The organism is Streptomyces sp. NBC_01474, assembly GCF_035918215.1.
Lineage (GTDB): Bacteria > Actinomycetota > Actinomycetes > Streptomycetales > Streptomycetaceae > Streptomyces > Streptomyces aureus.
This window is the reverse complement of the sequence record NZ_CP109449.1, coordinates 2,973,479-3,201,732: the sequence shown is the minus strand read 5'-3', so window position 1 is coordinate 3,201,732 and position 228,254 is coordinate 2,973,479. Positions and strand designations below refer to the sequence as shown.

Annotated in this window: 207 protein-coding genes and 6 pseudogenes (1 of these 213 cut by a window edge); 121 read left to right on the top strand and 92 right to left on the bottom strand. The window is 71.3% G+C overall.

All coding sequences use genetic code 11. The features are described 5' to 3' along the window. Positions 1-99 carry the 3' end of a pyruvate dehydrogenase gene (locus OG758_RS14950; protein ID WP_326710461.1) on the top strand. It extends 1,647 nt beyond the left edge of the window, so 99 of the gene's 1,746 nt are visible here — the last part of the coding sequence; its start codon lies beyond the left edge, outside the window; its stop codon occupies positions 97-99. A 286-nt stretch (positions 100-385) separates the two neighbouring features. Beyond that, a complete protein-coding gene (locus tag OG758_RS14945) occupies positions 386-763 on the top strand; it encodes an ATP-binding protein (RefSeq protein WP_328543607.1) in 378 nt (125 codons plus the stop codon). Between the two features lie 61 nt (positions 764-824). Here OG758_RS14945 and OG758_RS14940 read toward each other — a convergent pair whose 3' ends face one another. Both OG758_RS14940 and OG758_RS14935 read right to left on the bottom strand, forming a co-directional pair. Continuing rightward, on the bottom strand, positions 825-1,904 hold the full coding sequence (locus OG758_RS14940; protein ID WP_326710459.1) for a DUF2637 domain-containing protein: 1,080 nt from the start codon (positions 1,902-1,904) through the stop codon (positions 825-827). Positions 1,905-2,120: 216 nt separating this feature from the next. Beyond that, the gene (locus OG758_RS14935; protein ID WP_326710458.1) at positions 2,121-2,966 is read right to left on the bottom strand and encodes a (2Fe-2S)-binding protein; all 846 of its coding nucleotides are present in this window, start codon (positions 2,964-2,966) and stop codon (positions 2,121-2,123) included. Between the two features lie 141 nt (positions 2,967-3,107). On the opposite strand from OG758_RS14935, the gene OG758_RS14930 reads away from it, so the two are divergent. After that, positions 3,108-3,884 carry a GntR family transcriptional regulator gene (locus tag OG758_RS14930; protein ID WP_382059567.1) on the top strand — a complete coding sequence of 259 codons (777 nt, stop codon included), beginning with the start codon at positions 3,108-3,110 and terminating at the stop codon, positions 3,882-3,884. Positions 3,885-3,939: 55 nt separating this feature from the next. Here the strand turns inward: OG758_RS14930 and OG758_RS14925 are convergent, their stop codons facing one another. Next, positions 3,940-4,701: a hypothetical protein gene (locus OG758_RS14925; protein WP_326710457.1), complete on the bottom strand. Its 762-nt coding sequence runs from the start codon at positions 4,699-4,701 to the stop codon at positions 3,940-3,942. Between the two features lie 164 nt (positions 4,702-4,865). Beyond that, positions 4,866-6,596 carry a PucR family transcriptional regulator gene (locus tag OG758_RS14920; RefSeq protein WP_326710456.1) on the bottom strand — a complete coding sequence of 577 codons (1,731 nt, stop codon included), beginning with the start codon at positions 6,594-6,596 and terminating at the stop codon, positions 4,866-4,868. Between the two features lie 337 nt (positions 6,597-6,933). Between OG758_RS14920 and OG758_RS14915 the strand changes: the two genes are divergently transcribed. The 5 genes from OG758_RS14915 (at position 6,934) to OG758_RS14895 (ending at position 13,807) form a co-directional block, all read left to right on the top strand. Continuing rightward, a complete protein-coding gene (locus OG758_RS14915) occupies positions 6,934-7,824 on the top strand; it encodes an FAD binding domain-containing protein (RefSeq protein ID WP_116508363.1) in 891 nt (296 codons plus the stop codon). Next, positions 7,824-8,429 carry a (2Fe-2S)-binding protein gene (locus OG758_RS14910; RefSeq protein ID WP_266558518.1) on the top strand — a complete coding sequence of 202 codons (606 nt, stop codon included), beginning with the start codon at positions 7,824-7,826 and terminating at the stop codon, positions 8,427-8,429. The genes OG758_RS14915 and OG758_RS14910 overlap by 1 nt, the downstream gene beginning before the upstream one ends. 2 nt (positions 8,430-8,431) lie before the next feature. Then, positions 8,432-10,822 carry a xanthine dehydrogenase family protein molybdopterin-binding subunit gene (locus tag OG758_RS14905; RefSeq protein WP_326710455.1) on the top strand — a complete coding sequence of 797 codons (2,391 nt, stop codon included), beginning with the start codon at positions 8,432-8,434 and terminating at the stop codon, positions 10,820-10,822. A gap of 299 nt (positions 10,823-11,121) precedes the next feature. Continuing rightward, positions 11,122-12,579 carry an NCS2 family permease gene (locus OG758_RS14900; protein WP_326710454.1) on the top strand — a complete coding sequence of 486 codons (1,458 nt, stop codon included), beginning with the start codon at positions 11,122-11,124 and terminating at the stop codon, positions 12,577-12,579. Between the two features lie 52 nt (positions 12,580-12,631). Continuing rightward, positions 12,632-13,807 carry an XdhC family protein gene (locus OG758_RS14895; protein ID WP_326710453.1) on the top strand — a complete coding sequence of 392 codons (1,176 nt, stop codon included), beginning with the start codon at positions 12,632-12,634 and terminating at the stop codon, positions 13,805-13,807. Here OG758_RS14895 and OG758_RS14890 read toward each other — a convergent pair. Further along, on the bottom strand, positions 13,756-15,618 hold the full coding sequence (locus OG758_RS14890; protein ID WP_326710452.1) for a hypothetical protein: 1,863 nt from the start codon (positions 15,616-15,618) through the stop codon (positions 13,756-13,758). The genes OG758_RS14895 and OG758_RS14890 overlap by 52 nt on opposite strands. A gap of 127 nt (positions 15,619-15,745) precedes the next feature. On the opposite strand from OG758_RS14890, the gene OG758_RS14885 reads away from it, so the two are divergent. Beyond that, a complete protein-coding gene (locus tag OG758_RS14885; protein WP_326710451.1) occupies positions 15,746-17,167 on the top strand; it encodes a hypothetical protein in 1,422 nt (473 codons plus the stop codon). Positions 17,168-17,202: 35 nt separating this feature from the next. On the opposite strand, the gene OG758_RS14880 is transcribed toward OG758_RS14885, so the two are convergent. After that, positions 17,203-17,643, bottom strand: coding sequence for an SRPBCC family protein (locus OG758_RS14880; RefSeq protein WP_326710450.1), 441 nt, complete (start codon positions 17,641-17,643; stop codon positions 17,203-17,205). A gap of 139 nt (positions 17,644-17,782) precedes the next feature. Between OG758_RS14880 and OG758_RS14875 the strand changes: the two genes are divergently transcribed. Further along, positions 17,783-18,997 carry a cytochrome P450 family protein gene (locus OG758_RS14875; RefSeq protein WP_326710449.1) on the top strand — a complete coding sequence of 405 codons (1,215 nt, stop codon included), beginning with the start codon at positions 17,783-17,785 and terminating at the stop codon, positions 18,995-18,997. 27 nt (positions 18,998-19,024) lie between these two features. Here OG758_RS14875 and OG758_RS14870 read toward each other — a convergent pair whose 3' ends face one another. After that, on the bottom strand, positions 19,025-19,825 hold the full coding sequence (locus OG758_RS14870) for a polysaccharide deacetylase family protein (protein ID WP_326710448.1): 801 nt from the start codon (positions 19,823-19,825) through the stop codon (positions 19,025-19,027). Between the two features lie 597 nt (positions 19,826-20,422). Between OG758_RS14870 and OG758_RS14865 the strand changes: the two genes are divergently transcribed. Then, complete coding sequence (locus OG758_RS14865) at positions 20,423-21,916, top strand: hypothetical protein (RefSeq protein ID WP_326710447.1); 1,494 nt, start codon at positions 20,423-20,425, stop codon at positions 21,914-21,916. Here the strand turns inward: OG758_RS14865 and OG758_RS14860 are convergent. The 3 genes from OG758_RS14860 to OG758_RS14850 all read right to left on the bottom strand — a co-directional run bounded on the left by OG758_RS14860 (position 21,889) and on the right by OG758_RS14850 (position 25,204). Beyond that, positions 21,889-22,818, bottom strand: coding sequence for an oxygenase MpaB family protein (locus OG758_RS14860; protein WP_326710446.1), 930 nt, complete (start codon positions 22,816-22,818; stop codon positions 21,889-21,891). The genes OG758_RS14865 and OG758_RS14860 overlap by 28 nt on opposite strands. 138 nt (positions 22,819-22,956) lie before the next feature. Then, positions 22,957-24,321 (bottom strand): MFS transporter, encoded by a 1,365-nt coding sequence (locus tag OG758_RS14855; protein WP_326710445.1) that lies wholly within the window; start codon positions 24,319-24,321, stop codon positions 22,957-22,959. Positions 24,322-24,538: 217 nt separating this feature from the next. Continuing rightward, positions 24,539-25,204 (bottom strand): TetR/AcrR family transcriptional regulator, encoded by a 666-nt coding sequence (locus OG758_RS14850; RefSeq protein ID WP_326710444.1) that lies wholly within the window; start codon positions 25,202-25,204, stop codon positions 24,539-24,541. Positions 25,205-25,332: 128 nt separating this feature from the next. On the opposite strand from OG758_RS14850, the gene OG758_RS14845 reads away from it, so the two are divergent. Further along, complete coding sequence (locus tag OG758_RS14845) at positions 25,333-26,208, top strand: shikimate dehydrogenase (RefSeq protein WP_326710443.1); 876 nt, start codon at positions 25,333-25,335, stop codon at positions 26,206-26,208. Between the two features lie 60 nt (positions 26,209-26,268). After that, entirely contained in the window at positions 26,269-28,077 is a 1,809-nt protein-coding gene (locus OG758_RS14840; RefSeq protein ID WP_326710442.1) for a bifunctional sugar phosphate isomerase/epimerase/4-hydroxyphenylpyruvate dioxygenase family protein, read from the top strand. 26 nt (positions 28,078-28,103) lie between these two features. Here OG758_RS14840 and OG758_RS14835 read toward each other — a convergent pair whose 3' ends face one another. Beyond that, positions 28,104-28,565, bottom strand: a complete 462-nt coding sequence (locus OG758_RS14835) for a VOC family protein (protein WP_326710441.1) — start codon at positions 28,563-28,565, stop codon at positions 28,104-28,106. A 261-nt stretch (positions 28,566-28,826) separates the two neighbouring features. On the opposite strand from OG758_RS14835, the gene OG758_RS14830 reads away from it, so the two are divergent. The 3 genes from OG758_RS14830 to OG758_RS14820 all read left to right on the top strand — a co-directional run bounded on the left by OG758_RS14830 (position 28,827) and on the right by OG758_RS14820 (position 32,661). Continuing rightward, complete coding sequence (locus OG758_RS14830; RefSeq protein WP_326710440.1) at positions 28,827-29,660, top strand: FAD binding domain-containing protein; 834 nt, start codon at positions 28,827-28,829, stop codon at positions 29,658-29,660. Further along, entirely contained in the window at positions 29,657-32,440 is a 2,784-nt protein-coding gene (locus OG758_RS14825; RefSeq protein ID WP_326710439.1) for a molybdopterin-dependent oxidoreductase, read from the top strand. Before OG758_RS14830 ends, OG758_RS14825 begins: the two co-directional genes overlap by 4 nt. Before the next feature lie 77 nt (positions 32,441-32,517). Then, positions 32,518-32,661, top strand: a complete 144-nt coding sequence (locus OG758_RS14820) for a hypothetical protein (RefSeq protein WP_326710438.1) — start codon at positions 32,518-32,520, stop codon at positions 32,659-32,661. A 381-nt stretch (positions 32,662-33,042) separates the two neighbouring features. Here the strand turns inward: OG758_RS14820 and OG758_RS14815 are convergent, their stop codons facing one another. Then, positions 33,043-34,206: a magnesium and cobalt transport protein CorA gene (locus tag OG758_RS14815; RefSeq protein WP_326710437.1), complete on the bottom strand. Its 1,164-nt coding sequence runs from the start codon at positions 34,204-34,206 to the stop codon at positions 33,043-33,045. Between the two features lie 193 nt (positions 34,207-34,399). On the opposite strand from OG758_RS14815, the gene OG758_RS14810 reads away from it, so the two are divergent. Then, on the top strand, positions 34,400-35,548 hold the full coding sequence (locus tag OG758_RS14810) for a winged helix DNA-binding domain-containing protein (protein ID WP_442810321.1): 1,149 nt from the start codon (positions 34,400-34,402) through the stop codon (positions 35,546-35,548). Between the two features lie 33 nt (positions 35,549-35,581). Here the strand turns inward: OG758_RS14810 and OG758_RS14805 are convergent, their stop codons facing one another. Together OG758_RS14805 and OG758_RS14800 are read right to left on the bottom strand one after the other, a co-directional pair. Continuing rightward, positions 35,582-36,226, bottom strand: a complete 645-nt coding sequence (locus OG758_RS14805; RefSeq protein WP_326710436.1) for a LysE family translocator — start codon at positions 36,224-36,226, stop codon at positions 35,582-35,584. 92 nt (positions 36,227-36,318) lie between these two features. After that, positions 36,319-37,236, bottom strand: a complete 918-nt coding sequence (locus OG758_RS14800) for a helix-turn-helix transcriptional regulator (RefSeq protein WP_326710435.1) — start codon at positions 37,234-37,236, stop codon at positions 36,319-36,321. A 109-nt stretch (positions 37,237-37,345) separates the two neighbouring features. On the opposite strand from OG758_RS14800, the gene OG758_RS14795 reads away from it, so the two are divergent. Then, positions 37,346-39,052: an AMP-binding protein gene (locus OG758_RS14795; protein ID WP_326710434.1), complete on the top strand. Its 1,707-nt coding sequence runs from the start codon at positions 37,346-37,348 to the stop codon at positions 39,050-39,052. Further along, positions 39,049-40,695 carry an AMP-binding protein gene (locus tag OG758_RS14790; protein ID WP_326710433.1) on the top strand — a complete coding sequence of 549 codons (1,647 nt, stop codon included), beginning with the start codon at positions 39,049-39,051 and terminating at the stop codon, positions 40,693-40,695. Before OG758_RS14795 ends, OG758_RS14790 begins: the two co-directional genes overlap by 4 nt. Positions 40,696-40,801: 106 nt before the next feature. Here the strand turns inward: OG758_RS14790 and OG758_RS14785 are convergent, their stop codons facing one another. After that, positions 40,802-41,602 (bottom strand): hypothetical protein, encoded by an 801-nt coding sequence (locus tag OG758_RS14785; protein ID WP_326710432.1) that lies wholly within the window; start codon positions 41,600-41,602, stop codon positions 40,802-40,804. Between the two features lie 310 nt (positions 41,603-41,912). Between OG758_RS14785 and gcl the strand changes: the two genes are divergently transcribed. Together gcl and OG758_RS14775 are read left to right on the top strand one after the other, a co-directional pair. Then, positions 41,913-43,700: a glyoxylate carboligase gene (gcl, locus tag OG758_RS14780; RefSeq protein WP_326710431.1), complete on the top strand. Its 1,788-nt coding sequence runs from the start codon at positions 41,913-41,915 to the stop codon at positions 43,698-43,700. A 155-nt stretch (positions 43,701-43,855) separates the two neighbouring features. Continuing rightward, the gene (locus OG758_RS14775; RefSeq protein WP_326710430.1) at positions 43,856-44,626 is read left to right on the top strand and encodes a hypothetical protein; all 771 of its coding nucleotides are present in this window, start codon (positions 43,856-43,858) and stop codon (positions 44,624-44,626) included. 444 nt (positions 44,627-45,070) lie between these two features. On the opposite strand, the gene OG758_RS14770 is transcribed toward OG758_RS14775, so the two are convergent. From OG758_RS14770 to OG758_RS14760, 3 genes are all read right to left on the bottom strand, one after another. Beyond that, positions 45,071-46,528, bottom strand: a complete 1,458-nt coding sequence (locus tag OG758_RS14770) for a catalase (protein WP_326710429.1) — start codon at positions 46,526-46,528, stop codon at positions 45,071-45,073. Positions 46,529-46,733: 205 nt separating this feature from the next. After that, entirely contained in the window at positions 46,734-47,648 is a 915-nt protein-coding gene (locus tag OG758_RS14765) for a 2-hydroxy-3-oxopropionate reductase (RefSeq protein ID WP_326710428.1), read from the bottom strand. A 56-nt stretch (positions 47,649-47,704) separates the two neighbouring features. After that, on the bottom strand, positions 47,705-48,544 hold the full coding sequence (locus tag OG758_RS14760; RefSeq protein WP_326710427.1) for a TIM barrel protein: 840 nt from the start codon (positions 48,542-48,544) through the stop codon (positions 47,705-47,707). Between the two features lie 160 nt (positions 48,545-48,704). Here OG758_RS14760 and OG758_RS14755 point away from each other — a divergent pair, with 160 nt between their 5' ends. From OG758_RS14755 to OG758_RS14715, 9 genes are all read left to right on the top strand, one after another. Beyond that, a complete protein-coding gene (locus OG758_RS14755) occupies positions 48,705-48,956 on the top strand; it encodes a hypothetical protein (RefSeq protein ID WP_326710426.1) in 252 nt (83 codons plus the stop codon). Next, entirely contained in the window at positions 48,953-49,330 is a 378-nt protein-coding gene (locus OG758_RS14750) for a helix-turn-helix domain-containing protein (protein ID WP_326710425.1), read from the top strand. Before OG758_RS14755 ends, OG758_RS14750 begins: the two co-directional genes overlap by 4 nt. Before the next feature lie 156 nt (positions 49,331-49,486). Then, the gene (gene uraD / locus OG758_RS14745) at positions 49,487-50,017 is read left to right on the top strand and encodes a 2-oxo-4-hydroxy-4-carboxy-5-ureidoimidazoline decarboxylase (RefSeq protein WP_326710424.1); all 531 of its coding nucleotides are present in this window, start codon (positions 49,487-49,489) and stop codon (positions 50,015-50,017) included. Next, on the top strand, positions 50,017-50,421 hold the full coding sequence (uraH, locus tag OG758_RS14740; RefSeq protein WP_326710423.1) for a hydroxyisourate hydrolase: 405 nt from the start codon (positions 50,017-50,019) through the stop codon (positions 50,419-50,421). The genes uraD and uraH overlap by 1 nt, the downstream gene beginning before the upstream one ends. Before the next feature lie 5 nt (positions 50,422-50,426). Next, complete coding sequence (pucL, locus tag OG758_RS14735) at positions 50,427-51,374, top strand: factor-independent urate hydroxylase (protein ID WP_326710422.1); 948 nt, start codon at positions 50,427-50,429, stop codon at positions 51,372-51,374. A gap of 71 nt (positions 51,375-51,445) precedes the next feature. Beyond that, positions 51,446-52,846, top strand: coding sequence for a nucleobase:cation symporter-2 family protein (locus OG758_RS14730; RefSeq protein WP_326710421.1), 1,401 nt, complete (start codon positions 51,446-51,448; stop codon positions 52,844-52,846). A 44-nt stretch (positions 52,847-52,890) separates the two neighbouring features. Further along, a complete protein-coding gene (locus OG758_RS14725) occupies positions 52,891-54,279 on the top strand; it encodes an 8-oxoguanine deaminase (RefSeq protein WP_326710420.1) in 1,389 nt (462 codons plus the stop codon). Positions 54,280-54,624: 345 nt separating this feature from the next. Beyond that, positions 54,625-56,001, top strand: coding sequence for a nucleobase:cation symporter-2 family protein (locus tag OG758_RS14720; protein ID WP_326715918.1), 1,377 nt, complete (start codon positions 54,625-54,627; stop codon positions 55,999-56,001). 129 nt (positions 56,002-56,130) lie between these two features. Then, positions 56,131-57,597: a nucleobase:cation symporter-2 family protein gene (locus OG758_RS14715; RefSeq protein ID WP_326710419.1), complete on the top strand. Its 1,467-nt coding sequence runs from the start codon at positions 56,131-56,133 to the stop codon at positions 57,595-57,597. A 3-nt stretch (positions 57,598-57,600) separates the two neighbouring features. On the opposite strand, the gene OG758_RS14710 is transcribed toward OG758_RS14715, so the two are convergent. Beyond that, a complete protein-coding gene (locus OG758_RS14710) occupies positions 57,601-58,752 on the bottom strand; it encodes an MFS transporter (RefSeq protein ID WP_326715917.1) in 1,152 nt (383 codons plus the stop codon). Between the two features lie 153 nt (positions 58,753-58,905). Here OG758_RS14710 and OG758_RS14705 point away from each other — a divergent pair, with 153 nt between their 5' ends. Further along, the gene (locus OG758_RS14705; protein WP_326710418.1) at positions 58,906-59,649 is read left to right on the top strand and encodes an AraC family transcriptional regulator; all 744 of its coding nucleotides are present in this window, start codon (positions 58,906-58,908) and stop codon (positions 59,647-59,649) included. 130 nt (positions 59,650-59,779) lie between these two features. Here the strand turns inward: OG758_RS14705 and OG758_RS14700 are convergent, their stop codons facing one another. Further along, the gene (locus OG758_RS14700; protein ID WP_326710417.1) at positions 59,780-60,604 is read right to left on the bottom strand and encodes a chitosanase; all 825 of its coding nucleotides are present in this window, start codon (positions 60,602-60,604) and stop codon (positions 59,780-59,782) included. Between the two features lie 311 nt (positions 60,605-60,915). On the opposite strand from OG758_RS14700, the gene OG758_RS14695 reads away from it, so the two are divergent. Beyond that, a complete protein-coding gene (locus OG758_RS14695; protein ID WP_326710416.1) occupies positions 60,916-61,221 on the top strand; it encodes a hypothetical protein in 306 nt (101 codons plus the stop codon). A gap of 142 nt (positions 61,222-61,363) precedes the next feature. On the opposite strand, the gene OG758_RS14690 is transcribed toward OG758_RS14695, so the two are convergent. From OG758_RS14690 to OG758_RS14680, 3 genes are all read right to left on the bottom strand, one after another. Beyond that, positions 61,364-61,786, bottom strand: coding sequence for an acyl-CoA thioesterase (locus tag OG758_RS14690; protein WP_326710415.1), 423 nt, complete (start codon positions 61,784-61,786; stop codon positions 61,364-61,366). 61 nt (positions 61,787-61,847) lie between these two features. After that, positions 61,848-62,486 (bottom strand): hypothetical protein, encoded by a 639-nt coding sequence (locus tag OG758_RS14685; protein ID WP_326710414.1) that lies wholly within the window; start codon positions 62,484-62,486, stop codon positions 61,848-61,850. Between the two features lie 92 nt (positions 62,487-62,578). Further along, positions 62,579-63,172 carry a histidine phosphatase family protein gene (locus OG758_RS14680; RefSeq protein ID WP_326710413.1) on the bottom strand — a complete coding sequence of 198 codons (594 nt, stop codon included), beginning with the start codon at positions 63,170-63,172 and terminating at the stop codon, positions 62,579-62,581. Between the two features lie 219 nt (positions 63,173-63,391). Here OG758_RS14680 and OG758_RS14675 point away from each other — a divergent pair, with 219 nt between their 5' ends. Further along, complete coding sequence (locus OG758_RS14675) at positions 63,392-66,253, top strand: DEAD/DEAH box helicase (protein ID WP_326710412.1); 2,862 nt, start codon at positions 63,392-63,394, stop codon at positions 66,251-66,253. Next, the gene (locus OG758_RS14670; protein WP_326710411.1) at positions 66,250-67,527 is read left to right on the top strand and encodes an SWIM zinc finger family protein; all 1,278 of its coding nucleotides are present in this window, start codon (positions 66,250-66,252) and stop codon (positions 67,525-67,527) included. Before OG758_RS14675 ends, OG758_RS14670 begins: the two co-directional genes overlap by 4 nt. Positions 67,528-67,560: 33 nt before the next feature. Here OG758_RS14670 and OG758_RS14665 read toward each other — a convergent pair whose 3' ends face one another. Together OG758_RS14665 and OG758_RS14660 are read right to left on the bottom strand one after the other, a co-directional pair. Beyond that, the gene (locus tag OG758_RS14665) at positions 67,561-68,094 is read right to left on the bottom strand and encodes a hypothetical protein (protein WP_326710410.1); all 534 of its coding nucleotides are present in this window, start codon (positions 68,092-68,094) and stop codon (positions 67,561-67,563) included. A 56-nt stretch (positions 68,095-68,150) separates the two neighbouring features. Then, positions 68,151-68,609 carry a hypothetical protein gene (locus OG758_RS14660; RefSeq protein WP_326710409.1) on the bottom strand — a complete coding sequence of 153 codons (459 nt, stop codon included), beginning with the start codon at positions 68,607-68,609 and terminating at the stop codon, positions 68,151-68,153. Positions 68,610-68,680: 71 nt separating this feature from the next. Here OG758_RS14660 and OG758_RS14655 point away from each other — a divergent pair, with 71 nt between their 5' ends. Beyond that, positions 68,681-69,415: a DUF7873 family protein gene (locus tag OG758_RS14655; protein ID WP_326710408.1), complete on the top strand. Its 735-nt coding sequence runs from the start codon at positions 68,681-68,683 to the stop codon at positions 69,413-69,415. Positions 69,416-69,754: 339 nt separating this feature from the next. Here OG758_RS14655 and OG758_RS14650 read toward each other — a convergent pair whose 3' ends face one another. Together OG758_RS14650 and OG758_RS14645 are read right to left on the bottom strand one after the other, a co-directional pair. Next, positions 69,755-70,387 (bottom strand): peptidase, encoded by a 633-nt coding sequence (locus tag OG758_RS14650; RefSeq protein ID WP_326710407.1) that lies wholly within the window; start codon positions 70,385-70,387, stop codon positions 69,755-69,757. Next, positions 70,384-71,592 (bottom strand): pyridoxal phosphate-dependent aminotransferase, encoded by a 1,209-nt coding sequence (locus OG758_RS14645; RefSeq protein WP_266743651.1) that lies wholly within the window; start codon positions 71,590-71,592, stop codon positions 70,384-70,386. The genes OG758_RS14650 and OG758_RS14645 overlap by 4 nt, the downstream gene beginning before the upstream one ends. 92 nt (positions 71,593-71,684) lie before the next feature. Here OG758_RS14645 and OG758_RS14640 point away from each other — a divergent pair, with 92 nt between their 5' ends. Continuing rightward, entirely contained in the window at positions 71,685-72,323 is a 639-nt protein-coding gene (locus tag OG758_RS14640; RefSeq protein ID WP_326710406.1) for a winged helix-turn-helix transcriptional regulator, read from the top strand. A 64-nt stretch (positions 72,324-72,387) separates the two neighbouring features. Here OG758_RS14640 and OG758_RS14635 read toward each other — a convergent pair whose 3' ends face one another. From OG758_RS14635 to OG758_RS14625, 3 genes are read right to left on the bottom strand one after another with little or no spacing between them, the layout of a single operon-like run. Then, complete coding sequence (locus OG758_RS14635; RefSeq protein WP_326710405.1) at positions 72,388-73,224, bottom strand: hypothetical protein; 837 nt, start codon at positions 73,222-73,224, stop codon at positions 72,388-72,390. Continuing rightward, positions 73,224-74,495, bottom strand: a complete 1,272-nt coding sequence (locus OG758_RS14630; RefSeq protein WP_326710404.1) for a VWA domain-containing protein — start codon at positions 74,493-74,495, stop codon at positions 73,224-73,226. Before OG758_RS14630 ends, OG758_RS14635 begins: the two co-directional genes overlap by 1 nt. A 45-nt stretch (positions 74,496-74,540) precedes the next feature. Next, positions 74,541-75,800, bottom strand: coding sequence for an FAD-dependent monooxygenase (locus OG758_RS14625; protein ID WP_442810319.1), 1,260 nt, complete (start codon positions 75,798-75,800; stop codon positions 74,541-74,543). 167 nt (positions 75,801-75,967) lie between these two features. Here OG758_RS14625 and OG758_RS14620 point away from each other — a divergent pair, with 167 nt between their 5' ends. Further along, the gene (locus OG758_RS14620; protein ID WP_326710403.1) at positions 75,968-76,882 is read left to right on the top strand and encodes a HipA family kinase; all 915 of its coding nucleotides are present in this window, start codon (positions 75,968-75,970) and stop codon (positions 76,880-76,882) included. Between the two features lie 84 nt (positions 76,883-76,966). On the opposite strand, the gene aceB is transcribed toward OG758_RS14620, so the two are convergent. Further along, entirely contained in the window at positions 76,967-78,604 is a 1,638-nt protein-coding gene (gene aceB / locus OG758_RS14615) for a malate synthase A (RefSeq protein WP_326710402.1), read from the bottom strand. A 227-nt stretch (positions 78,605-78,831) separates the two neighbouring features. Beyond that, positions 78,832-79,437 carry a nucleotidyltransferase family protein gene (locus tag OG758_RS14610; protein ID WP_326710401.1) on the bottom strand — a complete coding sequence of 202 codons (606 nt, stop codon included), beginning with the start codon at positions 79,435-79,437 and terminating at the stop codon, positions 78,832-78,834. Between the two features lie 226 nt (positions 79,438-79,663). Between OG758_RS14610 and OG758_RS14605 the strand changes: the two genes are divergently transcribed. Next, entirely contained in the window at positions 79,664-79,978 is a 315-nt protein-coding gene (locus OG758_RS14605) for a DUF5955 family protein (protein WP_326710400.1), read from the top strand. A 36-nt stretch (positions 79,979-80,014) separates the two neighbouring features. Here the strand turns inward: OG758_RS14605 and yczR are convergent, their stop codons facing one another. Beyond that, on the bottom strand, positions 80,015-81,508 hold the full coding sequence (gene yczR / locus OG758_RS14600) for a MocR-like transcription factor YczR (protein WP_326710399.1): 1,494 nt from the start codon (positions 81,506-81,508) through the stop codon (positions 80,015-80,017). Positions 81,509-81,609: 101 nt separating this feature from the next. Between yczR and OG758_RS14595 the strand changes: the two genes are divergently transcribed. Together OG758_RS14595 and OG758_RS14590 are read left to right on the top strand one after the other, a co-directional pair. Next, positions 81,610-81,753 carry a hypothetical protein gene (locus OG758_RS14595; protein ID WP_326710398.1) on the top strand — a complete coding sequence of 48 codons (144 nt, stop codon included), beginning with the start codon at positions 81,610-81,612 and terminating at the stop codon, positions 81,751-81,753. Continuing rightward, the gene (locus OG758_RS14590) at positions 81,750-82,283 is read left to right on the top strand and encodes a universal stress protein (protein WP_326710397.1); all 534 of its coding nucleotides are present in this window, start codon (positions 81,750-81,752) and stop codon (positions 82,281-82,283) included. The genes OG758_RS14595 and OG758_RS14590 overlap by 4 nt, the downstream gene beginning before the upstream one ends. 194 nt (positions 82,284-82,477) lie before the next feature. Here OG758_RS14590 and OG758_RS14585 read toward each other — a convergent pair whose 3' ends face one another. Both OG758_RS14585 and OG758_RS14580 read right to left on the bottom strand, forming a co-directional pair. After that, on the bottom strand, positions 82,478-83,104 hold the full coding sequence (locus OG758_RS14585; RefSeq protein ID WP_227298113.1) for a response regulator: 627 nt from the start codon (positions 83,102-83,104) through the stop codon (positions 82,478-82,480). Further along, entirely contained in the window at positions 83,101-84,279 is a 1,179-nt protein-coding gene (locus tag OG758_RS14580; protein WP_326710396.1) for a sensor histidine kinase, read from the bottom strand. The genes OG758_RS14585 and OG758_RS14580 overlap by 4 nt, the downstream gene beginning before the upstream one ends. 135 nt (positions 84,280-84,414) lie before the next feature. Between OG758_RS14580 and OG758_RS14575 the strand changes: the two genes are divergently transcribed. After that, on the top strand, positions 84,415-85,491 hold the full coding sequence (locus OG758_RS14575; RefSeq protein WP_326710395.1) for an ABC transporter permease: 1,077 nt from the start codon (positions 84,415-84,417) through the stop codon (positions 85,489-85,491). Continuing rightward, positions 85,488-86,246, top strand: coding sequence for an ABC transporter ATP-binding protein (locus OG758_RS14570; protein ID WP_326710394.1), 759 nt, complete (start codon positions 85,488-85,490; stop codon positions 86,244-86,246). Before OG758_RS14575 ends, OG758_RS14570 begins: the two co-directional genes overlap by 4 nt. On the opposite strand, the gene OG758_RS14565 is transcribed toward OG758_RS14570, so the two are convergent. Further along, positions 86,189-86,989, bottom strand: coding sequence for an IclR family transcriptional regulator (locus tag OG758_RS14565; protein WP_227298117.1), 801 nt, complete (start codon positions 86,987-86,989; stop codon positions 86,189-86,191). The genes OG758_RS14570 and OG758_RS14565 overlap by 58 nt on opposite strands. A 304-nt stretch (positions 86,990-87,293) precedes the next feature. Between OG758_RS14565 and allB the strand changes: the two genes are divergently transcribed. Both allB and alc read left to right on the top strand, forming a co-directional pair. Then, positions 87,294-88,634 (top strand): allantoinase AllB, encoded by a 1,341-nt coding sequence (gene allB, locus OG758_RS14560; protein ID WP_326710393.1) that lies wholly within the window; start codon positions 87,294-87,296, stop codon positions 88,632-88,634. Positions 88,635-88,639: 5 nt separating this feature from the next. Then, complete coding sequence (gene alc, locus OG758_RS14555; RefSeq protein WP_326710392.1) at positions 88,640-89,755, top strand: allantoicase; 1,116 nt, start codon at positions 88,640-88,642, stop codon at positions 89,753-89,755. 72 nt (positions 89,756-89,827) lie between these two features. Here alc and OG758_RS14550 read toward each other — a convergent pair whose 3' ends face one another. Then, positions 89,828-90,559: an SDR family oxidoreductase gene (locus OG758_RS14550; RefSeq protein ID WP_326710391.1), complete on the bottom strand. Its 732-nt coding sequence runs from the start codon at positions 90,557-90,559 to the stop codon at positions 89,828-89,830. 289 nt (positions 90,560-90,848) lie between these two features. Between OG758_RS14550 and OG758_RS14545 the strand changes: the two genes are divergently transcribed. Together OG758_RS14545 and OG758_RS14540 are read left to right on the top strand one after the other, a co-directional pair. Further along, positions 90,849-91,751, top strand: coding sequence for a DMT family transporter (locus tag OG758_RS14545; RefSeq protein ID WP_326710390.1), 903 nt, complete (start codon positions 90,849-90,851; stop codon positions 91,749-91,751). 155 nt (positions 91,752-91,906) lie between these two features. Continuing rightward, positions 91,907-92,314, top strand: coding sequence for a ribonuclease domain-containing protein (locus OG758_RS14540; protein ID WP_100591458.1), 408 nt, complete (start codon positions 91,907-91,909; stop codon positions 92,312-92,314). 23 nt (positions 92,315-92,337) lie between these two features. Here the strand turns inward: OG758_RS14540 and OG758_RS14535 are convergent, their stop codons facing one another. Then, the gene (locus OG758_RS14535; protein ID WP_116508140.1) at positions 92,338-92,538 is read right to left on the bottom strand and encodes a hypothetical protein; all 201 of its coding nucleotides are present in this window, start codon (positions 92,536-92,538) and stop codon (positions 92,338-92,340) included. 140 nt (positions 92,539-92,678) lie between these two features. Here OG758_RS14535 and OG758_RS14530 point away from each other — a divergent pair. The 3 genes and pseudogenes from OG758_RS14530 to OG758_RS14520 all read left to right on the top strand — a co-directional run. Next, positions 92,679-92,804: pseudogene (locus tag OG758_RS14530) on the top strand (LuxR C-terminal-related transcriptional regulator); the annotation flags it as partial. An 83-nt stretch (positions 92,805-92,887) separates the two neighbouring features. After that, complete coding sequence (locus tag OG758_RS14525; protein ID WP_326710389.1) at positions 92,888-94,135, top strand: ROK family transcriptional regulator; 1,248 nt, start codon at positions 92,888-92,890, stop codon at positions 94,133-94,135. A 46-nt stretch (positions 94,136-94,181) separates the two neighbouring features. Continuing rightward, entirely contained in the window at positions 94,182-95,363 is a 1,182-nt protein-coding gene (locus OG758_RS14520) for a cytochrome P450 family protein (protein ID WP_326710388.1), read from the top strand. 121 nt (positions 95,364-95,484) lie between these two features. Here OG758_RS14520 and OG758_RS14515 read toward each other — a convergent pair whose 3' ends face one another. Then, positions 95,485-96,489, bottom strand: a complete 1,005-nt coding sequence (locus OG758_RS14515) for a Gfo/Idh/MocA family protein (protein ID WP_326710387.1) — start codon at positions 96,487-96,489, stop codon at positions 95,485-95,487. A 127-nt stretch (positions 96,490-96,616) separates the two neighbouring features. Here OG758_RS14515 and OG758_RS14510 point away from each other — a divergent pair, with 127 nt between their 5' ends. From OG758_RS14510 to OG758_RS14470, 9 genes are all read left to right on the top strand, one after another. Beyond that, entirely contained in the window at positions 96,617-97,354 is a 738-nt protein-coding gene (locus OG758_RS14510; RefSeq protein ID WP_326715915.1) for a GntR family transcriptional regulator, read from the top strand. 150 nt (positions 97,355-97,504) lie between these two features. Next, positions 97,505-98,494, top strand: coding sequence for a sugar ABC transporter substrate-binding protein (locus OG758_RS14505; RefSeq protein WP_326710386.1), 990 nt, complete (start codon positions 97,505-97,507; stop codon positions 98,492-98,494). Positions 98,495-98,610: 116 nt separating this feature from the next. Continuing rightward, entirely contained in the window at positions 98,611-99,615 is a 1,005-nt protein-coding gene (locus OG758_RS14500) for a sugar ABC transporter substrate-binding protein (RefSeq protein WP_326710385.1), read from the top strand. Further along, a complete protein-coding gene (locus tag OG758_RS14495; RefSeq protein WP_326710384.1) occupies positions 99,612-100,661 on the top strand; it encodes an ABC transporter permease in 1,050 nt (349 codons plus the stop codon). Before OG758_RS14500 ends, OG758_RS14495 begins: the two co-directional genes overlap by 4 nt. After that, positions 100,658-101,455 carry an ATP-binding cassette domain-containing protein gene (locus tag OG758_RS14490; protein ID WP_326710383.1) on the top strand — a complete coding sequence of 266 codons (798 nt, stop codon included), beginning with the start codon at positions 100,658-100,660 and terminating at the stop codon, positions 101,453-101,455. Before OG758_RS14495 ends, OG758_RS14490 begins: the two co-directional genes overlap by 4 nt. A 188-nt stretch (positions 101,456-101,643) precedes the next feature. Beyond that, a complete protein-coding gene (locus tag OG758_RS14485) occupies positions 101,644-102,828 on the top strand; it encodes an ROK family glucokinase (RefSeq protein WP_326710382.1) in 1,185 nt (394 codons plus the stop codon). Further along, positions 102,828-103,406 carry a sugar kinase gene (locus OG758_RS14480; RefSeq protein ID WP_326710381.1) on the top strand — a complete coding sequence of 193 codons (579 nt, stop codon included), beginning with the start codon at positions 102,828-102,830 and terminating at the stop codon, positions 103,404-103,406. Before OG758_RS14485 ends, OG758_RS14480 begins: the two co-directional genes overlap by 1 nt. 168 nt (positions 103,407-103,574) lie before the next feature. Next, positions 103,575-104,858, top strand: a complete 1,284-nt coding sequence (gene pcaDC / locus OG758_RS14475) for a bifunctional 3-oxoadipate enol-lactonase/4-carboxymuconolactone decarboxylase PcaDC (RefSeq protein ID WP_326715914.1) — start codon at positions 103,575-103,577, stop codon at positions 104,856-104,858. Positions 104,859-104,926: 68 nt separating this feature from the next. Then, the gene (locus tag OG758_RS14470) at positions 104,927-105,562 is read left to right on the top strand and encodes an MBL fold metallo-hydrolase (RefSeq protein ID WP_326710380.1); all 636 of its coding nucleotides are present in this window, start codon (positions 104,927-104,929) and stop codon (positions 105,560-105,562) included. A 27-nt stretch (positions 105,563-105,589) separates the two neighbouring features. Here OG758_RS14470 and OG758_RS14465 read toward each other — a convergent pair whose 3' ends face one another. Then, positions 105,590-106,162: an isochorismatase family protein gene (locus OG758_RS14465; RefSeq protein WP_326710379.1), complete on the bottom strand. Its 573-nt coding sequence runs from the start codon at positions 106,160-106,162 to the stop codon at positions 105,590-105,592. Between the two features lie 150 nt (positions 106,163-106,312). Here OG758_RS14465 and OG758_RS14460 point away from each other — a divergent pair, with 150 nt between their 5' ends. Further along, positions 106,313-107,092: an exodeoxyribonuclease III gene (locus OG758_RS14460; protein ID WP_326710378.1), complete on the top strand. Its 780-nt coding sequence runs from the start codon at positions 106,313-106,315 to the stop codon at positions 107,090-107,092. A 75-nt stretch (positions 107,093-107,167) separates the two neighbouring features. On the opposite strand, the gene OG758_RS14455 is transcribed toward OG758_RS14460, so the two are convergent. Beyond that, positions 107,168-108,985, bottom strand: a complete 1,818-nt coding sequence (locus OG758_RS14455; RefSeq protein WP_326710377.1) for an SGNH/GDSL hydrolase family protein — start codon at positions 108,983-108,985, stop codon at positions 107,168-107,170. 122 nt (positions 108,986-109,107) lie between these two features. On the opposite strand from OG758_RS14455, the gene OG758_RS14450 reads away from it, so the two are divergent. The 5 genes from OG758_RS14450 (at position 109,108) to OG758_RS14430 (ending at position 112,858) form a co-directional block, all read left to right on the top strand. Beyond that, the gene (locus tag OG758_RS14450) at positions 109,108-109,548 is read left to right on the top strand and encodes a DUF6278 family protein (protein WP_116508095.1); all 441 of its coding nucleotides are present in this window, start codon (positions 109,108-109,110) and stop codon (positions 109,546-109,548) included. A gap of 106 nt (positions 109,549-109,654) precedes the next feature. Continuing rightward, positions 109,655-110,398 carry an amino acid ABC transporter ATP-binding protein gene (locus OG758_RS14445; RefSeq protein ID WP_326710376.1) on the top strand — a complete coding sequence of 248 codons (744 nt, stop codon included), beginning with the start codon at positions 109,655-109,657 and terminating at the stop codon, positions 110,396-110,398. A gap of 16 nt (positions 110,399-110,414) precedes the next feature. After that, positions 110,415-111,338, top strand: coding sequence for a glutamate ABC transporter substrate-binding protein (locus tag OG758_RS14440; RefSeq protein ID WP_266558309.1), 924 nt, complete (start codon positions 110,415-110,417; stop codon positions 111,336-111,338). Between the two features lie 9 nt (positions 111,339-111,347). Then, complete coding sequence (locus OG758_RS14435; protein WP_326710375.1) at positions 111,348-111,992, top strand: amino acid ABC transporter permease; 645 nt, start codon at positions 111,348-111,350, stop codon at positions 111,990-111,992. Next, positions 111,989-112,858 (top strand): amino acid ABC transporter permease, encoded by an 870-nt coding sequence (locus OG758_RS14430; RefSeq protein WP_326710374.1) that lies wholly within the window; start codon positions 111,989-111,991, stop codon positions 112,856-112,858. The genes OG758_RS14435 and OG758_RS14430 overlap by 4 nt, the downstream gene beginning before the upstream one ends. 54 nt (positions 112,859-112,912) lie before the next feature. Here OG758_RS14430 and OG758_RS14425 read toward each other — a convergent pair whose 3' ends face one another. Then, on the bottom strand, positions 112,913-114,487 hold the full coding sequence (locus OG758_RS14425; RefSeq protein WP_326710373.1) for an alpha/beta fold hydrolase: 1,575 nt from the start codon (positions 114,485-114,487) through the stop codon (positions 112,913-112,915). Positions 114,488-114,630: 143 nt separating this feature from the next. Next, positions 114,631-115,389: a hypothetical protein gene (locus OG758_RS14420; protein WP_326710372.1), complete on the bottom strand. Its 759-nt coding sequence runs from the start codon at positions 115,387-115,389 to the stop codon at positions 114,631-114,633. A gap of 103 nt (positions 115,390-115,492) precedes the next feature. Here OG758_RS14420 and ggt point away from each other — a divergent pair, with 103 nt between their 5' ends. Then, a complete protein-coding gene (ggt, locus tag OG758_RS14415; protein WP_326710371.1) occupies positions 115,493-117,352 on the top strand; it encodes a gamma-glutamyltransferase in 1,860 nt (619 codons plus the stop codon). Between the two features lie 170 nt (positions 117,353-117,522). Further along, on the top strand, positions 117,523-118,221 hold the full coding sequence (locus OG758_RS14410; RefSeq protein WP_326710370.1) for a glycoside hydrolase family 75 protein: 699 nt from the start codon (positions 117,523-117,525) through the stop codon (positions 118,219-118,221). A 21-nt stretch (positions 118,222-118,242) separates the two neighbouring features. Here OG758_RS14410 and map read toward each other — a convergent pair whose 3' ends face one another. Further along, positions 118,243-119,010 carry a type I methionyl aminopeptidase gene (gene map, locus OG758_RS14405; RefSeq protein WP_326710369.1) on the bottom strand — a complete coding sequence of 256 codons (768 nt, stop codon included), beginning with the start codon at positions 119,008-119,010 and terminating at the stop codon, positions 118,243-118,245. 52 nt (positions 119,011-119,062) lie between these two features. On the opposite strand from map, the gene OG758_RS14400 reads away from it, so the two are divergent. The 7 genes from OG758_RS14400 to hydA all read left to right on the top strand — a co-directional run bounded on the left by OG758_RS14400 (position 119,063) and on the right by hydA (position 127,091). Further along, positions 119,063-119,314, top strand: a complete 252-nt coding sequence (locus OG758_RS14400) for a helix-turn-helix domain-containing protein (protein WP_326710368.1) — start codon at positions 119,063-119,065, stop codon at positions 119,312-119,314. A gap of 118 nt (positions 119,315-119,432) precedes the next feature. Continuing rightward, the gene (locus tag OG758_RS14395; RefSeq protein ID WP_326715913.1) at positions 119,433-120,767 is read left to right on the top strand and encodes a hypothetical protein; all 1,335 of its coding nucleotides are present in this window, start codon (positions 119,433-119,435) and stop codon (positions 120,765-120,767) included. A 174-nt stretch (positions 120,768-120,941) separates the two neighbouring features. Beyond that, positions 120,942-121,784 (top strand): nitrilase-related carbon-nitrogen hydrolase, encoded by an 843-nt coding sequence (locus OG758_RS14390; RefSeq protein WP_326710367.1) that lies wholly within the window; start codon positions 120,942-120,944, stop codon positions 121,782-121,784. Positions 121,785-121,831: 47 nt separating this feature from the next. Then, on the top strand, positions 121,832-123,118 hold the full coding sequence (locus tag OG758_RS14385; protein ID WP_326715912.1) for an aspartate aminotransferase family protein: 1,287 nt from the start codon (positions 121,832-121,834) through the stop codon (positions 123,116-123,118). Between the two features lie 51 nt (positions 123,119-123,169). After that, entirely contained in the window at positions 123,170-124,714 is a 1,545-nt protein-coding gene (locus OG758_RS14380) for a PucR family transcriptional regulator (protein WP_326710366.1), read from the top strand. Between the two features lie 102 nt (positions 124,715-124,816). Further along, positions 124,817-125,659, top strand: coding sequence for a nitrilase-related carbon-nitrogen hydrolase (locus tag OG758_RS14375; protein WP_326710365.1), 843 nt, complete (start codon positions 124,817-124,819; stop codon positions 125,657-125,659). Between the two features lie 25 nt (positions 125,660-125,684). Next, complete coding sequence (hydA, locus tag OG758_RS14370; protein WP_326710364.1) at positions 125,685-127,091, top strand: dihydropyrimidinase; 1,407 nt, start codon at positions 125,685-125,687, stop codon at positions 127,089-127,091. 36 nt (positions 127,092-127,127) lie between these two features. On the opposite strand, the gene OG758_RS14365 is transcribed toward hydA, so the two are convergent. Continuing rightward, positions 127,128-127,592, bottom strand: a complete 465-nt coding sequence (locus tag OG758_RS14365; protein WP_326710363.1) for a hypothetical protein — start codon at positions 127,590-127,592, stop codon at positions 127,128-127,130. Between the two features lie 123 nt (positions 127,593-127,715). Between OG758_RS14365 and OG758_RS14360 the strand changes: the two genes are divergently transcribed. After that, the gene (locus OG758_RS14360) at positions 127,716-129,146 is read left to right on the top strand and encodes an alpha/beta fold hydrolase (RefSeq protein ID WP_326710362.1); all 1,431 of its coding nucleotides are present in this window, start codon (positions 127,716-127,718) and stop codon (positions 129,144-129,146) included. A 77-nt stretch (positions 129,147-129,223) separates the two neighbouring features. Here the strand turns inward: OG758_RS14360 and OG758_RS14355 are convergent, their stop codons facing one another. The 11 genes from OG758_RS14355 to rfbB all read right to left on the bottom strand — a co-directional run bounded on the left by OG758_RS14355 (position 129,224) and on the right by rfbB (position 140,386). Then, positions 129,224-130,345 (bottom strand): winged helix DNA-binding domain-containing protein, encoded by a 1,122-nt coding sequence (locus tag OG758_RS14355; RefSeq protein WP_326710361.1) that lies wholly within the window; start codon positions 130,343-130,345, stop codon positions 129,224-129,226. A gap of 8 nt (positions 130,346-130,353) precedes the next feature. Continuing rightward, on the bottom strand, positions 130,354-131,475 hold the full coding sequence (locus OG758_RS14350) for an epoxide hydrolase (RefSeq protein WP_326710360.1): 1,122 nt from the start codon (positions 131,473-131,475) through the stop codon (positions 130,354-130,356). 173 nt (positions 131,476-131,648) lie between these two features. Continuing rightward, complete coding sequence (locus OG758_RS14345; RefSeq protein ID WP_326710359.1) at positions 131,649-132,761, bottom strand: DegT/DnrJ/EryC1/StrS family aminotransferase; 1,113 nt, start codon at positions 132,759-132,761, stop codon at positions 131,649-131,651. 11 nt (positions 132,762-132,772) lie between these two features. After that, the gene (locus tag OG758_RS14340; protein ID WP_326710358.1) at positions 132,773-133,228 is read right to left on the bottom strand and encodes a hypothetical protein; all 456 of its coding nucleotides are present in this window, start codon (positions 133,226-133,228) and stop codon (positions 132,773-132,775) included. A 29-nt stretch (positions 133,229-133,257) separates the two neighbouring features. Then, entirely contained in the window at positions 133,258-133,710 is a 453-nt protein-coding gene (locus tag OG758_RS14335; RefSeq protein ID WP_326710357.1) for a nuclear transport factor 2 family protein, read from the bottom strand. A gap of 25 nt (positions 133,711-133,735) precedes the next feature. Next, entirely contained in the window at positions 133,736-134,911 is a 1,176-nt protein-coding gene (locus OG758_RS14330; protein WP_326710356.1) for a macrolide family glycosyltransferase, read from the bottom strand. Between the two features lie 50 nt (positions 134,912-134,961). After that, the gene (gene rfbC / locus OG758_RS14325) at positions 134,962-135,564 is read right to left on the bottom strand and encodes a dTDP-4-dehydrorhamnose 3,5-epimerase (protein ID WP_326710355.1); all 603 of its coding nucleotides are present in this window, start codon (positions 135,562-135,564) and stop codon (positions 134,962-134,964) included. Positions 135,565-135,576: 12 nt separating this feature from the next. Further along, entirely contained in the window at positions 135,577-136,491 is a 915-nt protein-coding gene (gene rfbA / locus OG758_RS14320) for a glucose-1-phosphate thymidylyltransferase RfbA (protein WP_326710354.1), read from the bottom strand. Positions 136,492-136,766: 275 nt separating this feature from the next. Next, a complete protein-coding gene (locus tag OG758_RS14315) occupies positions 136,767-138,200 on the bottom strand; it encodes a DHA2 family efflux MFS transporter permease subunit (RefSeq protein ID WP_326710353.1) in 1,434 nt (477 codons plus the stop codon). A gap of 82 nt (positions 138,201-138,282) precedes the next feature. Further along, a complete protein-coding gene (locus OG758_RS14310) occupies positions 138,283-139,308 on the bottom strand; it encodes an NADP-dependent oxidoreductase (protein WP_326710352.1) in 1,026 nt (341 codons plus the stop codon). A 109-nt stretch (positions 139,309-139,417) separates the two neighbouring features. Beyond that, positions 139,418-140,386, bottom strand: a complete 969-nt coding sequence (rfbB, locus tag OG758_RS14305; RefSeq protein ID WP_326715911.1) for a dTDP-glucose 4,6-dehydratase — start codon at positions 140,384-140,386, stop codon at positions 139,418-139,420. A 465-nt stretch (positions 140,387-140,851) separates the two neighbouring features. Between rfbB and OG758_RS14300 the strand changes: the two genes are divergently transcribed. Together OG758_RS14300 and OG758_RS14295 are read left to right on the top strand one after the other, a co-directional pair. Beyond that, positions 140,852-141,871: a TIGR03842 family LLM class F420-dependent oxidoreductase gene (locus OG758_RS14300; protein ID WP_326710351.1), complete on the top strand. Its 1,020-nt coding sequence runs from the start codon at positions 140,852-140,854 to the stop codon at positions 141,869-141,871. Positions 141,872-142,012: 141 nt separating this feature from the next. Further along, a complete protein-coding gene (locus tag OG758_RS14295) occupies positions 142,013-143,533 on the top strand; it encodes an NCS1 family nucleobase:cation symporter-1 (protein WP_326710350.1) in 1,521 nt (506 codons plus the stop codon). 16 nt (positions 143,534-143,549) lie between these two features. On the opposite strand, the gene OG758_RS14290 is transcribed toward OG758_RS14295, so the two are convergent. Both OG758_RS14290 and OG758_RS14285 read right to left on the bottom strand, forming a co-directional pair. Beyond that, the gene (locus tag OG758_RS14290; protein WP_326710349.1) at positions 143,550-144,203 is read right to left on the bottom strand and encodes a hypothetical protein; all 654 of its coding nucleotides are present in this window, start codon (positions 144,201-144,203) and stop codon (positions 143,550-143,552) included. Positions 144,204-144,357: 154 nt separating this feature from the next. Then, entirely contained in the window at positions 144,358-145,362 is a 1,005-nt protein-coding gene (locus OG758_RS14285; protein ID WP_326710348.1) for a carboxymuconolactone decarboxylase family protein, read from the bottom strand. 201 nt (positions 145,363-145,563) lie between these two features. Here OG758_RS14285 and OG758_RS14280 point away from each other — a divergent pair, with 201 nt between their 5' ends. Both OG758_RS14280 and OG758_RS14275 read left to right on the top strand, forming a co-directional pair. Beyond that, on the top strand, positions 145,564-146,721 hold the full coding sequence (locus tag OG758_RS14280) for a sensor histidine kinase (protein ID WP_326710347.1): 1,158 nt from the start codon (positions 145,564-145,566) through the stop codon (positions 146,719-146,721). Then, the gene (locus OG758_RS14275; RefSeq protein ID WP_326710346.1) at positions 146,718-147,401 is read left to right on the top strand and encodes a response regulator transcription factor; all 684 of its coding nucleotides are present in this window, start codon (positions 146,718-146,720) and stop codon (positions 147,399-147,401) included. The genes OG758_RS14280 and OG758_RS14275 overlap by 4 nt, the downstream gene beginning before the upstream one ends. A gap of 21 nt (positions 147,402-147,422) precedes the next feature. Here OG758_RS14275 and OG758_RS14270 read toward each other — a convergent pair whose 3' ends face one another. Beyond that, complete coding sequence (locus tag OG758_RS14270; protein ID WP_326710345.1) at positions 147,423-148,283, bottom strand: AraC family transcriptional regulator; 861 nt, start codon at positions 148,281-148,283, stop codon at positions 147,423-147,425. Between the two features lie 325 nt (positions 148,284-148,608). Between OG758_RS14270 and OG758_RS14265 the strand changes: the two genes are divergently transcribed. The 11 genes and pseudogenes from OG758_RS14265 to OG758_RS14215 all read left to right on the top strand — a co-directional run. Next, positions 148,609-150,180, top strand: coding sequence for an ABC transporter substrate-binding protein (locus OG758_RS14265; RefSeq protein WP_326710344.1), 1,572 nt, complete (start codon positions 148,609-148,611; stop codon positions 150,178-150,180). Positions 150,181-150,260: 80 nt separating this feature from the next. After that, on the top strand, positions 150,261-151,214 hold the full coding sequence (locus OG758_RS14260) for an ABC transporter permease (protein ID WP_326715910.1): 954 nt from the start codon (positions 150,261-150,263) through the stop codon (positions 151,212-151,214). After that, the gene (locus OG758_RS14255; protein ID WP_326710343.1) at positions 151,211-152,086 is read left to right on the top strand and encodes an ABC transporter permease; all 876 of its coding nucleotides are present in this window, start codon (positions 151,211-151,213) and stop codon (positions 152,084-152,086) included. Before OG758_RS14260 ends, OG758_RS14255 begins: the two co-directional genes overlap by 4 nt. Continuing rightward, entirely contained in the window at positions 152,083-153,114 is a 1,032-nt protein-coding gene (locus tag OG758_RS14250; RefSeq protein WP_326710342.1) for an ABC transporter ATP-binding protein, read from the top strand. Before OG758_RS14255 ends, OG758_RS14250 begins: the two co-directional genes overlap by 4 nt. Continuing rightward, complete coding sequence (locus OG758_RS14245; RefSeq protein WP_326710341.1) at positions 153,111-154,157, top strand: ABC transporter ATP-binding protein; 1,047 nt, start codon at positions 153,111-153,113, stop codon at positions 154,155-154,157. Before OG758_RS14250 ends, OG758_RS14245 begins: the two co-directional genes overlap by 4 nt. Positions 154,158-154,176: 19 nt before the next feature. Beyond that, the gene (locus tag OG758_RS14240; RefSeq protein ID WP_326710340.1) at positions 154,177-156,021 is read left to right on the top strand and encodes a gamma-glutamyltransferase family protein; all 1,845 of its coding nucleotides are present in this window, start codon (positions 154,177-154,179) and stop codon (positions 156,019-156,021) included. A gap of 116 nt (positions 156,022-156,137) precedes the next feature. Beyond that, positions 156,138-156,989 carry an inositol monophosphatase family protein gene (locus tag OG758_RS14235; protein ID WP_326710339.1) on the top strand — a complete coding sequence of 284 codons (852 nt, stop codon included), beginning with the start codon at positions 156,138-156,140 and terminating at the stop codon, positions 156,987-156,989. Positions 156,990-157,158: 169 nt separating this feature from the next. Continuing rightward, complete coding sequence (locus OG758_RS14230) at positions 157,159-158,568, top strand: phytoene desaturase family protein (RefSeq protein ID WP_326715909.1); 1,410 nt, start codon at positions 157,159-157,161, stop codon at positions 158,566-158,568. Then, the gene (locus OG758_RS14225) at positions 158,565-159,080 is read left to right on the top strand and encodes an O-acetyl-ADP-ribose deacetylase (protein ID WP_326710338.1); all 516 of its coding nucleotides are present in this window, start codon (positions 158,565-158,567) and stop codon (positions 159,078-159,080) included. The genes OG758_RS14230 and OG758_RS14225 overlap by 4 nt, the downstream gene beginning before the upstream one ends. 88 nt (positions 159,081-159,168) lie before the next feature. After that, positions 159,169-160,635: an AlkA N-terminal domain-containing protein gene (locus tag OG758_RS14220; protein ID WP_326710337.1), complete on the top strand. Its 1,467-nt coding sequence runs from the start codon at positions 159,169-159,171 to the stop codon at positions 160,633-160,635. Positions 160,636-160,648: 13 nt separating this feature from the next. Beyond that, a pseudogene (locus OG758_RS14215) lies at positions 160,649-160,738 on the top strand (methylated-DNA--[protein]-cysteine S-methyltransferase); the annotation flags it as partial. Between the two features lie 95 nt (positions 160,739-160,833). On the opposite strand, the gene tnpA reads toward OG758_RS14215, so the two are convergent. Beyond that, positions 160,834-161,265, bottom strand: a complete 432-nt coding sequence (gene tnpA / locus OG758_RS14210; RefSeq protein WP_326710336.1) for an IS200/IS605 family transposase — start codon at positions 161,263-161,265, stop codon at positions 160,834-160,836. Between the two features lie 26 nt (positions 161,266-161,291). On the opposite strand from tnpA, the gene OG758_RS14205 reads away from it, so the two are divergent. Both OG758_RS14205 and OG758_RS14200 read left to right on the top strand, forming a co-directional pair. Further along, entirely contained in the window at positions 161,292-162,611 is a 1,320-nt protein-coding gene (locus OG758_RS14205; protein WP_326710335.1) for an RNA-guided endonuclease InsQ/TnpB family protein, read from the top strand. A gap of 40 nt (positions 162,612-162,651) precedes the next feature. Next, positions 162,652-163,059 (top strand): annotated as a pseudogene (locus OG758_RS14200) (methylated-DNA--[protein]-cysteine S-methyltransferase); the annotation flags it as partial. Between the two features lie 3 nt (positions 163,060-163,062). On the opposite strand, the pseudogene OG758_RS14195 reads toward OG758_RS14200, so the two are convergent. Further along, positions 163,063-163,209: pseudogene (locus OG758_RS14195) on the bottom strand (NAD-dependent deacetylase); the annotation flags it as partial. Between the two features lie 127 nt (positions 163,210-163,336). Here OG758_RS14195 and OG758_RS14190 point away from each other — a divergent pair. The 4 genes from OG758_RS14190 to OG758_RS14175 all read left to right on the top strand — a co-directional run bounded on the left by OG758_RS14190 (position 163,337) and on the right by OG758_RS14175 (position 166,951). Next, positions 163,337-163,972 carry a hypothetical protein gene (locus OG758_RS14190; protein WP_326710334.1) on the top strand — a complete coding sequence of 212 codons (636 nt, stop codon included), beginning with the start codon at positions 163,337-163,339 and terminating at the stop codon, positions 163,970-163,972. Positions 163,973-164,082: 110 nt separating this feature from the next. Further along, the gene (locus OG758_RS14185) at positions 164,083-164,307 is read left to right on the top strand and encodes a ferredoxin (protein ID WP_326715908.1); all 225 of its coding nucleotides are present in this window, start codon (positions 164,083-164,085) and stop codon (positions 164,305-164,307) included. Continuing rightward, entirely contained in the window at positions 164,297-165,688 is a 1,392-nt protein-coding gene (locus tag OG758_RS14180) for an NAD(P)/FAD-dependent oxidoreductase (protein WP_326710333.1), read from the top strand. The genes OG758_RS14185 and OG758_RS14180 overlap by 11 nt, the downstream gene beginning before the upstream one ends. 24 nt (positions 165,689-165,712) lie before the next feature. Beyond that, positions 165,713-166,951 (top strand): cytochrome P450, encoded by a 1,239-nt coding sequence (locus tag OG758_RS14175; protein ID WP_326710332.1) that lies wholly within the window; start codon positions 165,713-165,715, stop codon positions 166,949-166,951. On the opposite strand, the gene OG758_RS14170 is transcribed toward OG758_RS14175, so the two are convergent. The 3 genes from OG758_RS14170 to OG758_RS14160 all read right to left on the bottom strand — a co-directional run bounded on the left by OG758_RS14170 (position 166,948) and on the right by OG758_RS14160 (position 169,367). Continuing rightward, a complete protein-coding gene (locus OG758_RS14170) occupies positions 166,948-167,694 on the bottom strand; it encodes an SIR2 family NAD-dependent protein deacylase (RefSeq protein WP_326710331.1) in 747 nt (248 codons plus the stop codon). The genes OG758_RS14175 and OG758_RS14170 overlap by 4 nt on opposite strands. 69 nt (positions 167,695-167,763) lie before the next feature. Beyond that, entirely contained in the window at positions 167,764-168,261 is a 498-nt protein-coding gene (locus OG758_RS14165) for an NUDIX hydrolase (RefSeq protein ID WP_326710330.1), read from the bottom strand. A gap of 44 nt (positions 168,262-168,305) precedes the next feature. Then, positions 168,306-169,367: an ADP-ribosylglycohydrolase family protein gene (locus OG758_RS14160; RefSeq protein WP_326710329.1), complete on the bottom strand. Its 1,062-nt coding sequence runs from the start codon at positions 169,365-169,367 to the stop codon at positions 168,306-168,308. Between the two features lie 259 nt (positions 169,368-169,626). Between OG758_RS14160 and OG758_RS14155 the strand changes: the two genes are divergently transcribed. Then, positions 169,627-170,778 (top strand): glycerate kinase, encoded by a 1,152-nt coding sequence (locus tag OG758_RS14155; RefSeq protein ID WP_326710328.1) that lies wholly within the window; start codon positions 169,627-169,629, stop codon positions 170,776-170,778. A gap of 46 nt (positions 170,779-170,824) precedes the next feature. Next, on the top strand, positions 170,825-171,085 hold the full coding sequence (locus tag OG758_RS14150; protein ID WP_326710327.1) for a hypothetical protein: 261 nt from the start codon (positions 170,825-170,827) through the stop codon (positions 171,083-171,085). A 111-nt stretch (positions 171,086-171,196) separates the two neighbouring features. Here the strand turns inward: OG758_RS14150 and pssA are convergent, their stop codons facing one another. From pssA to OG758_RS14105, 9 genes are all read right to left on the bottom strand, one after another. After that, entirely contained in the window at positions 171,197-172,051 is an 855-nt protein-coding gene (pssA, locus tag OG758_RS14145; RefSeq protein WP_266935349.1) for a CDP-diacylglycerol--serine O-phosphatidyltransferase, read from the bottom strand. Next, entirely contained in the window at positions 172,038-172,694 is a 657-nt protein-coding gene (locus OG758_RS14140) for a phosphatidylserine decarboxylase (protein ID WP_100591521.1), read from the bottom strand. Before OG758_RS14140 ends, pssA begins: the two co-directional genes overlap by 14 nt. Positions 172,695-172,865: 171 nt before the next feature. Beyond that, on the bottom strand, positions 172,866-174,071 hold the full coding sequence (locus tag OG758_RS14135) for an acyl-CoA dehydrogenase family protein (protein WP_326710326.1): 1,206 nt from the start codon (positions 174,069-174,071) through the stop codon (positions 172,866-172,868). A 2-nt stretch (positions 174,072-174,073) separates the two neighbouring features. After that, complete coding sequence (locus OG758_RS14130) at positions 174,074-174,586, bottom strand: MaoC family dehydratase (protein ID WP_266558229.1); 513 nt, start codon at positions 174,584-174,586, stop codon at positions 174,074-174,076. A 5-nt stretch (positions 174,587-174,591) separates the two neighbouring features. Beyond that, positions 174,592-175,557 carry an HpcH/HpaI aldolase/citrate lyase family protein gene (locus OG758_RS14125; protein WP_326710325.1) on the bottom strand — a complete coding sequence of 322 codons (966 nt, stop codon included), beginning with the start codon at positions 175,555-175,557 and terminating at the stop codon, positions 174,592-174,594. Then, positions 175,554-177,602 (bottom strand): protein meaA, encoded by a 2,049-nt coding sequence (locus OG758_RS14120; RefSeq protein WP_326710324.1) that lies wholly within the window; start codon positions 177,600-177,602, stop codon positions 175,554-175,556. The genes OG758_RS14125 and OG758_RS14120 overlap by 4 nt, the downstream gene beginning before the upstream one ends. A 21-nt stretch (positions 177,603-177,623) precedes the next feature. Next, positions 177,624-178,961: a crotonyl-CoA carboxylase/reductase gene (gene ccrA, locus OG758_RS14115; protein ID WP_100591526.1), complete on the bottom strand. Its 1,338-nt coding sequence runs from the start codon at positions 178,959-178,961 to the stop codon at positions 177,624-177,626. 756 nt (positions 178,962-179,717) lie between these two features. After that, a complete protein-coding gene (locus tag OG758_RS14110; RefSeq protein ID WP_266675326.1) occupies positions 179,718-180,554 on the bottom strand; it encodes a TetR family transcriptional regulator in 837 nt (278 codons plus the stop codon). 127 nt (positions 180,555-180,681) lie between these two features. Further along, complete coding sequence (locus tag OG758_RS14105; RefSeq protein ID WP_326710323.1) at positions 180,682-182,487, bottom strand: 3-hydroxyacyl-CoA dehydrogenase family protein; 1,806 nt, start codon at positions 182,485-182,487, stop codon at positions 180,682-180,684. A 355-nt stretch (positions 182,488-182,842) separates the two neighbouring features. On the opposite strand from OG758_RS14105, the gene OG758_RS14100 reads away from it, so the two are divergent. Next, positions 182,843-183,442 carry an adenylosuccinate lyase gene (locus OG758_RS14100; protein WP_326710322.1) on the top strand — a complete coding sequence of 200 codons (600 nt, stop codon included), beginning with the start codon at positions 182,843-182,845 and terminating at the stop codon, positions 183,440-183,442. Here OG758_RS14100 and OG758_RS14095 read toward each other — a convergent pair. The 3 genes from OG758_RS14095 to OG758_RS14085 form a co-directional block, all read right to left on the bottom strand. Next, positions 183,432-184,001 (bottom strand): GNAT family N-acetyltransferase, encoded by a 570-nt coding sequence (locus OG758_RS14095; protein ID WP_326710321.1) that lies wholly within the window; start codon positions 183,999-184,001, stop codon positions 183,432-183,434. The two genes, OG758_RS14100 and OG758_RS14095, sit on opposite strands and share 11 nt — an antisense overlap. 59 nt (positions 184,002-184,060) lie before the next feature. Next, the gene (locus tag OG758_RS14090) at positions 184,061-185,635 is read right to left on the bottom strand and encodes an alpha/beta hydrolase (protein ID WP_326710320.1); all 1,575 of its coding nucleotides are present in this window, start codon (positions 185,633-185,635) and stop codon (positions 184,061-184,063) included. Positions 185,636-185,770: 135 nt separating this feature from the next. After that, on the bottom strand, positions 185,771-186,817 hold the full coding sequence (locus OG758_RS14085; protein WP_326710319.1) for an Rv2578c family radical SAM protein: 1,047 nt from the start codon (positions 186,815-186,817) through the stop codon (positions 185,771-185,773). Positions 186,818-186,960: 143 nt separating this feature from the next. On the opposite strand from OG758_RS14085, the gene OG758_RS14080 reads away from it, so the two are divergent. The 4 genes from OG758_RS14080 to OG758_RS14065 all read left to right on the top strand — a co-directional run bounded on the left by OG758_RS14080 (position 186,961) and on the right by OG758_RS14065 (position 193,441). Beyond that, positions 186,961-187,404 carry an SRPBCC family protein gene (locus tag OG758_RS14080; RefSeq protein ID WP_326710318.1) on the top strand — a complete coding sequence of 148 codons (444 nt, stop codon included), beginning with the start codon at positions 186,961-186,963 and terminating at the stop codon, positions 187,402-187,404. A gap of 179 nt (positions 187,405-187,583) precedes the next feature. Then, positions 187,584-189,995, top strand: a complete 2,412-nt coding sequence (locus OG758_RS14075) for an MFS transporter (protein ID WP_405655149.1) — start codon at positions 187,584-187,586, stop codon at positions 189,993-189,995. A 154-nt stretch (positions 189,996-190,149) separates the two neighbouring features. After that, complete coding sequence (locus tag OG758_RS14070) at positions 190,150-192,591, top strand: ATP-binding SpoIIE family protein phosphatase (protein WP_326710317.1); 2,442 nt, start codon at positions 190,150-190,152, stop codon at positions 192,589-192,591. Positions 192,592-192,718: 127 nt separating this feature from the next. After that, complete coding sequence (locus OG758_RS14065; RefSeq protein ID WP_326710316.1) at positions 192,719-193,441, top strand: class I SAM-dependent methyltransferase; 723 nt, start codon at positions 192,719-192,721, stop codon at positions 193,439-193,441. Here OG758_RS14065 and OG758_RS14060 read toward each other — a convergent pair. From OG758_RS14060 to OG758_RS14050, 3 genes are all read right to left on the bottom strand, one after another. Further along, positions 193,409-193,810: a GNAT family N-acetyltransferase gene (locus OG758_RS14060; protein WP_326710315.1), complete on the bottom strand. Its 402-nt coding sequence runs from the start codon at positions 193,808-193,810 to the stop codon at positions 193,409-193,411. The two genes, OG758_RS14065 and OG758_RS14060, sit on opposite strands and share 33 nt — an antisense overlap. A 54-nt stretch (positions 193,811-193,864) precedes the next feature. After that, positions 193,865-194,131 (bottom strand): GlsB/YeaQ/YmgE family stress response membrane protein, encoded by a 267-nt coding sequence (locus tag OG758_RS14055; protein ID WP_326710314.1) that lies wholly within the window; start codon positions 194,129-194,131, stop codon positions 193,865-193,867. A 132-nt stretch (positions 194,132-194,263) separates the two neighbouring features. After that, positions 194,264-195,790 carry an LCP family protein gene (locus tag OG758_RS14050; protein ID WP_326710313.1) on the bottom strand — a complete coding sequence of 509 codons (1,527 nt, stop codon included), beginning with the start codon at positions 195,788-195,790 and terminating at the stop codon, positions 194,264-194,266. Between the two features lie 112 nt (positions 195,791-195,902). Between OG758_RS14050 and tatA the strand changes: the two are divergent. The 8 genes and pseudogenes from tatA to OG758_RS14010 all read left to right on the top strand — a co-directional run. Further along, a pseudogene (gene tatA / locus OG758_RS14045) lies at positions 195,903-196,073 on the top strand (Sec-independent protein translocase subunit TatA); the annotation flags it as partial. A gap of 131 nt (positions 196,074-196,204) precedes the next feature. Then, positions 196,205-197,038: a M55 family metallopeptidase gene (locus OG758_RS14040; protein ID WP_326710311.1), complete on the top strand. Its 834-nt coding sequence runs from the start codon at positions 196,205-196,207 to the stop codon at positions 197,036-197,038. Continuing rightward, the gene (locus tag OG758_RS14035; protein ID WP_326710310.1) at positions 197,031-198,365 is read left to right on the top strand and encodes a M20/M25/M40 family metallo-hydrolase; all 1,335 of its coding nucleotides are present in this window, start codon (positions 197,031-197,033) and stop codon (positions 198,363-198,365) included. The genes OG758_RS14040 and OG758_RS14035 overlap by 8 nt, the downstream gene beginning before the upstream one ends. Positions 198,366-198,453: 88 nt before the next feature. Next, positions 198,454-200,451 (top strand): dipeptidyl-peptidase 5, encoded by a 1,998-nt coding sequence (locus OG758_RS14030; RefSeq protein WP_326715906.1) that lies wholly within the window; start codon positions 198,454-198,456, stop codon positions 200,449-200,451. After that, positions 200,448-201,386 (top strand): S66 peptidase family protein, encoded by a 939-nt coding sequence (locus OG758_RS14025; protein WP_326710309.1) that lies wholly within the window; start codon positions 200,448-200,450, stop codon positions 201,384-201,386. Before OG758_RS14030 ends, OG758_RS14025 begins: the two co-directional genes overlap by 4 nt. Before the next feature lie 201 nt (positions 201,387-201,587). Next, positions 201,588-203,330, top strand: a complete 1,743-nt coding sequence (locus tag OG758_RS14020; RefSeq protein WP_326710308.1) for a CocE/NonD family hydrolase — start codon at positions 201,588-201,590, stop codon at positions 203,328-203,330. Positions 203,331-203,350: 20 nt separating this feature from the next. Further along, positions 203,351-203,584, top strand: coding sequence for a DUF1049 domain-containing protein (locus OG758_RS14015; RefSeq protein WP_326710307.1), 234 nt, complete (start codon positions 203,351-203,353; stop codon positions 203,582-203,584). Between the two features lie 44 nt (positions 203,585-203,628). Next, a complete protein-coding gene (locus tag OG758_RS14010; protein WP_326710306.1) occupies positions 203,629-204,183 on the top strand; it encodes a GNAT family N-acetyltransferase in 555 nt (184 codons plus the stop codon). Here OG758_RS14010 and OG758_RS14005 read toward each other — a convergent pair. Further along, a complete protein-coding gene (locus tag OG758_RS14005; RefSeq protein WP_326710305.1) occupies positions 204,152-204,505 on the bottom strand; it encodes a DUF6204 family protein in 354 nt (117 codons plus the stop codon). The two genes, OG758_RS14010 and OG758_RS14005, sit on opposite strands and share 32 nt — an antisense overlap. A gap of 147 nt (positions 204,506-204,652) precedes the next feature. Between OG758_RS14005 and OG758_RS14000 the strand changes: the two genes are divergently transcribed. Beyond that, positions 204,653-206,647, top strand: a complete 1,995-nt coding sequence (locus OG758_RS14000) for a DUF5107 domain-containing protein (protein ID WP_326710304.1) — start codon at positions 204,653-204,655, stop codon at positions 206,645-206,647. Between the two features lie 24 nt (positions 206,648-206,671). On the opposite strand, the gene OG758_RS13995 is transcribed toward OG758_RS14000, so the two are convergent. The 4 genes from OG758_RS13995 to OG758_RS13980 all read right to left on the bottom strand — a co-directional run bounded on the left by OG758_RS13995 (position 206,672) and on the right by OG758_RS13980 (position 210,493). After that, complete coding sequence (locus OG758_RS13995) at positions 206,672-207,856, bottom strand: amidohydrolase (RefSeq protein WP_326710303.1); 1,185 nt, start codon at positions 207,854-207,856, stop codon at positions 206,672-206,674. Next, positions 207,853-209,148 carry an amidohydrolase family protein gene (locus OG758_RS13990; RefSeq protein ID WP_326710302.1) on the bottom strand — a complete coding sequence of 432 codons (1,296 nt, stop codon included), beginning with the start codon at positions 209,146-209,148 and terminating at the stop codon, positions 207,853-207,855. The genes OG758_RS13995 and OG758_RS13990 overlap by 4 nt, the downstream gene beginning before the upstream one ends. Positions 209,149-209,290: 142 nt before the next feature. Continuing rightward, positions 209,291-210,076 carry a GntR family transcriptional regulator gene (locus OG758_RS13985; protein ID WP_326710301.1) on the bottom strand — a complete coding sequence of 262 codons (786 nt, stop codon included), beginning with the start codon at positions 210,074-210,076 and terminating at the stop codon, positions 209,291-209,293. A 63-nt stretch (positions 210,077-210,139) separates the two neighbouring features. Continuing rightward, entirely contained in the window at positions 210,140-210,493 is a 354-nt protein-coding gene (locus tag OG758_RS13980; RefSeq protein ID WP_266558173.1) for a VOC family protein, read from the bottom strand. Between the two features lie 341 nt (positions 210,494-210,834). Here OG758_RS13980 and OG758_RS13975 point away from each other — a divergent pair. Further along, positions 210,835-211,057 (top strand): annotated as a pseudogene (locus OG758_RS13975) (gas vesicle protein K); the annotation flags it as partial. Between the two features lie 3 nt (positions 211,058-211,060). Here the strand turns inward: OG758_RS13975 and OG758_RS13970 are convergent. Continuing rightward, positions 211,061-211,909, bottom strand: a complete 849-nt coding sequence (locus tag OG758_RS13970) for a class I SAM-dependent methyltransferase (protein ID WP_326710300.1) — start codon at positions 211,907-211,909, stop codon at positions 211,061-211,063. 109 nt (positions 211,910-212,018) lie between these two features. After that, entirely contained in the window at positions 212,019-213,524 is a 1,506-nt protein-coding gene (locus OG758_RS13965; protein ID WP_326710299.1) for a bifunctional phosphatase PAP2/diacylglycerol kinase family protein, read from the bottom strand. 92 nt (positions 213,525-213,616) lie between these two features. Between OG758_RS13965 and OG758_RS13960 the strand changes: the two genes are divergently transcribed. The 3 genes from OG758_RS13960 to OG758_RS13950 all read left to right on the top strand — a co-directional run bounded on the left by OG758_RS13960 (position 213,617) and on the right by OG758_RS13950 (position 217,748). Next, on the top strand, positions 213,617-215,248 hold the full coding sequence (locus tag OG758_RS13960) for an ATP-binding cassette domain-containing protein (RefSeq protein ID WP_326710298.1): 1,632 nt from the start codon (positions 213,617-213,619) through the stop codon (positions 215,246-215,248). 218 nt (positions 215,249-215,466) lie between these two features. Beyond that, on the top strand, positions 215,467-216,726 hold the full coding sequence (locus tag OG758_RS13955; RefSeq protein WP_326710297.1) for an aminotransferase class I/II-fold pyridoxal phosphate-dependent enzyme: 1,260 nt from the start codon (positions 215,467-215,469) through the stop codon (positions 216,724-216,726). Beyond that, positions 216,723-217,748, top strand: coding sequence for an MBL fold metallo-hydrolase (locus OG758_RS13950; RefSeq protein ID WP_326710296.1), 1,026 nt, complete (start codon positions 216,723-216,725; stop codon positions 217,746-217,748). The genes OG758_RS13955 and OG758_RS13950 overlap by 4 nt, the downstream gene beginning before the upstream one ends. Here OG758_RS13950 and OG758_RS13945 read toward each other — a convergent pair. Continuing rightward, a complete protein-coding gene (locus OG758_RS13945; protein WP_382060934.1) occupies positions 217,728-218,390 on the bottom strand; it encodes a DedA family protein in 663 nt (220 codons plus the stop codon). The two genes, OG758_RS13950 and OG758_RS13945, sit on opposite strands and share 21 nt — an antisense overlap. Next, entirely contained in the window at positions 218,387-219,160 is a 774-nt protein-coding gene (locus tag OG758_RS13940) for an MBL fold metallo-hydrolase (protein WP_326710295.1), read from the bottom strand. Before OG758_RS13940 ends, OG758_RS13945 begins: the two co-directional genes overlap by 4 nt. Before the next feature lie 84 nt (positions 219,161-219,244). Here OG758_RS13940 and OG758_RS13935 point away from each other — a divergent pair, with 84 nt between their 5' ends. From OG758_RS13935 to OG758_RS13920, 4 genes are all read left to right on the top strand, one after another. Further along, positions 219,245-219,676: a hypothetical protein gene (locus tag OG758_RS13935; RefSeq protein WP_326710294.1), complete on the top strand. Its 432-nt coding sequence runs from the start codon at positions 219,245-219,247 to the stop codon at positions 219,674-219,676. A 124-nt stretch (positions 219,677-219,800) separates the two neighbouring features. After that, positions 219,801-221,915 (top strand): phage holin family protein, encoded by a 2,115-nt coding sequence (locus tag OG758_RS13930; protein ID WP_326710293.1) that lies wholly within the window; start codon positions 219,801-219,803, stop codon positions 221,913-221,915. Positions 221,916-222,001: 86 nt separating this feature from the next. Further along, positions 222,002-223,387: an amino acid permease gene (locus tag OG758_RS13925; protein ID WP_326715904.1), complete on the top strand. Its 1,386-nt coding sequence runs from the start codon at positions 222,002-222,004 to the stop codon at positions 223,385-223,387. 93 nt (positions 223,388-223,480) lie between these two features. Beyond that, positions 223,481-223,906, top strand: coding sequence for an OsmC family peroxiredoxin (locus tag OG758_RS13920; RefSeq protein ID WP_326710292.1), 426 nt, complete (start codon positions 223,481-223,483; stop codon positions 223,904-223,906). A gap of 127 nt (positions 223,907-224,033) precedes the next feature. Here the strand turns inward: OG758_RS13920 and OG758_RS13915 are convergent, their stop codons facing one another. Together OG758_RS13915 and OG758_RS13910 are read right to left on the bottom strand one after the other, a co-directional pair. Further along, complete coding sequence (locus OG758_RS13915) at positions 224,034-224,894, bottom strand: helix-turn-helix domain-containing protein (protein ID WP_326710291.1); 861 nt, start codon at positions 224,892-224,894, stop codon at positions 224,034-224,036. Positions 224,895-225,055: 161 nt separating this feature from the next. Next, on the bottom strand, positions 225,056-225,871 hold the full coding sequence (locus OG758_RS13910) for a helix-turn-helix domain-containing protein (protein ID WP_326710290.1): 816 nt from the start codon (positions 225,869-225,871) through the stop codon (positions 225,056-225,058). 84 nt (positions 225,872-225,955) lie between these two features. Here OG758_RS13910 and OG758_RS13905 point away from each other — a divergent pair, with 84 nt between their 5' ends. Further along, on the top strand, positions 225,956-226,261 hold the full coding sequence (locus tag OG758_RS13905) for a 4a-hydroxytetrahydrobiopterin dehydratase (RefSeq protein WP_326710289.1): 306 nt from the start codon (positions 225,956-225,958) through the stop codon (positions 226,259-226,261). A gap of 6 nt (positions 226,262-226,267) precedes the next feature. Then, entirely contained in the window at positions 226,268-226,981 is a 714-nt protein-coding gene (locus OG758_RS13900; protein WP_326710288.1) for a class I SAM-dependent methyltransferase, read from the top strand. A 7-nt stretch (positions 226,982-226,988) separates the two neighbouring features. On the opposite strand, the gene OG758_RS13895 is transcribed toward OG758_RS13900, so the two are convergent. Then, positions 226,989-227,210, bottom strand: a complete 222-nt coding sequence (locus OG758_RS13895; RefSeq protein WP_326710287.1) for a hypothetical protein — start codon at positions 227,208-227,210, stop codon at positions 226,989-226,991. A 108-nt stretch (positions 227,211-227,318) separates the two neighbouring features. Further along, positions 227,319-228,191: an aldo/keto reductase gene (locus OG758_RS13890; RefSeq protein ID WP_326710286.1), complete on the bottom strand. Its 873-nt coding sequence runs from the start codon at positions 228,189-228,191 to the stop codon at positions 227,319-227,321. Positions 228,192-228,254 lie beyond the last annotated feature (63 nt).

Genomic DNA, 228,254 nt, shown 5'->3' with positions numbered 1-228,254 from the left:
GGCTTCGCGCTCTCCGCCTCCAAGATCGTCCTGGACGGCGGCGTCGGCCGCATGGTGCAGATGGCCCGCTCCAACATCCGCAACGTGCCGCGCCCGTAGCACCGCCGGGCCACGAGTTCGTTGGTGGATGAATCCACAGGAGTGCGGACATGCCTGCGGGGCATGCATTCCCGTGTACGCGTTCGAGCATGGTCGCAGGAGAAGGGGCAAGGTCATCGGCGTGCGGGCGGGGGTCATGAAACGGCTGGTACGAGGGCGCGTTCCCACCACGGTGGCCGGACGCTCCCCAACGGATGAAGCGCCAGGGAGCGACGGCACGACGGACGACAGCACGACGGATAACGGCACGACGGATAACGGCACGACGGGGGACGGCGGGGGCGCGTTGCTGAGGCGCACGCTGGGTCGGTCCGACCTGCGGGCGGTGCCCGAGGCGAGGCGCGCACTGCGCGAGCTCCTGGACGAGTGGGGCCCGCCGGAGAGGTCGGAGACCGCGGAGCTGCTCACCAGCGAACTGGTGACGAACGCGCTGGTGCACACCGATCACGACGCCGTCCTCACGGCCACGGTCGGGACCAAGCGGCTCAGGGTGGAGGTCAGGGACTTCGTGGGGCGCAGGCCGAGGCTGCGCGTACCGGTCGCCGACGACGGTACGAACGGCCGGGGCCTCGTCCTGGTGCAGTCCCTCGCGGACGCCTGGGGCGTACGGGCACTGGGCGTGGGCAAGGTGGTCTGGTTCGAACTGGACGGCGGCCCCGTGTGACACCGCGGGGCCGCCGCCCGGAACGGCACGCCCGCCCGGCCGAACTCCCTTCGGACGCCCCCTAGCCGAATTGCTGCTCGAGGTCCTTGAGCTTCCGCTCCAGTGAGTCGAGCCGCGGCAGGGCCTGGGTGTCGTCCTCCGCCGTGAGGTCGACCGTGACGGGCTTGCCGGCTTCAGGGCCGCCTCCGACGGCCTGGAGGGAGGGACGCGCGCGCAGCGGGAGCTGTTCCTGGGGTGAGGGCGGCCGGTCCTCCGATATGGCAGGTTCCGAGCCCACCGGCCCCGTGCCGGCCCCCGCGGAGACGGCGGCCTGCACGTCCACCTGGCGCCCTCCGCGCCCGCCGGGCGTGGGGTGGCCCCGGCTGATCGCCTTGAGCTGGGCCCGCTCCAGCTTCTCGTGCTCGCGCCTGCGCAGCCGGGTTTGCTCCTTCTCGCGCTTGTCCTCCCGCACCTCGTCCACCGCCTCGTCCAGGGTGCGCACACCCTCGAGCAGCATCAGCGACCAGGCGCCGTACGTCTCGCGGGGCGCGCGCAGCCACCGCACGATCCGGATCTGCGGCAACGGCCTTGGCACCAGGCCCTGTTCACGCAGGGCCGCGCGGCGCGTCTGCTTCAGCGCCCGGTCGAAGAGGACCGCGGCCGACAGCGACATGCCGGCGAAGAAGTGCGGGGCGCCCGCGTGGCTGATGCCGCGCGGCGCGTGCACCCAGTTGAACCAGGCGGCGGCACCCGCGAAGGTCCACACGAGTATGCGGGAGCCGAGCGCCGCGTCGCCGTGGCTCGCCTCACGCACCGCGAGCACGGAGCAGAACATGGCCGCGCCGTCGAGGCCGAACGGGACGAGGTACTCCCAGCCCCCGGACAGGTTCAGGTTCTGCTGGCCGAAGCCGACAAGCCCGTGGAAGGAGAGTGCGGCGGCCACGGCAGCGCAGCAGAACAGCAGCAGGTAGGACGCGGTGCCGTAGACGGCCTCCTTGCGCCTGCGGCGTTCCTCGCTGCGCTCCCACGAGTCGTCGGACGATGCGGCCGCTCTTTCCCCGGCGCGCTTGCTGCGCGCGAGGACCGCCACCGCCGCCAGCAGGCCCAGGAGCAGTACGGCGCCGGGAAGCAGCCAGTCCAGCGATATGTCGGTCAGTCTCATCTGGGGTCCCTTGCGTCGCGGTAGGGCTTTTCGGCCGCCATATTGGCTCAAGGCCACTGGTGCGCAAGGAGTTTCGGGACAAGAGAACGCCATTGGAGTGCGAGGGGGCGCATGAAGCGGGCATGCGCTCGAACGCCCTTGAGAATGAGGGAAGTTGAGTTCGAATTGCATCACCCGAAAGGGTGGTTCATGGCGAGGGGGTTGCCGTCGTCGCGTTCAGGCGGTTGCGCTCAGCCTCGCCACTCGGTCCGCGTCGCAGGTGCGGGGGCACGTCACGCAGGTGTCCTCGGGGCGCAGCGTGTAGAAGAGGCAGCAGCTCGCCCGGTCGCGGGTCGGCAGCGACTGCCCCTCGCGGCCGGTGAGTTCACGGAACGCGGGCTTGCCGACGTACGGCTTCGTCGTGCCGGGAAGCAGCAGTTCGAGCTCCCGCATCGCCCGGCGCTCCTCGCCGAGCAGGTGGGCGATGTACCAGAGGCCCTCGACGATCTCGTCCGTCGCCATGCCCCACAGGGCGCGCGGACCCCGCCGCATCCGCGGTCCGAATCCGGTGAGCACCGGGCCCAGGTGGTCGGCGACGGCCGCGCGCACCTCGGCCCGCAGCGCCTCCTCGTCCGGCACGACATGGGCGCCGGGCAGTGCGGCGGCCGGATCGCCCGGCAGGCAGGCGAAGTCGGTGACGCGTACGGCCATCCGTCCCAGCGTGCGCTGGAAGGCGACGTTCGTCACAGGGAGGCGCGGGACGCGGCGGTCCAGGAACCACGGCACCGTGACCAGCAGGCAGGCGGGCCAGGCGTAGCGGTGCAGGCCGAAGCTGGCGACGACGTCCGGGCGGGCCTGCTGCCCGTAGTCCTTCAGCACCTGCGCGTTGTCCCACGCGAGGAACGCGTCGAGGGCGGGTCCGCCCTCCGCGAGCCGGGCGGCGGCGACCCAGCCGTTGCCCTGAGGAGGCTCCTCGGTCTCAGCGAGCTCGGTGATCCGCAGGCCCGTGAACACCTCGGTCAGCCGGGTGTACGCGGGCGTGAGCGCGCTGGTGGCCACGGGGGCCGATGCGGGAAAAGGCATGCAGGGGACCACCGAATCGCGATCGTTTGCAGGTAAGCCTTACCTTACCCGAACGGTCGGGGGTTTGAACTGAGGGCCCAGCGGCCTATCGTTCTGCGTTGGACGAATTCCGCGGATTACCGACGACCGGGGAGGACCTGGGTGGAGCAGGCCAGAACGCGCGCCGACAGCGCCGCCTCAGGGCTGCCCGCGGGCGTTCCCGAGCAGCGGGGCACCGCCGCGTGGCATCAGGTGCCCGAGCAGACCCGCGGCGAGCACACCCACAGCGAGACGCCGCTGCCGCCGCGCCCCCGCGTCGAGCGGACCTCCGTGCGCGGGCAGGTGCTCGACGCGCTGCGCACCGCGCTCGTCGACGGCGAGCTCGTGCCCGGCGAGGTCTACTCCGCGCCCGTCCTCGGGGACGGCCTCGGCGTCTCGGCCACGCCCGTCCGCGAGGCGATGCAGCAGCTGGCCCGCGAAGGCGCCGTCGAGGTCGTGCCGAACCGCGGCTTCCGCGTCACCGAGCGCAGCGCCCGCGAGCTCGCCGAGCTGGCCGAGGTGCGGGCGCTGATCGAGGTGCCCGTGGTGCTGCGGCTCGCCCGTACGGTGCCGGTGGCGCGCTGGGCCGAGCTGCGGCCCCTGGCCGACGCGACGGCCGTCGCGGCCGCCTGCGGCGACCGCGCGCACTACGCGGAGACGGACCGCGCCTTCCACCGCGCGATGCTCGCCCTCAGTGGCAACGAACAGCTCGTCCAGGTCGCCGACGACCTGCACCGCCGCTCGCAGTGGCCCCTGCCCGGCGGCGGACCGCTGTCCCGCCGCGCCGACCTGGTGGCCGACGCCGCGGAGCACATGGCACTCCTCGCGGCGCTGGAGGCCCAGGACCTCACGGTGGTGCGGGCGCTGGTGCGGGAGCACTTCGCCGGGGCGGCGGACTAGGGCCTCCAATAGCCCCCCGGATCGTCAGCCCCCGGATCGTCAGGCCTCTGGACCGTCAGGCGGCCGTCGGCAAGTGCTCCGCCAGCCACGTCGGGACGCCGCCCAAAAGGCGGAACAGGCGGGACGCCTCCGCGCGCAGCCGCTCAGCCGCCTCCGGATCGGGCTCCGCCTCCGCCAGGGACGCGAGCGCGGGGGCCGTGCCGACGAGGTAGCCGAGCTCCTCACGGATGCGCAGCGATTCGGCGAAACCGTGCCGCGCCTCCGCCAACTCGCCGTCGCGCAGGGCGAGTCCGGCCAGATGGCGCCAGGTGAAGGAGAGCAGCAGCGGATCGGGGTGCGCCGTCGCGCCCGCGTGGGCCCTGCGGTACGCGGCCCTGGCCGCCTGCGGCGAGTCGGACAGGTTCTCCGCCATCAGGCCGCGCCGGAAGTCGAGCAGCGCGCGTCCCGGGGCGCCGGGCGGGAGCAGCGCGGCGGCCCTGCCGAGCGCGGAGCGCGCCTCGTCGGCCCGGTCACGTACCCCCAACAGCGTTGCCGAGTAAGCGAGTTGGCCGCGCTCGCAGGCCGCGGCGCCGCGTTCGCCGTCGTTGTGGGCCAGGGCCTCGGCGGCGCGCAGCGCGTCCTCCGCGGCGGCCCAGCCCTGCTCGGTGTAGAGGCAGCGCTCCCCGAGCAGCGCGGCCCGCTGGAGCGCGGCCCGCGCGTCCGTCGCGGCGAGCCGCTCGAGCAGCGCGGCCGCGTCGGTCCAGCAGGCGCGCGAGCGCAGCCGCCATACCGCGGTCTGGAGTGGATCGTCCCCTGCAGTCGTTCCGGAACCAGACATGGCGGTATGCGCCACGTTGCCCTCCCCGAGCACACCATTGAGCCGAGCTGTCGTGCGCGCATCTCAGCACGGATGTGCGCACTCGGCCAAGGGGGTAGGTGAAAGATTTCACAAACGCATGGGGTGGCGGGCGGGGTTCGAAACACCCCTCGGGGGGCCCGAGTTCAGCTCATACGCAGGGCCAGGAAGAAGTCCAGCTTGTCCTCGAGCCGTGAGAGATCGCGGTTGGTGAGCTGTTCGATCCGCCCGACGCGGTAGCGCAGCGTGTTGACGTGGAGGTGCAGACGGCTCGCGCAGCGCGTCCACGAACCGTCGCAGTCGAGGAACGCCTCCAGGGTCGGAATGAGCTCGGCGCGGTGCTTGCGGTCGTAGTCGCGCAGCGGGTCGAGGAGGCGGGCCGTGAAGGCGCGGCGCACGTCGTCCGGGACGAACGGCAGCAGCAGGACGTGCGAGGCCAGCTCCTGGTGGCCCGCGGCGCACACCCGCCCCGTGCGGGCCGCGGCGACGCGCCGGGCGTGCCGGGCCTCCTCCAGGGCCCCGCGCAGTCCCTCCGCCGAGTGCACGGCAGCGCTGACGCCCAGCGTGAGCCGGCCGTCGTCCGCGAGGCCCGCCGTCAGCGGGTCGCGTACGGAGTCCAGGAGCGCGTCGGCGTGCAGCCCCGTCTCCTGCCCGTCGTGCTCGTCCGGCACGGCGGGCAGCGGCACCAGGGCGATGGCCTCGTCGCCGTTGTGGGCGACGGCGATGCGGTCGGAGGGCTCGGGCCCGGCCGACAGGGGGTCGACGAGGATCTCCTCCAGGAGCGACTGGGCGACCGGGCCGCCCTCGATGTCGCCGCCGTCCCACTCGACCTTCGCCACGATGACCTGCCAGTGCGGGGCGGCGCCGAGGCCGGGGAGCAGCACGGGCGCGGCGACGCGCAGGCGTGCGGCGATCTCGGCGGGGGCGGCGCCCGTCTGGACCAGTTCGAGGACCTCCTGTGCGAGCCGGCGGCGCACGGTGCGGGCCGCGTCGCGCCGGTCGCGCTCGACGGCGATCAGCTGGGTCACGCCCTGGAGCAGGTCGAGCCGCTCCTCGGGCCAGTCGCTCGCGTCCGCCTCGACGGCGAGCAGCCAGTCGGACAGGACCGTCTCGCGCACGTCACGGGAGGCGGGCGTCGCGCCGCGGCCCGCGCTGCGGATCGGGAAGAGCGAGTACGTCGTGCCTCCCGACCCGTCGCCCGGCCGCCGCCCCTCATCGAGACGCTTCGCGCCGCCCCCCTCGATCGTCACCCGGTGCGGCCCGCGCCGCCCGGTGCGCGTGGCCGCCAGGTGCTCGGCCGCGAGGCGGGCGCACACGGCGGCGGGCAGCTCGGGGCCCGCCGCGCTCGACCCGGCGATGGCCCGGCCCGCGGGGGAGAGCACCCAGGCGCGCAGGTCGAGGTCGGTGCCCAGGAGGTCCAGGACCACGTCGGGGCCGCCGCCCGCCGGGCCGGACGTCATGAGGCGCCGGTGCCGGTCGACGACGGCGGCCAGGTCGCCGGCCCGTTCGCCCGAGACCTGGCGCACGACGTGCTCGGTGACCGTCGCGAAGGCGACGGACTCGTTCACCGCGAACAGCGGGAGCCGGTGGCGCGCGCACGCCTCGACGATGTCGTCGGGGATGGCCCCGAGCTCCGCCTCGCCGGCCGCGAGCGCGGCCACGCCGGCCGTCGCGAGGATGCGGACGAACGGTTCGGCGTCCGCCGCGTCGCGGCGCCACGCGAGTCCGGTGAGGACCAGCTCGCCACCGGAGAGGTAGCGGCTGGGGTCCCGCAGGTCCGTGGTCATCACACCGCGCACGGTGCGGTCCAGTTCGTCCTCGCCGCCGAGCAGCCTGAGGCCCAGCGCGTCTGTATCAAGTAGGGCGCGCAGCCGCATCTCGTTGCCGCCGATCTGTCTCGAAGATTGTGCTTGTCTGAAGGTGAGGCGGCCGGGGCCGCTCCCCGGGTACCGCGTCCGTGGTGCGCATGGTTCTGCGTTTCCAGGGGAAAGCGGTGAGGTTTCCGGTGACCGCCGTTTATATGAATCTACAAGACGTCCCGGTTGGCCAGCCAACTCCTTCATGGTTTCCGTGACTGACCACGGCGGAGTGCCGCGCTGTGTACTGAGCCCACTCCACGTAAACAGCACATGAACGAGCCTTCGAGGTCCGCACATCCCGTGGCTCGATCCGTTCGAACGACCGACCACGAGATCACGAAGAAGAGAGCCGCTCATGGACTTCCTTCGCCCCGCCAGCTGGGAGGAGGCGCTCGCCGCCAAGGCCGAGCACCCCACCGCTGTGCCGCTCGCGGGTGGCACCGATGTGATGGTCGAGATCAACTTCGACCACCGGCGCCCCGAGTACCTCCTTGACCTGAACCGCATCGGGGAGCTAGGCGAATGGGAGGTCGGACAGGACACCGTCCGTCTCGGCGCCTCCGTCCCCTACACCAAGATCATGCAGAATCTGCGCGCCGAGCTGCCCGGCCTGGCCCTGGCCTCGCACACGGTGGCCTCGCCGCAGATCCGCAACCGCGGCGGCGTCGGGGGCAACCTCGGCACCGCGTCGCCCGCCGGTGACGCCCACCCCGCGCTCCTCGCCGCCGACTGCGAGGTCGAGGTGGAGTCCGTACGCGGCTCGCGCCGTATCCCGATCGACGCGTTCTACACCGGCGTGAAGCGCAATGCGCTCGCCCCCGACGAGCTGATCAGGGCCGTCCACATCAAGAAGGCCGACGGCCCGCAGCAGTACTCCAAGGTCGGCACCCGCAACGCGATGGTCATCGCCGTGTGCGCCTTCGGCCTGGCGCTGCACCCCGAGACCCGTACGGTCCGCACCGGCATCGGCTCGGCCGCGCCGACCCCGGTCCGGGCCAAGGCCGCCGAGGAGTTCCTGAACGCGGCGCTCGAAGAGGGCGGCTTCTGGGACAACGGAAAGATCATCACCCCTTCGGTCGCCAAGCAGTTCGCGGACCTCTGCTCGGCCGCCTGCAACCCGATCGACGACGTCCGGGGCACCGCGAGCTACCGCCGGCACGCCGTCGGCATCATGGCCCGCCGCACTCTGACGTGGACCTGGGAGTCGTACCGCGGCACCGCCGCAAGCACGGAGGGAGTCGCGTAATGCGCGTCAATTTCACGGTCAACGGCCGTCAGCAGGAAGCCGACGACGTGTGGGAGGGCGAGAGCCTCCTGTACGTCCTGCGTGAGCGCATGGGGCTGCCCGGCTCCAAGAACGCCTGCGAGCAGGGCGAGTGCGGTTCCTGCACCGTCCGCCTCGACGGCGTGCCGGTCTGTTCGTGCCTGGTCGCGGCCGGCCAGGTCGAGGGCCGCGACGTCGTCACCGTCGAGGGCCTCGCCGACTTCGCCAGGCAGCGCGCACAGCACGGGGGCTGCGCGAGCGGCGCCTGCGGCGACGACGCGGGCAAGGCGGGCACCTCCCTCCAGGACGCCCAGCAGTGGCAGTCCAAGCCGAGCGACTCGCAGACCGGCGAGGGCGACGAGCTCTCGCCGATCCAGCAGGCGTTCATCGACGCCGGAGCCGTCCAGTGCGGCTTCTGCACCCCCGGCCTGCTCGTCGCGGCCGACGAGATGCTGGAGCACAACCCGAGCCCGACCGACGCGGACATCCGCGAGGCGCTCTCCGGCAACCTCTGCCGCTGCACCGGCTACGAGAAGATCATGGACGCGGTCCGCCTCGCGGCCGCCCGTCAGTCTGAGGCGGTCTGACCATGGGAACCACCGGTACACCCACGAACATCACGCAGGGCTCCAAGACCAAGGGCGGCATCGGCGAGTCCACGCTCCGCCCGGACGGCACCCTCAAGGTCACCGGCGAGTTCGCGTACTCGTCCGACATGTGGCACGAGGACATGCTGTGGGGCCAGATCCTGCGCTCCACGGTCGCCCACGCGGAGATCGTCTCCATCGACACCTCCGAGGCCCTCGCCCAGTCCGGCGTCTACGCCGTCCTGACCTACGACGACCTGCCCACGGCCGTGAAGAACTACGGCCTGGAGATCCAGGACACCCCGGTCCTCGCGCACGGCAAGGTCCGCCACCACGGCGAGCCCGTCGCCATCGTCGCCGCCGACCACCCGGAGACCGCGCGCCGCGCCGCCGCCAAGATCAAGGTGGAGTACCGCGAGCTGCCGGTCATCACGGACGAGGCGTCCGCGACCGCGCCCGACGCGATCCTCATCCACGAGGGCCGCGACGACCACCACATCGGTCACGTCCCGCACCCGAACATCGTGCACCGCCAGCCGATCATCCGCGGCAACGCCGACGAGGCAGCCAAGAGGGCCGACTTCGTCGTCAAGGGCGAGTACACCTTCGGCATGCAGGACCAGGCCTTCCTCGGCCCGGAGTCCGGCCTCGCCGTGCCCTCCGAGGACGGCGGCGTCGAGCTGTACGTCGCCACCCAGTGGCTGCACTCGGACCTCAAGCAGATCGCCCCCGTCCTCGGCCTGCCCGAGGACAAGGTCCGCATGACGCTCTCCGGCGTCGGCGGCGCCTTCGGCGGCCGCGAGGACCTGTCGATGCAGATCCACGCCTGCCTCCTCGCGCTGCGCACGGGCAAGCCCGTCAAGATCGTCTACAACCGGTTCGAGTCGTTCTTCGGCCACGTCCACCGTCACCCCGCGAAGCTCTACTACGAGCACGGGGCGACGAAGGACGGCAAGCTCACTCACATGAAGTGCAAGATCGTCCTGGACGGCGGCGCCTACGCGTCCGCCTCCCCGGCGGTCGTCGGCAACGCCTCGTCGCTCGCGGTCGGCCCGTACGTCATCGAGGACGTCGACATCGAGGCGATCGCGCTCTACAGCAACAACCCGCCCTGCGGCGCCATGCGCGGCTTCGGCGCGGTCCAGGCGTGCTTCGCGTACGAGGCCCAGATGGACAAGCTCGCCGACAAGGTGGGCATGGACCGGGTCGCGTTCCGCCAGCTCAACGCGATGGAGCAGGGCACCCTGCTGCCGACCGGCCAGCCGGTCGACTCGCCGGCCCCCGTCGCCGAACTCCTGCGCCGCATCAAGGCGATGCCGATGCCGCCCGAGCGCCAGTGGGAGTCCTCCGAGGGCTCCGACGTGCGCCAGCTGCCCGGCGGTCTGTCCAACACCACGCACGGCGAAGGCGTCGTACGCGGTGTGGGCTACGCGGTCGGCATCAAGAACGTCGGCTTCTCCGAGGGCTTCGACGACTACTCGACCGCGCGAGTGCGCATGGAGGTCATCGGCGGCGAGCCCGTCGCGACCGTGCACACCGCGATGGCGGAGGTCGGCCAGGGCGGCGTCACCGTCCACGCGCAGATCGCCCGCACCGAGCTGGGCGTCGCGCAGGTGACCATCCACCCGGCCGACACCCGGGTCGGCTCCGCAGGTTCGACGTCCGCGTCCCGTCAGACGTACGTCACCGGCGGCGCCGTCAAGAACTCCTGCGAGGCCGTGCGCGAGCAGGTCCTGGAGATCGGGCGCCGCAAGTTCGGCACCTACCACCCGGCGTGGGCCACCGCCGAACTCCTCCTGGAGGGCGGCAAGGTCGTCACCGACGGCGGTGAGGTCCTCGCGGACCTGGCCGACGTCCTCGAGGGCGAGGCCGTCGACGTGGAGCTGGAGTGGCGCCACCGCCCGACCGTGGCGTTCGACCTCGTCACCGGGCAGGGCAACGGCCATGTCCAGTACAGCTTCGCCGCGCACCGCGCCGTCGTCGAGGTCGACACCGAACTCGGCCTCGTCAAGGTCATCGAACTGGCCTGCGCGCAGGACGTCGGCAAGGCGCTCAACCCGCTGTCCGTGATCGGCCAGATCCAGGGTGGCACCACCCAGGGCCTCGGCGTCGCGGTCATGGAGGAGATCATCGTCGACCCGAAGACCGCGAAGGTGCGCAACCCCTCCTTCACGGACTACCTGATCCCCACCATCCTCGACACGCCGACCATCCCCGTCGACGTGCTCGAACTCGCCGACGACCACGCCCCGTACGGGCTGCGCGGCATCGGCGAGGCCCCGACCCTGTCGTCCACGCCGGCCGTCCTCGCGGCGATCCGCAACGCGACGGGCCTGGAGCTCAACCGGACCCCGGTACGCCCCGAGCACCTCACGGGAACGGGACCGGCCTGACAGCTCTCCGGACGGTGCGTGCCTCCCAGGAACGTCACACTTCCCAGCCCGCACCGTCCGGAGCCTTCAAGTACCGCACCGCTCGCGGTCCTTTGCACCACCACATGCACCACCGGCAGTACAGGCACCACCGGCATCAACTCATCACCAGCAGCACGGTTTCTTGCGTAACACAGCTACGCATTACCCCGTTCGTCTCGGGCCGTCCCCCGGGTCGTGCAGCCCACGCACCATCCCAAATCCCGCGATCTCCAACCACGTTCGTGCGGGTGTCCCTGTGAACCTTGGGAGTAGGCACCATGACCCAGCAGTCCCTGGAGCCGAAGACCACCGCCGAAGACGCGGGCGCAGGCTCGCGTCCGTCGGCCGGCAGGTCTTGGCTCGACCGGTACTTCCACATATCCGAACGAGGATCCACTGTCGCGCGTGAGGTGCGCGGCGGCGTCACGACCTTCATGGCCATGGCGTACATCCTGCTGCTCAACCCCCTGATCCTGTCCGGCAAGGACGTGGCGGGCGACATGATGGGCCAGAAGGCCCTCATCACCGCCACGGCCTTCGCCGCGGCCCTCACCACGCTCCTCATGGGCTTCGTCGGCAAGGTGCCCCTCGCCCTTGCCGCCGGCCTCTCCGTCTCAGGTGTGATCTCCTCACAGGTCGCCCCCCAGATGACGTGGCCGCAGGCCATGGGCATGTGCGTGATGTACGGCGTGGTGATCATGCTCCTGGTGGTCACCGGCCTCCGCGAGATGATCATGAACGCGATTCCGCTCGCGCTCAAGCACGGCATCACGATGGGTATCGGCCTCTTCATCGCCCTGATCGGCCTCTACAAGTCCGGCTTCGTTCAGGTCGGCAAGGCCACCCCGCTCACGCTCGGCCCTGCCGGAGAACTCGCCGGCTGGCCCGTCCTGCTGTTCGCGGGCACCCTGCTCCTGATCTTCATGCTCCAGGCCCGCAACACCCCCGGCGCCATCCTCATCGGCATCATCACCGGCACCGTCGTCGCGATGATCCTCAACGCGCTCGACGTGATCAGCCCCAAGCAGTGGGCCAACGGAGCCCCCGAGCTGCACGGCAGCGCGGTCTCCACGCCCGACTTCTCGCTCTTCGGCCACGTCGAGTTCGGCGGCTGGGGCAAGGTCGGCGCGATGACCGTCGGCATGATCGTCTTCACCCTGGTCCTGGCCGGCTTCTTCGACGCGATGGCCACCATCATCGGCGTCGGCACCGAGGCCAAACTCGCCGACGACAAGGGCCGCATGCCGGGCCTGTCCAAGGCCCTGTTCATCGACGGTGCGGGCGGTGCCATCGGCGGCGTCGCCGGCGGCTCGGGCCAGACCGTGTTCGTCGAGTCCGCGACCGGCGTCGGCGAAGGAGCCCGCACCGGCCTCGCGTCCGCCGTGACCGGCCTGTTCTTCGCGGCCTGTCTGTTCTTCACCCCGCTCACCGCGATCGTGCCCCAGGAGGTCGCGTCCGCCGCGCTCGTCGTCATCGGCGCGATGATGATGATGAACGCCCGGCACGTCGACTGGGCGGACCGGGCCACCGCGATCCCGGTCTTCCTGACCGTGGTCCTGATGCCCTTCACGTACACCATCACCACCGGTGTGGCCGCGGGCGTCATCTCCTGGGTCGCCATCAAGATCGCTCAGGGCAAGGCCCGGGAGATCGGGGCCTTCATGTGGGGCCTCACGGTGATCTTCCTCGTGTACTTCGCCCTCAACCCGATCGAAGGATGGCTGGGCGTCCACTGACCCCCGGCCCAGGGCCCCGCGCCCTCCACGCAACCGACAAGGAGACCTAGAGATGCTGGACATCGCCGAAGAGCTGCACCGGTGGGTCGAGCAGGGACGCGACTTCGCCGTGGCCACCGTGGTGGCCGTCGGCGGGAGCGCGCCCCGGCAGCCGGGAGCCGCACTCGCCGTCGACGGCGACGGCACAGCGATCGGCTCGGTCTCCGGCGGCTGCGTGGAGGGCGCTGTCTACGAACTGTGCCAACAGGCGCTCGAGGACGGCGAGACCGTCCTCGAACGCTTCGGCTACAGCGACGACGACGCCTTCGCCGTGGGGCTCACCTGCGGCGGAATCATCGACATCCTGGTCACCCCGGTTCGCGCGGACACCCCGGGACGGGAGGTGCTCGCGGCGGCGCTGTCCGCCGCCGCCCGAGGAAGGGCGGCGGCGGTCGCGCGCATCACCCGGGGCCCGGCCGAACTCATGGGCCGCGCCATCCTCGTACGCGACGACAGCGACCCCGACAGCGGCCTCGGAGGCGGCTACGAGGGCAGCCTCGGCGGGCACCCCGAACTGGACCGCACCGCGGCCGGCGAGGCCCGCGCGCTCCTCGACGCCGGACGCACCGGCACGGTGGAGATCGGCGAGAGCGGCTCGCGCTGCGGGCAGCCCCTCACCCTCCTCGTCGAGTCGTCCGTTCCCCCGCCCCGCATGATCGTCTTCGGGGCCATCGACTTCGCGGCGGCGCTCGTCAGGATCGGCAAGTTCCTCGGCTACCACGTGACGGTGTGCGACGCGCGCCCCGTCTTCGCGACGCCGGCCCGCTTCCCCGACGCCGACGACATCGTCGTGGAATGGCCCCACAAGTACCTGGAGCGCACGCGGACGGACGGACGCACCGTCCTGTGCGTCCTCACCCACGACGCCAAGTTCGACGTCCCGCTCCTCCGGCTCGCGCTGCGCCTGCCCGTCGCCTACGTCGGCGCGATGGGCTCCCGCCGCACCCACCTCGACCGCAACGAGCGCCTGCGCGACGTCGGCGTCACCGAGCTGGAACTGGCCCGCCTGCGCTCGCCGATCGGCCTCGACCTCGGCGCCCGCACCCCCGAGGAGACGGCCCTGTCCATCGCCTCCGAGATCGTCGCCAACCGGAGCGGCGGCAGCGGCGTCGCGCTGACGGGCGCCCACACGCCGATTCACCCCGACGGAGTGCGGTCGCCCTCCGGACGGATCGGGTCAGTGGCCTGACCGGCCTGACCGGCCTGACCGGCCTGACCGGCCTGAAGGCCGAGTGCCGCCTCTCGGGTGGATCCGAGCAGCGTGTCGAGCGCCACGACGAGGGTCCGATGGGCCAAGTCCCGTAGATACAACGGCTGTTCGTGCGAAAGCCCTGGGGCGTTCGCCGCCTCGGCGACATGGGCGAGCCGACCGAGGACCGCGTCGAGGCGGTCGCGGGCCTCCTCGCCGAGGGCGTCGCGGCGCGAGGCCAGGAGCGCCTCGAAGTCAGCCTGTCCCCGGTCGGCCTGCTCTCTGATGAGCCCGAGAGTCCTGGCGGAGACCGACCCCGCCTCGTACTCCCTGAGCTCTCCCAGCCGGTCCGTGAAGGTGTTGCGGAGGTCGATCAGGAGCGCCGGGAGCGTGTCCGGCAGCTCTTCCGCGGCAGTCTCGGGGGCTGTGTCCGGGAGTGACTCGCCCGAGGTTTCGGGGGCGGACGCGACGGACTCTCGTAAGGGCGTGGGTGCGGGTGTGGGGATGCGCACGGGGTCGGGCGCGGGCTTCGTCTCGGGCTTCGCTGCGGGCGGTGCCACCTGTTGCGGCACCTTCACCGCGGCCACCACCGCCTCCACCCCCGTCGGTTCGGCCTCCCGTGGCCCCGGCACGAACTTCACCTGACCCGGCTCGTACGCGTCGGCCGGCCCCAGATATGCGCCGGCCGCCTCCGCCGCGAGCCGGAAGAACCACCACCGGTCCCGCGCGTCGTACCGGACGCGGGCCGTGAACATCAGCGCGCACGCCTGCATCGACAGGAGCCACTGACCGGTCCACTGGCCCGAGATGGTGCGCTGGTGCAGCCAGCCGTCCGGCGCCCTGCGTACCTCGTCGACGGTCCGGGCGAGGCCCTGCGGGATCAGCAGACCGGGGGTGTCCCGGCCGACGAGCAGGTCGAGGAGTTCGGCGCGGGCGTCGTCGGACATGTGGGGCAGGAAGTCGGCCACCAGGCAGAGCAGCAGATGCATGGGGTCACGGGCGAGCAGCGCCCGCTCGTCGAACCGCGACAGGTCGATCAGGACGTAGCGGCCGAGGTCCGCGTCGGGCTCCTTGGGCACCATGATGTTGCCCGGGTGCAGATCGCCGTGGGCCCGGCCGCGGATCGGGTAGTCGAGGGTGCGCTCCGCGAGGGGGCAACTGCCTGTCAGGTGTATGGGGTTGGGCAAGGGGGCGGCGTTCGCGCGGCCCGGTCTGATCCAGGCGGTTTCGAGGCCGAGGCCCAGTGTGTCGCGGACCCAGACCGCCAGTGGTTCCGCCGGTTCGAGGCGCTGGTCGAGGAGTTCGGACACGAACGCGGCCGCCGTCATCTCCCCGTCCGACTTCTCGTCCGGGTTCCAGTCGGCCAGCAGGGACCGCGTGATCTGCGCCGCGGCGCCGGGCATGCGCCGCTGCCGCAGGATCGTGCTGAGCGTCACCATGCTCTCGTCGTTGCCCGCGAAGCCCTGGAACATCAGCCAGGCGTCGTCCACCGGCATCGGATCGTAGAGCTGCTCCACGAGATGGTCGCGGGGGAACGAGGGATCGCCGTTGGGCAGGGACCGCCTCGCGGCGATGAGCCGTCCCGGTTCCATCGAGGAGTCGCCGTCCGGCGAGCAGAGTTTGATGATCATCCGGCGTGTGGTGCGCCCAGGGTCGCTGTCCCGGACGAACACGGAGGCCAGGGACGCGCCGCTGCCCCCGGTGTCGAGCCAGGCCGGGGCGGTCAGCGGGCGGTGGTTCTGCTGCTGCCACTGGTCGAGCAGCGCGGCGGTGCGCGCACCGAACCGGGCGAACTGGGGGGAGCGGTCCATCAATTCAGTATCACCGCAAGGACCGCGCGCGTGTTCGCCCTCGCGTGATATCTCCTGCGAGGAGGACGAGAAGGGGGAGGCGACGATGGCACGTCTCAGGGGGAGCAGGCGCCCGAGGTGGCGCCCGGTGCCGGGTGACACGGTCGACGCGGCACGGCTGCGCGAGGAGATCACCGGGCACGAGGCCGGCACCGGCGGCCCGCTCAGATTCGAGGGGCTGCGCGTACGCGGCCGGCTGGACCTGTCCCGCTGCCGCGTCGACTCCGCGCTCGAACTGGTCGACTGCGTCTTCGACGAGCCACTCCGCCTCGCCGAACTCACCGTCAGCGCACTGGACTTGTCGGGGTCGAAAGCGCCTGCCCTGCACGCGAACCGGGTCACCGTCGGCGGCGACCTGCGGCTGTCCGGGGCCACGCTCGGCAGCGGAACGCCCGTACCCCGTCCGCTGACCGGCCCGCCCGCGGCCGGAGACGGCCCCCGAGTGCCGCGCCGGCTGCCGGAGGACTCCACCTCGGCCGTTGTCGAACTGGCCGACGCGCGCATAGACGGCAACCTCGTCGTCGAACAGCTCACCGTCGCCGACTCGGGCCCCTGGTCCCTGCTCGCCCCCCGCCTGAACGTGTCGGGCTCGGTCCACGCGCGCGGCCTCGTTGCCTCCGGCGCCCTCTATCTGAGGGACGCCCAGATCGCGTACGCCCTCAACCTCAACGGCGCGGACGTCGGCGGCCTGGACGGCACCGGAATCGCCTGCGGGCGCGGCCTGTACGCCGACTGGGGCTTCCGCAGCACCGGGCAGGTGCTGCTGCGCGCCGCCGCGATCGAGGGCGTCGTGACATTCCACGACAGCGTCATCGGCGGACCCACGGGTGCGCTGCTCCTGAGCCGGCTCCGGGTGCCACGGCTCCGCCTCGATCTGCGCGAACCGCCGGCGGGCGCCGTGGTCCTCCAGGACGCGGCCGTCGACGTGCTCGTGGATTCGGCCGCCACGTGGCCCGCCCCGGGCCGGCTCAACCTCGAGGGCTTCACGTACAAGCGCCTCGAAACCGCCGGACCCGTCGACGTCCGCACCCGCGTCGGCTGGCTGACCCGCGACCCGAACGCGGGCGCGGGCTCCTTCGAGCAGCTGGCGACGTCGTACGAGAGCGCGGGTGACGAGCGGTCCGCGCGCCTCGTGCGGCATGCCAGGGAGCGTCATGTGCGCCGCCTCGACCGGCTTTCGGGGCGTGTCTGGGGCCTGGTCCAGGACCTGCTGTTCGGCTACGGCTACGCCCCGCGCCGGGCGCTCGTCTGGTTGCTCTCCCTGGCTGCCGCGGGTTCCCTGTGGTTCGCGTACCACGAGCCGCGCGCGGTCGGCGGCTCCGGGCAGCGGGCCTGGGACCCGGTCCTGTACAGCGTCGACCTGCTCATCCCCGTGGCGAGCCTCGGCTACCGCGGGTCCTGGGATCCGCAGGGCGCGGGCAAGGCCGTCGCCGTCTTCCTCGTGGTCTCCGGCTGGACCCTGGCGACGGCGGTCCTCGCGGGCGCCAGACGCGTCATCGGAAGGGGGTGAGTGATCGGAAGAGGCTGGGTTGTCGGTCGATGGTCTCAAATCCCGTACTGCAGTAGTTTCTTGACGGCACGTCCGAACACCAGGCGGCCCGCCCTCGCGAGCAGGGGGTCGCACCATCGCGGCAGCGGGCTCACACGGATCTCCTCGCGCCACGCGACCAAGGACCCGGAGCCGTACGGCGCCACTTCGATCTCGGCCCAGCCCGTGACGAACGTGCCGCGCTTCTCCAGGCGGCACCGCCCGGCCGAATCGCCGTACGGGGGTGCCCAGTCGACGACCTCCATCGGGTCGTCGAAGATGAGACGCCCCACGCCGGTCCGCGGCACGAAGACGGTGCCCTCGCCGGTCGGGGGCGGGGTCGCGAGCCTGACGCGGGTGAGGGGGACGACGTCCCCGTGCCGCTCCCAGTCCGTCATGCGGCGCCACGCCTCGGCGGCGGAAAGCGGCGATTCACGGGTGATTCGGAAGAAGGCCACGCCCGGATCCTAGAACCGCGGGCGCCCTTCCCGGCGCTGCCCGGCGCGCGCCGGAACTCCGTGCTCCCTAACTCCTAAGACCCTACGATCTGTTGTGCCAATTTGATCAGGATCCCCCCACGCCCGGCTGGAGCGCCACATGACACATGCCCCCCATGTCATCGACCCCGCGGGCCGCGGCCTCCACGCGGAGGCCGATCTGCTGCGCACGCGCGGCTCCGCCGCACTCGTCGAACTCCCGGGCGGTATACGGGCCTGGGCCCCGACCCGGTACGCGGTCCTCAAGCAGCTCCTCGCCGACGACCGCGTGTCCAAGGACCCCAACCAGCACTGGCCCGCCTGGATGAACGGGGAGTTCCGCGAGACCTGGGTCAACTCCTGGGTGGGCGTGACCAACATGTTCACCGCCTACGGCAGCAACCACCGTCGCCTGCGCAAACTGATCTCGCCCGCGTTCACCAAGCGCCGCACCGACGGCCTGCGCCCCCGCGTCGAGGAGCTGACCGCCGGCCTCCTCGACCGGATGGCCGAGTCACCCGACGGCCGCGCCGACCTGCGCGCCGCATACGCGCACCCGCTGCCCATGCAGGTCATCTGCGAGCTGTTCGGCCTGCCCGAGGACCGGCAGGCCGACGCCGCACGCCTCATCGCGGGCATCATGGACACCACTGTCACGCCCGAACAGGCCATGGCCGTCTGGCAGGAGGTGCAGGAGCTCCTCGGAGGTCTGGTCGCCCTCAAGCGCGAGACGCCCGCCGACGACCTCACCAGTGTCCTGATCGCCACCCGCGACGAAGAGGACGGCTCAGGCCTGACGGAGCAGGAGCTCATCGACACGCTGCTGCTCGTCATCGGCGCCGGTCACGAGACGACCGTCAACCTCATCGGCAACGCGGTGCAGGCCCTGCTCAGCCACCCCGGCCAGCTGGCCCGCGTCCTCGCGGGCGAGATCCCCTGGAGCGACGTGATCGAGGAGACCCTGCGCTGGGCCCCCTCGATCGCCAACCTGCCGCTGCGGTACGCCGTCGAGGACATCGAGCTGCCCGACGGCGTCAGGATCCCCCAGGGCGACCCGATCCTCGCGACGTACGCCTCGGCCGGGCGCGACCCGCTCCGCCACGGCGACGACGCGGCATCCTTCGACGTCACGCGCGTGGACAAGGAGCACCTCGCCTTCGGGTACGGCGTCCACTTCTGTGTCGGTGCCCCGCTCGCCCGTCTCGAAGCGGCGATTGCGCTGCCCGCTCTGTTCGAGCGCTTCCCCGGACTGGCTCTCGACGTGAGTGAGGGCGCGGCCCCGCACGTGGAGTCCTTCATCGGCTACGGCTACAGCGAGTTGAGGGTCACCCTGTAGAAACCCGGGTGAGGCGGGGGAGGCGGGTCAGGGCCGGTAGATCTTGCCCGGTTCGGCCTTCCCCGGTGCGAAGAGCTGCGGCACGGTCACGAACACGTAGCCCTTCGCCTTGAGTTCGTCGATGACGCCGGGCACCGCGGGCACGGTGCCCTTGTAGATGTCGTGCAGCAGGATGATGCCGTCGCGCTTCGTCTGGTCGACGACGCGCTTCCTGATCAGGGCCGAGTCGTTCGTCGTGTAGTCCTTGGCCGTCACGCTCCACAGGATCTGGGCGAGCCCCTCCTTCTCGGCGAGCTCGCTGACGTGGTTGTTGGTGCGGCCCTGTGGCGGCCGCATCAGCGTCGGCCGCTTCCCGGTCAGCTTCTCTATCGCGTCGTCCGGCCGCTCGAACTCCTCCCGTATCTGCGCGTCGTCGATGTCGGTGAGGATCTTGTGGTCCCAGGTGTGGCTCGCGACCTCGTGCCCCTCGCGCTCCATGCGTCTGACCAGGTCCGGGTACTTCGCGATGTGGTTCTTGCCGAGCAGGAAGAACGTCGCGGGGACGTGCTTCTCCTTCAGGATGTCGAGCAGCCGCGCGCTGTGCTCGCTCGGGCCCGCGTCGAACGTGAGCGCCACACACTTCGCCTTGCGGCAGTCGACGGTCCCCAGCGAGGCCCCCGCGTTCTTGGCGTCCGTGTGGCTCCTGTCGGCCCTGGCCCCGCTCGGGGCGGTCGTGTCGTACGACGTGCAGCCGCTCAGGCCGAAGGTCAGGGCGCCGGCGGTGAAGAGCGCGGCGGCGGCGTGGAACGCGGCCCTTGTTTTCCTCATCTTCTGAATCGCGGTAGGCATGAGAGGACTATACATAGCGTGTATACGCGCGATGTATAGCCCGGGTGTATAGACGTCCGGCCTGCTGCGATGCCGTTGGGCGGGTACTGATCCCCCCGGTGGTCGTGGCGGGGACGGCCCGACCGGGCGTGCGCGCACGATTGACAGCGCGTGCGCCGTTGCGGATGGTGAACCCCTGGCGCGACGCCTGACGGTTGGGGGACCGAGATGGGTGTGGGGGACGGGCACGCGGGGTCGGGATCCGGGTCGGATTCGGGATCGAGGTCAGGGGCGCCTTCGGGATCGAGGGCGCGGGAGCCGCAGGATGCGGTGCCGGTGGATGCGATTCCCCGGGATGCGGTGGAGCCGGAGCCGGTGCCGGAGGTCGGCCCGAGCGGATCGGCTGCTGCTGACCGTGGCGCCGGCGCGGATCGCCCAGGTGCCGCGCCGAGTTCCGGGCCTCCCGAGTCAGGGGCGCCCGTCACGGCGGGGTCGGCGTCCGGTCCGGCCGCACCCCGACCGCCGAGCCCACCAACGCCGCAGGCGTACCCCGCCGCACCGCCCCCGCCCACCCATCCGCCGGCATTCGGGCCGCCACCGCCACCGCCACGACCACCGGTGGCCCCCGCACCCAAGGCTGCCGCGGATCCCGTGCGGGCCGTTGCCGCCGGCCTGCTCAACCTCACCGGACTCGGGGCCGGTTACTTCCTCCTGCGGCGCTGGGTCCTGGCCGCCGTCTGTCTCGCCGCCACCGCCGTGCTGCTCGTACTCGCGCTGCCCGCCGAGCCCGACGGCGTACCGGCCGGGCTGCTCGTCGGGTACGGGCTCCTGCTGCTCGTCGCCGCCCTGGACGCGGCGCGGCGAGCCGCAACCACTCCACTGCGCAGTCCAGTTGTGGCGATGGCGCTCGGAATCGTGCTGCTCGCCGTGCCCGCCGGAGGCGTCGTCGCGTACGGCGCGGCGCGCGACGACGCCGTGGAGGAGATGCTGCTCGGCCGCCTCGACGACGCCGACGCGCTCGTCGTGAAGGCCGCAGCCCGCGCCACGTTCGCCGAGGGCCGCGCCGACTACACGACCGCGCTCGCCCGCTACCGCGAACTCGCCCACGACCACGCGGGATCCAAGGCCGCCGGACTGGTCCCCGACCGGCTCGACGCCTACTACAAGGCCGTCGCCAAGCCGTACACGGACAAGAAGGACTGCGAGGCGATCGAGCCGCTCACCTATCTGCGGACCGTGCCCGACAAGCGCATGGACCGCCAGGTGCTCGGCTCCCTCGCCACCTGGCCCGACAAACCCCTCGCCGCCTCTCTGTACGCGTGCGGCACGGCCAGACTCGGCACCGGGGCCGCCGGGTCCGACGGCGGTGAACTCGGCCGACTGCTGCGGACATTCCCGAAGTCGGAGCAGGCGGGACAGGTGGGAGGCGCCCTGCGTGACGCCGTCGCCGCACGCGACCGCAGCCTCGGCGGCGCCGAACCCTGCACCGCCACGGACGAACTGCGCGGCATCGGGCGGACGGCCGACGCGCTCCCGGACGATGCGGGGGCGGGCGTGGCAGCCGACGTCGACAAGGCCGTCGAGAAGGGGGTCTACGCCTGCGGGCTCGACGAGTTCAAGGACAAGAAGTTCGGCGACGCCCGCAAGACCCTGGCCGACTTCGCGGACACGTACAAGAACAGCAAGCACCGGGCCAGGGCCGAGGACATCGCGATCGCCGCCGAGATCGCCGGGCTGCGGCCCGCCGCCGGTGATCACCTTCCGCCCGCCGGGAGTCCGGGCGGCGCCCGCATGACGCTCGTCGTCAGCAATGACGGCCCCGGCCCCGTCGAGGTCCTCTACACGGGCCCGGTCACCGGCAGCGTCAAGCTGGCCGCCTGCGGCTCCTGCACGATGTATTCGAGCGAGTCGGCGGGCAGGAGCAAGGCCTGCAAGGCGAACAGGAAGTACCCGAAGGCCACGATCAGGCTGCCCGCCGGGAGCTACCAATTCCTCCACAAGCACAGCGCGGACACGACGGCGGCGATCTCCGACCGCGCCGCCGGGAGCGAGATCAGGCCGGGATACTCGTACACACAGTGCAGTTACGTCGTGCGCGGCGGTGGCCTGTGATCGGCTGACCCCTCGCCGGGCGGTGCCGCGTGCGGGACGGGGCAGCCGCGCAGGCCCGGCGTAGGGAACGTGCCGAGCTCACTGACGCGGTAGCCCTTCGGGTAGCTCTTGATCTCCCAGTTCTGGCGGGCCTGGTGCGGCGCGCGGCGGGGCGGCAGCAGACGTACCGCACGGCCGCGCAGGCGGACGGCGCCCCGCACGAGCGTGCGCGCGAGAGGGCTCGGCGGCTCGTAGTCGAAGGCGCGCAGGAGCGGCTCGTCGAGCAGCGCGACCGTCGCCTTCTTCAACACCGGTTCCAGGATGCCCGGATACCAGGACGCCATGAGGGTGAGCGTCGCGTCCGACACCCGCCGCCCGGCCTCGTCCCGGCCGAAGTGCTCGGCCTCGTACGCGTCGAGGCAGGTCTCGAACTCCTCGTAGGACTCCGGGATGCCCTGGATTCCCATGTGCCGGCCCAGCGCGCGGTAGTAGTGCGCCGAGGCGATCACCTCGTGGCGCGAGAGGCGGCGCCAGCCATAGGTGTCGATCCAGCGTCTGGGAACGACGACGAACGTGCACAGGACGTACCGCATGTCGTCGTTGCTGATGTCGTAGCTGTGGTGCATCTGGTTGATGCGGCGGATCGCCGTGCGCCCCTGGATGCTGTCGAAGCCGTGCTCGACGACGGTGTCGAGCAGGAGCGAGGTGTCGTCGTACCGCTTCTGCGCGCGCTCCGTCAGTTCGGCTGTCCGGTCGAGGAGTTGGCCGATGCTCGGTACGGCGTAGGTGCGGTAGAGCGCCAGTTCCAGTGCCCGCGTGAGGTCCCACGGGAACTCGTAGGTGGCGGTCAGCCGGTAGATCGTCAGCCAGTCCCGGTCCGGGTCGAGCCGCCGGATCTGCCGGAGCCGTTCGTAGCGCTGCATGCCATCCCCCATCTGTGGCCGGGAGATCAACCCTACGGCGCCGCCGCCGCACCGGGACCGCTTCGGCGCGGTATGAATTCCGGCGGTGAAGTGCGGGGCGGCGCAGGGCAGTTCGGGTTCCGGACGGGAAGGGCCGGGTCAGACCCCGGTCGGTACGCGGCCGGCGGCCTCGGCCTCCCGGCTCAGGCCGAGCTGCTCCGCGGGCACCCGGTGCGTCTCGCGCGCGGTGAGGGCCGCGATGACCGGCGGGACGCAGAGCGCAGAGGTGAACAGGGCGACCGCGGACCAGTCGTCACCGCCGGGACCCGCGATCTGAGCGGCGAACGTCACCGCGAACCCGGCCACCGCGAAGCCGATCTGCGTACCGATCGCCACACCGGAGAGCCGCACCCGGGTCGAGAACATCTCGCCGTAGAAGGACGGCCAGATGCCGTTGGCCGCGCTGTACACGACGCCGAAGGTGAGGATGCCGAGGACGAGGACCAGCGGGTACGACCCCGTGCTGATCGCCCACAGGTAGCAGGCCATCAGCACGGCGCTGCCGACGGCGCCCACGAGGTAGACCGGCCTGCGGCCGATACGGTCCGAGAGCTTCGCCCAGAGCGGGATCGCGCCGAGGGCCGCGACGTTGGCGAGGGCGCCCACCCACAGCATCCCGGACCGGTCCATGCCCACCGAGTCGCTCGTCGCGTACGACAGGGCCCACACGGTGAAGATCGTGCTCACCGAGGCGATCAGGGATCCGGCGACGACGCGCAGGACGTCGGCCCAGTGGTCGCGCAGCAGGACGGCCAGCGGCAGCTTCACGACGCCCTCGGTCGCGGCCTGCTTGGCGAAGGCCGGGGTCTCCTCCAGAGTGCGCCGGATCGCGTACCCGACGACGGCGACGGCGACGCTCAGCCAGAACGGGACGCGCCAGCCCCACGAGAGCAGCTGGTCCTCGGGCAGGGCCGCGACCGGGATGAAGACGAGGGTGGCGATGAGCTGGCCGGCCTGGGTACCGCTGAGGGTGAAGCTCGTGAAGAAGCCGCGGCGGCCCGGTGGTGCGTGTTCCAGCGTCATCGAGCTCGCGCTCGCCTGCTCACCCGCGGCGGAGATGCCCTGGAGCACACGGCACAGCACGAGCAGGAGGGGGGCGAGGGAGCCGACCTGCGCGCGGCTCGGCAGACAGCCGATGAGGAACGTCGACAGACCCATGAGGATCAGCGTGAAGACCATGATCTTCTTGCGGCCGAGCCGGTCGCCGATGTGGCCGAGGAAGAGCGCGCCGACGGGGCGGGCGGCGTAGGCGACGCCGAAGGTGGCGAGGGAGAGCAGCGTCGCGTTCGCCGGGTCGGACTCGTCGAAGAAGACCTTGGGGAAGATCAGCGCGGCGGCACTGCCGTAGATGAAGAAGTCGTAGTACTCCAGGGCGCTGCCGGTCCAGGCCGCGAGCGCTGCCTTGCGCGGCTGGCCCTCGGGGGCCCGTGGCGGCGCGGCGGCGCCGGGGGAGGGGACGGTCACGGCGTACTCCTAGGGGGACGCTTCGGCGGTGAAGCGAGCGGAGGGGTGCGGGGTGGTGTCGTGGTGTCTTTCGCCGGCCCTGGGGTGGGGCGATGCGGTTAATTAACCCACTGGGTAGTTAGTAGCGGATGGCTACGGATGTTGCGCTGGCGTTACCCGCGTGTCAAGAGGTGGGCCGCGAAAACTTCCGCAGGGGCCGCCCGCCCGGTGCCCGGCCTCAGTCCTCGGTGCGGTCCGCCGTCAGATAGGCGATGACCATGTCGCCGAGCATGGTCCGGTAGTGCTCGCGCTGCTCCGCCGCCACCAGGTCGCGGCCGAAGAGCGCGCCGAACGTGTGCCGGTTCGAGACCCGGAAGAAGCAGAACGAACTGATCATCGCGTGCAGGTCGACGGCGTCGATGTCGGCCGTGAACAGGCCCGACGCGCGCCCGGCGTCGAGGATGCGCCGGATCACCTCGATCGCGGGCGAATTGAGCGCGCCGAGCTGTTCGGAGGCCGCGATGTGCTCTGCCTCGTGGATGTTCTCGATCGCGACCAGGCGGATGAAGTCGGGATGCGCCTCGTGGTGGTCGAAGGTGAGCTCGGCGAGCCGGCGGATGGCCGCGACCGGGTCCAGGTGGTCGACGTCGACCTCCTGCTCGGCCTGCCGGATCGCCGAGTAGGCGTGCTCCAGAACCGCCGTGAACAGCTGTTCCTTGCCGCCGAAGTAGTAATAGATCATCCGCTTCGTGGTGCGGGTGCGGGCCGCGATCTCGTCGACGCGGGCGCCCGTGTAGCCGGCGCGGGCGAACTCCTGGGTGGCGACGTCGAGGATCTCGGCCTTGGTGCGGGCGGCGTCGCGGATCCGTCCGGCGGGTCGCGTCGGCTCTTCGACTGTGGCCATGCGTTCCTCCGGGTCGGTTCGGTGCTGGTGATTGTAGAAGCAGAGCCGGGGCCGGTGAGTGGCTGCCCTTTCCAGGATGCCGCCTTCCTGGTATTACTAACGAACCAGTTCGTACATTAGGAGAAACGGTGCCTCAGGACTCCTGCCTCGTCGGTCTGATCGGTTCGGGCATCGGCCCCTCGCTGAGCCCCGCGCTCCATGAGCGGGAGGCCGACCGCCAGGGCCTTCGCTATCTCTACCGGCTGATCGACATCGACCCCCTGGGGGCCACCCCCGACCAGGTCGGCGACCTGGTGAGGGCGGCCCGGGCCGTGGGCTACGACGGCCTGAACATCACGCACCCCTGCAAGCAGCTCGTCATCGAGCATCTCGACGAGCTCGCCCCGCAGGCCGAGGCGCTCGGCGCCGTCAACACCGTCGTCTTCGAGGGCGGGCGCGCCGTCGGCCACAACACCGACGTCACCGGATTCGCGGCATCCTTCGCCCGTGGCCTGCCCGACGCCCCGCTCGACCGCGTCGTGCAGCTCGGCGCGGGCGGCGCGGGCGCGGCCGTCGCGCACGCCGTGCTCACCCTGGGCGGCGGCCACCTCACCGTCGTGGACGCGATGCCCGAACGCGCCGCGGGCCTGGCCGCGTCGCTGAACCGGCACTTCGGCGAGGGCCGCGCGTCCGCCGAGACCCCGGACCGCATCGAGGAGCACCTCGCCCGCGCCGACGGCCTCGTCCACGCCACACCCACCGGCATGGCCGCCCACCCCGGACTCCCGCTCCCCGTGCGCCTGCTGCGCCCGTCCCTATGGGTGGCGGAAGTCGTCTACCGGCCGCTGGAGACGGAACTGCTGAGCACCGCACGGGAGTTGGGCTGCGCCACACTCGACGGCGGGGGCATGGCGGTGTTCCAGGCCGCCGACGCGTTCCGGCTCTTCACGCGCCGCGAGCCGGACAGTACGCGGATGCTCGCGGACATCGCCGAACTGGCGGGCGTGGCGGCCGCACGGGGCTGACCCCGCCCGCCACAGCCGACTCGTCCCCCCCACCCCGTCCCCCTCCCAAGGAGCACCGCCGTGCGCACCTCGATCGCCACCGTCTCGCTCAGTGGATCCCTGACCGAGAAACTCACCGCCGCCGCCTCCGCCGGATTCGACGGGGTGGAGATCTTCGAGAACGATCTCCTCGCGAGTCCCCTGACCCCCGAGGAGATCAGGGCCCGCACCGCCGACCTCGGCCTGACCATCGACCTCTACCAGCCGATGCGGGACATCGAGGCCGTGCCGCCGAAGGAGTTCGAGCGGAATCTGCGCCGCGCCGAGCACAAGTTCCGGCTGATGAACCGGCTCGGCACGGACACCGTCCTGGTGTGCTCCAGCGTCTCGCCCCTCGCCGTCGACGACGACGCGCTCGCCGCCGAACACCTCCACCGGCTCGCGCAGTCGGCGCAGGAACACGGCGTCCGCGTCGCCTACGAAGCACTCGCCTGGGGCCGCCACGTCAGCACGTACGACCACGCCTGGCGCATCGTCGAGGCGGCGGGGCACCCGGCACTCGGCACCTGTCTGGACAGCTTCCACATCCTCGCCCGCGGCTGTGACCCCAAGGGCATCGAGGCCATCCCCGGCGAGAAGATCTTCTTCCTCCAGCTCGCCGACGCCCCGCTGATGGCGATGGACGTGCTCCAGTGGAGCCGCCACTACCGCTGTTTCCCCGGGCAGGGCGGCCTGGACGTGACCGGACTCGTCCGGCACGTGATCAACGCCGGATATACGGGCCCGCTCTCGCTGGAGGTGTTCAACGACGTCTTCCGGCAGGCCGACGCGGGCCCCACCGCCGTCGACGCCCGGCGCTCCCTGATGCTCCTCCAGGAGGCCGCCGGGATCGCGGCGCCGCCCGCACCGGTCCAGCCCACCGGCTTCGCCTTCGCGGAACTCACCACCCCGGACGCCGGTGCCGTGTCCTCGCTCCTCGCCGCGCTCGGCCTGGCGCGGACGGCCAGGCACCGCAGCAAGCCCGTCGAACTGTGGCAGCGCGGCGACGCCCGCATCCTCGTCACCACGGATCCGGTCCGCCACCGCGACGGGCTCGCCCTCGCCGCGCTCGGCCTGGAATCCCCCGACCCGGTGGGCGCGGCGGCCCGCGCCGAGTCGCTGCTCGCTCCCGTACTGCCGCGTTTCCGGGCACCGCAGGACGCCCCGCTGGACGCGGTGGCGGCGCCCGACGGCGTGGAGATCTTCTTCTGTGCGACGGACCGGGCGGGCCTGCCGAACTGGCGGGAGGACTTCCCACCCCTGAGTGGTGACGGCGCCGGAGACCGGGACCCGCGGGGCGCCGTCCTGCGCATCGACCACCTCGCCCTGACCCAGCCCTGGCACCAGTTCGACGAGGCCGCGCTCTTCCACCGCACGGTCCTCGGGCTCAGGCCCCAGGAAAGCGTCGACGTCGCCGACCCCTACGGGCTGCTGCGCAGCCGTGCCGTCACGAACGACGACGGCACGGTGCGGATCGCCCTCGGTATAGGCCCCGGCCCTTCCGACGACGCCGGCCGCGCCCAGCACATCGCCCTGGCGACGGACGACGTGGTCGCCGCCGCGCGCGCCTTCCAGGACGCGGGCGGGCGCCCGCTGCCCGTACCGCCCAACTACTACGACGACTTGGCGGCGCGCTTCGAGTTCGCCCCGGGCGAGGCGGAGACGTACCGGGAGCTCGGCATCCTCTACGACCGCGACGAGCACGGCACCTTCCGGCACTTCTACACGGAGACGGTCGGCCGGGTGTTCTTCGAAGTGGTCCAGCGCGACGGCGGATACCGCGGTTACGGAGCCCAGAACGCCCCCGTCCGCCTCGCCGCCCAGCACGCACTGCGCCCCGGACGCAGGTAGGCCCCGCGCGGTACCGCCGCGACGCGTCAGTCCAGGCAGAACTCGTTCCCCTCCGGGTCGGTCATCACGATGTAGCCCGCACTCAGCGGGGGAGCGGGCTCGTCGCGGCGTACCCGCGCGGCGCCAAGGGTGACGAGCCGGGCGCACTCGGCCTCGAGCGCCGTCATCCGCTCCTCTCCCTCAAGACCGGGGGCCGCACGGACGTCGAGGTGGACGCGGTTCTTGCCGGCCTTGTCCTCCGGCACCTGCTGGAAGAACAGCCTCGGGCCCCGCCCGTCCGGGTCCTCGACGGCCGAATGCCTGTTGCGCTGCCCCTCCGGTACGCCGATCCGCGTGAGGAAGTCGTCCCACGCGGCCAGCGGGTCGGCGCCCGCGGGAACCTCGACGCCGGGTGGCCCGGGGTGGACGTAGCCCAGTACGTCGCGCCAGAACGATGACAGTGCCCTCGGGTCGTGGGCGTCGAAAGTGACCTGGATGTGGCGGCTCACAGAGTGCTCCGTTCGCAGCGGGGTGCGTGTGTGCGGGCAAGCGGTCCGCAGGACAGTGCGTCCGCGTCCCTCAGGCCACCCTGACACTTCTCGCGGACAGATTCGGTCCGTGAGCCCGGTGTGCCGGAGCCGAAAGCTGCTTGGTCGTTCAACCAATGCCCACGCCGCCGCGGTGACGTTTTCCGTGTGGTGCACCAGTCGTTTCCGGCCCTGCTCCCGGCTTCACTGGCTGTGAGGAAGCAGCTGAGGGGCGTTGGAGACATGGATCTGAACACGGTGAAGGAAGTGCGTGACGCGCGGCTGCGTGAGCCGTGGCAACCGGGCGACGCATGGCTCGGCGGGGGCACGTACCTGTTCTCCGAGCCGCAGCCCCATCTGCGGCGCCTGGTGGATCTGAGCCGCATGGGCTGGGAGCCGCTCACCCTCGGCGAGGACGGCTCGCTGGAGATCGCGGCAACGTGCACCATCGCCCAACTCTCCCGTTTCGGGCGGAAGTTCGGGGCCGCGGCGGCGCCGCTGATCGAGCAGTGCTGCCGTGCCTTTCTGGCCTCGTTCAAGATCTGGAACATGGCGACCGTGGGCGGGAACCTGTGCAACGGGCTGCCGGCCGGACCCGTGATCTCGCTGACCGCCGCACTCGACGGCACCTGTCTGCTCCAGTCGCAGGCAGGGGTGAGGCGGACCGTGAAGGTCGCCGACTTCATCACCGGCGCGGGCCGCAAGGACCTCGGCGAGGGGGAGCTGCTCCGCTCGGTCACCCTGCCCGCTCGGGCACTCGGCTGCCGTACGGCCTTCCGCCAGGCGTCGCTGTACGGGCTCGGCCGCTCGGGAGCGCTGGTCGTCGGGACGCTCGATCCGGTGGACGGGTCGATGGCGGTGACGATCAGCGCGGCGACCGTACGGCCGTTCCGCCTCTGGTTCCCGCTGCCGCCCGACAAGGGCGAACTCCGGCGGACGATCGAGGCGGCCGTGGGCGACGACGACTGGTTCGACGACATCCACGGACTGCCCGAGTGGCGACGGCACATGGGCTTCCGCCTCGCCGAGGAAGTCCGCCATGAACTGACCCGGCTCTCCCAGGACGGTGCACGATGAGCTTCGACATCGAGGTCAACGCCCAGCACTTCGACACCGAGCCACGTGCGGGCCAGTGTCTGCGTACGTATCTGCGCGAGCGCGGCTGGTTCGGGGTGAAGAAGGGCTGCGACGCGGGCGACTGCGGCGCCTGCACGGTCCATGTGGACGGGGAGCCTGTCCACAGCTGCCTGTATCCGGCCGTGCGGGCACAGGGCCGCTCCGTGACGACCGTCGAGGGCCTCGCGTCCCCGGAGGGTGAACTCCACCCCGTCCAGCAGAAGTTCCTCGGCGCCCAGGGGTTCCAGTGCGGCTTCTGCACCGCCGGATTCCTGATGACGACGGCCGCCCTCGAAGCCGAGCGGGGCACCGAACACGACGACGGCAAACTGGACGACCTGCCCCGCGCCTTCAAGGGCAACATCTGCCGGTGCACCGGATACCGCGCCATCGAGGACTCCGTGCGGGGCGTGCGGCACACCGAACGCCCCTGTGCGGGCAAGGCGGTCGGCAAGAGCCTCGGCGCGCCCGCGGGCCCCCAGGTCGTGACCGGCACCGCCCGCTACACCTTCGACGTCGAGGTGCCCGGCCTCCTCCACATGAAGCTGCTGCGCTCCCCGCACCCGCACGCCCGCATCGTCTCCATCGACACCGCGGACGCCCTGCGCGTGCCCGGTGTGCACGCCGTCCTCACCCACGAGGACGCCCCCGAGACCCTGTACTCCTCGGCCCGTCACGAGCACCCCACCGAGGACCCCGACGACACCCGCGTCCTCGACGACACCGTCCGCTACGTCGGCCAGCGCGTCGCCGCCGTGGTCGCCGACAGCGAACAGGCCGCCGAGGAAGGCTGCCGACGGGTGGACGTCGTCTACGAGCAACTCCTCTACGTCACCGACCCCGAGAAGGCGATGGCCCCCGGCGCCCCCGTCATCCACGAGGGCAAGGGTCCGGAGGTGCGGATCTCCCGTGTGGAGAACAACGTCGCCGGCGAAGTGCACGGCGAGATCGGCTCCGTCGAGGTCGGCTTCGCCGACGCGGACGTCGTCCACGAGGAGACCTTCCGCACCCAGCGCGTCCAGCACGCGAGCCTGGAGACCCACGGCTGCGTCGCCTACTTCGAGCCCAAGGAGGACGGCACCGGCGAACGCCTCACCGTCCGCTCCTCCACCCAGACCCCGTTCCTGACGCGCCGCGCCCTGTGCGCCCTGTACGGGCTGCCCGAGGACGAGGTGCGTGTCGTCGCCGGGCGCGTGGGCGGCGGCTTCGGCGGCAAGCAGGAGATGCTGACGGAGGACATCGTCACGCTGGCGGCGCTGAAACTGCGGCGGCCGGTGAAGCTGGAGTACACCCGCGCGGAGCAGTTCTACGGAGCGACCACCCGCCACCCCTTCACCATCGGCATCAAGGTCGGCGCCCGCACCGACGGCACTTTGACCGCGATCCAGATGCGCGTCGTCTCCAACACCGGCGCCTACGGCAACCACGGCCCCGCCGTCATGTTCCACAGCGTCGGCGAGTCGTTCGCCGTCTACCGCGCCCCGCACAAGAAGGTCGACGCGTTCTCCGTCTACACGAACGTCGTCCCGGCGGGCGCCTTCCGCGGTTACGGCCTTGGCCAGGTCACCTTCGCCGTCGAATCGGTCATGGACGAGCTGGCCCGCCGTCTCGGCATGGACCCGCTGGTCTTCCGGGAGAAGAACATCATCGGCCCCGGCGAGCACATGCTCAGCCCGATCGGCGAGGAGGAGGACCTCCACATCGCCTCGTACGGTCTCGACCAGTGCCTGGGGGTCGTGCGCAAGGCGATCGCCGAGGACACCAGCGCCGGGCAGGCCCCCGAGGGCTGGCTGGTCGGGCAGGGCACGGCGATGGCGATGATCGCGACCGGTCCACCCGGCGGGCACTACGCCGACGCCCGCGTGTCGCTCCTGGCCGACGGGACGTACGACATCGCCGTCGGCACGGCCGAGTTCGGCAACGGCACCACCACCGTCCACAAGCAGATCACCGCCGGCGCCCTGAACACCACCGAGGACCGCCTCACGGTCCGGCAGTCCGACACCGACGTCGTCCGCCACGACACCGGCGCCTTCGGCTCAGCGGGCACGGTGGTGGCCGGAAAAGCCGTCCTCCTCGCCGCCGGCTCGCTCGCCGAACGACTGCGGACCTTCGCCGCCCGGCACACGGGCGTCGCCCGCCACCTGTGCGTACTCGGGGCCGAGGCCGTCGACTGCGCGGGCCGGGTGGTGACGCTGAAGGAGCTGTACGAGGCGGCCGAGGCGAAGGGCGCGACGGACGAGGTGGCCGCCGACGGCCACTGGGGCGGCTCGCCCCGCTCCGTCGCCTTCAACGCCCAGTGGTTCCGCCTCGCCGTCGACCCCGGCACCGGCGAGATCCGCATCCTGCGCAGCGTCCACGCCGCCGACGCGGGCAAGGTCATGAACCCGATGCAGTGCCGCGGCCAGGTCGAGGGAGGCGTCGCGCAGGCGCTCGGGGCGACGCTCTTCGAGACGGTACGCGTCGACGACCGCGGCGAGGTCACGACCGCCGCTTTCCGCCGCTACCGCCTCCCGCAGTACGCCGACGTCCCGCGCACCGAGGTCCACTTCATGGAGACCACCGACGCCATCGGCCCGCTCGGCGCCAAGTCGATGAGCGAGAGCCCCTTCAACCCGGTCGCCCCCGCCTTCGCCAACGCGCTGCGCGACGCCACCGGCGTCCGCTTCACCGAGATGCCGGTCACCCGCGACCGCGTCTGGCTCGCCCTCGACCGGCACAACTCCGTTCCGGGCGCTTGATTCGGCCTGAACGGATCTCGGATTGAACGGAGTTCGGGCGGAACGGAGTTCGGGCGGAACGGAAGAGGAACGGCACCATGGCAGCACCCGACCGGACGGACGAACGGCTATGTGCCTCGGGCCTCGTGGAGGGCCGGCGGACGGCCCAGGCCCTGTTCGCCGGGGCTCGAGAGCACCAGGGCTTCGGCGGCTCGTACAAGGGGCTCCTCGACCTGGCGTGACGTGGGCTGCCTGTGAACATTGCCCCAGCCGGAGGTGCGGAAGCAGCGACCGGTCCTGCGTGCCAACCGTCTTGTCCCGAGCAGGTGTTGGGGCAGAGAAGGCGTTGCGTGCAGGGGTTCCTTGAACTCCTCGCGGCGCGGACCGAGCGCGGGGCGCCTTCGGCGGACGTCATGCGGCGGCGATCGGGGGAACAGGTCATGCAGTGCAGACGCCGGCTCGCATGCAGCCGACGCGTAGCGCCCACGTGGCGGCCATGGTGGTTGTCCAGGCGTCCCGGACAGCACAGGATCCAGCCAAGGCGGACACCGCCGCTACCGCTGCCGCTACCTCCTTCGACGTTCCTCAGGTTCCCCCAAGCCATGTGATCAGCAGCTCGTCGTTCACAGCCAGTCCCGCCGCTTGAAGATGAAGTACAGGCTCACGCACACCACCGCCATCAGCAGGATCGCGAACGGGTAGCCGTACCCCCAGCCCAGCTCCGGCATGTGGTCGAAGTTCATGCCGTAGATCGTGCCGACCAGGGTCGGGGCGAAGAGGATGGCCGCCCAGGACGAGATCTTCTTGATCTCCTCGTTCTGCTCGAAGCCCGCCTCCGCCAGTGCCCGCATCTCCGCGTTCTGCTGCTGGGTCACCTGCGTCGCGTTCACCGTCAGGATGTCCGCGAGGGCCTGGCGGAAGCCGTCGACCCGTTCGCTGGTGTGCGTGACGTGGTCGGCCACGTCCCGCAGGTAGCGCTGGAGTTCCTCGTCCGTGCCGTACTTGGCGAAGCCCGCCATCAGTCCGTGCAGCATGCCGACCAGGGGGCGGGTGGCGCGCTGGAACTCGACCATCTCGCGCGAGAGTTCGTAGATGCGCCGGGACACCTCGGGCGCACCGCTGAACACCTCCGTCTCGATCTCGTCGATGTCCGTCTGGACGCCGGCGACGACCGGGGCGTAGCCGTCCACCACCGCGTCGAGGATCGCGTAGAGCACCGCCTCGGGGCCGAGTTTCAGCAGCTCGGGGGAGTCTTCCATGCGGCGGCGCACACCGGACAGGTCGGGTGCCGCGCCGTGGCGGACCGTGATGACGAAGTCCGCGCCGACGAACACGTGCAGCTCCCCGAACTCGACCTCCTCCGGGGCGTCCAGGTAGCGGGCGGCGCGCAGGACGACGAACAGCGTGTCCCCGTACCGCTCCAGCTTCGGCCGCTGATGTGCCTCCAGCGCATCCTCGACCGCGAGCGGGTGCAGGTCGAACTCGCCTGCCAGGGAAAGGAGTTCGGACTCGGTCGGGCGGGCCAGGCCGATCCATGCCATGCCGTCCGGCTGCTCGCCCAGCTCGCGGAACGTCTCGGCGAGCGTCGCGGGCGACGACACCCGTACCCCGTCCCGGTACAGCGCCGCCTGCACCACGCTGCCCGTCTCCGACGCGGGGCTCGTGGGCGTGGCGGGCGGGGGCGGAGTGGTGTCGGGCCGAGGCGGGTTCACCGGCGGCTGTCCGGCGGTGCGGCGCCACATGTACTTCTTCGGTTCCACTCCGGGGCGGGCCCGCCGCTCTGCCATGTCTCCGCCTTGCGTGTCGAAACGGCTGTCACTTCGGCCACTGTGCAGGATATATGGCCCCAATACGGCCGGTGCGGGGTGATCACGGGGTGATCGTCGGGGGAGGGCGGGTGCGAGGGCGGGCCCACCCCTGGTCGCCGGGCCTGTGACTTGAGGCCAGGACTTGTCCGCAACTCCCGCTAGCGTGCTGAGCATGACCATGAAACGGAGCGCGGCCCCGTCGGGCATGCGTCGCACGGCTGCTCCCACCCTGTCGGCCCGTGCCCTGGGGCGTGCCACCCTCGATCGTCAGTTCCTGCTGCGCCGCTCGCCGGTCACCGTGAAGGGCGCCGTGGAACATCTGCTGGGGCTCCAGGCGCAGAACGTGAAGCCGCCCTACGGCGCGCTCGCCGCCCGGCTCGACGGCTTCGACCCCGCCGAGCTCTCCCGGCTCCTCGAAAACCGCGAGGTCGTCCGTATCGCCACCATGCGCTCGACCGTCCACCTCCACAACGCCGACGACTGCATGAGCCTGCGGCCGCTCGTCCAGCCCGCGCTCGAGCGGGAGTTGAAGATGCTGGCGAAGGGCCTCCCGGGTGTCGACCTCGACCGGCTCGCCGCGCTCACCAAGGCGTACGTCGAGCAGGAGCCGCGCACCCCCAAGCAGATCCGGGAACTGCTTCTCGCCGAGTGGCCCGACGCCGACCCTCTCGCCCTCACGATCGCCGTCCGCTGCCGGCTGCCGCTCGTGCAGGCCACACCGCGCGGGCTGTGGAAGCGCAGCGGCCAGGTCGCCCTGACGACCGCCGAGCACTGGCTCGACCGCGCCGCCGGCCCGGCGCCCGCCCCGGACGACACCGTCCTGCGCTATCTGGCCGCGTTCGGGCCCGCCTCCGTCAAGGACATGCAGCAGTGGGCGGGCCTGACCCGCATGAAGGAGGTCTTCGAGCGGCTGCGGCCGCAGTTGGCCACCTTCCGTGACCCGCACGGCGTCGAGCTCTTCGACCTGCCCGACGCACCTCGCCCCGACGAGGACACCCCCGCCCCACCGCGTCTCCTGCCGGAGTTCGACAACCTGCTGCTCTCGCACGCCGACCGCACCCGCCACGTGCCGCTCGCCTACAAGGACAGCACCTGGAAGGGGAACATCGCCTATCCCGCCTTCCTCGTCGACGGCCTGCTCGCCGGGCTCTGGAAGCTCGACGAGGCCAAGAACGCCTCCGCCACGCTCACCCTCCAGCCCTTCGGGAAGCTCACCGCGGGGCAGCGCGACGCCCTCACGCACGAGGCCGGGGCCACCGCGCGCACGCTGGGGGTCGCGGGCGCGTGCGACATCCGATTCGGGACCGTACGGCCCGAGTAGCGGCAGTCGCAGCGCTGGGCCGGCCGTCGGGGATCAGTCGGCGCGGCCCGTCGCCGCGACCGTCACGCCCAGGCCGATCATCGCGAAGCCTCCCGTGCCGCCGATCAGTGACAGGCGCCGGTCGGACCGGGAGAACCACGTACGCGCGGCGGACGCCGTCAGGCCCCACAGCGTGTCCGTGACCAGGCCGATCGAGATCGGCATCAGTCCCAGCAGGAGCATCTGCGCGGGCACTTGACCTGCCGAGTGGTCCACGAACTGCGGCAGGACCGCCGCGAAGAAGACGATGCCCTTGGGGTTGGTGACCCCGACGAGCGCGCCGTCCGCAACCGTTCGCAGATCACCGCGCGGCGGGCCCTGCGGCCCCCGGATGTCCTCGGCCCGCATCTCTTTGCGGTGCCGGAAAGCCTGCACGCCGAGGAGGACCAGATACGCGGCTCCCGCCAGCTTCACCGCCATGAACACCCCGGCTGAGCGCTCCACCAGGGAACCGATCCCGAGCGCCACGGCCACCACGAGCACGTACGAGCCGATGACATTGCCGAGCGCGGTCGCGACCGCCGTCCGCCGGCCGTGCGCGAGCGCGCGCCCGATCACGAACAGCACGCTCGGCCCGGGGATCACGATCACGAGGAGCGACATCGCCGCGAAGGCGAGATACCGGTCGGTGGACACCATGTTCCCCAGCATGTCCCGCGCCCCCTGTCCCGTCCATGGCGCACCTGAGGCAGTGCTCCCGAACTCCCGAGGTCATTGCCCTCAAGGAGCGGCTAAGGCAGCAGCCCCGCCCTGCGTGACGCCACCACCGCCTCCAGGCGCGTGTGCGCGCCCAGTTTCCGCATCGCCGAACGCAGATAGCCCTTGACCGTCTCGGGCCGCAGGCCGAGCCGCTCGGCCGTGACCGCGTTCGTCGCGCCCGTGGCCACGCACGCGAGGACGTCCACTTCGCGTGGCGTGAGGCCCACGTCTCGTACGGGTGGCGGAGCCGTCGCCGAGGCGAGCCGCCCGCACACCGCGAGGAGTTCCTCGCGCAGTGCCGGATCCATGACGCGGGGCGCGAGCGCCCGCAGCGCGCCGTGTGCCTCGCGCACCTCCTCCCACGCCGCCGAACCGACCGCCGCGCCGGCCCCCGAACCGGCCGCCGTACCGCCCGCACCAGCAACCGGCCCAGCCACCGGGCCGGCGGCCCCCGCTCCCGCCACCGCCGCCAGCAGCGCCCGCGCCTCGTCCCTTACCACCAGCGCCTGTTCCACGTCGCGCGCGGCCGCGACCGCCTCGCCCAGCGTGCGGTCGCCCAGTGGCTGGGCGCTGCGCAGGGCACCGTAGAGGACGCCACGGACCCGGCGGCGTACGACGACGGGGACCGCGAGGACCGAGAGCAGGCCCTCGGCCGCGACCGCCGCGTCGTACTCGTGGCTGATGTGCCGCGACACCGGGTAGTCCGTGACGGCGCACGGCCGGGACAGGGCGAGCGCCTTTCCGCCCAGGCCGTTGCCCGTCGCGATGGCGAGACCGCGGAGCGCGCCCGTCACCGCGCCGCTCAGCTCACCGATGCGCACCGAGCCGGTGCCGGCCGTCATGATGCCGCCCGTCATGAGTCCGCCGAACGCGACGGGCAGTCCCGTGCCCCGGCGCAGCCGCACCAGAGCGGCACGCATCTCCACCGCGTCGGCCCCGTCTGCGCTCACTCGCCGTGTCCCTCCAGAGAGCGGGTCGTCCACCACCCCCGTCCGGGGGTGGTGAGATCTGCGTCACGGATTACACGATGGCACGCACGGTCCGCAATGAGGAGGACACATGACGACGGCGACCAGCGGTACGGATCCGAGCCCGACCGAGCAGTTCCGCACGGCGAGGGACTTCCTGCTGCGGAACGCGGACGACTACACCACCGCGTACGAGGGCTTCGCCTGGCCGCGCCCCGAGCGGTTCAACTGGGCCCTCGACTGGTTCGACGCCATCGCCGACGGCAACGGGAAGACGGCCCTGCACATCGTCGAGGAGGACGGCCGCGAGGGCCGCTTCACCTTCGACGAGCTGCGCCTGCGCTCGAACCGCGTCGCGAACTGGCTGCGCGGCCAGGGCGTTCGCGCGGGCGACCGGGTCCTCCTGATGCTGGGCAACCAGGTGGAACTGTGGGAGATCATGCTCGCCGCGATGAAGCTGCGGGCCGTCGTCATCCCCGCGACGCCGCTGCTCGGCCCCGCCGACCTGCGCGACCGCGTCGACCGCGGCCGGGCCCGGCACGTCATCGTGCGACCCGAGGACGTCGAGAAGTTCACCGAGGTCCCCGGCGACTTCACCCGAACCGTGGTCGGCACGAGCGGCGCGGGCGCCACGAACGGCTGGCTCTCGTACGAGGACGCCGACGACGCCTCCGAGACGTTCGAGCCCGACGGCGTCACCCTCGCGAAGGACCCGCTCCTCCTGTACTTCACCTCCGGCACGACCGCCCGGCCCAAGCTCGTCGAGCACACCCATGTGTCGTATCCCGTAGGGCACTTGGCGACCATGTTCTGGATCGGTCTGCGTCCCGGCGACGTCCATCTGAACATCTCGTCGCCCGGCTGGGCCAAGCACGCCTGGTCGAACTTCTTCGCGCCGTGGAACGCGGAGGCGACCGTCTTCCTCTACAACTACACGCGCTTCGACGCGGGCCGGCTGATGGAGGTCATGGAGCGCGCGGGCGTCACGTCCTTCTGCGCCCCGCCCACCGTGTGGCGCATGCTCATCCAGGCCGACCTGACGCAGCTCGCGACGCCGCCGCGCGCGGTCGTCGCCGCGGGGGAGCCGCTGAACCCCGAGGTCATCGAGCAGGTGCGGCGCGCCTGGGGCGTCACCATCCGAGATGGGTTCGGGCAGACGGAGACGGCCGTGCAGGTCTCCAACAGCCCTGGTCAGGAGCTGAAGTCCGGCTCGATGGGGCGCCCCAGCCCCGGCTACAAGGTGGAGCTGCTGGACCCGGTCACCGGCGAACCCGGCGTGCAGGAGGGCGAGATCAGCCTCGACCTCTCCGAGCACCCGGTCGGCCTCATGGCCGGCTATCACCAAGACCCCGAGCGCACGGCCGAGGCGATGGCGGGAGGCTACTACCGCACCGGCGACATCGGCTCGCGTGACGCCGACGGCTATCTCACGTACGTCGGCCGCTCGGACGATGTGTTCAAGGCCTCCGACTACAAGATCAGCCCGTTCGAGCTGGAGAGCGCGCTCCTGGAGCACGAGGCGGTCGCCGAGGCGGCGGTCGTGCCCGCCCCCGACGAGCTGCGGCTCGCCGTCCCCAAGGCGTACGTCGTCCTCGCCGAGGGGTTCGAACCCGGGCCCGACACGGCGAAGCTGCTGTTCGAGCACTCGCGGGACGTCCTCGCGCCGTACAAGCGCGTCCGGCGCCTGGAGTTCGCGGAGCTGCCGAAGACGGTCTCCGGCAAGATCCGGCGGATCGAGCTGCGCGAGCGCACGGCGCAGGGTTCCACGGCCGAGTACCGCGAGGAGGACTTCCGATGACACGCGCACCCCTCACGACAATCCAGCCCCCGCCCCTCTCGTACGCGCACGGGACGGACCCGGCGCCGCTCCTCGGCGACACGATCGGCCGCAACCTCGACCGGGCCGTGGCCGCCCACCCCGACCGTGACGCACTGGTCGACGTGCCGTCCGGACGGCGGTGGACCTATGCCCAATTCGGCGCGGCTGTCGACGAGTTGGCGCGCGGGCTGCTCGCCAGGGGCGTGCTCAAGGGTGACCGGGTCGGGATCTGGGCGGTCAACTGCCCCGAGTGGGTCCTCGTGCAGTACGCGACCGCGCGCATCGGTGCGGTCATGGTGAACATCAACCCTGCCTACCGCGCCCACGAGTTGGAGTTCGTGCTCAAGCAGGCGGGCGTCTCCATCCTCATCGCCTCGACCGGACACAAGGGCAGCGACTACCGGGCCCTCGTCCGGCAGGTGCGGGAGCGGTGCCCCGAGCTGCGCGAGACGGTCTTCATCGGCGACCACGGTTGGGACGCCCTGACGGCGGGCGCGGCAGCGATAACGGTGGAACAACTCGACGCCAGGCAGGCCGAGTTGAGCTGCGACGACTCGGTCAACATCCAGTACACCTCGGGCACGACCGGCTTCCCGAAGGGTGCCACGCTCTCCCACCACAACATCCTGAACAACGGCTTCTGGGTGGGCGAGACGGTCGGCTACACCGAGCAGGACCGGGTCTGTCTGCCCGTGCCCTTCTACCACTGCTTCGGCATGGTGATGGGAAACCTGGGCGCCACGTCGCACGGCGCCTGCATCGTCATCCCCGCCCCGTCCTTCGACCCCGTCGCCACGCTCCACGCGGTCGAGCGCGAACGGTGCACGTCGCTGTACGGCGTCCCGACCATGTTCATCGCCGAGCTGAACCTCGCCGACTTCGCGACGTACGACCTGTCGTCGCTGCGGACGGGCATCATGGCGGGTTCGCCGTGCCCCGCCGAGGTCATGAAGCGGGTCGTCGCCGAGATGCACATGGCGGAGGTGTCCATCTGCTACGGCATGACCGAGACGTCGCCCGTCTCCACGCAGACGCGCCGCGACGACGACCTGGAGCGCCGCACCGGCACGGTCGGCCGCGTCCTTCCGCACATCGAGGTCAAGGTCGTCGACCCGGTCAGCGGCGTGACGCTGCCGCGCGGCGAGCCGGGGGAGCTGTGCACGCGCGGCTACAGCGTGATGCTCGGCTACTGGGACGAGCCGGAGAAGACGGCCGAGGTCATCGACCCCGGACGGTGGATGCACACGGGTGACCTGGCGGTCCTGCGAGAGGACGATTACGTCCAGATCGTCGGCCGCATCAAGGACCTGATCATCAGGGGTGGTGAGAACGTCTACCCGCGCGAGATCGAGGAGTTCCTCTACGCCCACCCGAAGATCGCGGACGTCCAGGTCGTGGGCGTGCCCGACGAGCGGTACGGGGAGGAGGTCCTGGCCTGCGTCATCCTCCGCGACCCCGGGGAGGTGCTCACCCTGGAGGAACTGCGCGCGTACTGCCACGACCGGCTGGCCCACTACAAGATGCCGACCCGGCTGCGCATCCTGGACGCGTTCCCGATGACGGTGAGCGGAAAGGTCCGCAAGATCGAACTGCGGGAGGGGTACGGGGGCGACGCCGGCTGAGGCGTACGGATGTCTGCGGGGGCATCGCCCGGGCGCGGTCGGCCCGGGTGAGGCCCCCGCTCCCGTGCCGCCCCGTGCCCGTCCCTGAGACGGAACCGTGCAGGGCCTACGCCCCGGCTGCTATCAGTTCGTCCGCCGGATTGTTGACCGGCTGGGGCACGCCCGCCAGGTCGAGGACGAAGAGCGGCACATCGAGTTCGTCGGCGCGGGTGCGCGCGTCCTCGTCGTAGCCCGCGAGTGAGAAGTAGACGCAGACCGCCGACTCCGTCATGCCGGTCAGCCACAGGCATTCCACGTCCCGCAGGGTGGCGGGCCGCACCGACGGCTCGACCTGGGCGACGACGCCGCGGGCCGCGAGGCCGATGCCGGACGAGGGGCGCTGGTCGGCGTGGCGGACGTCCCGGTAGCCGAGCCAGCGCAGGTAGAGGGCGACGGCGGTCACGGCGTCGCGCGCCGTGCGGATGGCCACCGGCTGGAACGCGGGGCGCGGGACGGGGGCCGTGGGCGGCAGCGGAATGTGGGCGGGCCCCGGTCGCGTCGCACCGGCCGGATCCGGACCGTCCGCCGTGCGCGGATGCGCGGGCCCCGGCCAGGTCACGTCGCCCGGCACGGCGGAGTCCGGTGACGCGTCATGGCTCGGCGCCGGATCGCCCTCGACCGGGATCCGCAGCACCGTGCCGCACGCGCAGCCGAGCTCCGGGCGCGGCCAGCGGTCCCGGCGCCCGCAGGCCCCGCACCGCACGGTCACCCAGTCGTCGAGCCAGGTGCGGTGCGTGACCGGCTCCGCGGGCGCCCCGCGTCGCAGCGGCGCCACGACGGGCGCGCCGCACGCGCACGGATAGACCGGTGGCGCATACACCTGTTCACGCCGGCAGGCGGGGCACCGCACCGGCACGTTCTGAGCCATGACCCACTCCCGGCATCCGCCCGGGGCTCCGCACCCGGGCTCACGCGATGGCTTCCCGCCCTCAGCGCCCATCGTCCTCCAAACTCCCCGGCCGCGGCAGGCAGTCGGGCGAGATCCTTCCGGATCCGCCGACGAGAGGCCGTCCCTTGACGGTCGGGGGGCCGCCGCCTACATTGCTTCCATATAGCAGAACCTAGTTTCCGCAATGTGGAAATCAGAAGCTGAAGACAGTACGAAGACGACACGGACTCACAGCTCGCCGCGGGGCGCGACGGGAGCGCGAATCCGACAGCCGAAGCAGGAGAACTCAATGGCTCGTATGACCGCTGCCAGCGCGGCAGTTGAGATCCTCAGGCGCGAAGGCGTCACGAACGCGTTCGGCGTGCCGGGTGCCGCCATCAACCCCTTCTACAAGTCCCTCAAGGAGGTCGGCGGCATCAGCCACACGCTGGCCCGCCACGTCGAGGGCGCCTCGCACATGGCCGAGGGCTACACCCGTACGAACCCGGGCAACATCGGGGTCTGCATCGGTACGTCGGGCCCGGCCGGCACCGACATGATCACCGGTCTCTACTCGGCCATCGGTGACTCCATCCCGATCCTGTGCATCACGGGCCAGGCGCCCACCCACCTCCTGCACAAGGAGGACTTCCAGGCCGTCGACATCGCCACGATCGCCAAGCCGGTCACGAAGATGGCGGTCACCGTCCTCGAAGCGGCCCAGGTGCCCGGCGTCTTCCAGCAGGCGTTCCACCTGATGCGCTCCGGCCGTCCCGGCCCGGTCCTCATCGACCTGCCGATCGACGTCCAGCAGACCGAGATCGAATTCGACCCGGAGACGTACGAGCCGCTGCCCGTCTACAAGCCGGCCGCGACCCGCGCCCAGATCGAGAAGGCGATCTCCTTCCTCCTGGAGTCCGAGCGCCCGCTGATCGTCGCCGGCGGCGGCATCATCAACGCGGACGCCTCCGACCTCCTGGTCGAGTTCGCCGAGATCACCGACACGCCGGTCGTCCCGACCCTCATGGGCTGGGGCACCATCCCGGACGACCACGACCTGAACGCGGGCATGGTCGGCCAGCAGACCGGCCACCGCTACGGCAACGCCACGTTCCTGGAGTCGGACTTTGTCCTCGGCATCGGCAACCGCTGGGCCAACCGTCACACCGGCTACAAGCTGGACGTGTACCGCGAGGGCCGCAAGTTCGTCCACGTCGACATCGAGCCGACCCAGATCGGCAAGATCTTCGCCCCTGACTACGGGATCGCCTCCGACGCCAAGGCCGCGCTCGAACTGTTCGTCGAGGTCGCGCGCGAGCTCAAGGCCGCGGGCAAGCTCCCCGACCGCTCCGCGTGGGTCGCCTCCCACCTGGAGCGCAAGGGCACGCTGCACCGCCGCACGCACTTCGACAACGTGCCGATGAAGCCCCAGCGCGTCTACGAGGAGATGAACAAGGCGTTCGGGCCCGACACCCGCTACGTCACCACCATCGGCCTCTCCCAGATCGCCGGCGCGCAGATGCTGCACGTCTACAAGCCGCGCCACTGGATCAACTGCGGCCAGGCCGGCCCGCTCGGCTGGACCATCCCGGCCGCCCTCGGTGTCGCCACCGCCGACCCGGACACCCAGGTCGTCGCGCTCTCCGGCGACTACGACTTCCAGTTCATGATCGAGGAGCTGGCGGTCGGTGCGCAGCACCGCATCCCGTACGTCCACGTCCTGGTCAACAACGCCTACCTGGGCCTGATCCGCCAGGCGCAGATCGGTCTCGACATCAACTTCCAGGTCAACCTGGAGTTCGAGAACCAGAACAGCCCCGAGCTCGGCGTCTACGGCGTCGACCACGTCAAGGTCGCCGAGGGCCTCGGCTGCAAGGCGATCCGCGTCACCGAGCCCGACCAGCTCCTGCCGGCCTTCGAGGAGGCCAAGAAGCTCGCCGCGCAGTACCGCGTGCCGGTCGTCGTCGAGGCGATCCTGGAGCGCATCACGAACATCTCGATGAGCCCGACGGCCGACATCAGCGCCGTCAAGGAGTTCGAGGAGCTCGCCACCGAGCCCGGCCACGCGCCGACCGCGATCCGGCCGCTGAAGGCCTGATCAGGCGCCTGCCGGTCCGACCGGGGGCGGTCCACCCGATGGGGAGTGGGCCGCCCTTTCGGCATGTCACCGGAACCTGCGTATGACACCGTGCCGACACCCGGCCGCTGCCCGGTGTCGACCGGCCGGCCGTCCTGGAAGGCGACGATCCGGTCATGGAACGACGTAGATTCGCCGCGGGCATCGCGGCAGCGGCCGCCGCCCCCGCCCTGCTCGGCGCGGCCCCCGCTCCCTCGCACGGCGACGACCGGCTGAGGAAGGCCATGCGGGCCGCGCTCGGCGACGAACTCGACGACCGGGCCACCGCCCGCGCCGTCGAGCCCCACATCCACGACATCGGCTTCGACTGGCACCCGCCGACGGCGCCCCTGGGCCGGATCGACTTCCTCGTCGCGTACGGCTTCGGGAACCGGCCGCCGGCCGGGGGCGGCGACCCCACGAAGGTCATGTACGAGCCGGGCCCGGTCAACGAGGAGCTGGCGGACACCGTCGCCCGTGTGCGCGCCCACAGGGACGTGCCCGTGTACGCGCAGTGGGAGATCGCGCGCTTCCTGAAGTCCAAGTACCGCATGACCGATGTGACATCGATCGAGCCGGTCGTCGCGCCGGACGGCACCCTCACGTACCTGAGCACGGACGGGGTCGCCGCCCAGGTCGTGGAGGCCCGCAAGAAGCTGCCGGAGGGCATCGGCACGGCGGGCGTCATCGGCTTCCGCGACCACGTCAAGCGCTGCGTGCACACCACGAACGACCGCGGCATGAAGGCGTACGCGCCCGCCGGCTTCGAGATGCCGGGCACGTACGACCCCGAGTCGGGCCAGGCCTGGACACGGCGGCGCGACCTCTATCTGGTGCACGACATGACGGCGCAGTGGACGGTGCTGCGCGAGAAGCTGATCGCGCGGGCGAGCAGCGGCAACTCCTGAGCGCTGTCGGCTGAGCGACGCAGGGACAACGCAAGAACGCCGAGTACGGGACCGTCCGTACTCGGCGTTCTGTGCTTCCCCCGAAGCGAGCCTCCCTGAAGGGAGCATTCCCTGAAGGGAGCTGTCCCCGAAGGGAGTTGGTGCCGCCCGAAGGCACGCGACTGGCGAAACATGCATGCGTGCCGCCGGGCGGATTCCGTGGTGTGGCCGGTACCGCGGCGGCCTGGGATGAACCCCGGCGGCTGCCTTTCCCTCAGGTCGAGAAGGAGCCGCCAGGATCTTGACCACCGCACTGGCTCGCAGAGCCGCCGCGGACCGTGCCTGTCCGCCTGGGGCGGACCGCCCGCACCGCCGTGTGACCACCCCTCATCCGGGTCTGCACAGTGGCGCGGGCTTCGCGACCGGGGCCTGACCTCCCGTCAGACCCCGGACGCGGCTCGGGTGCTAGTCCTCGCGCAGGGCGCGGACCGCTTCCTCCACGCGCTTGCCGTACTCGGCGTCGGCGGCGTGGAAGTGAGCCAGGTTCTTCTCGATCACGTCGTCGCGCGAGACCTGCGAGAGGCCGCCGGCGATGTTGGCGATCAGACGGGACTTCTCGTCCTCCGACATCAGGCGGAACAGCTCGCCCGCCTGGAAGAAGTCGTCGTCCTTGGTGTGGGTGGGCGCCTCGTGCGTGCCGGTGTAGCCGGCGACGGCGAGCGGGGCCGACAGCGGGCGGCCGGTCTCGGCGGGCCCGTCGTACGAGTTGGGCTCGTAGTTCTTGCGGTCGCGGCCGTACGCGTTCGACGCCATCAGGCCGTCGCGGCCGTAGTTGTCGGCGTTGGCCGCCTTCGGCGCGTTCACCGCGAGCTGCGTGTGGTTGACGCCCAGGCGGTAACGGTGCGCGTCCGCGTAGGCGAACAGGCGGCCCTGGAGCATCTTGTCCGGGGAGGGACCGATGCCGGGCACGAAGTTGTTCGGGGAGAACGCGGCCTGCTCGACCTCGGCGAAGACGTTGTCCGGGTTGCGGTCGAGGACCAGGCGGCCCACGCGCTGCAGCGGGTAGTCCTTGTGCGGCCACACCTTCGTGAGGTCGAAGGGGTTGAAGCGGTAGTCGTCCGCCTCGGCGACCGGCATGAGCTGCACGTACAGGGTCCAGGACGGGTTGACGCCGCGCTCGATGGCCTGGAGCAGGTCCGTCTGGTGCGAGTTGGGGTCCTTGCCCGCGATCTCGGCGGCCTGCTCGCCGGACAGTGAACGGATGCCCTGGTTCGTCTTGAAGTGGTACTTGACGAAGAAGGCCTCGCCCTCGGCGTTCGTCCACTGGTAGGTGTGCGAGCCGTAGCCGTTCATGTGGCGGTACGAGGCCGGGATGCCGCGGTCGCCCATCAGCCAGGTGATCTGGTGCGTGGCCTCGGGGGCGTGCGCCCAGAAGTCCCAGACGTTGTCCGCCTCCTGCTTGCCCGTGAAGGGGTCGCGCTTCTGGGAGTGGATGAAGTCGGGGAACTTGATGGGGTCCTTGATGAAGAACACCGGGGTGTTGTTGCCGACGAGGTCGTAGTTGCCCTCTTCGGTGTAGAACTTCAGCGCGAAGCCGCGCGGGTCGCGGACCGCGTCCGCGCCGCCGAGGTTGTCCGCGACGGTGGAGAAGCGGATGAACGTCTCGGTCCGCTTGCCGACCGTGCTGAGGAAGTCGGCGTGGGTGAAGCCGGTGACGTCGTCCGTCACCTCGAAGTAGCCGTACGCGCCGGAACCGCGCGCGTGGACGACACGCTCCGGGATGCGCTCGCGGTTGAAGCGAGCGAGCTTCTCGAGGAGGTGCTGGTCCTGGAGGAGAAGCGGGCCACCGACGCCGGCGGTGGCGGAATTCTGGTTGTCGGCGACAGGAGCGCCGGACTCGGTCGTGAGCACACGCTTCGACATGGTGGCGAGGGTGACCTTCCGTACGGAACTGCTGGGACTGCTGACGGTGAACCGGAGCGTAAGAGGCTCTGAACAGCTACGTCAACAGTTTGTTGAAGTCATGGTCAACAGTTTGTTGAAGTGAAAGGCATGGTTCCGGGCCGTGGCGACGCCTGGGCGCGACAGGACAGGTGTCAGCGCCGCCACGGCCCGGAAGTCCGGGGGGTCAGACCTGCTGACCGGAGAGGCGCTCGACGCCGCGCAGCAGCGCGGAGTGGTCGAGGCCGCCGTCGCCCTGGGCGCGCAGGGAGGCGACGAGCTGGGCGACCACACCGCCGACGGGCAGGGCGGCGCCCACGTTGCGGGCGGCGTCGGTGACGATGCCCATGTCCTTGTGGTGCAGGTCGATCCGGAAGCCGGGCTTGAAGTCCCGGTTCAGGAAGTTGTCCTTCTTGCGGGTCAGGACGGTCGAGCCGGCCAGGCCGCCGTTGAGAACGTCGAGCGCGGCCGTCAGGTCCACGCCGGACTTCTCCAGGAAGACCACGGCCTCGGCGCACGCCTGGATGTTCACGGCGACGATCAGCTGGTTGGCGGCCTTCACGGTCTGGCCCGAGCCGTGCGGACCGCACAGCACGATGGTCTTGCCGAGAGCGTCGAGGAGCGGCTTGGCCTCGTCGAAGTCGGCCTGCTCACCGCCGACCATGATCGACAGAACGGCCTCGATCGCGCCGGCCTCGCCACCGGAGACCGGGGCGTCGATGACGCGGATGCCCTTGTCCTTGGCGGCCTTCGCGAGGTCCACCGAGGTCTGCGGCGTGATCGACGACATGTCGATGATCAGCGCGCCGGCCTTCGCGTTCTCGAGGATGCCGTTCTCGCCGTACGCGATGGCCTCGACCTGCGGAGAGGCGGGCACCATCGTGACGATCACGTCGGCGTCCTTGACGGCCTCGGCGATCGAGCCGGCCGCGGTGCCGCCGGCGGCCGCGAGCCGCTCCAGCTTGTCCTTCTCGAGCGTGAAGCCGGTCACCGAGTAACCAGCCTTGATCAGGTTCTCGGACATGGGGGAGCCCATGATGCCGAGTCCGATCCACGCGATCGCCGGGCGGGCCGGCTGGGAAGAAGCGGCGAGGTTGCTCATGAGGGTGCCTCTCTAACTGCGGTCGTACGTAAGTGAGTTGGCGCGCGTCAAGGCGCTCAGCGCGCGGCGCGGGCCGCGGCGGGCAGCCAGTCGAAGGCCTCGGCGCTCGGCTTGTCGCCGGGCTTGTACTCCAGGCCGACGTAGCCCTCGTAGCCTGTCTTCGCCAGCTGGTCGAGCAGTTCCTCGAGCGGCAGCGAACCAGTGCCGGGGGCGCCGCGGCCCGGGTTGTCGGCGATCTGCACGTGGCCGGTCTTCGCGGTGTACTGCTCGATCACCGCGGGCAGGTCCTCGCCGTTCATGGACAGGTGGTACAGGTCCATGAGGAACTTGGCGTTGCCGAGGCCCGTGGCCGCGTTCACCTTGTCCACGATCTCGATCGCCTTGGGGGCGCTCACGATCGGGCACAGCGGCGATTCGGGCTTGTTGAGCGCCTCGATCAGGAGGATCGCGCCGACGCGGTCGGCGGCGCGGGCCGCGAGCGCCAGGTTCTCCAGGGCGAGCTCGTCCTGCACGGCCGGGTCCACGCCGTCGACGCGGTTGCCGTACAGCGCGTTGAGGGCCTTGCAGCCGAGGGACTGTGCGAAGTCCGCCGCGATGTCGATGTTCGCGCGGAACTTGTCGCTCTCCGCGCCGGGGACCGACAGGGCGCCGCGGTCGGGGCCCGGCAGCTGTCCGGCGTAGAAGTTGAGCCCGGTGAGCTGTACGCCCGCGTCCTCGATCGCCTTCTTGAGGGCGTCGAGCTCGGACTGCTCGGGGGTGGGGGCGTCGACCCAGGGCCACCACAGCTCGACCGCGGTGAAGCCCGCCGCGGCGGCGGCCGCGGGGCGCTCCAGGAGCGGGAGTTCCGTGAAGAGGATCGACAGGTTGACGTTGAAGCGCTGGTCTGCGAATCCCATGGGGGTCGGCGCTCCCTTCCGTATCGAGATCCGTACGGCACTCGATGTCGAGTTCCGTATAGCGGAAGTTCGTTTCTGCTTGATGGAAGACTGCCGGGGATGCTTCGCTCTTGTCAAGAGGGGCTGCCGGAAAAACAGCTCGCGGCAGTAGGTTGACCCCGTGCGATTGAGAGTGGAGTTCACGACCGAGCCCTTCGACCTCGACGAGGCGCCGCCCCACGCGGTCGTCGCCCGTGACGTCATCCAGAAGGCCGAACTGGACGCGGTGGATGTCGGACCCTTCGGCAACACCGCCGAAGGGGAGGCGGGCGCCGTGCTCGGCGCGGTGGACGCGCTGCTGCGCCAGGCCCTGGCGGCCGGCGCCACCCGCGTCTCGCTCCAGGTCAATGTGATGGGGGAGGGCGATAAGTGACCGCTACAGGAGACGTCCCCTTCGTCAGCGCGGTGAAGCCGCTGGTGGACGCCATGGGGGGCGAGATGCTGCCGCCGCAGGAGGCGGGCAAGGACGATGTCGTCCTGCACTGGGAGGGCCGCGAGGTCATCGCCGTACGGCTTCCCCAGCTGGCCGACTCCCTGGATCACATCCTGGTGGCCATGGAGCGCGGACAGGGCATGCCCCTGTCGGCCCTCGACCGCAAGGCCAAGCAGGAGGTCGTACGGGTCCTGGAGGCACGAGGTGCCTTCTCCGTGCGGCATGGAGTGGAGACCGTGGCCGGGGCGCTCGGGGTGTCCAGGTTCACCGTCTACAACTACCTGAACAGGGAAAACGCGGCCAAGGGGGAGTAGGTCGCCCTCTAGCATGCCAAGGTGTCGAACCAGCCGCCGTCCGGATACCGGGCGGCGGCTTTTGTCACTCCGAGTTTTCAACAAAGTGTTGACGTGGTGTTTCGGAGGGCGTTAGCTATCCGCAGCCCGTCCAGCACAAGGCCACGGAGGCTTCCCGTGACTTCACGTCCGATGCCGGGGCTTTCCCGGTTCAACACGCTTCAGGAGAACGCGGCCTCCGCCGCGCTCCACGAGGTGTGTGCCAGCTCGGCGTGGGGGAGCAAGCTCCTCGCCCAGCGCCCCTTCAAAACCGCGGAGGAACTCTTCGCCGCGAGCGACGCCGCCATGGCCGAGCTCGGCGCGGAGGATCTCGCCGAGGCGATGGCGGGGCACCCCCCGATCGGCCGCCCGAAGCCGGGCGATCCGACCTCGTCCCGCGAGCAGCGGGGCATGGCCGGCGCCTCCGAGGAGCTCAAGGCCGAGATGCTCGAACTGAACCTGGCGTACCAGGAACGGTTCGGTCATGTCTTCCTGATCTGCGCCACCGGGGCGACCGGCGAGCAGATGCGCGACGCGATGAAGGCCAGGATCGGGAACGACACCCGGACGGAGCGCGAGATCGTGCGCACCGAACTGGGGAAGATCAACCGTATCCGCCTGACCCGACTCGCCGAAGAAGACGTAGAAGTGGAAGAGGACAAGGACTGATGAGCACCGCGACCACCGCGTCGGTGTCGACGCACATTCTCGACACCAGCATCGGACGCCCCGCCGAGGGCGTCGCCATCTCGCTCGCCGCCCGCTCGGGCAGCGACGCCGAGTGGGTGGCGCTCGGCGGCTCCGCGACCGACGCGGACGGGCGCTGCAAGGACCTGCCGGCGCTGCCGGAGGGCACCACCCACGTACGCCTCGACTTCGCCGTCGAGACGTACTTCACGCATCAGATCAGCACAGTGAAGCAAGCCGAGGCGCAGCAGGACGCCCCCCGCGTAAGGGACAGCGGTGCGTTCTTCCCGGAGGTGGCGATCACGTTCGCCGTCAAGCCGGGCGAGCACTATCACGTACCGCTGCTGCTCAACCCGTTCGGCTACTCCGTTTACCGAGGGAGCTAGCAGACATGCCCACGATTCTCGGCCAGAACCAGTACGGCAAAGCAGAGAACCGCGTCGTCAAGATCACGCGGGACGGCGACACCCACCACATCAAGGACCTGAACGTCTCCGTCGCCCTCTCCGGCGACCTCGACGACGTCCACTACAACGGCTCGAACGCCAACTGCCTTCCGACGGACACGACGAAGAACACCTGCTTCGCGTTCGCCAAGGAATACGGCATCGAGTCGGCCGAGCAGTACGGCATCCACCTCGCCCGGCACTTCGTGGACAGCCAGCCGTCCATCCACCGTGCGCGCATCCGCATCGAGGAGTACTCCTGGGAGCGCATCGCCGGCTCCGACGGCAACTCCAAGTTCATCGGCGCCGACGAGGTCAAGCACTCCTTCGTCCGTAAGGGCCAGGAGACCCGCCTCGCGCAGATCACGTACTCCGCCGAAGGTGACGGGGGGGCGAAGTTCGAAGTCCTGTCCGGGCTCAAGGACCTGACCGTGATGAACTCCACGAACTCCGAGTTCTGGGGCTACATCAAGGACAAGTACACGACGCTCCAGGAGGACTACGACCGCATCCTCGCCACGTCCCTGTCGACGTGGTGGCGGCACAACTGGACCTCCGACGAGCAGCGCATGCCGCAGTGGGAGAAGTCCTACGAGCAGTCCAAGAAGCACATCCTCCAGGCGTTCGTGGAGACGTACTCGCTCTCGCTCCAGCAGACGCTGTACCAAATGGGTTCGCGGGTCATCAACAACCGCAGCGAGATCGACGAGATCCGCTTCTCCGCGCCCAACAAGCACCACTTCCGGCAGGACCTCTCCGCCTTCGGTCTGGAGAACGACGCCAAGGACGGAGCCGTGTACTACGCGGCCGACCGTCCCTACGGCCTGATCGAGGCCACCATCCTGCGCGACGGCTGCGAGCCGCACATCCCGGTCGACATGACCAACCTCTGACGCGGGGCGCGCACCCCCCGCCCGCCCGCAGTCGGGCAGGGGGTGCGCCACACCGGAGGGAACAGCTAGCTATGGCAACGCCTGCAAAGGGGCCGGCAGAAGGCCCTTGTTCCACCCCACCGGCCGGACCAGAGGTCCACCCGGTGGACGAAAAGCTCCACCCCTCGCGGCTCGTCCCCGCGGCACTCCAGCACATCGCCGCGATGTACGCGGGCGTGGTCACGCCCCCGCTCATCATCGGTCAGGCCGTCCGCCTCGACACGGCGGGCCAGACCCGGCTCATCGCCGCCAGCCTGCTCATCGCGGGCGTGGCCACCCTCCTGCAGACCCTCGGAGTCAAGGGACTCGTCGGCAACCGGCTGCCCTTCGTCAACGCCGCCTCCTCGGCCGGCATCGCGCCGATGCTCGCCATCGCCGAGACGAACGCCCGGGGTGACCAACTCCCCGCCATCTACGGTGCGGTGATGGTCGCCGGCGTCTTCTGTCTCGCGATCGGCCCGTTCTTCGGCAGGCTCCTGCGCTTCTTCCCGCCACTCGTCACAGGCGTCGTCATCACCCTCATAGGGGTGACCCTGATGCCGGTCCCGGTCGCCTGGGCGCAGGGCGGCGACAGGACCGCCGCCGACTTCGGCGACATGAAGTACCTGGGACTCGCCGCCTTCACACTCGTCGTCATCCTGATGATCCAGCGCTTCGGACGCGGCTTCGTCAAGCAAGTCGCCCTGCTTCTGGGCCTGTTGATCGGCACGCTGGCCGCGATCCCGTTCGGCATGGCTGACTTCGGCGCCCTCAGATCGGCCCCGGTCGCCGCGCTGCCCACGCCGTTCGCGTTCGGCACGCCCGAGTTCCAGCCCGCCGCGATCATCTCGCTCTGCCTGGTGATGCTCGTCCTGATGACGGAGTCCAGCGCCGGGATGCTCGCCATCGGCGAGATCTGCGACCGCGAGACCAGCGGCAGGACCATCACCCGCGGTCTGCGCACCGACGGCCTCGCCACGCTCCTCGGCCCCGTCTTCGGCGGCTTTCCCACCTCGGCCTTCGCCCAGAACGTCGGTGTCGTCTCGCTGACGAAGGTGCGCAGCCGCTACGTGGTCGCCGCCGCGGGAGGCGCGCTCCTGGTCCTCGGTGTCTTCCCTGTACTCGGCGCGGTGGTCTCCACGGTGCCGATGCCGGTCCTCGGCGGCGCGGGCATCGTCCTCTTCGGCTCCATCGCCGTCAGCGGCATCCGCACGCTGTCGGAGGCCGGCCTCGACGACAGCTCGAACATCATCCTGGTCGCCGTCTCGCTCGGCGCGGGCATCATCCCGCTCGCCGCGCCCACCTTCTACGCCGAATTCCCGGCCTGGGCGCAGACCGTGCTCGGCTCCGGCATCAGCGCGGGCGCCCTGGTGGCCGTATCGCTGAACCTGTTCTTTCACCATCTCGGCACCCGCGGCCGCGCCACCGCCGCCGCGGCACTCAAATCCTCCTAGGGTCCTGCCGTGCCCAATCGCCACTCATCCATGAAGGAAGCACCATGGCACCTTCGGCAGCCCTTTCCCGCATCGTCATCGAGAACGCGGCCATCGCGACGGTCGACGCCAACGACACCGAGTACGCCTCGGGGTACGTGGTCGTCGCCGACAACAAGATCGAATCCATCGGCGCCGGTCAGGCCCCGGCGGGCCTGGAGAACGTCGTGCGCCGCGTCGACGGCACCGGCCACCTCGTCACGCCCGGTCTGATCAACACGCACCACCACTTCTACCAGTGGATCACCCGGGGCCTGGCCACGGACCACAATCTGTTCAACTGGCTGGTCGCGCTGTACCCGACGTGGGCGCGCATCGACGAGCAGATGGCCCGCGTCGCCGCGCAGGGTTCCCTCGCGATGATGGCCCGCGGCGGTGTGACCACCGCGATGGACCACCACTACGTGTACCCGAAGGGCTCCGGCGACCTGTCCGGCGCCATCATCGGCGCCGCCTCCGACATGGGGGTCCGCTTCACGCTCGCCCGCGGCTCCATGGACCGCTCCGAGAAGGACGGCGGCCTGCCGCCGGACTTCGCGGTCGAGACTCTCGAGGGCGCGCTCGCGGCCACCGAGGAGACCGTCGACAAGCACCACGACGCCTCCTTCGGCGCGATGACCCAGGTGGCCGTCGCCCCCTGTTCGCCGTTCTCCGTGTCCACCGAACTCATGAAGCAGGGCGCCGAGCTGGCGCGCCGCCTCGGGGTACGGCTGCACACCCACGGCAGCGAGACGGTCGAGGAGGAGAAGTTCTGCCACGAGCTCTTCGGCCTGGGCCCGACCGACTACTTCGAGTCGACGGGATGGCTCGGTGAGGACGTGTGGATGGCGCACTGCGTCCACATGAACGACTCGGACATCGCCGCCTTCGCCCGTACGGGCACGGGTGTCGCGCACTGCCCGTCGTCCAACGCCCGTCTGGCGGCCGGCATCGCCCGCGTCCCGGACATGCTCAAGGCCGGCGTCCCCGTCGGTCTCGGCGTCGACGGCACCGCGTCCAACGAGTCGGGCGAGCTGCACACCGAGCTGCGCAACGCGCTCCTCATCAACCGGCTCGGTGCCCACCGCGAGGCCGCCCTGAACGCCCGTCAGGCGCTCCGGCTCGGCACCGCCGGAGGCGCCCGGGTCCTGGGCCGCGCCGCCGAGATCGGCTCCCTGGAGGCGGGCAAGCTGGCCGACCTGGTCCTGTGGAAGATCGACGGCATCGGGCACTCCTCGATCGCCGATCCGGTCACCGCCATCGTCTTCGGCGCGGCGGCCCCGGTCACCCTCTCCCTCGTCAACGGAAAGCCGGTCGTCGAAGACGGACGCCTGCTGCACGCCGACGAGGACGCCATCGCCCGCGATGCGCGTCAGGAGGCACAGCGCCTCGCGCGGATCACCGCCGAGGCCTGACAACCCTAGAACTCCGGTCGGGGGGGACGGCCCCCGACCGGACTTGAGCTGCCGAGCGGGCTGCTCAAGTGCCGCCCCGGATCGTGGCCCGACACTTCACGATCCCGGGGCGGTCAGCACTACCTGGGCGCAGTACCCACAACCGAATAACGGCAAGTCCTTGCACGTCGTACCACCTCCCAGAAGCGAGTGCCGCCCAGGCACTGGAAAACAACCGGAGGAGCCGCTGTGGCCATCAAGCCCAGGTTCACCAAGCAAGGCACCACCCCCGACGAGATATCCGAGGGGCATACCGAACATCCGGCGGGCAAGCACCCGGTGGACGAGAAGCTGCCGCCGCTGAAGATGGCGACGACCGGCCTCCAGCACGTCGCCGCCATGTACGCGGGCGTCGTCGCGCCGCCCCTCATCGTGGGCGCCGCCGTGGGCCTGTCGCCCAAGGAACTCACGTTCCTGACCGGCGCCTGCCTCTTCACCGCGGGGCTCGCCACCTTCCTCCAGACCCTCGGCTTCTGGAAGATCGGCGCCCGTCTGCCGTTCGTCAACGGCGTCACCTTCGCCGGCGTCGCGCCCATGATCGCGGTCGTCAACTCGACGGACGACAAGAAGGACGCGCTGCCCATCATCTTCGGGGCGGTGATCGTCGCCGGCGTCCTCGGTTTCATCGCCGCCCCCTTCTTCAGCAAGCTGGTGCGGTTCTTCCCGCCGGTCGTGACCGGCACGGTCATCACCCTCATCGGCGTCTCTCTGATGCCCGTGGCGTTCGGCTGGGCCCAGGGGCCCAACCCCGGGGCGAAGGACTACGGTTCGACGACCTACCTCACGCTGGCCGGCATCACCCTGGTCATCGTCCTGCTGCTACGCAGGTTCACCACGGGCTTCGTGAAGCAGATCGCCGTACTCCTCGGCATGGTCATCGGCACCCTCGTCGCCATCCCCTTCGGCGTCACGGACTTCAGCCCGATCGGCGACGCGGACGTCATCGGCTTCCCGACGCCGTTCCACTTCGGCGCCCCGCAGTTCGCCGCCGCGGCGATCGTCTCCCTGTGCGTCGTGATGGTCGTCTCGATGACCGAGTCCACGGCCGACATGCTGGCGCTCGGCGAGATCGTGGAGCGTCCCGCCGACGAGAAGACCATCGCGGCCGGTCTGCGGGCCGACACGCTCGGCTCGGCGCTCAGCCCCTTGTTCAACGGCTTCATGTGCAGCGCGTTCGCCCAGAACATCGGCCTCGTCGCGATGACGAAGATCCGCAGCCGGTACGTCGTCGCCACGGGCGGCGGCTTCCTGGTCCTGATGGGCCTGTGCCCGATGGCCGCCTCGCTGATCGCGGTCGTGCCCCGGCCCGTCCTCGGCGGCGCGGGTGTCGTGCTCTTCGGCTCGGTCGCGGCGAGCGGCATCCAGACCCTCGTCAAGGCGAACCTGGAGCGGGACAACAACGTTCTGATCGTGGCCGTTTCGCTGGCCGTCGGGCTCATCCCGATCGCGGCGCCGGAGTTCTACCACGCGTTCCCGGAGACCGCGAAGATCATCCTGGATTCGGGTATCTCCACGGGCTGTGTGGCCGCGGTGATCCTCAACCTGCTGTTCAACCACATCGGCCGCAGTGAGGACGCGGACGACGTGACGGCCCCGATGGAACCGGGCGGTGAGATCCGTCAGACGCGCGCGGTCGCCGGGTCCTCCACCTCGGCAGGGTCTTCCGCGGCAGGGGTGCACTGACGTAACGTGCGTGACGCCGCCGACCGTATGGCGGAAGTTACTTTCCAGTTAACCCGGATTACCGGTCCCGCGTGAGCCGCAGCGCGACGGGACCGGCCCCGGCGTCACAGCACGGAAGAAGCGCCACCCATGAATGACACCCCTGACGTGCAGGCCGTGCGGGACGGGCGCGAAGTGCCCGGCGAGCGCCACGACTCCGGCGTCTTCGACGCGCACGCCAAGTCCGATGTGTCCGACGCGGTCGCCGTGTCCGACGTGCATCCGGTGGACGAGATCCTGCCGCCCGGCCGGATGCTGGTCGCGAGCTTCCAGCACGTCGCCTCCATGTACGCGGGCGCGGTCTCCGTGCCGATCGTCATCGCGGTCGCCTCGAAGATGTCGGCGGGGGACACCGCCTTGCTCATGGCCGGCAGTCTCCTGATGGCGGGCCTCGCGACGCTTCTCCAGACGCTCGGCATCGGGAACTTCATCGGCTCGCGCCTCCCGTTCGTCAACGGTGTCTCGTTCGCCGGTGTGGGTGTCATGCTGACGATCCTCGCCACCGAGGGCGGCGTACAGGCCGGCATGCCGGTCGTCTTCGGCGCGATCCTGGTGTCCAGCCTCTTCGGCTTCCTGGTCTCCACGTACTTCTCGCGCCTGGTGAAGTTCTTCCCGCCGGTCGTCACCGGCTCGGTGATCACCCTCATCGGCGTCTCGCTGTTCCCCGTCGCCTACGGCTGGATCGTCGACCCGACCGCCCACTCCCACCGCAACGACCCGAAGAACATCGCCCTGACGGCGGCGACCGTCCTGGTCATGCTGCTCCTGCAGAAGTTCACGGCCGGCTTTCTCAAGCAGATCGCCATGCTCATCGCGCTGGTCTTCGGCACGCTCCTCGCGATCCCGATGGGCCTCGCCGACTTCTCGGCCCTCAAGGAAGCGGACGCCTTCGGCCTGCCGAGCCTGCTGCACTGGGGCGCGCCGTCCTTCTCCCTCGCGCCGATCCTCTCCATGTGCGTCGTGATGCTGGTGATCCTCACCGAGTCGACCGCCGACATGATCGCGCTCGGCAAGATCGTGGACCGGCCGGTCGACGACAAGACGATCGCCCGCGGCCTGCGCGCCGACGCGCTCGGCTCGGCCGTCAGCCCCTTCTTCAACGGGTTCCACAACTCGGCGTTCGCGCAGAACATCGGCCTGGTCGTGATCTCCGGCGTCCGCAGCCGCTTCGTCGTCGCCCTGTCCGGCGCGATCCTCGTCCTCATCGGCCTGAGCCCCGCCGCGGGCGCGCTGATCGCGGTGGTCCCGATGCCGGTCCTCGCCGCCGTCTCCCTCTTCCTGTTCGGCTCGATCGCCCTCTCGGGCATCCAGATGCTGCTCCGCGCCGACCTGCAGCGCGGCGACAACACCCTGATCGCCGTCGTCACCATCGGCGTCGGCCTCATCCCGGCGGTGAACGGCTCCTTCTACGCGTCCTTCCCCGACTGGGCGCAGATCGTCCTCGGCTCGGGCATCTCGACGGGCTGCATCCTGGCGGTCAGCCTCAATCTTCTCTTCAACCACCTGGGCAGGAAGGCGAGTTCGGCCACGGCGCCCGAACCGGCCCTCCCGCACTGACCGTTACTTCGCCTCCTTCGCCTCCTTCGCGGCCTTTCCGCCGGGCTCGCGCAGTGTCCGTACGAGCAGCCAGCCGAGCGCCGGCAGAACGGTCAGCGGCGCGAGCGCGGTCCGCAGGGAGGTGGCGTCCGCGAGGGCGCCGATCGCCGGGCTCGCGATGCCGCCGACACTGACCGCGAGGCCCAGCGTGACGCCGCTCGCGGTGCCCACGCGCCTCGGCAGATAGTCCTGGCCGAGCGTGATGTGCAGGGAGAACGGCACGTACAGACCGGCCGACGTCAGCGCCACGCACCCGTAGAGCGCGGGACCGGGGACGAAGACGACCCCGGCCACGGCGAGGACCGTCAGGGCGTACGACCAGCGGAGCACCGGCACGCGGCCGAAGCAGGTCGCGAGCCTGCCGCCCGCCACGGTGCCCACCGCGCCACCGATGTAGAGCACGAACAGCGCGGCCGTCCCCGCCACTTCGCCCCCGCCCGCCCGCTGGCGCGCGTACAGGGAGATGAACGCGCTCAGGCCGACGAAGACGACCGAGCGGCACATGATCGCGCCCGTCAGCTTGAGGAACGACGGCCAGTCGTCCCTGCCGTCCGCCGCGAGCGCGGTCCCGCCCGTCGCCGGGGCGGTTCTCCGGCCCGAGCGCAGGGCGGCCACGCACAGCGCCGCTCCGGCCAGGCCCGGGACGACGAGCATCGGCGACGCGTGCAGCCCGCCGGTCGCGACGACGGCCGAGACCAGCAGGGGCGCGGTGGCGAATCCGAGATTGCCGCCCAGCGAGAACCAGCCCATCGCCGTATGGCTGCCACGGCTCGCGGCACGGGCCACGCGCGCGGCCTCCGGATGGTAGGCGGCGACCCCGACCCCGGACACCGCGACCACCACCAGCGTGAAGGCGTACGAGTCCCCGACGCCGGCCAGCGCCACACCGGCCCCGCCCACCACGCAGCTCACCGGCAGCAGCCACGGCATCGCCCACCGGTCCGTGAGCGCGCCGAACAGGGGCTGCACCACCGACGACAGCAGGGACGCGGCCAGGACGATCCCGGAGGCGGCGGCATACGTGTAGGCCCGCTCGGAGACGAAGAACGGCACCAGAGCGGCCACCGCGCCCTGGTAGACGTCCACACACGCGTGCCCCAGGGCGAGCAGGGTGATGGGCCCGCGCCGGGAGGCCGACGGTCCGGGGGCCGGCGTAGTTGCAGTCGTGGGCCCGGTCGTGGGCGCGGGGGAAATGGAGGTCCGGTTGTCTGACACCCGCCCATCGTCCGTACGGGCCGCTGTGGCGCGCTTCCGATAAAGTGCCAACGTATGCCGAATATCCGCCACACCCCGCAGGCACCCACCCGCACCCAGACGCTGGCGGCGGGCGGGCGGATCGACCCGCACCGGCACGACGAGCACCAGATCGTCTACGCGGGCTCAGGAGTCCTTGCCGTCACCACCGACGCCGGCACCTGGTTCGCGCCCGGCACCCGCGCCATCTGGGTACCGGCCGGCTGCGTCCACGCCCACCGCGCCCACGGCCACCTGGACCTCCACACGCTCGGCCTGCCCGCCCGGGTCAACCCGCTCGGCCTGGAAGCACCGACCGTCCTGACCGTCCGCCCGCTCCTGCGCGAACTGCTCCTCGCCGCCACCCGTGGCCCCTACGACGACAGCCCCGAGAGCAGGCGCCTGCGCGCCGTCCTCCTCGACCAGCTGCGGGCGTCCCCACAGCAGCCCCTCCAACTCCCCACCCCCACCGACCCGCGCCTGAGCGCGGTCTGCGACCTCCTGCGCGACGACCCGGCCGACGCCCGCCCCCTGGCCGCGCTGGGGAGGGCGTCCGGAGCCGGTGAACGCACGCTGAGCCGCCTCTTCCGCCGCGAACTGGGGATGACCTTCCCCCAGTGGCGCACGCAGCTCCGCCTCTATCACGCGCTGCGGATGCTGGCGGAGGGCGATCCGGTCACCGCGGTCGCGCACCGCTGCGGCTGGTCCTCCACCAGCGCGTTCATCGACGTGTTCCGCCGCGCGTTCGGCTGCACACCGGGGGAGCACAGCCGGCGCTAGGGCCTCTCGTCGCGTGTCCGTGGGCTGTCCGCGGTGGGCACCGCGTCGTGCGGGTGGCTGCTCGGCGTACACGAAAGCGGCGCGCACGGCACTGGCGGGTGCCGAACACGCCGCTCTGCAAGGGGAGTTGTCAGCCGATGTGGAAGCTGTCCCCGTACACCTTCCAGTCCAGCGGCGGGTCCAGGTCCAGGTTGCCGTTCTTCAGGAAGACGCGCTGCGCGGTGTCGACGCGGCTCGTGTCGCTGTGGGCCTCCTCCTGCTTCATGGCCCACACCCGCGCGTCGAGGAACGCGTTCAGGTACGCGACCTCGTCGCCGCCCTGCGCCGGCGGCTTCGCCTGGACGAGAGCGCGCTTGCGGATGTTGCGGAAGCTGGTCGCGTCGTCGCCGTCACCGTGCATCACGATGGCGTCGTAGTACGCGAACTGCCCGAGTGTGCCGATACCGTCGGCCTTGCCCTGCGCGACCGCCGGGTTGAAGTACACGCGGTCGCGCTCGTCGTTCTGGGCCTGCTGGAACGCGGAGTCCTCGGCCGCCTGCTCCCAGTCGCGTGGGTAGTCGGGGTCGAGGCCGTCGTGGGAGTCGGTGCCGTCCACCTCGCGCAGGGCGGGCAGATACTTCGCCAGGACGTTGCCGGGCTTGCGCTGGGTGTAGAGCTCCGCGAGGTCGAGCATGTCGCCGGTGCCGGAACAGAAGCCGATGATCCCGGCGGTGTAGCCGCGGCCGTCGCCGATGTCCTCGATGTAGCCGTACTGGGCCTTCCAGTCGAGCGAGGAGTTCTCCGCGCTCGACACCAGCTTCATGGCGATCTCCTTCTTCGCCGGGTCGTCGAGCCCGCCCGCGGAGACGGGTGTGGCCGTCGCGAGCTGGGTCGTGAGGAGCGGGGCCGCGACGACCGTGGCGCCGATCAGGGCGAGCAGGGTGCGACGCGACGTACGGATGTGGGGGGTGTGCACGGGACCTCCATGGGGGGAGCTCGTTCTTCCGCGAACTGTTAGGAAGGTTTCCTACCAGAGATTGCGGGTGACGTATACCCGTCAAACGAAAGGGAGTTGGGGGCCCGGGGCGGGAGGCGCCGCGCTGGTGCAGGTGTTCCGGCATGTGAACGGCGGTCTTATGTGTGGCAGGGGGAGGAGGTGCCGGGTGGGGTCAGTGGCCCGGGCCGCAGGGGCGCGTGGCCGGGAGGCGTCCCGAGACGAACGCCGTCGGCGGTACGCCGATCAGCGCGTGGAACTCCGCCGTCATGTGCGGCTGGTCGTAGTGACCGGTGGCGTGCGCGAGCCCCGCCCACCGCGGGTTCCCCCCGAGTGCCCGTCCCGGCGAGCACCTGGCGCACCCGGTCGATCCGAGCGACGCCGACGGGCACAACGGCCGCGTCTGCACCCTCGCCGGGCCCGAACTCCTCACTGTGCCCGACCAGGCGGCCGCCGTCGCCGCGGTGGCCGGCCGGTCCGTCGAGGCAGTCCAACTGCCCCTGGAGTCCACCCGCGCGTATGTGCTCGCCGCAGGCATCGCCGAGGAGTCCCGTGGACAGCGTTCTCGAAGGGTTCGCCTACGTCCGCGCCGGCCATGACGCGATCGTCGCGGACGACGTCGAACGCATCCTCGGACGCCCGCCCCCACCTTCGCCACGTGGGACGAGGAGCACAAGGAGGCGTTCGCGTAAGGCTGTTGGGCGGGAGGTGCCTGCCGGGAAGTGCGTGGTTCTTCCGGAATCAGAGACCGAAGGCGTGTGGATCCGACGCGAGTGCACGGAAGTACTCGCGCGGATCCGCAACGAGCCTGCGCTCCTTGAGGTCCATCAGGCCTCCCACCCCGGTCACTTCAGCCGCGAGTGTGCCGTCGGTCCTGCGCACCGACTGCTCGATCCGGAACGTCTTGCCCTCCGTCCACACGAACGCACAGCTCACGTCCACTTCGTCGCCCGCGCGCAGCTCGCGGCGATAGCGGATGGTCGTCTCCAGAGTGACCGGGCCGACCCCTTTGGCCAGCAGGTCGGCCTGCCGGATCCCGCCGTGCTGGAGCAGAGCCCATCGCGCGTGCTCCGCGTGCTGCAGATACACGCTCTGATTGAGGTGCCCCTGCGAATCGGTCTCGTACCCGCGCACTTGAATGCGCACGGTGAACGGCTCGGTCATGATGTCCCCTTCGACGGCTACCAGGGCTGCTGCTTCGGCCACTACGGCTGGTGCTCGATCGTCATGATCTTCTCGGTGACGCCAGCAAGTACCGGCCCCCGCTGCGGGGTTCCGCGTGCTCGCTCACCTGCCACCCCGCCCGCTCCAACGCGGCGGCGCAGCCCGCGATTTCATCCGGTCCACACCCCCGTACGGCCACTGCCTCCGGCTGTGGTGTGCCGCCGACCCTATAGCCGTCCCCGGCATTGCCCTCCGCCGGTAGGCAGCCCGCCGCCTCCAGGGCGAGGGCGGCGGCCTGCACCAGATGAGCGCGCTCCCAGGCGCACGGGCGGTCGGTGGCGCCGTCCGGATTGGTCATGCGGCGCATCTCCACGAGCCCCTGCCAGGCGCTGCGCACCTCGCGCGCCCGCGCCGGACCGCGAGGACCCGGCGCCTCTCCGCCCACCCGCGCCGCGAACGGGCCGCCGTCGGAAACCTCCGGCGGCGGGGGCTGCTCGGCGCGCTCGGGTTCGTCCCCCGCCTCCCGTATCCGGTGTCCGGCCGGTGTCAGGAAGTGGTCGTGCGGCGGCCGCGGGTGCCGGAACGCGAGCTTCATCAGGACGAGGCGCGCGAGCTGGGCGTCGCCGCCCCTCAGCCGCCCGGTGACCGGGTCGGCCTCCTCGACGATGCGCCGCTGCGCGGCGGACAGCGGCCTGGTCATGGCGCCCCCTGATTCCGTCCCTCGGCCGGTATGTGCTCCGTACGTTCCGATGGTGCAGCAGGGGTCTGACAACGGCCGGGTCCGATGGCGTATCAGGGTCGCAGGTTCCACCCTGCGATGACCGGCCGGCCGTGCTCCGTGCTCAGCCTGCTGACCGTGCCCGTCGCCAGCAGGAAGTGCGCCCCGTCCGCCGGGGACAGGCCGAGCCTGCGCGCGGTGAGGACCCGCGAAAAGTGGCCGTGGCCGAAGAGGACGACGCTGCCCTCGTTCTCCGCGAGCGCGGCGTCCACCTTCGCGAGCATGCGGTCGGCCCGCGCCCCCACCTCTTCCGGGCTCTCGCCGGGGTGCTCCGGGGGGCCGGGCGCGACCCCGTCCGTGAAGAGGAACCAGTCGGGCCGGGTGCGCTGGATCTCGAGCGTGGTGACGCCCTCGTAGGCGCCGTAGTCCCACTCGCACAGGTCGGCGTCGACCCGCACGTTCCCGAGACCCGTGAGCTTCGCGGTCTCGTGGGCCCGCACCATCGGGCTCGAGAAGACGGCTCCGATGTGATAGCTGCGGACGAGCGGGGCGAGCTTGCGTGCCTGTTCGCGGCCGTTCTCCGTCAGCGGGACGTCGGTCCAGCTCGTGTGCCGCCCGGACAGGGCCCACTCGGTCTCGCCGTGCCGGACCAGCAGCAGGTCACCCATGCGACTGTCCTGTTCTCTCCGAGGCTGCCGTCGGTCGGGCCCGGCGATCTTGCACGGGCCGTCGTTCGAACCGTACACGCGGTGCGGGAGGGACGCCCGGCCTTGATTGTCAGACCCCGCCCGTAAGGTCGTAGACGTCGCCGGTCCCGCCGGACGAGGGCGACGCGCGCCGCACCCACCAGGGCGCATGCCGTGCCGATCAGGGAAAGGAGCCCGGCCATGACGGAGCAGACCGACCACAGGGGCATCACCGTCGCCGCGGCCGCCGTGTTCCTCCCCGCGCCCCTGCCGCGCGAGAGCACGGTCGCGTTCTGGCACCCCGACGGCACGGACCTGCCCGGCGCCACCCCGCTCACCATCGTCCGGCCGCACGGCGCGAGCGCCCGCACCCGGACCGTGCCCGCCGTCCGGCTGCCCGTCACCGACGCCCTTCCCCTGCTCGTCCGGGCCCGGCACACCCCCGGCGCCCACCCCGCCGCGGCCTGCTGGGGCGCCGCCGCCCTGCACGCCCTGCACCTCGTGGGCCGCGGCCGCCTCCTGCCCGGCCTCACCGCATCCGATCACGACGCGTGGCGCGCGGGCCCGCTCGACGCGGACGACATCGCACAGTTGCGCGCCATCGCCGCCGCCATGCCGTACGAGGCCCATGCCGCGCCCGTGGAGGGATCCAAGCCGCTGCGGCTGCCCGAGCCCGAAGCTCTCGTGCGCGCGTTCCTCGACGCGGTCGCCGACTCCCTGCCGCGCAGCCCCGCCGCCCCCTTCGCGGCCGGGGCGCCCTTCGCCTCCTTCGCGCCGCAGCACCTGCCCCGCGCGCGTGCCTGGGCGGTCGAGGCGGCCGCCGGCATGGACGCGGGCGTGCGGGTCTCCCTGCGCCTCGACCTGTCGAACTTCACGCTCTTCGACACGGACGACGCCCCCGACCCCGCCGACACATCTGCCGGTGAGGACGGCCCCGGACGCGCCGGTACCGAGGAGCGGCGGCGGGCCGGGGCCGCGCTCGTCCAGGTGCACAGCCTCGCCGACCCCACCCAGGTCGTCGACGCGGCGCGGCTCTGGGCCGGCGACGGCGAGGCGCACTTCGGGCCGCGCGCCAGGATCGACGCCGTGCTCGCCCTGCGCCGCGCCGCCCGCGTCTGGCCCCCGCTCGGCCGCGTCCTGGAGCGCGACGTGCCCGACGTCCTCGCGCTCTCCGAGGGCGAGCTCCTCGACCTCCTCGGCCCGGCTGCGGCCCGTCTCGCGGACGCGGGCGTCGAGGTCCACTGGCCCAGGGACCTGGCCCGCGCCCTCACCGCCACCGCCGTGGTGCGCGCCGCCGCGCCCGGCTCCGCCACCGACGGCACCCCGTTCTTCGACGGGGAGGAACTCCTCAAGTTCAACTGGCAGTTGGCGCTCGACGGCGACCCGCTCACCGAGCGTGAGATGGACGAACTCGCCGAGTCCCACCGGCCCGTCGTCCGGCTGCGCGACCAGTGGGTCGTCGTCGACCCCGACCTCGTACGCAAGGCCCGCAAACGCGAACTGGGGCTGCTCCAGCCCGTCGACGCCCTCGCCGTGGCCCTCACCGGCGAGGCCGACATCGACGGCGAGCGCGTCGAGGCCGTGCCCACCGGAGTCCTCGCCCACCTGCGCGACCGCCTCGTCGAAGGCCCGGCCGCGGCCGAACAGCCCGCGGGCCTGCACGCCACGCTCCGCGACTACCAGCTGCGCGGCCTCGCCTGGCTCGACCTCATGACCTCGCTCGGCCTCGGCGGCTGCCTCGCCGACGACATGGGCCTCGGCAAGACGATCACCCTCATCGCGCTCCACCTGCGCAGGAACAGGGCGGCGCCCACCCTCGTCGTCTGCCCGGCGTCCCTCCTCGGGAACTGGCAGCGGGAGATCACCCGCTTCGCCCCCGGCGTCCCCGTCCGCCGCTTCCACGGCACCGACCGCACCCTCGACGGCCTCGACGGCGGTTTCGTCCTCACCACGTACGGCACCCTGCGCACCCGCGCCGCCGAACTGGCCGGGCACACCTGGGGCATGGTCGTCGCCGACGAGGCGCAGCACATCAAGAACCCCTTCTCCGCCACCGCCAAGGCGCTGCGCACGATCCCGTCGCCCGCCCGCATCGCGCTCACCGGCACGCCCGTGGAGAACAACCTCTCCGAGCTGTGGGCCCTGCTCGACTGGACGACCCCCGGGCTGCTCGGCCCGCTCAAGTCCTTCCGTGCCCGCCACGCGCGCGCCGTGGAGACCGGTGAGGACGCCGAGGCCGTCGAGCGCCTGGCCCGCCTCGTGCGGCCGTTCCTGCTCCGCCGCAAGAAGTCCGACCCCGGCATCGTCCCCGAGCTGCCGCCCAAGACCGAGTCGGACCACCCCGCCCCCCTCACCCGCGAACAGGCCTCGCTCTACGAGGCGGTCGTCCGCGAGGCGATGGCCGAGATCGAGGCCGCCGAAGGCATCGCACGCCGCGGCCTGATCATGAAACTCCTGACGTCGCTCAAGCAGATCTGCAACCACCCGGCGCAGTTCCTCAAGGAGGCGGACGCCCCGCGCGCCCGCCTCACCGGCCGCTCCGGCAAGCTCGCCCTGCTCGACGAACTCCTCGACACGATCCTTGCGGAGGACGGCTCCGTCCTCGTCTTCACGCAGTACGTGTCCATGGCCCGACTCCTCGCGGCCCACCTGGCCGCCCGCGCGATCCCCTCCCAACTCCTGCACGGCGGAACCCCCGTGGCCGAACGCGAGCGCATGGTCGACCGCTTCCAGTCCGGCGAGGTCCCCGTCTTCCTTCTCTCCCTCAAGGCCGCCGGCACCGGCCTCAACCTCACGCGTGCGGGCCACGTCGTCCACTTCGACCGCTGGTGGAACCCGGCCGTCGAGGAGCAGGCCACGGACCGCGCCTACCGCATCGGCCAGACCCAGCCCGTCCAGGTCCACCGCCTCATCACCGAGGGCACCGTCGAGGACCGCATCGCCGAGATGCTCGCCGCCAAGAAGGCCCTCGCGGACGCCGTGCTCGGCTCCGGCGAAGCCGCCCTGACCGAGCTGACCGACCGGGAGCTCGCCGACCTCGTCTCCCTCAGGAGGACGGCATGACCCCCCACACACCGGGCCGCGCCGGCGCGCACGCCCAGGCCCGCGCCCGCGTCGACGACCGCCGCCGCACCTTCCCGCCCCTGCCGCCGCGCACCCGCACGGCCGACGACTTCGCGCTGACCTGGTGGGGGAACGCGTGGGTGGACGCCCTCGTGGACACGGCGCTCGACACGGCCCGCCTCACCCGCGGCCGCGCCTACGCCGACCGAGGACACGTCGACGCCATCACCGCGACCCCCGGCCGCGTCATGGCCTACGTCCACGGCTCACGCCCCCGGCCGTACCGCACGGAGATCCGTCTGCGCACCCTCCACGACGACGACTGGGAGCGCATCCTCGACACGGCGGCCGCCCGCCCCGACCACATGGCCGCGCTCCTCGACAAGGACGTGCCGCACGCTCTGGCCGCAGTCGCCGACCTCCTGCCCGCCGCCGGCGACCTGATCCCCGACTGCTCCTGCCCGGACGACGGTCACCCCTGCAAGCACGCGGCCGCGCTCTGCTACCAGACGGCACGACTGCTCGACGAGGACCCGTTCGTCCTCTTCCTGCTGCGCGGCCGCGGCGAACAGGAGCTCCTCGCCGACCTCACCCGGCGCAACGCGGCGCGGGCCGCCGACGAGCGCTCCGCCACCGCCCCCGCACTGCCCTCGGTCGCCGCCCGCGAAGCCCTCGCCCCCCGCACCCTGCCGCTCCTGCCCCCGCCGTTCCCGGCCCCCGCGCACCCCGGCCGCCCACCCGTCTACCCGCACGCGTCCGGCGCCCCCGACCCGCTCGCCCTCGACCTCCTCGCCACGGAGGCAGCGGCCCGCGCCCACACGTTCCTCACCCGGGGCATCGACCCGATCGCCGGACTCACGCCCTGGCAGGACGCGGTCCGGCTCGCCGCCGCCCACCCCGGCTCCGGCCTCGCGGCGTCCACGCGCGCGCTGTACAAGTCCCTCGCCCAGGGCACCGGACGCACGGCCACCGACCTGGCCCGCGCCGTCGCCGCCTGGCGCCAGGGCGGGCTCGCCGGCCTGGACGTCCTCGAAGGGGAGTGGGACCCGCCGGCCGGCCCCTTCGACCGCGCCCGCCCGGCCCTCATCGCCGCGGACTTCCCCCACTTCCGCCCGCACCGCAACAGGCTCTCGACCGACAACCTCCAGCTCCGCCTCGGCCGCGAAGGCCTCTGGTACGGCTACGAGTCGGACCCCGGCCGCGAGGACTGGTGGCCGAGAGGCACCCCCGACACGGACCCGGTGGGCGCGCTCACGGCACTGCTCGGCCGGTGACGGGCCGCGCCGACGGCGGCCGAGTGCGTCGCTTCACAACGCCTCGGCCCATCGCGTCAGCGTCGTGAAGTCCCTCTCGCGCAGCCCGTGGCGCGGGTGGATCCGTAGGAGCAGGGCCGGGGCGTCGTGGTGCGCGGTCACATGGCGGGAGTCCAGGTCCGTGATCATGTCGTCGACCCAGGCGAAGGGCCGCCCGGCCGCCCAGTCGAGCAGGGGGCGCGTCTTCCAGTAGAGGCCGTCGGGATCCCGGGCGAACAGCTCGGGCCACTCGATCACGGGCAGCGCGGCGGGCAGTCCGATCGCCGGGCCGACCATCTCGTTCGCCTCGTGCATCCAGGTGGTCGCCCAGGCCAGTTCGAAGGGCAGGCCGACCAGACGCCGGCCGTGGGAGGGATTGAGCACGACCCGCAATCCGCGGCGGTGGCGGCGGGAGCCGGGGGTCTGGCGCGCGAGCCAGTTCGCCGGGTGGAAGCGGTGCGCGGCGTATCCGCGCAGGCGGGGGAGGCGGGCGGCGTACGGGTTGAGGGGCCCGTCGACGTCGAGGAGGAGCAGCGGCCTGTCTGTCATGCAGAGGTGTTGCCCACCCAGGCCGGTGATCGCTCATCGCGGTGTCGGACACATGGTCAGCGCACGCTCGGGGCCGCCGACTCGATGAACCTCGTCAGGGCGTCCTTGCACCGCCGCGACCGCCGGTCCCGGTCCTCCTCGTCCACCGACTCGTGCAGACAGTTCGCCAACTCGAAGGCAGACTCCGCCAGTTGTCGGGTTTCCGCCTGGTCGCACACCAACTGGAGCCGCGCCAGGGCCTGCCGCGCGCTGATCCGCGCCTCGTACGACGCGAAGCGGGCCTCCTCTGCCTGCGAGGAACCCGGCACCTCCTGCGCCCGGAACCACCGGTCGTTCTGACTGCGCCGGTAGTCGAACAAGGCCCCGGCGAACGCGCTGTAACTGGAGATCCGCTCCTGACGCAGCTGCTCGGCACGGGCGAGCCCGGCGACCCGCTCCGTGGACCGCGCCTGGAAGAAGTGGGTGACGACGGAACCGAGCAGGGTGCCGAGCACGGCTATCAGCGCCGCATCCATGGTGAGTTGCTCCTCGTGGTCCGGGGAAAAACCATTCGATTCGGAGTGCGGTGCCTGACTACCGTTCTCGCGTGGCAACGAAACTCAATCAGATCATCGCAGTCGAGAAAGGCGTCAAGTCCAAGGCACACCAGGACCTGACGGCGGCCCATCACGGGCTTCAGAAGCCGGCGCTCCTGGCCGGGATCTCGCGTACCTACCAGCCCAAGGACGAGGAGGGCGAGCAGCTGCCGCCCGAGTCGACGCGGGTTCAGGTGAGGGCCGAGCACGTGCTGCGGGACACCGCGAAGACGCTCACCCGGCTGTTCGATGTGACCGCCACCAAGGACTGGGCGAACTGCGAGGCGCGCGCCGATGTCACCGTCGACGGACGGGTCGTCCTGAGCCAGGTGCCGGTCGCGTATCTGCTCTTCCTGGAGAAGCAGCTCGTCGACCTCAACACCTTCGTACGCAAACTGCCCGTGCTCGACGCCTCCGAGTCGTGGACGCAGGACCCGTCGACCGACGACTGGAGGACGGAGCCGGTGCGCACGCTGCGCACCAAGAAGGTGCCGCGCAACCACGTGAAGGCAGAGGCGACCGAGAAGCACCCGGCGCAGGTCGAGGTGTACTACGAGGACGTGCCCGTCGGGTACTGGACGACCGTGAAGTTCTCCGGCGCGCTGCCCGCGCGCAGGGTGAACGAGCTGCTCGACCGGATCGAAAGGCTGCAGCAGGCCGTCAAGTTCGCCCGCGAGGAGGCGAACGCGGCGGAGGTCGCCGACCAGCGGGCGGGTGACCCCGTGTTCAGCTATCTGTTCGGCTGATCCAGGGGCACCGTTCAATACTCCCCGGGCGCCGCTGAGCCGGCGGCCGGGGTGCGCGAGGAGCGCAAAGCTGAAGCTGAAGCTTGTCGTGACGGTGCGGTCCGCACAGCACACGCGGGCCGCCATCAATCTCAGACTCTTGCTCCAGACTCAGTATTCGCCGCTCATCGCCGAATCGATCGGACCCGGGCCCCAGGCCCCGAATTGCCGGTTCGAATCCGGCCCGCCCAGCTCGATGGGCGGTAGTCCAAAGGCAGGACGCAGGGCATTGACACTGACCCGGGTCCTCAAGCGTGTCGGCGTGTGATGTGAGTGGCATTCATGGGGTCCGGGGGCCGGCTACGCCCTCGGACCCGCTCCATGTCCGGGCCCCAACGAGACTCCCCGCCCCGCGAAGAACGTCTCGAACATCTCTGACGGCAGTTCCGCGCAACGGGTTTCGGGGTTGATGCCCGACGGGTTGTGGAAGTGGAAGCGGTCACCGTCACGGGCCGTGAGCAGGACCAGGTGTCCGCCCCGGCCGGGCGCGGGGCGCTCCGGGCGCCGGATCCCGTAGTGGACCGACGCCATGACCGTACGGCCCTGATCGAGCAGCCCGGCGATCTCGTCGACCGTCAGTGTGCGGTGGACGATCGCGTCCAGGCCGAGTTCCTCGCGGGCGTACTCGGCGAACGGGGCGTAGATCAAACCGTGGATGTCGCCCTGCGCATCCACGGTGTACGCGCCGTACTTGAGCGCTCCGTCACGCAGGTCGAACAGGCTGGGCGCGTCGGGGCCGAGCGCCATGCGCAGGCAGGTCAGGCCGCACAGATGGCCGCACCACAGCGCGTAGTCCTCCACCGTGGCCGCGCCCGAGGTCTCCCAGGCGGGGTCGTCGGCGCGGTCGTGGCCGCCCTCCACGATCGCCTCGACGAGTTCGGGCGAGGCGAACTGCGTCAGGCTCGGCAGGGCGCAGGTGGTGCAGAACGTCACTGGCGGTACCCACTCAGGAAGCGGCCGATCCGGCTGATCGCGGCGTCTAGATCGTCAGCGTACGGGAGGGTGAGGATGCGGAAGTGGTCCGGGCGCGGCCAGTTGAAGCCGGTGCCCTGGACGACCTGGATCTTCTCGCGCAGCAACAGGTCGAGGACGAACTTCTCGTCGTCGACGATGGGGTGGACCTTGGGGTCGATGCGCGGGAACGCGTACAGGGCGCCCTTGGGTTTCACGCAGGAGACGCCCGGGATCTCGTTGAGCTTCTCCCATGCCTTGTCGCGCTGTTCGAGGAGGCGGCCGCCGGGCGCGGTCAGTTCGCGGATGGACTGGCGGCCGCCGAGCGCGGCCTGGATGGCGTACTGGGCGGGGGCGTTGGCGCACAGCCTCATGGAGGCGAGCATCGTCAGGCCCTCAAGGTAGTTGCGGGCGTGCTGCCGCGGTCCCGTGACGACCAGCCAGCCGGAGCGGAAACCTGCGACGCGGTACGTCTTGGATAGCCCGCAGAAGGTGAGGACGACCAGGTCGGGGGCGAGGGCGGCGGCGCTGTGGTGGACCGCGTCGTCGTACAGGATCTGGTCGTAGATCTCGTCTGCGAGGACCATCAGGCCGTGCCGTCGGGCGAGGTCGAGGATGCCCTCGATGATCTCCTTCGGGTAGACGGCGCCCGTGGGGTTGTTGGGGTTGATGATGACGACGGCCTTGGTGCGGTCGGTGATCTTCGCGGCCATGTCGTCGAGGTCGGGGTACCAGTCGGCCGACTCGTCGCAGACGTAGTGCACGGCCTTGCCGCCGGAGAGCGTGGTGACCGCCGTCCACAGCGGGAAGTCCGGGGCGGGGATGAGGACTTCGTCGCCGTCCTCCAGGAGCGCCTGTACGGCCATGGAGACCAGCTCGGACACGCCGTTGCCGAGGAACACGTCGTCGACGCCGACCTCGAGGCCGAGCGCCTGGTAGCGCTGGGCGACGGCGCGGCGGGCGGACAGGACGCCCCGCGAGTCCGTGTAGCCATGGGCCTGGGGGAGCATCCGGATCATGTCCTGGACGATCTCCTCGGGCGCCTCGAAGCCGAAGAGCGCGGGGTTGCCGGTGTTGAGGCGCAGGACGCTGTGGCCCGCCTCCTCAAGGGCGTTGGCGTGCTCGATCACCGGGCCGCGGATCTCGTAGCAGACCTCGCTGAGCTTGCTCGACTGCCGGAACTCCATGTGGTGCCCTCCCGGACTGCCTGTGACGTGTGTGACTTGGTTTTACCAAGTGACCGCTTGGAAAGTCCAACAAGTTGCATAGACTGCGAGCCATGCCACGCCGAAGCTACGACCAGTACTGCGCCGCCGCCCGCGCCCTCGACGCCGTCGGGGACCGCTGGACGCTCCTGATCGTCCGTGAGCTCCTCGCCGGGCCACGCCGCTACACCGATCTGCACGCCGACCTGCCCGGCGTCAGCACGGACGTACTCGCCTCGCGCCTGAAGGACATGGAGCGCGAGGGTGTCGCGGAGCGCCGCAGGCTGCCCGCGCCGGTCTCGGCTTACGTCTATGAACTGACCTCGCGTGGACGGCAGTTGCTGCCCGTGCTGCAGGCGCTGGGGGAGTGGGGCGCACCTGCCCTGGACGAGCGCGGGCCCACGGACGCGGTGCGCGCGCACTGGTTCGCCCTGCCTCTCCTGAGCCATCTGGAGCGGCTGGGGGGCGAGGGCGTGGTGGAAGTACGCCTCGACGAGGGGGAGTTCCATGTGCGGGTCGGGGGCTCGGGCGCGGACGGGCCCGTCTACGGCGAGGGGCCCGTGGCCGGTGAGCCCGACGCGCGGCTCGTCCTCGGCACGCAGACCTGCGTCGCGGTGGTGCGGGGCGAGCTGACGCTGGAGGAGGCGGCTCGCGCCGGCCAGGTGGCCGTGTCCGGGGACGGCGCCCTGGCAAAGGCGCTGCGGGTGGCGTGACGCAGTGGCCAACTCACCCATGGCGCCCGGCACGTGACGTGCGCGGGCGCCATGGGCGGGGATGTCACATGCCCGGCGGTACCCGGGACGGGCGGCCCGTGCCGCGCGTCAGGGCGTAGCCGCCGATACCGGCGAGCGCCGCCAGGATGCCGCCCGCCGCCGTCCAGACCCAGCGGTCCGACCACCAGCCGGAGGACCAGCCGTCCTCGGGCTCGCCCGTCGCGAGCGTCTGGCCGGCCTGCGAGCCGTTCTCCTCGTCGGAGGAGTCGTCGGAGGCGGCAGCGGCCTCCTTCGTCGTCGAGCCCGGCACGAGCGGGGCCGCCAGCGAGCCGTCCACCGCCGAGGAGCCGCCGACCTCCTTGGAGGTCACCTCGACCTCGGCCGAGACGGGCAGCCCCTGGTCCGAGGGCGTCAGCGTGGCCGCCGTGAGCCGGACGTAGTACGTGCCGGGCAGCGGGTCGTTCGCCCACTGCTCCGACCAGGCCCGCACCGTACGCAGCGTGCAGGACAGGTCGACCGACGTCGCGTCCGGCGCCGCCGCCCTCGACTGCGTGCCGTACATGCAGGACTGACGGCGCCTCAGTCCGTCGTACACGTCGATCCGCCACGTCGCGCCCGAGGGCCGCGCGGCCGAGTCCGGCAGCTTCACCGTCGCCTTGACGGTGGGCCGCTGCCCGGCGTCCGCCGGGAACGACCAGTACAGGTAGTCGCCCGTGGAGGCACCCGCGGTGGCCCGCCGGCCCTGCCCCACCTCCTGCGCGGTACGGAACGACGTGCCCGCCTCGGTGGGGGCCTTGTCGTCACCGGAGGAGCCGGCGAACGCCGTACCGGCCCCGAGCAGTGCGGTCAGCGCACTCGCGCCGAGGAGTCCCGCCGTCGCCAACAGTTTGGTCGTACGCATCAGTTGGTCCTCCAGACCGCGACCCGCCAGCGCGAGATCCAGCCCCACAGCACACCCGCGGCGAAGCCGGTGAGCACCAGGGCGCCGAGCAGCCACCAGCCGCGGCCGAGGCCGAACGCGGCCACGTCGGACGCCGCGCCCGGCGCGTCCACGACGTCGACGGTCAGCTCGACCGGGAGGCCCGGCGTCGTCTTGACCGACGCGGGCGCCGAGTAGGAGTTCGACACCTGGAGGCAGACGGTCTCGGCCGCCGCCTCGTCGCCGTCCTGCTCGGGCTTCGGGTAGCGCAGGCCGGTCGAGATCACGTCCGTACGCCCGTCGCCCGCCTCTGAGCCGCGGACTATTTCCCGTCCGTGCTCGGTGACCGCGCGCAGCAGCACGCCGTAGTCCTTGTTGACGGCGCGGTCCGCGGCGACGCTCACCGAGGCGCGCAGCTCCTGTCCGGGAGCGACGGCCACGCGGTAGAAGCGGTGCTGCCCGAACGTCTCGCGGTCCGTGTACAGACCGGGCTTGATCTCCGGCGCGCCGGTGCACTCCTCGGTGCCCTCGACGGCCACGGGGTTGACCACGGGGTCGGCCGCCCGGTCCACCAACTGGCCGACACGGTCGGTGAGTTCGTCGGTGTGCCGCACGGAGGTGTAGGTGCCGCCGGTGGCCTCGGCGATGCAGCTGAGCTGGTCACGCGTCTTGGCGTCCGGGACCAGGCCGAGCGTGTCGATGGTGAGGTTGATGCCCTTGGCGGCGATGTCGCGCGCGACCTCGCACGGGTCGAGCGGCTGGCAGGTGTCCTCGCCGTCGCTGATGAGGACGATGCGGCGCGATCCGTCGCCGCCGTTCAGGTCGTCGGCCGCCTTCAGGAGCGCGGGGCCGATCGGCGTCCAGCCGGTGGGCGAGAGGGTGGCGACGGCGGTCTTCGCCTCGGTGCGGTCGAGCGGCCCGACCGGGTAGAGCTGCGCGGTGTCCTTGCAGCCCACCTTCCGGTCCTCGCCGCGGTAGTTGGCGCCCAGGGTGCGGATGCCGAGCTCGACCTCCTTCGGCGTCGCGTCGAGCACCTCGTTGAACGCCTGCTTCGCGGCGGCCATACGACTTCCGCCGTCGATGTCGCGCGCCCGCATGGAACCGCTCACGTCGAGCACGAGCTCGACCTTCGGGGCGGCCGTGGGCTGCCCGTCAGGGTTGTCCGCCGCGGAGGCGCCGACGGGCGTCAGCCCCATGGTCAGGGCGGCGAACAGGACACAGGTTCCCGCCGCCAGCCGTTTTCTTATGATCATCGCCGGATCTTATGGATCAACGTACGCACACAACAAAACGAGTGCTCAGCGGGGACGCGGGCCGGTGCCGGAATCCAGCCGTTTCCCGCCGAACACCCCGGTTCCGTCCGCCTGTGCCCACCATGACTCGAGCCCGGCCTGGTCCAACTCCCGCCAGTCCGGGGTCTCCTGCACGAGCGCCCGGCCCAGGCTCCGCCCGAGCCCGACCAGCGCACCGCCGGCCGCGGTGCGGGAGTCGTCGTACGCGGCGAGCGCCTCGTCGAAGTCCGACGCCGAACGGAACGCGGATTCGAGGGCGGCACCGTCCTGGAGGGCCTTCACCGCGCCCGCCCCGGTGTGCGGCCGCGCGACCGTCGCCGCGTCCCCGGCCAGCGCGAACCGGCCCGTCGCGTACCGCGGGGCAGTGAAGTCGTACATGGGCTGGAGCGCGAGCTCGTCCGGGGCGGTGAGGCGGACCAGGTCGCCCCAGTACGGCGGCAGCAACTCCTCGGCCACGTGAGCGAGATGGGAGCGCAGCGCGTCGGTGAGGGTGCCGGGCGGCAGGCTCGTCGGCAGGTCGACACGCAGCGCCGCGTCGACGCCCGGCGGGGGAGCCGTGTAGAGGACCCAGTTCACGCGGTGACCGCCGTCCGGGCCGCCGTCCGGGATCCGGTAGACGATGAGGTGCCCGCCGGGGAACACGACGTACGCGCAGTCCTCCTCGGCCCACAGCCCGGGCTCGGCGAGGCGCTGCGCGGGGAACGCGCCCCGCCACGCCAGATACCCCGCGTACCGTGGCTGTACGTCGGGGAACGCGCAGGCCCTGACCGCCGAGCGGTAGCCGTCCGCGCCGATGACGAGGCCGAACTCCTCGGCGCCGCCGGCCGCGCAGTGCACGCGGGCCCCGCCCGCCGTCGCCTCGACCCGCGCCACCGCCGCACCCGTACGGAACTCGACGCCCGCCGGCACCGCCCGGCGCAGCTCGCGCCAGAGCGGCCCCCAGTTGTACGTACGGAACGGGAACGGCATGGCGGCGATCTCGCGGCCGAGCCCTGTGTCCCTCGCGGCCCCGCCGTCCCCGGCGCGCACGTACCAGCGGCGGCGCACCAGGCCCACCCACGGCATGCCCGCGTCCATGTACCCGGCCGACTCCAGCTCGGCGTACCGTGCGTCGTGCACCGCGAGCCCCACGCCGCGTTCCGCGAGGGAGCCCGCGGCCCGCTCGTACACGACGATCTCGTCCGCGCCCCCGCGATGGGCCGCGAGAGCTGCCGCGCAGCCCGCGATGCTCCCGCCCACGACCGCGACCCGGCCACCGTTCACCATGCGTCCCCGTTCCCGTCCTCGGTCCCGCGCAAGGGAGATGGCGCGAGGAGATCTCCGCTGCCGGGACGACGGTACCGGCAGTCGCCGGGCGCTGCGCGGACCCGGAGCCCGGACGGTGCGATCCCGGCCACCCCCGGCCGCGGGCGCCGCCGGTTAGGCTGGCCGGTGTGCTGCGAGAAGTGACGGCTGTCCGGTATCTGACCCCCCTGCGGACCGGCGGCTCCGTGCCGGGGGTCGTCGAGGCCGACGACCTGGGGACCTACGTCGTGAAGTTCACCGGCTCCGCGCAGGGCCGCAAGGCACTCGTCGCGGAGGTCGTCGTCGGTGAGCTCGCGCGCCGCCTCGGCCTGCGCTTCCCCGAGCTGGTCCTCACGCACTTCGACCCCGAGGTGGCCGCCCACGAGCCGCACCAGGAGGTCCAGGACCTGCTGCGCGCGAGCGACGGGCTCAACCTCGGGATGGACTTCCTGCCGGGCGCGAAGGACTTCACGCCCGAGGTTGCCGCCGCCTTCACGGTCGACCCGCTCGAGGCCGGGAAGATCGTGTGGCTCGACGCCCTCACGGTCAACGTGGATCGCACGATCCACAGTTCGAACCTGATGGTCTGGCCCACCTTCGGCATCCAGGAGCCGAAGCTGTGGCTGATCGACCACGGCGCGGCCCTGATCTTCCACCACCGCTGGGACGCGTCCGCGCCCGACAAGGCGTACGACTTCCGCCATCACGCCCTCGGCGCCTACGGGCCCGACACGGCGGCGGCCGACGCGGAGCTGGCCCCCCTCGTCACCGAGGAGATGCTCCGCGAGATCACCGCTCTCGTCCCCGACGCGTGGCTGACCGACGAGCCGGGCTTCACCTCGCCCGACGAGGTCCGCGAGGCATACGTCTCCTACCTGTCGGCCCGCGCCCGTACCTCCGCCGCCTGGCTGCCGACGGACTTCCCGTCGCGCGACCAACTCGCGGCCGCCGACGCGCGCCGCGCCGCCGACACGGAGAAGGGGCGCCCCGACTGGCTCAAGCGCGTCCCCGATCTGCACGGCAAACCGGCCGCCGAACAGGACTGGTCCGTCCACCTCGGCTGACCACCGACAGCGGAGCCGGCCCCGGACACGACCGAGCCCCCGGCGCTGTGCGGTGCCGAGGGCTCGGGTGGTGCGGGGCAGGACTCAGCCGGCGAGCTGCTCGTACGCGGGCAGCGTCAGGAAGTCCGCGTAGTCCGCGTCCAGGGAGACCTGGAGGAGGAGGTCGTGGGCCTGCTGCCACTTGCCGGCCGCGAAGGCCTCCTCGCCGACCTCGGCCTTGATGTTCGCGAGTTCCTGGGCCGCGACCACACGGGCCAGGTCGGCCGTGACGGTCGTGCCGGAGTGCTCGCCGCCCTCGAAGACGACACCGGCGTTGATCCACTGCCAGATCTGCGAGCGGGAGATCTCGGCGGTGGCCGCGTCCTCCATCAGGTTGAAGATGGCGACGGCGCCGAGGCCGCGCAGCCACGCCTCGATGTAGCGGATGCCGACCTGGACGGCGTTGACCAGGCCGTCGTAGGTGGGCCTGGCGTCGAGGGAGTCGATCGCGATCAGGTCGCCGGGCGCGACGGACACGTCCTCGCGCAGGCGCTCCTTCTGGTTCGGCTTGTCGCCGAGGACCGCGTCGAAGGACGCCATCGCGATCGGGACCAGGTCGGGGTGGGCGACCCACGAGCCGTCGAAGCCGTCGCCGGCCTCGCGGTCCTTGTCGTTCTTGACCTTCTCGAACGCGACCTTGTTGACCTCGGCGTCGCGCCGCGACGGGATGAACGCCGCCATGCCGCCGATCGCGTGCGCGCCCCGCTTGTGGCAGGTGCGGACGAGGAGTTCGGTGTAGGCGCGCATGAACGGGGCCGTCATCGTGACCAGGTTGCGGTCCGGCAGGACGAACTTGGCGCCGCCGTCACGGAAGTTCTTGACGATGGAGAACAGGTAGTCCCAGCGGCCCGCGTTCAGGCCGGCGGCGTGGTCGCGGAGCTCGTAGAGGATCTCGTCCATCTCGTACGCGGCCGTGATCGTCTCGATCAGGACGGTCGCGCGGACGGTGCCCTGCGGGATCCCGACGTAGTCCTGCGCGAAGACGAAGATCTCGTTCCAGAGGCGGGCCTCCAGGTGCGACTCCGTCTTCGGGAGGTAGAAGTACGGGCCCTTGCCGAGCTCGATCAGACGCTTGGCGTTGTGGAAGAAGTACAGGCCGAAGTCGACGAGCGCGCCGGGGACGGGGCGGCCGGCCTCGTCCTTGAGGTGGCGCTCGTCCAGGTGCCAGCCGCGCGGGCGCATCACGACGGTCGCGAGCTCGTCGTTGCCCTTGAGGGCGTACGACTTGCCGGTGCGCTCGTCGGTGAAGTCGATGCTGCGCGTGTAGGCGTCGACCAGGTTGACCTGGCCCAGGACGACGTTCTCCCAGGTGGGGGCCGAGGCGTCCTCGAAGTCCGCGAGCCAGACCTTGGCGCCCGAGTTGAGGGCGTTGATGGTCATCTTGCGGTCGGTGGGACCGGTGATCTCGACGCGGCGGTCGTTCAGCGCGGCCGGCGCGGGCGCGACGCGCCAGGTGGTGTCCTCGCGGATATGAGCGGTCTCCGGGAGGAAGTCGAGCGTGGAGGTGCGGGCGATCTCGGCGCGACGCTCCGCGCGGCGGGTGAGGAGCTCGTCACGCCGGGGCGTGAACAGCCGGTGCAGCTCGGCCACGAAGGCGAGGGCCGCGTCCGTGAGCACCTCTTCCTGCCTGGGCAGGGGCTCTGCGTCGACGATGGCCAGCGGGGACGGCGCTGGTGCGGACATGAGCTGTCACTTCCTTCAGCGAACGGGCGCGGGCGGCACCGAGTGCCGTGGGCGCCGGGATACGACTACGGACCCCGCGCGGGGGGACCGGCCCTTCTGAACAGTGGATACTAGTTTCCTCATTGTGGAAGTTCAATGGTTTGTTGATGTCGAGATTCTTCGGGACGACATAACGTGGCGCTCGGTGCCAGCCTCCTCACGCCCCGTTCATGTCCCTCACTCACCACTCATTCAAGGTGCTTGAGGTCGGCCTCTGTGTCGATGTCGTAGTCATCGGCCACATCGCCGCACTCCACGAGCGTGAGCTCCGACGCGTGCTCCTTCAGGTAGGCGCGCGCCCCGCGGTCCCCGGCCGCGCTCGCCACGATCCCCGGCCAGTGCTCAGCCCCGAACAGGACCGGATGCCCGCGTTCCCCGTCGTACGCGGCCGCCGCGAGCGTCCCCGCCGACCGGTACGCGGCCCGGACCCGAGCCACAGCCGGCACCCCGATGCCCGGTTGGTCCACAAGGAGTACGAGCGCGGCCGACGCCCCCGTCCCGGCGAGCGAGCCGAGGCCCGCCCGCAGCGACGACCCCATGCCCTCCTCCCACGCCGGGTTCTCCACGAGCACGCACCCCGTGAGGTCCGCCCGCGCCCGTACGTCGTCGGCGGCAGCGCCGAGCACGACGTGGACGCGCTCGCAGCCGCCCGCGCGCAGCGCCGCCACCGCGTGCTCCACCAGGGGGCGCCCGCGGTGCGTCAGGAGCGCCTTCGGCCGCCCGCCGAGCCTGCGCCCGCCGCCCGCCGCGAGCAGCAGTCCCGTCACCGGAGCGTCATCCGTTGCGTGTGTCATGAAGCCTGGATACCTCACCGGGCACCCCGCGCGCCGACCGCTGGGACACTCGTGAGGCCGGAATTCGGTCGGCACGGTGGCGGGCGCGGCAGAAAGTGGCGTTTACTGGCCGGCGACCCCGATGCGGCGAGTCCGGCCAACGCCCTGCCGGGGCCGCGGAAGGCGTACGGCGTGCGGAACGCGCACGTCCGCGGTCGCACAAAGGTGTGCGAGGGGGGGGAGAACTGTGTTGCGGAGCGTGGGGCAGAAGCTGGTGGCGGTCAGCGAAGAGGATCCGCGGGTGACGGAGTTACGCACCGCGGTGTCCAGGCTGCGCCGTGAACTGGCCGCTCATCCGGTCGAGTTCCCCGACCGGGCGGTCGCCGAGGACGAACTGGCCGCCCTGGACGCGATGGCCGCCGGGGGTCTCCCCGAGATCCCGCGCCTGCGCCGCTCCCTGCTGCTCATCGCGGGCGCGATCGGCTCGGTCAGCGCCCTGGCGAAGGGCCTCGGGGACGTGCGGAACGCGGTGGAGCTGTTCGGCGGGCCGCCACTGCACTGACCTCGTGGGCGAGTTGACGGCCCCCTCAGCCCGGCGTCACGCCACCCAGTGGGGGCGGCCCGGCTCGTCACCCGTCGTGCCGAGGCCGTCCGCGAGCGTCTGCGCCAGGCGGCGCACCGCCTCCCTGGCGACCTCGGGCGGCTGGGTGTACGGGAAGCGCAGCCGATGCTCGTGCGTGCCCGGGTCCGCGCCGAAGCGGGAGCCACCCTCGATGCGCACGCCGTGCCGCAGCGCGGCCCGGGCGAGAGCGGAGGCGATCGGGCGGCCCAGGTCGATCCAGAGCGACAGGCCGCCGGGCGGCAACTGCCAACGCCACTCAGGCAGTTCACGTGCCAGGTCCTCGGCGAGCGCGTCCCGCTGGGCCCGCATCCGCGGCAGGCGCTCGCTCAGGACCTCGTCCATCCGGTCGAGCAGCCGCAGCGCGACGAGCTGGTCGAGCACGGAACCCGACATGTCGAACGGCACGCGTGCCGTGGCCAGTTCAGTGATGAGGCGTGACCCGGCCCGCACCCAGCCGATGCGCAGCCCACCCCAGTGCGACTTGCTCAACGAGCCGACGGTGACGACCTGTTCGCCCGCGCCGTGCGAGGCGAGCGAGGCGAACGGCGCGGGCGCCGGCACGTCGAGCGCGATGTCGGCGACCGTCTCGTCCACGACCAGCCAGGTCCCGGTCGCCCGCGCCGCCTCGAGGAGCCGCACCCGCTGCTCGCGCGGCATCAGCCGCCCGGTCGGGTTGTGGAAGTCCGGGATCAGATAGGCGAGCCGCGGCGCGGTCTGCCGCAGTGCCGACTCGAACAGGTCCGTGTCCCAGCCGCCGTCCGTGACCGGCACCGGCGTGGCCCGCATCCCGCCTCTGTTCAGCGCGTCCAGGGCGTTCGGGTACGACGGGTTCTCGACCAGGACGCGGTCGCCCGCCCGCGCGAGGAGCCCCAGGGTGAGCGACACCGCCTGCTGGGCGCCCGAGGTGATGAGGATCTGCTCGGGGAGCGTCGGCAGTCCGCGCCGCGTGAACCTCTCGGCGACCGCGGCCCGCAGCTCGGGAAGCCCGTACGGGTGGTAGCCGGGCGTCGACGCGTGCCGGGGCAGCAGCGTGCTCGCGGCGGCGAGCGCGTCGGCGAGTTCCGCCTCCGGTGCGCCGGGCGCCGCGACGGCGAGGTCGATCACGTCGTCGCCCGCGGGGAAGACGGCCACGCTGGCGGGCCGCTGCCCCTCGGGCAACTCGGTCCAGGTACCCGCGCCGCGCCTGCTGTGCGCGTAGCCGCCCTCGCGCAGCAGGTCGTAGGCGGCGGTGACCGTGGCGCGGCTGACACCGAGTGCCGTGGCCAGCTCGCGCTCGGCGGGCAGCCGGGTGTGCAGCGGGATGCGACCGTCGAGCAGCAGGGTGCGCACGCCCTGGGCGAGGGCGCGGTAGCCGGGCCTCTCCCCGGCGGTCACCGCCAGGAGGCCGGCCAGGCGGCGGCTGCCCAGGGATCTGTTCATGCTGTCCGTGCCCGGGGTGCTCAAGGCGTGGACCACTCGATTGCCTGCCATGCCAACTCTCCGTTATTGGCCCTGCCTGTCCAGGCCAATCAGCGTACAGACTCGACAGAGGTCAGGGGTTTTGGCCTGGGGAGCGGCTGAGGAGGCATGCCATGGACAGGTACGGGGCGGGCTGTGTCACGGACCGTTTCGAACGGGAGATGCAGCGCCGCGCGGAAGCGCGCACCGTGCGCCCGGCGGGCGCCTGGGTGCGCGCGCTCGTGAACGGGAAGCGGCGCAAGGGGAGGAAGTCGTGACCGGGGTTGCGGCCCGGCGCTCCGAGTCAGTGGCCGGGCAGGTCGTCGTCGGGGTGAGCGACTCGCTCGGCGGGCTCGCGGCGCTGCGCGCGGCCGCCGAGCAGGCGCGCCGCTCGGGCCGGGTCCTCGTCGCCGTCCACGCCTGGGAGCCGCCCGAGGGCGAGGGCATGTACGCGCGCCGCCCCGACCGGCAGTGGGCCAAGTACTGGCACGGCGAGGCCCGCGCCCGTCTCGACCGCGCCTTCGCCGAGGCCCTCGGCGGGCCGCCGCGGGACGTGGACCTGGTACGCCGTGTGGTCAGGGCCAGGCCGGGCCGGGCCCTGCGCGACGCGGTGGCGGGCCCGGACGACCTGCTCGTCATCGGCGTCCATCCACGCCGCATGTGGCGCGGACGGATCCACCGCTACGTCGTCGCACACGCCGGCTGCCCGGTCCTGACCGTGCCCGCGCCGCCGCTGGCCCGGCACGAGCTGCGCGCGCTGCGCCGGGCGAGCGCACATGACTTCGCGGCGGCGGGACCGGCAGAGTGAACGGGGCAGCGCCGCATGAGCCCGCGTGCTGTGACGGCCGCTGGGCGCGGGGCGGATCTTCGGGGCGGTCGTGGGGTGCGCGCCGGGCCGGCCGGTGCTGACGTCGCCCGTGCCACTGCCGGCGCGGCACGGACTGCGGCGGGTGACCGCAGGTGATTTCGCGGCGGTGGGGGGCCGGCAGGCCGGACGGCGGGTCAGCGGCGCATCAGGCCGCGTGCGGTGGCCGCAGCGACCGCCGCCGTACGTGAATCGACGCCCAACTTGGCGTAGATGTGCACCAGATGGGACTTCACCGTCGCCTGGCTGAGGAACAGTTCCTTGCTGATCCGCTGGTTCGACAGGCCGTCCCTGACGAGCTGGAGGACCTCCAGCTCGCGGCGGCTGAGCGCCTCGGCCGGGGCCCGCATGCGGTCCATCAGGCGGTGCGCGATCGCGGGCGCGAGCGCGGACTGGCCGGAGGCCGCCGTGCGGACCGCCGCCGCGAGCTCCTCCGGCGGCGCGTCCTTCAGCAGATAGCCGGACGCGCCCGCCTCCACCGCGGCCAGGATGTCCGCGTCCGTGTCGTACGTGGTCAGGACGAGGACGCGCGGCGCACCGGGCCTCGCCGCGATCGCCGCGGTCGCCTCCGAGCCGTGCATCCCGGCGCCGAACTGGAGGTCCATGAGGACGACGTCGACCCCACCGGCCGCCGCGAGCTCCACGGCCCGCTCCGCCGTGGCGGCCTCCGCGGCGATCTCGAAGTCGGGTTCGGCGTCGAGGACCGCGCGGAGCCCGGCGCGTACGACGGGGTGGTCGTCGGCGAGCAGGAGCCGGATGGTCACGCCACCCCTCCCGCCACCGGAAGAGGGAGCGTGATCGCGACCGCCGTGCCCTGACCCGGCGCCGACTCCACCGTGAACGTGCCCCCCAGGGACTCGGCGCGTGAGCGCATCGCGGGCAGGCCGAACCCGCCGTCACCGGCCGGGGCGGACACGGGGTCGAAGCCGCGGCCGTCGTCCACGATGTCGAGTGCCACGGCCGTGTCCATGAAGCTGAGGGTGATCTCGGCGCGGCGCGCACCCGCGTGCCGCACGGTGTTGGCGAGCGCCGACTGCGCGATCCGCAGCAGCGCGACCTCGTACGGCGTCGGCAGCGCGGCCGACGTGCCGCTCTCCGTGAAGCGGACGGTGAGCCCGGGAGCCGTCGCGCACAGCCGCTCCAGGGCGCCGGCGAGTGACCCGTTCTCCAGGTCCGGCGGGGACAGGGCCCGTACGAAACGGCGGGCCTCCGCCAGGTTGTCCTGGGCGGCCGCGCGCGCCTGTTCGATGTGCGGGGCGGCCGGGGACTGCGGCGGCAGCGCGCGCTGGGCCGCGCGCAGCAGGAGCTGGATCGAGGACAGGCCCTGCGCGAGGGTGTCGTGGATCTCGCGGGCCAGTCGCTCCCGCTCGGCGAGGGTGCCCGCCGTGCGCTCCGCGGCGGCGAGTTCGGCGCGCGTCGCGATCAGCTCCTCGATCAGGTGCCGTCTGCGCTCGCTCTCGCGGTACAGCGTCTGGTAGCCGATGACCGTCGCCACGGCCACGGCCGCGCCGAGGAGCGGCCCTATGAAGGCCCCCGGGTTGAGCGGCTGCCCATGACGTACGTACGAGGCGATGGCCGCGCCCGCGGTGAGCGTCACAGCGGGCACGCCCCAGCGGGCGGGCAGCAGATGGAGCTGGAGGAAGTACAGCGGGAACGCCAGCCACAGGCCGTCGGGGGAGAGGACGAGGAGCACCAGCCACACCGCGCACAGCGCCCCGAGCCAGAGCGCGGCCCCGGCCCGCGTGGCCCGTACGGCCGGGACCAGCGGGCCCGCGCCGTACACGACGGCCATCACGACCGCGGCGGCCACCACGGCGCCCGCCCCCGTGGAGTCCCCGGCCAGTGCCCGGCCGGCGACCAGCACGAGCAGCCCGGCCATCAGCAGATGCAGGCACAGGCGCAGGACGCGCAGAACGGGGGTCAGGGAACGTGGATCCATACCGTCACCAGCGTAGGCAGAAGATCCCGGCCCGCGGTCAACCGAAAGTTTGAAAGGTGGCTCCTTCCTTCGATTCGGGTGAAGCGTGCTGTGGCGCGATGCCCGGGACGGGGGCCCGGCCGCAGGCTGGGGACCATGTTCGTCGCATGGAGAGATCTACGGTTCGCCAAGGGCCGGTTCGCGCTGATGGGAAGCGTGGTCGTACTGATCACGCTGCTCGTCGGCCTGCTGTCCGGCCTGACCGCGGGCCTGGCCCGGGACAACACTTCGGCGCTGACCGCGCTGTCCGCCGACCATCTGGCCTTCGCCCGGCCCCCGGACGGCCAGGCGGTGTCGTTCACCGGGTCGACGGTCGGGGCCGAGCAGTGGCGCGCGCTCGCCGCGCGCCCGGGGATCGACAGCGCGCAGCCGCTCGGTATCAGCACCGTCAACGCCGAAGCGGGCCGTCACACGGCGGCCGTGTCCGCGTTCGGCGTGCGGCCCCGCTCGGGGCTCGCGCCCGACACGACGGCACCCGGCACGGCCGTCCTGTCCCAGCAGGCGGCGGACGATCTGGGCGCGCGGCCCGGTGACCGTATCGCCCTGTCCGGCACGTCCCTCACGGTGAGCGCGGTCGCGGGCGACGCCTCGTACAGCCACACGCCTGTCGTCTGGGTCGACCTCGGCGACTGGCAGAGCGTGGCGCCGGGCGGGCAGCGCTCCGGGGAGCAGGCCACCGTGATCGCCCTGCGCACCGGGCACGGCGTCGACCTGGGCGCCGCGGACCGTGCCGCGGGCACCGAGACGCGGACCGTGGACGGGGCGCTGGAGGCCATAGGGTCCTACCAGGCCGAGAACGGGTCGCTCCAGCTGATGCGGGGCTTCCTCTTCGTCATCTCGGCGATGGTCATCGGCGCGTTCTTCACCGTGTGGACGATCCAGCGCAGCGGCGACATCGCGGTCCTCAAGGCCCTCGGCTCCTCGACGCCCTATCTGCTCAGGGACGCGCTCGGGCAGGCCGTGGTCATGCTCGTCGGCGGTACGGCCCTCGGTACGGCGCTCGCGGCGCTCATCGCCGTGTTCGTGCCCGGCAGCGTGCCGTTCGTCATGGAGCCGCTCACCACGCTCGGCCCGGCCGCCGTCATGACCGTCCTCGGCGCGGCCGGCGCCGCCCTGTCCATCCGGCGCATCACCGCCGTCGACCCCCTCACCGCACTCGGGAGCGCCCGATGAGCCTCGACCTCGACGAGATCACCCTGACCTACCCGGACGGCGACGGCCGCATCACGGCGCTCGACAGGGTCACGCTGCACGTCCCGGCCGGCACGGTCACCGCCGTCGTCGGCCCGTCCGGCTCGGGCAAGTCCAGCCTCCTCGCGGTCGCTGCGACGCTGGTCACGACCGACAGCGGCACCGTGACGGTGGGCGGCACACCGACGGACTCGATCGGCCCCGCCGAACGCGCCGCGCTGCGCCGCCGCTCGCTCGGCATCGTCTTCCAGCAGCCCAACCTGCTGCCGTCCCTGACCGCCCTCGAACAGCTCCAGGTCATGGCCCACCTGGACGGCCGCAAACCGCGCGACGCACGGGAGCGGGCAGGGGAGTTGCTGGCCGCGGTCGGGCTCACGGACCAGGCGCGCCGCCGCCCCCACCAGCTGTCCGGCGGTCAGCGCCAGCGCGTCAACATCGCCCGCGCCCTGATGAACGAGCCGTCGGTCCTGCTCGTGGACGAGCCGACGAGCGCCCTCGACCACGAGCGCGGGGCGGCCGTACTGGATCTGCTCGCCCGCCTCACGAGGCAGCGCGGCACCGCGACGGTCCTGGTCACGCACGACCGGGCGCATCTCGCGGTGGCGGACGAGGTGTGCGAAATGGTGGACGGGCGGCTCACGACGGCCGACCCGTCCCGTGACACCGCGGGCGGTGCCCGCTACACACCGACCCCGGAGCTCGACAGCGCCACCGACAGCTCCTCGGCGACCTGCTGAAGCACCGGAACGATCTTCTCGGTCGCCGCGTCGGTGACGCGTCCCGCCGGGCCCGAGATCGAGATCGCGGCGGCCGTGGGGGAGTTGGGTACGGAGACGGCGAGGCAGCGCACACCGATCTCCTGCTCGTTGTCGTCGACCGCGTACCCGGCGGTGCGCACCTCGGCGAGCGCGTCGAGGAAGCCTTCGGGCGTCGTGATCGTCTTCTCCGTGGCGGCCGGCATGCCGGTCCGCGCGAGCAGGGCGCGCACCTCGTCCGCCGGGGTGTCGGCGAGCAGGGCCTTGCCCACGCCCGTCGAGTGCGGCAGGACGCGGCGGCCCACCTCGGTGAACATCCGCATCGAGTGCTTGGACGGCACCTGCGCGACGTACACGATCTCGTCCCCGTCGAGCAGTGCCATGTTCGCCGTCTCGCCGGTCACCTCGACGAGGCGGGCGAGATAGGGGCGGGCCCAGGTGCCGAGCAGGCGGGAGGCGGACTCGCCGAGGCGGATCAGGCGGGGGCCGAGCGAGTAGCGCCTGTTGGTCTGCTGGCGCACATATCCGCAGGCGACCAGGGTGCGCATCAGGCGGTGGATCGTCGGCAGGGGAAGGCCACTGCTCGCGGAGAGCTCGCTGAGACCCACCTCGCCCCCGGCGTCGGCCATCCGCTCCAGGAGGTCGAAGGCGCGCTCGAGGGACTGGACTCCGCCGGTCGGGGCGGAAGGGCCAGAGGACTTGGTGCTGGCGCTTGACGTCGGCACGGGCGCGTTCCTTTCGGGGCGGAAGGGCAAGGCTGCAGCCTACCCGGCGGTCACCGCGAGGGGTGTGGCACGGCCCGGGTTGTTCCGGCCGGTCAGGGGGTCTTTGTCCGGGTGTCGCCGGGCCATACCCGTGCTCCCTTGACGGTGTCGTCGTAGATAGCTACGTTCTGGCTTACGGAATTCTAATTCCACTTTGTGGAAACGTCCAGGACGGCGTCGCCCCGCACGAGACGGGTCTTGACGGACCCTGGACCGGAGTGAAAACTCCTTCAACAGAACGTTGAATTTACTGAGAGGGGCTCGGGTGTCCGACGTCGAACTGGTGCTGCGCTCGACCCGCGTCATCACCCCCGAAGGCACGCGGCCCGCGTCGGTCGCCGTCGCCGGGGGAAAGATCGCCGCCGTCCTTCCGCACGACGCGGACGTACCGGCCGGCGCCCGGCTCGAGGACTTCGGTGACGATGTCCTCATGCCCGGCCTCGTGGACACCCATGTCCACGTGAACGACCCGGGGCGCACGGAGTGGGAGGGCTTCTGGACGGCCACCCGCGCCGCGGCGGCCGGCGGCATCACCACGATCGTCGACATGCCGCTCAACTCGCTGCCTCCGACGACGACCGCGGCCAACCTCCGCACCAAGCAGGACGTCGCCGCCGCCAAGGCGCACATCGACGTCGGCTTCTGGGGCGGCGCGCTGCCCGACAACGTCAAGGACCTTCGTCCGCTGCACGACGCCGGCGTCTTCGGCTTCAAGTGCTTCCTCTCGCCTTCCGGTGTGGACGAGTTCCCGCACCTGAACGGTGACCAGCTCACCGCCTCCATGGCCGAGATCGCCGGGTTCGGCGGCCTGCTCATCGTGCACGCAGAGGACCCGCACGAGCTGGACGTCGCCCCGCACAACAGCGGTCCCAAGTACGACGACTACCTCGCGACCCGGCCGCGGATCTCCGAGGACGTCGCGATCAAGGGGCTCATCGACACCGCCAAGCGGATCGGCGCCCGCGTCCACATCCTGCACCTGTCCTCCTCCGACGCGCTGCCGCTGATCGCCGAGGCCAAGGCCGAGGGCGTCAAGCTCACCGTCGAGACGTGCCCGCACTACCTCACCCTCACCGCCGAGGAAGTCCCGGACGGCGCGAGCGAGTTCAAGTGCTGCCCGCCCATCCGCGAGGCCGCCAACCAGGACCTGCTGTGGCAGGCGCTCGCCGACGGCACCATCGACTGCGTCGTCACCGACCACTCGCCGTCGACCGCCGACCTGAAGACCGACGACTTCGCCACCGCGTGGGGCGGCATCTCCGGCCTCCAGCTGAGCCTCTCCGCCATCTGGACCGAGGCCAGGGGGCGCGGCCACTCACTCGACGACGTGGTGCGCTGGATGTCCTCGCGCACCTCGGAGCTGGTCGGCCTCGACGACCGCAAGGGCGCCATCGCCGCCGGCCGCGACGCCGACTTCGCGGTCCTCGCCCCCGAGGAGACGTTCACCGTCGACCCGGCCGAACTGCAGCACCGCAACCGCGTCACCGCCTACGCGGGCAAGACGCTGCACGGCGTCGTGAAGTCGACCTGGCTGCGCGGTGAACGCATCGTCGCCGAGGGCGAGTTCACCGCTCCCGCCGGCAAGCTCCTCGAAAGGAACAACTGATCACTGTGACGGCGATTCCCAGTTTCACCGGCGACGCGAACCCCTACGGCGGCGGAGACCCCTACGCCGACTACCGCACCGCCGACTTCCCGTTCACCCAGTACGCCGACCTCGCCGCGCGGCAGCTCGGCGCCGGTGTCATCGCCGCCAACGACGAGTTCTTCGCCCAGCGCGAGAACCTCCTCGTGCCCGGGCGCGCCGAGTTCGACCCCGAGCACTTCGGCCACAAGGGCAAGATCATGGACGGCTGGGAGACCCGCCGTCGCCGCGGCACCGGCGCGGACCACCCGTGGCCGACCGCCGAGGACCACGACTGGGCGCTCGTCCGGCTCGGCGCCCCCGGCGTGATCCGCGGCATCATCGTCGACACCGCCCACTTCCGCGGCAACTACCCGCAGGCCGTCTCCGTCGAGGCCGCGTCCGTCGAGGGCGCGCCCACCCCGGAGGAGCTCCTGTCGGGCGACGTCAAGTGGACGACGCTCGTACCGCGCACGGCGGTCGGCGGCCACGCGGCCAACGGCTTCGCCGTCGACGTGGAGCAGCGCTTCACGCACCTGCGCGTCAACCAGCACCCCGACGGCGGCATCGCCCGCCTGCGCGTCCACGGCGAGGTCGTGCCCGACCCCAGGTGGCTCGCCACGCTCGGTACCTTCGACGTCGTCGCCCTGGAGAACGGCGGCAGCGCCGAGGACGCCTCCAACCTCTTCTACTCGCCCGCGAGTAACACCATCCAGCCGGGCCGCTCCCGCAAGATGGACGACGGCTGGGAGACCCGCCGACGCCGCGACCAGGGCAACGACTGGATCAGCTACCGCCTGGTCGCCCAGTCGCAGATCCGCGCCCTGGAGATCGACACCGCGTACCTCAAGGGCAACTCGGCGGGCTGGGCCTCGGTCTCGGTGCGCGACGGCGATGATGGCGAGTGGGCCGAGGTCCTGCCCCGTACGCGCCTCCAGCCCGACACCAACCACCGCTTCGTGCTGGACACCCCCGCGGTCGGTACCCACGCGCGCGTGGACATCTACCCGGACGGCGGCATCTCCCGCCTGCGCCTGTTCGGCTCGCTGACCGACGAGGGCACGGCCCGCCTGACGGCCCGCCACCAGGAGCTCGGCGGCTGACCCCTCCCTCCCGCAGACCCGCGCGGGGGCGTACCGGCCCGACAGCACCGGTACGCCCCCGCGCGCATCACGTCACGCCGCGTGCCCGCCGTCCACGGCGAATTCCGCGCCCGTGATGTACGTGGCCTCGGGGCCCGCGAGATAGGCGACCATCGACGCCACCTCGTCGGCCGTGCCGAACCTCTCCAGCGCGACGGAAGCGGTCTGGCCCGAGGCGTAAGGGCCGTCCGCCGGGTTCATGTCCGTGTCGATCGGGCCCGGATGGACGATGTTCGCCGTGATGCCGCGGCCGCCCAACTCGCGCGCCAGCGCCTTCGTCAGGCCGATCAGGGCCGCCTTGGTCGTCGCGTACACCGTCCCGCCGGGACCCGGTACGCGCTTGGTCATGCAGGTGCCGACGGTGACGATCCTGCCGCCGTCGGACAGCCGTGCCGCGGCGGCCTGCGAGGCCAGCAGGACACCGCGCACGTTCACCGCGAGGGCGTGGTCGATCTCGGCGAGGGAGAAGCCCTCCAGCGGTCCGAGCACCCCCAGGCCCACGTTGTTCACCAGCACGTCGAGCCTGCCGAACGCCTCTGCCGCCTGTTCCACGGCGTCGGCCGCCTCGTGTGCGTCCGCCGAGTCGGCGCGCAGCGCGAGGCCGCGCCGCCCCAGTGCCTCGATGCGGCGCACGACCTCCTCGGCAGCCTCCTTGCCGTTCACGTAGGTGAGCGCCACATCCGCGCCCTCACGGGCGAGCCGCAGCGCGGTCGCCGCGCCGATCCCACGGCTGCCACCGGTGACGAGTGCTGCCCTGCCGTTCATGGGTCCTCCTGAAGCCATCGGTTGTTATGACTTCAAGTAAATGGACGGGTGGTCCCTGGTGCTGGCGGCAAACGGACACCTATGCCGCCGTCCCTGGCCACGCGGGCAGACCGATGCATTCCGGGCGCGGGTGGGGCCGGGGCCTCTCGTACGGATCAGGCGAGAGACCCGGGCCGGCCCGGTGGGCGGAAAGCGCTGGCCCCGACGATCTAGCCGCGGGTACGGTGAGCCGCCCCTGTGCGAGCCGCCGACGTCTCCACGCCCGCCGTACGCCGCCGGAGACCGCACCTTGACCACGCTCACCGCCACCGCGCCCCGCCGCGCCTGGCTCACCGACCTGCCCGTTCTCCTCGTGGCCGTCGTCTGGGGAGCCAGCTATCTCGCGGCCAAGGGCATCACCACACAGACCACCGTCCTCGCGGTGCTCGTGCTCCGCTTCGGCGCCGTCCTGCCGGCGCTCGCCCTTGCCGGATGGGGCGCGCTGCGCGGGCTGAGCGCCGCACAGTGGCGCGGGGCGGGACTCCTCGGGCTGATCCTCAGCGGGATCTTCCTTCTGGAGACCTACGGCGTCGTCCACACCTCCGCGACGAACGCGGGCCTCATCATCAGCCTCACCATGATCTTCACGCCCCTCGCCGAGGCCGCCGTGACCCGGACCAGGCCGTCCCGGACGTTCCTCGCCGCGGCGGCCGTCTCCGTGGCGGGCGTCGTCCTGCTCACCCAGAGCGGCGGCTTCACGGCCCCGTCGGCCGGCGACCTCCTGATGCTGCTCGCGGCCCTCGCCCGCACCGTCCACGTCCTCGCCATGGCCCGGATGAAGTCCGTGCGGGGTGCGGACGCGCTACCCCTGACGACGGTCCAACTGGGCTCGTCCGTCGTCGTGTTCGCGCTCCTGTGCGGGGTGCCGGGGACCGGCGCCGCGCCGTGGGAGGCGGCCGCGGACTTCGGCGCGCGCGAGTGGGCGGGACTCGTCTTCCTGTCCGTCTTCTGTACGCTCTTCGCCTTCTTCGTGCAGATGTGGGCGGTCCACAGGACGTCGCCGTCCCGGGTGAGCCTGCTCCTCGGCACGGAGCCGCTGTGGGCCGCGGCGGCCGGCATCGTCATCGGCGGCGAACGCCTGGGACTGCTGGGCCTGTTGGGGGCAGTGTTCGTGCTGGCAGGGACGGCATGGGGGCGCCGGGCCACCGCCTGAGTCATCGCTTGAGCCACCGCCTGAGACGCGTGCCGAGCGGGCCCCGGACGCGCCCTGGGCGCGCCTGAAGCTGCGCCTCCGATTGGTTAACTTCCGGAAAACTCCCCTGACTTGACGTTGACACGTCATGCTCTACGCGCGTCACACTAGGGGCCATGCGAATCCCCCCACGAATCGCCAGTGTCACTGCCCTCGCCGCCGCCCTGCTCATCGGCGGCCCCGTCCTCGCCGGCTCGGCCACCGCGGCCCCGGCCCCCGTCACGTACTCCGTGACCGCCGTCGGCGACATCTGCTACTCGGCGCTGCCCTCCCAGGCCCATGACACCCTCGACCTCATCGAGCAGGGTGGCCCCTACCCGTACGACCAGGACGGCACCGTCTTCCAGAACCGGGAAGGCGTCCTGCCCTCGCAGTCCACCGGCTACTACCACGAGTACACGGTCATCACCCCCGGCTCCCCGACCCGCGGCGCCCGCCGCATCGTCACCGGTGAGCAGTCCCAGGAGGACTACTACACCGGCGACCACTACGCGACGTTCGACCTCGTCGACCACGGCTGCTGAACCGCCCGCGGTGACCGGCGCCGTCAGCTCCTGACGCTCTCCGACGCGGCGAACAGGGCGAACGCGAGCACGATCAGCGCGATGCTCCCGTACACCTCGTAGCCGTCGAGGAAGCCGAGGTGCTGGATGACGCCCCAGCTCAGCCACCCGGTGAACTCGTGCAGCAGGCCGACCGCGCCCTGAATGAGTGCGATCGCGCCGATGAACTCCAGAACCTTCTTCATAGGTGACAACCTCGCCCCGCGGACCTCCCACGCACATCGGCCGCGGGGCGAGGCGCGTCCCGCCACAAGACGCGACTTCCGGAGGGACGCGGCTACCGAAGTACCGGCCGCCGCGACCTTCGGCTCCAGCCGGGAGAGCACTTCAAATGAGCGTCGCCACCGTCAAGGTCAAGGCTCACGTCTCCCGCATCCTCGCGAAGCTCGGCCTGAACAACCGCGTCCAGATCGCCCTCCTCACACACGACGCGGGACTCCTGGACGACTGACCCGTGCGGCACGGGTAAATTCACCGCTGGATCCGGGTGTGGGCGAACAGCGCCCAGGGTCCGCCGCACGGGGGAGGATGACGATGGCCGGACCACGCCGGCGCACGGTGCGTGACCTCAGACGCAACAACCGCGCCACGGTACTGCGCAAGCTCTACTTCGACGGGCCGCTCAGCCGGCAGGAGTTGGGACCCCTCACCGCACTCAGCTCGGGGTCGATCAGCAACGTCGTCTCCGAACTCGTCGCCGACGGCCTCCTGGAGGAGGCCGGGTCGGTCGACTCCGACGGCGGCAGGCCGCGCACGCTCCTGCGCGTCGCCCCGCACTGCGGCCACCTCGCCGGCGTCGACATCGGCGAGACACGCGTACGCGTGGAGCTGTTCGACCTCACCCTGAACGAACTCGCGCGCGTGGACGCCCCGTTGCCCGACGGATACCATGACGCGCAGGACGTCGTACGGATCGTCGCGGCCGGCCTCGCGCAGGTGCTCGACGAGGCGAAGGTCGCCCCGGACGCCCTCATCGGCGTCGGCATCGGCGTGCCCGGCATCGTCGACGCCTCCGATGCGGGCGGCGCGGTCGGAGCCGTCGTGCACGGCCAGGCCATCGGCTGGGACGCCGTCCCCTTCGAAGCGATGCTCCGTGACCGCGGTGAACTCCCGCCGGAGCTGGCCCTGTTCGTCGACAACGGCGCCAAGACACTGGGTCTCGCCGAGATGTGGTTCGGCGCGGGCCGCGGCGCCCGCACCGCCGTCGTCACCCTCATCGGCTCCGGAGTCGGCGCCTGCGTCATCGCCGACGGCGTCCCCTACCAGGGCTCGTCCGGCAGCGCGGGGGAGTGGGGCCACACCACGCTCCAGGTCGGCGGGCGCCGTTGCCGGTGCGGGGCGCGCGGCTGTCTGGAGGCTTACGTGGGCGCCGAGGCGCTGCTCGAACGATGGCGCGAGAGCGGCGGCCACTGGACCTCGACCGACGAGGAGGGGGCGCTCGCCGAACTCCTCGCCGCCCCCGGTGCCGGTGAACTTCTCGACGAGACGGCCGAGTTCCTCGGCGCGGGCATCGCCGACCTCGTCAATCTCTTCAACCCGGAGCGCATCGTCGTCGGCGGCTGGGCCGGGCTCCTCCTCGGTCCCCGCCTCCTGGAGCCGGTCCGGCGGGCGGCCGCCGCGTACGCCCTGCGCCACCCGTACGCGCAGACCACGATCGAACTCGGGCGCCTCGGACCCGACGCCGTGACGGTGGGCGCGGCGACCCTGCCGCTCGCGCGCTTCCTCGACGAGGGCGGCGCGGCGATCACCTCACGGGAACCGATCGTCAGCGGCGCGAGTTAGATTCAGCAGAAGCCGAGGGTCAGGGTCATAGCGAGGGGGCGGCGCCATGGGGGAAGCGATCGATCTGGGCGACTACGCGGACTTCACGGCCGACCCGTATCCCGTCTACGAGGAACTGCGTGCCCGCGGCCCGGTGCACCGGGTCCTGCTGCCCAAGCCCGCCGACGACGGCGAGGCGTGGCTGATCGTCGGGCACGAGGAGGCGCGCGCCGCGCTCACCGACCCACGCCTGGTCAAGTCCCCCGCCAAGCTGGGCTTCTCCGGCCTCGACGAGGAGCTGATCGGCACCCATCTGCTGATCACCGACCCGCCGCACCACACGCGCCTGCGCTCCCTCGTCACCCGCGCCTTCACGGCACGCCGCGTCGAGTCGCTGCGCCCGCGCATCCAGCGCATCACCGACGACCTGCTCGACGCGATGCTCCCGCACGGCCGCGCCGACCTCGTCGAGTCGTTCGCCTTCCCGCTGCCGCTCACGGTCATCTGCGAGCTCCTCGGTGTCCCGGACATCGACCGCGCCGACTTCCGGCGCATGTCGAACGAGGTGGTCGCGCCGAGCGACCGCGACGGCGAGTACGCGACGTTCGTGGAACTCGCCGCGTACCTGCGCGACCTGATCGAGGACAAGCGGGCGTCGGCCCCCGCCGACGACCTGCTCAGCGCCCTGATCCGCACGACCGCGGAGGACGGCGACCGGCTCTCGCCCGACGAGCTGTGCGCCATGGCCTTCATCCTTCTCATCGCGGGCCACGAGACGACGGTGAACCTGATCGCGAGCGGCGTACGGGCCCTGCTGGCCCATCCGGACCAACTCGCCGCGCTGCGTGCCGACATGACTCTCCTCGGCGGCGCCGTCGAGGAGATGCTGCGGTACGAGGGTCCCGTGGAGAACGCGACGTACCGCTTCACGGTCGAGGACACCGAGGTCGCCGGCACGGTCATCCCCGGCGGCTCCGCCGTCCTCGTCGGCCTTGCCGCCGCCGGCCACGACCCGGAGCGCTTCCCGGAGCCGGACCGCTTCGACATCCGGCGCGACGCCCGGGGCCACATCGCCTTCGGGCACGGCCTCCACCACTGCCTCGGCGCACCTCTGGCCCGTCTCGAAGGCCAGATCGCCCTGCGCTCACTCCTGGACCGCGCCCCCGCGCTCGCACTCGACGGCCCGGCGGACGACTGGCTGCCCGGCATGCTGATTCGCGGCGTGCGAAGCCTGCCGGTCCGATGGTGACCGACGCCCCCGCGCGCGGCACGGCCGGCCCGCCGTACGCGCCCCCGCCGACCTGCTCGACCGGCTGATCGCGATGGCGCGCTGGGAGGCCTGAGCCGGGCTGGCCGAGGGGCCCTGGGGATCAGCCCCCGGGGATCTCCTCCATCCGGACCAACCGCCGTTCCCGGCGGGACAGTTCGCAGGCCTCCGCGATCCGCAGCGCGTGCAGGGCCTCGTGGCCGTCGCACGGGTTCTCGCGTTCGCCGCGCACCACGTCGACGAACGCGACGAGCTCCGCCTCGTACGCGGGGGCGAAGCGTTCCAGGAAGCCGGGCCAGGGCTTGGACGCGGCGGGCGGGCCCTTGGGCTCGGTGGAGGCGACGGGCGTGCGGTCGTCGAGGCCGACGACGACGGTGTCCAGCTCGCCGGAGAGTTCCATGCGCACGTCGTAGCCCGCGCCGTTGCAGCGCGTCGCCGTCGCCGTGACCAGCACGCCGTCGTCCAGGGTGAGGACGGCGGCCGCCGTGTCGACGTCCCCGGCCTCGCGGAACATCGCGGGTCCGGCGTCGGACCCGGTCGCGTACACCTCCGTCACCTCGCGGCCGGTCACCCAGCGCAGGATGTCGAAGTCATGGACCAGGCAGTCCCGGTAGAGGCCGCCGGACAGCGGCAGATACGCGGCCGGCGGCGGCGCCGGGTCGCTCGTCATGGCCCGTACGGTGTGCAGCCGGCCGAGGCGGCCCGAGCGCACCGCCTCGCGCGCCGCCGTGTACCCCGCGTCGAAGCGGCGCTGGAAGCCCAGCTGGAGCACCGTCCCGGCCCGCTCGACCTCGGCGAGCGCGGTCAGTGTGCCCGGCAGGTCGAGGGCGATGGGCTTCTCGCAGAACACCGGGAGCCCGGCCCGCGCCGCCCGCCCGATCAGCTCGCCGTGCGCGGACGTCGCCGCCGTGATGACCACCGCGTCCACGCCCCACGAGAAGATCTCGTCCACCGTGGGCGCCGCCGTCGCGCCGATCCGGTCGGCGAGCGCGACGGCGCGCTCCGGGTCCGCGTCCGTGACTACGAGCGAGCCGACCTCGCGGTATCGCTCCAGAACTGCTGCGTGAAAGGTGCCGATACGGCCCGTCCCGATAAGTCCGATGCGCATGCAGTCAAGGTGCCGCCCTGGGAACCCGCTGTCAACGGTTTGTCCGGACAACCGAACTTCACGACTTCCCGTCAACATTCCTTGCGACTACGCTCGGCCCGTGGCCAAACCAGTAGTCGACCCGACCGTGTCGCTCCAGCTCAGCGTGGACCGCAGCAGTCCGGTCCCGCTCTATTTCCAGCTCTCCCAGCAGCTGGAGGCGGCGATCGAGCGCGGCTCCCTGACCCCCGGCAGCCTGCTCGGCAACGAGATCGAGCTCGCGGGCCGGCTCGGTCTGTCCCGGCCCACGGTGCGTCAGGCCATTCAGTCCCTCGTCGACAAGGGCCTCCTCGTCCGCCGGCGCGGCGTCGGAACCCAGGTCGTCCACAGCCAGGTCAAGCGCCCCCTGGAGCTGAGCAGCCTCTACGACGACCTGGAGGCGGCGGGCCAGAAGCCCGAGACGCGCGTCCTGGCCAACACGCTCGTGCCGGCGTCCGCCGAGGTCGCGGCCGCGCTCGGGGTGGGGGAGGGCGAGGAGGTGCACCGGGTCGAGCGGCTGCGGCTGACCCACGGCGACCCGGTCGCGTACCTCTGCAACCACCTGCCCACCGGGCTGCTCCCGCTCGACACGGAGCGGCTGGAGGCGACGGGGCTCTACCGGCTGATGCGCGCCGCCGGAATAACCCTGCATAGCGCCCGTCAGTCCGTCGGCGCCCGCGCCGCCACGGCCGAGGAGGGTGAGCGGCTCGCCGAGCCCGCGGGCGCCCCGCTCCTGACGATGCAGCGGACCACGTTCGACGACACCGGCAGACCCGTCGAGTTCGGGTCGCACACGTACCGGGCGTCCCGCTACTCCTTCGAGTTCCAGCTCCTCGTACGGCCGTAGAAGCTCCGTAGCCGTGCCGTAGAAGCGCCGTGGACGTGCCGTGGAAGACCGGCCGTAAGAATGTTATGACAAAGTCATTGACGGTGCCGGGTACCCACCGCTAGAACTCCTCCAGCCGCACACGGGCGGCGAGGAGAGAGGTGGCACACCATGCGCACAGCCCGCACGGCAGCAACCCTCATAGCGGTCGTCGCACTCGCGGCCGGATGCAGCAGCTCCGGAGGCAAGACCTCCGAGGACAAGGCCGACGGCTCCACCGGCGGCAAGTCCGCCGGCACACCCCGGCTGAAGATCGCGATGGTCACCCACTCCGGCGAGGGCGACACCTTCTGGGACATCGTCCAGAGCGGCGCCAAGCAGGCCGCGGCCAAGGACAACGTCCAGTTCCTCTACTCGAACGACAAAGAGGCCAAGGGGCAGGCCGAGCTGGTCCAGTCCGCGATCGACAAGAAGGTCGACGGGATCATCGTCACCCTCGCCAAGCCCGAGGCCATGAAGGCCGTACTCGCCAAGGCGAAGGACGCCGGGATCCCGGTCGTCACGATCAACTCGGGCGGCGAGTTCTCGCAAGCCTTCGGCGCGCTCAGCCACATCGGGCAGGACGAGTCCGTGGCCGGCGAGGCCGTCGGCAGCGAACTCAACAAGCGCGGCCGGAAGAAGGCGCTCTGCGTCATCCACGAACAGGGCAACGTCTCCCTGGAGCAGCGCTGCGCCGGCGTCAAGAAGACCTTCGAGGGCACCGTCGAGAACCTCAACGTCGAGGGCACCGACGCCCCCTCGTCCCAGTCGTCCATCGAGGCCAAGCTCCAGGCGGCCAAGGACATCGACGCGGTCGTCGCGCTCGGCGCCCCCATCGCGGCCGTCGCCGTGAAGGCGAAGCAGGACGCGGGCAGCGGGGCGGAGATCGACACCTTCGACCTGAACACGGCCGTGGTCAAGAGCCTCAAGGCAAAGGACGTCGGCTTCGCCGTCGACCAGCAGCCCTACCTCCAGGGCTATCTCGCCGTCGACGAACTGTGGCTCTACAAGACCAACGCCGACGTCATCGGCGGCGGAAAGCCCGTCCTGACAGGCCCGGCGATCGTCACGGAGAAGGACGTGCCGAAGCTCGAGAAGTACACCGCGCGCGGTACCCGGTGAACGGATGCGTGATCCCAGTGCCTGATACTTGGACGTTTGGGGCCGGTCGTCGAGCCCCCGGGGCAGGTCCGCCGGCCCCGCAGAACCAGGTACCAGAAGAAGAAGGGCACGGCCTCGTGGCACGGTTTCGGAGCTGGGTGAGCATCGCCCTCGCAGGAGCAGTCGGTCTCACCCTCGCCGGGTGCAGCAGCACCGGCGGCAAGCGGGCGGAGGACGCCAGGAAGGCGGCCTCGGCCCAGGGCAAGGCCGCGGTGAACACCCCGCGCTGGACCGTCGCGATGGTGACCCATTCGGGTGACGGCGACACCTTCTGGGACATCGTCCAGAGCGGCGCCAAGCAGGCCGCCGTCAAGGACAACATCAACTTCCTGTACTCGCACAGCGACGAGGCGCAGCAGCAGGCCCAGCTCGTCGACGCGGCCGTGGACAAGAAGGTCGACGGCCTGATCGTCACGCTCGCCAAGCCCGACGCCATGAAGGCCGCCGTCGCCCGCGCCGAGAAGGCCGGCATCCCCGTGATCACCGTGAACTCCGGCTCCGAGGAGTCCAAGAGGTTCGGCGCGCTCACCCACATCGGCCAGGACGAGACGATCGCGGGCCGTGCCGTCGGCGAGGAGCTGAACAAGCGCGGCCGCAAGAAGGCGCTGTGCGTCCTGCACGAGCAGGGCAACGTCGGCCACGAGCAGCGCTGCGCCGGTGCCAAGGAGACCTTCAAGGGCCAGATGCAGAACCTGTACGTCGAGGGCACCAACATGCCCGACGTCCAGTCCTCCATCGGCGCCAAGCTCCAGGCCGACAAGTCCATCGACTCCGTCGTCACGCTCGGCGCGCCCTTCGCCGCCACCGCCGTGAAGGCCAAGCAGGACGCGGGCAGCAAGGCCGAGATCGACACCTTCGACCTCAACGAGAAGGTCGCCGCCGGCCTGAAGGACGGCACGCTCGGCTTCGCCGTCGACCAGCAGCCCTACCTCCAGGGCTACGAGGCCGTGGACCTGCTCTGGCTCTACCGCTACAACGCGGACGTCCTCGGCGGCGGGAAGCCGGTGCTCACCGGACCGCAGATCATCACCAAGGACCAGGCGGCCAAGCTCGAGGAGTACACGAAGCGGGGGACCCGATGAGCGCCGCCGCACCAGAGACCCCGCCGCTGACCGACGAGCGGCTCCTGAAGACGTCACCGCTGCGCAAGCTCATGGGCCGGCCCGAACTCGGCTCGGTCGTCGGCGCCGTCGCCGTATTCCTCTTCTTCGCGATCTTCGCGGACAGCTTCCTGCGGGCCTCCAGCCTCGCCACGGTCCTGTACGCGTCGTCGACGATCGGCATCATGGCCGTACCCGTGGCCCTGCTGATGATCGGCGGCGAGTTCGACCTCTCCGCCGGCGTCATGGTCACCACGTCCGCGCTGATCTCGTCGATGTTCAGCTACCAGATGACGGCGAACGTCTGGGTCGGCGTGGGCGTCTCGCTCCTGCTCACGCTCGCCGTCGGCGTCTTCAACGGCGTCATGCTGACCCGCACCGACCCACCGAGCTTCATCATCACGCTCGGCACGTTCCTGATGCTGACCGGCATGAACCTCGGCTTCACCAAGCTGATCAGCGGCACCGTCTCCACCAAGTCGATCTCCGACATGGAGGGCTTCTCCTCCGCGAAGGACGTCTTCGCCTCCACGCTCACCATCGGCGGCGTCGACTTCAAGATCACCATCCTGTGGTGGCTCGCCCTGATCGTCGTCGCCACCTGGATCCTGCTGCGCACCCGCGTCGGCAACTGGATCTACGCGGTCGGCGGCGGCGAGGACGCTGCCCGCGCCGTCGGTGTCCCGGTCAACAAGACCAAGATCGGCCTGTACATGGGCGTCGCCTTCGGCGCCTGGATCTCGGGGCAGCACCTGCTGTTCTCGTTCGACGTAGTGCAGTCCGGCGAGGGCGTCGGCAACGAGCTGATCTACATCATCGCGGCCGTCATCGGCGGCTGCCTGATCACCGGCGGCTACGGGTCCGCGGTCGGCGCGGCCATCGGCGCCCTGATCTTCGGCATGACGAGCAAGGGCATCGTGTTCGCCGAGTGGAACCCGGACTGGTTCAAGTTCTTCCTCGGGGCGATGCTGCTCCTCGCGACCCTGCTCAACGCGTGGGTCCGCAAGCGCGCGGAGGCGACGAAATGACCGAGACCGCGGAACGTACGGCGCTTGTGGAGCTCGACGGCGTCAGTAAGTACTACGGCAACATCCGGGCCCTGGAGGACGTCTCCCTCGTCGTGCACGCGGGCGAGATCTCCTGCGTCCTCGGCGACAACGGCGCGGGCAAGTCGACCCTCATCAAGATCATCGCGGGTCTCCACAAGCACGACTCCGGGTCCTTCAGCATCGAGGGCGAACAGACGCGGCTCGCCAGCCCGCGCGAGTCCCTCGACCGCGGTATCGCCACGGTCTACCAGGACCTCGCCGTCGTCCCGCTGATGCCGGTCTGGCGGAACTTCTTCCTCGGCTCCGAGCTGACGAAGGGCTCCGGCCCCTTCAAGCGCCTGGACGTCGACCTCATGCGCCGGACGACCCACGCGGAACTGCTCCGCATGGGCATCGACCTGCGCGACGTCGACCAGCCCATCGGCACGCTCTCCGGCGGTGAGCGGCAGTGCGTGGCGATCGCCCGCGCCGTCCACTTCGGCGCCAAGGTCCTCGTACTCGACGAGCCGACCGCCGCCCTCGGCGTCAAGCAGTCCGGCGTCGTCCTCAAGTACGTCGCCGCGGCGCGCGACGCGGGCCTCGGCGTGGTCTTGATCACGCACAACCCGCACCACGCCTACCTCGTCGGGAACCGCTTCGTCCTCCTGAAGAGAGGCGCGATGTTCGGCAGCTACGCACGCGACGAGATCACCCTCGACGAGCTGACCCGCCAGATGGCAGGCGGCAGCGAACTGGACGACCTGCGCCATGAGCTGGAGGGAAGGGCTTCGTAGCCGTGCTTCGGGGGGTCCTGGGGGCGCCCCGAAGGGGCGCGGGGCTGTGACATTTTGCGGCTCCGTCGCGGGCACGCCCCGCGGCAACGGACCCGCAGACGGGACGGGACCCGCGGCAGCGTCACCGAGCCCCGGCCCCGGAAGCTCGCGATGAGCCACAGCGGTCGGCGAATGGCACAATCGGCGCGATGAGCACCTACCGCGACCTCGCACACCGCGGCTCCGCACGAGCCACTGTCCTGCGGACCGTCGGCACGCGCGAGCGCCGTTCCCACCTGACGGCGCCCCGCGTCCCGACCGTCGGTATCGACATCGGCGGTACGAAGGTGATGGCGGGCGTCGTCGACGCCGACGGCAACATCCTGGAGACCCTGCGCGCCGAGACGCCGGACAAGTCCAAGAGCCCCAAGGTCGTCGAGGACACGATCACGGAGCTGGTGCTCGATCTCTCCGACCGGCACGACGTGCACGCTGTCGGCATCGGCGCGGCGGGCTGGGTCGACGCGGACCGCAACCGCATCCTGTTCGCGCCCCACCTGTCGTGGCGCAACGAGCCCCTCCGGGACCGGATCTCCAGCCGGCTCTCCGTGCCGGTACTCGTCGACAACGACGCGAACACGGCCGCCTGGGCCGAGTGGCGGTTCGGCGCGGGCCGTGGCGAGGACCACCTCGTCATGATCACGCTGGGCACCGGCATCGGCGGCGCGATCCTGGAGGACGGCCAGGTCAAGCGCGGCAAGTTCGGCGTCGCCGGTGAATTCGGCCATATGCAGGTCGTCCCCGGCGGCCACCGCTGCCCGTGCGGCAACCGCGGCTGCTGGGAGCAGTACAGCTCCGGCAACGCGCTCGTGCGCGAGGCCCGCGAGCTCGCCGCCGCGGACTCCCCGGTCGCGTACGGGCTCATCGAGCGCGTCAAGGGCAACGTCCCCGACATCACGGGCCCCCTCATCACCGAGCTCGCCCGCGAGGGCGACGCCATGTGCATCGAGCTGCTCCAGGACATCGGCCAGTGGCTCGGTGTCGGCATCGCGAACCTCGCGGCCGCCCTCGACCCGTCCTGCTTCGTCATCGGCGGCGGCGTCTCCGCGGCCGACGACCTGCTGATCGGCCCGGCCCGCGACGCCTTCAAGCGCCACCTCACGGGCCGCGGCTACCGCCCCGAGGCCCGCATCGCCCGTGCCCAGCTCGGACCCGAGGCCGGTATGGTCGGCGCCGCGGACCTCGCCCGGCTCGTCGCCCGCCGCTTCCGCCGCGCCAAGCGCCGTCGCGTGGAACGGTACGAGCGCTACGAGCGTTACCACCAGGGCAAGGGCTTCGGCCTCGGCCCGCAAAGCCCGGCGAGCGCCGCCGGCGAGAATCAGGGACCCAAGTAATGACCGTGCCACGCCAGCCCTCGTCCCCCGACGAAGGGCAGCACCCCCCTGACAACCGCCGGAGGGTCATCCGCCGCCGCGCGCTCACGCTGCTCACGATCGTGCTGCTCATCGGCGTGCCCGCAGGCTATCTGGTGATCTCCGCGGACCAGAGCCGTAGCAGCGGCAAGGACAAGGAGGCCAAGTACTCCGCCACGGGCCTCACCATCGGCTGGCCCTCCAAGGTCCAGCGCCGGCTGTACCAGGTGCCGGTCCCGGTCTCCTCCGCCAAGGGCGTCGCGTACTACGAGACGAACAACCTCAGGACGAGCCGCCTCTACGTCCGCTTCCGCACGACGGACGCGGGCCTCGACAAATTCCTGAAGACCATCGGGACCAGCTCGTCCAAGCTGAAGAAGGACGAGCTCACCATCAGCGCGCGCAACCAGAAGGTCGTGGGCTGGGTCTTCAACGGCCCCGGTCCGTACTGGGGCCTCACCCACAAGCAGAAGAACCCCGAGCCGACCCTGGACATCGTGGTGAACCGCGCGAACCCGGCGAAGCCCTTCGTGTACGTGGTGTCGACGACGACGCCGTAGCGCCGGCGCGCACCCGGCGCCGCTCACCGCTCCTCGCGGCCGGCGGCCTTCACACCTCCTTTTCGAACCCCATACACCACCAGCCCCACGCATACACTCCGTGCGCACTCACGGGCCCCGCCCCGAACCCTCACAGAGCGACTGGATAGCGTGGAGCAAGTGAGTGAGATGAAGACACCTGCCCTCCAGTACCGCCTCGACGGCCCGGACGACGCCCCGGTACTCATCCTCGGGCCCTCGCTCGGCACCACCTGGCACATGTGGGACCGGCAGGTACCCGAGCTCGCCCGGCAGTGGCGGGTGTTCCGTTTCGACCTTCCCGGGCACGGCGGCGCCCCCGCCCATCCGGCCGGTTCCGTGGCCGACCTCGCCACGCGGCTCCTGGCCACGCTCGACGAACTCGGCGTGCAGCGCTTCGGCTACGCGGGCTGCTCCCTGGGCGGCGCCATCGGCGCGGAGCTGGCGCTGCGCCACCCCCAGCGCGTGGCCTCCCTCGCGCTGATCGCGGCCTCGCCCCGCTTCGGCACCGCCGACGAGTTCCGCCAGCGCGGCGTGATCGTCCGCAGCAACGGCCTCGACCCCATCGCCCGCACGTCCCCCGAGCACTGGTTCACCAGTGGCTTCGCGGCCGCCCAGCCCGCCATCACCGACTGGGCCGTGCAGATGGTGCGCACCACCGACCCGGGCTGCTACATCGCCGCCTGCGAGGCGCTCGCGTCCTTCGACGTACGGGCCGAACTCGGCTCCATCGGGGCCCCCACGCTCGTCCTCGTCGGCTCCGACGACCAGGTGACCGGCCCCGCCCAGGCGCGCACGCTCGTCGCCGGCATACCGGACGCCCGGCTCGCCGTGGTGCCCGCCGCCTCGCACCTCGCCCCGGTCGAGCAGCCCGCAGCCGTCACCGACCTCCTCGTACGGCACTTCTCCACCGCCTGGCAGCCCGCGTACGAGACCGGGCAGCATGCGATCCCCGCGGCCCCCGTCAAGCCCGTCCTCGCGCCGCCGCCCCCGCCGGTCGCACCCGTCGCGGAGATCGGCCCCATGGAGGCCCAGCCCGAGGCGGCTGTCCGGCCCGACCGGCACGACATGGGTCTCAAGGTGCGTCGTGAGGTGCTCGGCGACGCGCACGTCGACCGGGCCCTGGCCTCTGCGGACGCCTTCTCCGGCGACTTCCAGGAGTTCATCACCCGCTACGCGTGGGGGGAGATCTGGAGCAGGCCCGGCCTCGACCGCCGCATGCGCAGCTCCGTGACGCTCACCGCGCTCGTGGCCGGCGGCCACCTCGACGAGCTGGCCTTCCACACCCGGGCCGCCCTGCGCAACGGCCTCACCGCTGACGAGATCAAGGAAGTGCTGCTCCAGGCCGCCGTGTACTGCGGCGTGCCCGCGGCGAACTCGGCGTTCAAGGTGGCCCAGGCCGTGATCCGGGAGGAGACCACGCCGCAGGAGTAGCAGCCGCAGGAGCAGAGGACGGGCGCCGGGACGGGCCGGACGCGGGCGGGGAGAGCAGGATGGTTCGTATGAAGCTCACGAAGAAGATCCATGCCTGCGTCCGCCTGGAGAAGGACGGGCGGACGCTCGTCATCGACCCGGGCGGCTTCTGTGAGGAGGACGCGGCTGTCGGCGCCGAGGCGATCCTCGTCACGCACGAGCACGCGGACCACTTCAACGAGGCACGGCTGCGGGCGGCCCTCGACGCCGACCCGGCCACCGAGATCTGGACCCTGAAGTCCGTGGCCGACAAGATCTCGTCGGCGTTCCCGGGGCGGGTGCACACGGTCGGGCACGGTGACACGTTCGAGGCGGCCGGTTTCGACATCCAGGTCCACGGCGAACTGCACGCCGTCATCCACCCGGACATCCCGCGCATCACGAACGTCGGCTATCTGATCGACCACGGCCGCGTCTTCCACCCCGGCGACGCGTTCACCGTCCCCGACCAGCCCGTCGAGACGCTCCTCGTGCCCGTGATGGCCCCCTGGAACAAGATCGCCGAGGTCATCGACTACCTCCGCGAGGTCGGTCCGCAGCGCGCGTACGACATCCATGACGCGCTGCTGACCGACCTGGCGTGGCCCATCTACGAAGGGCAGATCGGGGCGCTCGGCGGCACGGACAACCTGCGGCTGACGCCGGAGGAGTACGCGACGCTCTGAGCGTTTCCCGAAACTTGCGAACTCCCGTTACCGGCCGAGGAGTTCGACGACCTCGTCGGTCGTGGCGAGTTCCGCGATCCGCGGGAAGATCTTGCCGAAGCTGTGCTCGTGGGAGGCGGCGTCCGTGTCCGTCGTCGCGTCCTCGACCACCGTGAGGTGGTAGCTCAGCTCGAACGCGGACCGGGCGGTGGACTCGACGCCGATCGAGGACGAGATCCCCGCGAGCACGATCTGCGTCACTCCGCGGCGGCGCAGCTGGAGGTCCAGCTCCGTCCCGGTGAAGGCGCCCCAGTGGCGCTTGGTGATCACGATGTCGTCGCCGAGCGGGCCGAGCTCGTCCGGGAACTCGGAGAACGCGGCGGGCGGCGCCTGCGTGAGCCCCGGGGTGGCCGACCGGCTCACCGGCAGGTCGCCGCCGTCGGGGGACCAGGCGACGCGGACCCGCACGACGGGCAGGCCCTTGGCGCGGAAAGCCTCCGCCAGCGTGGCCCCGTTCTTCAGGACGGCGTCGGCGGGGTGGACGGTGGGGAGGCCGAGGATGCCGTTCTGGAGGTCGATGAGGACGAGGGCGGTGCGCTCGTCGAGGGTGGTGGCGGGCATGGGGGTGCTCCTTGCGGATCCGGGGGAGATGCTTCGACAGGCTAACTTTCAAGCAGGGAAACTTGCAAGGTAGCCTGCCTATCGCACTCCTGTCTGCGGGTGCCCCCGGGTCCGGCGGGCGTTGTCCTACCCGCCCGGTAAGTTGTGGGCATGCGGATTGCTACCTGGAATGTGAACTCGATCACCGCCCGGCTGCCGAGGCTTCTCGCCTGGCTGGAGAGCACCGGGACGGACGTGCTGTGCGTCCAGGAGACCAAGTGCACGGCCGAGCAGTTCCCCGCGGACGAGCTGCGCGAGCTGGGCTACGAGTCCGCGGTGAACGCGACGGGGCGGTGGAACGGCGTGGCGCTGATCTCCCGCGTCGGCCTGGAGGACGTCGTCACCGGCCTGCCCGGCGACCCCGGTTACGAAGGCGTCCACGAGCCCCGCGCGATCTCCGCCACGTGCGGCCCCGCGCGCGTGTGGTCGGTGTACGTGCCGAACGGCCGCGAGGTGGACCACCCGCACTACGCGTACAAGCTCCAGTGGTTCGAGGCGCTCAAGGCGGCCGTCGCGGGCGACGCGGGAGGCTCCCGCCCGTTCGCCGTGATGGGCGACTACAACGTCGCGCCGACGGACGACGACGTCTGGGACATCTCCCTCTTCGACGGCGCCACGCACGTCACCCCCGCGGAGCGCGCCGCGCTCGCCGCGCTCCGTGAGACGGGCCTGTCCGACGTGGTCCCGCGCCCCCTGAAGTACGACCACCCCTTCACGTACTGGGACTACCGCCAGCTCGGGTTCCCCAAGAATCGCGGCATGCGCATCGACCTCGTCTACGGGAACGAGCCGTTCGCCAAGGCGGTGAAGGACTCGTACGTGGACCGGGAGGAGCGCAAGGGCAAGGGCGCCTCGGACCACGCGCCGGTGGTCGTGGACCTGGACGTGTAGGGCCAGGCCGCTTCGCGATCCGGGGGACTGGAGGCGAAGACCCGAATGCCCCCGTGATCCGAGGGGGCCGGGGCCCTACGGCTTCAGCGCCTCCAGATCCACCGCCCGGGCCATCGCATCGAGCCCCGCGTCCCCGGGGTGCAGATGGTCCCCGCTGTCGTACTCGGGCCGGATCCGCGCGGGATGCGCCGGATCCCGCACCACGGCGTCGAAGTCGACCACCGCGTCGAAGTCGCCCCCGCTGTCCCGCACATACGCGTTGACGACCTCCCGCTCCCGGTCCGCCGTGGCCGTGCACAGGGCCTCGCCCTCGCACGGAGTGACCGTCGCCCCGACCACGCGCAGGCCCCGCGCGTGGGCGCGGGCGGCGATCTCCCTCAGCCCGGCGACGACCTGGGCCCCGGAGAAGCCGGCCCGTACGTCGTTGACGCCCTGGAAGACGACGACCGTGCGGGCCGACGTCTGGGACAGCACGTCCCGGTCGAGGCGGTGCAGTGCGCTCACGCCGCCCGTGTCCGTGGAGGCGCCGTCCCCCGCATAGCGGTCGCCCGTCACCCGGTTCGCCGAGATCCCCTGGTTCAGGACCCCGTAGTGCGGCACCGCGTCCTGCTCGCGCAGCCGGGTGGCGAGGACGTCGGGCCAGCGGTGGTTCGCGTCCGGCTTCGACTTCACGCCGTCCGTGATGGAGTCGCCGAGCAGGACGACCGACCCGGGCCCGCCGCCCACGTCGACACCGGTGAGCAGCGGCCAGTACGTGATCGTCGACGTGTACGAGGCCGCTGAGGCCTCCGCCGCGTGATCGCCCGGCAGACTCACGAACGAGCGCTGGATCGCCTGGCTGTGCACCGGTGCCGTGGCGACCGCCTCCGGGAGGTGAAAGCTGACCAGCAGATTCGCGCCCGCCGGCACATCGAAGCCCACCGCGTCGCTGAACGCCTGCGCCCCCGCGGGGATCTCCGTACCCGCCGCGCCGCGGAACGTCAGCGGCACCGGGGCGGCCTTGGCCCCGGCGCCCGCGTCCTGCACGGCCACCGTCGCGCTCCCGACCCGCACCGGCGTCGACGCGAACGTGTTGTCGAGCCGGATCCGCACACGCGGCCCGCCCACGCTGGTGTGCACGACCAGCCGCACCGTGCGGTCCGCCCAGGGTCCGACGGCCGTGTATCCGGCGGTGGACGCCGACCAGGTGCCGGTCCACCCCGGCGCGGGCGAGCGCACCGACAGGGCGAAGACATGCAGATCGGGGGCGCCGGGGTCCCGGGGCAGATCCACCGAGGCGATCTCGCGTCCCTTGGCCACGGGCACGGTGACGACGAACAGGCGTGTCTTCTCGGCGAGTTGGCCGCCGGGCGTGTTGCGGTGGGGCAGCGCCACGGACTTGGTCGCGAGCGGCCCCGTGCGCCAGTCGGGCGCGGTGAGACGGTACGTGGAGCGCGAGCCGTCCCGGTAACGCACGGTGCCGGAACCGGCCGCGTCGCCGCCGGTTCCGGCCACCAGGAAGGAGAGCGCGTCGCCCCGGCCGCGCACGCGGACGCGCTGGCCGTCGGCGCGCACGTTGTCCGGCCCCGTCGCCGCCGTGCGCGGCCAGGTGAGGCGGGCGCCCTCAACACCCAAGGCACGCCCGGGAGTCCAGCCGGCCGCCGTCAGATCCCCGGCGGACAGCGAGCTGCCCGACCCGTCGAAGTCGGCCTCCCCGGCCCGGTCGTCGGCGCTGACCGCCCTGTTGTCGAAGAGCCGCTCCAGGGGGAGCGGCTCGGGTCTGTGCGGGGCGGCCTGCGCGACGGCGGTCGGGGCGAAGCCCGTAAAGAGCGCCAGTACAGCTGCCGTTCCCCAGACACGTCGGCGCACGACCGACTCCCTCCACTTGCGGGTGAGACGTGACAGGTGCGCCATGAAGTTAAAGACGAGACAGGTTCGCGTCAATGCGCCGCGTGCGAACGTGGCCCGAACTCTCCGTAACGGGGCTCCGCGCGCCCTGTGGTGCGACGGCCTGCGGGGATGTCAGGGTGAGTGGTATGAACATCCCTTTCTTGGACAACTGGCGCAAGAAGCACGGCTCCGCTTTCGGCGTGGCCGTTTTCACCGAGGGTGACGGCGGGGCCGAGGGCGTCGCGGAGCTTCTCTCCGAGTGCGAACTGCTGCGCTCGCAGGCGCACGAGGCGGGGGTCGAACTGGACGACACCGTCGCGTCGTTGGAGGCACTCGACCAACTGGTGCCGCGCTGGCGCGAGGACGAGGAAGCGCTGCCGTGGCTCGGCAACGACGCGGGCCTGTACCTCGGTACGGTCCTCGTCCGCCAGGTGCCGGGCGCGATGTGGGTGATCTGGCCCAACGGGCAGCCGGTGGTGCGGCTCCGCTCCGGCCGCGAGGTCGACGTCGTCGCCGCGGGCCACGAGTGGGCGACGAGCGGGGCTCCCGAGCTGTCGCAGTTCTACGCCGAGACATCGGAGACGTAGGCCCGCAAATACGGTTAATGCCCCTGCGTGCGTGTCGTCGGTCAAGTCCAAAATTGACGTGGATAGTTTGCGCGGACCGACACAGCTGAGAGTGGGCAGGTCTGCCATGGCCGTCGATCCGTTGATCGAGCTGCGTGACGTCAACAAGTACTACGGGGAGCTGCATGTCCTCCAGGACATCAACCTCACCGTCGGCAAGGGGGAGGTGGTGGTGGTCATCGGCCCCTCGGGGTCGGGAAAGTCGACGCTCTGCCGGACGATCAACAGGCTCGAGACGATCCAGTCGGGGAACATCAGTCTCGACGGACAGCCGCTTCCGGCGGAGGGCAAGGCCCTCGCCCATCTGAGGGCCGAGGTGGGGATGGTCTTCCAGTCCTTCAATCTCTTCGCGCACAAGACGGTCCTGCAGAACGTCTCCCTCGCCCAGATGAAGGTGAGGGGCCGCAAGAGGGACGAGGCCGACAAGCGCTCCCGTGAACTCCTGGACCGGGTGGGGCTCGCCTCGCAGGCGGCCAAGTTCCCCGCCCAGCTCTCCGGCGGCCAGCAACAGCGCGTGGCCATCGCCCGCGCCCTCGCGATGGACCCCAAGGCCCTCCTCTTCGACGAGCCGACCTCGGCCCTCGACCCGGAGATGATCAACGAGGTCCTCGAGGTGATGCAGCAGCTCGCCCGCGAGGGCATGACCATGGTCGTGGTCACCCACGAGATGGGCTTCGCCCGCTCCGCCGCCAACCGCGTCGTCTTCATGGCCGACGGCCGCATCGTCGAGGACCGCACCCCCGAGGACTTCTTCACCAACCCTCGCAGCGAGCGGGCCAAGGACTTCCTCTCCAAGATCCTCAAGCACTGAGCGGGGAGCGCACCGCATGATCCGTCCGACACGTGTGTGCCGTGCCCTGGCGGCGCTCACGGCACTGCTCGCCGTCTCCACGGCCGCCGCCTGCGGCAAGGAGGGCAGCCCGCCGACCAAGGGCCCGGCCCCCGACAAGCTGCCCACCTACCAAGTGGCGAAAGACTTCCGACTGCCCTCCTCGCCCACCTGGGAGCGCGCCAAGAAACGCGGCTACTTCATCGTCGGCGCCAAGGAGGACCAGCCGTACCTGGGGGAGAGGGACCCGGCGACCGGCCTCTTCTCAGGCTTCGACATCGAGATCGCCAAGATGATGTCCGCCTCGCTCGGCTTCCCCCCGAAGACCATCCACTTCAAGACGATCGCCTCGGCCAACCGCGAAACCGCCCTGCAGAACGGTCAGATCGACTACTACGTCGGCACCTACACCATCAACGCCATGCGCAAGAAGCTCGTCGGCTTCGCGGGCCCGTACTTCCTGGCGGGTCAGGACCTGTTGGTACGCAAGGACGAGAACGACATCCACGGCCCGCAGGACCTGGCCGGCAAACGCGTCTGCTCGGCGAGCGGTTCGACCCCCTACCAGCGCATCAAGACCGACTACCCGAAGGCGACGCTCGTCGCGTACGACACGTACTCGGTCTGCGTCGACAACCTGCTCACCTACCAGGTCGACGCCGTCACCACCGACGACGCGATCCTGATCGGCTTCGCGGCGAAGGTGCCCGACCAACTCAGGGTCGTGGGCAAGCCGTTCTCCGAGGAGCCGTACGGCATCGGTGTGCGGCGCAGCGACAACGCGCTGCGGATGGCGCTCAACGACGCTTTGGAGGCCCGCGAGAAGAACGGCGACTGGAAGAGGGCCTTCGAGGCGACGCTCGGCCAATCCGGCGTGCCCGCGCCCACCCCGCCCCCCATCGACCGCTACCCGGCGAGCTGAGGAGGCCCCGTGGACGTACTGACCAGCAATTTCTCCACCTTCGCCAAGGGGTTCCTCGGGACGGTCGAACTGACCGTCTACGCCTCGATCCTCGCGCTCGTCCTCGGCTTTGTGATGGCGTCGTTCCGGGTCGCGCCCGTCGGATCCTTCCGGGCCTTCGGTACGGTCTGGGTCAACATCCTGCGCAACACCCCGCTGACCCTGCTGTTCTTCGCGGTGCTGCTCGGCCTGCCGCGCTTCGGAATCGTGCTGCCCTTCAAGGTGTTCGCGATCCTCGCCCTCGGCTGCTACACCTCGGCGTTCATCTGCGAGGCCCTGCGCTCCGGCATCAACACCGTCCCGAGGGGACAGGGCGAGGCGGCCCGCAGCCTCGGCATGACGTTCGGCCAGACGCTGTCGATGGTGGTGCTCCCGCAGGCCTTCCGGTCCGTCATCCCGCCCGTCGGCTCGACCCTCATCGCCCTCGCCAAGAACTCGGCGATCGCCGGCGCGTTCAGCGTCAACGAGCTGCTCGGCACCTACAAGACCCTCAGTGAGCTGGGCTACAACATCATCTGGACCTTCTTCTGGATCGCTGTCGGCTACCTGATCATCACCCTCACCATCAGCGCGATCTTCAACGTGCTCGAAAAGCGCTGGGGAGTTCCCCGATGAAAGCTCTTGCCCACGACGCGACGGCGCTCTACGACGTACCGGGGCCGAAGACCGAGCGCCGGCACCGGCTGTACGGGGTGCTGTCCACGCTGATCCTGCTCGGCCTGCTCGCCTGGATCTTCTACCTCCTGTTCGACACCGACCAGTTCACGTACACGAAGTGGATGCCGTTCGAGTACAAGGGCATCCAGGAGCTGCTCCTTCGCGGGCTCGGCAACACGCTGAAGGCCTTCGCCATCGCCGCCGTGCTCTCGCTCGTGCTCGGGACCGTCCTCGCGGTGGGGCGCCTGTCCGACCACAGGCCGGTGCGCTGGCTCGCCACGCTCGTCGTGGAGTTCTTCCGCGCGATGCCCGTACTGGTGATGATCTTCTTCATCTTCGTGGCGCTGAAGGTCCAGCCGCTGCCCGCCCTCGTCGCCGGGCTCGCCCTCTACAACGGCTCGGTGCTCGCCGAGGTCTTCCGCTCCGGCGTCAACTCCGTCGAACGCGGCCAGGGCGAGGCCGCGTTCGCGCTCGGCATGCGCAAGACCCAGGTCATGACGCACGTCCTCGTGCCGCAGGCCGTACGCGCCATGCTGCCCGCCATCATCAGCCAGCTGGTGGTCGCCCTGAAGGACACCTCGCTCGGCTATCTCATCACCTACGAGGAGTTCCTCCACGCCGGGAAACTCATCGCCTCGAACCTCGACTACGATTTGCCTTTCATCCCCGTGGTGATGGTGATCTCTCCGATCTACATCGGGATGTGCATGCTGCTTTCGTGGTTCGCCCAGTGGGTGTCCAAGCGCCAGCGGCGCAACCCCAAGGTCGAGGCGGCCGAAGTCGCCCCGGCCGAACCGGGGACGCTGCTGCCGGGGGTGCAGTAGCAGGGGCTCCTTGCAGAGACCACAGGGCCATGCCCGCCCGGCAGCAGCCGGAGATCACTGCTCGCGCAGGGGGATCGACACGTATGACGGGTCGTCCTTCGGCGAGGAGAAGGTCAGCTGTGCGCCGGTCGGGTTGTGCTCGATATAGAGCGGGTCGACCGTGTCGACGACCAGGGCGAGCCGGTGCCCTGCCGGGACGTCGTAGGCCGTGGAGAACAACTCCAGGTCCACGCCGAACGGAGCACCGGGTGTCTTGCCGTGGAAGGTGTACGGCGCGTTGCTGACCAGCTTGCCGAGGCCGAGCGGGCCCACGTCGTAGAGGTACGCGACGAGGGTTCCGCTCTCCTTGGTCGGGGTGAGCGTCGTGTGCAGCTTCGCCGTCCCGCGCACATGCTGTTCGGACGTGTACTTCTCCGACTGCCACACGCCCGCCCAGCGGCGCGGCAGCAGCGGCACCGAGGCCGTCGGGGGCAGCCGCAGGAACTGGTCGAGGATGTTCGAGAGTTCCAGGAGCCCGCCGTTGGCGCCCGAGTCGACGTTCGTGTGGATCGTCGTCGTGCCCGCGAGGGCGATCTTCTTCTTCGTCGCGCCGACCGACTTCCAGTCGGGGTAGCTCTCGTACGCGCCGGTGGAGCGGGACTTGATGCGGACGGGGAGCTCGCGGTCGACGCCGTTGTCGTCGCCCTTGAGGTAGTGGTCGAACCAGCGGTGCGTGTCCTCCCACGTGTCGTTGGGCAGCCCGAGCAGTCCGGTCGCCTCGGCCGTGGCGTGGTCTCCGGGGCGGAACTCCAGGCGCTTGGGCGTCGTGAGCTTCTCGTAGAAGTTCGCGTACTGGTTGGGCGGGAAGATGGTGTCGCCCCAGGCGTTGCCGAGCAGGATGGCGGCGCCGTTCTTGTTGATGCTGTCGATGTACGTATCGGGGGAGCGCTTCTTGCCCCACGCGATCATGTCGTCCTCCTTGGCCAGGTTCGAGCCGAGGAAGTCCTTCATGACCTGCTGGAGTTCGGGGCTCGGGCGGCCCGTGAGATAGCCGGCGCCGGAGAGCAGGGCGGCGGCCTGGAAGTGCTGGGTGCGGCCCGAGTAGATCGAGTCGATCAGGTCGCCCCAGCCGCTGAGCGCCGCCACGGCCTTGATGCGCTTGTCGTGCCCCGCCGCGAGCAGGCTGATGCCCGCGCCGTAGGACACGCCCGCCATGCCGACCTTGTCCGGGTCGGCCTGGGTGTTCGCGAGGGCCCAGTCGATGACCTTCGAGGCGTCCTCGATGTCCTCGGGGCCGCCTACCTCGATCTCGCCGCCGGACTGCCAGAAACCGCGCGAATTGTAACTCACCACGACATAGCCGGAGTCGGCGAGCTGCTTGGCCTGGGCGAGGTACTCGATCTGCGGCACGGCCCAGCTCGTGGGGAGCACGACGACCGGGTATCTGCGCGAGGTGTCGGAGGGGGCCACGACGTTGGCCTTGAGGACCGTTCCGCCGGCGCCGCTGATGTCGACGAAGCGCACGCCCGGCCCCGGCGCCGCCTGCGCGGCGGGGGCCAGGCCGAGTGCCGCCCCGGCGATCAGGGTCGCGGACACGGCACCAACAGTGGTCGTACGCAGCGCTCTGCGCGGGTGTCGCGGGTGTCCCACGGGTCACTCCTCACTCGTGTCAGTGCAAAGTGACCCGACGGTAACCGTGGCGTCTTACCGTAGGTAACCCGTCGGTAAGTTACGTACGGGTAACGATGTTCTGTTGTTCAACGGAGTCCGCCGGACAGCAGGTCAGGAGCGGGTCACTTCGCCCGGTGCGAGGAGGTGCGGGGCGTATCCGCCGGGGCCGGCGCCTGGGCGGCGCGGGTGACGTCACCGACCAGCTCGACCACATCAGGGCCGTACGCCTGGGAGTTGACGACCTTCAGGAGGAGCGCGAACGCGTTGCCGCCGTGCTTGCGGGCCAGACGCTCGTGGTGGCGGGCGAGATAGCGGGTGGCCGCCTGGTTGGTGACCGGCAGCTGGCCGCAGAAGAGGAAGACCGGGCGCGAGCCCTGCCCCTGGCCCGCCGTCAGCCGGGCGAGCAGCACGTACTCCGTGATCCCCGGCTCCAGGCGGTAGCGCTCGCTGCCTATCTGGAACGCGCCGCGGTCGGGGCCGGGCTCCGGGTCCGTGTTGACGCGGACGCCCGGCAGAAGGCTGTGCATATGGGCGGCCATCCGGCGGTTCGACGCCGGTCCGCCCACGCAGAACTCCGTGCGCTCCCCGAAGCCCTGCTGGGCCGTGTCGTGCGCGACGACCTGCGCGTGCGCCCCGCAGTCCTTGATGATCGCCGAGAGTTCGAGCAGGGCGAAGACATCGTGACGCTTGACCGTCAGCTCGGGGCCGCCCGCGTCGCGGTTGACCACGAGGAGCGACTCGGAGTTGTCGGGCAGCCCGAAGAAGGCCTGCCTGCGGCGGAGTTTGCGCTTCCACAAGTAGGTGCGGGCGAGCCAGCCAAGGGCGGCGCTGATCCCGGCTGCGATCACGCCGAGGACGATGTTGCGCACGTCTTCAGTCATGGGGGCGCATGCTAGCGGTCGGACGGATCCTTGTTCGAGGGGGTCCTGACGCCATCGCGAACTGAAGTTACGCTGCGCGGACGGCTGTTGACTGGAGGTACGGATGAGACGTCCTGTTGCGCGGAATCAGCGGAATCAGCGAGGTCTGCGAAGTCTGCGGAATCTCTCGGGACTGGCGGTCGCGGCCACGTTGGTGACGGTGGGCGCTGCCGCGCCCCCGGCTTCCCCCGCGTCCGAGGCCCACGACGCGCCCGTGCAGAAAGTGCCGCTGGCCGTCGGCTACGGCGGTGCGGTCTCCAGCGTCGACGCGGACGCGTCCGCCGTCGGCATCGAGGTCCTGCGCAAGGGCGGCAACGCGGTCGACGCCGCCGTCGCCACGGCCGCGGCGCTCGGCGTCACCGAGCCGTACTCCGCGGGTGTCGGCGGAGGCGGCTACTTCGTGTACTACGACGCGAAGACCCGCAAGGTGCACACCATCGACGGCCGCGAGAGGGCCCCGCTCACCGCGGACTCGGGGCTGTTCCTGGAGAACGGCAAGCCGCTCGACTTCAACGACGCGGTGACGAGCGGCCTGAGCGTCGGGACGCCGGGCACGCCCGCCACCTGGCAGACCGCGCTCGACACCTGGGGCAGCGAGCGCCTCGGCTCGGTGCTGAGGCCCGCGCAGAAGCTGGCGCGGGACGGGTTCAGGGTCGACGACACGTTCCGCTCCCAGACCGAGGCGAACCAGGCGCGGTTCAAGGACTTCCCCGCCACGGCCAAGCTGTTCCTGCCGGGCGGCGCGCCCCCCGTCGTCGGCTCCACGTTCAAGAACCCCGATCTCGCCCGCACCTACGAGGAGTTGGCGCAAAAGGGCGTCGGCGCCATCTACCGGGGCGACATCGGCGAGGACGTCGTACGCACCGTGAACAAGCCGCCCGTGGACCCGGCGTCGGGCCGGGTCGCGCGGCCCGGCAAGCTGTCCGTCAAGGACCTCAAGGCGTACGGGGCGAAGCTCCAGGCCCCGACGCGGACCTCGTACCGCGGGCTCGGCGTCTACTCGATGGCGCCGTCGTCCTCGGGCGGCACGACGGTCGGCGAGGCGCTCAACATCCTTGAGCGGACGGACCTGTCGAAGGCCACGCAGGAGCAGTATCTGCACCGCTACATCGAGGCGAGCCGGATCGCGTTCGCGGACCGCGGGCGCTGGGTCGGCGACCCCGCCTTCGAGGACGTGCCGGCGAAGGAGCTGCTCTCGCAGCGGTTCGCCGACTCGCGGGAGTGCCTCATCAAGGACGACGCGGTCCTGACGAGTCCGCTGGCGCCGGGCGATCCGCGGCACCCCGGCAAGTGCGGTGAGCCGGGCGACAAGGCCGCCCCGACGACGTTCGAGGGCGAGAACACGACCCATCTGACGGTCGCCGACAAGTGGGGCAACGTCGTCGCGTACACGCTGACGATCGAGTCGACGGGCGGCAGCGGCATCACGGTCCCGGGCCGCGGCTTCCTGCTCAACAACGAGCTCACGGACTTCTCGTTCGCGCCGGCCGGCCCGGCGGTCCACGACCCGAACCTCCCGGGGCCCGGCAAGCGCCCGCGCTCGTCGATCTCCCCGACGATCGTCCTTGACCGGCACGACCAGCCGGTGGTGGCGCTCGGTTCGCCCGGCGGCGCGACGATCATCACGACCGTTCTGCAGACCCTGACCGGCTTCGTCGACCGCGGGCTGCCCCTGGTGGACGCGATCGCCGCGCCCCGCGCCAGTCAGCGCAACGCGGCGGCGACGGAGCTCGAACCGGGCCTGTGGGACTCGCCGGCGAGGGCGCGCCTGGAGGCGCTCGGCCACGTCTTCAAGCAGAACCCGGAGATCGGCGCGGCCACGGGCGTGCAGCGCCTGAAGAACGGCGAGTGGCTCGCGGCGGCCGAGAAGGTGCGGCGCGGCGGCGGCTCGGCGATGGTGGTGAGGCCGGCCTCCGGCGGCTGACCGAACGTGCGGTGAGGGGCCCGTGGGTCCCGCCGGTTGATATGCGATCGATGTCAACTGGCGGGAGCCGCGGGCCCCTTGGCGTATTCCAGGGGTTGGCAGGTACCTGCGGTGGCGCAAGATTTGCTCCCTGAAGGTAAGGAAACTTTGCTAACAGAAGGGTCCCCCACGTGCGTACCCGAACGCTCGCCCTCACCGCCTCCGCCGGAGCCGCGCTGCTCGCCACGGCTCTGCTCCCCACGAACGCCACCGCCCGCGAGAGCGGCCCCCAGCGCGCCCAGGAGGGCACGGTCGGCGCGGCCGACCTGCTCGCCAAGGTCACGTCCTGCTCGCAGATATCGAACGGCAAGTACCGCACCGACGTGGAGGCCTCGGCGACCGTGCCGGTCTGCGGCAAGAACGGCGCGGTGTTCTGGAAGGCCGACATGGACATCGACTGCGACGGCCGGATCACCACGCAGTGCAACGCCGACACCGACCCGTGGTTCCAGGACGACACGGCCTTCCACCAGTCCGACGGCAAACCGCTGAGCGCCGAGAACCTCCCCTACGTGGTCGTGCCCAGCTCCAGCAGCATCTGGAACTACGCGGGAGCCGGCATCAAGGGCGGCGGCGTCGTGGCCGTCATCCACAACAACAAGGTCGAGTACGCGGTGGTCGGCGACACCGGCCCGGACAAGATCATCGGTGAGGCGTCCTACGCCACCGCGAAGGCCCTCGGCATCGACCCGGACCCAGAGACCGGCGGCACGGACTCCGGCGTCACGTACATCGCGTTCAAGAACAACCAGACGTCCCCGATCGAGAGCCACAGCGCGGCGGTGACCCTCGGCGACTCCCTGGCGAAGAAGTTCCTCCAGGACAACTGAGCCGGCGCCGGCGCGGCCCGCTCAGAGTGCCGTCAGGATCCGCGGCCCCGCGTCCGTGATGGCCACCGTGTGTTCGGCGTGCGCGGCGCGGGTGCCGTCGCTCGTGCGCAGGGTCCAGCCGTCCGGGGCCGCGTAGTAGTCGTCCATGCCTCCGGCGATCACCATCGGCTCGATCGCGATGACCATGCCGTGCTTGAGGCGCATGCCACGGCCCGCCCGTCCCTCGTTCGGGACGGGCGGGTCCTCGTGCATCTTGCGGCCGATGCCGTGCCCGCCGAAGCCGTCCGGGATGCCGTACCCCTCCGCTCGGCACACCTTGCCGATGGCGTGGGCGATGTCCCCGATCCTGTTGCCGACGACCGCCGCCGCGATGCCCGCCGCGAGCGCGCGCTCCGCCGTCTCGATGAGGCGTACGTCCTCGGGGCGCGCCGTGCCGACCGTGAAGCTGATCGCCGAGTCCCCGGCCCAGCCGCCCAGTTGGGCGCCGAAGTCGGCCGAGAGCAGGTCGCCGTCGCGCAGTCGGTACCCGTCGGGGATGCCGTGCACGATCGCGTCGTTCACCGACGCGCACAGGACCGCCGGAAAGGGGGTCGGGGCGAACGAGGGGCGGTAGCCGAGGAAGGGGGAGCTCGCGTCGGCCGCGCGCAGGACGCCGTGCGCCACCGAGTCCAGCTCCAGGAGCGAGACCCCTACGGCCGCCTTCTCGCGGACCGCCGCGAGCGCCTGGGCCACGACCCGGCCCGCTTCCCGCATCTCGTCGATCGATGTGTCTGTCTTGAGTTCCACCATGCCAATTACAATACCGGTATTTGAATGGGGGTTCTGCCAGTAGACTGGATGCATGGTCCGAACCCCCCTGACCCCCGAAGAGCGCGAGCGCGGTGAGCGGCTCGGCCTGCTGCTGCGCGAGGCCCGGCGCGGGCGGAGCATGGTCGAGGTCGCCGCGAGCGCGGGTCTGTCCGCCGAGACGCTCCGCAAGATCGAGACCGGCCGTGCGCCCACCCCCGCCTTCTTCACGGTCGCGGCCCTCGCCCTGACCCTCGGCCTCTCCATGGACGAGATCGCGGCGAGCTGCTCACCGGTGACCGTCTAGCTGCGGCGAGTGAGGACGGTGCCACTCCTGAAAAGCGCCCGTAGCGCCCTCGAAACACGGAGGGTGTTTTCTTCCGAAGCGGAAGACTCCACTCTGCGGAGGGATCGGGCGGCGTGTGATGGAAGTGGAACAACTCCCTGACCAGGTCCGGGAGTTCGCGGTGTACCTGCGGTACCTGCTGGCCCGGCTCGACCAGGACGCCGGCTGGTGCGGCATCTTCTGGCAGCGTGACCCCGAAGGGATGCGGGTCTGCCTCACGGGTGCCGAGGTGCCTCCCTGGGATGTCGTGGAAGCCCTGCTCCAGGATCTGGGCGTGGGCGGGGGATCCTACGAGGCCGAGGTCGAGTCGGAGACCGTACGGGCCCGTGCCCTGCACCGCGCCTCGCTCACCGCCTTCGACGCGCGGCCCGGCGGCCGTGACCTGCTCGGTGACCGGCTCGACGTGATGCTCCGCGAGCAGCGGTACGCCGCCGAGCGCCAGGTGGAGCTGGCCCAGCTCCTGCATACGGCCGCCACACGCGAGCAGGCGGAGGCGATGCGCCTCGACCTGGCCTGGGCGCGCGACGACCACGAACGCGCGACGGCCCGCTGCGCGGAGCTCCACCGGAGGATCGCGGACCTGGACCGCCGGCCGCCGCCATCGCGGCCACCCGTGCCCGTACCGCAGCAGCGCCCGCAGCCGGCGCCGCCCGAACCCCCGGGACGCTCCGAACCGCCCAAGGAGCGCAAGCGCCGCCCCCGCGGCAGCGCCCGTTTCGCCGGAATGCCCGACGTGGCCACGCCCGCCGACGACACGCCCCTGCCCACCGCCGTCGCCGTTCAGGGCCCGTTACGGGACTTTGCCGCGAGCCCCCGCGGCGCCCGGTTCGCCGGAGCCGGTGAAGGGGAGGCGACGGCACCGCCCGCCCCGCAGCACCTCGACAGCGAGGCGCGCGCCGCCATCGCCGCCTGCGTCGGCGCACTCCTCCGGCTGCGCGCCGAGGGCCGCGGCGGGGAGGCGCACGGAGTGCTCGTCGAGGCCGCCCACTGGCCCGCCGCCCGATTCCCGCTGCTCGCCGCCGAGTTGAACCGCGTGGGCCTCGGCGCGGACTGGGCGACCCTGCTCTGGGAGACGGCCTCGCTCCCTGCGGACCTCCTCGTGGCCGCCGCCGACGCGCTCGCCGCCGCGGGACGCACCGCCGACGCGCAGCAGATCCTGCGCCAGGGAGTGGGCCGCCCCGCCACCGAGATCGGCGCGTCCGTGCTCCGTCTGACCGGCGAGGGCCGCCATCGTGAGATCCGCGCGCTCCTCGACGCCTACGTCCGCGTGCGCACCCCCGAAGAGGCCGCCCGCAGCGTGCGCGACGACCCGGGGCGCCTCGTCCCGTTGCTCGTCGAGGCGGCGCGCGGCGTGTCCGACGAGCGGTACTGGGACGTCGTGCACGCGCTCAGAGTTGCCGGGTTCCACGCGTAGCCCGGTCGCTTCTCACCCGCACGGGTGCGAAACATGATCGATTCCGCCGGTTCACGGCGATGGTCTTGGCAAGGCCGCCGGTGAGGCTTACGTTCGACCCTCTACGGCCTGTGTCTACGGGCGTAGAGGCTCTCTGACGTCCCCCGGCGGGGGCAACAGGCAAAGGAGCGGCACATGGCCCACGTCGTACGCGCCGCGCTGGTCCAGGCGACCTGGACGGGCGACACCGAATCCATGATCACCAAGCATGAGGAACATGCGCGGGAGGCAGCCCGGCAGGGCGCCCGGATCATCGGCTTCCAGGAGGTCTTCAACGCCCCCTACTTCTGCCAGGTGCAGGAGGCGGAGCACTACCGCTGGGCCGAGCCCGTGCCGGACGGGCCGACCGTGACCCGGATGCGGGCGCTGGCCCGCGAGACCGGGATGGTCGTCGTCGTACCGGTCTTCGAGGTCGAGCAGTCCGGGTTCTACTTCAACACCGCGGCCGTGATCAACGCCGACGGCACGTATCTCGGCAAGTACCGCAAGCACCACATCCCGCAGGTGAAGGGCTTCTGGGAGAAGTACTACTTCAAGCCGGGAAACCTGGGCTGGCCGGTCTTCGAGACCGCCGTCGGCCGCGTCGGCGTCTACATCTGCTACGACCGGCACTTCCCGGAGGGCTGGCGCCAGCTCGGCCTCAACGGCGCCCAGCTCGTGTACAACCCGTCCGCCACGAGCCGCGGCCTCTCGGCGTACCTGTGGCAGCTGGAGCAGCCTGCCGCGGCCGTCGCGAACGAGTACTTCATCGCCGCGATCAACCGCGTCGGCGTGGAGGAGTACGGCGACAACGACTTCTACGGCACGAGCTACTTCGTCGACCCCCGCGGGCAGACCGTGGGCGACGCCGCGAGCGACAAAGCCGAGGAACTCCTCGTACGGGACCTCGACTTCGGCCTCATCGACGAGGTACGCCAGCAGTGGGCGTTCTACCGGGACCGCCGGCCCGACGCATACGAAGGGCTGGTGCAGCCATGACCACTGTCACTCGTGACGGAGCCGACGAAGGGACCCGTGCGACCTTGATGACCCCCGACCTCCACGCCCGTCACCGCGCCGTCCTGCCGGACTGGCTCGCCCTGTACTACGACCGCCCCATCGAGATCACCCACGGCGAGGGCCGCCACGTCTGGGACGCCGCCGGGAACAAGTACCTCGACTTCTTCGGCGGCATCCTGACGACGATGACCGCGCACGCCCTGCCGGAGGTGACCAAGGCGGTCAGCGAGCAGGCCGGACGCATCATCCACACCTCGACCCTCTACCTCAACCGGCAGATGGTCGAACTCGCCGAGCGTGTCGCCTCGTTGTCCGGCATCCCGGACGCCCGCGTCTTCTTCACCACCTCCGGCACCGAGGCCAACGACACGGCGCTGCTGCTCGCCACCGCGTACCGCCGCTCGAACCAGATCCTCGCGATGCGCAACAGCTACCACGGCCGGTCCTTCTCCGCCGTCGGCATCACCGGCAACCGAGGCTGGTCCCCGACCAGCCTCTCCCCCCTCCAGACGCTGTACGTCCATGGCGGGGTGCGCAGCCGGGGCCCGTACGCCCAGCTGACCGACGCCCAGTTCATCGAGGCGTGCGTCGACGACCTGCGCGACATCCTCGGCCAGACCCGAGGCGTCGCCGCGCTCATCGCCGAACCCATCCAGGGCGTCGGCGGGTTCACCTCGCCGCCCGACGGCCTGTACGCGGCGTTCCGCGAGGTACTCCAGGAGCACGGCATCCTGTGGATCGCCGACGAGGTGCAGACCGGCTGGGGCCGCACCGGCGACCACCTCTGGGGCTGGCAGGCACACGCGCAGAACGGTCCCCCCGACATCCTGACCTTCGCCAAGGGCATCGGGAACGGCATGTCCATCGGCGGTGTCGTCGCGCGTGCCGAGGTCATGAACTGCCTCGACTCCAACTCCATTTCGACGTTCGGCGGCTCGCCGGTGACGATGGCCGCCGGCCTCGCCAACCTCATCTACCTCCTCGAACACGACCTCCAGGGCAACGCCCGCCGCGTCGGCGGCCTCCTCATCGAGCGGCTGCGGGCCGTCGGCGCCACCATGGAGTGCGTACGAGAAGTGCGCGGCCGGGGCCTGATGATCGGCATCGAGCTGGTGAAACCCGGCACGGACGAGGCCGACCCGGACGCGGCGGCGCGCGTGATCGAGGCGGCCCGCGAGGGCGGACTCCTCGTCGGCAAGGGCGGCGGGCACAACACCAGCGTGCTGCGCATCGCGCCACCCCTGACGCTCACCGTCGCCGAGGCGGAGGAGGGCGCGGCGGTCCTGGAACGAGCCCTGCACAGCGCCTGTTAGCCGAGGCAGCGGGTCTGCCAGCCGAAGGCAGTGCCAACGAAGGGGCCCCCGATGACCGTCACCGTCGCCGAACACGGCCTGTCCGTACGGCAGATACTCGCCCTGGAGCGGATCGCGGCGGGGGACCCCGAGGTGGTCGCGGGGGCCGGTCACCTCGACCGGCCCGTGCGCTGGGTGCACGTCGCCGAGGCCGCCGACGTCGGGGTGATGCTCAGCGGCGGTGAGATGGTCCTCACCACCGGCGTCCTCCTGGCCGGGAACGCGCACGCCAGGACCGAGTACATCAAGTCCCTGCACCGCGCGGAGGCGGCGGCCGTCGTCCTCGGGCTCGGGCGTGCCTTCCCGTCACCGCCCGAGGACATGCGGCGCGCGGCCGAACGGTACGGGCTGCCGATGGTCGTCCTGCACCGCCCGTTCCCCTTCGCCGAACTCACGGAGGAGGTCCAATCGAGGCTCGTCCGGCGGAAGTTCGCCGCCGTCAGCCTCTCCGAGGGGATCCGCACCGCGCTGACCGGACTCATCACGGCGGGCGCCCCGCTCCAGCGGCTCCTCGACGAGATCGCCGCGCACAGCGGCTGCCCCGTCGTCGTCGCCAACCTCGCGCACCGCGTCCTCGCCACCGCCGGTGAGCGGTCCGCCGTGGACGACGTGCTGCGCGACTGGGAACGCATCGCGCGCCGGGCCGGCTGCGCGGACGGCGCCGACTGGTACCGCGCCGACCTCGACGGGCGCGGCGAGCGCTGGGGCAGCGTCGTGCTGTGCGGCTACCGGGGCGACGGTCCCACCGGACGGCTCCTCGCCGAGCGCGCCGCCGAGGCCCTTGTCCTGCACCGCATGCTCGGCGGCGCCGCCCACACCTGGGAGGAGCAGTCGGCGCAGAGCATCCTCACCGACCTCGTCTCCGGAGTCGTACCGGCCCGCCAGCTCCTGCCGCGGGCCAGGGCCGCCGGGCTCCCCGTCAACCGCCGCACCTTCGCCCCGCTCGTCGTCCGCGACGGTGACCCGGCCGAACTCAACCGCCTGCTACGCCTGTTGGGCCTGTCGGGACTCGCCGCCGAACTCGCGGACGGCGCCACCGCCGTCCTGCTCAGCCTCGCCCGCGACCAGGCCGTGGGACCGCTCACCGAGCACTTCGCGGCCCGCCTGCGCACCGGGGCGGGGGAGCAGGCCGTCGTGGCGGCCGCCGAGCCGTGCACCGGCTGGGAAGACGTGCCCGCCGGGCTGCGCGAGGCGCTGCACATCGCGCGGGCCGCGGCCGGCACCCCGGACGTCCCGCCCGTCGTGCGCCTGCGCGACGTACGCCTGCGGGGCCTCGTACGGCTCCTGCGCGACGACCCGCACGTCCAGGCCTTCGCCGAACGCGAGCTGGACGGGCTCCTGTACGCCGACGACCCTGGCCTGCTGCCCGTGCTGCGGACCTATCTCGCGACCGGGCGCAACAAGTCGCGCACGGCGCAGCTCCACCACATGAGCCGCCCCGCCCTCTACCGCAGGCTGGAGGCCATCGAGTCGCTCCTCGGCCTCGACCTCGACGACTTCGAGCAGGCCGCGTCCGTCCACATCGCCCTCCTCGCCCATGACGCGCAGAGAGGGTGACAGCGTGGAACGCCGTACGGCCCCAGACGTGACACGGTGCAACTCCGGTACGCGGCGGGGACTTCCTAGGCTCACGGCACACCGAGCGACCGGAGGTCCCCGATGAGCACCGTGATCCGCGCCGCGATCTTCCAGACCGCCTGGACGGGCGACAAAGAGTCCATGATCCAGGTCCATGAGCAGGCCGTCCGCGACGCCGCCGCGCAGGGGGCGAAGGTCCTCTGCTTTCAGGAGCTGTTCTACGGCCCGTACTTCTGCCAGGTGCAGGACGCGAAGTTCTACGAGTACGCCGAGGCGATCCCCGACGGCCCCACCGTCCGCCGCTTCCAGGCGCTCGCCGCCGAGCACGGCATCGTCCTCGTGCTGCCGATGTACGAGGAGGAGCAGCCCGGCGTCCTCTACAACACGGCCGCCGTGATCGACGCCGACGGCACCTACCTCGGCAAGTACCGCAAGACCCACATCCCTCAAGTGAGGGGATTCTGGGAGAAGTTCTACTTCCGGCCGGGCAACTCCGGCTGGCCCGTCTTCGACACGGCCGTCGGGAAGATCGGCGTCTACATCTGCTACGACCGGCACTTCCCCGAGGGCTGGCGCGCGCTCGGCCTCGAAGGCGCGCAGATCGTCTTCAACCCGTCGGCGACCTCGCGCGGCCTGTCCGGTTACCTGTGGCAGCTGGAACAGCCGGCGTCCGCCGTCGCGAACGAGTACTTCGTCGGCGCGATCAACCGCGTCGGCCAGGAGGAGTACGGCGACAACGACTTCTACGGGACGAGCTACTTCGTCGACCCGGAGGGCCGGTTCGTCGGGGAGGTCGCCGGGGACAAGGAACCCGAACTCGTCGTACGGGACCTCGACATGGCCAAGCTGCGCGAGGTCCGGGACCGCTGGCAGTTCTACCGCGACCGCGCGCCGGGCGCGTACACGCCGCTGACCAACCCGTAGGCAGCGCAGACACGGAAGAGGGAGTATGAGCAGCAGCCGTACCGTCATCCGCGGCGGACTCGTCGTCACCGCCGCCGACGAGATCCACGCCGACGTACTCATCGAGGACGGGCGCATCGCCGCCCTCGCCGCGGCGGGCACCGACGCCGCGGAATCCTGGACCGCGGACCGCACGATCGACGCCCGCCAGAAGTACGTCATCCCGGGCGGTGTCGACGCGCACACCCACATGGAGATGCCGTTCGGCGGCACCTTCGCCGCCGACACCTTCGAGACGGGCACCCGGGCGGCGGCCTGGGGCGGCACGACCACCATCGTCGACTTCGCCATCCAGTCCGTCGGGCACACCCTGCGCGAGGGCCTCGACGCCTGGCACGCCAAGGCCGACGGGAACTGCGCGATCGACTACGGCTTCCACATGATCGTCTCCGACGTGCACGACGAGACGCTCAAGGAGATGGACCTGCTCGTCGCCGAGGGGGTCACGTCGTTCAAGCAGTTCATGGCGTACCCCGGAGTCTTCTACTCCGACGACGGGCAGATCCTGCGCGCCATGCAGCGGGCCGGCGAGAACGGCGGCCTCATCATGATGCACGCCGAGAACGGCATCGCGATCGACGTCCTCGTGCAGCAGGCCCTGGAGCGCGGCGAGACCGACCCGCGCTACCACGGCGAGGTCAGGAAGGCGCTCCTCGAAGCCGAGGCGACGCACCGCGCCATCAAGCTCGCCCAGGTCGCGGGCGCGCCCCTGTACGTGGTGCACGTCTCGGCGCGGGAGGCGCTCGCAGAGATCGCGCGGGCCCGCGACGAGGGCCTGCCCGTCTTCGGCGAGACCTGCCCGCAGTACCTCTTCCTGTCCACGGACAACCTCGCCGAGCCGGACTTCGAGGGCGCCAAGTACGTGTGCAGCACGCCCCTGCGGCCCAAGGACCACCAGGCGGCCCTGTGGCGTGGCCTGCGCACGAACGACCTCCAGGTCGTCTCCACCGACCACTGCCCGTTCTGCTTCACCGGGCAGAAGGAGCTGGGCCGCGGCGACTTCTCGAAGATCCCCAACGGCATGCCCGGCGTCGAGAACCGCATGGACCTCCTGCACCAGGCCGTCGTCGACGGACACATCTCGCGCCGCCGCTGGATCGAGATCGCCTGCGCGACCCCGGCCCGCATGTTCGGCCTCTACCCGAAGAAGGGCACCATCGCGCCCGGCGCCGACGCCGACGTCGTCATCTACGACCCGCACGCCGAGCAGACCGTCTCGGCCGAGACCCACCACATGAACGTCGACTACTCGGCGTACGAGGGCAGGCGGATCACCGGCCGCGTCGAGACGGTGCTCTCACGTGGTGAACTCGTCATCGACCAGCGGACGTTCACCGGGCGGGCCGGGCATGGCGTGTACGTCCCTCGCGGCATCACGCAGTACGCCGGCTAGCAGGCCCGTACCGGCGACGAACGGTATGGCTCTCGCTCAGGTGGCGCACGGAAGCGCGGAGGAGGAGGTCCTGGTGGCGGTGACGTGGGAGGTCACCGACCCTTGCAGGTTGCCGTTGAGGTCGTAGATCCGTGAGGTACCGGAGCTGCTGAAGTCCGTTCCCTGCTGGACGGCGTCCTGGTTGATCTGGATCCAGCCGGTGGCGGTCCCGTTCTCGTCGGTCATCGATTCCTTGATCTTGTAGTTGAACTGCTGGGATCCGCTCCGGGTCCAGGTTCCGGTACTGGTCGCGGTGCCGGACCCGGAGGTGGTTATCAGGCACGCATGACCGGACGTGCCGAAGGAGAGCTGTATGTGGTCGGTCGCTCCGGGCCGGGTGACAGTCCCCGACCACGTTCCGACGGGAGTGAGGCTGCACAGCTGGGCGGCCCCCGCGGAGCCGGTCGTCGCCACCACACTCAGTGCGGCCGCCGTGAGGGTGAGGAAGAGTCGTGTTTTCATGGCGACGAGAATGGCTGATTGGCCTCTAGCGCTGCTGGAGGATCGTCGTAGCGGGCCGCGGCTCGCGGCAGAGCTCCATGCCGGCTCCGGAGTGCCTCTAGCGCGGAGCCGGACCGTGCCTCCATGACATGGGACGAAGCCGGGTTGCGCCACTTTCTGACGCAGCAACTGACGTGGAAGCCAAGCGAATTCGACGACAGCCTCGAACTCGCCTTCATCGAAGTGCCGCTCGATTACGCGCACCCTTCCGGTGAGCGCGTCGAGTTGGCGCTCAGCCGGATCCGGGCGGTGGACCCGCGCAGGCGGCGTGGCGTGCTGCTCTCCCTCAACGGTGGCCCGGGCGGCGACGGCGGCCTCGGCAGGCTGCTGCCGACGCGTCTGGCGGGCACTCCGCCCCACGAGGTCTACGACCTGATCGGGTTCGACCCTCGTGGGACAGGCGCGTCGACCCGGGTCGAGGGCGAGGCGAGTCCGACGACCGTGCCGTTCGACTCGCGTCCTCCGGACTCCGCGTTCACCGCCATCGCCGCGGACATGTGGGAACGCGACCAGGGGTGCGTGCGGGCCGGGGGCAACCTGCGCCGTCACACCACCACCGCCAACAGCGCCCGCGACATGAACGTCATCCGCATCCTGCTCGGCGAACCGGCGATCAGCTTCGTGGGCTGGGCCTATGGCACGCTGCTCGGCGCGGTCTACGGGGCGATGTTCGGAGCGCACCTGGACCGCAATGTCCTCGACTCCTCGGTACATCCGGACTGGGACTGGCGGCAGCAGTTCGCCTCGCAGGCGCTCGCGGTGCGCGAGAACGTGGATCTGTGGGCGGAGTGGGTCGGACGGCGTGACCGGTTCTTCGGTCTTGGCGACGACGCCGCGCGGGTGCTGGAGAGCGTGGAGGAGGTCGCGGCGGCCCTGGCCTCCATGGGCGAGAGCGCGTCCCTGCGTACCGCGTTCGACGGAGTCGTCGGCACCCTGAGCGCGGCTCGCGGGCGCTGGCAGGAACTCGGCGCGCTGACAGGCGAGTTGGGCAAGGCCACCGGCGACGCGGAGCGGGCCCGCGAACTGCTCGCGGGCCAGTCCCGCTGGCGGCCGGGTACCGCGGCGGGCGGACTGCGCGACGCCGTGCTGGAAGCCGTGACGTGCGAGACCGAGTGGCCGGCCGACCTGGAGGTCTACTACCGCGACATGCGTGACTTCAGGGACCGTTACCCGTACGGCTTCGGCGTGATGCGCGCGCAGCCCTGGGTGGCCGCGTTCGGTACGTGCACACCCGTCGAGCCACGCCCCGCCATCACCCGCGGTGACTACCCCACGGGGCTGGTCGTGCAGGCCGACGGCGACCCCCTGGACCACTGCCCTGGGGCGGTGGCCATGGCCGAGCGCCTGGGGCATCCCCTGATCCTGGTGACCGACTCGGGAGCCCACGAGATCTACCGGCTGGGCGGCAACCCGCAGGTGGACGCTCTCGTCGACGCGTACCTGGTCGACGGTGAACTGCCGCCCGCGCGGGTGGAGTGCCCGGGAGAGGCACGGCCGAGCATCCCCGCGGACTAGTCCGAGACGGTGACGAAACCCCTGGCAGACGGTGTGCGATCGAGAGCCGCCGTCCCCCAGGGGTTTCGTGTGTCGCGTCAGGCGTCGGCGATGCGAAGTTCACGCGGTGCGGCGCCGTCCGAGGCGAAGAGCAGCAGACGCTCGCCCTCCTCCACGAGTTCGGCACGCTGACGCTTGCTCACCGGGGAGAAGAGCTGTACGTCGACGGCGGTCGCCGTGCGCGTACGGTCGACCCGCCAGGCGCCGGCGACGAATCCGTCGAGGAGAATCGTCCCCGGGATCACGGCGTTCTTCGTCGCGATGGCCTTGCGATGCTCGTCGCTGATGATCCGGGTGCGGTCCGCGTGGGAGAGAATCGCGTTGTCGTACGGCGCGAGATAGCGAACCGGTGCGGGCGCATCTGCGCCCGGCCGCGGGGCGTCCGGCAGATCCAGCAGCTCTCTGCCCTCCTCGCCGCGCAAGGAGACCAGCCGCGGACGCAGGCGTTCGGTCACCGCGCGCAGCCTGGTGAGCCCCGACCACGCCTGGATGTCCTTGACGGTGGCAGGCCCGAACGCCGCCAGATAGCGCAGGACCAGGTCGTCGAGGTCGGCCTCCGTGTCCAGCGGCGAGCCGATCCAGTCCTCCGCCAGGGCGTACGTCGGCTGTCCGCCCTGTCCCCAGACTCCGCGGGGCGGGATCTGGACCACCGGCAGCAGGCAGCGTACGACGTTGCTGAGTGCGTTGGCCGGGTGGTCGGGCCACGCCGTGCGCAGGGCGGCGGTCAGGTCGCCGACGGTGTGAGGAGCCTCTTCCAGGAGCTCCCGGCCCGCTGCCGCCACCTTGGCCGGGTCCAGTCCGCTCAGGTCCTTGGCGAAGGTTGTGATGAGGCTTCGTTCCAGGAACGGCTGCACACAGGGCCGCAGCTTGCGGCAGTCGGAGGAGGTGACCAGATGGACGGTGCCGCGCATCAGTGGGACGCGCACGGCCTGCCGTCCGGTGAGAAGGCCGGCCAGTTCCCCGGGGAGGAAGTTCTCCAGCCGGGTCCAGAGGCCGTAGTACGGCGGAAAGGGCGCCTGTGCCTGCAGGCCCACGAGGTGTTCGAGCGCTGCGTCCGCCGGCATCGTCCGCCGGTTCAGCAACAACTGGCGTGCCAGGAAAGCACGGTTGAGAGCCCGCCGGTCGAGCACGTCGGCGGGCTGGGACGGAGTGGTGGCCATCTGACCTCTCAGTTCAGGAGAGCGAAGAACGCGCGCAGTTCATCGGCGAGGACGGCGGGCCTCTCCAGGGCCGGGAAGTGTCCGCCGCTGTCGAGATCCTTCCAGTAACGCAGATCCGTGAAGCGCTGTTCGGCCCATGCGCGGGGCAGCCACGCGTCCTTGGGGAACACGGAGCATCCGACGGGCACGTTCGTGGGATTCATCGGCTCCTTGTTGAAGCTCTCCCAGAACAGCCGTGCCGACGAGGCTCCGCTGTCCGTCAGCCAGTAGACGGTGGCCGTGTCGAGCAGCGCGTCCCAGGGCAGCGCCTTCTCCAGGGTGCCGTCGTGGTCGACCCACTCCCAGAACCGGTCCAGGATCCAGGCGAGTTGACCGGCCGGCGAGTCCGCGAGGCCGTAGCCGATCGCTTGCGGGCGCGTGGACTGGATGGCCGCGTAGCCCGAGCGGTTCTGGCCGAAACTCTTCATCCGGGCCATGGCCTGCTGGTCGCGCGCGTCCAGTTCCACCGGGTGATCGGGCGCCTTGGCCAGCGGCATGGTCAGGTGAATGCCCAGGAGGTGGTCCGGGTCGGCGGTGCCGAGTTCGGCGCTCACCCACGATCCCCAGTCACCGCCGTGCGCGCCGTATCGCCGGTAGCCGAGCCGGGCCATCAACTGTGCCCAGGCCCTGGCGGTCCTGCCGACCGTCCAGCCCGCGGAGGACGGCTTGCCGCTGAACCCGTGTCCCGGCAGCGACGGGCACACCACGTGGAAGGCCTGGGACGGGTCGTCGGGCTCGGTGAGCCTGGGAATCAGGTCCAGGAACTCCACGACCGAGCTGGGCCACCCGTGGGTGAGCAGCAGGGGCGTGGCGCCTTCATGGGGGGACCGCGCGTGCAGGAAGTGCACGTCCAGGCCGTCGATCTCGGTGCGGAACTGAGGGATGGCGTTGAGCCGCTTCTCGGTGGCGCGCCAGTCGTAGTCCCGTTCCCACGAGGCGCACAGATCCTTCATGTACGACAGCTTCGGACCCTGCTCCCAGCCGTCGACCGTCTCGGCGTCCGGCCAGCGCGCGGCAGTCAGGCGTCGGCGCAAGTCCTGCACCGAGTCGTCGGGGTAGTGCACCCGGAACGGTGTGATCTCTGTTCCCATGCTTGAGGCCTCCTCGTCAGCCCGTGACAGTCGGGTGACCTGAGGCTAGGGACGGCCGCTACAACCGCGGTCGAGCCGCCGCTGCGCCGGCACCCGCGCGCGTCGGGGTGAGGCGCGGAGGCGGGGGCTCCGACCGGCGCCCCCGCCTCCTCGATCCCGCTGTCCGGCGACGGTCACCAGCCGCCCTTGATGGTCTTCGCGATGTGAGCCCGGTCGTCGTCCGACACCCACCAGCCGACCGGTATGGCGATGTGACGCCCGGCCACGCCGTCGAGCCCGGGCAGGACCGCTCTGCAGCCCTGGGTGGCGCCGTAGACGTCGTTGCGCTCGTGGACCTCGCTCGTGGCGATTCCGGCCTCCTTCATGCGCAGGACGAAGGCGTCGCGGTTGTCCACCTTGAGGGAGTAGTACCAGAACGACGGATTTCGGTCGGAGGCCCGCTCCGTCAGCTCGACACCGTCCACCCCGGCCAGCTCGCCGTCGTAGAACGCGGCGTTCTCGCGGTGCCGGGCGACGAGGCCGTCGACGGTCTCGAGGTTCGCGAGACCGATGGCCGCGTTGATGTCGTTCATGTTGAACTTGAAGCCGTACTCGGGGATGTCGTTCTTGAACCGGGCCCCGCCGCCATCGCGGTCGATGCCGTACCAGCGCAGCATCCTGGCACGGCTCAGCAGTTCGTCGTCGGGCAGCACGATCAGACCGCCGTCACCGGTCGTGAGGTGCTTGATCGCCTGGAAGCTGTAGACGCTGATGTTGCCGTGCCCGCCGAGGGGTACGCCCTTGTACGTGGCGCCCCACGCGTCGGCGCAGTCCTCGATGACCCGGGGCCGGACTCCATGGACGCGTTCGGCCTGGTCGAGAACGCGGTTCAGGCGGTCGAGGTCGACGGGGTAGCCGCCCCAGTGCACGAGGACGATCGCCCGGGTCGTGGGCGTGATCTTCCGGGCCAGGTCGTCGAGGTCCACGTTCAGCGTTGCCGGGTCGGTGTCCACCCAGCGGATCCGCATCCCGTTCGCCAGGATCGGCCAGTTCGTCGCCGTGCAGGTCAGCGCGGTCGCCAGGACCTCGCCGTCCCGCCCCGACTCCGTCGCGACCAGGTGCAGGGCCAGGTGCAGCCCGGACGTGGCGCTGTTGACGGTCAGGATCCGGGGGTTGTCCAGCCGCTCGGCCAGGGCGCGTTCGAACTCGTCGACCTTCGCGCCCTGACCGATGTAGCCGCTGTCCAGAACCTCACCGACCAGCGCCGACGCCTTCTCGGACATCGCCACCTTGAAGAGAGGGATCATGTGTCGTGTCCTCAGCAGCTGGGGGTGCCGGCGACGCGGTGGACATCGACGTCGGCGACCTGGGTGAACTGGGGGTTCCCGGCCATGTCGTAGACGTGTGAGACCCCGGTGCTGGTGAACGTGCTGCTCACCGCTTCGGTGTTCTGGTCGATGTAGATCCAGCCCTGCTGCGTGCCGGACCCGTCGGTCATCGCTTCGGCGATCTTGTAGTTGAAGTCGCCGGCGCCGCCGGTGGACTTCCAACGGCCGGTACTGACGCCGGCGGACGTGATGAGGCACGCCTTGCCGCTCGGCGTGAATATGAGCTCGATGTCACCCGTGGTGCCCCCGTGGGTGACCGTACCGGCCCACTTGCCCACCAGCTGGCGGGAGGAGTCGGTGCCCGCGTAGGGCGCCGGGTGCGCGGTGCCTGCCGCGAGGGCGGACAGGACACCGGCGGACACCATGGTGGCGAGGATCCTTTTCATGTCTGACGACCTCTCGGCTCGCGCGGTGCTCACTTGTACTCGCCGTCGGTCTCGACGAAGCGGTTCCGCACGAGCCAGGACCCGTTCGAGCGGACGAGCTCGTCGTCGCAGAGGGTGTGGTGACGGAAGTGCACCTCGCCGCTCAGGAGCGTGCGGTTGGGCGTCACGTAGACCATGACGTAGCTCTGCGCGCGGACGGTGTCGTCGTCGATCTGCTCGACGGTCAGCTGACCGACCCAGTGCCGCAGGACGAGCCCCTCGTGCTTGCCGGTCTGCAGCTCGATCGCCTTGACGAGTATCTCGCGGCCGACCAGAGGGGCGGGCATGTCGGCGGCCTGGAACACACCGTCCGGCGTGAAGGTGCGCGCCCACTGCTCGCCGTCACCACGGTCGAGAATCTTGAGCTGCAGCGCGTAGAACTGCTGGATCTCCAGGTACAGGTCGCTCGGGACGAGCTTGGTGCTGAGATCGTGCGAATTCATCTGATTCTCCAGTCGACTTCGGTGGTCACTTCGAAACGGGGTGAAGGTGGCCGAGGATCGTGTCGGCCGCGCGTGGTGCGCCGCCCGCCTCCTTCATGTACTTGCGCATGTCGCGCAGGTTCGCCTGCACGGTCTCGTCGGCGGCGACCTCCAGGACGGCCTCCCGAAGGGTCTCGGCGGTCACCTCCTCGGGGGGCAGGACGCGGCCGAGGCGCAGCTCGCCCGTCCGCGCGGCGATCATCTCCGAGTCGCCGTTGTGGGGTACGGAGACGAGAGGCACCCCCGCGTACAGGGCGTTCATGGTGTTGCCGGCGCCGCCGTGGCACACGAACGCGCCGGCGTGCTCGAGGACCGCCTGCAGCGTCAGCCACGTGTGGATCTCGGCGTTGGGCGGCAGTTCGCCCACCGCCTCCAGGTCCACGCCGGGACCCGCCGCGATCACCACGTGCCACGGCAGCCCCTCGAAGGCCTTCGCGCACATCGCGAAGAACTCGGGCTGGGTGTTGAAGGTCGTGCCCAGGGAGATCAGGACCACGGGCTTGTCGCTGGACGGCCGCCACGTGCCCTGCAGGTCGCTCTCCCGCAGCGGGATCCCGACGAACGTGTACCGGTCCTCGGGGAACGAGTCGGCGTCGGACTGGAACTCGCGCGGCATGAAGGAGATGTTGCGGGGCGCGTCCGCCATCAGCTCTTCCAGCGTGACGTCCCGCAGCCCGTGCGCGTCGGCGAACGCGCGCAGCTCACACGTCAGTTGGCCGAACATCCCCTCGGCGGCGCCCTCCGCCTCGGAGAAGTACTGGTGGGAGGCAAGGACCGGATAGAGCTGGATACCCGGAACGCCGAGCTTGCGCGACATCACACGGCCGAGGAACTGCATCGAGATGTCGTAGACGAGGCAGTCCGGCAGGTCGTCACCGAAGTGGGCCTCCAGCGTCGGCGCCGTGGCGGCCGCTTCCCGCACCGCGCCCAGCAGGACACGGGCCAGCCAGTCCTCCGCGCCGGTCGGGGCGATCGTGCGCGGGTCGAGCGTCGTGGTGTAGGGGATGACCTCGGCGCCCGTCGAGGCGATCTTCTCGGCGAAGCCGTCGGCGGCCAGGTAGCTGACCTTGTGACCGCGCCTGACCAGTTCCTCGACCACGGCAAGGGTCGGTGTGACATGACCCGCCGCGGGGATGTTCAGGAAGGCGATGTGCTTCTTCATGAGTATTCCTGTTCCAGGTGTCGTCGACTGGCTCGGGGATGCCGACCGCGTCATCCCCGCGGCCGGATCGGTGTCTTGACGCGCAGGTCCGAGTACCTCGGGAGCACGCCCAGGGCCTCTGTCTCCGCCAGCGTCGGCGCGGTCCTGTCCTTGTCCGACAGGACGATGTCGTCCATGGCCGGCCACGGCAGGGCGAGCTGCGGGTCCAGCGGGTTGATCGAGATCGCCTTCCCGGGGGTGTAGACGTTGTCGCACAGGTACGTGACCACGGCGGTGTCACTGACCGCCGCGAAACCGTGGCCGAGCCCTTCGGGGATGTACACGGCGTGCCGCTGCTCGTCGTCCAGCGGGATCGCGAGGGACGCGCCGTACGTGGGCGAGCCGAGGCGGACGTCGACGACGACGTCGACGATCGAGCCGCTCACGCATGTCACGTACTTCGCCTCACCCGGTGGGGCGGCCGTGAGGTGGATCCCGCGGATCGTGCCGCGTCGCGAGACCGAGCAGTTGACCTGCGCCACGTCCATCGGACGGCCGGTCGCCGCGGACAGCCGGTGGCCGACGAACAGTTCCAGGAACGCACCGCGCGGGTCGCCGAACACCTGTGGCTCGACGAGGTGAACGCCCTCGATGCCGAGTTCTTCGAAGTTCATCAGGCCTCCTCGTCACCCGTTGGCGCCGGCGCCGACCGGGACCAGCCGCTGGATCTCCTGGGTGGCGGCGTCGGGCAGCCCCATGAGGTACTCCCCGTAGCCGCTGGACAGGAGCGGCTGCGCGAGTTCCCGGAGCCGGTCGCTGTCGATGAGCCCGTTGCGCCAGGCCGCTTCCTCGACGCAGCCGATCTTCTGTCCCTGCCGCTCCTCGATCACCCGGACGAACTCCGACGCCTGCACCAGCGAGGCGAACGTCCCGGTGTCGAGCCACGCCGTGCCGCGGTCGAGCACGGTCACGCTGAGCTCACCGCGGCGCAGATATGCCTGGTTCACCTCGGTGACCTCCAGTTCGCCGCGCGCGCTGGGCCGCAGGGACCTGGCGATGTCGACCACGCGGTTGTCGTAGAAGTACAGACCGGGGACCACGTATCTCGATTTCGGGTGCGCCGGCTTCTCCTCGATGGAAACGACGCGCCCTTCGAGGTCGAAGTCCAGGACGCCGAAGTCACTCGGGTTCGCCACCGGGTAGGCGAAGATGTGACCGCCTTCCGGGGAGGCGTGCGCCTTCAGCTGATCCCCGAGGCCGGCTCCGTGGAAGATGTTGTCGCCGAGGATGAGCGCCACCGGCTCGTCCCCGATGAAGTCCGCGCCGATCAGGAACGCCTGGGCGATTCCCCCGGGCCTGGGCTGCGTCGCGTACTGGATCTGAAGGCCCAGGTGCGCGCCGTCGCCCAGCAGCCGCTCGAAGGAGTCCCGGTCGGACGGCGTCGTGATGACGAGGATGTCCCGCACGCCCGCCAGCACCAGAGTGGACAGGGGGTAGTAGATCATCGGCTTGTCGAACACCGGCATGAGTTGCTTCGACATGGCTTGAGTGATCGGCCACAGGCGGGAGCCGGTTCCGCCGGCCAGAATTATTCCTCGCATGTCTCGGAAGCTAATGACGGCGGCTATAGGGACGATCGAGGCCGGGTGGGCCCAACAGCCGGACGCCGTCGGCAAGTTGTCGGGCGGCCGGTCGTGGGAGACGGCCCACCAGGGGGTCCCCGGTGGGCCGTGGCCGGTGCGGGCCCGTGGCGGGTTCCGCTGCCCCGCGGCGCGCTTGTACGGGCTGCTGACGAGACGTATGCGCACAAGCCCGTATGAGCACGAGCCCGCCCGGTGAACCGGGCGGGCTCGTGCGTACCTGCTTGCCGTGCGGTCTACTGCTGCGGCCCGCGCGGCACCGCGGCCGCGGCCGCGAGGCTGAGGGCGAGCAGCACAGCGGTCGCCAGGAACGCGACCCCGTAGCCGGACGCGAACGCGTGGGCGTCGGGAGCACCGTCACCGGCGACGTCGGCGGTACGGACCTGGGCCAGCGCGACCATGACCGCGAGGCCGGCCGCGCCGCCCAGCGACTGCGAGGTGTTCAGTACCCCCGACGCCAGGCCCTGCTTGTCCTCCGGCACACCCGCTGTCGCCGCGCCCGCCACCGAGGTCACCACGATGCCCAGGCCCAGGCCGAACAGCAGGCTCGGGCCCATGAGGTCGGCGACGTAGGAGGCATGCTCGTTCGCCGCCGACTGCCACACGAGTCCGGCGATCATCGGCAGGAGACCGGCCAGCATCATCGGCCGGGGACCGGTCTTCGGCCCGACCACCGAGGAGGCGGCGGCACCGATGAACGCGAAGACCGTCAGGGGCAGGAACACCAGCCCCGTACGCATGGCGCTGTAATGGAGCACCGACTGGTACAACAACGTCAGGAAGTAGAACGTCGTGGGCAGCGCGGCCCCGAACGCCAGCATCGTGACGTTGGCCGCCCACACCGAACGGTTGCGGAACAGGCTCAGCTCCATCAGCGGCTGCTTGGCCAGCTTGGCCTGGTCGAGCACGAACACCGCGAGTAGCACCACGCCGATCGTCAGTGACCCGACGATGCGCGTCGAACCCCACCCGTAACGCTGTCCTTCGGCGAGCCCGTAGACGAGCGCGGCGATCCCCAGAGTGACCGACACGGAGCCCAGCACATCGAGCTTCGCCCCCTTACGGGTGTCACCACGGGGCGTGGGGGCGACCGACGAGACCGCCATCCCCACGATCAACAGGCACAGCGGCACGTTGATGAGGAAGACCCAGCGCCACGACAGCCACTCGACGATCGCTCCGCCGCTGAGCACGCCGATCGCTCCGCCGCTGCCCGACGCCGCGCCCCACAGGGCGAGCGCCTTGGCCCGCTCCAACGGCTCGGTGAACGTGGAACTCAGCACGGCCAGCGAGGCGGACGCCATGATCGCGCCGCCGAAGCCCTGCCCGGCGCGACCGAGTACCAGCGTCGCCGCGTTCGCCGCTATGCCGCCGACGAGGCTGAACGCCGTGAACACGGCGAGGCCGATGAGCAGCAGACGTCGCCCGCCGAACAGGTCCACCATCCGCCCGGCCAGCAGCAGGAAGCCGGCGAACGGAATCAGGTACCCGTCGTACACCCAGGTCAGACTGCCCGATGTGAAGTGCAGCGCGTTCTGGATGGACGGGATGGCGACGTTCACGATCGACGCGTCGAGGATCACGGTCAGCTGCGCGAGGCAGCACACCGCGAGGACGAATCCGGCCCGGCGCGGCTGGGCCGGGGCGTCCAGTGCAACCTGATCGATCATCGGAGGGGACTCCTCGTTCGGACGAGTGACTGGGCCGCACCCGGGTCCCGGCGCGCGGGCTGCACCCGTCCTGCGTCAGCCATCACGAGATCTTGACGAGCACGTTGCCCTTGTAGGCGCCGCCGAGCAGTGCGGTGAGCGCCTCGGGCGCGGCGTCGACGCCGCCTTCCACCACGGTGTACGGCAGGACGATCTTGCCCTCCTGCAGCCACTGGGCGAAGTGCTGGTTCCACGCCTGGATCTGCTCCGGCGTGTGGTACGTCGAGAACGGCTTGATGACGATCTGCCGGATGATCCCGGCCATGATGTCCAGCTTGGGGAACGCACCCTCGGCGTTGCCGGTCTGCGCGGACACGGCCCCGCCCAGCACGAGCCGGGCTCCCTGCGCCGAGGCCTGCACGGCGGCCTCGAACTGCTCCCCGCCGACCAGGTCGAAGAACACGTTGATCCCGTCGGGGGCGAGCTCCCGGAGCTGGTCGACGACGGGCCCGTCCTTGTAGTTGAACGCGGCGTCGTAGCCCAGTTCCTTGGTGAGGTACTCCACCTTCTCGGCGCTGCCGGCCGAGCCGATGACGCGCTTGGCGCCGCGGGCCTTGGCGATCTGCCCGGCGAGCGAGCCGACCCCGCCGGCCGCGTTCGACACGAACACGACGTCGTCCTCGCCGACTTCGGCGACGTCGGCCATGCCGTGGTAGGCCGTGATGCCCTGGTTCAGGAAGTATTCCGGGCCGGGGTACCACGAAGGGTCGACCTTGAAGTACTGAGCGGCGGGACCGGTGGAGAACTCGGTCCAGCCGTCCATGTGCTGGACGGTGTCGCCCACGGCGAGGTCGGGGCTCTCCGAGGCCACGACGACACCGACCGCGCCGCCCCACGGGCGCTCGCCGACCTTGTAGGCCGGCATCATGGGCAGCCCGGGGTCCTCGGTCATCAGGTCCCGCATGACGGCGGTCACCTGGAGGTACAGGTTGCGCACGAGCACGTTGCCGGACGTGGGCTGGGCGACATCCACCTCCACGACCTCGAAGTCGTCCTTCGCGGGCTGGTTCACGACGTAGCGCGCCAGCCGTACTTCCTTGCCGGTGGCCGGGAGAGTCTGGGCAGTCATTGGTTATCCCCTTTGGTTCATTTCGATATGACCGAGGTTCGAGCGATTCAGTGACTACGTCGCAGCATTCGAAGATCGCTTGAACGATGCTCGAACGACGGTGGGTTTTCTACTGGTTCCACCAGGAAGTGTTTTCCCTGTACCACTCGACCGTGGCCTTGAGGCCCGTGTCGAATGATTGCCGCGGGGTGAAACCCAGCTCATTTCGGATCTTGGTCATGTCCAGCGAGTACCGCTGGTCGTGGCCGAGCCGGTCGGCGACCCGTTCGACCATGTCCCAGCCCGTTCCGCAGCTTTCCAGCAGGCGTGCGGTCAGTTCCTTGTTGGTCAGTTCCGTGCCGCCGCCGACGTTGTAGACATGGCCGGGCCTGCCACCGCGGAGAACCAGCTGAATGGCCAGGCAATGGTCCGCGACATGAAGCCATTCGCGGACGTTGTCGCCCTCCCCGTACAGCGGAACACGCCGCCCCTGCAGAAGGTTCGTGACGAACCGCGGAATGACCTTCTCGGGGTTCTGGTAGGGACCGTAATTGTTCGAGCAGCGGGTGAGCACGACGTCAAGCCCGTGGGTCCGGTGCGCGGACAGCACCAGCAGGTCGGAGCTCGCCTTGGACGCCGCGTAGGGCGAATTCGGCGCCAGCGGCTGCGCCTCGGTCCATGACCCGGCGGAAATGGAACCGTAGACCTCGTCCGTCGACACGTGCATGAAGCGCCCGACCGCGTGCCGCCGGGCCGCGTCCAGCAGGATCTGCGTGCCGAGCACGTTCGTGGTCACGAACGCACGGGCGTCTTCGATGGACCGGTCGACATGCGACTCGGCGGCGAAGTGGACGATGGCGTCGTGCCCGCGCACGGCCTCGTCGACCAGTTCCGCGTCGCAGATGTCGCCGCGGACGAACCGGAAACGAGGATTCTCTGCGACCGGCGCGAGGTTCCGCATGTCGCTGCCGTGGCCGAGGGTGTCGATGACGGTCACCCGGGCGTCCTTCAGGTCCGCCCCTGGAAGCTCGCCGGACAGCAGTGCCCGGACGTACTGTGACCCGATGAAGCCCGCACCGCCGGTAACAAAGATCCGCATGTGGGTGACAGTAGGGACTCGGACTCGAAGCTGACTTGAGCCGAAGGGGCCTGCGCGCGAGGTCTGCCCCTTCGAGGTCCGGTTCCGCGACACCGATCGCCAGGGCCCTCCGCTTCTCCCTGAATCAGTCGTGGGCGCGCGTAGAGTCGCTCTTGCCAAGCCCCAGGAGAGCGTCCAGGATTGGGCCCCCTCGGATCGCCTCAGAGGCGTCACCAGACGTCGCTCCGCATGGTTCGCCGTGGTCCGGGACGGAACGACCCACCGGAGCGGATCGGGGCTTGGGGGCAGTCGGTATGCGCACTTGGCAAGCACTGAGGCACTCCGCCGGCGCGCCTACGTCGCCGAGACCGTGTCCTGGCGGTGAACTCGCCGTCTCCAGGCGGGAGTTCATGAGGCCCGCCGGGCACGGCGTGTACAACCCGCACTCCACCTGCCAGTACCTGAACTAGAAAATTGGCGGATCACATGGACTTCGGACTCGTCCTCCAGACCGACCCCCCGGCCTCCGGCGTCGTCTCCCTCATGCAGCGTGCCGAGCGCGAGGGCTTCACCCACGGGTGGACCTTCGACTCCGCCGTGCTGTGGCAGGAACCCTTCGTCATCTACAGCCGGATCCTGGCCGAGACGTCGCACCTGACCGTCGGCCCGATGGTCACCAACCCGGGCACCCGCACCTGGGAGGTCACCGCCTCCACCTTCGCCACCCTCAACGACATGTACGGCAACCGCACCGTCTGCGGCATCGGCCGCGGCGACTCCGCGATGCGCGTCGCCGGACGCAAGCCCAACACGCTCGCCCGGATCAGCGAGGCCATGAAGGTCATCAGGGCGCTCGCCCGGGGCGAGGAGGCCGACCTCGGCGGCACGGTCATCCGTTTCCCGTGGGTGCGGAACGGCGCCCAACTGCCGGTCTGGATGGCCGCGTACGGGCCCAAGGCCCTGAAGATGGCCGGCGAGGAGGCCGACGGGTTCATCCTCCAGCTCGCCGACCCGTATCTGACCCAGTACATGATCAAGGCCGTGCGGGACGCGGCCGCCGGCGCGGGCCGCGACCCGTCCGAGGTGAAGATCTGTGTGGCGGCGCCCGCCTACGTCACCGCCGACGACTCGCCCGAGGCCCTCGCCCACGCGCGCGAGGAGTGCCGTTGGTTCGGCGGCATGGTCGGCAACCACGTCGCCGACCTCGTCGCCAAGTACGGCGAGCACTCGTCGATGGTCCCCGACGAACTCACCGACTACGTCAAGGCCCGACAGGGCTACGACTACGCCCACCACGGCAGGGCCGGGAACCCCGACACGGCGTTCGTACCGGACGAGATCGTCGACCGGTTCTGCGTCATCGGCACCGCACAGGACCACGTCGAGAAGCTGCGCGCCCTGCGGGACCTCGGCGTCGACCAGTTCGCGCTCTACGCGATGCACGACGCGAAGGAGGAGGTGATCGACGTATACGGGGAGCACGTCATTCCGGCGGTGAACGCCTGAGGCGATCCCGTGGGCAACGCCTGAGCCCCATCTCGGCACACCCCGTCCTCCCCGCCAGGGTCCCCATCGCCCGCACCCGCACGGCCCGTTCGCACCTCCCCGCTGTCCGAGCCCTCCGGCTCCCGAACGAATGGCCTGCTCATGACCGACACCGCGCCACCGGCGCTGCCCGCGGGCAGCGGCATCGACCTCAGCGCCGACGCCTACCCCTCCGACAGCCGCTACGCCAACGACGACCTGCGCCCCGTCCCCCTCGCCGAACGCCGCTGGACCACCTACAACTTCGTGGCCCTGTGGATCGGCATGGCCCACTGCATCCCGTCCTGGACCCTCGCCTCGGGCCTCGTCGCACTGGGCATGGACTGGAAGCAGGCCGTCCTCACCATCGCCCTCGCCAACGTCATCGTGCTCCTGCCGATGCTGCTCACCGGGCACGCGGGACCCAAGTACGGCATACCATTCCCCGTCCTCGCCCGCGCCTCGTTCGGCCTGCGGGGCGCCAATCTGCCCGCGCTGATCCGGGCGGCGGTGGCCTGCTGCTGGTTCGGCATCCAGACCTGGATCGGCGGGCAGGGCGTGTTCGTCCTGCTGGGGAAGGTCTTCGGCGGCTGGGCCGACGTGTCGAAGGTCGGCGGCTACCCGTGGACCCTGTGGCTGTGCTTCGTGCTCTTCTGGGTCCTCGAACTCGCCATCATCTACCGCGGCATGGACACCCTGCGCCGCTTCGAGAACTGGGCGGCGCCTTTCGTCCTCGTCGGCGCGGTCGTCCTGCTCGTGTGGATCGCGAACAAGGCAGGCGGCTTCGGCACGCTCCTCGACGAGCCGTCCCAGGTCGGCTGGGGCGCCGATTTCTGGAAGATCTTCTTCCCCGGCCTCATGGGCATGATCGGCTTCTGGAGCACACTCAGCCTCAACATCCCGGACTTCACGCGCTTCGGCAAGGGACAGCGCGCCCAGGTCTGGGGGCAAACCCTCGGTCTGCCGACGACCATGACGCTGTTCGCCCTGATGTCCGTCCTCGTGACGTCCGGATCCGAGAAGGTCTACGGCGCCGCGATCTGGGACCCGGTCGCGCTCGCCGGCAAGACCGACAACGTCTTCGGCCTGCTGTTCGCGCTCATCACGGTCTTCGTCGCGACCATTTCCGTGAACATCGCGGCGAACGTCGTGTCACCCGCGTACGACCTGGCGAACCTCGCGCCCAAGCTCATCAACTTCTGCACCGGCGCGCTGATCACCGGGGTCATCGGCGTCCTCGTCATGCCGTGGAAGCTGACGTCCACGCCCGAGCTGTACATCTTCACCTGGCTCGGCGTCGTCGGCGGACTGCTCGGCACCGTCGCCGGCATCCTCATCGCCGACTACTGGATCATCCGCCGCACGGTGCTCCACCTCGCCGACCTGTATCTGCCGAACGGCCGGTACTGGTACTCGGGCGGCTGGAACTGGAACGCGGTGGCCGCCTTCGCCGTGGGCGGCGTCCTCGCGGTCGGCGGTTCGTACTCGACAGTCGACGCGAAGGGCGCCAAGCAGGGCCCGTTCCCGGTGGACGGCCTGATCCCGTTCCTCAAGCCGCTCGCGGACTACGGCTGGGCGGTCGGGCTCGGGTCCTCGCTGATCCTTTACGTGGCTCTGACCAAGGCGCGCGGGGCCCGGATCTAGCCGGTCCTCGCCCGACTCAGCTGGATTCCTTGCCGGTCAGCGCCGCCACCGCGTCCCCGGCAGCCTCCAGGGCACCCTTGTAGATGCCGTCCGTCGGGGGTGCGCCGTGGGACTCGAAGTTGCTGCCGTTGTAGGTGACGGTCACCAGGGCGTTGCCGGCCCTGACCGTCACCACGGCCTCCCGGGTGTTCTGCTTGTCGTGCGTGGTGAGGGCGACGGCGATCCTGGCCTCGTCACCGAGGCCGGGCGCCGCCTCGCCCTTGCCACGCACGGCGAAGGAGGTGTTCGCCGCGGCGGCCGACTCCTTGATCTCGAAGGAGACGTCGAGCCAGCGGTAGTCGTAGTCCTTCAACGCGCTCCACGAGCAGCCGCGGCGCAACGAACGGTCGGCGGCGGCCAGTTCCTTGCCCGCCGGGTCGGCCTTCGGCACCAGGTCCGCGACCGTGTTCGCCGTGACGGCGGAGCACGGCTCGGGCGGCTTGTCGTAGGCGCGGCTCGTCGCGGACCCCGCCGACTGCGCGGCACGCTTCGGCGAGGGCTGCGGGGCAGCGGCGGGCTGCTCGGACGAGTCCGCCATCGGGCCCGACGTCCAGGCCCAGCCGGCGCACGCGAGCACCACGACCGGCAGGACCCGCACGGTCAGCGCGAGGGGGAGAGGGAGAGAACGCACGGCGTACGCCCCTTGTGCGAGGGGGAGGGGACGCCAGTGTCACACGAGTTGCCCCGTGACAACACCGCCCCCTTGCCCCTCATGCGTCCCACGAGCAGTTCAGTACACCCGCACCGCCGCGCCTTCACCCCAAAGGGGTCTTCCGCGTACGCGGTCAGGGCCTCTCCATCAGGGCGGGCAGGGGCAGGGCGGACTCGATGCGGTCGATCGCGGCGAAGGCGCCGTACGCGATCAGATGGACCAGGCAGTGATCGGTGAAGGGCGGCTTCAGCCAGGCCGCCACGTCTTCGTCCGTGATCCGGTACGGGGCTACGGCGGCCAGCACCGCGAGGCGCGCCCCGGGCCGCCGGTCGCGGTCGGGCAGCTCGTCCCAGGCGAGCGGCGGATGCGAGCCGTCCCAAGCGGCGAGGGCCTCCTCGACCAGGGCCAGGTCGACGTCGTCGAGCAGTCCCGCGCCCGTGGAGGCGGCGTCGCACAGCGCGGCGTATGCCGGGCCCACGGTCGTGCCGGCCGCCCAGGCGGGGCCCGGGCCCGGATCGTCGAGCAGGGCGAGGCTCGCGCCCGGCGCGTGGTCCCGGCGCACCGTCCGCGCCAGGCTCCGGCCCCCGAGGCTGCGCACGGGGCGCAGGCGCTGGGCGTTGCCGGGCAGCAGGTTCTCGGTGAGCAGGGCGGACACGACGCGGTTGATGAAGTGGAAGGCGAACGCGGTCCCGAGCTGCGCGGGGACCTCGGTGCCGGGGAAGGGGAGCGGGGTGAGGCCCGGGGAGCCGGGGGTGCGGGTGGCGCGGCCCCAGTCGAGCACGCGCGCGTGCCGCTCCTCGGACGGGGTCTCGCCGCGCGCCAGGGACTCGGCGAGCGCGTGGTCGCCGGTGGCGTGCAGCAGCATGGTGTGTGCGTCCACGCAGAACGGGCACCGGTTCGCGAGCGACACCCCGGCCGCGACCAGCTCCCGGTCGGTACGGGTCCCCGCACCCGCGATCAGCGACTCCCGCATCAACGCCCAGGCGGGGGCGAGGAGTTCGGGCGCCGACGCCAGGACCACGAAGGTGGCGGCGCGCTCGATGCCGAAGTCCTCGCCGAGCTGCCGGTAGACCTCGGCCACGCGTCCGGTGGCCGACTGCGGGGGCGGCGGGCTGGTGTAGCGGAACGTCCGTGACATCGGGTCCTCCTGGTGGCTGCGGGCTGGTTCCGGCACGCCCCCACAGTGGCCGGACAGGGTACCCTCACGCGTCGTACGCCGGAGGTGAGTCGGGGCTGCGCCCCCGAGGCCGGAGCCGCCGCGCACTACTGCACAGGGAGTAGTCCAGGGGCGGTCCCCAGGGGTGACGCCCTTGTCGGCGGCCCGGTCTATGGTGCTGGCATGGAGGGGGACCGCAGGCGCCGCGTGGCTCCGGTCGGCGCGCATCGCAAGGACCTGATCGGCGACGTCACGCTGGCCGTTGCCATCGGGGCGCTCGTCGTGGCCGCTGCGGTGGCCGACGGGGGAGTGACGGCGCTCGACGCCGTCCTGATCGCCGCGGGCTCGCTCACGCTCGTCGCCTACCGGCGGGCGCCGCGCACGGTCCTCGCGCTCACCGCCGCGTGCACGGCGGGCTACGTGCTCCACGCGGAGCCGGGCGCCCTCGCCGCGCTGCCCGTCCTGGCGGCCGTGCACACGGCGTCCCGTGCGGGGCACCGCCTGCTCGCGGCCGTGGCGGGTGCCGCGTTCCTGGTCGTGTGCGGCGTGGCGGGACGGCCCCTGGAGAGCTGTCTGCTCCTCGCCGGCTGGTTCCTGTGCGCCGTCGTCACGGGGCTCGCCGACAAGAACTGGCAGGCGTATCTGCGCCAGACCGAGCAGCGCGCCCTGGAGGCGGAGCGCACCCGTGAGGAGGCCGGGCTGCGTCGGGCCGGCGAAGAGCGCCTGCGCATCGCCCGTGAGCTGCACGACTCGCTCACGCACAGCATCTCGATCGTCAAGCTCCAGGCGGGCGTCGCCGTGCATCTGGCGCGCAAGCGCGGCGAGGAGGTGCCGCCCGCGCTGCTCGCGATCCAGGAGGCCAGTGGCGAGGCGATGCGCGAGCTGCGCTCCACCCTGGACGTGCTGCGGGCCGACGAGCCCACGGGAGGCCCGGCGCTCCTCGTGGAGCGCGCCCGTTCGGCCGGCCTCGACGTGGAGCTTGTGGTCACGGGCCGCGAGCGGCTGCTTCCGACGGCCCTGGACCGTGCCGCGTACCGCATCGTCCAGGAGTCTCTGACGAACGTCGCCCGGCACGCGGGACCGACTGAGGTGACCGTGCAACTCGCCTATGGGGAGGGCGAGTTGACGATCCGTGTCGAGGACGGTGGCGCCGCCGATCCCGCGCACCCGCCGGTCTCGGGCAACGGACTGAAAGGTATGGCCGAACGTGTCGCCGCGCTCGGGGGAAGCCTCGACGCCGCGCCGCGCCCCGAGGGCGGGTTCGCGGTGCGGGCCCGGCTTCCGGTGGCCGGCCCACTTCCGGAAGAGCGACGGGATATGGCGGAGGGGGTGACCCGGTGAGCGGCGGAGGCAGTTCCCGGATCCGGGTCGCGCTCGTCGACGACCAGGCCCTCATGCGGGCCGGGTTCCGCGCTCTCCTGGAGGCCGAGGACGGCGTCGAGGTGGTCGGTGAGGCGGCCGACGGGGAGCAGGGGGTCGCCCTCGTTCGTGAGCAGGTGCCCGACATAGCCCTCGTGGACGTCCAGATGCCCGTGATGAGCGGCATCGAGGCGACCCGACGGATCGCCGCCGACCCGCGCCTGAGCGGCGTACGTGTCGTGATCCTCACCAACTACGGCCTGGACGAGTACGTCTTCGACGCGCTGCGCGCCGGGGCGTCCGGCTTTCTGCTCAAGGACACCGAGCCCGAGGACCTGCTGGCCGGGATCGAGGTCGTGGCCCGCGGGGACGCCCTGCTGTCACCGGCCGTGACGCGCCGCCTCATCGGCGAGTTCGTGTCCCGGCCACCCGACCGCTCCACGCCGCCGGGCCTGGAGTGCCTCACCCGCCGCGAACGCGAGGTGACCGCGCTCGCGGCGCGCGGCCTGACGAACGAGGAGATCGCCGCGCACATGGTCGTCAGCCCGTTCACCGCCAAGACCCATGTCAGCCGCGCGATGACGAAGCTCGGCGCCCGCGACCGGGCCCAACTCGTCGTGTTCGCCTACGAGTCGGGCCTGGTCACGGCACGTACACAGTGACGCGCGTCGCTACGAGGCGTGTTACTCCCGCTCGACCGGGATCCACAGCTGGGCGTCCGCCTGTGACGCGTCGGGTGACAGACGTGTGCTGAGGATCTCGGGGCCCGGCCTGCTCCGGTACGGGTTGGACGGGAACCACTGCGTGAACACGTCCCGCCACAGATGCTGGAGCGTCTGCGGGAACGGGCCCGAGCTGTCGAAGACGGCCCACGTGCCCGCCGGGACGGGGAGGGTGTCCAGGTCGTCGGGGCCGGCGGCGGAGGCCGCCACCGCGTGGTAGTAGTCGAGTTCGGTGCCCTCCGCGCGGCTCGGGTCGAGGTCGTCGCTCACCGAGACGATCCCCTCGGGCTCCTGGTCGGACAGCGCGTGGATCCGGCGCACGGTCTCCTTGTCGATGCCCCTGATGAAGTCGGCGATCGCCGGATTCACGCCCTCATGGACAAGGGGGACCCGCGCCTTTCTGCCGACCACGTGGAACTCGGGCTTCTCCATCACCCGGTATCGCATGGTGCTGCTCCCTTCGACGATGAGACGGAAGGACATGCGTGGCTGGGACCGCAGGGCCGCACCGGTCCGCCTGGCCTCGCCGGGGCCCACGCCGTGCAGCCCCCGGAAGGCCCGTGCGAACGCCTCGCCCGAGCCGTAGCCGTAGCGCACCGCGATCTCGAGGAGCGTCCCTTCCCCGGCGAGCACCTCCGCGCCCGCGACGGTCAGCCGCCTGCGCCGGATGTACTCGGAGAGCGGCAGCCCCGCGAGCGCGGAGAACATCCGCCGGAAGTGGTACTCCGACGTCGCCGCGATACGGGCCAGATCGGCGATGTCGATCCGCCGGTCGAGGTGGCGCTCGATGTGGTCCATGGCCTCGTTGAGCCGGTCAAGCACCCCGGGCCCCTTCCTGTTGACATCGCTCACGCTAGGGAGGACCCATGGTCGCGGACCCGACATCCTGTGCCCGTTCCGGTCGGACGTGCCCGTTCCGGCCGCTTGGGGCTTTGTGACCTTCTTTGTCGGGGCCGGTTATTCAATCTTCATCAAATGTGTTCCGCCATGCGGACAACCCCCTTGCCTGTGGACTGTATGCGAAATACGTTCTGCGGTATTCCTTGATCACACACGGATCACCCACAGGATGTCCCGCACACTCGTCCCCTGGCGGAGGTATCTCCTCGTGCGCCGAACAGCGGTTGCCTGCACGGCAGTTGCCCTGGTGTTGTCCACAACGGCGGGCTGCGGCTCCCTCCAGTCCTCGGCCACCGAGGTCGGCGGGGAGCGCATGACCGACGACCGGCCCGTACGGGACGGCGGTACGCTCACCGTCGCCATCAACGCGGATCCGGACAAACTCGACCCCTCGCTCGCCCAGACCCTCGTAGGCCGCACGGTCTTCGCCGGGATGTGCGAGAAGCTCTACGACGTCGACGAGGCGGGCAAGGTCGTCCCGCAGCTCGCCACCGCGCTGCCGAAGACCTCGTCCGACGGCCGCACCGTCACCTTCTCCGTCCGCAAGGGCCTGAAGTTCAGCGACGGCACCTCCCTCGACGCGGCCGCCGTCGTCACCTCGCTGCTGCGCCACCGCGACCTGCCGGGATCGGCCCGCGCCACGGAACTCGCCCCGCTGAAGGCCGTCGAGGCCACCGGCGCGTACACCGTGAAGCTCACCCTCAAGCAGGCCTACGTCCCGCTCACCGCGGTGCTCGCCGACCGCTCCGGCATGGTGATGTCCCCGGCCGCGCTCAAGAAGTACGGCAAGAACTTCACCAACCACCCCTCCTGCGTCGGCCCGTTCAAGTTCGTCGAGCGCGTCGGCGGTGACCGCATCGTGCTCGCCAAGGATCCGAACTACTACGACGCGCGCGACGTCCACCTCGACAAGGTGATCTACAAGCCCATCCCCGACGGCAGCGTCCGTCTCGCCAACCTCCGCTCCGGAGACATCCAGGTCGGCGACCAGATGGTGCCCGTGGACGTGAAGAGCGCCCTCACCGACAACAAGCTCCAGCTCTTCAACTCGCCGTCGCTCGGCTACCAGGGCATCGGCATCAACGTCGGCAACGTGAAGGGCCTCGGCCAGAAGCCGGGCCATGTCGACAGCCCGCTGGCCAACGACGTCCGCGTCCGTGAGGCCTTCGAGCTCTCCATCGACCGCGCACTCATCAACAAGGTCGTCTTCCAGGGCATGTACGAGCCCGCCTGCGGCCCGATCTCCCCGAAGTCCGCGCTCGCGCCCGGCGTCAAGGCCTCGCAGTGCCCCAAGCGCGATGTGGCCAAGGCCAAGCGGCTGTTGAAGCAGGCGGGCGTCAAGACCCCCGTGCACGTCGAGCTGAAGACCTCCACGACGCCCGAGTGGAGCCGCATCGGCCAGGTCCTCCAAGCCATGGCCAAGGACGCCGGGTTCGTGGTCACGCTGCGCCCCACCGAGTACGCCACCATGCTCGAAGAGACCGACGACGGGCACTACCAGGCGTTCAACAGCGGCTGGTCCGGACGCCTCGACCCGGACGGCAACATCGCCAGTTTCCTGCAGACGAAGGGCGCGATGAACGCGTACGGCCTCTCGGACGACAAGATCGACGCCCTCATCGAGCGCGGCCGCACCGAGGCCGACCCCGCCGAACGCGCCAAGATCTACGGCGAGCTGACGCGGCGCGCCAACGACGCGCACGCGCTCATCTACCTCTACCGCCAGAAGAACTACGTCGTCGCAGGGCAGGACGTCGCAGGCGTACGCGTCTACGGCGACGGCCTGATCCGCGTGAAGGATGCGGGGTACGCCAAGTGACGACCGCCCAACTCACTGAAAAAGAAGCCACGTCGAAGAAGGCCTCCTCGAAGGGGCAGGGGCTGCTCGCCGGGCACCCCATGGCCAAGTACGTCCTGACCCGCGTCCGGCAGTCGGTCATCACGCTCATCCTCGTCTCGATCGTCGTCTTCGCGGGGATCCGCGCCCTGCCGGGCGACCCGGCCCTCGCCCTCGCGGGCGAGGAGCGCAGCCCCGCCGCGCTCGCCGCGATCCGCGCCGAGTACGGGCTCGACGACAACATCGTGATCCAGTACGGGCGCTTCATCGGCCACGCACTGCAGGGTGACCTGGGCACGTCCTCGCGCACCGGCCTCCCGGTCGCCGACGCCATCGGGCAGGCACTGCCCGTCACCCTCGAACTCGCCGCACTCTCCCTGCTGCTGGCGATCGTCCTCGGTATCGGCGCCGGTGTCGTCGCGGCCGTGCGGCGCGGCAGGCCCGCGGAGTGGATCGCCAACGGTCTCGCCCTGCTCGGCCTCTCGATCCCCACATTCTGGCTCGGCATCGTGCTCGTGCTCGCCTTCGCGATCATCGTCCCGGTCTTCGCGGCGTCCGGCTTCGTCCCCTTCGGTGCCGACCCGATCGACAACCTGCGACGCATGGTGCTGCCCGCGATCGTCCTCGGCTCCGGGCTCGCCGCCGTCGTCATGCGCCAGACGCGCGCCGCGATGCTCGACTCGCTGTCCGCCGACTACGTCCGCACCGCCCGCGCCAAGGGCCTGTCCCGGCGCGAGGTCGTCGGCGGCCACGCGCTGCGGAACTCCCTGGTCACGGTCGTCACCGTGCTCGGTCTGCAGCTCGGCCACCTGATCTCCGGCGCGGTCGTCACCGAGCAGATCTTCGTACTCCCCGGCTTCGGCAAGCTCACCATCGACGCCGTCTTCACGCGTGACTACGCGACCCTGCAAGGCGTGGTGCTGTGCACGTCGGCCGCGTACATCTTCATCAACCTGCTGGTCGACGTGGCGTACTCGGTCATCGACCCGCGCATCCGGCTCGGAGGTGCCCGGTGACGACGCTCGCCCTCACAGGAATACGGGTCCGCGCGGCCAAGAGCGGCAGGCTGCGCGCCCTGCGCAGGAACAAGCTCGCCATGACGGGCGCCGTCATCGCCGCGGTCTTCGTGCTCGCCGCGCTGTTCGCACCGCTCGTCGCGCCCTACGACCCCGCGCAGCCGAACTTCGACAACGTCCTCGCGGCGCCCGGCTGGAGCCACTGGCTCGGCACCGACGACCTCGGGCGCGACCAGCTGTCCCGCGTCGTCTACGGGGCCCGGGCCTCGATGCAGGTGGGCGTGCTCGCCGTCGTGTTCGCCTTCATCATCGGCGTCCCCCTCGGACTGCTCGCCGGCTACTACGGCAAGCTCGCCGACAGCGTGGTCTCGCGCGTCACCGACACGATGCTCGCGTTCCCCTTCCTGGTCCTGGCCGTCGGTCTCGCCGCCGTCCTCGGCCCGTCCCTCACCAACGCGACCATCGCGATCGGCATCTCGCAGATCCCGGCCGTCATCCGCATCACCCGCGCGGAGACCCTGCGGCTCAAGCACGTCGACTACGTCGCCGCGGCCGTCGCCAACGGGGGAGGGGACGGCACCGTCCTGTTCCGCCACATCCTGCCCAACGCGACCTCGGCGCTCGTCGTCCAGGCCACCGTCGGCATCCCTGCCGCGATCATCGGCGAGGCCCTGCTCAGCTTCCTCGGCCTCGGCGTCCAGCCGCCCGAGCCGTCCCTCGGCGTGATGCTGTCGTCCGCCCAGTCCTTCCTCGCGCCCGCGCCCTGGATGGCGGTCTTCCCCGGCCTCGCCGTCGTCGCCGCGACCCTGGCGTTCAACCTGCTCGGTGACGGCCTGCGTGACGTACTCGACCCCCGTGGAGCGACCCGATGAGCCCGAACCCCGAAGCCGTGCTCAGCGTCCGCGACCTGTCGGTCTCGTTCCGCACCGACGTCCGTACCGTCCACGCCGTCGACCACGTCTCGTTCGACCTGGCGGCCGGTGAAGTCCTCGCCGTGGTGGGCGAGTCGGGCTGCGGCAAGTCCGTCACCTCCATGGCCGTCATGGGCCTGCTCCCGCCCACCGCGCACATCACCGGGTCGATCAGGCTCGGGACACGCGAACTCGCGGGCGGTGACGACAAGGCGTACGGGAAGATCCGCGGCAAGGACATCGCGATGATCTTCCAGGAGCCGATGACCTCCTTGAACCCGGTCCTCACCATCGGCCGGCAGATCGGCGAGGTGCTCCGCCGCCACCAAGGCCTGAGCAAGAAGGAGGCACGCGCGCGTGCCGTCGAACTCCTCGACCTGGTGGGCATCCCCGCCCCGGCCCAGCGCGTCGACGAGTACCCGCACCAGCTCTCCGGCGGTATGCGCCAGCGCGTGATGATCGCCATCGCGGTCGCCTGCGACCCGGCCGTCCTCATCGCCGACGAGCCGACCACCGCCCTCGACGTCACCGTGCAGGCAGGCATCCTGGAGGTCCTCCAGTCGCTGCGCGAACGCCTCGGCACGGCGATCGTCCTCATCACGCACGACCTCGGCGTCGTCGCCGACATCGCCGACCGCGTCCTCGTCATGTACGCGGGCCGACCCGTCGAACAGGCCCCCGTGGACGAGCTGTTCGCGACGCCCCGCCACCCGTACACCCGCGGACTCCTTTCGGCGGTCCTGCGGCCCGGCGCCTCGGCCGCCTCGGGCGGTGGCGGCAAGCGGCGCCTGCCCGAGATCCCCGGCCTCGTGCCGAGCCTCGACTCCCAGCCCGACGCCTGCACCTTCGCCCCGCGCTGCGACCGCGCCGACGAGCGGTGCACGACGGCCAGGCCCGGCTTCAAGTCCGTCACCGACGACGCCGGAGCCGGCGCCCCGCACCTGGCTGCCTGCTGGCACCCGAACACCCTCCAGGAGGCCGCACAGTGAGCACCCCGGTCCTGCAACTCGAAGCCCTGGAGCGGCATTTCACCGCGTCGGGCGGCACCGTACGCGCCGCCGACGGCGTCACCCTGACCGTCGGCCGCGGCGAAGTCCTCGGCCTCGTCGGGGAGTCGGGCAGCGGCAAGTCCACCGTCGGACGCTGCGCCGTACGCCTGGACGAGCCCACCGGCGGCACCGTACGCATCAACGGCACCGACGTGACGACCATGTCCCGGCGCTCCCTGCGCCCCCTGCGCAAGGACTTCCACCTCGTCTTCCAGGACCCGTCGTCGTCCCTCGACCCGCGCATGACCGTCGGGCAGATCGTCGCCGAACCGCTGCGGCTGCACGGCATCGCGAAGGGCGAGGCGGCACGCGCGCGCGTGGCGGAACTCCTCGCCCAGGTGGGCCTGCGCCCCGAGCACGCCGACCGGCACCCGCACGAGCTGTCCGGCGGCCAGCGCCAGCGCATCTCCATCGCCCGCGCCCTGTCGGTCGACCCGGCGCTCCTCGTCGCCGACGAGCCGACGTCCGCCCTCGACGTATCCGTCCAGGCGTCCGTCCTCAACCTGCTCGCCGACCTCCAGCGCGACCGCGGCTTCGGCTGTCTGTTCATCACCCACGACCTCGCCGCCGTCGAGTACCTCGCCGACCGGATCGCGGTCATGTACCTCGGCCAGATCGTCGAACAGGCCCCCACCGCCGAGCTGTTCGCCGACCCCAAGCATCCCTACACACAGGCCCTCCTGTCCGCGGCGCCCGTGCCCGACCCGGTCACCCAGCGCACCCGTGAACGGATCGTCCTCAGCGGCGAACTCCCCAGTCCGCTGGCGCCGCCGCCCGGCTGCCGCTTCCACACGCGCTGCCCGCTGGCCGTCGACCGCTGCCGCACCGAGATCCCGGCCCTGCGCACCCTGGACAGCGGCCGCGAGGTGTCGTGCCACCTCGTCGCCGACGACGGCACCGCCCCCGACGCCGCGGCACCCCGTCCCGCGGACGCCGACACCTCACTTCGTACGATCCCTCACAGCCGCCCCGCATCCGCCTGACGCCCGAGGAGCACCACCCTTGTTCACCACCCGGCCGACCCTGCAAGGCACCTTCGGCATGGTCTCGTCCACCCACTGGCTCGCCTCCCAGTCGGCCATGGCCGTCCTGGAGAGCGGTGGCAACGCCTACGACGCCGCCGTCGCCGCGGGATTCGTCCTGCACGTCGTCGAACCCCACCTGAACGGCCCCGCCGGTGAGGTCCCGATCATCCTCGCCCCCGCCGGCGAGGACGTCAGCGTCCTGTGCGGGCAGGGTGTCGCGCCCGCCGGGGCCACCGTCGCCCACTACCGCTCCCTCGGTCTCGATCTCGTCCCCGGCACCGGCCCCCTGGCCGCCGCCGTGCCCGGCGCCTTCGACGCCTGGATGCTCCTCCTGAAGGACCACGGCACCAAGTCCCTGGCAGAGGTCCTGAGTTACGCGATCGGGTACGCCGAGGACGGGCACGCGCCCGTGGAGCGCGTCGGCGAGACCGTCGAGACCGTGCGCGCCCTCTTCGAGAACGAGTGGCCCTCCTCGGCCGAGGTCTACCTCAAGGACGGCGCCTCCCCGAAGCCCGGGGAGCTCTTCCGTAACCCGCAGCTCGCCGCGACGTGGCGGCGCGTCATCGAGGAGGCCGAGGAGATCGCGGGCGACGCCGGCGACAAGCGTGTCGCCGAGATCGAGGCCGCCCGCGCGATCTGGCGCGAGGGCTTCATCGCCGAGGCCCTCGTCCGGCAGGCCGGCCGGCCCACCATGGACACCAGCGGCACCCACCACACCGGCACGCTCACCGCCGCCGACCTGGCCGGCTGGTCCGCGACCTACGAGGCGCCCGCCACGTACGACTGGAACGGCTGGACCCTGTGCAAGGCCGGCGGCTGGAGCCAGGGCCCCGCCTTCCTCCAGCAGCTCGCCCTGCTCCCCGACGAGCTGCCCGCGTACGGCTCCGCCGAGTACGTCCACCTGCTCATCGAGGGCTGCAAGCTCGCCATGGCCGACCGTGAGGCCTGGTACGGGGACGCCGGCCCCGGGGAGGTGCCCGTCGCCGAGCTCCTGTCCGACGAGTACAACGCCGCGCGCCGCGCCCTCATCGGCGACAAGGCGTCCCACGAGCTGAGGCCCGGCAGCCCGCGCGGCACCGAACCGCGCATCTCCGCGCACGCGCACGCCGTGGCGGCGGGCGACGACGGGTTCGACGCCATGGGGATTGCGGGCGCCGGAGCCGGTGAGCCCACCGTCGCCAAGAGCGGTGACCAGGAGGTCGCCGCGGACGGCGCGACCCGTGGCGACACCTGCCACCTCGACATCGTCGACCGCTGGGGCAACATGGTCGCCGCGACGCCCTCCGGCGGCTGGCTCCAGTCGAACCCCGTCGTGCCCGAGCTCGGCTTCCCGCTCGGCACCCGTCTGCAGATGGCCTGGCTGGAGGAGGACCTGCCGAACTCGCTCACGCCGGGACGCCGTCCCCGTACGACGCTGACGCCTTCTCTCGCCCTGAAGGACGGGGTGCCGGTCCTCGCTTTCGGCACGCCCGGAGGCGACCAGCAGGACCAGTGGCAGGTCCACTTCTTCCTCGCCGTCGCCCTGCGCGCGGCCGTACGCGGCGGGCTCGACCTCCAGGGCGCGGTCGACGCCCCGAACTGGCACAACGACTCCTTCCCCGGCTCCTTCTACCCGCGCGGCATGCGGCCCGGCAGCGTCACCGTCGAGTCCCGCGTCGGCGAGGACGTCGTCGAGGAGCTGCGCCGCCGCGGCCATGACGTGACCGTCGGCGAGCCCTGGTCGGAGGGCCGCCTGTGCGCCGTCGCCCGCGACCCGGAGACCGGCGTCCTGTCGGCCGCGGCCAACCCGCGCGGGATGCAGGGGTACGCCGTCGGGCGCTGACGGATCAGGCGGTGTACGGACGGATCAGGGGTGGGGTTCCGCGGTTTTCACGGGGATTCCACCCCTCGTACACCGGGCGGGTACGCATTGTCAGTGGAGCGTGCTCTCATGGACGCATGATCGAAGCACAGACAACGACGGAAAGCATCGACGACTTTCTCGTACACGGGGTCACCGAGGTGGAGCGCGCCGTGCGTGCCGCTGCCGCCGCAGAGGTGATGCCCCGCTTCCGGCAGCTCGCCGAGGGTGACGTCGCCCAGAAGAGCGGCCCGCACGACCTCGTGACCACGGCCGACCGGCTCGCCGAGGAATATCTGACCCGTGAACTGGGCGCCCTGCTGCCCGGCTCCGTCGTGGTCGGCGAGGAGGCGGTGCACGCCGACTACACGGTCTACGACGCGATAGGCGAGGACGCCCCGGTATGGATCGTCGACCCGGTCGACGGCACCCGCCAGTTCGTCCACGGAGACCCCGGATTCTGCATGCTCGTCGCGCTCGCCCAGCACGGCACGGTCCTCGCCTCCTGGACGTTCGCACCCGCGCTCGGCGAGTTCGCCGTGGCGGTCCGCGGCAAGGGGGCCTGGCTCAACGGCGAGGCGCTGCACGCCGGTTCGCCCGGTGCGGACGGGTCCATCGACGTGGCGACGTCGCACCCCGACTACACGACGGACGCGCAGAAGCGCGACCTCCTGGGCCTGTGGACCGACGGGGTGCGCCCGCGCCCGTGCGGCTCGGCCGGCCTCGAGTATCTGGCCGTCGCCCGCGGCGAGTTGGACGCCACCGCCTTCTCATGGGAAGCGGCTTGGGACCACGCGGCGGGGCTGCTTCTCGTCGAGGAGGCGGGCGGCACACACCTGACGAAGGCGGGCGAGCCCTTCCGGATCACCGGGGGGAACGCACTGCCGTTCACGGCGGCCCGGGACAAGGCCACCGCCCGGCGCGTGGTGGACCTGCTCGGCGGCGAGTGACCCGGCGGCCGGGCGCCTGGCGGGCGCCCGCGCCCATGACCTGCGCCGACCGTCGGCGCACCCCCGCGCAGCCCGTCCGGGATCGCCCCGAGCCCCGGCTCTGTCAGCCCTCCGGCATATCCTGTCGGCCAGTGGCCTCGGCTGACAAAGGAGTCCGAAGGTGCCGTCGATGCTCGATGCCGTCGTCGTGGGTGCGGGACCGAACGGACTGACCGCTGCCGTGGAGCTGGCCCGCCGAGGCCTCTCCGTGGCCGTCTTCGAGGCCAGGGACACCGTCGGCGGAGGCGCGCGCACCGAGGAGCTCACCCTCCCGGGATTCCGCCACGACCCGTGCTCGGCCGCTCACCCGCTGGGGATCAACTCGCCCGCGTTCAGGGACATGCCGCTGGACCGGTACGGCCTGGAGTGGCTGCACGCCGAGCTCCCCATGGCGCACCCCTTCCCCGACGGAAGCGCGGCCGTGCTCTCACGCTCCGTCGCCGAGACGGCCGCCTCGTTCGGGCCGCACGACGCGGGCACCTACCGCCGTCTCGTCGCACCTCTCCTGCCCAAGTGGGACGCCCTCGTGCGGGACTTCATGGCGCTGCCGCTGACCACCCTGCCGCGCGACCCGCTCACCCTGGCCCGCTTCGGGCTCGCGGGGCTTCCGCCGTCCACATGGCTGATGCGCCGCTTCCGCGACGACCGGGCGCGCGCCCTGTTCTCCGGCCTCGTCGCCCACGCCATCGCCCCGCTCGGCGGCCTCGGCACGGGAGCCGTCGGCCTCGTCTTCGCGCTCGCCGGCCACGCACGCGGCTGGCCCGTCGCCCGCGGCGGCTCCCAGTCGATCTCCGACGCGCTCACCGCGTACCTCAAGGACCTCGGCGGAGCCGTCCACACGAACTACGAGATCAAGCGTCTCGACGACCTGCCGCCCGCCCGCGCCTACATCTTCGACACCTCGCCCACGGCGCTCGCCCGCATCGCCGGGCTCGGCAGCTACTACGAGCGCTTCCGGTACGGCGCGAGCGTCTTCAAGCTCGACTACGCCCTCGACGGACCCGTGCCATGGACGGCGAAGGAGGCCCGGAGCGCGGGCACCGTCCAGGTCGGGCCCGGCAGCCGTGACATCGCGGCGGCCCTGCGCGCCGCGTCCCGCGAGGGCCGCGCCCCGGACAAGCCCTTCCTCATCACCGTCCAGCCCAGTGTCATGGACCCCTCCAGAGCCCCGGCGGGCAAGCACGTCTTCTGGGCGTACGGGCATGTCCCGAGCGGCTGGGACGGAGACCTCACCGACGCCGTCGAGCGGCAGCTGGAGCGCTTCGCGCCCGGGTTCCGCGACCGGGTCCTGGCGCGGGCCACCGCGGGACCGCCCGAGCTGGCCGCGCGGAACGCGAACTATGTGGGCGGTGACATCGCCTGCGGCGCGGTGATCGGGCTCCAGCTGCTGCTGCGGCCGAAACTGTCCCTGTCGCCGTACACGACGCCGCACCCCGCCGTCTTCATCTGCTCGTCCGCGAGCCCGCCGGGGCCGGGCGTCCACGGCATGTCCGGGCACAACGCGGCCAAGGCCGTGTGGAGGAGGATCCGCGCGTCATGACCCGAATCACCCTGGTCAAGGGAGACATCACCGCCGAGACCGCCGACGCGATCGTGAACGCGGCCAATTCCTCGCTGCTCGGTGGCGGCGGCGTCGACGGCGCGATCCACCGGCGCGGCGGCCCCGAGATCCTCGCCGAGTGCCGCAGACTCCGCGCCTCGCACTACGGCAAGGGCCTGGCCACCGGGCAGGCGGTCGCCACGACGGCCGGGAACCTCGACGCCGGGCATGTGATCCACACCGTCGGCCCGGTGTGGTCCGCTTCCCTGGACCGGTCCGAGCTGCTCGCCTCCTGCTACCGCGAGTCGCTGCGGGTGGCGGCCGGGCTCGGCGCCCGGACCGTGGCCTTCCCCGCGATCTCGACCGGGATCTACGGCTGGCCGCTGGACGACGGGGCGCGCATCGCGGTCCGCACCGTGCGCGAGGTCGCCGGGCCGCCGGTCGAAGAAGTGCGGTTCGTCCTCTTCGACGACAGGGCGTACGCGGCCTTCACCGAGGCCCTCACCGACTGACAGCTCCAGGTCGAGGGCCGGACCGGCGCACACGTTGATGTCGGATTCTCGCCAGCCGGGGGTGGCGGACTTCGGCCATGCTTGCCTCATGCACACCGACACCGACCGATGCGTCCGGGCCGTCCAGTCCAAGGACGCCCGCTTCGACGGCTGGTTCTTCACCGCCGTCCTGACGACCCGGATCTACTGCAGGCCCAGCTGCCCGGTAGTGCCTCCGAAGCCCGAGAACATGACCTTCCTGCCCAGCGCCGCGGCCTGTCAGCAGGCCGGATTCCGGGCCTGCAAGCGCTGCCGCCCCGACACGAGCCCCGGCTCCCCGGAGTGGAACCAGCGCGCCGACCTGGTGGCCCGCGCCATGCGCCTCATCGGCGACGGCGTCGTCGACCGCGAGGGCGTGCCCGGCCTCGCCGGACGCCTCGGCTACAGCACCCGCCAGGTCGAGCGCCAGCTCCTCGCCGAGCTGGGCGCGGGTCCCCTGGCTCTGGCCCGCGCCCAGCGCGCGCAGACCGCGCGCATCCTCGTCGAGACGACCGAGCTGCCGATGGCCGACATCGCGTTCGCCGCCGGCTTCTCCTCGATCCGCACCTTCAACGACACAGTCCGCGAGGTCTTCGCGCTCTCCCCGAGCGAGCTGCGCACCCGCGCGCCCAGGAACGGTGCCGTGGCGCCCGGCGCGATAACGCTGCGCCTGCCGTTCCGCGCCCCGCTCAACCCCGACAACCTCTTCGGCCACCTCGCCGCGACCGCCGTACCGGGCGTCGAGGAGTGGCGCGACGGCGCGTACCGGCGCACGCTGCACCTCCCCTACGGGCACGGCATCGTGACCCTCACACCCGCCCCCGACCACATCGGCTGCCGCCTCGTCCTCACCGACCAGCGCGATCTGACCGTCGCGATCAGCCGCTGCCGCCGCATGCTCGACCTCGACGCCGACCCCGTCGCCGTCGACGAGCAGCTGCGCGCCGACCCGCTGCTCGCGCCGCTCGTCGACAAGGCGCCGGGCCGCCGGGTGCCGCGCACCGTCGACGAGCCCGAGTTCGCGGTCCGCGCCGTGCTCGGCCAGCAGGTGTCCACGGCCGCCGCCCGCACCCACGCCGCCCGCCTCGTCACCGCGCACGGCGAGCCCGTCGACGACCCCGAGGGCGGCCTCACCCACCTCTTCCCCTCACCGGCGGCCCTGGCGGCCCTCGACCCCGAGGCGCTCGCCCTGCCGCGCAGCCGCCGCACCACCCTGACCACGCTGGTGCGCGAACTCGCGGAGCGCACCCTCGTCCTCGGCCCCGAGAGCGACTGGGACGAGGCCCGCGAGCGGCTCATGGCGCTGCCCGGCTTCGGGCCGTGGACGGTCGAGGTCATCGCGATGCGCGCCCTCGGCGACCCGGACGCCTTCCTGCCGACCGACCTCGGAATGCGGCGCGCCGCACAGGAGTTGGGGCTGCCCCACACCCCGGCCGCGCTCACCGCGCGGGCCGCCTCCTGGCGCCCCTGGCGCGCGTACGCCGTCCAGTACCTGTGGGCCACCGACGACCACCCGATCAACTTCCTCCCCGCGTAAGGAACCCGGCACCATGACCGCCAAGCGGCACCACGTCATCGACAGCCCCTACGGGCCGCTCACCCTCGTCGCCACCGACGGCACGCTCAGCGGCCTCTACCTTTGATCTTGGCCAGTGCTCCGCCGTTTGCGGCGGGGGTGAAGGTCATCTCAGGGCTGCTCTGACCCGCACGTTCGCACGGGTCCGCAGTGTTGTCCTCAGCCGGTGGGGCGCTGCTGGTTCTCGATGTACTGCTTGACGACGGTCAGCGGTGCGCCGCCGCAGGATCCGGCGAAGTAGGAGCCGGACCAGAAGTGTCCGCCCCACAGGTAACGGTGGACGTGCGTGCTGTATTCCTGGCGGAGCCTGCGGGAGCTGACGCCCTTGAGGGAGTTGACCAGTTTGGAGAGCTGGACCTTGGGCGGATAGTGCACGAGCAGATGCACATGGTCCTGCTCGCCGTTGAACTGCTTGAGTTCGGCCTCGAAGTCGGTGCAGACGTCGCGCATGATCTCCTCGGTGCGCGTCAGCATGGCGTCGGTGAATGCCTTACGCCGATACTTGGTGACGAATACCAAGTGGACGTGCAGGTTGTAGACGACGTGGCGTCCGGTGCGTACGTCAGGATTCGGGTTCCATCGTGGTGACATAAGCCAACTGTAGTAGGGTGATTGTCATGGGTGAACTGGTGTGGGAGAAGCGGCAGTTCGGGCACCGTGCCCGGCTGGCGCTGACGCCCGCACAGGTCCGGCTCATGGATGACCAGGCGCACGCGGCACGCGCGATGTGGAATCAGCTCCACGACCTGTGGCAGATGACGCCGAAGTGTCAGCGCGCTCTGACGCGCATGGATCAGGCGTTGCGGCAGGCCCGCAAGGAGATCGACTGGTATGGGGTGCTGCCCGCGCAGGCCGCGCAGGCGGTACTCAAGACGTACTTCCAGGCGTGGCGGAACTGCTGGGACGGGCGTGCGGACGAGCCGAACTTCAAGGCCCGCTTCCGCACGGCATTGTCGGTGGACATCCCGCAGGGCCGGGACTTGCAGATCAAGCGAGTACACCGACGGTGGGGCATGGTCAACATCCCCAAGGTGGGCCGTGTCCGGTTCCGCTGGACCAAGGATCTCCCCGTCGGCAAGCTCGCCAACAAGGAGAACCGGATCACCGGGGCACGGCTGGTCAAAGACGGGCTCGGATGGCACATCGCCTTCCGTATCCAGACCCTTGAGCCCAAGCCGGAGCCCCACCAGGGTCCCGAGGTCGGTATCGACGCCGGGGTGAACCTGCCGCTTGCGCTGTCCGACGGCAACCACCAGGACCACGACCGGCCGCCCCGACTCCCGGACGGCACCGCCGACCGGGACAAGTGGCTGAACCCGCAGGAGAAGGCCAAACTGCTCCGCCTGGAACAGCGCGCCGCGCACCGCAAGAGCTTCCGCAAGCCGAAAGAGCGCAGCTCCAACCGGCTGCACGCCACCTACGACCAGATCAAGCAGCTCCGCGCAAGAGCCACGCGCCGAGCAACCGACTGGCAGCACAAGACCACCACCGCCATCGCCAACCAGTACGGCACGGTCGTGGTGGAGCAGTTGCAGATCACGAACATGGTCAAGTCCGCCAAGGGAACCATCGAGAACCCGGGGAAGAACGTCGCGCAGAAGTCCGGCCTGAACCGTTCCATCAGCCAAGAGGCGTGGGGCCGCACCGTGACACTGCTGACGTACAAAACCGCCCGAAACGGCGGAACCCTGGTCAAGGTCCCCGCCCCGAACACCTCCCTGCGCTGCTCCGCGTGCGGATTCATCACGCCCGGCAGCCGCGAAGACCAGGCCACGTTCGTATGCAAGAACCCGGCCTGCGGATGGTCGGCGAATGCCGACTGGAACGCGGCCCGGAACGTCTTGCACCTGTACCGGATCGGCCTCGTGACGATCCCGGCTGCCGGGAGAGCAGTCGTCAGGCGCACCCGTGGCGTCAAGCCCGCTGCCGCAAGGTAAGCAGGAATCTCCTTCCTGAGCCTGCGAAGGGAGGAGAGCACTTCAAATGACCGACCAGCGCCACCGCCCCGCCGAGGAGACCTTCGGGGAGCGCGACGGCCGGCCCTTCGGGGCGGTCGTCGATCAGCTGGAAGCCTATTTCCAGGGCGAGTTGAAGGAGTTCGACCTGCCGCTGCGCCTCGAAGGGACGCCGTTCCAACGCAGCGTCTGGGAGCAGCTCCAGCGCATCCCGTACGGGGAGACCCGCACCTACGGGGAACTCGCCGAGGCCCTCGGCAACGCGAACGCGTCCCGCGCGGTGGGCCTCGCCAACGGCAAGAACCCCGTCGGCGTCATCGTCCCCTGCCACCGCGTCATCGGCGCGAGCGGCGGCCTGACCGGCTACGGCGGCGGCCTGGAGCGCAAGCAGCGCCTCCTCGACTTCGAACAGGGCGCGGCGCTGTTCTAGCCCTTACGGGGGCAGCTCGCCGAGCAGCCGGGGGAGCGCTGTCGCGATCGGTTCGCGCACGACCTCGGCGGCCTGGTCGTCGTACGGCGTCGGCTCGGCGTTCGCGATGACGAGCTGCGCCCCGGTCTCCGCCGCGAGGCCCGCGAGTGCGCCGTCGCGCCCCGGTGCCCATGGCCTGTATGGCGCATCGCCGTCTTCCTCACGAGTGACCCCGGTGGCGCGAGCCCCGGATCGCTGGTGTCTGTACGAAGGAGGGCCAGGCAGAAAGCGAGAGACCATGGAGCGACAACACGAGCGCCTCGCGACGCCCTGGGCCGCCGGGGTGGCCGGGGTGCTGTTCGCGATCCTGATGGCCGCGGCGATCGTCCTGGTGCGCATCGCTCTGCCCGCCGGTGCCGGCGGGGGCGCAACTGTCGATGCCACACAGCGCAGCGCCGTGCACACGGCGCTGGAGCTGCTCCCGTTCGCCGGGATCGCCTTCCTGTGGTTCATGGGCGCCCTGCGCGAGCAGGCGGGCGAAGGCGAGGACCAGTTCTTCTCCACCGTGTTCCTGGGCAGCGGCCTGGTCTTCGTCGCCACCCTGTTCGGCGCCGCCGCGGCGGCCGGAACCGTGCTCCAGGAGGGTCGGCAGCACCCTCCTTTCGGCCTGCACTTCGCCTACGCCCTGCTGACCACGTACGCCATGCGGATGGCGGCGGTGTTCATCATCACGACCTCGACCATCGGCCGCCGACGCGGCGCCCTCCCGCGCCCGCTCGTCGTCCTCGGCTACCTGGCGGGCCTTGCGCTGCTCGTGATCGGAGCGAACGTGCCCTGGTCCGAGCTGGTCTTCCCGGCCTGGGCGCTGCTTCTCAGCCTGAACATCCTGAGGGACCGGCGTCCCGCCCGGCCACGGCCGGCCCCGTCGGCCTGAGCCGACCGCACCGCTCACTCGAACGGCTTCCTTCTCGTCGCCGGATCCCGTCCGGCCACCGAGGGTGGTCACAGGGGGCTGACCGGGCTCTGGAGAGGACCGATCCCGTGGTGAGGATTGCCGTCGACCTGAACCGCTGTCAGGGGTATGCGCAGTGCGCGTTCCTCGCCCCCGAGATCTTCACCATGCACGGTGAGGAGGCGTTGCTGTACGCCCCGGAGGCCGACGAGGAGCACCGCGCGAAGCTGGCCCAGGCCGCCGCGGCCTGCCCGGTCCAGGCCATCCTCGTCGATGCGGTCGAGGTACCGGCCGGGGCGGTGTCCGATGCTCGGTGACGGATCTCTGGAACGGCTCAAACGCGAGGGCCGCATCGTCGTCGTGGGCGCCTCGCTGGCCGGGCTGCGCGCTGCCGAAACCCTGCGGGCCGAGGGCTTCGCGGGCTCCCTCACCCTGATCGGCGACGAGCCCCACGAGCCGTACGACCGGCCTCCGCTCTCCAAGCAGGTGCTGCTGGGCAGGGCGGCCGCCGACCGCACCGCCCTGCCCAGGCTCCGATCGGTCGACGCGACCTGGAGGCTGGGTGTCCCGGCCACCGGCCTGGACATGGCCGCAGGGCGCGTGCGGCTGGCCGACGGCGACGAGGTGCCGTACGACAGGCTGCTGATCGCCACCGGGGTACGGGCGCGACCGTGGCCGCGCGAGGCCGAGGCGGAACTCGACGGCGTCTTCGTCCTGCGGACCCGCGACGACAGCGCCGCGCTGGCGCGGCGGCTCGAGGAGGGACCCAAGCGGGTCCTCGTCATCGGTGCCGGGTTCACCGGTTCGGAGATCGCTTCCGCCTGCCGCGAACGAGGCCTCCTGGTCACCGTCGCCGAGCGCGGCGCGGCGCCCCTGGTCGGCGCTCTCGGCGGGGTGGTCGGCGCGGTCGCCGCCGAGATGCAGCGCGAGCACGGTGTGGATCTGCGGTGCGGGGTCATGGTGACCGCTCTGGAGGGCGATGCCTCGGGACGGGTGCGCGCCGCGCATCTGTCCGACGGCTCCACCGTGGAGACCGACGTGGTGATCGTCTCGCTCGGCGCCATCCGCAACACCGAATGGCTCGCCGGATCCGGACTGGGGGCAGGGCCCCGCGGCATCGCCTGCGACGCCGGCTGCCGCGCCTTCGACATCCGCGGAATCGTCACCGACGACATCTATGCGGCGGGCGACGTCGCACGCAGCCCGCACCCCCTGTTCGGCTACCAGTTCCTGTCTCTGGAGCACTGGGGCAACGCCGTCTCCCAGGCCCGGGTCGCGGCGCACAACATGATCAGCGAGAGCACCGACCGCATCCCCCACATGGAGGTGCCGGCCTTCTGGTCCTCGCAGTTCGGAGTCAACATCAAGTCGGTCGGGGTGCCGTCGCTGGGTACGGAGGTCCTCATCTCGCAGGGGGCACTCAAGGATCACCGGTTCATCGGCGTCTACGGGTACCAGGGACGCGTCATCGGCGCGGTCGCCTTCGATCAGGCCCGGTGGCTGCCGTTCTACCAGGAGCTGATCGAGACCACCGCGGCGTTCCCGCCGCCGTTCCACACGGTCGACCGGTGCTCGGACGGACAGCGGCCGGTCGACGCCGACTTCCCCGACCCGTCGGTCCCCACCCATGGTCCGACCGTGACCCTCGGCGGATACTCGCCCGCCGACCGTCGGATCACGTTCACCCCCGCGCACTGACCCGCACGGCCACGAGGACTCGCCATGACGCAATCCCCCCTGCACCAGATCCTGGACTACGCCAACCGCGCCAACCCGTACCCGATCTACGAAGAGCTGCGGAAGACGCCGGTCCACCACGAAGAGGACGGGCCGTACGTCGTCAGTACCTACTACGAGATCCGCAGCCTCCTGCACGATCCCCGGATCAGTTCCGACGCCCGCAATCTGGCCTCGACCGCCGGCGACCCGCTGGCCGAGTCGGCCCAGGAGGACGAGAGCGCCCTGCCGCCCAGCTTCCTGCGGCTCGACCCTCCGGAACACGACCGGCTGCGACGTATGACGAACCGGCCCTTCGGCCCGCCGCACTCCCCCCACCGGATCGACGGGATGCGCGGAGAACTGCAGGGCATCGTCTCCGGCCTCATCGACGGCATCGGCGATCCGGGCCGGTTCGACCTGGTGGACCAGTTCTCCTACCCCTTCCCCGTGACAGTGATCTGCCGGCTGCTCGGGATTCCGCGCGAGGACGAGGCACGCTTCCACACCTGGGCGGACACGATTGCCGCGAGCCTGGACCCCGACCCGGACGCGGATCCCACCGAGCGGGGCAAGACCTCGCGCGACGCCCGGATGCAACTGGGCATGTACTTGGCCGGCCTGATCGAGGAGCGCCGCAAGAACCCCGGGAACGACATGCTCTCCGAGCTGGCGACGGCCAAGGGCGAAGACGGCTCGATGACGACGATGGAACTCCTCAGCACCGCGGCGCTGTTGCTGATCGCGGGCCATGAGACGACCGTCAACCTGGTCACCAACGGAATGCTGACCCTGCTGCGCAATCCCGATGTCCTCGAGCGGCTGCGAGCGGATCCGCGGTTGGCCGTGCCCATCGTCGAGGAGCTGCTGCGCTTCGAGCCGCCGGTGCAACTGGTGCCGCAGCGCACCACCCTCGCCGACATCGAGGTCCGCGGCGTCACCATCCCGAAGGGCGCCTCCCTCTGGCTGGTTCTGGCGTCCGGCAACCGTGACCCCCAGCGTTTCGAGGACCCGGACCGCTTCGACCCGGACCGCCCGGACAACCAGCATCTCGGCCTGGGCAGCGGCATCCACAGCTGTTTCGGCGCACCGCTCGCCCGGCTGGAGGCCCAGTTCGCCCTGTCGGAACTGGCCCGGAGGCTGGAAAACCCACTGCTGCTGGAGGACCCGCCCCCGTACCGGCAGAACGCCGTGCTGCGCGGGCCGCGGCATCTGCACATCTCCTGCGACGGGATCCGCCCCTAGAGCCCCTGGGGGCGCTCCACGCCGAGCTGGCGCAGCAGCTTCGGCAGCGCGGTGCCGATGGGCTCGCGGATGACCTCGTCGGCCAGTTCGTCGTACGGCGTCGCCTCGGCGTTGACGATGACGAGGCGCGCCCCGTGGTCCGCGGCCACGCCGGCGAGCCCCGCCGCGGGCTGGACCTGAAGACTGCTGCCGACGGCGATGAAAACCTGGCAGGCCTTGGTGATCGAGACGGCCTCGCCGAGCACCACCGGATCGAGCCGCTCGCCGAACATCACGGTGGCCGACTTGAGGATCCTGCCGCACTCCAGACACGGCGGATCGTCCTCCCCGGCCTCGACCCGGGCGAGGGCGTCCTCCATGGGCCCGCGCGCATGACAGCCGGTACACACGAAACTCCGTGCGGAGCCGTGCAGTTCGAGCACCTTGCGGGCGGGCACCCCGGCGAGCTGGTGCAGTCCGTCGACGTTCTGTGTGATGACCCGCACCGGTACCCCGGACTTCTCCAGCTCGGCCACGGCGAGATGCGCGGCGTTCGGCTCGGCCTTCAGGGTGCGGTTCTTGCGCCGCATCTGCCAGGACCGCCGCCGGATCTCCGGATCACCCATGTAGTACTCGTACGTGACGAGCTTCTCGGCCTCCGGGTCACGCCGCCACAGACCGTTCGGCCCGCGGTAGTCCGGGATCCCGGAGTCCGTGGAGATGCCTGCACCACTGAGGATCGCGACGAGAGGCTGCGTGCTCATGCCGCCGAGGGTAGGCGCCCCGCCGGTGGGACCGCGAGGCGAAATCGGCGCCCGCCGCGCGAGGCCGCGTCAGGCCACGCGGTTGCCGTCCTCCAGCTCGACCGCGCCCTCGCCCGTCGTGAGCACGTCCAGCGCCGCCAGAACGCGCCGTCCGAGCGAGCCCGACAGATGTTCCGGCAGGTCGGCGCGGTTCACGAGGCGCCAGGAGAGCAGCTCCTCCTCCTGGAGCCTGATCGCCTTGAAGCGGTCCTCGTCCAGGACTCCGCCGTCGTAGAGATACGCCACGAGGGGCGGTCGCGCGGCCGTGCCGGACACCCAGTCGACCGCGAGCAGCCGGCCGAGCTCCACGTCGAGGCCGATCTCCTCGGCCGTCTCGCGCCGGGCCCCCTGGCGCGGGGACTCACCGGTGTCGGACTCGACGGTGCCGCCGGGCAGCGCCCACCCGTCGCGGTAGTTCGGCTCGACGAGCAGCACACGCCCCTCGGAGTCACGGAAGAGCGCGGCGGCGCCGCACAGGACACGGGGGAGACCCGCGATGTACGCGGCGAACTCGGCGGAGGCAGTCATGCGGGAAGCCTAACGACCCTGTGCCGGGGCCCGCGTCCGCCGGCCTACGCTTCGGCCAACTCGACTGTACGCGCCGCGAGTTCGCTGATCCGCGCGCCGTCGAACCCGAACACCGCGCTGCGCACCCGGTCCTCCAGCGGGTCCTTCCACTGCGCCGGGATCGCCGCCGCCCCGCACAGCACACCGGCCACGGACCCGGCCGTCGCGCCGTTCGAGTCGGTGTCCAGGCCGCCGCGCACCGTGAGTGCGAGGGTGCGGGTGAAGTCCCCGTCGCCGTACAGCAGCCCGGCCGTGATGACGGCCGCGTTCGGGACGGTGTGGATCCAGCCGAGCCCGGCCGTCTCCTCCTCCAGCGTGGCCAGCGTCTCCTCCCAGCTCAGCCGCGACTCGTGGAGCGTCGCCGTGCGGCGCACCGTGCGGGCCAGTCGGCTGCTCGCGGGGATCACGGTGAGCGCGCTGTCGAGCGCCGCGCGCGGGCCCGGAGCCGTGAACGCCGCCGCGACGAGCGCCGCCGCCCACATCGCCCCGTACACGCCGTTGCCCGTATGGGACAGGACCGCGTCGCGGCGGGCCAGGGAGGCGGCGCGGCGCGGGTCGCCCGGGCAGGTCCAGCCGAAGACGTCGGCACGGATCAGCGCACCGATCCACTCCTGGTACGGGTTGTCGTACGTCGCGGTGAGCGGCGGCTTCAGCCCGTTCGCGAGATTGCGGTACGCCGCCCGCTCCGCGGTGAACGTCTGCAGATACGGCAGCCTCAGCAGCCACAGATCACCCACCTGTTCTGTGGAGAAGGCGAAGCCGTGCGTCTCCAGGAGGTGCAGGCCGAGGATCGCGTAGTCCACGTCGTCGTCCCGGCAGCTGCCGTGGATCCGCCCGCGCACGCACCGGCGCCACTCGGGGCGCAGCGCGAGGCCGTCGGACTCGTCGGCGGGCTCGGGCAGATAGTCGGTGAGCGGCAGGGCGGCGGCCCGCCGCAGATAGCCGTCGATGCGCGCCCGGGTCCAGTACTCGCCCTGTTCCACCGGCTTGCCGAGCATGTTGCCGGCGATCCGGCCGAGCCAGCCGCCGAGCACCCGGTCCTGGAGGTTGCTGCCCACTGGGGTCATGTCCTTGGTGTACCCGATGAGGGGGCGTGGCGTGGCGAGGCGTCCCGCAGTGGACGCCGGACCGTCCGCACCGCGCCCGGCTGATCGATCATTTCCGCGCTCAAGGCACCCCGCTATGAAAGGGAATATCAAGACTTATAGCCCGGGTGCCCCGTTTCGCGGACCGGACAGCCATGGGCAGCGGCCCCCACCTCCGGTTAAGGTCGCAGCGGCGCGACTGCCTTGCGCGAGCAAGGCGCGAAAGCAAGGGGAATGCAAGGTGGCGGACGCTGGAGTGACGGCGGAGCGCGTGCTCATCGCCGCGGACAAGTTCAAGGGCTCGCTCACGGCCGTGCAGGTCGCCGAGCGGGTCACGGCCGGCCTGCGGCGTATCGCGCCCGGGGTGACGGTCGAGTCCGTGCCCGTCGCGGACGGCGGGGACGGCACGGTGGCCGCGGCCGTGGCGGCCGGTTTCGAGCGCCGCGAGGTACGGGTCACCGGACCGCTCGGTGACGAGGTCACGGCGGCGTACGCCCTGCGCGACGGCACGGCCGTCGTCGAGATGGCCGAGGCGTCCGGGCTCCAGCTGCTGCCCGAAGGCGTCTTCGCGCCGCTGACCTCGACCACGTACGGATCCGGCGAACTGCTCGCCGCGGCGCTCGACGCGGGTGCCCGCTCCATCGTGTTCGGCGTGGGCGGCAGCGCCACGACCGACGGCGGCGCCGGAATGCTGGCCGCGCTCGGCGCCCGCTTCCTGGACGCGGACGGCAAGCCCGTCGGCCCGGGCGGCGGGCCCCTCGCCGACCTGGCCACGGCCGACCTCTCGGGGCTCGACCCGCGCCTGGCCGACGCGGAGATCGTCCTCGCCAGCGACGTCGACAACCCGCTGACCGGACCGAAGGGCGCGCCCGCGGTGTACGGGCCGCAGAAGGGCGCGACGGCGGACGACGTCGCCGCCCTGGACGCGGCGCTGGCCCACTTCGCGCAGGTCCTGGCCGAGGCGATCGGCCCGAAGGCACTCGAGTACGCCGACTCGCCCGGCGCCGGAGCCGCCGGCGGCATCGGATACGGCGCCCTCGTGGGCCTCGGAGCGGGCTTCCGGGCCGGGATCGAGGTCATGCTCGACGTCCTCGGCTTCGCGCCCGCGCTCGCCCGCGCCACCCTCGTCATCACCGGCGAGGGCTCCCTCGACGAGCAGACGCTGCACGGCAAGGCCCCGGCGGGCGTCGCCGCGGCGGCCCGCGCGGCCGGCATCGAGGTCGTCGCGGTCTGCGGCCGCCTCGCCCTCCCCCCGGAGGCCCTGGGCCGCGCGGGCATCCGCCGCGCCTACGCCCTCACGGACGTGGAGCCGGACGTGGCCCGCTGTATCGCCGAGGCGGGCCCGATCCTGGAGACGGTGGCGGAGCGGATCGCCCGCGATTTCCTCGTCTGAGGGGTGACGGGTGACCGGTGACGCCTGACGCGCGCCGGGGTGAGGGGTGACTCTCATCCCGGCGAGATCCGGTACGTGTCGAGGGGGCGGAGCCTGCCTGACGGAGGACGTCTTCACGCCCGTCGTCGGCCTCCACAAGGACATCACCGGGACCATGTGCATGGCGTATCCGCCGGAGGAGTTCGCCGGGACCCTGGAGCGCATCGCGGACGGCACGATCGACGCGGCCGCGCTCGTCACGGGCCAGGCGGACCTCGGCGGGGTGTCCGCGGCCCTGGACACGCTCCGCCGGCCCGCGACCACGTGAAGGTCCTGGTACGCCCCGGGCTGCCCGGCACCGGCCTGCACCCCGCGTCCTGAGACAGGCGAAGGGCCCCGAACCAAGCGGTTCGGGGCCCTTCGGACGTACGGGTGCGGGTTACGGCAGCTGCGCGGCGCGTGCCTCGCGGCGGTTGTCCCGGAAGTTGTTCACCCTCCGGGCCGTCGCGAACAGCGGGATCACGGCGCCGAGGACCAGCTGGAGCGCGCAGCCGGTCTGGAGCAGCAGCTGACCGCCGGGAGCGTCGAACGCCCAGGCCGCCAGGAGCCCCATCGCCGCCACGATCCACCCCAGCATCGCGACCGCGAGCGGACCGCGCGGCTTCGGGTACTCGACGCGGCTCACCATCAGCCAGGCCGTCCCGATGATCGCGAGGACCGTGGCCACGAACGGCAGCTCGAGGAGCACGATCGACACGACCGTGAGCGCCCCGAAGGGGCTCGGCATGCCCTGGAAGGTGCCGTCCTTCACCGTCACGCACGAGAATCTCGCGAGTCTCAGCACGACGGCCAGGAGCACCACGATGGCGCCCACCGCCGCGACCCGCTGATGCGCGTCGTCCGCGACCATGCCGTACACGAGGACGAAGTAGGCGGGCGCGAGGCCGAAGCTGATGAGGTCCGAGAGGTTGTCCAGCTCGGCGCCCATCGGCGACGAGCGGAGCTTGCGCGCCACCAGGCCGTCGAACAGGTCGAAGATCGCCGCGGCCAGCATCAGGATCACGGCCGTGGCCGCGCTGTGCCGGGCCATGCCGGAGTCGTTGCTGCCCTGGATGTGCGGGATCAGGATGCCGGTGGTGGTGAAGTACACCGCCATGAAGCCGCACGTGGCGTTACCGAGCGTGAGGGTGTCCGCTATCGACAGGCGCAGTGAAAGCGGCATTTCCTCCGCTTCGTCCGCCTCCTCGGCCTCGGGCACCCACCCGGCCTGCGTCTCTGGATCAGTCACGGTCAATGCGAGTCACCCCAGCCACGGTCTTCTGGCCGACCTCGAGCGCGACCTCGACACCCTCGGGGAGGTAGATGTCGACGCGCGACCCGAAGCGGATCAGACCGATGCGCTCGCCCTGCTCGAGCTTGGTGCCCTGCGGGACGTACGGGACGATCCGGCGGGCGACCGCACCGGCGATCTGCACCATCTCGATGTCGCCGAGCTCGGTGTCGAAGTGCCAGACAACGCGCTCGTTGTTCTCGCTCTCCTTGTTGAACGCCGGGACGAACCCGCCGGGGATGTGCTCCACGGACGTCACCGTGCCCGCGAGGGGTGCGCGGTTGACGTGAACGTTCAGCGGGCTCATGAAGATCGCGACCCGGGTCCGCCCGTCCTTCCACGGCATGATGCTCTGCACCACGCCGTCGGCCGGGGAGATGACCCGGCCGGGGGCGATCTCACGCTCGGGGTCGCGGAAGAACCACAGCATGCCGGCCGCCAGAGCGGTGGCGGGTACGGCTACTGCGGCGGCCTTCTTGGAGCGACGCGAACGGGCCAGGCTCAGGGCGGCTGTGGCGACGGTCGGCAGGAGCCACGGCGATGCTCCGCGCGCAATGCGTCCTCCGAGGACGCCGTCGCGTGGTGCAGAGGTTTGGCTGTGGGGCATGGATGACCTTCGTAGCGGATGATGCCGCGCTCTGTACGGGGGGACGGCGGCTTTTCCGGGATGCTATCGGTTGCGAGCCACAACTGGGCAAGCCAGGAAGCTGAGTCGGCGGCTGAAGAGTGCTGACAGGGTGTGATGTTCTTCTCGAACAAAACACCCTGTAGTGGACATTCAGCCCTGGAATCGATACTCCTCGAGCAGGCGGCGACCAATGATCATTTTCTGGATCTCGGCGGTACCTTCACCGATCAGCAGCATCGGTGCCTCGCGGTAGAGACGCTCGATCTCGTACTCCTTGGAGAAGCCGTAGCCGCCGTGGATCCGGAAGGCGTCCTCGACCACTTCCTTGCAGTATTCGGAGGCGAGATACTTCGCCATTCCTGCTTCGAGGTCGTTTCGTTCCCCGGAATCCTTTTTGCGTGCTGCGTTGACCATCATCGCATGGGCGGCCTCGACCTTGGTAGCCATCTCCGCGAGCTTGAACTGGATGGCCTGGTGCTGGGCGATCGGCTTGCCGAAGGTGTGACGTTGCTGGGCGTAGGAAACCCCCAGCTCAAACGCACGTTGAGCGACACCGCAGCCACGTGCCGCGACATTCACGCGGCCGACTTCGACTCCGTCCATCATTTGGTAAAACCCTCGGCCGGTCTCGCCGCCGAGTACCCGATTGGCCGGAATGCGCAGTCCGTCCATGATGAGTTCGGTCGTGTCGACGCCCTTGTAACCCATCTTGTCGATCTTCCCCGGGATCGTGAGGCCGGGGCGGACCTCTCCGAAGCCGGGCTCCTTCTCGACGAGGAAGGTCGTCATCGACTTGTGGGGCGCCGTGCCCTGCGGGTGTCCTTCGTCACTCTTGACCAGAACGGCCACCAGATTCGACGAGCCGCCGTTCGTCAGCCACATCTTCTGGCCGTTCAGGACGTACTCGTCGCCGTCCTTCACCGCCTTCGACGAGATCGCCGACACGTCCGAGCCGAGCGCCGGCTCCGACATCGAGAACGCGCCGCGCGTCTCGCCCAGCGCCATGCGCGGCAGGAAGTAGTCCTTCTGCTCCTGCGTGCCGTGCTGCTTGAGCATGTACGCCACGATGAAGTGGGTGTTGATGATGCCGGAGACCGACATCCAGCCGCGGGCGATCTCCTCGACGCACAGCGCGTACGTGAGAAGGGACTCGCCCAGGCCCCCGTACTCCTCGGGGATCATCAGGCCGAACAGGCCCAACTCCTTGAGGCCGTCGACGATCTGCTGCGGGTACTCGTCGCGGTGCTCCAGCTCGGTCGCGACCGGGATGATCTCCTTGTCCACGAAGTCGCGGACGGTGGAGAGGATCTCCTGCTGGACGTCGGTGAGACCGGCGGTCTGGGCGAGTCGCGCCATGGCTACTTCTCCTGCTGCTTCAGTTCGGGACGGCCCGGCTGCTCGCCGCCGCGCTCCTTGATGTACGTCTCGGTGGGGACCATCACCTTGCGGCGGAACACGCAGACCAGCGTGCCGTCCTGCTTGTAGCCCTTGGTCTCCACGTAGACGATCCCGCGGTCGTTCTTCGAGCGGGAGGGCGTCTTGTCGAGGACCGTCGTCTCGCCGTAGATCGTGTCGCCGTGGAAGGTCGGCGCCACGTGCTTGAGCGACTCGACCTCCAGGTTGGCGATCGCCTTGCCGGACACGTCCGGCACCGACATGCCGAGGAGCAGCGAGTAGATGTAGTTCCCGACGACGACGTTCTTGCCGAAGTCGGTCGTCTTCTCCGCGTAGTTGGTGTCCATGTGGAGGGGGTGGTGGTTCATCGTCAGGAGACAGAAGAGGTGGTCGTCGTACTCCGTGACGGTCTTTCCGGGCCAGTGCTTGTAGACCGCGCCGACCTCGAACTCTTCGTACGTGCGTCCGAACTGCATGGTGCTCAGGCCTCCGGGGCTTCGAACTTGGAGGTGCGCTGCATGCCCGCGGCGCGTCCCTTGCCGGAGATGACGAGGGCCATCTTGCGGCTGGCCTCGTCGATCATCTCGTCGCCCAGCATCGCCGAGCCCTTCTTGCCGCCGGCCTCGGACGTGTAGAAGTCGTACGCGTCCAGGATCAGCTCGGCGTGGTCGTAGTCCTCCTGCGAGGGCGAGAAGATCTCGTTCGCCGCGGCGACCTGGTCCGGGTGCAGCACCCACTTGCCGTCGAAGCCGAGGGCCGCGGCGCGCTTCGCGACCGCCTGGTAGCCCTCCGGGTTGCGGATCTGGAGGTAGGGGCCGTCGATCGCCTGGAGGTTGTTGGCGCGGGCGGCCATCAGGATCTTCATCAGGATGTAGTGGTAGGCGTCGGCGTCGTAGCCGGGCGGCTGCTCGCCGACGACCAGGGACTTCATGTTGATGGAGGCCATGAAGTCGGCCGGGCCGAAGATGATGGTCTCGACGCGCTGGGAGGCCGTCGCGATCGCGTTGACGTTGTTGAGGCCCTGCGCGTTCTCGATCTGCGCCTCGATACCGATCTTGCCGACTTCGAAGCCCATCGTCTTCTCGATCTGCGTGAGCAGCAGATCGAGCGCGACGATCTGCTGCGCGTCCTGGACCTTCGGCAGCATGATGCAGTCGAGGTTCTGGCCCGCGCCCTCGACGACCGTGACGACGTCGCGGTACGTCCACTCGGTCGTCCAGTCGTTCACGCGCACCACGCGCGTCTTGCCCGTCCAGTCACCCTCGTTCAGGAACTTGACGATGGTGTGCCGCGCCTCCGGCTTGGCGAGCGGCGCGCAGGCGTCCTCCAGGTCCAGGAAGACCTGGTCCGCGGGCAGCCCCTGGGCCTTCTCCAGGAAGCGGGGGTTCGATCCCGGGACCGCGAGACACGAGCGGCGGGGACGGAGACGGTTGATGGGCGCGGTCATGCGGGGACCTCCAGAGGGTCGAGCTGGTTCGCTTGCCGGATCTCGTCGACGATACGTCCGATGATCTCCGTGATGCCGAAGTCCTTGGGGGTGAAGACGGCGGCCACGCCCGCGCGCTTCAGGTCCTCGGCATCGCCGTTGGGAATGATGCCGCCGACGATCACCGGGATCTCGGCGGCGCCCGCCTCGCGCAGCCGTTCGAGGACGTCGGGCACGAGCGCGGAGTGCGACCCGGAGAGGATCGACAGGCCGACACAGTGCACGTCCTCGGCGAGCGCGGCGGACACGATCTGTTCGGGCGTGAGCCTGATGCCCTGGTAGACCACCTCGAAGCCCGCGTCACGGGCCCGGACGGCGATCTGCTCGGCGCCGTTCGAGTGCCCGTCGAGGCCCGGCTTGCCGACCAGGAGGCGCAGCTTGCCGCCGAGCTCGTCGCCGGTGCGGCGGACCTTCTCGCGGACGAGGGCGAGCGGCGTGCCCTCCTCGGCGGTGACGGCGACCGGCGCCGACGAGACGCCCGTGGGGGCGCGGAACTCGCCGAACACCTCGCGCAGCGCCTCGGACCACTCGCCGGTCGTGACTCCGGCGCGGGCGCATTCGAGCGTCGCTTCCATCAGGTTCTCGGTGCCGGCCGCGGCCTCCTTCAGGCGCTCCACGGCCTGCTGGGTGGTCGGGTAGTGGAACGGGTCGCCCATGCCCTGCCGGTCGCTCGACTCCTGGCGCGTGGTGCGCCACTCGTCGATGGCCTGCACGACCCGCGACTCGACCTGGTGATCCACCGTCATGATCGCGGCGTCCAGGTCGGCGGTGAGCGGGTTCGGCTCGGTCGACTCGTGGATGTTCACACCGACGATCTTCTCCTCGCCGCCCTCGATCCGCGCCCGTCGCTCGGCGTGCGAGGAGACGAGCTGCGACTTGAGGTAGCCGGACTCGACGGCGGCCATCGCGCCGCCCATCTCCTGGATCCGCTCGATCTCGGCGAACGATTCGGCGACGAGCTCGTCGACCTTCTTCTCGATGACGTGCGATCCCGCGAAGATGTCCTCGTACTCCAGCAGGTCGCTCTCGTGTGCGAGGACCTGCTGGATGCGCAGGGACCACTGCTGGTCCCAGGGGCGGGGCAGGCCGAGCGCCTCGTTCCAGGCAGGGAGCTGGACGGCGCGGGCGCGGGCGTCCTTGGACAGTGTCACGGCCAGCATCTCCAGGACGATGCGCTGGACGTTGTTCTCCGGCTGTGCCTCGGTCAGGCCCAGGGAGTTGACCTGGACGCCGTAGCGGAACCGGCGTTGCTTCGCGTTCTCGATGCCGTATCGCTCGCGTGTGATCTGGTCCCAGATCCGCCCGAACGCCCGCATCTTGCACATCTCCTCGATGAAGCGGACACCCGCGTTCACGAAGAAGGAGATGCGGGCCACGACGTCCCCGAACTTCTCGGCGGGGACCTGCCCTGAGTCGCGTACGGCATCGAGAACGGCGATGGCGGTGGACATCGCGTACGCGATCTCCTGGACCGGTGTGGCTCCCGCCTCCTGGAGGTGGTAGCTGCAGATGTTGATCGGGTTCCACTTCGGCATGTGCCGGACCGTGTACGCGATCATGTCCGTCGTCAGCCGCAGGGAGGGACCCGGCGGGAACACGTGCGTGCCCCGCGACAGGTACTCCTTGACGATGTCGTTCTGCGTCGTGCCCTGGAGCTGGGTGATGTCCGCACCCTGCTCCTCGGCGACGACCTGGTAGAGCGCCAGGAGCCACATGGCGGTGGCGTTGATGGTCATCGAGGTGTTCATCTGCTCCAGGGGGATGTCCTGGAACAGCCGGCGCATGTCACCGAGGTGCGAGACCGGCACCCCGACCCGGCCGACCTCGCCGCGGGCGAGGATGTGGTCGGGGTCGTAGCCGGTCTGCGTCGGCAGGTCGAAGGCGACCGACAGACCCGTCTGGCCCTTGGCGAGATTGCGCCGGTACAGCTCGTTGGACGCCTCAGCCGTGGAGTGACCGGCGTACGTGCGCATGAGCCACGGCCGGTCCTTCTGGCGCTCAGTCATGTTCCGCTACTCCTCAGGGGTTCAGATGTTGCGGAAGCGGTTGATGGCGTCGAGGTGCTGGGCGCGCAGTTCCTGGTCGCGGACGCCCAGGCCCTCCTTCGGGGCCAGCGCGAGGACGCCGACCTTGCCCTGGTGGAGGTTGCGGTGCACGTCGTAGGCGGCCTGGCCGGTGTCCTCGAGGGAGTACACCTTCGACAGCGTCGGGTGGATCTTGCCCTTGGCGACCAGGCGGTTCGCCTCCCACGCCTCGCGGTAGTTGGCGAAGTGCGAGCCCACGATCTTCTTGAGGGACATCCACAGGTAGCGGTTGTCGTACTCGTGGTTGTAGCCGGACGTCGAGGCGCAGGTGACGATCGTGCCGCCCTTGCGGGTGACGTACACGGAGGCGCCGAAGGTCTCGCGGCCCGGGTGCTCGAAGACGATGTCGACGTCCTCGCCGCCGGTCAGCTCGCGGATGCGCTTGCCGAAGCGCTTCCACTCCTTGGGGTCCTGGGTGTGCTCGTCCTTCCAGAACTTGTAGCCCTCGGCGTTGCGGTCGATGACCGCTTCGGCGCCCATGGCCTCGCAGATGGCAGCCTTCTCCGGGCTGGAGACGACACAGATCGGGTTGGCGCCGCCGGCCAGCGCGAACTGCGTGGCGTACGAGCCGAGTCCGCCGCTGGCGCCCCAGATCAGGACGTTGTCGCCCTGCTTCATGCCGGCACCGTTGCGCGAGACGAGCTGGCGGTACGCGGTGGAGTTCACCAGGCCGGGGGCCGCGGCCTCTTCCCAGCTCAGGTGGTCCGGCTTCGGCATCAGCTGGTTGGACTTGACGAGCGCGATCTCGGCGAGGCCGCCGAAGTTCGTCTCGAAGCCCCAGATGCGCTGCTCGGGGTCGAGCATCGTGTCGTTGTGGCCGTCCGAGGACTCCAGCTCGACGGAGAGGCAGTGCGCGACGACCTCGTCGCCGGGGTTCCAGGCGTTGACGCCGGGACCGGTGCGCAGCACGACGCCCGCGAGGTCGGAACCGATGATGTGGTACGGCAGGTCGTGGCGCTTGGTGAGCTCCGACAGGCGTCCGTAGCGCTCCAGGAAGCTGAAGGTGGACACCGGCTCGAAGATCGAGGTCCAGACCGAGTTGTAGTTCACGGAGCTGGCCATGACGGCCACGAGCGCCTCGCCCGGGCCGAGTTCGGGGACCGGCACGTCGTCCAGGTGGATCGACTTGCGGGGGTCCTTGTCCCGGGTGTCGAGGCCGGCGAACATCTCCGTCTCGTCCTTGTGCACGGTGATGGCGCGGTACGACTCGGGGAGCGGCAGAGCGGCGAAGTCGGCGGAGGTCGACTCCGGCGACTGAATCGCGTCCAGGATTTCCTTCACGGTATTGCCTCCGGCGATGCGTCCCAGAGGGACGTTGAGGGGTACGTCGGGTGGAGAGCTGCTGTGTTGGGTGAAGAGGTGCCGTCGGTTCGGCGGGGGTGTTGCTACGGCAGCGCTTGGTCGGCGCGAGAAGTTTGCCTGTGACGCAGGCGTCCGGGCGCGCTCGCCACGGTTTGGGGTGGCTTGCGGGGACAGCCGACGTACGGAAGTTCTCTGCACGCCGGCCGCCCGGACACATTCAACGTATGGCACCGCGTGCCAGTCGGCAAGACACTGGGTGCCACAAGTTTTTGAGCGATGATCGATCAGTGCAGGTCAGAGGTGGTGTGGCTCGGCGGTGCCGGAGGTCATCGACGGCCCTGAACTGCGCCTCAGGGGCCCTGGAGGGGGCCCACGGGGCCTCCGGGGAGCCTCCGGGAGACCGGGGCGACGCGGGGTGAGAGGCGGCGAGAGGGCGGCGGGCGGGTCGCGTGGTCGCGCACCTTGTGGCCGGACACAGGCTCGGTCTTGGCCGGCCGGTGGAGGGCCGCCGCCCTCTCGAAGCCGGGCGCGCCGATCGCGCCGGAAGGCCTGCCGAGACGGCGGCGCTCGCCGGGTGGGAGCCCGCATCTGGGGGCGCTGGGGAGTGCCGCGTGCGCTCGCCGAGCGGGTCCCCTTTCCCGGGAGCGCCGGGGGGAGGGACGCGTATGCGGGTTTTCCGAGGTGGGCGTCAACAGCCCCTGGTTGCCGCGGAGTTCAGGAAATTCCTGGCGGAGGCTAGCCGCGGTCCCGCAGCGCCTTCTCGATCGTCCCCATGATCTCGTCCAGCGGCGCGTCCGTGCGCGCCACGGTGACCAGGACGTCGCCCCCGGTGCTCACCGAGGCGGCGGGGGTGGTGGCGGTGGCAGTGGCGGTGTCCCGGCCCGCGCCGATACCCGTACCGAACGTCTTGCGGACGATCGCGAAGGCGTGGTCGAGCTGATTCTCGACGTCGCCCTGGCCGCCGGCCCGCAGCCAGCGCCGCAGCACGTGGTTGTGGGCGGTGACGACGGCGGACGCGGCGACCTCGGCGAGCAGCGGGTCGTCATTGCCGTGCTGGTGGGCGTGCTCGTCGAAGTGGCCGAGGAGATAGCGGGTGAACAGCCGCTCGTAGCGGGCCACCGAGGCGATCTCGCGCTCGCGCAGGGTGGGTACCTCGCGCGTGAGGCGGTAGCGCTCCACCGACACGGCGGGCGACGCCGCGTACATCTTCATGACTTCCTTGATGCCGCGGCACACCGTGTCGAGCGGATGCTCGTGCGCGGGCGCCGCGTTGAGGACCGCCTCCGCCCGGATCAGGGTGTCGTCGTGGTCCGGGAAGATCGCCTCTTCCTTGGAGCGGAAGTGGCGGAAGAAGGTCCGCCGTGCGACCCCCGCCGCGGCCGCGATCTCGTCGACCGTCGTGGCCTCGTAGCCCTTCGTCGCGAAGAGTTCCATCGCTGCGGCCGCCAGCTCCCGGCGCATCTTGAGCCGCTGGGCGGCGGCGCGGGACCCCGCGGCGCTCTCCGGAGCGTCGGGCGTGGGCGTCGTACGGGAGGACTTGGCGGCCTTGGACATGCCATGAACGTACTGCATATGCGCGGTGGCGTGCGCCCGAGCGGGGTTCCCCCCGCCCGGGTCCCGGGCGGGGGGTGTGAGGCCGGGCGGCCGGAGCAGCCCGCCCCAGTCCGTGGGGCGGGCGGTGCCGCTGCCCGTGGGCCGGTCAGCGGCGGGCATATTCGCGGAAGCCGCGGCCGGTCTTGCGGCCGAGGCAGCCCGCGGCCACCAGGTGCTCGAGCAGCGGCGCGGGGGCCAGGCCCGGGTCGCGGAACTCGCGGTGCAGGACCTTCTCGATGGCCAGCGAGACATCGAGGCCGACCACGTCCAGGAGCTCGAAGGGCCCCATCGGGTAGCCGCCGCCGAGCTTCATCGCGGCGTCGATGTCGTCGAGCGTCGCGTAGTGCTCCTGCACCATCTTGATCGCGTTGTTCAGGTACGGGAACAGCAGCGCGTTCACGATGAAGCCCGCGCGGTCACCGCAGTCCACCGGGTGCTTGCGGATCTTCGCGCACACCTCGCGGACGGTGGCGTGCACGTCGTCGCCGGTCAGCACGGTCCGCACGACCTCGACGAGCTTCATGGCAGGGGCCGGGTTGAAGAAGTGCATGCCGATCACGTCCTGCGGGCGCGAGGTCGCGCGGGCGCAGGCCACGACGGGCAGGGACGAGGTCGTGGTGGCCAGGACCGCGCCCGGCTTGCACACCTTGTCGAACGTCGCGAAGAGCTGCTGCTTGATCTCCAGGTCCTCGGCCACGGCTTCGAGGGCCAGGTCGACGTCGGAGAAGGCGTCGTACGAACCGGCCGGAGTGATCCGGTCCAGGGTCTGCGCCGCCGCCTCGGCGGTCATGCGGCCCTTGTCGACAGAACGTGAAAGAGACTTACCGATACGGGACTTGGCCTTCTCGGCCTTCTCCTCGCTGCGCGCGGCGAGCACCACGTCGTAGCCCGCCTTCGCGAAGACCTCCGCGATGCCGGACGCCATGGTCCCGGAGCCCGCGACGCCGACCGAGCGGATCGTGCGCGCGTCGGCCACGACCTCGCCCGTGAGCGGGGTGAGCGCGTCCCGCACGACCTCGGAGCTGCCCGGCTCCGTGTACGTGTAGAAGCCGCGCCCCGACTTGCGGCCGGTCAGACCCGCCTCGCTGAGCTGCTTGAGGACGGGCGCCGGTGCGTGCAGGCGGTCGCGGGACTCGGCGTACATGGCCTCGAGGACCGTGCGCGCGGTGTCGATGCCGATGAGGTCGAGCAGCGCGAGGGGACCCATGGGCAGGCCGCAGCCCAGCTTCATGGCGGCGTCGATGTCCTCGCGGGAGGCGTACTTGGCCTCGTACATCGCGGCGGCCTGGTTGAGGTAGCCGAAGAGCAGGCCGTCGGCGACGAAACCGGGCCGGTCGCCCACCGCGACGGGCTCCTTGCCCAGTTCGACGGCGAGATCGGTGACCGCCGCGACGGCCGTGGGCGCGGTGAGCACCGACGAGACCACCTCGACGAGCTTCATCGCGGGCGCCGGGTTGAAGAAGTGCAGCCCGAGGACGCGCTCGGGGCGGGCCGAGTCGGCGGCGAGCCGCGTCACGGACAGGGCGTTCGTACCGGTCGCGAGGATCGTCTCGGGCCGCACGACGGTGTCGAGCTCCCGGAAGATCTGCTGCTTGATCTCGTACGACTCCGGAGCCACCTCGATGACGAGGTCGGCGTCGGCCGCGGCCTGGAGGTCCGTGAAGGTGCGGAAGCGGGCGAGGACGTCCCGCCGCTCGTCCTCGGTGAGGCGCTCGCGGCGCACCGCACGCGCCGTCGAGGCCTCGAGCGCGGCGACGGCCTGCGCGGCCGCGGCCTCGTTGACGTCGATACCGATGACCTCACGGCCGGCGCGGGCGAGCACCTCGGCGATGCCGGTGCCCATCGTGCCGAGGCCGACGACCGCGACGGTCGGGAGGGTGGCCGGGGATGCGGGAGACAGAGGAGCGTCCATCTGAGGACTCCAGGAGGGAGGAGTGACGACTGAGGGGCACACGCGGATACGCCGACAGGCGCACGGAGTGCGGGAATTCGAGCCCGGACGCGACGCACACAGGCGTCCGGTGAATCGGTGAGAGAGAGATCCGGCGGGGCCCTGTCCCGGGGCCGCGCCGTACTGCGGTACCTGAGGCACCGAACCGACTGGCACTCTCGGCGGCTGCGTCACCAGGCCGCCAGGAGTGGGGTGCGGGGAGTGTGCCCCGCTCAATTGAGGTTAACCGGCGAGTAACGAGCGCGCCAGTCCTCGGCGTTCATCAGTCTCTGTGATCTACGTCGCGGGGGCCCGGGGCCTGTCTACGCTGGACCGCATGGACGAAGAGTTGCGATCGGTCACGGAGCGCTTACGGGCCGAGTCGGGCGTCTCCCCCCTTCTCGACCGCCTCGCGGCGACCGGCGAAATCGACGAGCTCGCGGCCGTGCTGACCGAGCCCGGGCAGCCGCTGTGGGCCAGAGAGCTGGCCGCGTACCGCCTCGGAATGGCGGGGGACCACCGGGCCTTCGAGGCGCTCGTCCTGCTCCTCAACCACCGCGACCCGGCACGCTGTGCCACCGCCGCGCACGCCCTGGCCGCGCTCGGCGACCCGCGCACCGCACGCGCGGCGGCGGCGCTCGCCACGAACGAGCTGCGGGTCGCGTACGCGCTGCACCCGGTGCGGCTCCTGGCCGCACTGCGCGCTCCCGAGTCCGCGCCGGCGCTGATCACCACCCTGGAGCGGCGCCTCGGCCCCCGCGATCCGTACCGCGCGGTCGCGCTCGCGTGTGTGGAGGGACTCGGCGGCCTCGGGGACGCCCGCGCCCGGCCGGTCCTGACCGCGGCCCTCGCCCACCCGGCGCTCGCGGAGGCCGCGGTGCGCGCGCTCGCGCGACTGCCCGAGCAGCGTGAGAGCCCGAGCGGCGTCAGGGACTGACAGCGCGCACGTAGCGCACTTCCGGTACGAGCTCCCCGTCCACCTCGTACGGCTCCTCGGCGCCGTCCGGGGTGAACCCGGCGCGCTCGTAGAACCCACGGGCGCGGGTGTTGCCCTTGACCACCCACAGGCGTATCCGCTCGTAGCCGGCGTCGGCGCAGCGGTCCAGGCAGCTGTGCAGGAGGGTGCGGCCCACGCCCGTGGACAGCTGGCCGTCATGCACGTAGATCGCGTACAACTCGGCTTCCCCGGGCGGGAGATCGTCGTCGCGGGACGGGCCGTGACAGGCCCAGCCGACGATGTCGCCGGCGCGCTCGGCGACCACGTTCACCACCGACGAACCGGCCCGCGCGAGACGCTCGCGGCGGCGTGCCGCGTCCTCATCGATGCTCAGCGCGGCCAGAAAGGACGCGGGCATCAGGCCCGCGTACGCCGTCCGCCAGCCGCGGACCCGGATCCCGGCCACCGCCTCGCAGTCGGCGTCGGCCATGTCCCGGACGCGGATCTCCGCCGCCGGGACCGAAGCAGGGGCGGTGTCGTGGGCCCGATGGGTGCTCATGCGCCCATCGTGACCCGGCGGACACCGCCCCGGCCAGGGTGTGCATCAAAGGGAAGCGCTCAGCCGCGGAAGCCCATCAGCCCGTGCAGGCGCACACCGCGTGACGGGGGCGGACCAGCGGCGCCCTTCTTCGTGAGCGGCTTCGGATCCGGCCGCTTCTTGCACGTCGCGTCCGCCTCGCCGCCGCCGCGCGGCACCTTCCCGGTCCGCAGATAGTCGGCCAGGTACCGGTCCACGCAGGCGTTCCCGCTCAGGCTGATGCCGTGGTTCTCGCCGCCCCGCTCGACCACCAGGCTGGAGCCGCGCAGCTCGCGGTGGACGGCGACCCCGCCCTCGTACGGCGTGGCCCCATCGTCGGTGGCCTGGAAGAGCAGCACCGGCGGCAGGTCGTCGTTGGACACGTCCGGCGGGTCCAGCGGGCTCGTCGGCCAGAACGCGCACGGCGCGTTGTACCAGGCGTTGTTCCAGGTGGAGAAGGGGGCCTTCTCGGCCGCCTGCCAGTTGTCGTCGCGCCACTGGTTCCAGTTGCGCGGCCACCGGGCGTCGCGGCACTGCACGGCCGTGTAGACGCTGTAGCCGTTGTCGCCCGAGGCGTCGACGGCGCCCAGCTTCTTGTACGCCGCGACCAGCGGGGCCGGGTCCTTGTCCTTCACGTACGCCGCGAACGCCTCGGCCAGATAAGGCCAGTAGCCGTTGAAGTAGCCGCCCGGCAGGAAGGTGTCCTCCAGTTCGGCGGCACCGACCGTCCTGCCCGCCGGCTTCTTCTGCACGGCGTCGCGCATCGCGTACCACTCGGCCTCGACCCTCGCCGGGTCCTTGCCGAGCTTGTACGTCGCGTCGTGCCGCGCGACCCAGGCGAGGAACGCCTGGTGGCGGGCGTTGAACGCGTGGTCCTGCCCCAGGTTGTCGTCGTACCAGACCCCGCCCGGGTCGACGATCGAGTCGAGCACCAGGCGCCGCACGCGCTGCGGGTAGAGCTTGGCGTAGACGGCGCCCAGGTAGGTGCCGTACGAGTAGCCGAAGTAATTGAGCTGCGGCGCGCCGAGCGCCGCGCGGATCTCGTCCATGTCCCTGACGGTGCTCACCGTGTCGAAGTACGGGAGTACGTCCGCGTACTTCGTGGTGCACGCCTTCGCGAACGCCCGCGCACGGTCGAGGTCGGCGCGCTCGATCGCTGGGGTGGACGGCACGCTGGGCGGGCGCACGGTGGCGAAGTGCTTGGGCCGGCAGTTCAGGGCCGGTTTGCTCTTGCCGACGCCGCGCGGGTCGAAGCCCACGACGTCGTACCGGGCGGCGACGCTCTTCGGCAGCTCGTGTGCCACGAAGCCCGCCAGTGTCAGGCCGCTGCCGCCGGGGCCGCCGGGGTTCACCAGGAGCGGGCCCTGCGACGTCTTCGCGGTGTGCCGGACCCGGGACAGGGCGAGCGTGATCTGCTCACCGCCGGGCCGGTCGTGATCGAGCGGCACCCGCACCGAGGAGCACTGGAGCTTCGGGTAGTTCTTGGTGCCGCAGTCCTTCCAGGTGAGGGCTGCGTGCTGGACGGAAAGGGTCGGGGCGGCGGCGGCCGGAGCCGCGGCGAGCATGCCGGCCACCATGGTGGCGACGCCGCACACGGCGGCTACGCGTTTCTTCATCAGGCCTCCCAGGACGGAGGGTTCGGGGCCGCGAGCGCGCGGCCCCCGCGGCATGGTCCCCGAATCCATGCCGGGAGCGTCCTGTTTCATGCAGAGTTGACCCTATTGGCGTGTACGTGTCCGGGAGGAGTGCGGTCAGAGAAGCGTGAGCTGGGTGGCCGCGGGGGCGGGCTCGGGCTCCTGGCGTGCGCGCAGCCGTCGCGGGGCCTCCGCGCGCGAGGGGCCGATGCCGAACTCCTCGGCCAGTTCGTGCACCTGACGGGTGATCCGGCGCTGGTACCACTTCGGCGCGTAGGCGCCCTCCGCGTACAGCCGCTCGTAGCGCCGCACCAGGTGTGGGTGGTGCTGTCCGAGCCAGGACATGAACCACTCGCGTGCCCCGGGCCGCAGATGCAGCACGAGCGGGGTCACGGAGGTCGCGCCGGCCGCCGCGACGGCCCGTACGGTCTCCCGCAGCTGTACGGGGTGGTCGCCCAGGAACGGGATCACGGGGGCCATCAGGACACCGCAGCCGATGCCGGCCTCGCCGAGGGCGCGCACGACGTCGAGGCGGCGCTCCGGCGCGGGCGTGCCCGGCTCGACGGTGCGCCACAGCTCGCGGTCGACGAAGCCGACGGACACCGAGACGCCGACGTCGGTGACCTCGGCGGCCTGTCGCAGCAGGTCGAGGTCGCGCAGGATCAGCGTGCCCTTCGTGAGGATCGAGAACGGGTTCGCGTAGTCCCTGAGCGCCTCGATGATCCCCGGCATCAGCCGGTAGCGCCCCTCCGCGCGCTGGTAGCAGTCCACGTTCGTGCCCATCGCGATGTGCTCGCCGTGCCAGCGGCGCGAGGCCAGGTGGCGGCGCAGCAGCTCCGGCGCGTTCACCTTCACGACGATCTGGCTGTCGAAGCCGAGGCCCGTGTCGAGGTCCAGATAGCTGTGGGTCTTGCGGGCGAAGCAGTAGACACACGCGTGCGTGCATCCCCGGTAGGGGTTGACCGTCCATTCGAACGGCATGCGGGAGGCGCCGGGCACGCGGTTCACGATCGACCTGGCCCGGATCTCGTGGAAGGTCACGCCTGCGAATTCAGGTGTGTCGAAGGTGCGGGTCGTCACGGTGTCCGCGCCGAACAGCGCGGCGTCCGTGACCCTCCCTGTCGGGATTTCGGCCGGATTCTCCCTGAGGTTCTCCCAGCGCATGACGCCTCCTAGCTAGCACTGGGCACAGAATAGAACACATGTTCCCTTGATCGTGCGACCCCGATTTTGGCGGCCGATGCGGAGGGTGGTTGGCTTGGGCTCTCTCTCGAACACCGAGAACACCGACTGCTGGAGGAAGTGCCATGGCGCAGGTCGAGGCCATCACGGAGCGGGTCATCGCCGCCAAGCCGGACGACGTATTCGACGCGCTCGCCGACTACAGCGGCACGCGCGCGAAGCTGCTGCCCGAGCACTTCAGCGAGTACGAGGTCCGCGAGGGCGGCGACGGCGAGGGCACGCTCGTCCACTGGAAGCTCCAGGCCACCAGCAAGCGGATCCGCGACTGCCTCCTCGAGGTCAGTGAGCCCACCGACGGCGAGCTCGTCGAGAAGGACCGCAACTCCTCGATGGTCACCACCTGGCGCGTGACCCCGTCCGGCGAGGGCGCCTCCCGCGTCGTCGTCAGCACCGTGTGGAACGGCGCGGGCGGCATCGGCGGCTTCTTCGAGAAGACCTTCGCTCCCAAGGGCCTCGGCCGCATCTACGACGAGGTCCTCGCGAAGCTCGCCGCCGAGGCGGAGAAGTGACCCCGATGTAGTGCTCACCGTTTCGAGTGGTTTTCCGCTCGCGCGCGGTTGTACGCCGTAGGGCTCCCACCGGCGCATTCGCGCCCGGAAGCCGCCGGAGCCGCCGCTCGTCGCGCTTGCCCGCAGTTGTCGCGCAATGCGAGAAATATGCGGCGCAGGCGCGACGAGGGGAGCGACAGGTGGGCACGACGACGCTGGTGACGAGTGAGCCGGGGCCGGTGCCGGCGACGGAACCGACCCCGCAGCCCGAGCCCCAACCGGCCGTGGAGCAGCGACAGTTCCCCGACCACGGCCTCGGCCCGAGCCGGGTCCGGATGGTCTTCTTCGGACTCATGCTGGCGCTGCTGCTGGCCGCGCTCGACCAGATGATCGTCGCCACCGCGCTCCCGAAGGTCGTCGGCGAGCTGCACGGCCTCGACAAGATGTCCTGGGCGATCACCGCCTATCTCCTGACCGCCACCATCGGTCTGCCGATCTACGGCAAGCTCGGCGACCTCTTCGGCCGCAAGGGCGTCTTCCAGTTCGCCATCGCCGTCTTCGTCGTCGGCTCCGCGCTGGCCGGCTGGTCGCGCAACATGGACGAACTCATCGCGTTCCGCGCCGTCCAGGGCATCGGCGCCGGCGGTCTCATGATCGGCGTGCAGGCGATCATCGCGGACATCGTGCCGCCCCGCGAACGCGGCCGCTACATGGGCCTCATCGGCGCCGCGTTCGGCCTCGCGTCCGTCGCGGGCCCGCTGCTCGGCGGCTACTTCACCGACCACCTCACCTGGCGCTGGTGCTTCTACATCAACGTGCCTTTCGGGCTGGTCACGCTCGCCGTCGTCACCGTCGTGCTCAAACTGCCCCGCCCCAAGGTCAAGGCCAGGCTCGACGTCCTCGGTGCCCTGCTGCTCGCGACGGCATCGACCTGCCTTGTGCTGCTGACCAGTTGGGGCGGCACCGAGTACGCGTGGGGTTCGCGCGTCATCCTGGGGCTCGCCGCCGGAGCGGCCGTGACGGCCGTGCTCTTCCTCGTCGCCGAGCACTTCGCCGCCGAACCCATCATCCCGCTGCGGCTGTTCCACGACCCCGTCTTCAACATCACCGGCCTGGTCGGCATGGTCATCGGTATCGCCCTCTTCGGAGCGGCCAGTTACCTGCCGACCTTCCTCCAGATGGTCGACGGCGCGAGCGCCACCGAGTCCGGGCTGCTCATGCTCCCGATGATGGGCGGCATCGTCATCGCCTCGGTCGTCTCCGGCCAACTCATCAGCCACACCGGGCACTACAAGATCTACCCGATCCTCGGCGGGGCCCTGTCGACGGTGGGCATGTGGCTCCTGTCCCGCCTCGAAGTGGACACCCCGCGGCTGCACTACAGCCTCTTCATGGCCGTACTCGGCGCGGGCATCGGCCTGATCATGCCGGTCCTGATCCTCGCCGTGCAGAACGCCGTACGCCCCGCCGACATCGGCACCGCGACCAGCGCCAACAACTACTTCCGGCAGATCGGCGGCAGCGTCGGCGCCGCGATCTTCGGCACCCTCTTCGCCGACCGGCTCGCCGACGCACTGGCGGACCGGCTGCCCAAGGGGGCGGGCCTGCCCGACCCGGAGTCCATCACCCCGCAGCTCGTCCACGCCCTGCCGCCCGCGCTGCGCGACGGCTACATCCAGGCGTATGCCGACGCGATGCCCCGGATCTTCCTCTACCTCGTCCCGGTGCTCGTCCTCGGCCTCGTGATCGCCTTCTTCCTCAAGGAGACACCCCTGTTGTCCAGTGCCGCCCCCCACAGCGCCCCGAGCGGCGAGACCACCTCCGTTCCGCCCCAGTCCCGGACCGCGTACGGCGCCGGCGTGCCGGTCTGCGGCATCGTCCAGCACTCCGACGGGACCGCGGTGCCGCGCGCCGCCCTCACCCTCATCGACATCGGCGGCCAGCAGATCGGGCGCGGCGCGAGCGGCGACGACGGCCGGTACGCCCTGTCGACGCCCGGCTCCGGAAGTTACGTCCTGATCGCGGCCGCGGGCGGACACCAGCCCCAGGCCGTGACCGTCACCGTGGGGGAGCGGCCCGTCGACCTCGACGTCGTCCTCGGCGGCGCCGGGCGGCTCGCCGGCAGCGTGCTGACCGCCGACGGCGCGCCCGTGCGCGATGCCACCGTCACCCTGACCAACGTCCACGGTGAGGTCGTCGCCACGACCCGCAGCGGGCGCGAAGGCAGCTACGTCATCACGGAGCTGGTGGCCGGCGAGTACACGCTCGCCGGGAGCGCGCCGGCGTTCCGCCCCGCCGCGCTCCCCGTCACCGTGATGGCCGCGCGCGAGACCCGCCAGGACGTCGAACTCGCGGGCGGCGCCGTGCTGCGCGGCACGGTCAGGGCCGGCGGCGGCCGCCCCGTCGAGGACGCGCGCGTGACCCTCCTCGACGCGGCGGGCAACGTCGTCGACACCCTCACGACCGGTACCGACGGCACGTTCCGCTTCGTCGACCTGTCGTCGGGCGAGTACACCGTGATCGCCGCCGGTTACCCGCCGGTCGCCACGGTGCTGCACATGGCGGGCGGCGGCCGCACGGAGCGTGACCTGCAACTGGGCCACGAGGACTGAGCGTTGGGGGCCGGGCGGAGCGCCCGGCCCCGGCGCGCCGCGCCCGTTCAATTCGGCCGATGCAGCCCCCTGTACCCCCGTACCGCGTACGGTGGAACGGGAAAGGGCCGAACCAACGACGCTCGGTCGCCGCGCGGGGAAGGGAGCGCAGGCCATGCACAGTGGCACCGGGACGGACCCGCAGAGCCCCGTGCCCGGCCGTGTACCCCTGGCGGTCGTCGTGGTCGACGAGTCGGGACTCGTCTCGCACTGGAGCACCGGCGCGCGCCGCCTCTTCGGCCCCGCGCGCGAGGACGCCGTCGGCCATCCCGCCACCGACCTGCTGCCCGTCTCCGGCGCACTGTCCGAAGCGCCCAACGCCCGGTCGTACGGGGACGAGAGCGCCTACGACGGGCTCGGCCCGGACCTGGAGTCCTCGCTCGACGGTCGGGCCTCCTACCCCGCCGCGGGCCGCGCGCGCCTCGAGGCCCCGCGCCGGCAGCGCATCGACGTCCTGTGGTGGGCCTACCCGCTCGTCGGCCCCGGGCCGGAGAAGCTCCTCGTACTCGCCGCCGACGCCGGCCGGCTGCACGCCGACGACGTGCCCGACGGGCATCCGCTGGAGCGCATCGCACCCGGCTTCGCCCTGCACACCGACTTCCCCGGAGCCGACGAGCTGGCCCGTGGACTCCCCGCCATCCTGCCCAGCATGAGCGTCGGCGAGAGCGCCCGCATCGTCTCCCAGGTGCTCGAACTCGGCTATCCCGTCCTGGAGTTCAGCCTCCACGACCGCGTTCCCGTCACCGCCGACTGGGGCGTGCCCCGGCGCGCCGAGCGCAAGGCCCGCAGGGAGGAGGCCGCCCGCGCGGCCGCCGCCGGACTGCCCGCGCCGCGCCGCGCACCCGACGACGGGGCGTCCGACGACGCGGACGACCTGGAGTACGCGGCCGTCCGCGAACACCTGGAGTTCCTCAACGAGGTGAGCGGGCGCATCGGTTCGTCCCTCGACCTGTCCCGCACGATCGTCGAGGTCAGCCGGGCCGTCGTACCGCGCTTCACGGACGTCGCGGGCACCTATCTTCGCGAACAGGTCGTCGCGGGCGAGGGGTTCCCGGAAGGCCCGCCCGACGCGACCACCCTGTGGCACCGCGTCGCCCTGGAGCACACGGACGAGCCGGGCCGCTGGGACGACGTCGTGCCCGTCGGCGAGTCGATGCCGTTCCCCGCGCACACGCCGTTCTTCCAGTGCATGACCTCAGGGCAGCCCGTCCTCGTACCGCGCATCACCGAGGAAATGGGCAACGCGATCGCGTCGCAGTTCGAGAAGCGCGACATCAGGCCCCTCATCACCGACCGCTCGATGCTGGTGGTGCCCCTGAAGGCGCGCAACGTCGTCCTCGGATTCATGATCCTGCTGCGCCACCGGGAACGCCCGGTCTTCAACGACATGGACCGCGTCACCGGCGCCGAACTCGCCGCCCGCGCGGGCCTCGTCCTCGACAACGCCCGCATGTACACGTACCAGGAGAGCGTCGCCGAGACCCTCCAGGACAGCATGCTGCCGCACATCGAGCCCCACATGCCCGGCTGTGACATCGCCACCCGCTATCTGCCCGGCACCCTGCTCGGCCGCGTCGGCGGCGACTGGTTCGACTCGATCAAACTCCCGGGCTCGCGGACCGCTCTCGTCGTCGGCGACGTCATGGGCCACGGCCTCAACTCGGCGGCGATGATGGGCCAGTTGCGCACCGCCGTCCAGACCATGGCTGCCCTCGACCTGCCACCGGCCCAGCTCCTGCGCAACCTCGACGACCTCGCCCAGCGCCTCGGCGAGCACTACCTCGCGACCTGCCTGTACGCGGTCTACGACCCCATCGCGAACGAGCTGGAGCTCGCCAACGCCGGGCACATCCCGCCGGTCCTGGTCCGCGCCGCGGACGGCCGCAGCGAACTGCTCGAACTGCCCACCGGTGCGCCCATCGGCGTCGGCGGTGTCCCCTTCGAATCGGTCCGCGTCCCGATGGCGCCCGGCGACCGGCTCGTCATGTGCACCGACGGCCTCGTCGAGGTGCGCGGCGAGGACATCGGCGTCGGCCTCGCCACACTGTGCGAGTCCGCCGCCCACCCGGCGGCCTCCATGGACGCCGCCTGCGACACCATCATCAGATCCCTGAACACCCGCGGCGGCCGCAAGGACGACGTCGCCCTCCTCATGGCCCGGCTCAACGGCATCGCGCCGGAGGACGTCGCCCACTGGAGCGTCGCTCCCGAGCCCGCCGAGGTGTCCCGCACACGCGCCCTCGTCCGCGACCGGCTCACGGCCTGGGGCCTCGGCGCGCTCACCGCCCCCGCCGAACTCATGGTGGGGGAGCTCGTCACCAACACCGTGCGGCACGCCCGCACCCGCAGCGTCGAGGTACGCCTGGTGCGCTCGGGGACCCTCGTGTTCGAGGTCGAGGACGACGACCAGCGGCTGCCCACGCTGCTCAACGCGGGCCCGGGCGACGAGTTCGGCCGCGGCCTGCGCGTCGTGAGCGCCCTCGCCAGGGAGTGGGGCACGAGCCGTACGGGTTCCGGGAAGACTGTGTGGTTCGAACTGGCGTTGCCGCGGGCGTAGTTGGCGGCGCGGGGCGCTCGGCGCACGCGTATCGAATGCGCCGTGAAGGTATGCGCCGGGTGCTTGTGGGCGGGCGCGGGGCGCGGTAGACCGATCTTGCCGTGCCACCACACCCCGGGAGTTGCAGATGAGCGTGACGAGTCGGTACAAGGACGCCTGGGAGAGTTTCTGGCGCGAGGCTCCCGGCGAACCCGGCGGGGTCTTCTGGGACTCCGAGCCCGACCTCACCGCCGGTGTCCATCTCGCCCTGTTCGAGCCGCACCTGGCGAAGGGCCTGCCCGTCGTGGACCTCGGCTGCGGGAACGGCACCCAGACCCGCTTCCTCGCCGACCGCTACCCGCGTGTCGTCGGCGCCGATCTCTCCGTCGCCGCGCTCGACCACGCCCGGCACGCCGACCCCGCGGGCCGGGCCGACTTCCGGCAGATCGACGCCACCGAGCAGACCGAGGCACACCAGCTGCACGCCGAACTCGGCGACGCGAACGTGTACATGCGGGGCGTGCTGCACCAGTGCGAGTCCGAAGACCGCCAGCCGCTGGTCGACGGCATCGCGGCGTTCGTCGGCGAGCGTGGCCGGGCCTTCGTCGTGGAGCTTGCCGAGGCCGCCCGGCCCGTCCTGATGTCTCTCGCGCAGAGCCCCATGGGCCCGCCCGCGAAGCTGGCACCGGTCTTCGCGCACGGCATCGCGCCCGGTGAGGTGTCCGACGCGGCGGTCCCCGACTACGTACACACCGCGGGCCTCGACGTGCTGGCGAGCGGCGAGCTCCCGCTCACCACCACCGAGTACACGCCCGACGGCACCCGCATCGAGCTCCCGTCACGATGGCTCGTCGTGGGGCGGGCACACTAGCCGCCGCAGGCCCAGGCGCCCAAGGGTGCTGCCGACGGGGCCCAGGAGATGCGGGCAGAGCGGTCGGCCGTGCCGGAGCGAGACGCCTTCGTGTGCGGTGACCGCGAGGAAGAAGCCGCGGCCGGGCCGGGTCTGGAGCGTGGTGTTCCAGCGGTGGCCGTGGCCCTGGGCCAGCGCGACCCGCACCGCGCGCCGGCCGAGCCCCTCCTGACGGCGTGACTCCAGGATCCAGATGCCGAGGAGCCGGCCCGTACGGCACGGCGCGCACAGCCGGAAGCGGACCTGGCCGACGAGCGCGCCGCTCTCGTCGTGGAGCAGCACCTCACCGGCGGCGCGCGCCGTACGGGGAGGGATGCTCGTGAGGCGCACCGGCCCGGACGGCGACGCCGGCGGGCCGGGGCCCATGAGGGATCGACCCGCCCGTCAGTTGCGCGAGTTGCCGAAGAGGAGGCGGTAGCCGATGAGCAGGACGAGCGAGCCGCCGATGGCCGCGATCCAGGTGGGCCCGTCGAAGAACTGGTTCTCGATCGGGCGGTCGAAGAACCGCGACGAGATCCAGCCGCCGACGAAAGCGCCTGCGACGCCGATGAGGGTCGTGCCTATCATGCCGCCCGGGTCGCGGCCGGGGAGCAGGATCTTGGCGATGACTCCGGCGGCGAGGCCGAGGATGATCCAGCTGATGATGCCCACGTGTGCGTCGTTCCCCTCGGTGATGTGTGGTGCCTTGTGCCTGTGATTCTGGCTGAGCCTGTGCGTTGCGAATTTGCGCAACTGTACAGACAGAGGTGAAGACGCGATACGGTCCCGGTCGGTTGCACCAGGTCAGCCGTAGGACAGGTTCGAGCACAGGTTGTCGTCGGCGGAGCGGGCGTCGTCGGAGACCTCGGACGGTACGGCGGTGGGTTCCGGCGACGCCGTCGCGGCGGCCGAGGGATGGTCCGCGTAGTCCTGCCCGAGAATCGCCTTGATGCCCGCGGTCGAGGTCTCTTCCAGGCGTGCGCCCGGGAACCGCTGGGCGAGCGTGCCCGCTCGCGCCTTCTCGCCGGGGCCGTACTGGATCAGCGTGGTGGCCTGGTCGTGGGTGGACGCCGTCGCCGTGCCCGTGACGGTGAACCCGTCGCCCTCGAGGGTGCGCGCGGCCTGGGCGGCCAGTCCCATGACGGTCGTTCCGTTGTAGACGGTGACGCGGATGCCGTCCCCCGGACTCGGGGCGGCGGACGGCGCGGGGGAGGCGTTCGACCGGGCGCCCTTCTTGCCGCTGGCGTCCTTCCCGTCGATGGTCCGGTCGTCCCTGAGCGATGCCCACAGGGCGTCGGCGTCCGGTTCGACGACCGCGACGCGGCTGCCCTCGTAGCGCCACGGGATGGTGACGAACTTGGTGTTGTGCAGGTCGACGTTCTTGAGGGACATCGCGAAGGAGAGGAGCTTGTCGGCGGAGCCGAGGCCGGGGTCGACGGTCATCGACCGTGTGGCCGCGTTCGCGAGCGGCAGGAGCTTCGTGGGTGTCAGACCGTCGCTCTTGACCTTCTTGATGAGGCTGCCGACGAAGGCCTGCTGCCGCTTGATGCGGCCGATGTCGGAGCCGTCGCCGATGCCGTGCCGCAGGCGGACGTAGTCGAGGGCCTTCTGCCCGGAGACGCTCTGCTCGCCGCGCGGGAACAGGAGCTTGCCCGGGGTCGTGCGATGGGGGTTGAGGTCGCGCTGGTGGATGGGCTGCGGGAGGCACACCTTCACTCCGCCGACGACGTCGGTCAGGGCGGCGAAGCCCTTGAAGTCCACGACGACGGTGTGGTCGACGCGCAGGCCCGTCAGCTTCTCCACCGTGTTCTGCGTGCAGGCGGGGTTGCCTCGGGCGGTCTCGCCGGTCGAGTACGCCGCGTTGAACATCGTGTCGGGCCGCGTGCTGGTCCAGCTGCCGTCGGGCAGTTTGCAGGGCGGGATCGTGACGAGGGTGTCGCGCGGGACGGACACCGCGACCGCGTTGCGATGGTCGGCGTAGACGTGCAGCAGGAACGCCGTGTCCGAGCGGCCAATGTCGCCCTTGCCGCCGCCGCCCAGCGCCTCGTTGCCACCGGTGCGTGCGTCGGAGCCGATGACGAGGACGTTCTCACCCTTCGACGCGTCGGCGTCCGGGCGGTCGCCGGAGATGCCGTCCGAGCTGAACGTGTTGATGTCGCCGCCGAGTTTCAGGTATATCCAGCCCACGCCGCCGGTCAGGAGGACGAGCAGGGACAGGGCTATCGCGAGCGTGAAGCGCACGCGGCTGCGCCTCGGTCGCGCCGTGCGTGCGGCGGACTTGGCGCTGCTTCCTCGGCGCGCGGGTGACAACTGCTCACGGGTGCCTGCCATGGGGTGCGCCCTCATTCGGATCCGGGGTTGTACAGTTGCGCAATGTAGCAAGCTTCTTGGTGGGTGCCGTCCGGCGCACACCTCATCCGAAGAGACGAAGGGTGGGGCGAAAATGTTCCGCAACGGTCTGGAGCCCTGGCACCTGCTCATCGTGGCGATCGTGGTCATCGTCCTGTTCGGCTCGAAGAAACTCCCCGACACGGCGCGCTCGCTCGGTAGATCGCTGAGGATCCTCAAGAGCGAGACGAGGGCGATGAAGGCCGACGAGGTCGAGGAGCGCCCGGATACGGCCGTCTCCTGACGTCCGTGATCCCCCCTGACCGCGGGGGCGCCCGCCGCCTTTCGGAGGACTGGACCTCTGGCTCTCAGGGTGGCTCTGGCCTGCGCGTTCCCTGACGCGTACCGTGATGCGCCATGAAGATCCTCATCAGCGCCGACATGGAGGGCGCCACCGGCGTGACCTGGCCGGGGGACGTGCTGCCCGGCACCCCGCAGTGGGAGCGCTGCCGGTCCCTGTTCACCTCGGACGTCAACGCCGCCGTGCTCGGCTTCTTCGACGGGGGCGCCGACGAGGTGCTCATCAACGAGGCCCACTGGTCGATGCGCAACCTGCTCCTGGAGCAGCTCGACGAGCGCGCGGAGATGATCACGGGCCGCCACAAGACGCTCTCCATGGTCGAGGGCGTCCAGCACGGCGACATCGACGGCATCGCGTTCATCGGCTACCACACGGGCGCCGGCACGGAGGGCGTCCTCGCCCACACGTACCTCGCCAACTCCATCACCGGCGTCTGGATCAACGGCGTCCGGGCGAGCGAGGGCCTGCTGAACGCGCACGTCGTCGCCGAGTACGGCGTACCCGTCGTCCTCGTCACCGGCGACGACCTCACCTGCGACGACGCGCTCGGTTACGCGCCCGAGGCCCGCAAGGTCGCGGTCAAGGACTACGTGTCCCGGTATGCGGCTGTCTGTCGTACGCCGAAGCGGACCGCCGCCGACATCCGGGCCGCGGCGAAGGAGGCGGCGGCACTAGCCGTGCGCCACGAGCCCGTCCAGGGCGACCCGTTCACCATCGAGCTCGAGTTCGACGCCGAGCATCTGTCGATGGCCGCGACGGTGGTGCCCGGCGTCCGGCGTACCGGCGAGCGCAGGATCTCCTACACGAACGACACCATGTACGACGGCATCCGCACCTTCAAGGCGGTCACCACGATCGTCTCGGCCGCGGTGGAGGAACAGTATGGCTGACCAGGCATTCCAGGTGGACGAGCAGGCGCTCGACGAGGTCGTGACCTTCACGTCCGAACTCATCCGCATCGACACCACCAACCGCGGTGGCGGCGACTGCCAGGAGCGCCCGGCAGCCGAGTACGCTGCCGCGAAGCTCGCCGAGGCGGGCCTGGAGCCGACCCTCCTCGAACGCACCAAGGGGCGCACGAACGTCGTCGCGCGCATCGCCGGCACGGACCCGTCCGCCGACGCGATGCTCGTCCACGGCCACCTCGACGTCGTCCCCGCGGAGGCCGCCGACTGGAGCGTGCACCCGTTCTCCGGAGAGATCCGCGACGGAGTCGTATGGGGCCGTGGCGCCGTCGACATGAAGAACATGGACGCGATGATCCTCGCCGTCGTCCGGCAGTGGGCCCGCGCCGGTGTGCGCCCGCGCCGGGACATCGTCGTCGCCTTCACCGCCGACGAGGAGGCGAGCGCCGAGGACGGCTCCGGCTTCCTCGCCGACCAGCACGCCGGCCTCTTCGAGGGCTGCACCGAGGGCATCAGCGAATCGGGTGCCTTCACCTTCCACGACGGCCAGGGCAAGCAGATCTACCCGATCGCGGCGGGCGAACGCGGCACCGGCTGGCTCCGGCTCACCGCCCACGGCAAGGCGGGCCACGGCTCGAAGGTGAACCACGCCAACGCCGTCACCCGGCTCGCCGCCGCCGTCACGCGGATCGGCGAGCACGAGTGGCCGGTGCGGCTCACGCCGACCGTGGCCGCGGCGCTGACCGAACTGGCGGCCCTGTACGGCATCGACGCCGGCGTGGACTCCCCGGACTTCTCGGCCGACGACCTCCTCACCAAGCTCGGCCCGGCCGCGGAGCTCGTCGCGCCAACCGTCCGCAACAGCGCCAACCCGACGATGATGTCCGCCGGATACAAGATCAACGTCATCCCCGGCGAGGCGACCGCGCACATCGACGGCCGGTATCTGCCGGGCGGCGAGGACGAGTTCCGCGACACCCTCGACCGGCTCACCGGACCCGATGTGGAGTGGGAGTTCGAGCACCGCGAGGTCGCGCTCCAGGCGCCGGTCGACTCGCCGACGTTCGCGAGGATGCGCTCGGCGGTGGAGGAGTTCGCGCCCGAGGGACACGTCGTGCCGTACTGCATGTCGGGTGGCACCGACGCCAAGCAGTTCTCGCGGCTCGGCATCACGGGCTACGGCTTCGCGCCGCTGAAGCTCCCCGAGGGCTTCGACTACCAGGCGCTCTTCCACGGCGTGGACGAGCGTGTCCCGGTCGAGGCGCTGCACTTCGGCGTCCGCGTGCTCGACCGCTTCCTGCGGTCCGCGTAGGCGCCGCCGGGAGGGTTTTCGGCAAGCGGTTCGGGAGACGGTCTAGGAAATGGCGTCACACGTGGAGAACATGGGGGCCTCTGAAGTCATGGGGGACGTGGACAAGTTGGTGCTGATCCAGAGTTACGGATCGTGGCCGTCGCCGATCACGGCCGCGCTGGCCGCGGCGCACGACGGGAAGCCGGAGTACGTCGGCTTCGTCGGCGACGAGGCATGGTGGACCGAGCCCCGCCCCGCCGAGGGCGGCCGGCGGGCCCTGGTCAGGCGGCGTGCCGACGGCAGGGAGCACACCGTGCTGCCCGCGCCGTGGAACGTGCGCAGCCGCGTCATCGAGTACGGCGGACAGCCGTGGGCCGGGGCCGGGCGCCCCGAGGGCCCGCTTGTTGTGTTCGTCGACTTCGCCGACCAGCGGCTCTACGCCTACGAGCCCGACGCCCCCGGCGCCGTACCCCGCCCCCTCACGCCCGTCTCCGCGGTGGGGGACGGGCTGCGCTGGGCCGATCCGCAGATCCACCTCGACCGGGGCGAAGTGTGGTGCGTCCTGGAGGAGTTCACCGGGGACGGGCCGACCGACGTGCGCCGCGTCGCCGCCGCGGTGCCGCTCGATGGGAGCGCGGCCGAGGACCGCGGCGCCGTGCGCGAACTCTCCGACGGTCGCCACCGGTTCGTCACGGGCCCTCGCCTCGCGCCCGACGGCCGCCGTGCCGCCTGGCTCGCCTGGGACCACCCGCGCATGCCGTGGGACGGCACGGAGCTGGTCGTCGCCGACGTGTCCGAAGACGGCACGTTCAGCGGGGCGAGGACGGCGTTCGGCGGGCCCGACGAGTCCGTCGCGCAGGTGGAGTGGGCGCCGGACGGCGCCCTCGTCTACTCCAGCGACCGCAGCGGCTGGTGGAACCTCTACCGCGTCGGCCCGGACGGCGCACCGCGGCCCCTGTGCCCGCGCGAGGAGGAGTTCGGCGGACCGCTCTGGAAGATCGGCCACCGCTGGTTCGCCCCGCTGGAGAGCGGCCTGATCGCCGTCGTCCACGGCGTCGGCGCCACCGCGCTCGGCGTCCTCGACCCGGCGACCGGCGAGGTCGTGGACGCCGCCGGACCCTGGACCGAGTGGAGCCCCGCGCTCGCCGTGCACGGCACCCGCGTCGTCGGCGTCGCCGCCAGCCCGCGCACCGGCCACGAGGTCGTGGAGCTCGACACCTGTACCGGCCGGGCGCGCGTCGTCGGCGCCGCGCACGGTGACGCCGTCGACCCGGCGTACTACCCGGAGCCGCAGATCCGCACCTTCGCGGGTCCCGAGGGCAGGGACATCCACGCCCACATCTATCCGCCGCACAGCCCCACCCACGCCGCGCCCGACGACGAACTGCCGCCCTACGTCGTGTGGGCGCACGGCGGCCCCACCGGGCACTCGCCCCTCGTACTCGATCTGGAGATCGCCTACTTCACCTCGCGCGGCATCGGTGTCGCCGAGGTCAACTACGGCGGCTCCACCGGCTACGGCCGTGAGTACCGCAACCGCCTGCGCGAACAGTGGGGCGTCGTCGACGTGGAGGACTGCGCCGCCGTGGCGCTCGCGCTCGCCGCCGAAGGCACCGCCGACCGCGACCGGCTCGCGATCCGCGGCGGCAGCGCCGGAGGCTGGACCACGGCCGCGTCCCTGACCGGCACCGACGTCTACGCCTGCGGCACGATCCTCTACCCCATCCTCGACCTCACGGCCTGGGGCTCCGGCGAGACCCACGACTTCGAGTCCCAGTACCTGGAGTCGCTCGTCGGGCCGCTCGCAGAGGTGCCCGCGCGGTACGTCGAGCGCTCGCCGGCCGAGCACGCGGAGCGGCTCACCGCGCCGTTCCTGCTGCTCCAGGGCCTCGACGACGTGATCTGCCCGCCCGCGCAGTGCGAGCGGTTCCTCGCCCGCCTGGACGGCCGGCGCGTCCCGCACGCGTACATCGCCTTCGAGGGCGAGGGCCACGGGTTCCGGCGCGCGGACACCATGATCCGCGTCCTGGAGTCCGAACTCTCCCTGTACGCCCAGGTGTTCGGCCTCCATCCGACCGGGATCCCCATACTGGAGCTGTCCAAGTGACGTCACCGACACCGCTCACCCGCCCCGAACGCCTCGCCCCCGGGGCCCGCGTCGCCGTCGTCGCGCCCAGCGGACCCGTGCCCGAGGACCGGCTCGAGGCCGGGCTCGACCTCCTGCGGGGCTGGGACCTGGAGCCCGTCGTCGAGCCCCAGGTCCGCGCTGTGCACGACCGGTTCGACTACCTCGCGGGCAGTGACGCCGAGCGCGCCGCCGGCCTCCAGCGGGCCTGGTGCGACCCGTCCGTGGACGCCGTCCTCTGCGCGCGGGGCGGATACGGCGTGCAGCGCATGGTCGACCTGCTCGACTGGGACGCGATGCGGGCCGCCGGGCCCAAGGTGTTCGTCGGGTACAGCGACATCACGGCGCTGCACGAGGCGTTCGCCGCCCGGCTCGGTCTCGCGACCCTTCACGGGCCGATGGTCGCGGCGGCCGACTTCCTCAAGAGCTCCCGCGCACAGGACCACTTGAGGGCCACACTCTTCGAACCGGAGACCGTACGGACGATCACGGCTGTGGACGGTGGGCGGCCGCTCGTGGGCGGCACCGCGCGCGGCGTCACGCTCGGCGGCTGCCTCTGCCTGCTCGCCGCCGACCTGGGCACCCCGCACGCCCGTCCGTCGGCCGCCGGCGGGCTGCTGTGCCTGGAGGACACCGGCGAGGAGACGTACCGCATCGACCGCTATCTCACCCAACTCCTGCGCGCCGGCTGGCTCGACGGGGTCGCGGGGATCCTGCTCGGGTCCTGGGCCGAGTGCGACGCGTACGACGGGCTGCGCGCGCTGCTCGCCGACCGGCTCGGCGGGCTGGGGGTGCCCATCGTCGAGGAGTTCGGCTTCGGGCACTGCGAGGGAGCGCTGACGATCCCGTTCGGCATTCCCGGTGAACTCGACGCGGACGCAAGGACGTTGACCCTGGACGTGCCCGCGCTGGCCTGAATCGTTCGGTTGCTGAATCTTCGTCAAGAAACACGCGTCGCGGTGATTGACCCGTGGATGACACGTGTCACAACATGACCACGCCCAGACTTACCGGCGGGTAGCCGGTGGGTCTTCCTCAGCGTGGAGGTAGCCGTGTCCCGTGCCGTGCCCCGATCCCGACCGCGATCTCCACTGGCGCCGGCCCTCGCACTCGGCGCCATGGTCGCCGCACCGCTCGCCCTCGCCGCGCCCGCGAACGCCGCGCCGCAGACGAAGCAGGCGGGCGAATACACCGTCACCGCACTGAAGTTCACGGTCCAGGCCGGCGGCCGCAGCTGCGTCGTCGACGCCGACCTCTACCGTCCGGCTGGGGTCGACGCCGCCCACACCGCGCCCGCCGTCCTCGCCACCAACGGCTTCGGCGGCAGCAAGTCCGACGGTTCGACCGACGCCATCGGCAAGGCCTTCGCCGCTCGCGGCTACGTCGGACTCGTCTACTCCGGGCTCGGCTTCGGCAAGTCGGGGTGTCTCGTCTCGCTCGACGACCCCCGCGTCGACGGCGCCGCGGCCTCCGGACTCGTCGACTTCCTCGCCGGGACCCGCGCGGCCGACGACGGCACGAAGGCCGACTACGTCACGAAGGACGGCAGGGGCGACCCCCGCGTCGGCATGATCGGCGGCTCCTACGGCGGGGCGATCCAGCTGGCCACCGCGGCGGTCGACCACCGCGTCGACGCGCTCGTCCCGATGATCACGTGGAACGACCTGGCGTACTCCCTCGACCCGAACAACGCCGCCGACCGCTCCGTCCCCGGCGCCTTCAAATGGCAGTGGACCAACGGCTTCTACCTGATCGGCGAGGGCCAGCCCCTCCTCGAACCGTCCCTCGACCCGTCCCGGATCAACAAGCTCACCTGTCTGCACTTCGTCACCGACGCCTGCGAGACGATCAGCACCCTGAACTCCGGCCGCTACCCGTCCGGCAAGGCGGGACCGATGCTCGACTACGCGCGCAGCGTCTCCCCGGTCTCGTATCTGAAGCAGGTCAAGGCGCCGACGCTGCTCGTGCAGGGCCAGTCCGACAGCCTCTTCAACCTGAACGAGGCGCAGGCCACGTACGGGACCCTCAAGGCACAGGGCACCACCACGAAGATGATCTGGCAGTCGTGGGGCCACAGCGGCGGCCTCACCGATCCGGCGAGCGGTGAACTCAACCTCGCGCAGGGCAACCTGGAGACCTCGTACGTCGGCAAGCGGATTCTCGCCTGGTTCGACCGCTACCTCCAGCACAAGAAGGACGTCGACACCGGACCCGCGTTCGCCTACTACCGCGACTGGATCACGGACCCCGGCCAGACCTACGCCACCGCGCAGAGTGTCCCGGCGCTGAGCCGCAAGCTGTACCTCTCCGGCGACGGCAAGCTCGTCGACAACCGGTCGAAGGTCGCGCGCGGCAGCCGCGAGTACCGGAACTGGCTGATCCCCACCAGCCACTCCGAGTCCTCCGTCGCCGGCCTGATCGGCCTCCCCGACCCCGCCCCACGCGACACCGCGGGCACCTACCTCGGCTGGACCAGTGAGCCGCTGACCCGCACGACCGACGTCGTGGGCTCCCCGAAGGCCACCCTCAAAGTCGTCTCGCCGAGGACCGAGCGGGTCCAGAACTCCGACGACGCCGCCGACAAGCTCGTCCTCTTCGCGAAGCTGTACGACATCGCGCCGGACGGGACCAAGACACTCGTGCACCGCCTGGTCGCACCGGTCCGCGTGCCGGACGTGACCCGCTCCTTCACGGTGTCGCTGCCCGGCATCGTCCACCGCTACGAGAAGGGGCACCGGCTCCAGTTCGTCGTCGCGGCGAGCGACGACGCGTACGGCGGCAACAAGGGCATCAAGCCCGTCACCGTCACCAGCGCGCCGGAGGACACCGGCGTCCTGGAGCTGCCCGTCGTCGGACAGTAGGCCCGCCCCGGGTCCGGCCGGTGGCGCCGTCACCCGTACGGCCCACGCCCCACCCCGGAGGGACACCGCGACGTGCGCGAACCCCGCCCGGCCGCACATGCCGGGCGGGGATCTCCATCTTCGAGGACACGCGGCAGGTCAAGATCCGCCTGCTGATCCCCGAAGTGTCCATGCCGCCCTGTCTGGCGCTCGGCGCCGTCATCGGGGTGATCTGCGGCGGTCACTTCATCCGCTTCATCCGCGGGCGCAGGTGAGGCGGACCCGCACCGGTCCCACGGCCGCCGCGTAGGCTGGCCGGATGTCTGCCACCGGCCACCGCCACCTCGCTGAAGGCCCCCGCGTGGGCATACGCCCCTTCGCCCTCACGGACGCCGACGAGTTCACGGCGCGGGCGCGGGAGAGCGAAGACCTGCACCACCCCTGGCTCTACCCGCCGACCGCCGCCGACACCTACGCCGCCTACGCGGGCGCCCTCATCGACGACCCGACGCGGTTCGGCTGCCTGGTGTACGAGCGGGCCGGCGGCGGCATCGCCGGCTTCATCAACATCAACAACATCGTCCGCGGAGGTTTCCGCTGCGGCGCCCTCGGCTACGGCGTGTTCGCGCACGCGGCGGGCCGCGGCCTCATGAGCGAGGGCCTCGGCCTCGTCGTCCGGTACGCCTTCGGCCCCCTCGCACTGCACCGCCTGGAGATCAACGTGCAGCCGGGCAACGAGGCCTCCATCGCGCTCGCCCGCCGCGCCGGGTTCCGCCTCGAGGGCTACTCGCCCGACTTCATCTTCATGGACGGCGCCTGGCGCGACCACGAGCGCTGGGCGCTCACGGCCGAGATGCCCGGTGCTTCCGGTTGACCTTCATCGTGTCCATGTCCGTCGCCGACGACTTCAGCGCCCCGAAGCCGTACCCCTCACCGAGCGCCCTGAGCGACGCCTCGGCCCGCTCCTCGGCGAGCGCCTCCGCCAGCTCCTCGCCGTCCTCGGCATCCGACTCCACGACGAACCGGTACGAGAAGTGCTTCAGCACCCGGTCGTACGTGAGCGATCCCTCCGGCGTGAACCTCATCGACGCGAGCCCGTGCTCGTCAACCTCGGCGAGCAGCCGCTCGCGCGCGCCGTCCGCCAGACCGTCCCATGTGCCGCGGACGATGACCCTATAGGTGTGCTGCGTTCCCATCCGCGGAGAGTAACCCGGCGTGCAGAAATGCGCCTTTGCTTAATTCTGACCCGGGGAACCCCTGGTCAGCTCATGGGCGAGCCTGTTCCATGGTCGTCGGGGCACACCGCGTGCGGACGGCGGGCCCCGCGAACCGGGAGGCGGACTTTGACGGACTCGCAGGCCGAGCGGACGACCCTTCGACGCGACGTACTGACCCTGCCCGGCGTGGCGGTGGGCGCCCCCGACCCGCTGCCGCCGCTGCGGCCCCTCGACGAGCTCCACGAACTCGACGACCGCTCCAAGCAGGGCATGCCGCGCGACATGGCCCGCCAGATCGGCTACGAGAAGCTGCGCAGCGTCCTGCCGGAGCGGCTCAAGAACGGCTACGGGCGAGAGCGCGCCCCCCTCACCCTCGACACGCTCGTGATCGAGAACGACCGGCTGCGCGTCACGGTCCTGCCCGGCCTCGGCGGTCGCATCCACTCGATGTTCCACAAGCCCACCGGCCGTGAACTCCTCTACCGCAACCCGGTGTTCCAGCCCGCGGACTTCGCGCTCAACGGCGCCTGGTTCTCCGGCGGCATCGAGTGGAACATCGGCGCGACCGGACACACCACCCTGTCCTGCGCACCTCTGCACGCCGCCCGCGTCACCGCGCCCGACGGCGGGGACATGCTGCGCCTGTGGGAGTGGGAGCGGCTGCGCGACCTGCCGTTCCAGGTCGACCTGTGGCTGCCCGCCGGATCCGACTTCCTCCACGTGGGCGTGCGGATACGCAACCCGCACGAGCGGCCGGCGCCCGTCTACTGGTGGTCGAACATCGCCGTCCCCGAGGAACACCGCGTCCTCGCCCCCGCCGACGAGGCCTGGCACTTCGGCTACGAGCGCAGCCTGCGCCGCGTCCCCGTCCCGGAGTTCGACGGCGTGGACCGCACCTACCCCCTCAGCGGCGAATACCCGGCCGACTACTTCTACGAGGTCCCCGACGGGCAGCGCCGCTGGATCGCCGCCCTCGACGACGACGGCCGCGGACTCGTACAGACCTCGACCGACCTGCTGCGCGGCCGCAAACTGTTCCTCTGGGGCCACGGTGCGGGCGGCCGGCGCTGGCAGGAGTGGCTGACCGAGCCGGGCACTGGCGGCTACGCCGAGATACAGGCGGGCCTCGCCCGCACCCAGCTGGAGCACGTACGCCTGGACGCCGAGGGCGAGTTCGCGTGGCTGGAGTCGTACGGACCGCTGTCCGCGGCGCCCGACGCCGTGCACTCGGCCGAGGACTGGGCGGCCGCGCGCGGTGAGGTCGAGGAGTGCCTCGAAGCCGCGCTGCCGAGGGGCGACGTCGACGCCGCCTACGAGGCCTGGCGCCCGCACGCCGACACCGAACCGGGGGAGGTGCTCGCGGCCGGCTCCGGCTGGGGCGCCCTCGAAGTGCTGCGCGGCGACTTCAAGCTCCCCGGCACCCCCTTCGACGAGTCGACCCTCGGCCCGTCGCAGACACCCTGGCTCGACCTCCTGCGCACCGGCTCCATCCCCGAGCCGCGCCGCGTCGGTCCGCCCGGGCCCACCCTTGTCGCGCCGCACTGGCGGGACATGCTGGAGACGGCACCCGCACAGCCGCTCACCGAGTACCACCTCGGCGTCGCCCAATGGCACGCGGGCGACCTGGCACAGGCCGTACGCAGCTGGGAGCGCGGCCTCGAACTCGCGCCGTCCCTGTGGCCGTTGCTGCGCTGCCTGGCCGTCGCCGACCAGGAGGCCGGTCATCGCGAACGCGCCGCCGACCGCTACGCCGAGGCCTTCGACGACCTGTGCCAGGAGCGGCGCGACGACGGCGAGGCGTGGACGGCGGCCACCGCGGCGCTCGGCCGCGAGGCCATCGACGCGCTGCTCGCGGCCCGCCGCCCCGGACCGGCCCGCGCCGTCTGGGACCGGCTGCACGCCGCGACCCGCGCCCGCGGCCGCTTCCGGCTCGTCGAGGCCCGTCTCCTGATCGCCGAGGGCGACAAGGAGGCGGCGCGGGCCGTGTTCGACGAGGGCTTCGAGGTCGCCGACCTGCGCGAGGGCTCGGAGGCCATCGCCGAGCTGTGGGCGCACCTGGCCGCACCGGGCGAACGGCTGCCCGACCAGTACGACTTCAGCATGCGGCCCAGGGAGTCCTGACCGGCGCGCGCACGGCGCGGGTGGTCAGGGCAGCAGCAGCTCGCCGTCCCTGGCCACGACCCGGCCCGCCCTGACCACCAGGTCACGCGCGGGCAGGTCCACCACGACCTGGGGCAGGCACTCGCCGCGCACCAGGAAGAAGTCGGCCGGTGAACCGGCGGACAGATCCAGGTGGGGGAGGCCGACGACGCGAGCGCCGTCATCGGCGGCGACACGGAAGGCGTCGGCCAACTCCTCGTCCAGACGAGCCCCTTGGGCCCGGGCCAGCAGATGCGCCCGGTGCAGCATGTCCGCGTTGCCGAACGGGCTCCACGAGTCGCGCACCCCGTCCGAACCGAGCCCGACCCGCACCCCGAGTTCGCGGAGCCGGCGTGTGGGCAGGACCAGCGGCCGCGAGGGCGCCACGGTCGTCAGGGAAATCCCCGCGTCCGCCAACTCGGCGCCCATGCGGTCGAGTTCGACCACTTCGAGGCCGGGCACGCAGAACGCGTGACTGATGCTGACCTTGCCCTGGAGGGACAGCGCCCTGGTCCGGTCGATGATCGCGTGCACCGCGGTCAGGCCGGGGACGGACTGGTCGTGGAGGTGGATGTCGACGCCCACGCCGTGCCGGTCGGCGATCCCGAAGACCAGGTCGAGCTGGGCGTCGAGCGCCTCGTCGAAGCCGATCGGGTCGATGCCGCCCACGATGTCGATGCCACCGGTGCGGGCCGCCTCCTCCAGGAGCTCCGCGGTGCCGGGCGCCCGCAGGACGCCGTGCTGCGGGAACGCGACGATCTGCACGTCGACCGCGTCCCGCAGCGCCTCACGCGCGGCGCCGACACCCTCGACACCGGCAAGGCCGAAAGCGGGCGCGACATCGACATGGGCCCGCATGGCCCGGGTGCCCCGGGTGACCGCGTGCGCCATCAGCCGCTGGGCGCGGTCCTTGAGGGGCGTGGTCTGCGAGCGGTACAACTCCGCGTCCGCGGCGGCGAATTCGGCGATCCCCGACGCGGGTTTGCGCGACACCCAGGGCTCGCCCCACGCGGTCTTGTCCGGGTGGATGTGCGCGTCCACCAGGGTCGGCAGCGCGATCCGGCCGCCGCAGTCGACGACCTCGGCACCCTCGGGCGCCGGACCGTCGACGATCACCCCGTCGACGACCGTGAGGTCCACGGCCTCCGTCGCACCGAGCGGGCGTACGTTCCGGAAGACGGTGGCCGTCATACGGCGACTCCCGTACGCACGACGCGCACCGGCTTCTTCAGCACCGACACGTCGGCGAGCGGGTTGCCGGACAGCAGGATCGCGTCGCCCGCGTAACCGCGCGCGAGACGGCCCACCCTGCCCTCGAAGCCGAGGAGACGGGCCGCGTTGGTGGTGGCGGTGCGGATCGCGTCGAGCGCGGACAGACCGGCCGAGTGCATCATCTCGATCTCGGCGCCGATCGGCTCGACCGAGCCGCCCGACGAGTCCGTGCCGGACACCAGGCCCACGCCCAGCTCGTGGGCGAGCTTCGCGGCGGCCTTGAGCTTCGGCAGGTAGGTGCGGCCGCGCTCGTCGAGAACCGGGTCGGGGTCGCCGATCATGCCGCCGATCGCGATCATCGTGGGCGTGAAGTACGTACCACGGCGGCGCATCTCGTGCAGGGTCTGCTCACTGATGAACGCGCCGTGCTCGACGGACTTGACGCCGGCCATGACGGCGTCGTGGCAGCCCTTCTCGCTGTAGCTGTGGCACAGCACGTCCTTGCCGGCGCGGCGGGCGGTGGCGACGATCGTGGAGAGCTGCTCGCGGCTGTAGACCTGCTCCAGAGGGTCCTGCTCGGCCAGGCCGGCGCGCGGGTTCACGCGCGTCTTGATGGTGTCGGCACCACGGGCCAGGTTGACCTCGACGACGCGGCGCAGCGCCTCGGTCGAGGTGACGCCGCCCTTGAGGCGGGCGAGCGGGGTGAGGTCGGGGTCCGCGAGGATCGTGTCACCGAGGTCGGGCGTGACGAAGATGCCGGACGCGCGCAGCCTGGGGGCCAGACCCGGGGCCTGCCGGGAGAGCTCGCGGACGGCGATGTCCTGGTAGAAGTTCGTCGAACCGCTGCGCGCGGTGGTGGCGCCGAGCGCGAGGGTCCTGGCGGCCTCGGCGGCGGTGTTCAGGTGGATGTGCGAGTCGACGAGACCCGGCAGGACCCACCGGCCCTGCGCGTCGAGGACGGTGACGCCGGCGGGCACGTCGACGGTCTTGCGCCTGCCGGCCGCGCGGACGACGCCGTCGCGGATGACGACGACCGCGTCCTCGGTGACCTCGCCCGTCGCGGGGTCGAGGAGCGTGCCGCCGTCGATGACGAGGTCACCGCCGCGAGGGGCGTTCCCGGAGCGGGCGGCGGACGTGCGGGCCATCGGGGCGGCGGAGGCGCCGGGCGCGGCGGCGAGGGCCGCGGTGGTGCCCGCGAGGGCGGCGGCACCCGCGAGTACGCCTCGGCGGGTCAGCCGGTTCGACGGCGGGGGGCAGTTCTCGACGCACATGCGGGGCTCCTCGGCGGATGGCGGGAGGGATCGATTGGTCCGACATTTTGTATACCAAGATGGAGGAGCGGGCAAGGAGGGGGTGATTCCGCTCCAGCCTGACCTGCATGTTCTGTCCGGATTCTGGTCGTCCGGAGCGGAACTAGTAGAGACTGGTATACAAAGCGGCGTCGTCTCCGTGGTCGTCACCGCGGCCGTGACCCCGGCCGTCATGGCCCTCGTCACCGAAGAGCGAGCGCAGCGCCACCGACCGGCTGTCGCGTACGTGCAGCAGCGTGCTCGCGGCGGCCGTCTCCTCGTCGCCCGCGACGATGTGCCGGAAGATCACCGCATGCTGCGCCCGCATATGGGCGGGCTCCTCGCGCAGGCCGAACAGCAGCTGGAGCTGCCAGCCGAGCTGCTCCATGGTGCGCGCCAGGAGAGGGTTCCCGGACAGGGTCACGATGCCCTCGTGGAACGCGGTGTGCGCGGCCACCTCACGCGCGCCCTCGTCGGCCGCGGCCGCCCGCTCCGCCACGTCCAGCGTCCCGCGCAGCGCGCCGAGCCCCTCGGGCTCCTGCGGCGCGGCCCGCGCGACCCGCCGCGCCGCGAGCCGGGACGCCTGTACGGCCAGCGGCTCCCACACCTCGTAGAGATGCTCCACGTCGGCCCGCGCCAGCCGCCGTACGCGCACCCCGCTGTGCGGCAGGAGTTCGAGCAGACCCTCGGTGACGAGCGAGCGCAGCGCCTCCCGCACGGGGACGCGCGACATCCGGAGCTCTTCGGCGACCTCGCGCTCCACGAGCCGGGAGCCCTGCGGGTAGCGCCGGTCGACGATGCGCTCCCGGATCGCGTCCCGCGCGCGCGAGCCGAGCGGCGGCCGGGCCCCGCCGCTCTTCGCGGACTCCCCGGCCTCCCGGGTCCCGCCGCCGTCGTCGTCGCCCGCCATGTCCACCGTCCTCGCTCCCGCGTACCCCGGGCGAGGATACGGGGACGGGCCCGCGACCTCGCGCTAAGCCTGGCCCTGCCGGTCGGCGTACTCGAAGACCGAGCCGTCCGGGTGCATCGCGATGAGGTTGCGGCCCGCGGGTGTCGGGACCGGCCCCGCGAGGACGCGTGCGCCGGACGCGCTGAGGACGGCGTGCGCCTCGTCGACGTCCGGGACGGCTATCGTCGCCGCGACCTTGCGCAGCACGTCGATCTCCTCCTTCGGACCGCTCATCAGGAGGAAGCAGCCGACCGCCGCGACGGAGACCCCGCCGCGCTCGAAGCGCAGGGCCCGGCTGCCCGCGAGCCGTTCGTAGAACGCGACCGAGGACTCCAGGTCCTCGACGCAGATACGCAGCGTGGTTCCCAGGATCTCCATGGCGGTGAGCGTAGTTGGCCATGCGCGGACGCGTGATCGTTTCCGGGGATCGAACGGGAGCCGGCTGCGGGCCGCGCTGTCCGGCGGGGGAGGGCGGACCGCCCCGAGCATCTTGTTGCGGCTCGCCGACTGGTGGGCCGGCCGACCCCCGGGAGCCGTCATGTCCCCAGCTCGACCGAGCTCAGGAGATAGTCGATCCCGTCGACCTGCGCGATGTCGCGCAGCCGTGCCACGAGTCCGAGGTAGTCGAGTTCCAGGCCCAGGTCATTGCGCAGGTCGCCCCTAAGAGCCAGATCGCTGTAGTGGTCGAGCTCGACCCCGACACCGTCGAGCGCGATCTGATGAAGCTCGTCCTCACGGTCGTCGAGCCGCTGCGTCAGCTGATGGAGCGCCAGGCGCTGCGCCGCTTCGGCACCGGGGATCTGAGCGAGGACCAGGAGGGGCGGATCGGGCTCACCCTGATGCTCCTGGACGACCGCATGGCCGAGCTGCGAGCGTTACGGCCTGCGGCCCGAGGGCCTCAACATCGACCTCGGGCCGCTGGGTCCGCTTCTGCCGCGGGAGACGTCAGAGCGCCGAGACGGCCGTGCCCTGGTCCTCCCTCTTGCGGCACAGGATCTCGCCGTGCAGCACCGAGAACCAGGCGTCCGGCTGCTTCCCCCACGTCCGCCACGCCTCGGAGATCTCCTCCAGCCGCCCGGCCGTGGCGTGGCCGTTCTCCGTCGCGCGGTCGGCGTACGCGGAGGCGACGGTGCGGTCCGCCCACAGGCCGCTCCACCAGTCGGTCTCGTCCGGCGCGGAGTAACACCAGGTGGAGGAGGACGCGTTGATGTCGGCCGGAGCGAAACCCGCCTCCAGCGCCCAGGACTTGAGGCGCCGGCCCGCGTCAGGTTCGCCGCCGTTGGCGCGGGCGACCCGCCGGTACAGGTCCAGCCAGTCGTCCATGGCTGGCGCGTTCGGGTACCAGGTCATGGCCGCGTAGTCCGAATCGCGGACGGCGATGAACCCGGTGGGCTTGGTGACGCGGCGCATCTCGCGCAGGGCCTGCACCGGGTCGCCGACGTGCTGGAGCACCTGGTGGGCGTGCACGACGCAGAACGTGTCGTCCGGGTAGTCCAGTGCGTGGACGTCCGCGGTCGCGAAGTCGACGTTGGTCAGTCCGCGTTCGGCCGCTGTCGCCCGGGCCCGGTCGAGGATCCCCGCGGCCTGGTCCACGCCGGTGACGTGCCCCTCGGGGACCAGCGCCGCCAGGTCGGCGGTGATGGTGCCCGGGCCGCACCCGATGTCCAGGATCTTCATGTGCGGCTTCAGTGAACCGAGCAGATACGCCGCCGAGTTGGCGGCGGTGCGCCAGGTGTGGGAGCGCAGCACGGACTCGTGGTGGCCGTGCGTGTAGAGGGCGGTCTCCTTCGGCATGGCGGACCCCTTCGCAAGATCGGTGAGCGGTGAACCCAGTGAGATCACCGTACGCCGCTCCTCCGGATCGTGAGATGGCTATCTCACGATCCGGACCGGGGGTGTGGTGTCACAGTATGCTCAGCGGCCGGTAGACCCGTAGCGCCTCGTGCTGCTTGTCGATGATCAACTCCCGTCCGCACGGCCCGACTTCACCGTCGAAGGCCAGTGGTGTGCCGGGGCTGATGCGGTCCATGCGCAGCTGCGTGCGCCGGACCGCTGCGTGGAACGGGGAGCGGGAAAGCGGCCCCGCGAACGCCGCCGCCAGCAGTCGTACGCCCGGCAGCCGGCCGCCGTGCACCACGCGCACGTCGAGCAGGCCGTCCGCGAGATCCGCGCGCCGGCCCGCCGTGAGCCCCATCCGGCGGTAGGTGCAGTTCCCGGCGAACACCATCCACAACGGCCGGCGCGTGCCGTCAAGGTCGGCCTGCAACGGGTGGTCGCGGCGCAGCACGTGCGTGGCGGCCACCACGTCGGCGAGCCGTCCGCCGATCCGCCGCGACCAGCGCTCGCGCTCCTTCACCAGCTCCGGGTACACGCCCAGGCTGAAGGTGTTGAGGAAGATCCCGGAGGTGGCCGACGACCGGAAGCGGCCGACGTCGACCGCGACGGCGTCGCCCGCCTCGACGGCCCGCGACAGATCGCCCGGGTCCTCGATCCCCAGGTCGTACGCGAAGTGGTTGAGCGTGCCGCCGGGAAGCACGGCGAGCGGCAGGCCGTGGCGCAGGGCGACGCCCGCCGCCGTGTTCACGGTGCCGTCCCCGCCGCACACCCCGAGCGCCCGCGCCCGGGTCGCCGCCTTCTCCAGCGCGGCCGGCAGATCGGACCCGGAGGCCTCGACGATCTCGGCGTGCGGCAGCAGCCCGCGCAGCGCCCGCGCCTGGTCCGGACTGCCCGCGCCCGTGTTGACCACCATCACCAGGCCCTCACCGCCGGGCAGCTTCGGCACGTCGTCCACCAGCGGGCGGCCCGGCGAGGGCATCTGGTCGCGGGTCGGCACGAGTCCCCGTACGGCGAACGCCGCACCCGCCCCGAGCGCGGCGCCCGCGAGGACATCGCCCGGGAAGTGAGCGCCCGTATAGACACGGGACGCGGCGACGGAGAACGCGAGGGGCGCCACCAGCGCGCCCAGCGGACGGGACTCCAGCGCGACGCCCGCCGTGAACGCGGCCGCCGACGCCGCGTGCCCGGACGGGAACGACGTCGTGAGCGGCTGCCGCTTCAGGCGCCGCACCAGCGGCACCGGGTCGAGTGCGGGCCGCGGCCTGCGCACCGAACGCTTGCCGAGTGTGTTGATCGTCACGGATGCCACGGCGAGCGAGGCGACACCGCGCACGGCCGCGCGGCGGGCCTTCGGCGAGCCGCCCACCGCCAGCGCGCCCGCCACCGCGAACCACAGCACCCCATGGTTCGCGCTGCGGCTCAGCCGGGGCAGGACGCGGTCGCCGCCAGGCCAGTGCCGGCGCGCCGCGTACTCGAAAACGCGCAGGTCAAGGGCGGCGAGCCGGCCACGCAGGCCGGGCCCGGCAGGGGTCGCGGTCCGCCAGGTCGTCAGAGGGTCGAGGTCAGCGCACATTGCGCACGTCTACCCGCCGCACGGCCCCGGACTCCGGGGGCGTGCCGAAATCGTTTTGCTCCTCACCCGGCCGGGCGCCCACAATGCGGACCATGGGACATCTGGAAGCCGCGCACCTCGAGTACTACTTGCCGGACGGGCGGGCGCTGCTCGGTGATGTCTCCTTCCGGGTCGGGGAGGGCTCCGTGGTCGCCCTCGTCGGGCCGAACGGCGCGGGAAAGACGACGCTCCTCAAGCTGATCTCCGGCGAGCTGAAGCCGCACGGCGGCACCGTCACCGTCGGCGGCGGACTCGGCGTGATGTCGCAGTTCGTCGGCTCGGTGCGCGACGAGACGACCGTGCGCGACCTGCTCGTATCGGTCGCGACCCCGCGGCTCAGGGAGGTGGCGAAGGCCGTCGACAAGGCCGAGCACCTGATCATGACCGTCGACGACGAGGCGGCGCAGCTCCAATACGCGCAGGCACTGTCCGACTGGGCCGAGGCACACGGCTACGAGGCCGAGACCGTCTGGGACATGTGCACCATGGCCGCCCTCGGCATCCCGTACGACACGGCGCAGTTCCGCGAGGTCCGCACCCTCTCCGGCGGCGAGCAGAAACGACTCGTCCTCGAAGCCCTGCTGCGCGGCACCGACGAGGTCCTCCTCCTCGACGAGCCGGACAACTATCTCGACGTGCCCGGTAAGCGCTGGCTGGAGGAGAAGCTGCGCGAGACCCGTAAAACGGTCCTGTTCGTCTCCCATGACCGGGAGCTGCTCGCCCGCTCCGCCGAGAAGATCGTCAGCGTCGAGCCGGGACCCGCCGGCGCCGACGCCTGGGTGCACGGCGCCGGCTTCGCGACGTACCACGAGGCGCGGCGGGAGCGGTTCGCGCGCTTCGAGGAGCTGCGCAGGCGCTGGGACGAGAAGCACGCCCAGCTGAAGAAGCTCGTCCTCAACCTGCGGCAGGCGGCCGCGGTCAGCCACGAGATGGCGTCCCGCTACGCGGCGGCGCAGACCCGCCTGCGCAAGTTCGAGGAGGCGGGACCCCCGCCCGAGCCGCCGCGCGAGCAGGACATCACCATGCGCCTGCACGGCGGCCGCACCGGGGTGCGGGCCATCACCTGCAAGGGCCTGGAGCTGACCGGCCTGATGCAACCCTTCGACCTGGAGGTCTTCTACGGCGAGCGGGTCGCGGTCCTCGGCTCGAACGGCTCGGGCAAGTCGCACTTCCTGCGCCTGCTCGCCGGGCACCCCGACGACGAGGTCGCGCACACGGGGGAGTGGAAGCTCGGCGCGCGCGTCGTGCCCGGCCACTTCGCGCAGACCCACGCCCACCCCGAGCTCCAGGGCCGCACCCTGCTCGACATCCTCTGGCTCGACCACGCCAAGGACCGCGGCGCGGCGATGGGGCGGCTGAGGCGCTACGAGCTGACGGCCCAGGCCGAGCAGAAGTTCGAGCGCCTCTCGGGCGGCCAGCAGGCCCGCTTCCAGATCCTGCTGCTCGAACTGGCCGGAGTGACGGCGCTCCTCCTCGACGAGCCGACGGACAACCTCGACCTGGAGTCCGCCGAGGCGCTCCAGGAGGGCCTGGAGGCGTTCGACGGCACGGTCCTCGCCGTCACGCACGACCGTTGGTTCGCCCGCTCCTTCGACCGCTATCTCGTCTTCGGCAGCGACGGCCGCCTGCGCGAGTCCGACGAACCCGTCTGGGACGAGCGCAGGGTGGAGCGGGCGCGGGGGTAACCGCCTCGGAGCCCCCTGCTGTCGCCCCGTCACCCACTCGGCCCAGGCCCGCGGCACCCTCCCCGCACCGCATTCCCCCGTGCCCCCGCTCCCGGGCGACGGGCACCGACCCTCCCGTGCAAGCCGCGCAGGAGTGTGCGGCTCGGGAGAGGCTGGGGAGGGTATGAGGTGCCCATGAGTTCCCGGCAGTGCGGACTGGCAGCGCGTGGAGGTGGCACATGCGGGGCAACGACCACGGGATCCTGGAGGGGCACGGACCCGTCCGGTACGGGCCACCGCTGCCGGACGACGGCCTTCCCGTCCTGCCCGAGCTGGCCGCCGCAGCCGCCGCCGCGGACCCGGCAGTCCCGGAACCGCCCGGCGGCACCCCCTCCCTCCTCGACGCCGCCTGCGGCTACTGGCTGCGCCGCGGCCTTCCCACCGAACCGGGCAGCACCGCCGCCGCGCCCGGCGGCGTACCCCTGCTCCTCGCGCTGACCGCCGCGATCGGCGGCGACGTGCTGCTGCCCCGGCCCTGCCCGGCCTGGTGGGAGCCCCAGGCGCGACTCCTCGGCCGGTCGGTTTTCCACGTGGCGACGCCCGCCGAGTGCGGCGGCGTCCCCGATCCGTACGCCCTCCTCGAAACCGTCCGCCGCGTCCGCGCCGAGGGCGGCGACCCGCGGCTCCTCGTCCTGTCCGTCGCCGACGACCCGACCGGGACGGTGGCGCCGCCCGAGATCCTGCACGAGGCGATCGAGGCCGCCGCGGCCGAGGGCCTGCACATCGTCAGCGACGAGACCTGGCGCGACACCCTGCACCGCGACCCGGCCCGCACCACCGTCCTGATCGACCCCGCCGAGATGATGCCCGAGCACGTCACCGTCGTCACCGACCTCACCGGCGCCTATCTGCCGCCCGGACTGCCCGCGGCCGTCGCCCGCCTCCCCGCCACGGCGCGCGGGGCCGCGCTGCGCGCCCGCGTCCTGGACATCCTCACGGCACTCGGCGCCGTCCTCTCCGGCCCCGCCGCGGCGGCCGCCGCATACGCGCTGGGCGAGCCCCCCGGGATCACCGCGCGCCTGCGCGCCACGACCGCCCTCCACGCGCGCGTGGCCGCCGCCGTGCACCGCGCGTTGCTCGACTCCGGCGGACTCGCCCGGCCGCCCGAGGCCGGCCGTCAGCTGTACGCGGACCTGGACCGGCTGCGCCCCGCACTCGCCGCCCGCGGTGTCGGGGACGCCCAGGACCTGGAGGACCGCCTCTCCGAGCGGCTCGGCATGCCCACCCCCGGGGGCCACCGCTTCGGCGACGACCTCGCCGCACTGCGCGTACGCCTGTCCACCGGCCCATTCCTCGGCTCAACCCCGCAGGAGCGCATGACGTCTCTCACCACACCGGAACCGCTGGAATTGCCGCACGTACAGCGCGCGTTGAGCATGTTGGAGTCGGCACTCGACGATCTCAGGGCCGACGTCAAGGGATGGGAGAGTCCTCGATGACGCAGCAGTCCGAGTCGATGGCACAGCGAGCTGATGCCCTCGCGTCCTTCGTGCCCCTCGCCGAGCCGAAGCCGCTCGGCGGGGGACGTATCTGGCCCAAGTCGTTCGCCGACCGCCTGACGGCGCCGCTGCCCGGACTGCGCGCCTTCGCCCGGTTCGCCAGGGAGGGCGCGCTGCGGCCGCCGCCCGAGGCACTGACCAAGATCGCCGCCCTGCCGTTCGAGCCGGGCCCGCTGCCGGCCGTGGACGCCCGTACCGTCGCCGTCAGCTGGGCGGGGCACGCCAGTTGGGTGCTGCGCATAGGCGGCCTCACCGTGCTCACCGACCCCGTCTGGTCCCGCAAGATCCTCGGCACCCCGGCCCGCGTCACCCCCGCGGGCATCGCCTGGAGCGCCCTGCCGCGCGTCGACGCCGTCGTCATCAGCCACAACCACTACGACCACCTGGACGCCCCCACCCTCAAAAGGCTCCCGAGGGACACCCCCGTGTTCGTGCCCGCCGGACTCGGCCGCTGGTTCACGCGCCGCCGCTTCACCCGCGTCACGGAGCTCGACTGGTGGGAGGCGGCCGAACTGGACGGCGTGCGCTTCGACTTCGTCCCGGCCCACCACTGGTCCAAGCGCAGCCTCGTCGACACCTGCCGCACCCTGTGGGGCGGTTGGGTCCTCACTGACCTGGAAGGGCAGCGGGTCTACTTCGCGGGGGACACCGGATACGGGCACTGGTTCTCGGAGATCGGCAGCCGCTACCCCGGCATCGACCTGGCGCTCCTGCCCATCGGCGCGTACGAGCCACGCTGGTGGCTGCGGGACGTCCACTGCGACCCGGAGGAAGCGGTCAGGGCGGCGCAGGACGTGGGCGCGCGCCGGATGGCGCCCATGCACTGGGCGACGTTCCTGCTCTCGGCCGAGCCGGTCCTCGAACCCCTCACGCGCGTACGGGCCGCATGGCAGAAGGCGGGCCTTGCGCGCAAGGACCTGTGGGACCTGCCGGTGGGCGCCTCACGCGTGCTGACCGTCTGAGCGGCCCCCGCGCAGCCGCCGCCACACGGCGGGCGCCGAGCTGACCAGCAGCGTCAGGCCGACCGCCGCCACTACGCCCTCCCACGGCTCGCTGAACAGCGAGCCGCCGAGGATGCCGATGAGCTGATACGTCAAGGCCCAGGCCAGGCACGCCGGGACATCCCCGCGGGCGAACTGCCGCAGCGGCATCCTCGCCATCAGGCACGCCAGCATCACGGGGATGCGCCCGGCGGGCACGAGCCGGGACAGGACGAGCACCATCACCCCGTGGTCGGCGAGCTTGTCCTGAGCCTGCGCGAGCCGCTCCTCGGGCGCCCGGTCGCGGATCGCGGCCAGCCACTTCGAGCCGTTCTTCGAACCCATGCCGCGCTGCCCCAGCCAGTACAGCGCCACATCGCCGAGGAACGCCGCGAACGCGGAGACACCGAACACCAGGAGCAGCGAGAACGGCGCCGTCTGATGGAAGGCGACCACGGCCGCCGAGCTGACGAGCGCCCCCGTGGGGACGACCGGCACGAGCGCGCCGATCACGATCAGCAGGAACAACGACGGGTATCCGAGGGCCTGTTGGGTGGACTCCGGCGGCGTGTGCGTCACCGCGGCGACCAGCAGCTCATGGCCCCCGAGACCGGCCGGGTTCACCTGGCGACCTCCGGCCGTACGCTCTCGCCGTGAGCGAGCAGATGCACCGTCACCTCGGGCGCCAGCTCGGCGGAGCGCCGCACGAACTCGTCGCCCGGCGTGTGGAATTCGTGCGGCCGCACCGCGTCCATGCCGATCGGCCAATACGTCCCGTAGTGCACCGGAACGGCGCTGCGCGGCGCGATCCGCGCGAGCGCCTCGGCGGCCCGGCCCGCGTCCAGATGGTGCGGCCCCAGATACGGCCCCCACCCCCCGACCGGCAGCAGCGCCACATCCACCTCGCCCACCGCCTCCGCCATGGAGTCGAAGAGCCCGGTGTCGCCCGCGAAGTAGGTGCGGGCCTCGCCGCTCACCACGAACCCGAGCGCGGGGGAGCGGTGCGGTCCCACGGGGATGCGCCGCCCGTCGTGCGACGCGGGTACGGCCCGTACGACGAGGCCGCCCACCTCCACGCGCATGCCGGGCTCGACCTCCGTGAGCCGCAGGTGCGTGAGCCTGCGCAGGCCGGGCACCGCGCGCCGGGCCCCTCGCGGGAGCAGGACCAGGGTGCCGGGGGCGAGCCGGGCCAGGGACGGGACGTGCAGGTGGTCGGCGTGCAGATGCGAGACGAGGACGACGTCGGCGACGGCGGCCTCGGGCGGGGGGAGCGCCCCGCGGCGCCGGCGCAGATGGACGAGGCGGCGTGTGAAGAGCGGGTCGGTCAGCACACGGATCCCCGAGTCCTCGACCGTGCAGGTGGCGTGACCCCACCAGGTGATCTCCACCGGCACCTCCAGGACCTCCTCCGTGCGACTCCCCCCGAGCCTAAGGGCAGGAGTAGGGTCGTCGGGGAGACCGGAGGTGAGGGGGACACCATGGGTGAACCGGCGGAAGAGACGGCGGCCGGCGCGGTCCGCGTCACGGCGATCGCCAGTCTGACCCCGCTGGAGGAGCTGGACGCCGACCCCTTCCTCGTGGACTCGCGCAGCCAGCACGCGATGTGCGCCCGCTGGGCCGCCGACCGGGGCTACGTCGTGACCAGAGAACTCCTCGTCCACTCACTGCGCTCCGACCACGACGTGCTGTGGGTGGACGTCGACGCGGGCCTCGTCGACCTGTTCGTCGCCCCGAGCGACCGGGTCCTGCGGGCCGCGCTGCGCTCGGTCGACGAGTTCACGGCCGAGTGCGAGCGCCGCGGTGTCCGCCTGGAGACCGCGGGTCTCGTGGAGCCGTCGTACGACGCGGAGATGAAGAAGCGCGTCCACCGCCGCATGTCGATGCCGACGGCCGGTTACGACGGCTGCTGAGCAGGCACCCCGCGCGTCCCGCGCCGGGCATTTGTGTTCGCAGTCAGGGGAAAACCCGGACGTATCGCGCTCATATGACACGCTTGGCCCGGGGTCGACCAGACGGCGAGAGGGTGAGCGGGGCGTGGGTGAGGGGCGTTGGCGGCGGTTCGCCGGCACATGGTGGCGGTCGATCGCCGTGTGGGCGGTCAGCACCGTCACGATGCTCGTGCTCGCCGGGATCCTGCCGGACTTCCAGCTCCAGTCGGACAACGGTGACAGCGCCACCCGCATCGCCGTCACCGCCGCGCTCGGCGCGGGCGCCTTCGGCATCCTGTCCGCGCTGGTGTGGCCGCTCCTCGTGCGCGCCCTGCTTCTGGTGCCCGCGCTCGTCCTCGGCCTCGTCGTCTTCTTCCTCAACGGCGGCCTGCTGCTCTTCGCCCTGGCCCTCGTCCCCGACGGCCGGGGCGAGGCCAACCCCGAGACCGCCGTCGTCGTCGCCGCCGTCATGTCCGCGGTCGCGTCCGCCACCGGGGGAGCCCTCGCCGTACGCGACGACGACGCCTACCGCCGCCGCCTCTACCGCCTCGCCGACCGGCGCCGCCGCAGAGGGAGCGCCGGAGCCGGACCGTCCACCCCCGGCACGGTCTTCCTCCAGCTCGACGGCGTCGGCCACGACGTCCTGCGCTACGCCGTGGACCGGGGTGTGATGCCCACCGTCGGCGCGTGGCTCGGCTCCGGCACCCACCGCCTCACCCCCTGGCGCACCGACTGGTCCAGCCAGACGGGCGCCAGTCAGCTCGGCATCCTGCACGGCAGCAACTACGACGTGCCCGCGTTCCGCTGGTACGAGAAGGACACCCGCGAGATCCAGGTCTCCAACCGGCCCACCAGCGCCGCCGAACTCCAGCGCCGCGCCATCGAGCACACCGGCGACGGCGGACTCCTCACCCTGGACGGCGCCAGCCGCGGCAACCTCTTCAGCGGAGGCGCCGAACAGGTCGCCCTCGTGCTGTCCGTCGCGGCTCGCCGCGGCAAGGAGAACCGCTCGCGGGCCGGCTACTTCGCCTACTTCAGCGACCCAGCGAACGCCGTGCGCACCGCCCTGTCCTTCGTCGCCGAGGTCGGCCGCGAGATCGGCCAGTCCACCCGGGCCCGCCTGACCCGCCGGCGTCCCCGCGTCGGCCGCGGCGGGCTCTACCCGTTCATCCGCGCGTTCGCGACCGTCGTGGAGCGGGACGTCGTCGTCGCCGCGGTCATCGGCGACATGCTCGCGGGCCGCAGCGCCGTCTACGCCGACCTCGTCGCGTACGACGAGGTCGCCCACCACTCCGGGCCCGTCAGCCACGACGCCGAGAAGGTCCTCGCGCGCCTCGACCGCTCCCTCGCGCTGCTCGCGAAGGTCGCCGAGCACGCCCCGCGCCCGTACCGGATCGTCGTCCTGTCCGATCACGGGCAGAGCCCCGGCGAGACGTTCCGCGCCCGCTACGGGCTCGGCCTCCAGGACCTCGTCCGGGCGGGCTGCGGCCTGCCCGTGCCGCGCCGTGCCCGGCGTACCCACAGTGGCGCCGAGGCCCGCGCCGCAGTCAGGGCCGCGCTGCGCAGGCCCGTCGAGGAGGGTGACGAGAAGCACCGCCCGGCGTCGCGCCGCTCCGAGCCGATCGTGCTCGCCTCCGGCAACCTCGGCCTGGTCTCCTTCCCGGACGTGCCGCACCGCATGAGCAAGGAGGAGATCGACGCCCGCCACCCGGCGCTCCTCACGACCCTCGCCAACCACCCCGGCATCGGCTTCCTGCTGGTGCGCAGCGAGGAGCACGGCGCCGTCGTCCTCGGCGCGCGCGGCGCCGAGATCCCCCTGGCCGACCTCGACGGGCGCCCGGGTCCCCTGGCCGACTTCGGTGCCCACGCCGCCGACGCGGTCCGCCGCACCGACTCCTTCCCGCACACCGCCGACATCATGGTGAACTCCTGGTACGACCCGGCCGAGGGCGAAGTGCTCGCCTTCGAGGAGCAGATCGGCTCCCACGGAGGGCTCGGCGGCGCCCAGGGCCACCCGTTCCTGCTCGCCCCGGAGGCCTTCTCGCCGCCGGTCGCGAAGGGCGTGGAACTGGTGGGTGCCCAGCAGGTGCACCACGTGCTCCGCCGCTGGCTGCGAGAGGGCAGCGGTCCTCAGGTGCCGCTGGACGAATCCCGGCACGAGCCCGCCCCCGACGCATCATTTACGGCCGCGACAGTCACTCCGCAGGACGATTCCGCCTGATTTTGAACGATGTGTGCCGAGGGTCGACCATGGGACGTCGCCCGGCGATCCCGGTCGGCGCCCGCACGAGAGAGGCGCACCACCCCATGCCCCACACCGGAACCGTGACGAAGCCGGCTCCGGCCCCGCAGCACGAAGAGCTCCCCAGCAAGCACGCCCGCCGCTTCGGGCTCCCCATCGCCACCGCCCTCGTGATGGGCAACATCATCGGCGGCGGCATCTTCCTGCTCCCGGCCTCCGTCGCCCCCTTCGGCACCATCAGCCTCGTCGCCTTCGGTGTCCTCACCGTCGGAGCCATCGCGCTCGCGCTCGTCTTCGGCCGCCTCGCCCGCCGCCATCCCCGGACCGGCGGACCGTACGTCTACGCGCGCGAGGCGTTCGGCGACTTCGCCGGGTTCCTGGCCTCCTGGTCGTACTGGATCACCACCTGGGTGTCGAATGCGGCCCTCGCCGTGGCCGCCGTCGGCTACCTCGACGTGCTCCTGCCCATCCACGGCTCCCGGTTCTGGACCATCGTCGCCGCGCTCACCGTCCAGTGGCTGCCCGCCCTCGCCAACCTCGCGGGCACCCGCTACGTCGGCGCGGTGCAGCTCGTGTCGACGGTCCTGAAGTTCGCGCCGCTGCTCCTCGTGGCCGTCGGCGGCCTGTTCTTCTTCCACGCCGACAACCTCGGACCGTTCCGGGCGAGCGGCGACTCCGCGCTCGGCGCCGTCTCCGCGTCCGCCGCGATCCTCCTCTTCAGCTACCTCGGCGTCGAGTCCGCCTCGGTCAGCGCCGGCGAGGTCCGCGACCCCGAGCGCAACGTGGGCCGCGCCACCGTCCTCGGCACGGGACTCGCCGCCCTCCTCTACCTGCTGTGCACGGTCGCCGTCTTCGGGACCGTCGCCCACGACCGGCTCGTCGACTCCAGCGCGCCCCTCTCCGACGCCGTCAACGCCATGTTCGGCGGCACCTGGGGCGGCACCGCCGTGGCGATCGCCGCGATCGTCTCCATGCTCGGCGCCCTGAACGGCTGGACACTCCTGAGCGCCCAGACCCCGTACGCCGCCGCCAAGGACGGCCTGTTCCCCGCGGTGTTCACCAAGAAGAAGCGCGGCACCCCGACCGTCGGCGTCCTCGTCGCCGTCACCCTCGCCTCGATCCTGACGGTCTACAACTACACGGCGGGCTCGGCCGGGGTCTTCGAGACCCTCGTCCTGGTCACCACGTTCACCGCGACCGTCCCCTACCTCCTCGCGACCGCCGCCCAGATCTACTTCCTGCTGTCCGGGCAGGGCCACCGCGTCAGCGGCCCGCGCCTGGCCCGCGACATGGTGCTCGCCCTCGCCGCGTTCGGCTTCTCCCTCTGGCTGGTCGGCGGCGCCGGATACGCGGCCGTCTACCAGGGCGTCCTGTTCCTCTTCGTCGGAGTCCTCGTCTACGCGTGGATGGCGGCCCGCAAGAAGCGCGTCGCCGGGGACACCACCGACTGATCCGTGCCCCGTGCGCATTCCGGCCATAAGCGGTCCGGGTGTGGTCGGATGGTGCCCAACGCCCCAACCGGCACCCGACTGAAGGGAATCACCGTGGCTACCACGCGCTCCGCGCACACCGTGTGGGAAGGCGATCTGCTCAAGGGGAGCGGCGTCGTCACCTTCGACTCGTCCGGCATCGGCCAGCAGGCCGTGTCCTGGCCCTCCCGCGCCGAGCAGGCCAACGGCAAGACCAGCCCGGAGGAGCTGATCGCCGCCGCGCACTCCAGCTGCTTCTCGATGGCCCTGTCCAACGGCCTGACGACCGGCGGCAACCCGCCCACCAAGCTCGTCACCTCCGCGGACGTCACGTTCCAGCCGGGTGAGGGCATCACCGGAATTCACCTCACGGTGGAGGGCACGGTGCCCGGGCTCGACGAGGCCGGATTCGCCGCGGCGGCCGAGGACGCCAAGAAGAACTGCCCGGTGAGCCAGGCGCTCACCGGCACCACGATCACCCTCACGGCAAAGCTCGCCTGAGGGCGCACGCGCAGCCTTCATGTGCCGCGGTCCCGCAGAGACGGGCCCGCGGCACTGCTGTCACCACACGTCGGCCGTCACCACGCGTCGCGGTTCCGGCGCCTCGGCGGTCACCACGCGTCGTATGTCAGAGCTGGGCGCGCTTCTTCCGCAGCAGCTCCACCGTGCGCTCGGCGGACGCCGCGTGCGCCGCGATGTGGTCGAGCACCTCCAGATGGGTGCCCACCTCGGCCCGGCCGTCCAGATAGAGCGCGCCCGTGACGTACTCGCTGAAGACCATGTCCGGCAGCTCGCGCACCGGGAACCGGAACAGCGTGAACGGGCCGAACGTCCCCGGGTGCGGGCCCGCCGCGAACTCGGCTATCTGGAGCGTCACTTGAGGCAGCTCGGCCGCCTCGATGAGCCGGTCGAGCTGATTGCGCAGCACCTTGGGGCCGCCGGGCGGCCGGCGCAGCACGGTCTCGTCCATCACGACCCACAGATGAGGCGCGTCCTCACGGGTCAGCAGCGCCTGCCGGGCCATCCGCAGCGTCACATGGCGTTCCAGGTCATCGGGCTGCGTGCGGCCGACGGTGCCCGCGTCCAGGACGGCCCGCGCGTACTCCTCGGTCTGCAGCAGCCCCGGCACGAAGTGCGGCTCGTACGACCTGATGAGCCCGGCCGCGCTCTCCAGGCTCACGTACAGGCTGAACCAGTCGGGCAGGATGTCGTGGAACCGCTGCCACCAGCCCGGCAGATTCGCCTCCTCGGCGAGACCGACGAAGGCCTCGGCCTCCTGCTCCGGCACCCCGTACAGCTCCAGGAGCATCTGTACGTACGGGATCTTGAGGGCGACCTCCGCGGTCTCCATGCGGCGTATCGTGGCGCCGGTGACGCGCAGCGCGCGGGCGGCCTCGTCGCGGGTGAGCCCGGCCGACTCCCGCAGTTCCCGCAGGCGTCTGCCCAGAACCACCTGACCCACGGTCGGCGCGGGCCGCCGTTCACTCACGTCACGTCTCCCCACGTGCCGGGCGGCGAGCGGATTCGGGAGCCGGTGCGCTCCCAGCCGCGGCACTGCGCGCACTGAACATGTGCGCGAGCCGCGTGAACGGTACCAGTGCGATGAGTGGCCTGCCCACTACCGCGTGGATCCCGCTACGAGGTCCCCGACTACGGCGCGAGCGACCGCAGATACTTCACCGTCGCCGGGTCGGCGGGCAGGAACGTCTCGATCGCCAGCTCGGCCACCGTCACGTCCATCGGGGTGTTGAAGGTCGAGATCGACGACACGAACGACAGGACCTGCCCGTCGTGCTCGATCACCATCGGCAGCGCGAAGTACGGCACCGCCTCGCCGACCTCCCCACCGCCGTCGCCCCCGTCCCTGTCCGCCACCGGATACGCCTTGACCTCGTCGTACACCGCGCGCAGCGCTTCCGAGCGGTCCAGCGCGATCTGCCGCTCCATCTGCGCCAGGAGATGTCCCCGCCACTCGCGCAGGTTCCGGATCCGCGGCGCGAGGCCCTCCGGGTGCAGGGTGAGCCGCATCGCGTTGAGCGGCGGGGTCAGCAGCGACTCGGGAATCCCCTCCATCAGCATCGCGATGCCCCGATTGGCGGCGACCACCGTGTACGTCGCGTCGACGACCAGCGCCGGATACGGCTCGTAGCCGTGCAGGAGCCGGTCCAGGCCCTCCCGCAGCGCCCCCATCGACGGGTCGTCGAACGGGGTCTCCGCGAACCGTGGCGCGTAACCCGCCGCGAGCAGCAGCGCGTTGCGCTCCCGCACCGGCACGTCCAGATGCTCCGCGAGCCGCAGGACGAGCTCCTCGCTCGGCCGTGACCTGCCCGTCTCCACGAAGCTGAGATGCCGGGCGGACGAATCGGCGCGCAGGGCGAGCTCCAGCTGGCTCACCCGCCGCCGTTCCCGCCATTCCCGCAGCAGAGGACCGATTCCGGACTGGCGAGCACGCGTGGCAGTCGACATGCCACGACCGTAGCCGAGGGGCGCGCGGAGCCACCCCTGTGGGACGCTGGAACTCCTCGCACATCACAGGGAAAGGACCTGGTCATGCCCTTGGAGCCGCTGTCCCAGAAGGAGATCGAGGACCGTCTCGCCGAGCTGCCCGGTTGGAGCGTGGCCGATGACAGACTCACCCGCACCTACCGCCTGGCCAACCATTTCGCGGCCACGGCCCTCGTCATGCACATCGCGCAGATCCAGGACGAGCTCGACCACCACTCCGACCTGACCCTCGGCTACAACACGGTCGACGTGTCCGTGAACACCCACAGCGTGGGCGGCGCCCTCACCCACCTCGACTTCGGCCTCGCCCATCGCGTCCAGGAGATCGCCCCCAGCCACGGCGTGAGGTGACCGCCGGTGCTGGACTACGACAAGGAAGCCGCGGTCTACGACGAGACCCGCGGCGGCATACCCCGCGCCCGGTCCGCCGCCGAGGCCGTGCTCCGCCTTGTGCCGCCGACCGCCCGCACCCTCCTCGACCTGGCCTGCGGCACGGGGCTCGTCACGATGCGGCTCACCAGGCCGGGCCTGCGCGCCGTCGGCATCGACCTCGCCCCCGGCATGCTCCGCGCCGCGGCGCCCCGCCTCGACGGCGCCGTCATCCGCGGCGACAGCCGCCAACTCCCGTTCCGCAGCGCCTCCGTGGACGTCGTGGCCGTGATCTGGCTGCTGCATCTGCTGCCCGACGCGCGCCCCGTCATAGCCGAGGCCGCCCGCGTCCTGCGGCCCGGCGGCGTTCTGGTGACCACCGTAGACAAGGCCGCCGCCCACGACGTGGGCAGTGACATCGACACCCTCGTGGCCCCCTATCGCGGCCGCCTCCCCTCCGACGCGGCCGCACGGGTCGCCTCCCACGCCGCCGGCCACGGGCTGCGGCCGAGCGGCGAGGCCCGCTTCCCCGGACACGGCCAGGGCCGCACCCCGAGGCGCCTCGCCGACGACGTGCGGCGCGGCAGGATCTACAGAGCCGGCGGAGCGGCGCTCGCCGACCGCCTCGCCGCGCTCCCCGACCCCGAAGTCCCGCGCCCGGAGCCGGAGTTCACCGTTCACTCCTTCACTCGGCACACCTGACGCGAGATCAGTGAGCGGCGTCCACCGACGGCGGGTCAGGGGCGACGGGTGAACGCCATCGTCCAGTTCGACAGCATGTGTCGCCGCCGTCCACCGAGAAGAACTGCTCCCAGTGCGCCGTCGTCACCGAGATCCCCGACCACACGAACCGCACCCGGACGTCCTTGCCGTCATGCGTGTCGTCGCCCTCGAAGACGCCCCGCCCGTCCCTGTCGAAACGGCCGGTCACACGGTCAAAGCCCTCGGCGACCTCTACGGCCGCGCTTGATGCCCCGTCTCACGCACTTGTGCCCCGCCTCCGGACCTCGGGGCACACGAAGCCGTACGCGTGACGCGGTCAGGCCACGTCGAACGTCGCCGGGTCGGGACCCAGGCGACGGTCCTCGTTCAGCGCGCTGATCGCCGCGATGTCCTCGATGTCCAGCTCGAAGTCGAACACGTCGATGTTCTCCACGATCCGTGACGGCGTCACGGACTTGGGGATCACGACATTGCCGAGCTGGACGTGCCAGCGCAGCACGATCTGAGCCGGCGTGCGCCCGTGCTTCTGGGCGATCGCGACGATCGCCGGGACCTCGAGAAGGCCCTTGCCCTGACCCAGCGGCGACCAGGCCTCGGTGGCGATGCCCTGCTCCGCGTGGAACTCGCGCGCGGCGCGCTGCTGGAGATGCGGGTGCAGCTCGATCTGGTTGACCGCCGGGATGATGGACGTCTCGCCGAGGAGGCGCTCCAGGTGCTCCGGAAGGAAGTTGGAGACACCGATGGCCTTGGCGCGGCCGTCCGCGTAGATCTTCTCGAGGGCCTTGTACGTGTCGACGTAGCTGTCCTTCGAGGGCAGCGGCCAGTGGATCAGGAACAGATCGAGGTAGTCGAGGCCCAGCTTGTCGAGGGAGGCGTCGAAGGCGCGCAGCGTCGCGTCGTAACCCTGGTCGGCGTTCCACAGCTTCGTGGTGACGAAGAGCTTCTCGCGGGCGATGCCGGAGGCGGCGACGGCCTTGCCGGTGCCCTCCTCGTTGCCGTAGATCGCGGCGGTGTCGATGCTGCGGTACCCGGCCTCCAGGGCCGTCGCGACAGCCTTCTCGGCCTCGGCGTCCGGCACCTGCCAGACGCCGAAACCGAGCTGGGGCATCTCGACGCCGTTGTTCAGGACGATCGGGGGGACCTTGCTCACGAGCTCTCGATCCTTCGCGTTGTCGGTTGGTACTCCCATCGTCAACGATCACGGCCCGGAGCGCATTCCCGTTCACAGCGTGTTCACGGGTGCGCCCCGGGC

Coding starts and splice junctions, on each gene's coding strand:
- OG758_RS13990 (WP_326710302.1), bottom strand. CDS start 209,148: ATGTGCGTCGAGAACTGCCCCCCGCCGTCGAACCGGCTGACCCGCCGA.
- OG758_RS14285 (WP_326710348.1), bottom strand. CDS start 145,362: ATGTCACGGACGTTCCGCTACACCAGCCCGCCGCCCCCGCAGTCGGCC.
- OG758_RS14140 (WP_100591521.1), bottom strand. CDS start 172,694: ATGCCCCACAGCCAAACCTCTGCACCACGCGACGGCGTCCTCGGAGGA.
- pucL (WP_326710422.1), top strand. CDS start 50,427: ATGCCCACGATTCTCGGCCAGAACCAGTACGGCAAAGCAGAGAACCGC.
- OG758_RS14515 (WP_326710387.1), bottom strand. CDS start 96,489: ATGCGCATCGGACTTATCGGGACGGGCCGTATCGGCACCTTTCACGCA.
- OG758_RS14920 (WP_326710456.1), bottom strand. CDS start 6,596: ATGCGGCTGCGCGCCCTACTTGATACAGACGCGCTGGGCCTCAGGCTG.
- rfbC (WP_326710355.1), bottom strand. CDS start 135,564: ATGAACTTCGAAGAACTCGGCATCGAGGGCGTTCACCTCGTCGAGCCA.
- uraH (WP_326710423.1), top strand. CDS start 50,017: ATGAGCACCGCGACCACCGCGTCGGTGTCGACGCACATTCTCGACACC.
- OG758_RS14400 (WP_326710368.1), top strand. CDS start 119,063: ATGGTCCGAACCCCCCTGACCCCCGAAGAGCGCGAGCGCGGTGAGCGG.
- OG758_RS14680 (WP_326710413.1), bottom strand. CDS start 63,172: ATGGGTGACCTGCTGCTGGTCCGGCACGGCGAGACCGAGTGGGCCCTG.
- OG758_RS14725 (WP_326710420.1), top strand. CDS start 52,891: ATGGCACCTTCGGCAGCCCTTTCCCGCATCGTCATCGAGAACGCGGCC.
- OG758_RS14935 (WP_326710458.1), bottom strand. CDS start 2,966: ATGCCTTTTCCCGCATCGGCCCCCGTGGCCACCAGCGCGCTCACGCCC.
- OG758_RS14180 (WP_326710333.1), top strand. CDS start 164,297: ATGCTCGGTGACGGATCTCTGGAACGGCTCAAACGCGAGGGCCGCATC.
- OG758_RS14225 (WP_326710338.1), top strand. CDS start 158,565: ATGACCCGAATCACCCTGGTCAAGGGAGACATCACCGCCGAGACCGCC.
- OG758_RS14635 (WP_326710405.1), bottom strand. CDS start 73,224: ATGCGTACGACCAAACTGTTGGCGACGGCGGGACTCCTCGGCGCGAGT.
- OG758_RS14085 (WP_326710319.1), bottom strand. CDS start 186,817: ATGCGCTGGGAGAACCTCAGGGAGAATCCGGCCGAAATCCCGACAGGG.
- OG758_RS14905 (WP_326710455.1), top strand. CDS start 8,432: ATGGGAACCACCGGTACACCCACGAACATCACGCAGGGCTCCAAGACC.
- OG758_RS14460 (WP_326710378.1), top strand. CDS start 106,313: ATGCGGATTGCTACCTGGAATGTGAACTCGATCACCGCCCGGCTGCCG.
- OG758_RS14330 (WP_326710356.1), bottom strand. CDS start 134,911: ATGAAGAAGCACATCGCCTTCCTGAACATCCCCGCGGCGGGTCATGTC.
- OG758_RS14230 (WP_326715909.1), top strand. CDS start 157,159: ATGCTCGATGCCGTCGTCGTGGGTGCGGGACCGAACGGACTGACCGCT.
- OG758_RS14105 (WP_326710323.1), bottom strand. CDS start 182,487: ATGGACGCTCCTCTGTCTCCCGCATCCCCGGCCACCCTCCCGACCGTC.
- OG758_RS14345 (WP_326710359.1), bottom strand. CDS start 132,761: ATGATCCCTCTCTTCAAGGTGGCGATGTCCGAGAAGGCGTCGGCGCTG.
- OG758_RS14065 (WP_326710316.1), top strand. CDS start 192,719: ATGAGCGTGACGAGTCGGTACAAGGACGCCTGGGAGAGTTTCTGGCGC.
- OG758_RS13925 (WP_326715904.1), top strand. CDS start 222,002: ATGCCCCACACCGGAACCGTGACGAAGCCGGCTCCGGCCCCGCAGCAC.
- OG758_RS14220 (WP_326710337.1), top strand. CDS start 159,169: ATGCACACCGACACCGACCGATGCGTCCGGGCCGTCCAGTCCAAGGAC.
- OG758_RS14205 (WP_326710335.1), top strand. CDS start 161,292: ATGGGTGAACTGGTGTGGGAGAAGCGGCAGTTCGGGCACCGTGCCCGG.
- OG758_RS13905 (WP_326710289.1), top strand. CDS start 225,956: ATGCCCTTGGAGCCGCTGTCCCAGAAGGAGATCGAGGACCGTCTCGCC.
- OG758_RS14440 (WP_266558309.1), top strand. CDS start 110,415: ATGATCCGTCCGACACGTGTGTGCCGTGCCCTGGCGGCGCTCACGGCA.
- OG758_RS14485 (WP_326710382.1), top strand. CDS start 101,644: ATGAGCACCTACCGCGACCTCGCACACCGCGGCTCCGCACGAGCCACT.
- OG758_RS14260 (WP_326715910.1), top strand. CDS start 150,261: ATGGCCAAGTACGTCCTGACCCGCGTCCGGCAGTCGGTCATCACGCTC.
- OG758_RS14870 (WP_326710448.1), bottom strand. CDS start 19,825: ATGCCTACCGCGATTCAGAAGATGAGGAAAACAAGGGCCGCGTTCCAC.
- OG758_RS14685 (WP_326710414.1), bottom strand. CDS start 62,486: ATGACCAGGCCGCTGTCCGCCGCGCAGCGGCGCATCGTCGAGGAGGCC.
- OG758_RS14020 (WP_326710308.1), top strand. CDS start 201,588: ATGGTCGCCGCACCGCTCGCCCTCGCCGCGCCCGCGAACGCCGCGCCG.
- OG758_RS14350 (WP_326710360.1), bottom strand. CDS start 131,475: ATGGGAACAGAGATCACACCGTTCCGGGTGCACTACCCCGACGACTCG.
- OG758_RS13950 (WP_326710296.1), top strand. CDS start 216,723: ATGACGCAGCAGTCCGAGTCGATGGCACAGCGAGCTGATGCCCTCGCG.
- OG758_RS14660 (WP_326710409.1), bottom strand. CDS start 68,609: ATGGATGCGGCGCTGATAGCCGTGCTCGGCACCCTGCTCGGTTCCGTC.
- OG758_RS14170 (WP_326710331.1), bottom strand. CDS start 167,694: ATGAGCACGCAGCCTCTCGTCGCGATCCTCAGTGGTGCAGGCATCTCC.
- tnpA (WP_326710336.1), bottom strand. CDS start 161,265: ATGTCACCACGATGGAACCCGAATCCTGACGTACGCACCGGACGCCAC.
- OG758_RS14860 (WP_326710446.1), bottom strand. CDS start 22,818: ATGCAGCGCTACGAACGGCTCCGGCAGATCCGGCGGCTCGACCCGGAC.
- OG758_RS14925 (WP_326710457.1), bottom strand. CDS start 4,701: ATGTCTGGTTCCGGAACGACTGCAGGGGACGATCCACTCCAGACCGCG.
- OG758_RS14300 (WP_326710351.1), top strand. CDS start 140,852: ATGGACTTCGGACTCGTCCTCCAGACCGACCCCCCGGCCTCCGGCGTC.
- OG758_RS14250 (WP_326710342.1), top strand. CDS start 152,083: ATGAGCCCGAACCCCGAAGCCGTGCTCAGCGTCCGCGACCTGTCGGTC.
- OG758_RS13995 (WP_326710303.1), bottom strand. CDS start 207,856: ATGACGGCCACCGTCTTCCGGAACGTACGCCCGCTCGGTGCGACGGAG.
- OG758_RS14610 (WP_326710401.1), bottom strand. CDS start 79,437: ATGACACACGCAACGGATGACGCTCCGGTGACGGGACTGCTGCTCGCG.
- OG758_RS14395 (WP_326715913.1), top strand. CDS start 119,433: ATGGAAGTGGAACAACTCCCTGACCAGGTCCGGGAGTTCGCGGTGTAC.
- OG758_RS14135 (WP_326710326.1), bottom strand. CDS start 174,071: ATGGCGCGACTCGCCCAGACCGCCGGTCTCACCGACGTCCAGCAGGAG.
- OG758_RS14120 (WP_326710324.1), bottom strand. CDS start 177,602: ATGACTGAGCGCCAGAAGGACCGGCCGTGGCTCATGCGCACGTACGCC.
- OG758_RS14705 (WP_326710418.1), top strand. CDS start 58,906: ATGCCGAATATCCGCCACACCCCGCAGGCACCCACCCGCACCCAGACG.
- OG758_RS13890 (WP_326710286.1), bottom strand. CDS start 228,191: ATGGGAGTACCAACCGACAACGCGAAGGATCGAGAGCTCGTGAGCAAG.
- OG758_RS14795 (WP_326710434.1), top strand. CDS start 37,346: ATGACGACGGCGACCAGCGGTACGGATCCGAGCCCGACCGAGCAGTTC.
- OG758_RS14520 (WP_326710388.1), top strand. CDS start 94,182: ATGGGGGAAGCGATCGATCTGGGCGACTACGCGGACTTCACGGCCGAC.
- OG758_RS14080 (WP_326710318.1), top strand. CDS start 186,961: ATGGCGCAGGTCGAGGCCATCACGGAGCGGGTCATCGCCGCCAAGCCG.
- OG758_RS14005 (WP_326710305.1), bottom strand. CDS start 204,505: ATGGGAACGCAGCACACCTATAGGGTCATCGTCCGCGGCACATGGGAC.
- OG758_RS14360 (WP_326710362.1), top strand. CDS start 127,716: ATGACATGGGACGAAGCCGGGTTGCGCCACTTTCTGACGCAGCAACTG.
- OG758_RS14665 (WP_326710410.1), bottom strand. CDS start 68,094: ATGACAGACAGGCCGCTGCTCCTCCTCGACGTCGACGGGCCCCTCAAC.
- OG758_RS14760 (WP_326710427.1), bottom strand. CDS start 48,544: ATGGGATTCGCAGACCAGCGCTTCAACGTCAACCTGTCGATCCTCTTC.
- OG758_RS14820 (WP_326710438.1), top strand. CDS start 32,518: ATGGCAGCACCCGACCGGACGGACGAACGGCTATGTGCCTCGGGCCTC.
- OG758_RS14445 (WP_326710376.1), top strand. CDS start 109,655: ATGGCCGTCGATCCGTTGATCGAGCTGCGTGACGTCAACAAGTACTAC.
- OG758_RS13910 (WP_326710290.1), bottom strand. CDS start 225,871: ATGTCGACTGCCACGCGTGCTCGCCAGTCCGGAATCGGTCCTCTGCTG.
- OG758_RS14480 (WP_326710381.1), top strand. CDS start 102,828: ATGACCGTGCCACGCCAGCCCTCGTCCCCCGACGAAGGGCAGCACCCC.
- aceB (WP_326710402.1), bottom strand. CDS start 78,604: ATGTCCGCACCAGCGCCGTCCCCGCTGGCCATCGTCGACGCAGAGCCC.
- OG758_RS14490 (WP_326710383.1), top strand. CDS start 100,658: ATGACCGAGACCGCGGAACGTACGGCGCTTGTGGAGCTCGACGGCGTC.
- gcl (WP_326710431.1), top strand. CDS start 41,913: ATGGCTCGTATGACCGCTGCCAGCGCGGCAGTTGAGATCCTCAGGCGC.
- map (WP_326710369.1), bottom strand. CDS start 119,010: ATGGTGGAACTCAAGACAGACACATCGATCGACGAGATGCGGGAAGCG.
- OG758_RS13965 (WP_326710299.1), bottom strand. CDS start 213,524: ATGTGCGCTGACCTCGACCCTCTGACGACCTGGCGGACCGCGACCCCT.
- OG758_RS14090 (WP_326710320.1), bottom strand. CDS start 185,635: ATGAAGAAACGCGTAGCCGCCGTGTGCGGCGTCGCCACCATGGTGGCC.
- OG758_RS14550 (WP_326710391.1), bottom strand. CDS start 90,559: ATGAACGGCAGGGCAGCACTCGTCACCGGTGGCAGCCGTGGGATCGGC.
- OG758_RS14455 (WP_326710377.1), bottom strand. CDS start 108,985: ATGGCGCACCTGTCACGTCTCACCCGCAAGTGGAGGGAGTCGGTCGTG.
- OG758_RS14430 (WP_326710374.1), top strand. CDS start 111,989: ATGAAAGCTCTTGCCCACGACGCGACGGCGCTCTACGACGTACCGGGG.
- OG758_RS14175 (WP_326710332.1), top strand. CDS start 165,713: ATGACGCAATCCCCCCTGCACCAGATCCTGGACTACGCCAACCGCGCC.
- OG758_RS14540 (WP_100591458.1), top strand. CDS start 91,907: ATGCGAATCCCCCCACGAATCGCCAGTGTCACTGCCCTCGCCGCCGCC.
- OG758_RS14335 (WP_326710357.1), bottom strand. CDS start 133,710: ATGAATTCGCACGATCTCAGCACCAAGCTCGTCCCGAGCGACCTGTAC.
- OG758_RS14790 (WP_326710433.1), top strand. CDS start 39,049: ATGACACGCGCACCCCTCACGACAATCCAGCCCCCGCCCCTCTCGTAC.
- OG758_RS14420 (WP_326710372.1), bottom strand. CDS start 115,389: ATGACTGAAGACGTGCGCAACATCGTCCTCGGCGTGATCGCAGCCGGG.
- OG758_RS14570 (WP_326710394.1), top strand. CDS start 85,488: ATGAGCCTCGACCTCGACGAGATCACCCTGACCTACCCGGACGGCGAC.
- ggt (WP_326710371.1), top strand. CDS start 115,493: ATGAGACGTCCTGTTGCGCGGAATCAGCGGAATCAGCGAGGTCTGCGA.
- yczR (WP_326710399.1), bottom strand. CDS start 81,508: ATGGCAGGCAATCGAGTGGTCCACGCCTTGAGCACCCCGGGCACGGAC.
- OG758_RS14815 (WP_326710437.1), bottom strand. CDS start 34,206: ATGGCAGAGCGGCGGGCCCGCCCCGGAGTGGAACCGAAGAAGTACATG.
- OG758_RS14070 (WP_326710317.1), top strand. CDS start 190,150: ATGCACAGTGGCACCGGGACGGACCCGCAGAGCCCCGTGCCCGGCCGT.
- OG758_RS14505 (WP_326710386.1), top strand. CDS start 97,505: ATGCGCACAGCCCGCACGGCAGCAACCCTCATAGCGGTCGTCGCACTC.
- OG758_RS14715 (WP_326710419.1), top strand. CDS start 56,131: ATGAATGACACCCCTGACGTGCAGGCCGTGCGGGACGGGCGCGAAGTG.
- pcaDC (WP_326715914.1), top strand. CDS start 103,575: ATGAAGACACCTGCCCTCCAGTACCGCCTCGACGGCCCGGACGACGCC.
- OG758_RS14720 (WP_326715918.1), top strand. CDS start 54,625: ATGGCGACGACCGGCCTCCAGCACGTCGCCGCCATGTACGCGGGCGTC.
- OG758_RS14235 (WP_326710339.1), top strand. CDS start 156,138: ATGATCGAAGCACAGACAACGACGGAAAGCATCGACGACTTTCTCGTA.
- OG758_RS14050 (WP_326710313.1), bottom strand. CDS start 195,790: ATGGCAGGCACCCGTGAGCAGTTGTCACCCGCGCGCCGAGGAAGCAGC.
- OG758_RS14730 (WP_326710421.1), top strand. CDS start 51,446: ATGGCAACGCCTGCAAAGGGGCCGGCAGAAGGCCCTTGTTCCACCCCA.
- OG758_RS14315 (WP_326710353.1), bottom strand. CDS start 138,200: ATGATCGATCAGGTTGCACTGGACGCCCCGGCCCAGCCGCGCCGGGCC.
- OG758_RS14310 (WP_326710352.1), bottom strand. CDS start 139,308: ATGACTGCCCAGACTCTCCCGGCCACCGGCAAGGAAGTACGGCTGGCG.
- OG758_RS14670 (WP_326710411.1), top strand. CDS start 66,250: ATGACCCCCCACACACCGGGCCGCGCCGGCGCGCACGCCCAGGCCCGC.
- OG758_RS14675 (WP_326710412.1), top strand. CDS start 63,392: ATGACGGAGCAGACCGACCACAGGGGCATCACCGTCGCCGCGGCCGCC.
- OG758_RS14010 (WP_326710306.1), top strand. CDS start 203,629: ATGTCTGCCACCGGCCACCGCCACCTCGCTGAAGGCCCCCGCGTGGGC.
- OG758_RS14775 (WP_326710430.1), top strand. CDS start 43,856: ATGGAACGACGTAGATTCGCCGCGGGCATCGCGGCAGCGGCCGCCGCC.
- OG758_RS14470 (WP_326710380.1), top strand. CDS start 104,927: ATGAAGCTCACGAAGAAGATCCATGCCTGCGTCCGCCTGGAGAAGGAC.
- OG758_RS14495 (WP_326710384.1), top strand. CDS start 99,612: ATGAGCGCCGCCGCACCAGAGACCCCGCCGCTGACCGACGAGCGGCTC.
- OG758_RS14900 (WP_326710454.1), top strand. CDS start 11,122: ATGACCCAGCAGTCCCTGGAGCCGAAGACCACCGCCGAAGACGCGGGC.
- OG758_RS14640 (WP_326710406.1), top strand. CDS start 71,685: ATGCCACGCCGAAGCTACGACCAGTACTGCGCCGCCGCCCGCGCCCTC.
- OG758_RS14940 (WP_326710459.1), bottom strand. CDS start 1,904: ATGAGACTGACCGACATATCGCTGGACTGGCTGCTTCCCGGCGCCGTA.
- OG758_RS14785 (WP_326710432.1), bottom strand. CDS start 41,602: ATGGCTCAGAACGTGCCGGTGCGGTGCCCCGCCTGCCGGCGTGAACAG.
- OG758_RS14130 (WP_266558229.1), bottom strand. CDS start 174,586: ATGCAGTTCGGACGCACGTACGAAGAGTTCGAGGTCGGCGCGGTCTAC.
- OG758_RS14825 (WP_326710439.1), top strand. CDS start 29,657: ATGAGCTTCGACATCGAGGTCAACGCCCAGCACTTCGACACCGAGCCA.
- OG758_RS14380 (WP_326710366.1), top strand. CDS start 123,170: ATGACCGTCACCGTCGCCGAACACGGCCTGTCCGTACGGCAGATACTC.
- rfbB (WP_326715911.1), bottom strand. CDS start 140,386: ATGCGGATCTTTGTTACCGGCGGTGCGGGCTTCATCGGGTCACAGTAC.
- rfbA (WP_326710354.1), bottom strand. CDS start 136,491: ATGCGAGGAATAATTCTGGCCGGCGGAACCGGCTCCCGCCTGTGGCCG.
- OG758_RS13960 (WP_326710298.1), top strand. CDS start 213,617: ATGGGACATCTGGAAGCCGCGCACCTCGAGTACTACTTGCCGGACGGG.
- OG758_RS14830 (WP_326710440.1), top strand. CDS start 28,827: ATGGATCTGAACACGGTGAAGGAAGTGCGTGACGCGCGGCTGCGTGAG.
- OG758_RS14465 (WP_326710379.1), bottom strand. CDS start 106,162: ATGCCCGCCACCACCCTCGACGAGCGCACCGCCCTCGTCCTCATCGAC.
- OG758_RS14030 (WP_326715906.1), top strand. CDS start 198,454: ATGGGGGACGTGGACAAGTTGGTGCTGATCCAGAGTTACGGATCGTGG.
- OG758_RS14365 (WP_326710363.1), bottom strand. CDS start 127,592: ATGAAAACACGACTCTTCCTCACCCTCACGGCGGCCGCACTGAGTGTG.
- OG758_RS14525 (WP_326710389.1), top strand. CDS start 92,888: ATGGCCGGACCACGCCGGCGCACGGTGCGTGACCTCAGACGCAACAAC.
- OG758_RS14385 (WP_326715912.1), top strand. CDS start 121,832: ATGACCCCCGACCTCCACGCCCGTCACCGCGCCGTCCTGCCGGACTGG.
- OG758_RS14625 (WP_442810319.1), bottom strand. CDS start 75,800: ATGGTGAACGGTGGCCGGGTCGCGGTCGTGGGCGGGAGCATCGCGGGC.
- OG758_RS13935 (WP_326710294.1), top strand. CDS start 219,245: ATGGGTGAACCGGCGGAAGAGACGGCGGCCGGCGCGGTCCGCGTCACG.
- OG758_RS13970 (WP_326710300.1), bottom strand. CDS start 211,909: ATGCCGAAGGAGACCGCCCTCTACACGCACGGCCACCACGAGTCCGTG.
- OG758_RS14160 (WP_326710329.1), bottom strand. CDS start 169,367: ATGACCCCAGTGGGCAGCAACCTCCAGGACCGGGTGCTCGGCGGCTGG.
- OG758_RS14575 (WP_326710395.1), top strand. CDS start 84,415: ATGTTCGTCGCATGGAGAGATCTACGGTTCGCCAAGGGCCGGTTCGCG.
- OG758_RS14535 (WP_116508140.1), bottom strand. CDS start 92,538: ATGAAGAAGGTTCTGGAGTTCATCGGCGCGATCGCACTCATTCAGGGC.
- OG758_RS13955 (WP_326710297.1), top strand. CDS start 215,467: ATGCGGGGCAACGACCACGGGATCCTGGAGGGGCACGGACCCGTCCGG.
- OG758_RS14100 (WP_326710322.1), top strand. CDS start 182,843: ATGGACGAAGAGTTGCGATCGGTCACGGAGCGCTTACGGGCCGAGTCG.
- OG758_RS13985 (WP_326710301.1), bottom strand. CDS start 210,076: ATGGCGGGCGACGACGACGGCGGCGGGACCCGGGAGGCCGGGGAGTCC.
- OG758_RS14910 (WP_266558518.1), top strand. CDS start 7,824: ATGCGCGTCAATTTCACGGTCAACGGCCGTCAGCAGGAAGCCGACGAC.
- OG758_RS14630 (WP_326710404.1), bottom strand. CDS start 74,495: ATGATCATAAGAAAACGGCTGGCGGCGGGAACCTGTGTCCTGTTCGCC.
- OG758_RS14355 (WP_326710361.1), bottom strand. CDS start 130,345: ATGGCCACCACTCCGTCCCAGCCCGCCGACGTGCTCGACCGGCGGGCT.
- OG758_RS14340 (WP_326710358.1), bottom strand. CDS start 133,228: ATGAAAAGGATCCTCGCCACCATGGTGTCCGCCGGTGTCCTGTCCGCC.
- OG758_RS14110 (WP_266675326.1), bottom strand. CDS start 180,554: ATGCAGTACGTTCATGGCATGTCCAAGGCCGCCAAGTCCTCCCGTACG.
- OG758_RS14915 (WP_116508363.1), top strand. CDS start 6,934: ATGGACTTCCTTCGCCCCGCCAGCTGGGAGGAGGCGCTCGCCGCCAAG.
- OG758_RS14690 (WP_326710415.1), bottom strand. CDS start 61,786: ATGACCGAGCCGTTCACCGTGCGCATTCAAGTGCGCGGGTACGAGACC.
- OG758_RS14095 (WP_326710321.1), bottom strand. CDS start 184,001: ATGAGCACCCATCGGGCCCACGACACCGCCCCTGCTTCGGTCCCGGCG.
- OG758_RS14895 (WP_326710453.1), top strand. CDS start 12,632: ATGCTGGACATCGCCGAAGAGCTGCACCGGTGGGTCGAGCAGGGACGC.
- OG758_RS14805 (WP_326710436.1), bottom strand. CDS start 36,226: ATGGTGTCCACCGACCGGTATCTCGCCTTCGCGGCGATGTCGCTCCTC.
- OG758_RS14450 (WP_116508095.1), top strand. CDS start 109,108: ATGAACATCCCTTTCTTGGACAACTGGCGCAAGAAGCACGGCTCCGCT.
- hydA (WP_326710364.1), top strand. CDS start 125,685: ATGAGCAGCAGCCGTACCGTCATCCGCGGCGGACTCGTCGTCACCGCC.
- OG758_RS14875 (WP_326710449.1), top strand. CDS start 17,783: ATGACACATGCCCCCCATGTCATCGACCCCGCGGGCCGCGGCCTCCAC.
- OG758_RS14890 (WP_326710452.1), bottom strand. CDS start 15,618: ATGGACCGCTCCCCCCAGTTCGCCCGGTTCGGTGCGCGCACCGCCGCG.
- OG758_RS14040 (WP_326710311.1), top strand. CDS start 196,205: ATGAAGATCCTCATCAGCGCCGACATGGAGGGCGCCACCGGCGTGACC.
- OG758_RS14375 (WP_326710365.1), top strand. CDS start 124,817: ATGAGCACCGTGATCCGCGCCGCGATCTTCCAGACCGCCTGGACGGGC.
- OG758_RS14390 (WP_326710367.1), top strand. CDS start 120,942: ATGGCCCACGTCGTACGCGCCGCGCTGGTCCAGGCGACCTGGACGGGC.
- OG758_RS14765 (WP_326710428.1), bottom strand. CDS start 47,648: ATGAGCAACCTCGCCGCTTCTTCCCAGCCGGCCCGCCCGGCGATCGCG.
- OG758_RS14165 (WP_326710330.1), bottom strand. CDS start 168,261: ATGACTGCCTCCGCCGAGTTCGCCGCGTACATCGCGGGTCTCCCCCGT.
- OG758_RS14125 (WP_326710325.1), bottom strand. CDS start 175,557: ATGACCGCGCCCATCAACCGTCTCCGTCCCCGCCGCTCGTGTCTCGCG.
- OG758_RS14770 (WP_326710429.1), bottom strand. CDS start 46,528: ATGTCGAAGCGTGTGCTCACGACCGAGTCCGGCGCTCCTGTCGCCGAC.
- OG758_RS14190 (WP_326710334.1), top strand. CDS start 163,337: ATGGAGCGACAACACGAGCGCCTCGCGACGCCCTGGGCCGCCGGGGTG.
- OG758_RS14645 (WP_266743651.1), bottom strand. CDS start 71,592: ATGGAGTTCCGGCAGTCGAGCAAGCTCAGCGAGGTCTGCTACGAGATC.
- OG758_RS14810 (WP_442810321.1), top strand. CDS start 34,400: ATGACCATGAAACGGAGCGCGGCCCCGTCGGGCATGCGTCGCACGGCT.
- OG758_RS13980 (WP_266558173.1), bottom strand. CDS start 210,493: ATGGAGATCCTGGGAACCACGCTGCGTATCTGCGTCGAGGACCTGGAG.
- OG758_RS14280 (WP_326710347.1), top strand. CDS start 145,564: ATGGAGGGGGACCGCAGGCGCCGCGTGGCTCCGGTCGGCGCGCATCGC.
- OG758_RS14295 (WP_326710350.1), top strand. CDS start 142,013: ATGACCGACACCGCGCCACCGGCGCTGCCCGCGGGCAGCGGCATCGAC.
- OG758_RS14595 (WP_326710398.1), top strand. CDS start 81,610: ATGGACAGGTACGGGGCGGGCTGTGTCACGGACCGTTTCGAACGGGAG.
- OG758_RS14035 (WP_326710310.1), top strand. CDS start 197,031: ATGGCTGACCAGGCATTCCAGGTGGACGAGCAGGCGCTCGACGAGGTC.
- OG758_RS14850 (WP_326710444.1), bottom strand. CDS start 25,204: ATGGCCACAGTCGAAGAGCCGACGCGACCCGCCGGACGGATCCGCGAC.
- OG758_RS14580 (WP_326710396.1), bottom strand. CDS start 84,279: ATGGATCCACGTTCCCTGACCCCCGTTCTGCGCGTCCTGCGCCTGTGC.